Source organism: Serratia sp. CY32780, from assembly GCF_052169135.1.
GTDB classification, from domain to species: Bacteria; Pseudomonadota; Gammaproteobacteria; order Enterobacterales; family Enterobacteriaceae; genus Serratia; species Serratia sarumanii.
The window spans coordinates 284276-513707 of the sequence record NZ_JBJNLI010000002.1; the positions used below are offsets into that span (position 1 = coordinate 284276).

218 protein-coding genes, 3 tRNA genes and 2 pseudogenes (2 of these 223 cut by a window edge) are annotated in these 229432 nt (G+C 57.6%); 112 read left to right on the plus strand and 111 right to left on the minus strand.

What is annotated here, in order from left to right; translation table 11 throughout:
- Positions 1-662, minus strand: partial view of an NAD(P)/FAD-dependent oxidoreductase gene (locus ACJ8HH_RS14875; protein WP_049194537.1) — the 5' portion only. It extends 640 nt beyond the left edge of the window; the window shows 662 of its 1302 coding nt (coding positions 1-662); its start codon is at positions 660-662; its stop codon lies beyond the left edge, outside the window.
- A 101-nt stretch (positions 663-763) separates the two neighbouring features.
- Positions 764-1522, minus strand: a complete 759-nt coding sequence (locus ACJ8HH_RS14880) for a helix-turn-helix transcriptional regulator (protein ID WP_043148191.1) — start codon at positions 1520-1522, stop codon at positions 764-766.
- A gap of 229 nt (positions 1523-1751) precedes the next feature.
- Here ACJ8HH_RS14880 and ACJ8HH_RS14885 point away from each other — a divergent pair, with 229 nt between their 5' ends.
- The gene (locus ACJ8HH_RS14885; protein ID WP_049194534.1) at positions 1752-2879 is read left to right on the plus strand and encodes an iron-containing alcohol dehydrogenase; all 1128 of its coding nucleotides are present in this window, start codon (positions 1752-1754) and stop codon (positions 2877-2879) included.
- Between the two features lie 257 nt (positions 2880-3136).
- On the opposite strand, the gene ACJ8HH_RS14890 is transcribed toward ACJ8HH_RS14885, so the two are convergent.
- Positions 3137-4066 (minus strand): LysR family transcriptional regulator, encoded by a 930-nt coding sequence (locus tag ACJ8HH_RS14890; protein WP_033648549.1) that lies wholly within the window; start codon positions 4064-4066, stop codon positions 3137-3139.
- A gap of 135 nt (positions 4067-4201) precedes the next feature.
- Between ACJ8HH_RS14890 and ACJ8HH_RS14895 the strand changes: the two genes are divergently transcribed.
- The 4 genes from ACJ8HH_RS14895 to ACJ8HH_RS14910 all read left to right on the plus strand — a co-directional run bounded on the left by ACJ8HH_RS14895 (position 4202) and on the right by ACJ8HH_RS14910 (position 9693).
- The gene (locus tag ACJ8HH_RS14895; RefSeq protein ID WP_060451821.1) at positions 4202-5542 is read left to right on the plus strand and encodes an aspartate aminotransferase family protein; all 1341 of its coding nucleotides are present in this window, start codon (positions 4202-4204) and stop codon (positions 5540-5542) included.
- Between the two features lie 10 nt (positions 5543-5552).
- Positions 5553-7061, plus strand: a complete 1509-nt coding sequence (locus ACJ8HH_RS14900; RefSeq protein ID WP_060451820.1) for a CoA-acylating methylmalonate-semialdehyde dehydrogenase — start codon at positions 5553-5555, stop codon at positions 7059-7061.
- Positions 7062-7204: 143 nt separating this feature from the next.
- Positions 7205-8581, plus strand: a complete 1377-nt coding sequence (locus ACJ8HH_RS14905) for an APC family permease (protein WP_060422582.1) — start codon at positions 7205-7207, stop codon at positions 8579-8581.
- A 2-nt stretch (positions 8582-8583) separates the two neighbouring features.
- Positions 8584-9693, plus strand: coding sequence for a DmpA family aminopeptidase (locus ACJ8HH_RS14910; protein WP_060422584.1), 1110 nt, complete (start codon positions 8584-8586; stop codon positions 9691-9693).
- 37 nt (positions 9694-9730) lie between these two features.
- On the opposite strand, the gene ACJ8HH_RS14915 is transcribed toward ACJ8HH_RS14910, so the two are convergent.
- The 10 genes from ACJ8HH_RS14915 to ACJ8HH_RS14960 form a co-directional block, all read right to left on the minus strand.
- Positions 9731-10981 carry a phospholipase D-like domain-containing protein gene (locus ACJ8HH_RS14915; protein WP_060451819.1) on the minus strand — a complete coding sequence of 417 codons (1251 nt, stop codon included), beginning with the start codon at positions 10979-10981 and terminating at the stop codon, positions 9731-9733.
- Positions 10974-11624 (minus strand): MotA/TolQ/ExbB proton channel family protein, encoded by a 651-nt coding sequence (locus ACJ8HH_RS14920; RefSeq protein ID WP_049235387.1) that lies wholly within the window; start codon positions 11622-11624, stop codon positions 10974-10976. Before ACJ8HH_RS14920 ends, ACJ8HH_RS14915 begins: the two co-directional genes overlap by 8 nt.
- Positions 11625-11669: 45 nt before the next feature.
- Positions 11670-13913, minus strand: a complete 2244-nt coding sequence (locus ACJ8HH_RS14925; protein WP_033636947.1) for a TonB-dependent receptor family protein — start codon at positions 13911-13913, stop codon at positions 11670-11672.
- 39 nt (positions 13914-13952) lie between these two features.
- The gene (locus ACJ8HH_RS14930) at positions 13953-14699 is read right to left on the minus strand and encodes an energy transducer TonB family protein (protein WP_060451818.1); all 747 of its coding nucleotides are present in this window, start codon (positions 14697-14699) and stop codon (positions 13953-13955) included.
- 1 nt (position 14700) lies between these two features.
- The gene (locus ACJ8HH_RS14935; protein ID WP_004933244.1) at positions 14701-15108 is read right to left on the minus strand and encodes an ExbD/TolR family protein; all 408 of its coding nucleotides are present in this window, start codon (positions 15106-15108) and stop codon (positions 14701-14703) included.
- Positions 15109-15352: 244 nt separating this feature from the next.
- The gene (locus tag ACJ8HH_RS14940) at positions 15353-15676 is read right to left on the minus strand and encodes a helix-turn-helix domain-containing protein (RefSeq protein WP_047569482.1); all 324 of its coding nucleotides are present in this window, start codon (positions 15674-15676) and stop codon (positions 15353-15355) included.
- The gene (locus ACJ8HH_RS14945; RefSeq protein WP_071883888.1) at positions 15639-16019 is read right to left on the minus strand and encodes a type II toxin-antitoxin system RelE/ParE family toxin; all 381 of its coding nucleotides are present in this window, start codon (positions 16017-16019) and stop codon (positions 15639-15641) included. The genes ACJ8HH_RS14940 and ACJ8HH_RS14945 overlap by 38 nt, the downstream gene beginning before the upstream one ends.
- Positions 16020-16274: 255 nt before the next feature.
- Complete coding sequence (locus ACJ8HH_RS14950) at positions 16275-17195, minus strand: L,D-transpeptidase family protein (RefSeq protein WP_025305160.1); 921 nt, start codon at positions 17193-17195, stop codon at positions 16275-16277.
- Positions 17196-17428: 233 nt separating this feature from the next.
- Positions 17429-18304 carry a helix-turn-helix domain-containing protein gene (locus ACJ8HH_RS14955; RefSeq protein ID WP_060451817.1) on the minus strand — a complete coding sequence of 292 codons (876 nt, stop codon included), beginning with the start codon at positions 18302-18304 and terminating at the stop codon, positions 17429-17431.
- Positions 18305-18314: 10 nt separating this feature from the next.
- Positions 18315-18692, minus strand: a complete 378-nt coding sequence (locus tag ACJ8HH_RS14960; RefSeq protein WP_049202336.1) for a hypothetical protein — start codon at positions 18690-18692, stop codon at positions 18315-18317.
- A gap of 120 nt (positions 18693-18812) precedes the next feature.
- Here ACJ8HH_RS14960 and ACJ8HH_RS14965 point away from each other — a divergent pair, with 120 nt between their 5' ends.
- Positions 18813-19634: an AraC family transcriptional regulator gene (locus ACJ8HH_RS14965; protein WP_019453262.1), complete on the plus strand. Its 822-nt coding sequence runs from the start codon at positions 18813-18815 to the stop codon at positions 19632-19634.
- 38 nt (positions 19635-19672) lie between these two features.
- Here ACJ8HH_RS14965 and ACJ8HH_RS14970 read toward each other — a convergent pair whose 3' ends face one another.
- From ACJ8HH_RS14970 to ACJ8HH_RS15000, 7 genes are all read right to left on the minus strand, one after another.
- Positions 19673-20809, minus strand: coding sequence for a porin (locus ACJ8HH_RS14970; protein ID WP_060451816.1), 1137 nt, complete (start codon positions 20807-20809; stop codon positions 19673-19675).
- Positions 20810-21180: 371 nt separating this feature from the next.
- The gene (locus ACJ8HH_RS14975; RefSeq protein ID WP_038878344.1) at positions 21181-21951 is read right to left on the minus strand and encodes a 3-hydroxybutyrate dehydrogenase; all 771 of its coding nucleotides are present in this window, start codon (positions 21949-21951) and stop codon (positions 21181-21183) included.
- Positions 21952-21963: 12 nt separating this feature from the next.
- On the minus strand, positions 21964-23355 hold the full coding sequence (locus ACJ8HH_RS14980) for a GntP family permease (protein WP_033651392.1): 1392 nt from the start codon (positions 23353-23355) through the stop codon (positions 21964-21966).
- 45 nt (positions 23356-23400) lie between these two features.
- Positions 23401-24324, minus strand: a complete 924-nt coding sequence (locus tag ACJ8HH_RS14985; protein WP_060451815.1) for a 3-hydroxyacyl-CoA dehydrogenase family protein — start codon at positions 24322-24324, stop codon at positions 23401-23403.
- Positions 24325-24342: 18 nt separating this feature from the next.
- Positions 24343-25527 (minus strand): acetyl-CoA C-acetyltransferase, encoded by a 1185-nt coding sequence (locus ACJ8HH_RS14990; RefSeq protein WP_060451848.1) that lies wholly within the window; start codon positions 25525-25527, stop codon positions 24343-24345.
- A 14-nt stretch (positions 25528-25541) separates the two neighbouring features.
- Positions 25542-26195, minus strand: coding sequence for a CoA transferase subunit B (locus ACJ8HH_RS14995; protein ID WP_019453268.1), 654 nt, complete (start codon positions 26193-26195; stop codon positions 25542-25544).
- Positions 26196-26206: 11 nt separating this feature from the next.
- Positions 26207-26905: a CoA transferase subunit A gene (locus ACJ8HH_RS15000; protein WP_004933280.1), complete on the minus strand. Its 699-nt coding sequence runs from the start codon at positions 26903-26905 to the stop codon at positions 26207-26209.
- A gap of 168 nt (positions 26906-27073) precedes the next feature.
- Here ACJ8HH_RS15000 and ACJ8HH_RS15005 point away from each other — a divergent pair, with 168 nt between their 5' ends.
- Entirely contained in the window at positions 27074-27991 is a 918-nt protein-coding gene (locus ACJ8HH_RS15005) for a LysR family transcriptional regulator (RefSeq protein ID WP_033648568.1), read from the plus strand.
- Here ACJ8HH_RS15005 and ACJ8HH_RS15010 read toward each other — a convergent pair.
- Together ACJ8HH_RS15010 and ACJ8HH_RS15015 are read right to left on the minus strand one after the other, a co-directional pair.
- A complete protein-coding gene (locus tag ACJ8HH_RS15010; protein ID WP_019453270.1) occupies positions 27981-28280 on the minus strand; it encodes a helix-turn-helix domain-containing protein in 300 nt (99 codons plus the stop codon). The genes ACJ8HH_RS15005 and ACJ8HH_RS15010 overlap by 11 nt on opposite strands.
- 3 nt (positions 28281-28283) lie before the next feature.
- Positions 28284-28634: a type II toxin-antitoxin system RelE/ParE family toxin gene (locus tag ACJ8HH_RS15015; protein ID WP_033645671.1), complete on the minus strand. Its 351-nt coding sequence runs from the start codon at positions 28632-28634 to the stop codon at positions 28284-28286.
- A 271-nt stretch (positions 28635-28905) separates the two neighbouring features.
- On the opposite strand from ACJ8HH_RS15015, the gene ACJ8HH_RS15020 reads away from it, so the two are divergent.
- The 4 genes from ACJ8HH_RS15020 to ACJ8HH_RS15035 are packed head-to-tail and all read left to right on the plus strand — an operon-like array spanning position 28906 to position 31128.
- Complete coding sequence (locus ACJ8HH_RS15020) at positions 28906-29910, plus strand: hypothetical protein (RefSeq protein WP_060419528.1); 1005 nt, start codon at positions 28906-28908, stop codon at positions 29908-29910.
- A complete protein-coding gene (locus tag ACJ8HH_RS15025; protein ID WP_039567571.1) occupies positions 29910-30299 on the plus strand; it encodes a hypothetical protein in 390 nt (129 codons plus the stop codon). The genes ACJ8HH_RS15020 and ACJ8HH_RS15025 overlap by 1 nt, the downstream gene beginning before the upstream one ends.
- A 27-nt stretch (positions 30300-30326) precedes the next feature.
- The gene (locus ACJ8HH_RS15030; protein WP_033652821.1) at positions 30327-30719 is read left to right on the plus strand and encodes a hypothetical protein; all 393 of its coding nucleotides are present in this window, start codon (positions 30327-30329) and stop codon (positions 30717-30719) included.
- A gap of 13 nt (positions 30720-30732) precedes the next feature.
- On the plus strand, positions 30733-31128 hold the full coding sequence (locus ACJ8HH_RS15035; protein WP_033652820.1) for a hypothetical protein: 396 nt from the start codon (positions 30733-30735) through the stop codon (positions 31126-31128).
- Here the strand turns inward: ACJ8HH_RS15035 and ACJ8HH_RS15040 are convergent.
- Positions 31119-31436, minus strand: coding sequence for a hypothetical protein (locus ACJ8HH_RS15040; protein ID WP_060426418.1), 318 nt, complete (start codon positions 31434-31436; stop codon positions 31119-31121). The two genes, ACJ8HH_RS15035 and ACJ8HH_RS15040, sit on opposite strands and share 10 nt — an antisense overlap.
- Positions 31437-31681: 245 nt before the next feature.
- Here ACJ8HH_RS15040 and ACJ8HH_RS15045 point away from each other — a divergent pair, with 245 nt between their 5' ends.
- The 13 genes from ACJ8HH_RS15045 to ACJ8HH_RS15105 all read left to right on the plus strand — a co-directional run bounded on the left by ACJ8HH_RS15045 (position 31682) and on the right by ACJ8HH_RS15105 (position 46746).
- Complete coding sequence (locus ACJ8HH_RS15045) at positions 31682-33052, plus strand: glutamine synthetase family protein (protein ID WP_060439129.1); 1371 nt, start codon at positions 31682-31684, stop codon at positions 33050-33052.
- A gap of 28 nt (positions 33053-33080) precedes the next feature.
- Positions 33081-33491, plus strand: a complete 411-nt coding sequence (locus tag ACJ8HH_RS15050) for a GNAT family N-acetyltransferase (protein ID WP_033636925.1) — start codon at positions 33081-33083, stop codon at positions 33489-33491.
- A 13-nt stretch (positions 33492-33504) separates the two neighbouring features.
- Entirely contained in the window at positions 33505-34194 is a 690-nt protein-coding gene (locus tag ACJ8HH_RS15055) for a trehalose-6-phosphate synthase (RefSeq protein ID WP_033652815.1), read from the plus strand.
- Between the two features lie 678 nt (positions 34195-34872).
- Positions 34873-36399, plus strand: a complete 1527-nt coding sequence (locus ACJ8HH_RS15060) for an ABC transporter permease subunit (RefSeq protein WP_100396087.1) — start codon at positions 34873-34875, stop codon at positions 36397-36399.
- A gap of 15 nt (positions 36400-36414) precedes the next feature.
- On the plus strand, positions 36415-37206 hold the full coding sequence (locus tag ACJ8HH_RS15065) for an ABC transporter ATP-binding protein (protein ID WP_060419543.1): 792 nt from the start codon (positions 36415-36417) through the stop codon (positions 37204-37206).
- Between the two features lie 32 nt (positions 37207-37238).
- Positions 37239-38321 (plus strand): porin, encoded by a 1083-nt coding sequence (locus tag ACJ8HH_RS15070; protein WP_060451813.1) that lies wholly within the window; start codon positions 37239-37241, stop codon positions 38319-38321.
- A 585-nt stretch (positions 38322-38906) separates the two neighbouring features.
- Entirely contained in the window at positions 38907-39686 is a 780-nt protein-coding gene (locus ACJ8HH_RS15075; protein WP_041037732.1) for an ABC transporter ATP-binding protein, read from the plus strand.
- A gap of 112 nt (positions 39687-39798) precedes the next feature.
- On the plus strand, positions 39799-40491 hold the full coding sequence (locus tag ACJ8HH_RS15080; RefSeq protein WP_060451812.1) for an MgtC/SapB family protein: 693 nt from the start codon (positions 39799-39801) through the stop codon (positions 40489-40491).
- Between the two features lie 27 nt (positions 40492-40518).
- On the plus strand, positions 40519-41403 hold the full coding sequence (locus tag ACJ8HH_RS15085) for a LysR family transcriptional regulator (RefSeq protein ID WP_060438140.1): 885 nt from the start codon (positions 40519-40521) through the stop codon (positions 41401-41403).
- 263 nt (positions 41404-41666) lie between these two features.
- Positions 41667-43847, plus strand: a complete 2181-nt coding sequence (locus ACJ8HH_RS15090; protein ID WP_033648584.1) for a carbon starvation CstA family protein — start codon at positions 41667-41669, stop codon at positions 43845-43847.
- A gap of 218 nt (positions 43848-44065) precedes the next feature.
- Positions 44066-44269, plus strand: coding sequence for a YbdD/YjiX family protein (locus ACJ8HH_RS15095; protein ID WP_004953088.1), 204 nt, complete (start codon positions 44066-44068; stop codon positions 44267-44269).
- Between the two features lie 21 nt (positions 44270-44290).
- Positions 44291-45253, plus strand: coding sequence for a GTPase (gene yjiA, locus ACJ8HH_RS15100; protein WP_060451811.1), 963 nt, complete (start codon positions 44291-44293; stop codon positions 45251-45253).
- 590 nt (positions 45254-45843) lie between these two features.
- Positions 45844-46746, plus strand: a complete 903-nt coding sequence (locus ACJ8HH_RS15105; RefSeq protein ID WP_039567616.1) for a LysR family transcriptional regulator — start codon at positions 45844-45846, stop codon at positions 46744-46746.
- Here ACJ8HH_RS15105 and ACJ8HH_RS15110 read toward each other — a convergent pair.
- Positions 46730-47728, minus strand: a complete 999-nt coding sequence (locus ACJ8HH_RS15110; protein WP_039567619.1) for an amidohydrolase family protein — start codon at positions 47726-47728, stop codon at positions 46730-46732. The two genes, ACJ8HH_RS15105 and ACJ8HH_RS15110, sit on opposite strands and share 17 nt — an antisense overlap.
- A 117-nt stretch (positions 47729-47845) precedes the next feature.
- Between ACJ8HH_RS15110 and ACJ8HH_RS15115 the strand changes: the two genes are divergently transcribed.
- Both ACJ8HH_RS15115 and ACJ8HH_RS15120 read left to right on the plus strand, forming a co-directional pair.
- Complete coding sequence (locus tag ACJ8HH_RS15115) at positions 47846-48100, plus strand: hypothetical protein (protein ID WP_080289022.1); 255 nt, start codon at positions 47846-47848, stop codon at positions 48098-48100.
- A 28-nt stretch (positions 48101-48128) separates the two neighbouring features.
- Positions 48129-48686: pseudogene (locus ACJ8HH_RS15120) on the plus strand (family 1 glycosylhydrolase); the annotation flags it as partial.
- Between the two features lie 46 nt (positions 48687-48732).
- Here the strand turns inward: ACJ8HH_RS15120 and ACJ8HH_RS15125 are convergent.
- Genes ACJ8HH_RS15125 through ACJ8HH_RS15135 form a run of 3 tightly spaced genes read right to left on the minus strand, consistent with a single transcriptional unit; the run spans position 48733 to position 50181 of the window.
- The gene (locus tag ACJ8HH_RS15125) at positions 48733-49065 is read right to left on the minus strand and encodes a contact-dependent growth inhibition system immunity protein (RefSeq protein ID WP_039567622.1); all 333 of its coding nucleotides are present in this window, start codon (positions 49063-49065) and stop codon (positions 48733-48735) included.
- Entirely contained in the window at positions 49050-49349 is a 300-nt protein-coding gene (locus ACJ8HH_RS15130) for a contact-dependent growth inhibition system immunity protein (protein ID WP_052210575.1), read from the minus strand. Before ACJ8HH_RS15130 ends, ACJ8HH_RS15125 begins: the two co-directional genes overlap by 16 nt.
- A 4-nt stretch (positions 49350-49353) precedes the next feature.
- Positions 49354-50181 (minus strand): RNase A-like domain-containing protein, encoded by an 828-nt coding sequence (locus tag ACJ8HH_RS15135; RefSeq protein WP_039567625.1) that lies wholly within the window; start codon positions 50179-50181, stop codon positions 49354-49356.
- A gap of 514 nt (positions 50182-50695) precedes the next feature.
- On the opposite strand from ACJ8HH_RS15135, the gene ACJ8HH_RS15140 reads away from it, so the two are divergent.
- Both ACJ8HH_RS15140 and ACJ8HH_RS15145 read left to right on the plus strand, forming a co-directional pair.
- Entirely contained in the window at positions 50696-50998 is a 303-nt protein-coding gene (locus tag ACJ8HH_RS15140) for a hypothetical protein (RefSeq protein WP_039567628.1), read from the plus strand.
- A gap of 232 nt (positions 50999-51230) precedes the next feature.
- Positions 51231-51920 (plus strand): HNH endonuclease, encoded by a 690-nt coding sequence (locus ACJ8HH_RS15145; protein WP_072035794.1) that lies wholly within the window; start codon positions 51231-51233, stop codon positions 51918-51920.
- Between the two features lies 1 nt (position 51921).
- Here ACJ8HH_RS15145 and ACJ8HH_RS15150 read toward each other — a convergent pair whose 3' ends face one another.
- Together ACJ8HH_RS15150 and ACJ8HH_RS15155 are read right to left on the minus strand one after the other, a co-directional pair.
- A complete protein-coding gene (locus ACJ8HH_RS15150; protein WP_072035787.1) occupies positions 51922-52383 on the minus strand; it encodes a very short patch repair endonuclease in 462 nt (153 codons plus the stop codon).
- A 53-nt stretch (positions 52384-52436) separates the two neighbouring features.
- A complete protein-coding gene (locus ACJ8HH_RS15155) occupies positions 52437-53345 on the minus strand; it encodes a NaeI family type II restriction endonuclease (RefSeq protein ID WP_072035795.1) in 909 nt (302 codons plus the stop codon).
- Between the two features lie 203 nt (positions 53346-53548).
- On the opposite strand from ACJ8HH_RS15155, the gene ACJ8HH_RS15160 reads away from it, so the two are divergent.
- The 3 genes from ACJ8HH_RS15160 to ACJ8HH_RS15170 all read left to right on the plus strand — a co-directional run bounded on the left by ACJ8HH_RS15160 (position 53549) and on the right by ACJ8HH_RS15170 (position 57720).
- Complete coding sequence (locus ACJ8HH_RS15160) at positions 53549-54664, plus strand: DNA cytosine methyltransferase (RefSeq protein WP_230201631.1); 1116 nt, start codon at positions 53549-53551, stop codon at positions 54662-54664.
- 201 nt (positions 54665-54865) lie between these two features.
- A complete protein-coding gene (locus ACJ8HH_RS15165; protein ID WP_072035788.1) occupies positions 54866-55888 on the plus strand; it encodes a ParA family protein in 1023 nt (340 codons plus the stop codon).
- 1316 nt (positions 55889-57204) lie between these two features.
- Entirely contained in the window at positions 57205-57720 is a 516-nt protein-coding gene (locus ACJ8HH_RS15170; protein ID WP_044865629.1) for a hypothetical protein, read from the plus strand.
- A gap of 1443 nt (positions 57721-59163) precedes the next feature.
- Here ACJ8HH_RS15170 and ACJ8HH_RS15175 read toward each other — a convergent pair.
- From ACJ8HH_RS15175 to ACJ8HH_RS15210, 8 genes are all read right to left on the minus strand, one after another.
- Positions 59164-59505: a type IV toxin-antitoxin system YeeU family antitoxin gene (locus ACJ8HH_RS15175; RefSeq protein ID WP_044865631.1), complete on the minus strand. Its 342-nt coding sequence runs from the start codon at positions 59503-59505 to the stop codon at positions 59164-59166.
- Positions 59506-59515: 10 nt separating this feature from the next.
- On the minus strand, positions 59516-60058 hold the full coding sequence (gene radC / locus ACJ8HH_RS15180) for a RadC family protein (RefSeq protein WP_044865634.1): 543 nt from the start codon (positions 60056-60058) through the stop codon (positions 59516-59518).
- 12 nt (positions 60059-60070) lie between these two features.
- Positions 60071-60514 (minus strand): antirestriction protein, encoded by a 444-nt coding sequence (locus tag ACJ8HH_RS15185; RefSeq protein WP_044865636.1) that lies wholly within the window; start codon positions 60512-60514, stop codon positions 60071-60073.
- A gap of 30 nt (positions 60515-60544) precedes the next feature.
- A complete protein-coding gene (locus ACJ8HH_RS15190) occupies positions 60545-61366 on the minus strand; it encodes a DUF932 domain-containing protein (RefSeq protein WP_044865637.1) in 822 nt (273 codons plus the stop codon).
- 119 nt (positions 61367-61485) lie between these two features.
- A complete protein-coding gene (locus tag ACJ8HH_RS15195; protein WP_060451809.1) occupies positions 61486-61959 on the minus strand; it encodes a hypothetical protein in 474 nt (157 codons plus the stop codon).
- Between the two features lie 71 nt (positions 61960-62030).
- Complete coding sequence (locus ACJ8HH_RS15200) at positions 62031-62483, minus strand: hypothetical protein (protein WP_077264947.1); 453 nt, start codon at positions 62481-62483, stop codon at positions 62031-62033.
- Between the two features lie 35 nt (positions 62484-62518).
- Positions 62519-63235: a helix-turn-helix transcriptional regulator gene (locus ACJ8HH_RS15205; RefSeq protein WP_021571976.1), complete on the minus strand. Its 717-nt coding sequence runs from the start codon at positions 63233-63235 to the stop codon at positions 62519-62521.
- Positions 63236-63478: 243 nt separating this feature from the next.
- A complete protein-coding gene (locus ACJ8HH_RS15210; protein WP_044865641.1) occupies positions 63479-64354 on the minus strand; it encodes a GTPase family protein in 876 nt (291 codons plus the stop codon).
- A 246-nt stretch (positions 64355-64600) separates the two neighbouring features.
- Here ACJ8HH_RS15210 and ACJ8HH_RS15215 point away from each other — a divergent pair, with 246 nt between their 5' ends.
- Positions 64601-65479 carry a restriction endonuclease gene (locus ACJ8HH_RS15215; RefSeq protein ID WP_044865642.1) on the plus strand — a complete coding sequence of 293 codons (879 nt, stop codon included), beginning with the start codon at positions 64601-64603 and terminating at the stop codon, positions 65477-65479.
- Between the two features lie 310 nt (positions 65480-65789).
- On the plus strand, positions 65790-66122 hold the full coding sequence (locus tag ACJ8HH_RS15220; RefSeq protein WP_044865643.1) for a hypothetical protein: 333 nt from the start codon (positions 65790-65792) through the stop codon (positions 66120-66122).
- A gap of 283 nt (positions 66123-66405) precedes the next feature.
- Here ACJ8HH_RS15220 and ACJ8HH_RS15225 read toward each other — a convergent pair whose 3' ends face one another.
- Complete coding sequence (locus tag ACJ8HH_RS15225; protein ID WP_072049749.1) at positions 66406-67179, minus strand: hypothetical protein; 774 nt, start codon at positions 67177-67179, stop codon at positions 66406-66408.
- 597 nt (positions 67180-67776) lie between these two features.
- Here ACJ8HH_RS15225 and ACJ8HH_RS15230 point away from each other — a divergent pair.
- Complete coding sequence (locus ACJ8HH_RS15230; RefSeq protein ID WP_044865646.1) at positions 67777-69003, plus strand: deoxyguanosinetriphosphate triphosphohydrolase family protein; 1227 nt, start codon at positions 67777-67779, stop codon at positions 69001-69003.
- A 676-nt stretch (positions 69004-69679) separates the two neighbouring features.
- On the opposite strand, the gene ACJ8HH_RS15235 is transcribed toward ACJ8HH_RS15230, so the two are convergent.
- The 3 genes from ACJ8HH_RS15235 to ACJ8HH_RS15245 form a co-directional block, all read right to left on the minus strand.
- Complete coding sequence (locus ACJ8HH_RS15235; RefSeq protein ID WP_044865647.1) at positions 69680-70273, minus strand: hypothetical protein; 594 nt, start codon at positions 70271-70273, stop codon at positions 69680-69682.
- Positions 70270-70707, minus strand: a complete 438-nt coding sequence (locus tag ACJ8HH_RS15240; RefSeq protein WP_044865648.1) for a diadenylate cyclase — start codon at positions 70705-70707, stop codon at positions 70270-70272. The genes ACJ8HH_RS15235 and ACJ8HH_RS15240 overlap by 4 nt, the downstream gene beginning before the upstream one ends.
- A 612-nt stretch (positions 70708-71319) precedes the next feature.
- A complete protein-coding gene (locus tag ACJ8HH_RS15245; RefSeq protein WP_044865649.1) occupies positions 71320-72117 on the minus strand; it encodes a hypothetical protein in 798 nt (265 codons plus the stop codon).
- Between the two features lie 377 nt (positions 72118-72494).
- Here ACJ8HH_RS15245 and ACJ8HH_RS15250 point away from each other — a divergent pair, with 377 nt between their 5' ends.
- From ACJ8HH_RS15250 to ACJ8HH_RS15305, 12 genes and pseudogenes are all read left to right on the plus strand, one after another.
- Complete coding sequence (locus tag ACJ8HH_RS15250; protein ID WP_060451807.1) at positions 72495-73064, plus strand: inovirus-type Gp2 protein; 570 nt, start codon at positions 72495-72497, stop codon at positions 73062-73064.
- 115 nt (positions 73065-73179) lie between these two features.
- Positions 73180-73392 (plus strand): helix-turn-helix transcriptional regulator, encoded by a 213-nt coding sequence (locus ACJ8HH_RS15255; protein ID WP_060451806.1) that lies wholly within the window; start codon positions 73180-73182, stop codon positions 73390-73392.
- Positions 73393-73494: 102 nt separating this feature from the next.
- Positions 73495-74028 (plus strand): hypothetical protein, encoded by a 534-nt coding sequence (locus ACJ8HH_RS15260; protein WP_060451805.1) that lies wholly within the window; start codon positions 73495-73497, stop codon positions 74026-74028.
- A 415-nt stretch (positions 74029-74443) separates the two neighbouring features.
- On the plus strand, positions 74444-74860 hold the full coding sequence (locus ACJ8HH_RS15265) for a zinc-ribbon domain-containing protein (protein WP_230298445.1): 417 nt from the start codon (positions 74444-74446) through the stop codon (positions 74858-74860).
- Between the two features lie 170 nt (positions 74861-75030).
- Positions 75031-75249, plus strand: a pseudogene (locus ACJ8HH_RS15270) (IS3 family transposase); the annotation flags it as partial.
- A gap of 393 nt (positions 75250-75642) precedes the next feature.
- Positions 75643-76245 carry a BREX-1 system protein BrxA gene (brxA, locus tag ACJ8HH_RS15275; RefSeq protein ID WP_109220890.1) on the plus strand — a complete coding sequence of 201 codons (603 nt, stop codon included), beginning with the start codon at positions 75643-75645 and terminating at the stop codon, positions 76243-76245.
- Positions 76242-76844: a BREX-1 system protein BrxB gene (gene brxB / locus ACJ8HH_RS15280; protein ID WP_044865654.1), complete on the plus strand. Its 603-nt coding sequence runs from the start codon at positions 76242-76244 to the stop codon at positions 76842-76844. The genes brxA and brxB overlap by 4 nt, the downstream gene beginning before the upstream one ends.
- Positions 76845-76855: 11 nt before the next feature.
- Entirely contained in the window at positions 76856-80497 is a 3642-nt protein-coding gene (brxC, locus tag ACJ8HH_RS15285) for a BREX system P-loop protein BrxC (protein ID WP_044865655.1), read from the plus strand.
- 44 nt (positions 80498-80541) lie between these two features.
- Complete coding sequence (gene pglX, locus ACJ8HH_RS15290; RefSeq protein WP_060451804.1) at positions 80542-84234, plus strand: BREX-1 system adenine-specific DNA-methyltransferase PglX; 3693 nt, start codon at positions 80542-80544, stop codon at positions 84232-84234.
- A 189-nt stretch (positions 84235-84423) separates the two neighbouring features.
- The gene (pglZ, locus tag ACJ8HH_RS15295; RefSeq protein ID WP_044865657.1) at positions 84424-87021 is read left to right on the plus strand and encodes a BREX-1 system phosphatase PglZ type A; all 2598 of its coding nucleotides are present in this window, start codon (positions 84424-84426) and stop codon (positions 87019-87021) included.
- Between the two features lie 10 nt (positions 87022-87031).
- Complete coding sequence (gene brxL, locus ACJ8HH_RS15300; RefSeq protein ID WP_044865658.1) at positions 87032-89116, plus strand: protease Lon-related BREX system protein BrxL; 2085 nt, start codon at positions 87032-87034, stop codon at positions 89114-89116.
- A gap of 116 nt (positions 89117-89232) precedes the next feature.
- Complete coding sequence (locus ACJ8HH_RS15305; RefSeq protein WP_032410719.1) at positions 89233-90582, plus strand: phospholipase D-like domain-containing protein; 1350 nt, start codon at positions 89233-89235, stop codon at positions 90580-90582.
- A gap of 285 nt (positions 90583-90867) precedes the next feature.
- Here ACJ8HH_RS15305 and ACJ8HH_RS15310 read toward each other — a convergent pair whose 3' ends face one another.
- Positions 90868-92148: a tyrosine-type recombinase/integrase gene (locus ACJ8HH_RS15310; RefSeq protein WP_044865659.1), complete on the minus strand. Its 1281-nt coding sequence runs from the start codon at positions 92146-92148 to the stop codon at positions 90868-90870.
- 198 nt (positions 92149-92346) lie between these two features.
- A tRNA-Leu gene (locus tag ACJ8HH_RS15315) sits at positions 92347-92431 on the minus strand.
- An 82-nt stretch (positions 92432-92513) separates the two neighbouring features.
- On the opposite strand from ACJ8HH_RS15315, the gene ACJ8HH_RS15320 reads away from it, so the two are divergent.
- From ACJ8HH_RS15320 to ACJ8HH_RS15360, 9 genes are all read left to right on the plus strand, one after another.
- Positions 92514-92768 carry a hypothetical protein gene (locus ACJ8HH_RS15320; RefSeq protein WP_154618111.1) on the plus strand — a complete coding sequence of 85 codons (255 nt, stop codon included), beginning with the start codon at positions 92514-92516 and terminating at the stop codon, positions 92766-92768.
- 55 nt (positions 92769-92823) lie between these two features.
- Positions 92824-93591: a DeoR/GlpR family DNA-binding transcription regulator gene (locus tag ACJ8HH_RS15325; RefSeq protein WP_033636886.1), complete on the plus strand. Its 768-nt coding sequence runs from the start codon at positions 92824-92826 to the stop codon at positions 93589-93591.
- A 30-nt stretch (positions 93592-93621) separates the two neighbouring features.
- Positions 93622-94587: a D-erythronate dehydrogenase gene (gene denD / locus ACJ8HH_RS15330; protein ID WP_060451803.1), complete on the plus strand. Its 966-nt coding sequence runs from the start codon at positions 93622-93624 to the stop codon at positions 94585-94587.
- A complete protein-coding gene (locus ACJ8HH_RS15335) occupies positions 94587-95972 on the plus strand; it encodes a GntP family permease (RefSeq protein ID WP_154641081.1) in 1386 nt (461 codons plus the stop codon). Before denD ends, ACJ8HH_RS15335 begins: the two co-directional genes overlap by 1 nt.
- A gap of 191 nt (positions 95973-96163) precedes the next feature.
- Positions 96164-96877 carry a deoxyribose-phosphate aldolase gene (gene deoC, locus ACJ8HH_RS15340; RefSeq protein WP_197668561.1) on the plus strand — a complete coding sequence of 238 codons (714 nt, stop codon included), beginning with the start codon at positions 96164-96166 and terminating at the stop codon, positions 96875-96877.
- Positions 96878-96943: 66 nt separating this feature from the next.
- Positions 96944-98473, plus strand: coding sequence for a xylulokinase (locus ACJ8HH_RS15345; protein ID WP_060451801.1), 1530 nt, complete (start codon positions 96944-96946; stop codon positions 98471-98473).
- Entirely contained in the window at positions 98470-99801 is a 1332-nt protein-coding gene (fucP, locus tag ACJ8HH_RS15350; protein WP_033648624.1) for an L-fucose:H+ symporter permease, read from the plus strand. Before ACJ8HH_RS15345 ends, fucP begins: the two co-directional genes overlap by 4 nt.
- A 1-nt stretch (position 99802) precedes the next feature.
- Positions 99803-100195: a VOC family protein gene (locus tag ACJ8HH_RS15355; RefSeq protein ID WP_060451800.1), complete on the plus strand. Its 393-nt coding sequence runs from the start codon at positions 99803-99805 to the stop codon at positions 100193-100195.
- Between the two features lie 1258 nt (positions 100196-101453).
- Complete coding sequence (locus tag ACJ8HH_RS15360; protein ID WP_033648788.1) at positions 101454-102098, plus strand: acyl-homoserine-lactone synthase; 645 nt, start codon at positions 101454-101456, stop codon at positions 102096-102098.
- On the opposite strand, the gene ACJ8HH_RS15365 is transcribed toward ACJ8HH_RS15360, so the two are convergent.
- Positions 102099-102815, minus strand: a complete 717-nt coding sequence (locus ACJ8HH_RS15365) for a helix-turn-helix transcriptional regulator (RefSeq protein ID WP_033636878.1) — start codon at positions 102813-102815, stop codon at positions 102099-102101.
- A gap of 200 nt (positions 102816-103015) precedes the next feature.
- On the opposite strand from ACJ8HH_RS15365, the gene ACJ8HH_RS15370 reads away from it, so the two are divergent.
- A complete protein-coding gene (locus ACJ8HH_RS15370) occupies positions 103016-103774 on the plus strand; it encodes a DeoR/GlpR family DNA-binding transcription regulator (RefSeq protein ID WP_060423005.1) in 759 nt (252 codons plus the stop codon).
- A 61-nt stretch (positions 103775-103835) separates the two neighbouring features.
- Here ACJ8HH_RS15370 and lptG read toward each other — a convergent pair whose 3' ends face one another.
- Entirely contained in the window at positions 103836-104906 is a 1071-nt protein-coding gene (gene lptG / locus ACJ8HH_RS15375) for an LPS export ABC transporter permease LptG (protein ID WP_033636876.1), read from the minus strand.
- Positions 104906-106000: an LPS export ABC transporter permease LptF gene (gene lptF / locus ACJ8HH_RS15380; protein WP_041037661.1), complete on the minus strand. Its 1095-nt coding sequence runs from the start codon at positions 105998-106000 to the stop codon at positions 104906-104908. The genes lptG and lptF overlap by 1 nt, the downstream gene beginning before the upstream one ends.
- Positions 106001-106282: 282 nt before the next feature.
- Here lptF and pepA point away from each other — a divergent pair, with 282 nt between their 5' ends.
- From pepA to ACJ8HH_RS15405, 5 genes are all read left to right on the plus strand, one after another.
- Positions 106283-107794, plus strand: coding sequence for a leucyl aminopeptidase (gene pepA, locus ACJ8HH_RS15385; RefSeq protein WP_033636874.1), 1512 nt, complete (start codon positions 106283-106285; stop codon positions 107792-107794).
- A gap of 84 nt (positions 107795-107878) precedes the next feature.
- Positions 107879-108328, plus strand: coding sequence for a DNA polymerase III subunit chi (locus ACJ8HH_RS15390; protein WP_025305119.1), 450 nt, complete (start codon positions 107879-107881; stop codon positions 108326-108328).
- Between the two features lie 12 nt (positions 108329-108340).
- Positions 108341-111217, plus strand: a complete 2877-nt coding sequence (locus ACJ8HH_RS15395; RefSeq protein WP_060451799.1) for a valine--tRNA ligase — start codon at positions 108341-108343, stop codon at positions 111215-111217.
- Between the two features lie 200 nt (positions 111218-111417).
- Positions 111418-111921: a GNAT family N-acetyltransferase gene (locus tag ACJ8HH_RS15400; protein WP_033636872.1), complete on the plus strand. Its 504-nt coding sequence runs from the start codon at positions 111418-111420 to the stop codon at positions 111919-111921.
- A gap of 224 nt (positions 111922-112145) precedes the next feature.
- On the plus strand, positions 112146-113753 hold the full coding sequence (locus ACJ8HH_RS15405; protein WP_060451798.1) for a GMC family oxidoreductase: 1608 nt from the start codon (positions 112146-112148) through the stop codon (positions 113751-113753).
- A gap of 15 nt (positions 113754-113768) precedes the next feature.
- Here the strand turns inward: ACJ8HH_RS15405 and miaE are convergent, their stop codons facing one another.
- Both miaE and rraB read right to left on the minus strand, forming a co-directional pair.
- The gene (miaE, locus tag ACJ8HH_RS15410) at positions 113769-114533 is read right to left on the minus strand and encodes a tRNA isopentenyl-2-thiomethyl-A-37 hydroxylase MiaE (RefSeq protein ID WP_015376459.1); all 765 of its coding nucleotides are present in this window, start codon (positions 114531-114533) and stop codon (positions 113769-113771) included.
- 180 nt (positions 114534-114713) lie between these two features.
- A complete protein-coding gene (rraB, locus tag ACJ8HH_RS15415; RefSeq protein ID WP_025305115.1) occupies positions 114714-115139 on the minus strand; it encodes a ribonuclease E inhibitor RraB in 426 nt (141 codons plus the stop codon).
- 162 nt (positions 115140-115301) lie between these two features.
- On the opposite strand from rraB, the gene argF reads away from it, so the two are divergent.
- The 6 genes from argF (at position 115302) to ACJ8HH_RS15445 (ending at position 123544) form a co-directional block, all read left to right on the plus strand.
- The gene (argF, locus tag ACJ8HH_RS15420) at positions 115302-116321 is read left to right on the plus strand and encodes an ornithine carbamoyltransferase (RefSeq protein ID WP_033648630.1); all 1020 of its coding nucleotides are present in this window, start codon (positions 115302-115304) and stop codon (positions 116319-116321) included.
- 195 nt (positions 116322-116516) lie between these two features.
- Positions 116517-118097 (plus strand): ABC transporter substrate-binding protein, encoded by a 1581-nt coding sequence (locus tag ACJ8HH_RS15425; protein ID WP_060451797.1) that lies wholly within the window; start codon positions 116517-116519, stop codon positions 118095-118097.
- 298 nt (positions 118098-118395) lie between these two features.
- Positions 118396-119331 carry an aspartate carbamoyltransferase gene (gene pyrB / locus ACJ8HH_RS15430; RefSeq protein WP_033636864.1) on the plus strand — a complete coding sequence of 312 codons (936 nt, stop codon included), beginning with the start codon at positions 118396-118398 and terminating at the stop codon, positions 119329-119331.
- A 12-nt stretch (positions 119332-119343) separates the two neighbouring features.
- Positions 119344-119808 carry an aspartate carbamoyltransferase regulatory subunit gene (gene pyrI, locus ACJ8HH_RS15435; protein WP_033636863.1) on the plus strand — a complete coding sequence of 155 codons (465 nt, stop codon included), beginning with the start codon at positions 119344-119346 and terminating at the stop codon, positions 119806-119808.
- A 157-nt stretch (positions 119809-119965) separates the two neighbouring features.
- Complete coding sequence (gene ridA, locus ACJ8HH_RS15440; protein ID WP_004933379.1) at positions 119966-120352, plus strand: 2-iminobutanoate/2-iminopropanoate deaminase; 387 nt, start codon at positions 119966-119968, stop codon at positions 120350-120352.
- A 204-nt stretch (positions 120353-120556) separates the two neighbouring features.
- Complete coding sequence (locus ACJ8HH_RS15445; protein ID WP_060451796.1) at positions 120557-123544, plus strand: non-ribosomal peptide synthetase; 2988 nt, start codon at positions 120557-120559, stop codon at positions 123542-123544.
- A gap of 36 nt (positions 123545-123580) precedes the next feature.
- On the opposite strand, the gene ACJ8HH_RS15450 is transcribed toward ACJ8HH_RS15445, so the two are convergent.
- Complete coding sequence (locus tag ACJ8HH_RS15450; protein ID WP_060451795.1) at positions 123581-125974, minus strand: beta-N-acetylhexosaminidase; 2394 nt, start codon at positions 125972-125974, stop codon at positions 123581-123583.
- Positions 125975-126185: 211 nt separating this feature from the next.
- The gene (mgtA, locus tag ACJ8HH_RS15455) at positions 126186-128894 is read right to left on the minus strand and encodes a magnesium-translocating P-type ATPase (RefSeq protein ID WP_060451794.1); all 2709 of its coding nucleotides are present in this window, start codon (positions 128892-128894) and stop codon (positions 126186-126188) included.
- 423 nt (positions 128895-129317) lie between these two features.
- Between mgtA and treR the strand changes: the two genes are divergently transcribed.
- From treR to treC, 3 genes are all read left to right on the plus strand, one after another.
- Positions 129318-130265 (plus strand): trehalose operon repressor TreR, encoded by a 948-nt coding sequence (treR, locus tag ACJ8HH_RS15460; RefSeq protein ID WP_033648635.1) that lies wholly within the window; start codon positions 129318-129320, stop codon positions 130263-130265.
- Between the two features lie 129 nt (positions 130266-130394).
- On the plus strand, positions 130395-131810 hold the full coding sequence (gene treB / locus ACJ8HH_RS15465) for a PTS trehalose transporter subunit IIBC (RefSeq protein ID WP_033636857.1): 1416 nt from the start codon (positions 130395-130397) through the stop codon (positions 131808-131810).
- A 67-nt stretch (positions 131811-131877) separates the two neighbouring features.
- Entirely contained in the window at positions 131878-133542 is a 1665-nt protein-coding gene (treC, locus tag ACJ8HH_RS15470; protein WP_060451793.1) for an alpha,alpha-phosphotrehalase, read from the plus strand.
- 29 nt (positions 133543-133571) lie between these two features.
- Here treC and ACJ8HH_RS15475 read toward each other — a convergent pair whose 3' ends face one another.
- Complete coding sequence (locus ACJ8HH_RS15475) at positions 133572-134096, minus strand: NAD(P)H-dependent oxidoreductase (protein ID WP_033648637.1); 525 nt, start codon at positions 134094-134096, stop codon at positions 133572-133574.
- Between the two features lie 106 nt (positions 134097-134202).
- On the opposite strand from ACJ8HH_RS15475, the gene ACJ8HH_RS15480 reads away from it, so the two are divergent.
- The 3 genes from ACJ8HH_RS15480 (at position 134203) to nrdG (ending at position 138133) form a co-directional block, all read left to right on the plus strand.
- A complete protein-coding gene (locus ACJ8HH_RS15480; protein ID WP_033648638.1) occupies positions 134203-135117 on the plus strand; it encodes a LysR family transcriptional regulator in 915 nt (304 codons plus the stop codon).
- A 244-nt stretch (positions 135118-135361) separates the two neighbouring features.
- The gene (gene nrdD / locus ACJ8HH_RS15485; protein ID WP_004933403.1) at positions 135362-137500 is read left to right on the plus strand and encodes an anaerobic ribonucleoside-triphosphate reductase; all 2139 of its coding nucleotides are present in this window, start codon (positions 135362-135364) and stop codon (positions 137498-137500) included.
- A gap of 168 nt (positions 137501-137668) precedes the next feature.
- Complete coding sequence (gene nrdG, locus ACJ8HH_RS15490; protein WP_033636852.1) at positions 137669-138133, plus strand: anaerobic ribonucleoside-triphosphate reductase-activating protein; 465 nt, start codon at positions 137669-137671, stop codon at positions 138131-138133.
- Positions 138134-138274: 141 nt separating this feature from the next.
- Here nrdG and ACJ8HH_RS15495 read toward each other — a convergent pair whose 3' ends face one another.
- Complete coding sequence (locus tag ACJ8HH_RS15495) at positions 138275-139000, minus strand: type 1 glutamine amidotransferase (protein ID WP_048321247.1); 726 nt, start codon at positions 138998-139000, stop codon at positions 138275-138277.
- A 118-nt stretch (positions 139001-139118) separates the two neighbouring features.
- Here ACJ8HH_RS15495 and ACJ8HH_RS15500 point away from each other — a divergent pair, with 118 nt between their 5' ends.
- Entirely contained in the window at positions 139119-139892 is a 774-nt protein-coding gene (locus ACJ8HH_RS15500; RefSeq protein WP_072071880.1) for an AraC family transcriptional regulator, read from the plus strand.
- A 95-nt stretch (positions 139893-139987) separates the two neighbouring features.
- Here the strand turns inward: ACJ8HH_RS15500 and ACJ8HH_RS15505 are convergent, their stop codons facing one another.
- Together ACJ8HH_RS15505 and ACJ8HH_RS15510 are read right to left on the minus strand one after the other, a co-directional pair.
- Positions 139988-140176, minus strand: coding sequence for a hypothetical protein (locus tag ACJ8HH_RS15505; protein WP_225845560.1), 189 nt, complete (start codon positions 140174-140176; stop codon positions 139988-139990).
- 35 nt (positions 140177-140211) lie between these two features.
- A complete protein-coding gene (locus ACJ8HH_RS15510) occupies positions 140212-141267 on the minus strand; it encodes a permease (RefSeq protein ID WP_048321246.1) in 1056 nt (351 codons plus the stop codon).
- A gap of 227 nt (positions 141268-141494) precedes the next feature.
- Between ACJ8HH_RS15510 and phnF the strand changes: the two genes are divergently transcribed.
- From phnF to phnP, 11 genes are read left to right on the plus strand one after another with little or no spacing between them, the layout of a single operon-like run.
- Positions 141495-142223: a phosphonate metabolism transcriptional regulator PhnF gene (gene phnF, locus ACJ8HH_RS15515; RefSeq protein WP_048321245.1), complete on the plus strand. Its 729-nt coding sequence runs from the start codon at positions 141495-141497 to the stop codon at positions 142221-142223.
- The gene (phnG, locus tag ACJ8HH_RS15520; RefSeq protein ID WP_019453314.1) at positions 142224-142667 is read left to right on the plus strand and encodes a phosphonate C-P lyase system protein PhnG; all 444 of its coding nucleotides are present in this window, start codon (positions 142224-142226) and stop codon (positions 142665-142667) included.
- Positions 142668-142670: 3 nt separating this feature from the next.
- The gene (gene phnH, locus ACJ8HH_RS15525; RefSeq protein ID WP_033652775.1) at positions 142671-143252 is read left to right on the plus strand and encodes a phosphonate C-P lyase system protein PhnH; all 582 of its coding nucleotides are present in this window, start codon (positions 142671-142673) and stop codon (positions 143250-143252) included.
- Positions 143252-144337: a carbon-phosphorus lyase complex subunit PhnI gene (locus tag ACJ8HH_RS15530; RefSeq protein WP_048321244.1), complete on the plus strand. Its 1086-nt coding sequence runs from the start codon at positions 143252-143254 to the stop codon at positions 144335-144337. The genes phnH and ACJ8HH_RS15530 overlap by 1 nt, the downstream gene beginning before the upstream one ends.
- Entirely contained in the window at positions 144330-145190 is an 861-nt protein-coding gene (locus ACJ8HH_RS15535; RefSeq protein WP_033648647.1) for an alpha-D-ribose 1-methylphosphonate 5-phosphate C-P-lyase PhnJ, read from the plus strand. Before ACJ8HH_RS15530 ends, ACJ8HH_RS15535 begins: the two co-directional genes overlap by 8 nt.
- Positions 145190-145978 carry a phosphonate C-P lyase system protein PhnK gene (gene phnK, locus ACJ8HH_RS15540; RefSeq protein ID WP_033648648.1) on the plus strand — a complete coding sequence of 263 codons (789 nt, stop codon included), beginning with the start codon at positions 145190-145192 and terminating at the stop codon, positions 145976-145978. The genes ACJ8HH_RS15535 and phnK overlap by 1 nt, the downstream gene beginning before the upstream one ends.
- Positions 145979-145995: 17 nt before the next feature.
- Entirely contained in the window at positions 145996-146700 is a 705-nt protein-coding gene (phnL, locus tag ACJ8HH_RS15545; RefSeq protein WP_033636844.1) for a phosphonate C-P lyase system protein PhnL, read from the plus strand.
- Positions 146700-147836: an alpha-D-ribose 1-methylphosphonate 5-triphosphate diphosphatase gene (gene phnM, locus ACJ8HH_RS15550; protein WP_043148231.1), complete on the plus strand. Its 1137-nt coding sequence runs from the start codon at positions 146700-146702 to the stop codon at positions 147834-147836. Before phnL ends, phnM begins: the two co-directional genes overlap by 1 nt.
- Positions 147836-148405, plus strand: a complete 570-nt coding sequence (phnN, locus tag ACJ8HH_RS15555) for a ribose 1,5-bisphosphokinase (protein WP_033636843.1) — start codon at positions 147836-147838, stop codon at positions 148403-148405. The genes phnM and phnN overlap by 1 nt, the downstream gene beginning before the upstream one ends.
- Positions 148402-149004, plus strand: a complete 603-nt coding sequence (locus ACJ8HH_RS15560; protein WP_060451791.1) for a DapH/DapD/GlmU-related protein — start codon at positions 148402-148404, stop codon at positions 149002-149004. Before phnN ends, ACJ8HH_RS15560 begins: the two co-directional genes overlap by 4 nt.
- Before the next feature lie 12 nt (positions 149005-149016).
- Positions 149017-149799 (plus strand): phosphonate metabolism protein PhnP, encoded by a 783-nt coding sequence (gene phnP, locus ACJ8HH_RS15565; RefSeq protein ID WP_039567766.1) that lies wholly within the window; start codon positions 149017-149019, stop codon positions 149797-149799.
- On the opposite strand, the gene ACJ8HH_RS15570 is transcribed toward phnP, so the two are convergent.
- Together ACJ8HH_RS15570 and ACJ8HH_RS15575 are read right to left on the minus strand one after the other, a co-directional pair.
- The gene (locus ACJ8HH_RS15570; protein ID WP_033652768.1) at positions 149756-150388 is read right to left on the minus strand and encodes an NAD(P)H-binding protein; all 633 of its coding nucleotides are present in this window, start codon (positions 150386-150388) and stop codon (positions 149756-149758) included. The genes phnP and ACJ8HH_RS15570 overlap by 44 nt on opposite strands.
- 30 nt (positions 150389-150418) lie before the next feature.
- Positions 150419-150859, minus strand: a complete 441-nt coding sequence (locus tag ACJ8HH_RS15575; RefSeq protein ID WP_033652767.1) for a YhbP family protein — start codon at positions 150857-150859, stop codon at positions 150419-150421.
- A 433-nt stretch (positions 150860-151292) separates the two neighbouring features.
- On the opposite strand from ACJ8HH_RS15575, the gene speFL reads away from it, so the two are divergent.
- The 4 genes from speFL to ACJ8HH_RS15595 all read left to right on the plus strand — a co-directional run bounded on the left by speFL (position 151293) and on the right by ACJ8HH_RS15595 (position 155605).
- The gene (gene speFL / locus ACJ8HH_RS15580; RefSeq protein WP_004933443.1) at positions 151293-151397 is read left to right on the plus strand and encodes a leader peptide SpeFL; all 105 of its coding nucleotides are present in this window, start codon (positions 151293-151295) and stop codon (positions 151395-151397) included.
- Between the two features lie 274 nt (positions 151398-151671).
- Positions 151672-153834 carry an ornithine decarboxylase SpeF gene (speF, locus tag ACJ8HH_RS15585; protein WP_033648654.1) on the plus strand — a complete coding sequence of 721 codons (2163 nt, stop codon included), beginning with the start codon at positions 151672-151674 and terminating at the stop codon, positions 153832-153834.
- A 62-nt stretch (positions 153835-153896) separates the two neighbouring features.
- A complete protein-coding gene (potE, locus tag ACJ8HH_RS15590) occupies positions 153897-155213 on the plus strand; it encodes a putrescine-ornithine antiporter (RefSeq protein WP_025305085.1) in 1317 nt (438 codons plus the stop codon).
- A gap of 86 nt (positions 155214-155299) precedes the next feature.
- Complete coding sequence (locus ACJ8HH_RS15595; RefSeq protein WP_139291246.1) at positions 155300-155605, plus strand: GIY-YIG nuclease family protein; 306 nt, start codon at positions 155300-155302, stop codon at positions 155603-155605.
- Here ACJ8HH_RS15595 and ACJ8HH_RS15600 read toward each other — a convergent pair.
- Positions 155592-156095, minus strand: coding sequence for a GNAT family N-acetyltransferase (locus tag ACJ8HH_RS15600; protein WP_033648656.1), 504 nt, complete (start codon positions 156093-156095; stop codon positions 155592-155594). The two genes, ACJ8HH_RS15595 and ACJ8HH_RS15600, sit on opposite strands and share 14 nt — an antisense overlap.
- Positions 156089-156610, minus strand: coding sequence for a ubiquinone anaerobic biosynthesis accessory factor UbiT (gene ubiT / locus ACJ8HH_RS15605; protein ID WP_039567957.1), 522 nt, complete (start codon positions 156608-156610; stop codon positions 156089-156091). Before ubiT ends, ACJ8HH_RS15600 begins: the two co-directional genes overlap by 7 nt.
- 258 nt (positions 156611-156868) lie before the next feature.
- On the opposite strand from ubiT, the gene ubiU reads away from it, so the two are divergent.
- Together ubiU and ACJ8HH_RS15615 are read left to right on the plus strand one after the other, a co-directional pair.
- Positions 156869-157864, plus strand: a complete 996-nt coding sequence (ubiU, locus tag ACJ8HH_RS15610; RefSeq protein WP_015376422.1) for a ubiquinone anaerobic biosynthesis protein UbiU — start codon at positions 156869-156871, stop codon at positions 157862-157864.
- Positions 157865-157875: 11 nt separating this feature from the next.
- A complete protein-coding gene (locus ACJ8HH_RS15615; RefSeq protein ID WP_060426725.1) occupies positions 157876-158754 on the plus strand; it encodes a U32 family peptidase in 879 nt (292 codons plus the stop codon).
- A 307-nt stretch (positions 158755-159061) separates the two neighbouring features.
- Here ACJ8HH_RS15615 and ACJ8HH_RS15620 read toward each other — a convergent pair whose 3' ends face one another.
- The 4 genes from ACJ8HH_RS15620 to ACJ8HH_RS15635 all read right to left on the minus strand — a co-directional run bounded on the left by ACJ8HH_RS15620 (position 159062) and on the right by ACJ8HH_RS15635 (position 162833).
- Positions 159062-159385 carry a hypothetical protein gene (locus ACJ8HH_RS15620; protein ID WP_101456613.1) on the minus strand — a complete coding sequence of 108 codons (324 nt, stop codon included), beginning with the start codon at positions 159383-159385 and terminating at the stop codon, positions 159062-159064.
- Positions 159386-159589: 204 nt separating this feature from the next.
- On the minus strand, positions 159590-160729 hold the full coding sequence (locus ACJ8HH_RS15625) for an ABC transporter permease (RefSeq protein ID WP_039567780.1): 1140 nt from the start codon (positions 160727-160729) through the stop codon (positions 159590-159592).
- The gene (locus ACJ8HH_RS15630) at positions 160726-161880 is read right to left on the minus strand and encodes an ABC transporter permease (RefSeq protein WP_033636832.1); all 1155 of its coding nucleotides are present in this window, start codon (positions 161878-161880) and stop codon (positions 160726-160728) included. Before ACJ8HH_RS15630 ends, ACJ8HH_RS15625 begins: the two co-directional genes overlap by 4 nt.
- Positions 161862-162833, minus strand: coding sequence for an HlyD family secretion protein (locus tag ACJ8HH_RS15635; RefSeq protein ID WP_033636831.1), 972 nt, complete (start codon positions 162831-162833; stop codon positions 161862-161864). The genes ACJ8HH_RS15630 and ACJ8HH_RS15635 overlap by 19 nt, the downstream gene beginning before the upstream one ends.
- Before the next feature lie 230 nt (positions 162834-163063).
- On the opposite strand from ACJ8HH_RS15635, the gene ACJ8HH_RS15640 reads away from it, so the two are divergent.
- Positions 163064-164077: a luciferase-like monooxygenase gene (locus ACJ8HH_RS15640; protein WP_049288409.1), complete on the plus strand. Its 1014-nt coding sequence runs from the start codon at positions 163064-163066 to the stop codon at positions 164075-164077.
- A gap of 38 nt (positions 164078-164115) precedes the next feature.
- Here ACJ8HH_RS15640 and yedF read toward each other — a convergent pair whose 3' ends face one another.
- The 19 genes from yedF to rlmE form a co-directional block, all read right to left on the minus strand.
- Positions 164116-164355 carry a sulfurtransferase-like selenium metabolism protein YedF gene (gene yedF / locus ACJ8HH_RS15645; protein WP_004933486.1) on the minus strand — a complete coding sequence of 80 codons (240 nt, stop codon included), beginning with the start codon at positions 164353-164355 and terminating at the stop codon, positions 164116-164118.
- A complete protein-coding gene (gene yedE, locus ACJ8HH_RS15650; protein ID WP_033648664.1) occupies positions 164352-165566 on the minus strand; it encodes a selenium metabolism membrane protein YedE/FdhT in 1215 nt (404 codons plus the stop codon). Before yedE ends, yedF begins: the two co-directional genes overlap by 4 nt.
- A gap of 146 nt (positions 165567-165712) precedes the next feature.
- Positions 165713-167635 (minus strand): DEAD/DEAH family ATP-dependent RNA helicase, encoded by a 1923-nt coding sequence (locus tag ACJ8HH_RS15655; protein ID WP_004933492.1) that lies wholly within the window; start codon positions 167633-167635, stop codon positions 165713-165715.
- Positions 167625-167705, minus strand: coding sequence for a protein YrbN (gene yrbN, locus ACJ8HH_RS15660; protein WP_099032700.1), 81 nt, complete (start codon positions 167703-167705; stop codon positions 167625-167627). Before yrbN ends, ACJ8HH_RS15655 begins: the two co-directional genes overlap by 11 nt.
- Positions 167706-167821: 116 nt before the next feature.
- A complete protein-coding gene (nlpI, locus tag ACJ8HH_RS15665; RefSeq protein WP_033636826.1) occupies positions 167822-168706 on the minus strand; it encodes a lipoprotein NlpI in 885 nt (294 codons plus the stop codon).
- Positions 168707-168834: 128 nt separating this feature from the next.
- Positions 168835-170952, minus strand: coding sequence for a polyribonucleotide nucleotidyltransferase (pnp, locus tag ACJ8HH_RS15670; protein WP_039567787.1), 2118 nt, complete (start codon positions 170950-170952; stop codon positions 168835-168837).
- A 256-nt stretch (positions 170953-171208) separates the two neighbouring features.
- Positions 171209-171478, minus strand: coding sequence for a 30S ribosomal protein S15 (gene rpsO / locus ACJ8HH_RS15675; RefSeq protein WP_004933502.1), 270 nt, complete (start codon positions 171476-171478; stop codon positions 171209-171211).
- A 124-nt stretch (positions 171479-171602) separates the two neighbouring features.
- Entirely contained in the window at positions 171603-172547 is a 945-nt protein-coding gene (gene truB, locus ACJ8HH_RS15680; RefSeq protein ID WP_039567792.1) for a tRNA pseudouridine(55) synthase TruB, read from the minus strand.
- Positions 172547-172957 (minus strand): 30S ribosome-binding factor RbfA, encoded by a 411-nt coding sequence (rbfA, locus tag ACJ8HH_RS15685; RefSeq protein WP_004933508.1) that lies wholly within the window; start codon positions 172955-172957, stop codon positions 172547-172549. Before rbfA ends, truB begins: the two co-directional genes overlap by 1 nt.
- Positions 172958-173026: 69 nt before the next feature.
- Positions 173027-175714, minus strand: a complete 2688-nt coding sequence (gene infB / locus ACJ8HH_RS15690; RefSeq protein WP_033636822.1) for a translation initiation factor IF-2 — start codon at positions 175712-175714, stop codon at positions 173027-173029.
- Between the two features lie 23 nt (positions 175715-175737).
- Positions 175738-177246, minus strand: a complete 1509-nt coding sequence (nusA, locus tag ACJ8HH_RS15695; RefSeq protein WP_019453340.1) for a transcription termination factor NusA — start codon at positions 177244-177246, stop codon at positions 175738-175740.
- A 21-nt stretch (positions 177247-177267) separates the two neighbouring features.
- Positions 177268-177720: a ribosome maturation factor RimP gene (gene rimP / locus ACJ8HH_RS15700; protein WP_028127574.1), complete on the minus strand. Its 453-nt coding sequence runs from the start codon at positions 177718-177720 to the stop codon at positions 177268-177270.
- Positions 177721-177937: 217 nt separating this feature from the next.
- Positions 177938-178014 (minus strand) — tRNA-Met (locus ACJ8HH_RS15705).
- A gap of 60 nt (positions 178015-178074) precedes the next feature.
- A tRNA-Leu gene (locus ACJ8HH_RS15710) sits at positions 178075-178161 on the minus strand.
- A 68-nt stretch (positions 178162-178229) separates the two neighbouring features.
- A complete protein-coding gene (gene secG / locus ACJ8HH_RS15715) occupies positions 178230-178565 on the minus strand; it encodes a preprotein translocase subunit SecG (RefSeq protein WP_004933519.1) in 336 nt (111 codons plus the stop codon).
- 220 nt (positions 178566-178785) lie between these two features.
- Positions 178786-180123, minus strand: coding sequence for a phosphoglucosamine mutase (glmM, locus tag ACJ8HH_RS15720; protein WP_039567797.1), 1338 nt, complete (start codon positions 180121-180123; stop codon positions 178786-178788).
- A gap of 4 nt (positions 180124-180127) precedes the next feature.
- The gene (gene folP, locus ACJ8HH_RS15725; RefSeq protein WP_033648673.1) at positions 180128-180964 is read right to left on the minus strand and encodes a dihydropteroate synthase; all 837 of its coding nucleotides are present in this window, start codon (positions 180962-180964) and stop codon (positions 180128-180130) included.
- A 91-nt stretch (positions 180965-181055) separates the two neighbouring features.
- Positions 181056-182987 (minus strand): ATP-dependent zinc metalloprotease FtsH, encoded by a 1932-nt coding sequence (gene ftsH / locus ACJ8HH_RS15730; RefSeq protein WP_004933529.1) that lies wholly within the window; start codon positions 182985-182987, stop codon positions 181056-181058.
- A gap of 56 nt (positions 182988-183043) precedes the next feature.
- The gene (rlmE, locus tag ACJ8HH_RS15735) at positions 183044-183673 is read right to left on the minus strand and encodes a 23S rRNA (uridine(2552)-2'-O)-methyltransferase RlmE (RefSeq protein ID WP_004933533.1); all 630 of its coding nucleotides are present in this window, start codon (positions 183671-183673) and stop codon (positions 183044-183046) included.
- Between the two features lie 143 nt (positions 183674-183816).
- On the opposite strand from rlmE, the gene yhbY reads away from it, so the two are divergent.
- Positions 183817-184110 carry a ribosome assembly RNA-binding protein YhbY gene (yhbY, locus tag ACJ8HH_RS15740; protein ID WP_004933536.1) on the plus strand — a complete coding sequence of 98 codons (294 nt, stop codon included), beginning with the start codon at positions 183817-183819 and terminating at the stop codon, positions 184108-184110.
- Positions 184111-184222: 112 nt separating this feature from the next.
- Here yhbY and greA read toward each other — a convergent pair whose 3' ends face one another.
- Positions 184223-184699: a transcription elongation factor GreA gene (gene greA, locus ACJ8HH_RS15745; protein WP_004933539.1), complete on the minus strand. Its 477-nt coding sequence runs from the start codon at positions 184697-184699 to the stop codon at positions 184223-184225.
- A 256-nt stretch (positions 184700-184955) separates the two neighbouring features.
- Between greA and dacB the strand changes: the two genes are divergently transcribed.
- The 3 genes from dacB to pmrB are packed head-to-tail and all read left to right on the plus strand — an operon-like array spanning position 184956 to position 188118.
- Entirely contained in the window at positions 184956-186389 is a 1434-nt protein-coding gene (gene dacB / locus ACJ8HH_RS15750; RefSeq protein WP_033648675.1) for a serine-type D-Ala-D-Ala carboxypeptidase, read from the plus strand.
- Positions 186390-186397: 8 nt separating this feature from the next.
- Positions 186398-187060: a two-component system response regulator PmrA gene (gene pmrA, locus ACJ8HH_RS15755; RefSeq protein WP_197766315.1), complete on the plus strand. Its 663-nt coding sequence runs from the start codon at positions 186398-186400 to the stop codon at positions 187058-187060.
- Positions 187057-188118: a two-component system sensor histidine kinase PmrB gene (gene pmrB, locus ACJ8HH_RS15760; protein ID WP_060451790.1), complete on the plus strand. Its 1062-nt coding sequence runs from the start codon at positions 187057-187059 to the stop codon at positions 188116-188118. Before pmrA ends, pmrB begins: the two co-directional genes overlap by 4 nt.
- A gap of 36 nt (positions 188119-188154) precedes the next feature.
- On the opposite strand, the gene cgtA is transcribed toward pmrB, so the two are convergent.
- From cgtA to rplU, 4 genes are all read right to left on the minus strand, one after another.
- Entirely contained in the window at positions 188155-189327 is a 1173-nt protein-coding gene (gene cgtA, locus ACJ8HH_RS15765) for an Obg family GTPase CgtA (protein ID WP_004933553.1), read from the minus strand.
- Between the two features lie 16 nt (positions 189328-189343).
- Positions 189344-190315: a DMT family transporter gene (locus tag ACJ8HH_RS15770; RefSeq protein WP_033636816.1), complete on the minus strand. Its 972-nt coding sequence runs from the start codon at positions 190313-190315 to the stop codon at positions 189344-189346.
- A 105-nt stretch (positions 190316-190420) separates the two neighbouring features.
- A complete protein-coding gene (gene rpmA, locus ACJ8HH_RS15775; RefSeq protein ID WP_004933559.1) occupies positions 190421-190678 on the minus strand; it encodes a 50S ribosomal protein L27 in 258 nt (85 codons plus the stop codon).
- A gap of 17 nt (positions 190679-190695) precedes the next feature.
- A complete protein-coding gene (rplU, locus tag ACJ8HH_RS15780; protein WP_004933561.1) occupies positions 190696-191007 on the minus strand; it encodes a 50S ribosomal protein L21 in 312 nt (103 codons plus the stop codon).
- Positions 191008-191277: 270 nt separating this feature from the next.
- On the opposite strand from rplU, the gene ispB reads away from it, so the two are divergent.
- A complete protein-coding gene (gene ispB / locus ACJ8HH_RS15785) occupies positions 191278-192249 on the plus strand; it encodes an octaprenyl diphosphate synthase (RefSeq protein WP_033636815.1) in 972 nt (323 codons plus the stop codon).
- 48 nt (positions 192250-192297) lie between these two features.
- Here the strand turns inward: ispB and ACJ8HH_RS15790 are convergent, their stop codons facing one another.
- A complete protein-coding gene (locus ACJ8HH_RS15790; RefSeq protein ID WP_033648681.1) occupies positions 192298-192654 on the minus strand; it encodes a DNA-binding protein in 357 nt (118 codons plus the stop codon).
- Between the two features lie 181 nt (positions 192655-192835).
- Here ACJ8HH_RS15790 and ACJ8HH_RS15795 point away from each other — a divergent pair, with 181 nt between their 5' ends.
- On the plus strand, positions 192836-193096 hold the full coding sequence (locus ACJ8HH_RS15795; protein ID WP_033636812.1) for a helix-turn-helix domain-containing protein: 261 nt from the start codon (positions 192836-192838) through the stop codon (positions 193094-193096).
- A 67-nt stretch (positions 193097-193163) separates the two neighbouring features.
- Here the strand turns inward: ACJ8HH_RS15795 and mdh are convergent, their stop codons facing one another.
- Positions 193164-194102, minus strand: a complete 939-nt coding sequence (gene mdh, locus ACJ8HH_RS15800; RefSeq protein ID WP_033648682.1) for a malate dehydrogenase — start codon at positions 194100-194102, stop codon at positions 193164-193166.
- Between the two features lie 464 nt (positions 194103-194566).
- On the opposite strand from mdh, the gene argR reads away from it, so the two are divergent.
- The 3 genes from argR (at position 194567) to yhcN (ACJ8HH_RS15815) (ending at position 196088) form a co-directional block, all read left to right on the plus strand.
- Positions 194567-195037, plus strand: coding sequence for a transcriptional regulator ArgR (gene argR, locus ACJ8HH_RS15805; protein WP_004933572.1), 471 nt, complete (start codon positions 194567-194569; stop codon positions 195035-195037).
- A gap of 403 nt (positions 195038-195440) precedes the next feature.
- Positions 195441-195704: a peroxide/acid stress response protein YhcN gene (gene yhcN / locus ACJ8HH_RS15810; RefSeq protein WP_033638655.1), complete on the plus strand. Its 264-nt coding sequence runs from the start codon at positions 195441-195443 to the stop codon at positions 195702-195704.
- A 120-nt stretch (positions 195705-195824) separates the two neighbouring features.
- Positions 195825-196088 carry a peroxide/acid stress response protein YhcN gene (gene yhcN, locus ACJ8HH_RS15815; protein ID WP_033648684.1) on the plus strand — a complete coding sequence of 88 codons (264 nt, stop codon included), beginning with the start codon at positions 195825-195827 and terminating at the stop codon, positions 196086-196088.
- 197 nt (positions 196089-196285) lie between these two features.
- On the opposite strand, the gene mpl is transcribed toward yhcN (ACJ8HH_RS15815), so the two are convergent.
- Entirely contained in the window at positions 196286-197665 is a 1380-nt protein-coding gene (gene mpl, locus ACJ8HH_RS15820; protein ID WP_033636810.1) for a UDP-N-acetylmuramate:L-alanyl-gamma-D-glutamyl-meso-diaminopimelate ligase, read from the minus strand.
- Between the two features lie 169 nt (positions 197666-197834).
- On the opposite strand from mpl, the gene fbp reads away from it, so the two are divergent.
- Entirely contained in the window at positions 197835-198839 is a 1005-nt protein-coding gene (fbp, locus tag ACJ8HH_RS15825) for a class 1 fructose-bisphosphatase (protein WP_004933587.1), read from the plus strand.
- 45 nt (positions 198840-198884) lie between these two features.
- Here the strand turns inward: fbp and ACJ8HH_RS15830 are convergent, their stop codons facing one another.
- The gene (locus ACJ8HH_RS15830; RefSeq protein WP_033636809.1) at positions 198885-200438 is read right to left on the minus strand and encodes a methyl-accepting chemotaxis protein; all 1554 of its coding nucleotides are present in this window, start codon (positions 200436-200438) and stop codon (positions 198885-198887) included.
- Positions 200439-200698: 260 nt separating this feature from the next.
- Here ACJ8HH_RS15830 and ppa point away from each other — a divergent pair, with 260 nt between their 5' ends.
- Positions 200699-201229: an inorganic diphosphatase gene (gene ppa / locus ACJ8HH_RS15835; protein WP_004933594.1), complete on the plus strand. Its 531-nt coding sequence runs from the start codon at positions 200699-200701 to the stop codon at positions 201227-201229.
- 53 nt (positions 201230-201282) lie between these two features.
- Here the strand turns inward: ppa and ACJ8HH_RS15840 are convergent, their stop codons facing one another.
- The 3 genes from ACJ8HH_RS15840 to tamA are packed head-to-tail and all read right to left on the minus strand — an operon-like array spanning position 201283 to position 207166.
- Complete coding sequence (locus ACJ8HH_RS15840; RefSeq protein WP_033636808.1) at positions 201283-201630, minus strand: gamma-glutamylcyclotransferase family protein; 348 nt, start codon at positions 201628-201630, stop codon at positions 201283-201285.
- A 2-nt stretch (positions 201631-201632) separates the two neighbouring features.
- Positions 201633-205451, minus strand: coding sequence for an autotransporter assembly complex protein TamB (gene tamB / locus ACJ8HH_RS15845; RefSeq protein ID WP_197750605.1), 3819 nt, complete (start codon positions 205449-205451; stop codon positions 201633-201635).
- Positions 205448-207166, minus strand: a complete 1719-nt coding sequence (tamA, locus tag ACJ8HH_RS15850; RefSeq protein WP_194243329.1) for an autotransporter assembly complex protein TamA — start codon at positions 207164-207166, stop codon at positions 205448-205450. Before tamA ends, tamB begins: the two co-directional genes overlap by 4 nt.
- A 304-nt stretch (positions 207167-207470) precedes the next feature.
- Here tamA and msrA point away from each other — a divergent pair, with 304 nt between their 5' ends.
- Both msrA and ACJ8HH_RS15860 read left to right on the plus strand, forming a co-directional pair.
- On the plus strand, positions 207471-208112 hold the full coding sequence (gene msrA / locus ACJ8HH_RS15855; RefSeq protein WP_033648689.1) for a peptide-methionine (S)-S-oxide reductase MsrA: 642 nt from the start codon (positions 207471-207473) through the stop codon (positions 208110-208112).
- A 180-nt stretch (positions 208113-208292) separates the two neighbouring features.
- A complete protein-coding gene (locus ACJ8HH_RS15860; RefSeq protein ID WP_047569637.1) occupies positions 208293-209618 on the plus strand; it encodes a hemolysin family protein in 1326 nt (441 codons plus the stop codon).
- Positions 209619-209691: 73 nt separating this feature from the next.
- Here the strand turns inward: ACJ8HH_RS15860 and ACJ8HH_RS15865 are convergent, their stop codons facing one another.
- On the minus strand, positions 209692-209898 hold the full coding sequence (locus tag ACJ8HH_RS15865; protein WP_033636801.1) for a DUF1107 domain-containing protein: 207 nt from the start codon (positions 209896-209898) through the stop codon (positions 209692-209694).
- Between the two features lie 330 nt (positions 209899-210228).
- Here ACJ8HH_RS15865 and ACJ8HH_RS15870 point away from each other — a divergent pair, with 330 nt between their 5' ends.
- Complete coding sequence (locus tag ACJ8HH_RS15870; RefSeq protein ID WP_025159587.1) at positions 210229-210786, plus strand: YtfJ family protein; 558 nt, start codon at positions 210229-210231, stop codon at positions 210784-210786.
- A 1-nt stretch (position 210787) separates the two neighbouring features.
- Here the strand turns inward: ACJ8HH_RS15870 and cysQ are convergent, their stop codons facing one another.
- Positions 210788-211528 (minus strand): 3'(2'),5'-bisphosphate nucleotidase CysQ, encoded by a 741-nt coding sequence (gene cysQ / locus ACJ8HH_RS15875; RefSeq protein ID WP_033638653.1) that lies wholly within the window; start codon positions 211526-211528, stop codon positions 210788-210790.
- A gap of 254 nt (positions 211529-211782) precedes the next feature.
- On the opposite strand from cysQ, the gene ACJ8HH_RS15880 reads away from it, so the two are divergent.
- Both ACJ8HH_RS15880 and ytfE read left to right on the plus strand, forming a co-directional pair.
- Positions 211783-213735 carry a bifunctional 2',3'-cyclic-nucleotide 2'-phosphodiesterase/3'-nucleotidase gene (locus ACJ8HH_RS15880; RefSeq protein WP_060426716.1) on the plus strand — a complete coding sequence of 651 codons (1953 nt, stop codon included), beginning with the start codon at positions 211783-211785 and terminating at the stop codon, positions 213733-213735.
- 113 nt (positions 213736-213848) lie between these two features.
- Complete coding sequence (gene ytfE / locus ACJ8HH_RS15885; RefSeq protein WP_033648691.1) at positions 213849-214514, plus strand: iron-sulfur cluster repair protein YtfE; 666 nt, start codon at positions 213849-213851, stop codon at positions 214512-214514.
- Positions 214515-214557: 43 nt separating this feature from the next.
- On the opposite strand, the gene fklB is transcribed toward ytfE, so the two are convergent.
- Positions 214558-215178 (minus strand): FKBP-type peptidyl-prolyl cis-trans isomerase, encoded by a 621-nt coding sequence (fklB, locus tag ACJ8HH_RS15890; protein ID WP_004933618.1) that lies wholly within the window; start codon positions 215176-215178, stop codon positions 214558-214560.
- Between the two features lie 267 nt (positions 215179-215445).
- On the opposite strand from fklB, the gene ACJ8HH_RS15895 reads away from it, so the two are divergent.
- Positions 215446-216114, plus strand: coding sequence for an OapA family protein (locus tag ACJ8HH_RS15895; protein WP_060451788.1), 669 nt, complete (start codon positions 215446-215448; stop codon positions 216112-216114).
- Positions 216115-216117: 3 nt separating this feature from the next.
- Here the strand turns inward: ACJ8HH_RS15895 and ACJ8HH_RS15900 are convergent, their stop codons facing one another.
- The 5 genes from ACJ8HH_RS15900 to rpsF all read right to left on the minus strand — a co-directional run bounded on the left by ACJ8HH_RS15900 (position 216118) and on the right by rpsF (position 218031).
- The gene (locus tag ACJ8HH_RS15900) at positions 216118-216471 is read right to left on the minus strand and encodes a DUF488 domain-containing protein (protein ID WP_033648693.1); all 354 of its coding nucleotides are present in this window, start codon (positions 216469-216471) and stop codon (positions 216118-216120) included.
- A gap of 111 nt (positions 216472-216582) precedes the next feature.
- On the minus strand, positions 216583-217035 hold the full coding sequence (gene rplI, locus ACJ8HH_RS15905; protein WP_004933629.1) for a 50S ribosomal protein L9: 453 nt from the start codon (positions 217033-217035) through the stop codon (positions 216583-216585).
- Between the two features lie 39 nt (positions 217036-217074).
- The gene (gene rpsR, locus ACJ8HH_RS15910; protein WP_000135199.1) at positions 217075-217302 is read right to left on the minus strand and encodes a 30S ribosomal protein S18; all 228 of its coding nucleotides are present in this window, start codon (positions 217300-217302) and stop codon (positions 217075-217077) included.
- A gap of 4 nt (positions 217303-217306) precedes the next feature.
- Complete coding sequence (gene priB, locus ACJ8HH_RS15915; protein ID WP_004933632.1) at positions 217307-217624, minus strand: primosomal replication protein N; 318 nt, start codon at positions 217622-217624, stop codon at positions 217307-217309.
- An 8-nt stretch (positions 217625-217632) separates the two neighbouring features.
- Positions 217633-218031, minus strand: coding sequence for a 30S ribosomal protein S6 (rpsF, locus tag ACJ8HH_RS15920; RefSeq protein WP_004933634.1), 399 nt, complete (start codon positions 218029-218031; stop codon positions 217633-217635).
- 453 nt (positions 218032-218484) lie between these two features.
- Between rpsF and ACJ8HH_RS15925 the strand changes: the two genes are divergently transcribed.
- A complete protein-coding gene (locus ACJ8HH_RS15925) occupies positions 218485-218751 on the plus strand; it encodes a DUF1471 domain-containing protein (RefSeq protein ID WP_033636793.1) in 267 nt (88 codons plus the stop codon).
- Between the two features lie 96 nt (positions 218752-218847).
- On the opposite strand, the gene ACJ8HH_RS15930 is transcribed toward ACJ8HH_RS15925, so the two are convergent.
- Both ACJ8HH_RS15930 and yjfP read right to left on the minus strand, forming a co-directional pair.
- On the minus strand, positions 218848-219210 hold the full coding sequence (locus tag ACJ8HH_RS15930; protein WP_033648694.1) for a hypothetical protein: 363 nt from the start codon (positions 219208-219210) through the stop codon (positions 218848-218850).
- 123 nt (positions 219211-219333) lie between these two features.
- A complete protein-coding gene (gene yjfP, locus ACJ8HH_RS15935; protein WP_043148251.1) occupies positions 219334-220086 on the minus strand; it encodes an esterase in 753 nt (250 codons plus the stop codon).
- Positions 220087-220212: 126 nt separating this feature from the next.
- On the opposite strand from yjfP, the gene bsmA reads away from it, so the two are divergent.
- Both bsmA and ACJ8HH_RS15945 read left to right on the plus strand, forming a co-directional pair.
- Entirely contained in the window at positions 220213-220521 is a 309-nt protein-coding gene (gene bsmA / locus ACJ8HH_RS15940; RefSeq protein ID WP_033648696.1) for a biofilm peroxide resistance protein BsmA, read from the plus strand.
- A gap of 122 nt (positions 220522-220643) precedes the next feature.
- Positions 220644-220919: a DUF1471 domain-containing protein gene (locus ACJ8HH_RS15945; RefSeq protein ID WP_033638652.1), complete on the plus strand. Its 276-nt coding sequence runs from the start codon at positions 220644-220646 to the stop codon at positions 220917-220919.
- Here the strand turns inward: ACJ8HH_RS15945 and ACJ8HH_RS15950 are convergent.
- The 8 genes from ACJ8HH_RS15950 to hflC form a co-directional block, all read right to left on the minus strand.
- The gene (locus ACJ8HH_RS15950; RefSeq protein WP_033636787.1) at positions 220916-221314 is read right to left on the minus strand and encodes a DUF350 domain-containing protein; all 399 of its coding nucleotides are present in this window, start codon (positions 221312-221314) and stop codon (positions 220916-220918) included. The genes ACJ8HH_RS15945 and ACJ8HH_RS15950 overlap by 4 nt on opposite strands.
- A gap of 66 nt (positions 221315-221380) precedes the next feature.
- Complete coding sequence (locus ACJ8HH_RS15955; protein WP_043148252.1) at positions 221381-223009, minus strand: isovaleryl-CoA dehydrogenase; 1629 nt, start codon at positions 223007-223009, stop codon at positions 221381-221383.
- A gap of 116 nt (positions 223010-223125) precedes the next feature.
- Positions 223126-223857, minus strand: coding sequence for a 23S rRNA (guanosine(2251)-2'-O)-methyltransferase RlmB (gene rlmB / locus ACJ8HH_RS15960; protein ID WP_004933653.1), 732 nt, complete (start codon positions 223855-223857; stop codon positions 223126-223128).
- Positions 223858-223918: 61 nt separating this feature from the next.
- On the minus strand, positions 223919-226393 hold the full coding sequence (rnr, locus tag ACJ8HH_RS15965; RefSeq protein WP_033648699.1) for a ribonuclease R: 2475 nt from the start codon (positions 226391-226393) through the stop codon (positions 223919-223921).
- Positions 226394-226452: 59 nt separating this feature from the next.
- Positions 226453-226878, minus strand: coding sequence for a nitric oxide-sensing transcriptional repressor NsrR (gene nsrR / locus ACJ8HH_RS15970; protein ID WP_033648700.1), 426 nt, complete (start codon positions 226876-226878; stop codon positions 226453-226455).
- 233 nt (positions 226879-227111) lie between these two features.
- Positions 227112-228410 carry an adenylosuccinate synthase gene (locus ACJ8HH_RS15975; protein WP_033648701.1) on the minus strand — a complete coding sequence of 433 codons (1299 nt, stop codon included), beginning with the start codon at positions 228408-228410 and terminating at the stop codon, positions 227112-227114.
- A gap of 98 nt (positions 228411-228508) precedes the next feature.
- Positions 228509-228709: a DUF2065 domain-containing protein gene (locus ACJ8HH_RS15980; RefSeq protein ID WP_004933666.1), complete on the minus strand. Its 201-nt coding sequence runs from the start codon at positions 228707-228709 to the stop codon at positions 228509-228511.
- A gap of 63 nt (positions 228710-228772) precedes the next feature.
- Positions 228773-229432: the 3' portion of a protease modulator HflC gene (gene hflC, locus ACJ8HH_RS15985; RefSeq protein ID WP_033648702.1), read on the minus strand. It continues 345 nt past the right edge of the window; only the last 660 of its 1005 coding nucleotides appear in the window; the start codon falls outside the window, past its right edge; it ends in the stop codon at positions 228773-228775.

Sequence of the window (229432 nt, forward strand, 5' to 3'; positions counted from 1 at the left end):
GTGATGCGCGGGCCATACTCCACGTTGAGCACGCTGCTGTTCTCGAAGATTTTCACCCCGTAGCCGCTCAGCGCCTTGGCCTCGCCCAGCAGCAGGTTGAGCGAATGCACGTGGCCGCCGCCCATGTGTTTCAGCGCGCAGCTGTAAGCGTCGGAGCCCACCACCTGCTTCACCTCCGCCCCGGTGTAGAGCTCAATCTCCTCCTGCGGCGCTACCGCCCTGAACTCCTTCAGCCAGCCGCGCAGGGTCTTCTCCTGGCGCGCATTGCTGCCGAGGTAGCCGTAGCCGAAACAGAAGTCGGCGTCGATGTCATATTTCTTGATGCGCTCGCGGATAATGCCGGCGCCGAGATTGCTGATTTTGAAGATGGTTTCCAGCCCGGCCGGGCCAACGTGGCGCTTGATCTTCTCCAGATCGTGGCCGATGCCGGCCATCACCTGGCCGCCGTTGCGCCCGGTGCCGCCGTAACCCAGATAGCGGCCTTCGAGAATGGCGATGTTGGTGATGCCCTTCTCCGCCAGCTCCAGCGCAGTGTTGATGCCGGAGAAGCCGCCGCCGATGATCACCACGTCGACGTCCAGATCCTCTTCCAGCGTCGGGAAGCGCAGATCGTATTTTTTGGTCGCCGCGTAGTAGGTTAAGGACTCGATTTCGTTGTTCACTGCCGCACTCCCGATTGCCTATGCCATGACATCGGATTATCGGGAGGCGGCAGCCGTGCCGCTATGTCCCCTTAGGGACATTCGCTACAAAAAATTAACATTCACGCGCTGCGGCGCTGCGGGGCGGTCAGCAGCAGGCTGAACAGTTCGGCCTGCGAGCCGATGTTCAGCTTGCCGTAGATGTTCTTGCGGTGATTTTTTACCGTGCCGAGGCTGATGAACAGCCGGTCGGCAATCTGCTGCGAACCGCAGCCGGCGAGGATAAGATCGACGATCTCGCGCTCGCGCGGCGTCAGCAGATAGCGCGCCTGCGCGCCATCGTCGTTCCCCGTGTCGGCCTCGGCCGGTGCCGCTACCACTTCGCCGTGCAGCCGCGCCACGCTTTTCACCAGCGTCAGCGCGCTGCGCAGATCCGCCCGCTGCGGGTAGCGCACCGCCACCGTGCGGCGCGCCGAGCCGAAGAACACCCCCAGCCCGCGCTCCGGCGTCAGCTGCAGCAGCACGCCGGCCTCGTCGTGCCAGCCGGTCTTGCGATAAAAATTACGGTAATAGTCGCTATGATAAAACCCGCAGGGCGCCAGCTGGCGCAGCGTGAGCACCTCGCCTGCGCCGCCGTCGTTCAGCGCACGGTAAAACGGATCCTGCAGATAGGCGCCCTGTTGGTAGAGCTGGTTGACCGCATCGCTGTTTTCCCGCTCGGTTTTGATCAGGCAGCGCGGCGGCCGGCCGCGTTCGAAGGCATAGACAATGGCGTTGTCGAAGGCGAAAAACCCTTCCAGCCAATTCAACAGGCTGGGATAAAAGCGCGGGCTGGCCACCGCATCGATCACCGCAGACAAGCGTTCAACCTGAATATCCATACCCGCCTCGCCATTATTAATACATTAACAATCTACCGATTTCGGATGGGGTTGGCCGCATGACGGCCAGTACTGTTAAAAAAAGCATCAGGCGCGCCGAAATGCAAGAACGCGATCGTTTACATGTTAAACAACTCACAAGTTGCCGCAGCGGGGAAAGCGGTGGCCGCTCTGCGCCCGCTGGCTTATGCTGTGGCATCGCGCCCTGCAACGCCGTCAAGGAGACCTCATGTCCGTCAGCCACATCATCGCCAACCGCCAGACCTGGTTCGGCCACGGCAGCATCCGGCAACTGCCGCCGCTGCTGCTTGCCGATCCGCAGCCAACGCTGCTGTTCAGCTGCCGATCTTTTCTCAACGGCCCGGTGTACGCCGGCCTGCGCGAATCGCTGGCGCCACTGTTCATCGGCACCGAGATCGTCAGCCACGAGGCGTCACCGCAGGAAATTGACGCCTGGGTGGCGCGCTGGCGCGGCCAAGCCCGGCGCGTGGTGGCCATCGGCGGCGGCAGCGTGCTGGACGCCGCCAAGGCGTTCTCCGCGCTGGTGGAGCATCCGCTGCCGACGCTGCGCTATATGGAAAAGGTGGGCGACAGCAAAATCAGCGGCGCCACCCTGCCGCTGATCGCCATTCCCACCACCGCCGGCACCGGCAGCGAGGTGACGCAGAACGCGGTGATCACCGACACTCAGGTCAGCAAAGTGAAGGCCTCGCTGCGCCACAATAACTTCGTGCCGCACACCGCCATTCTCGATCCGCAGCTGCTGGCGGGCGCGCCGGACAAGGTGCTGGCCTACTGCGCCATCGACGCCTTCACCCACCTGTTCGAGGCCTATCTGTCGAAAACCGCCGGCGCCATGACGCGCGACATGTCGCTGAGCGGCATCCGCCACTTCCTTGCGGCCTGGCCGGCGCTCAACCGCAGCGATGCGGCGCGCGAAGCGATTATGCAGGCTTCCTACCTCGGGGGGCTGACGCTGAGCGCCGCCGGGCTGGGGGTGATCCACGGCATCGCCGGCGAGATTGGCGCGCTGCGCGACTACCACCACGGCCAGGTCTGCGGCCGTCTGCTGCTGCCGTTCCTCGCCCTGTTGGAAAGCAGCGAACAGCCGCAGCAACGCGCGCTGATGGCCGAGCTGGCCGCGCGCCTGTATCCGCACTGGCAGGGCAGCCCGGAGAGCTACCTGACCGATTTCATCACCCGCCACGCCATCGCGCCGTTCTGGCGGGACGATTTGCCGATTTCCGGCCAGGAACTGGCGGTGGCGCTGGAGAAATCCAACAGCAAGAATTCCTGGATCGACTATGCGCCGGCGCAGCGGCAACGGATGATCGAAGAGGCGTTTCGCGTCGAATGACTATTTCTACCCTAAATAGTTGGAGCGGCATCCCGGCGGCAAGAGGCGGCTCGCCAGAGCTTACTCAAGTCAGTGACTGGCGTACGCACTCGCAGCCAACACAGATGCAGTTTCAAGTATGACGGGTATAATCAGATCAACGCACTAGCAGGAGTAAGGAAATGGGCATCATCGGCTGGATCTTCGCCGGCATCGCGGTCGGCATCCTGGTCGGCGCGCTGATCAAAATCTTCGGCAAGAAGAAAGAGCAGTAAGCGTCACGCTGTTCCGTGGGCCGCCAGCAGGCACTCATGGAACAGCTTCACCACCCGCTGCGGCACCGGCGAGCGGCGCAGCACGCTGGAGTATTCGCAGTGATAGCGGAACAGCGCCGGTTTGATCGCCCGCATCAGGTTCTGCGCCACGAAAAACGCCGCGTAGTGATCCGGCAAAAAGCCGACGTATTTGCCGGAGAGGATCAGCGTGGCGATCGACTCCTGCGCGAACCCCGTCGCCTTGCGATGCAAATGTTGCTGCAGGCTCAGTTCCATATTCGGCGAATGGTAGCCTAATCCAGCGAAGGCATAATTGTGCAGCAGATCCCAATTTAATGTTTCATGGGGGGCGGAAAATAATTCATGCTGCGCGCCGCAATATAAGAACATCCTCTCACTGAATAACGAATGATAAGATAAACTTTCCGCGCTGCGGTGCATGGGAATAACGCCAACCTGAAATTGCCCGTCAATTACGCCGCGTTCAATGGTATTAATCGGCTCCACGTACATTTGCAAAGAAACCTCCGGCGCGCGCTCGCTGAATAACGCGATGGCTCGGCCGATCTGCGCCTGCGGATTGCTGACCGTATGGTCGAATATCGCCACGTGCAGCTGCCCGCCCAGGCGCTGGTGTACCTCGTCCACCCCGCGCCGGAACGCCTCGGTGGCCGCCAGCAGGTTGACGGTTTCCTGGTAGATAAGCAGCCCCTCGTCGGTGACCGCAAAGCCCTCGCGCCCGCGCTGGCACAGCGTCAGGCCCAGCCGCTGCTCCAGATCCTTGATGTGTTTGCTGATGGTCGACAGGCTGATGTTCAGCTCCAGTTCGGCGGCGCTCATGCCGCCGCAGTCGACCACGGCCTTGAATACCCGCAGCAAACGCAGATCCATATCCGACAATTGCCCTAACAGCGCGCGCTTTTTTACTTGCATAAAACCTTAAGTAAGTTTCGACATATGATTATTCACAGTAGAGAACAAGCGGTACATAGTCAATTTCGCACAACAATTCGTTAACAACTCGGTTTATTTCATTAATCGCTCTTATTTTCCTGTTCGGAGGAAAACATGGCCGCTGAAAATCACCCGCTAAATAGTCTCGATGCCGAAGGGTTAGAGGCCCATTGGATGCCTTTTACCGGCAACCGTAATTTTAAAGCGCAGCCGCGCATCATTACTCAAGCCGCGGGGACGTATTACACCAGCCATGACGGCAGAAAGATTTTCGACGGCCTGTCCGGATTATGGTGTTGCGGATTGGGGCACGGCCGGCAGGAAATCACCGACGCCGCCCAGCGCCAGCTGGCGACGCTGGATTACTCGCCGGCGTTTCAGTTCGGCCACCCGCTGTCGTTCGAACTGGCCAACAAGATCAAGGCACTGACGCCGGCGGGGCTGGATTACGTATTCTTCACCGGCTCCGGATCGGAAGCGGCGGACACCTCGCTGAAAATGGCGCGCGCTTACTGGCGCGCCAAAGGCCAGGCGGGCAAAACCTGCTTTATCGGCCGGGAAAAGGGCTATCACGGCGTTAACTTCGGCGGCATCTCGGTCGGCGGCATCGCCGGCAACCGCAAAACGTTCGGCGCCGGCGCCGAGGCGGACCACCTGCCGCATACCCTGCTGGCCGGCAACGCCTTTTCGCGCGGCATGCCGCAACAGGGGGCGGAGCTGGCGGAAGAGCTCAACCGCATCATCGCGCTGCGCGACGCCTCAACGATCGCCGCGGTGATCGTCGAACCCTTCTCCGGCTCCGCCGGGGTGATCGTGCCGCCGGTCGGCTACCTGCAGCGCCTGCGCGAAATCTGTACCCAGCATGACATCCTGCTGATCTTCGACGAAGTGATCACCGCCTTCGGCCGCTGCGGCGCGATGACCGGCGCCGAGGCGTTCGGCGTCACGCCGGACATCATGAACATCGCCAAACAGGTGACCAACGGCGCGCAGCCGATGGGCGCAGTGGTGGTGCGGCCGGAGATCTACCACACCTTCATGAACGGCGGCGAGCCGGACTACCAGCTCGAATTCCCGCACGGCTACACCTACTCCGCCCACCCGGTCAGCTGCGCGGTCGCGCTGGCGACGCTGGACATCCTGCAGCGCGAACAGATGGTGGAGCGCGTACAGGCGCTGGCGCCCTACTTCGAGCGCGCGGTGCACAGCCTGCAGGGAGCCAAACACGTCGCCGACATTCGCAACATCGGCCTGGCGGCCGGCATTACGCTGGCGGCGCGGCCGGGCGAACCGGCGCGGCGCCCCTTCGAGGCGGCGATGCGTTGCTGGGAAAGCGGATTTTACGTGCGCTACGGCGGCGACACCCTGCAGCTGGCGCCGCCGTTCATCAGCAGCGAAGCGCAGATCGATGCGCTGATCAACGCCGTGGGCGACGCCCTCAACGCCACCGAATAAGGAGAGAGCCATGACCATTACCCATTGGATCAACGGCGAGCCCGCCGCTGGCGGCGAACGCAGCCAGCCGGTTTACGACCCGGCCACCGGCCAATCGGCGCAGGAGGTGCAGCTGGCCGACCGCGCCACGGTGGAGCGCGCCATCGCCGCCGCCGAACAGGCCTATCCCGCCTGGCGCGACACCCCGCCGCTGAAGCGCGCGCGCATCATGATGAAGCTCAAGGATCTGCTGGAGCAGCACGCCGATGCCATCTGCCAACTGATCACCGCCGAGCACGGCAAGGTGCTCAGCGACGCCCTGGGCGAACTGCAGCGCGGCATCGAGAATATCGAATACGCCGGCTATGTGCCGGAACTGCTGAAGGGCGAACACAGCAAAGAGGCCGGCCCGGGCATCGACAGCTGGAGCGAGTTTCAGCCGCTGGGGGTGGTGGCGGGCATCACGCCGTTCAACTTCCCGGCGATGGTGCCGCTGTGGATGTGGCCGATGGCGGTCGCCTGCGGCAACACCTTCGTGCTGAAGCCTTCCGAGCGCGTGCCTTCTGCCGCGCTGTATATCGCGCGGCTGGCGACGGAGGCCGGGCTGCCGCCGGGGGTGCTCAACGTGGTCAACGGCGATCGCGAAGCGGTGGAGACGCTGCTGCATGACGGGCGCGTGAAGGCGATCAGTTTCGTCGGTTCGACGCCGGTGGCGGAGCACATCTATCACACCGGCTGCGCGCAGAACAAACGGGTGCAGGCGTTGGGCGGCGCCAAGAACCACGCGGTGGTGCTGCCGGACGCCGATATCCCTGGTGCGGTCGGCGCGCTGATGGGCGCGGCCTTCGGCTCCTGCGGCCAGCGTTGCATGGCCATCCCGCTGGTGGTGGCGGTGGGCGACGGCACCGCCGAAGCGCTGATCGCCGGGCTGCGGCAACAGATGGCCGCCATGCGCGTCGGCCCCGGCAACGACAACCACAACGACATGGGGCCGCTGGTGACCCAACAGCATTATCAGAAGGTGAAAGGCTATATCGATCAGGGCGTAGCCGAAGGCGCCGAGCTGCTGGTGGACGGGCGCGAGCTGAGCGTGATCGGCGCAGACGGCCGCCCCAGCCAGGGCTATTTCCTCGGCCCGACGCTGTTCGATCGCGTGACGCCCGGCATGCGCATCTACCAGGAAGAGATCTTCGGCCCGGTGCTCGGCGTGGTGCGCGCGGCGTCGCTGCCGGAGGCGATGGCCTTGATCGACGCCCACGAATACGGCAACGGCACCTGTCTGTTCACCCGCGACGGCGAGGCGGCGCGCTACTTCTCCAGCCGCATTCAGGTCGGCATGGTGGGGATCAACGTGGCGCTGCCGGTGCCGGTGGCCTACCACTCGTTCGGCGGCTGGAAGCGCTCGCTGTTCGGCGATCTGCACGCCTACGGCCCGGACGCCGTCAGGTTCTACACCAAACGCAAGACCGTGACCCAGCGCTGGCCGTCCTCCGGCGATGCCCGGCGCGCCAGCTTCAGCTTCCCGTCGGGGCAGGGGTAATCCCAGCATAACGAAAAGTCCCTTCCGGGGAAGTTCGCTTCCCCGGTATTTCCACGCGCTCCATTTCATCTTTACGCAGGACAACAGAGTCGCCCTTCTGGCGGCAACAACAATTCACCCAAGCGTTAATGGAGTAGTTCCCAATGAAAGAGTCCGCCCCTGAACACACCTTCAAAGGCAATCTCAGCGTCCTCGACGTGGTGATGATCACCGCGTCCGGCGTGACGCCGGCCAGTTCGATCTTCGTTATCGCGCCGCTGGCGATCGCCAACGCCGGCAGCGGCGCCTTTCTGTCGTTTCTGATCGCCGCCTGCGTCGCCGCCGCCATCGCGCTGTGCTATGCCGAACTCGGCGCCGCACACCCCAGCGCAGGCGGCGAATACAGCATCATCAAGCGCCTGTTCGGCACCCTGTGCGGGTTGCAGACCTATCTGTTTATCCTCAGCGCCTCGCTGTTCGTGCCGGCGGTGCTGGCCACCGGCGCGGTGCCCTACCTGAACACCGCGCTGGGCACCCAGTTCGACGCCTCGACCGCCGGCATGCTCACCGTGCTGGTCGGCGGCATCTGCGCCATTTTCAACATCAAGGCCAACGCCCTGCTGACCGGCGCCTTTCTGGTGGTGGAAGTGGCGGTGCTGGCGCTGATCGCCTGGCTCGGCTTCAGCCACCCGCATCAGAGCACGGAGATCCTCACCGCGCCGGTGATGCTGGACGCGCAGGGCAGCCTGGCGCCGGTGTCGCTGCCGCTGATCGTCGCCATGGTCGGGGTCGCGCTGTTCTCCTACAACGGCTACGGCGCGGCGGTGTACATGGCGGAAGACATGCGCGAACAGGGCAGACCGATGGCGATCGCGATCATGCTGACGCTGTTCATCGTGGTGCTGGTGGAGCTGGTGCCGTTCACCGCCCTGCTGATCGGCTCGCCGTCGCTGACGGAGATGGCCAAACAGGCCGATCCGGTCGGCTATGTGGTCACCCAGCTCGGCGGCCCGACGCTGGCGCGGGTGGTAAGCGGCGCGATTTATCTGTCGGTGTTCAACGCCATCATCGCCATCGTGGCGCAGTTCAGCCGCATGATGTTTGCCAGCGGGCGTGACGGTTTCTGGCTGCCGGCGTTTAACCGGGCGCTGAAAATCATCCACCCGCGCTTCGGCACTCCCTGGATCGCCACCCTGCTGTTCGGCGTGCCGTCGGCGCTGCTGGCGTTTTGCTCCGATCTCGAATCGCTGACCTCGTTCACCGTGATCCTGCTGCTGCTGGTGTACATCATCATGGCGGTGGCGGCGCTGATCAGCCGCCGTCGCCGCCACTTCCACCACCCGTACCTGATGCCGCTGTGGCCGCTGCCGGTGGTGGTGGCGCTGCTGTGCTGCCTGTACGTGCTGTGGACGATTTTGATCGCCAGCAGCCTGAAAGACTTTATTATCATTGCCGGCATCATCGGCTTCGGGCTGGCGCTGAACCATCTGCGCGGCCGCCAACCGGCGCCCCTCGCCGCCCCCTCAATAGAAGGAGAATAACCATGACGCAGCGCGCTCAGGATCTGGGCATTATCATCGGACAGGGCACGCCCGGCCCGCTGAACGCCATCACCGACGTGCCCGGCGTGCGCGTCGGCCATGCCAGCATCCATGCCGATTTGGCGGACGGACGCAGCGTGCACACCGGCGTGACGGTGATCGAACCGCGCCCCGGTTCCGCGCGCCACGCGCCCTGCTTCGCCGGGGTGCACGTGCTGAACGGCAACGGCGACGCCACCGGCCTGGAATGGGTGCGCGAAGCGGGCCTGCTGACCAGCCCGATCGCCTTCACCAACACTCACAGCGTGGGCGTGGTGCGCGATGCGCTGATCGCGCTGGAGCGTGAAACGCTGCCCGCGGGCGATAACGCGGTGTATTGGAATATGCCGGTGGTGATGGAAACCTTCGACGGCCTGCTCAACGACATCAACGGCTTTCACGTCAAGGCTGAGCACGTGCGCCAGGCGCAGCAGGCGGCCCGGGGCGGCTTGCCGCAGGAGGGCGCGGTCGGCGGCGGCAGCGGCATGATCTGCCATGAATTCAAAGGCGGCAGCGGCACCGCGTCGCGCCGCTTGCCCGCCGATCAGGGCGGCTGGACGGTGGGCGCCATCGTGCAGGCCAACCACGGCAAGCGCGAGTCGCTGCTGGTCGGCGGTTACCCGGTAGGCCGGCATCTGGGGCATCTCCCCTCGCCGTTCACGCCGCAGTTGCCGCATCCCGGCATGGGCTCCATCGTGGTGGCGCTGGCGACCGACGCGCCGCTGCTGCCGCACCAGTGTGCGCGGCTGGCGCAGCGCGCCAGCATCGGCATCGCCCGCACCGGCGGCGGCACCGAGGATTCGAGCGGCGACATTTTCATCGCCTTCGCTACCGGCAACGACGGCCTGCCGCCCGCCGACTACGCCAACAAAGGCGCCTTCACCACGCCGCTGCGCATGGTGAACAACGACTATATTTCGGCGCTGTTCGCCGCCGCGGCGGAAGCGGTGGAAGAAGCGATCGTGAATGCGTTGCTGGCGGCCAATACCGTCAGCGGCAACGGCCACCGGGCGGAAGGGTTGAGCGCCGAGCAGTTGGTGACGGCGCTGGAGAAGGCCGGCTGGCGGCGCTAAAAAACACAGGGCGCGGAGGTGAACCGCGCCCTGCTCATCAGGATTCTCCGCCCGGCTTGGGCGGCGGGTAGTCGTAATCCAGCCGCAACGGTTCGGCGTAGACGCTGTTCCACAGCTGTTGGTACAGCTTGTCCAACCGCCCGCTCATCGCCGCGCTGTGCATCACCAGCTCCAGATTGCGCGAGTTGTCCAGATAGCCGCCGGTCCAGTTGCTGGTGCCCACCCAGGCAATCTCATCGTCGATGGTCATCAGCTTGCTGTGGATGACGCGGGCGAACGGAATGAAGCCGCTGCTGGCCGGCGGAATGGTCACCACCTTGATCTGCACATTCGGCACCAGCGCCAGGCTCTTCAGCCAGGCAATATCCGGCTTTTTGGTGTTCCAGTTGGCCACCATCAGCTCGATCTGCACCCCGCGCGCCGCCGCGCTGCGCAGCGCGTTGTCGATCACCGCATAGAAGGGGCGGCTGCGTTCCGGGCCGAACGACAGCGGCGCGTAGTCCATCACCTGCACCCGCACCCGCCGCTTGGCGCCGGCCAGCAGGCGCGGCAGCTCGGCCTGTGAGTCAATCACCCCCGCCGGGTTGTAGGCGCGCGGGCTGGCCGCCAGATAGTTGCCCTGCGGCTGCGCCGTCGGCGGCGAATCGGGCAGCGCCGGCACCGGCTTATCCTGCGCCAACAGCGCCTGCGCCTGCCAATCCTGCTCGAAGATCGCCTGGATCTGCCCCACCACCTTGGCGTCGCTGATGCGCAGCCCGGTTTCGTGAATGTGTTCCAGCGCACGCCAGTCGAAGTTCTGGCTGCCGACGAACGCCTGCTCGCCGTCCACCAGCAGATATTTGGCGTGCAGAATGCCGCCGCTCAGCTTCTGGTAAGGAATGATGCGCAGCTCCAGATTGGGGATCGCCTTCAGCTGTTCCAGCGTCTCGGCGGTAGACATGCGAAGGCCCTTCTCTTCCAGCAAAAAGCGGATTTTCACCCCGCGTTCGCCGGCCGCCTTCAGGTGCTGCAGCACGCCGTCCAGCAGCGAACCGTCCTGATTCGCCACGTAGAACTGCCCCAGATCGATGCGGGTTTTCGCCGCGTCGAACATCTCGCGCCACACCTCGGCGGTGTTACGCAGATCGTCGGCCTGCAGCGCGGTTTCCACCGGTGCGGTGTACACCAGCTCATAGCCGGGAATAGCAAAACGCGCCGCGGCGCTCTGGCTCAACATCAACAAACAACCGCCCCACAATGCCGTATAAAGGCGGCCGCGCGGCCGCCGTACTGGATGGCCATTAGGCATAGCGCGGCGCCCCGCTGTCAACCCATTGTTCGCCGCTGCCGCTCTCCGGGCGGCTGGCCGGTTGGCCGGCGCGGATCAGCAGCACCTTCAGCAGTTCGTTGATGCGCTCCATGCGGCTCTGCAGGAAGTTGTTGGCCACCAGGCACAGCAGCGCGATGGCGATGCCGAGGCCAGTGGCGTACAGCGCGGTGCCCATCCCGGCCGACACCAGGCTCGGCTCGGACACCCCCGAGGCGGCCAGCGCCTTGAAGGTTTCGATGATCCCCATCACCGTGCCCAGCAGCCCCAGCAGCGGCGCGGCGGTGACCACGGTTTCCAGCAGCCACAGGCCGCGCGCCATCGGCGGCTTGCTCAGCAGGTACTGGGCGTCGATCAGATCGCCGATCGCCTCGCGGTCACCGGCGTGGTGTTTCTGCGCCAGTACCGGCGCGATCACCGACATCGGCAGGCTATTGCGCTGGGTCAGCTCGTCCGGCAGATCGGCGGCGCGGCGCACGTCCGGCGTCAGCGCCTGCTCCAGCCGGCGCGCCTGGCGCTGGGTGTAGGCGAAGTACAGCGTGCGTTCGATGATGATCACCAGCGCAATCGCCAGCGCGGCGTACATCACGTAGAAAATAATGTCGTGCAACAGATTGGCGTCCATACAGGGGTCCTCTTCCCCGCGCCCGGCAGGCGGCGGGGCATTCAGTTAAAAGGTGGCTTCCAGCGAGACGCTGAAGGTGCGTTCTTCGCCGACGTTGTAATACGGCGTGCTGGCCCTCACGCCGCCGTAAGGCGCCGCGTTGAAGGTGGTGGTGCGCACCGAGGTCAGGTATTCCTTGTCAAACAGGTTGCTGATGCCAAAACGCAGCGCGGCGCTTTTGACGATTTTCTTGTCCACCGGCAGATGCACCCCCGCCGCCAGATCGAACACCGTGCGGCCGCCGATCTTCTCGTCGTTGGTCAGATCGCCGTAGAACGCACTGACGTACTTGCCGCTGACGCTGCCGTAATACAGCCCGTCGTCATAACCCAGCGTCATGTTCAGCAGGTTTTTCGGCACGTTCGGCACCTCTTTGCCGGAAGTCGGCAGCGGCAGCCCGCCGTTGCTGACGATGTCGTTCTTCTGCTTCGATTCGGTGTAGGTATACGAGGTGTAGTAGTTGAAGTTATGCGGCAGTTGGCCGCTCCACTCCAGCTCCAGCCCTTTGTTCTCCACGTTGCCGATGTTCATCATCTCGTAGTCGCCGGCCGCGTTGGTGGTGGAGATTTGGCGATCGCTGTAGCGCATGTAGAACAGCGTGGCGCTCAGCAGCATGTCCTCTTGCTGGAAACGCCAGCCCAGTTCGTGGTTCCAGCTCAGTTCCGGCTTGGTGCTGAGCGAGTCGCCGACGTTGTACAGCACGTAGTTTGGCGGCGTGCGCATGTTGCGCGTCAGGTTGTAGAACACCTGGTTTTCCTGATTCACCTTATAGCTGGCGCTGAAGTTCGGCAGGAATTCATGATAGGTGGCTTTGCGCTTCTCCGGCACGTTGTACAGGCTACCGCGGTTGTCCCCTTTGCGCTCCACATACTGATAGGCCAGGCCACCGACGAAGGTCCAGTCCGGCGTGGCGAACCAGGTATCCTGCAGCCACACCTTCTGCGCCGGGGTGATGGTGTACTGGTTGCGCCCCTGCACCGTATTGCCGTTGGCGTCCTTCACCTGATCGGAGCCGCCAGGTTTTCCCCAAATCTGCGCCGGGTTGCCGTCGTCCTTGATGCTGATGAACGGCTGGGTTTGCAGCTGGCGCGCACGCTCATACCAGTAGCCGATATCCAGGCTGTGCTGCTCGTTGATGTCCCACTTCAGCTTGGTGGTGATGCCCGGCCGCCAGGTTTGGGTCCACGACGGGCGGTAATAGGTGTTGGACTGCAGGTTGCTGAGGTCATACTGCCCGGCTCTGTCCGACGTGCTGGACAATACCGAGGCCGTCTGGCCGTTGAAACTGCCGCCGTTGCCCCAGTAGTAATACGGCTGCAGGGTCAGCGACAGGTCGTCGCGCAGCTGCAGTTTCTGGGTGAACGATAGCGTGAAGTTCTCGAACGGGTTGCGTTCGATCTTGTAATACTTGTTCAACTGCCCTTTGCTGTTGTACTCCGGCGTGGTGGCGTAATCGGTACCACGCCCATCGTTTTGGAACTGCGCCTTGCTCAGGGTGTTGTAGTTGGTGTTGTTCTGGCGGTTGTACTTCATCACCAGATTGCTGCTGTTGCCGTTGCCGTCTTCATACAGCGAGTTCATCTCGAACTTGTCGGAGTACAGGCGCCCTTCGCCGCGCCACTTCTTCGCCTCGGTGTGCGAATAAGATATCCAGTTGCTGAAACCGTTGTATTCGCCGGTCTCCAGACGGGCGAAGGTTTTGCTCAGGTTATTGCTGCCCAGCGTCTGTTTGAGGAAACCGCCGAAGTCTTTCGCCGGGCGGCGCGTCACCAGGCCGATGTTGCCGCCGCTCGAGCCGATGTGCGGGCCGTCCGCTTCGGAGGAGCCCTGGGTGACGAACACCTCTTCCAGGTTCTCCGCATCGCCCAGCAGGTTCGGGTATACCGCGTAGTTGCCGGAGTCGTTGATCGGGATGCCGTCCATCGACAGGCCGATCTGATCCGAGTTCATGCCGCGCATGGTGTAGTCCACGCCGCTCAGGCCGCTGGCGTCGTTGCTGTTGACGTTCAGGCCCGGCGTGTATTTCAGCTTATCGATGGCGTTGGCCGCCGACGGCATTTTGTCCATCGCTTCTTTGGTGACGGTGGAGCGCGCCTTGGCGCTGTCATCCTGCACCATCATGCCGCCGCCGAGCGACTGCCCCTTGACGCTGATGGTGCCGACATCGGTGGCGTCGGCCGCCAGCGCGGCGCCCGGCAGCATCGCCGACATCACCGCCAGATAGATCCCAGAACGATTAAACGATTTCATTGTGTGCATCCCATAAAAATCAAACGGTTAACCCTTGCGCTAAGGCGCCTGATAATTGAACGTCGCGGTAAATCTTTTGGTTGTTTGCCCGGCGAACGCCTCGCTCGGGAACGGCTTCACTGAACTGATGCTTTGCAGGCTGCTCATCGCCGCGCGATTCAGCAGCATGTTGGCGGCTTTGTTGGCGATGCCGGAAGAGAGCACCCGGCCGCTGCGATCGACCTCCAGCCACACTTCGACGTTGCCCTGCGGGCGCTCGAGCGAGGCCTGCCGCCCGCTTGGGTAGCGCTTGCGCTGTTCCAGCTCGCGGCGCAAGGCCAGCAGATAGCCGTTTTCGATCGCCTGCGCATTCACCTTCGGCGCCGCCGGGGCGGCCGGTGCGGGCTGCGCCGCCGGTTTGCTGACCAGCGCGCGCGGGGCGGCGGGCGCCGGCGTCGGTTTAGGTTTCTCTACCGGTTTAGCTTTCTCTTTCACCGGTTTGGGTTTGGGCTTCGGCTGCGGTTTCGGCACCGGCTTGGCTTCCACGATCGGCTCCGGCGCCGGCACTACCGGTTCGGGGATCGGCTCCGGCTCGGGCGGCGGCGGTTCTGGCTGAGGCTCCGGCGGCGTTTCCGGTTGAGGTTCAGGCGCCGGTTCAGGCTCCACCAGCGCCAGTTCGATGGCGGTTTCGTCGTAGCGCGGCTGGATCTTCAGCGCCGCCTGCTGGCTGGCGAACAGCAGGCAACCGGCGACAATCAGCGCCGGCAACCAGCTGAAAAGATGACGTGAGCGATAGAGCAGATACATGTCACAGCTTCCGTGTCGCGATGGAGACGGAGAAGAAACCGCCCTGGCGCAGGTTGTCCATCACCGCCACCAGCCGCTCGACCGCCACGCCCTTGTCGCTGTTGACGATGATGGTGGTGGTCTGGTTGGCCTGCTGCTGTTGCTTCAGCGTGTTGACCAGCGCGTCGAGCGCGATCGGCTGGCCATCCAGCTGCAGCTGTTCGTCGGCCCCCAGCGTGATGATCGCTTTCTTCTGCGGTTTCAGTTGCTGCGCGCTGCCGGCGGACGGCAGCTGCGTTTTCAACCCGAGCGCAGGAATGACGTTCAGGCTAATCAAGACGAAAAACACCAATAAAAACATCATCACGTCGATCATCGGGATCAGTTCGATGTGCGCTTTGTTCTTTTTCGGTTCGTTCCAGTTACGCATGACACTCCCTCCCAAAAGCGAAGCAGCCAATATAGGAGGGGTTTGTTTACCTTTTGTTACGCTTGTGTGATCTTATTTTCACAGTGTGGATTTTTTGCGAGAATTTTTTCAATGGCATGGGATAACGAGAGAGATATAACTTATTAATTAGCTATAGTTTTTATTGGAATAATTGCGAGGTGGGCATTTCAGAGAACCAAAGCCAGAGGGGATAATGTGATAATAGTGACAGCCCAGACGGTCACTACAACAAGACCTCAAGCCCGTGCTTGCGTACGATCGAAAGCAGCTTAAGCGACACGCCGCCCGGCCGTTTCACCCCCGTCTCCCATTTCTGTATGGTCGACACGCTGGTATTCAGATAACGGGCAAAAACCGGTTGGCTTAAACGTAACTGCTCGCGCAACGCTTTGATCTCCTGGGGCTGCAACATCTCGACCGGCGCAAGGCAAGACTCATCAAAACTGCGTAGGGTTTCCAGAGAAATGGCGCCAGCACGATGCAATCCTTCAGCGGCGCTGTGAATCGCCTCAAAGGCCTGACTCCGAAACGTTTTTTCCTGCTTCATGGCAAATCTCCATCCATTCTTTTTTCACAACCAGGGACTCGACCTGGTCGTCGCTCAACGCGCCAAACTGCATGGCTAACTTGCGAAAAGCGTGTAATTCTGCCCCTGTAATATTGGTCTGGGCCTGCTTGGCAAACAAAAAAACAAACACCCAGTGCCGACCATTTTTCGCTAATACCAACGCGCGGTCGCGATTATGATTAAGACGTTTTTTAAATACGCCACCGCCTAAATCTGTAGCCAAACCCCGTTGCACGTCTTTTACTGCCCGACACAACGCCTTATCGGTGATGCCGTGAGCACGAGCTTTCCTGCTAAACCAACAAGTTTTAAATGTACGCATTGCGATGGGCTTCCCGTAAAAACGTAGCACTTAGTGAGACACTTTTCCAGTGCATTCCTCCCCGCCAGCATCGCTTTAAACATTGATGACGACCACCATGAGAAACCCGATTTGCATGATGACGCGCATAATGACTTCTTTCAGTGCAACGTTGAGGGCATCATTGCGCACGCACACGCAACAGCATGTTTTACGGGCATAAAAGAAGACGCCCGCAGGCGTCTTTTTGGCATTTTCACTGAGGCCGGAAGGCGATCAGTTCACTTTCACCGGCATACCGGAACGGGCCTTGATCGCCGCGTCCACTTCGCTCTGGTTGACGCCGGCGTCCATCAGCACTTTGCCGACCGGCGCGGAGATGGTCAGCGGCACCGGATCTTTGGATTGCAGCTGCTCTTCGTTGGCCGACAGCGGGTTGTGCACTTCCACGTAGCGCGAGCCGTCCGGTTCGACGGTGGCTTTCATCGGTTCGTTGATGAACTGCACGCGGGTGCCGACCGGCACGTTCTCGAACAGGTACTTGATGTCGTCGGCGCGCAGACGCACGCAGCCGTGGCTCACGCGCAGGCCGATGCCGAAGTTGGCGTTGGTGCCGTGGATGGCGTACAGGCGGCCGACATACAGCGCATACAGCCCCATCGGGTTGTCCGGGCCGGCCGGGAACACCGCAGGCAGGATCTCGCCGTCGGCCGCGTACTCGGCGCGCATCTTGGCGGTCGGCGTCCAGGTCGGGCCGTCTTTCTTGCGCTGCACGGTGGTGGTCCAGTTCAGCGGGGTGTCTTTACCCAGCTGGCCGATACCGATCGGCAGCACCACCACGGTGTTGGAGCCTTTCGGGTAGTAGTACAGACGCATTTCGGCGCTGTTGATGATGATGCCTTCACGCGGCGCGTCCGGCAGGATCAGCTGCTGCGGGATGGTCAGGGTGCTGCCGGCCTTCGGCAGGAACGGATCCACGCCCGGGTTGGCCTCCAGCATGTTGCTCAGCCCCATCTGATACTGGGCGGCGAAGCTTTCCAGCGGCAGTTTGCTGTCTTCCGGTACGGTGATTTGGATATTTTCGCCCACCAAACGGCTGTCTTTTGGCGGCAGCGGGTAAACGACGGCGAAGGCAGCCTGGCTGAATGCAACCAGTGCCGTAAACAGGGTTAATAACGCGCGAATGCTCATTTTCATCTTCGTGTTGGTCAAGGCCACTGGCGATTAGGAGGATCGGTTTCTACGGCCACTTTGACCCCGATGGGTTTCAGCCGGCAGCCAAGCGCTGCGGCCTGAAATACAGGGAGGGGATTTGACCGGATGCGCATTATATGTGCACATCAATCAAAGTGTGAACCATTACCGATGTAATATCGCAATTTTTTGTAACCTGAAGCGCCACGAAGGCGATTTTTTGCGAGAACCGCCGCCTAACCGGCGGCGGCCAACGCTTCTACCCGCCGGATCGGGATCAGATATTCGCAGCGGATCGCCGCGCCGCCAAGCGGGCAGCGGCCCTCCTGCGCCGGGTAGAAAAGCTCGATATCCTGCCCCGGCCGACGGATGGCGTTCATCTGCGGCATCGCGGTGTCGTACAGCCGCACGATAAAGTTTTGTAACCCTTCCGCCTGCCCTTGATAGGTGAAACGGGCATACTCCCCCTGTTCGATAATCACCCGCTCCCCCATCGCCCCTTCGTCCGGCAGAGCGGCGGTATAGGCCATGCGCGGATTACCCCGGCGTTGCCTGTCGACCTCCAGACTGGTGAGGCCGTATACCACCTCCGGCAGCGCCTGCGGCTGCAGCAGCTGCCGCCAGGCGTGGCGGCGCAGCTCGCACTTGGAGGCCGCCAGCTGCCCCAGCGTAAAGCTGCGGCGCTGGGTGTTGCCCACCAGCTGCATGGCGGGCAGCGTCACGATGTCGGCCTGCGGCAACGGCGTTTCGGTCAGCCGCAGCGGCGGCTGCAGGCCGTAGCTCGACCAATCCTGGCTGCGGCGATAGCTGGCCGGCGGCAGACCGAACTGTTTGCGGAAGCAACGGGTGAAGGTCTGCTGCGAATCAAACTGGTAAGTATCAGCGATGCAGGCCACGCTGGTGCCGGTCAGGCGCAGTTCGCGCGCGGCGGCGGTCAGCCTTCTGCGGCGGGCGTAAGTGCCGAGAATATGGCCGGTATGTTGCTTGAACATCCGCTGCAAATGCCACTTGGAGTAGCCGGACTTGGCGGCAATGTCGTCCAGCGTCAGCGGCTGATCCAGGCTCTGCTCGATCCAGGCCAGCAGCTGTTCAATCACCTGTTGCTGGTGCATGGTATTCCCCTTATTTTAACAATAATGTCTGCGCCAATACCCGCCCTGCGGCTTCATCGGCGGCCACCAGCACCGGATAGCCCCAGAACTTGGCGCCGTATTCGGCGAATTCTTCCGCCGCCGCGCGTTTGGCGTCGTCCGGTTCCAGCATGATCATGCCTTTCACCCACAGCTTCAGCGCCTCACGGTTATCGCGCTTCCACAGCGCGACCTGGGTGCGGGCATCGCGGTCATGTTCTTGTTCTTCATCGCCGACGCTGCGGTCGGTCATCAGGACAAAGGGTTCGGCGCGCGCCAGCAGCGCGCTGAATTCGGCCAGTTCGGCCTGGGTATCGCGCCCGTTTTGGCGCATCCATACCAGCGGAAAATCGGCGGTATCCAATGACATAATCAGTTTCCTCAGGAAATGGTTTAGGACTGGCGCTTACTTTATCGGCACCGGCGCTAGACCACATTGCGCAATCAGGACATAATACTTTTCAATTCCGCCAAATTGAGAATTGTTCTCATGAAAGTACAGATCCCCCGCCACTGTCTGGATATCGATCAGGTGCCGCGCCCGCTGTTTGCCCTGCAAGGTTCGACCCTCGAGCAGGACTGGGAAGTCGAGCCGCACCGCCATCAGAAGGCGCAGCTGATCTACACGGTACGCGGCATGATCCGCTGCGAAGTGGAAAACGGGCTGTGGCTGGTGCCGCCGCAGTGCGCGCTGTGGATGCCGGGCAACGTGTTGCACAACGCTCAGGGCGCCGGCTCCACCGAGGCCTACTGCCTGTTCGTCGATCAACATGCCGCCGCCGGTCTGCCGCAAAACTGCTGCACGCTGTCGGTCTCGCCGCTGCTGCGCGAGCTGCTGCTGCAGGCCAGCACCTTCGAGCCGCTCTACGACGAACAGGGCGCCGAAGGGCGCCTGACGGCGGTATTGCTGGACCAGCTGGCGGCCGCGCCGATCGAGAACCTGCATCTGCCGGTGTCCGACGACGCGCGCATTCGGCAGTTGACCGAAGGCATGCTGAGCAGCCCGGCGGACAAATCCACCCTCGGGCAGTGGGCGCAGCGCATCGGCATGAGCGAGCGCTCCCTCAGCCGCACCTTGCAACAGCAGATGGGCATGAGCTTCGGCCACTGGCGGCGCCAGCTGCACGTGATGCTGGCGCTGCAGCGCCTGACGCAGGGCGAGAGCGTACAGACGGTGGCGCTGGATCTGGGCTACGAGAGCGCCAGCGGCTTCGTCACCATGTTCAGAAAGGCGGTAGGCAAACCGCCGGCGCGCTACCTGGCGGAGCGAAACGCCTCTGGAGAGACCCTGGGCGGCGCAATTACCATGTGAAAAAGCCGGCGCAGGCGCCGGCTTGAAGCAGGTGAGAATCAGAAGTCGTAGAACACCGTAATCCAGGTGGAGTCCGGCTCGTCGTCGCTGCTGTTGGCCAGCGTGCGCTCCACATACACCGACAGTCCGTAACCGATGGTGGTGCCCGCGCCGAGGTAAACGTGGTTGGCGTGATACGCCTCGTCACCCTTCAGCCGCAGCGAGTCCGCCGCCACGTAAGGCTGGATCGATTTGAGGAACGGCTTGTCGATATTGAAGGTGTAACCGACGAAGCCTTCCAGCCCGTAGCCGTCACCGGCGAAGAAGTGCGACAGCGTGCGCTGGCGGGTGCTTGGCACATAGTCTTTGTAGTAGCTGGCGGTGCCGACGATGTACCAGTTGTTCGGCTGCCAGGTCAACGCGGTGCCGGACAGCTGCTGGTGATAATCCTTTTCGCTGTACAGATTGTCTTTGATCTTCGCGTCGGTATAACTGTAGGCCGCGCTGAAGGTGAAATCTTTCGTCACCTTGTAATCGAAGCCCAACCCGCCCCCGCCCTTGCGGCGATAAATCAGGTTATCCGCGGTGTGCAGATCGTCTTCCGGCAATAAATAGTTGGCATACAGCGTTACCGGCCCGAAATCATTGGTGTACTTGATGCTGTTTTTCGGTTTATTGCCGCCGTCGTAGTCGCCGGAAATACCGATGCCGGTGCCGCCCGCATGGCCATCGTTATCCCAGACGTCGCTTTTGATGCCGACCACTGAATAATAGATGCCGTATTGATGGCCGTAGGTCAGGGTGCCGTAACGATCGTCTTTGAAACCGGCGTACAGCTGGCGCTGATAGTCGCGCTTGCCGTCTTCGTTATAGTGCCCGTCCCAGCTGAGCGCGTGCGCCAGATCGACGCCCCACTCGTAATAGCCGATGATCGAGGTATCCTGCGTCAGCGCATAGTCGCCGCTGAAGCGAAAACGCGTGCCGCCGTCGTGGCCGTTTTTGTCATAGCCCGGCTCCGGGCCGTTATTGAAGATCCACTCGGGGCGAATGCTGCCGCCCACTTTTATACTGAGCGGCGCCAGCAACACATTGCTCTGCGGGTTTTTATCCAGAATGGTGATCTCGGCCTGTGCGCCGGCGGATAACGCCGACAGCAAGACGCCGCCAATGAATATTGGCGTTGTATTTTTTCTCATTATTACCCCTGCCCGAAAAAATTATTGTTATAAACACGGTGGTCTTAAGCCACGCAGAAATAATTAACCGATGTGAACAGCGCACGCAAGATATAAAAATTCACGCCATAACCTGTCATTATTTCAGGTTGGATTTAATTTCAGCAAAAACGTGTTCATCTGTAACGCGAAGAAAAATAGTGTAATAACCGCAGCACAAAATAAACCAATCCGCACGTTTCACCCAAAATAAACCGGCGTGATTATCCGGGAATAAAAATAGCAAATAACAAATAAATATTATTGCCGCAGGTAAACCGTCACGCAGAGGAATTAACTCATGGCGGGAAATAACGACGGAGCGCGTTGCGCGCTCCGAGAGAGAGAATTCACTACTGCGCCAGCCAACCGCCGTCCATGTTCCAGGCGGCGCCGCGCACCTGCGCCGCCGCATCGCTGCACAGGAACAGCGCCAGCTCGCCGAGCTGCTCTGGCGTGACGAACGCTTGCGAAGGCTGCTTCTCCGCCAACAGCTCATCGCGCGCCCGCTGCGGGTCGGTCCCGGCGGCAATACGTTTGTCGATCTGCTGCTGCACCAGCGGCGTCAGCACCCAGCCGGGGCAAATGGCGTTGCAGGTGACGGGCGTGCGCGCGGTCTCCAGCGCCAGCGTCTTGGTCAGCCCCACCACGCCGTGCTTGGCCGCCACATAGGCCGACTTGTCTTTCGACGCCACCAGCCCGTGCACCGACGCCACGTTGATGATACGCCCCCAGTTGCGTTCGCGCATCCCCGGCAGCGCCAATCGGCAGGTGTGGAACACCGCCGACAGGTTGATGGCGAGGATGGCGTTCCATTTCTCCACCGGGAACTGATCCAGCGGCGCCACGTGCTGAATGCCGGCGTTGTTCACCAGAATGTCCACGCCGCCGAACTCGCGTTCGGCATACTGCATCATGTCCGCTATCTGGGCCGCATCGCCGAGATCGGCGCCGTGATACCCCGGCGCGGCGCCCAGCCGCGCGACCTGAGCTTGTGCCTGCTCCACGTCGCCGAAGCCGTTGAGGATCACGCGCGCGCCGGCGGCAGCCAACACGGACGCTATCCCGAGGCCGATGCCACTGGTCGAGCCGGTCACCAGCGCGGTTTTGCCTTGTACACTCATGGTATCGCTCCTTTAAACAATGCCGGTCAGGTAGAACACGCCGATCACGAACAGCACCGCGGCGCTCTTGATCAGGGTGATGGCGAAGATGCCGCCATAGGCCTGCCGGTGGCTGAGGCCGGTGATCGCCAGCAGGGTGATCACCGCACCGTTGTGCGGCAAGGTGTCCATGCCGCCGCTGGCCATCGAGGCCACCCGGTGCAGCACCTCCAGCGGAATCTGTGCCGCATGGGCGGCGGCGATAAAGCTGTCGGACATCGCCGCCAGCGCGATGCTCATACCGCCGGAAGCCGATCCGGTGATGCCGGCCAACAGGGTGACGCTGATCGCTTCGTTCAGCAGCGGGTTGGGGATCGCCGACAGCGCCTGCGACAGCACCAAAAAGCCCGGCAGCGCGGCGATCACCGCACCGAAGCCGTATTCGGAGGCGGTGTTCATCGCCGCCAGGATCGCGCCGCCGACCGCCGTCTTGCTGCCTTCCGCCAGCCGGCCGCGAATATTGCGAAAGCCGAACACCACCACCAGCAGAATACCCGACACCAGCGCCGCTTCCACCGCCCAGATGGCGGTGATCTTCGCCACGTCGGTGGTGATCGGCTTGGCCAGCCCCGGCAGCGTCAGCTCGTGGCTGGCGCCGTACCACTGCGGGATCCAATGGGTGAAGCCAAGGTTGAATACCCCGACCAAAATCAGCGGCAGGATGGCGATCAGCGGGTTCGGCAGGTTGATGTCGTCCGGGGTTTCCGGCTCGTTCAGCAGATCGGAGCCGTACCCTTCTCCCTTCAGCTGCGCCTTGCGCCGCTGGCGTTCAAGATACAGCAGACCGACCGCGATGATGAACAGCGAGCCGATCAGCCCCAGCCACGGCGCGGCCCAGGCATTGGTGCCGAAGAAGCTGGTCGGGATGATGTTTTGGATCTGCGGCGTGCCCGGCAAGGCGTCCATGGTGAAGGAGAAGGCGCCGAGCGCCACGGTGGCCGGGATCAGCCGCTTGGGGATACCGCTCTGGCGGAACAGCTCGGCGGCGAACGGATAGACCGCGAACGCCACCACGAACAGCGACACCCCGCCGTAGGTCAGCAGCGCGCACACCAGCACGATCACCGGAATGGCGTGACGCCGGCCGAGAATGCGGATCGCCGCCGCGACGATCGAACGGGAGAAGCCGGACAGCTCGATCAGCTTGCCGAACACCGCCCCCAGCAGGAACACCGGGAAGTAGAGCTTCACGAAGCCGACCATCTTCTCCATAAACAGCCCGGTGAAAGTCGGCGCCACCGCGCCGGGATCGGTCAACAGCACCGCGCCCAGCGCGGCGATCGGGGCGAACAAAATCACGCTGTAGCCGCGATAGGCGGCCAGCATCAGTAATCCCAGTGCTGCCAGGGCAATCAAAACGCTCATCGGTCACCTCAGTATCGTTGTTATTGTCAGGTACGGAGTGCGAAATTACGGTTTCAGCGCAAAGCGCAGCTGATGCGCCCGTCGCCGTTGAATGCGTTCCCTGCGTGCGTCATCCCAAAGATAAAATCCCCGGCCGCTGCGCTGGCCGGTATCGCCGCGCTGCAGCCGCTGTTCCACCAACGCCATCATCTCGTCGCCGGTCGCCAGTTCAGGGAACAGGTGGCGAGCGATGTCCGCCACCGTCGGCAGCCCGGTCATGTCAGCGGCCTCCAGCGGGCCGACCATGGCGTAGCGCCGCCCCAGCGAGGCGCGCATCACCTGATCCACCACCTCGGCGCTGGCGATGCCGCTGTGGACGATGTGCAGCGCCTCGCGCAGCACCGCAAACTGCAGCCGGTTGCCGACAAACCCCGGCGCGGCGCGCTCCAGCAGCACCGCCTCCAGCGCCATCCCGCCGAGCAGCGCCTGCACCGCCGCCAGATGGCGCGGATCGGTGGCGCGACCGGGCACGATCTCCACCAGCGGGATCAGGTGCGGCGGGTGCCAGAAGTGGGCGATCAGCAGGCGCTGCGGGTGGGTCATGCGCGCCGCCAGCTCGTCCGGCGGCAGGCCGCTGGTGTTGCTGGCAATCACCGCGTCGTCGGCGATCAGCCCTTCCAACTGCTCATACAGCGCGTGCTTCAGCTCGAGCCGTTCCGGGATCGCCTCAATAAGCAGCCGGGCGCGCGCCACGTCGTTCAGCTCGCCGGTCACGCGCAGGCGCGCCAGCGCCGCGTCGCGCTCATCGTTATCAAACTGCCCGACGTCGCTCAGCTCGGCCAGAATGCCGCTCGCCACCGCCGGCGCCTCCACCCGGCGCTGCGGATCCGGGTCATACAGCAGCACCTCATGGCCGTGGCGAATAAAGTGGGTGGCGATGCCCACCCCCATCAATCCGGCGCCCAGTACCGCATAATCAGATGACTGCATCGTGCCCTCCTCGGTTGTTTACGGGCGCTCTACCGCCAGCGCCACGCCCTGCCCGCCGCCGATGCACAGCATCGCCAGCCCCTTGTTCACCCCGCGGCGCTGCATTTCGTACAGCAGCGACACCAAAATGCGACAGCCGGACGCGCCGATCGGATGCCCCAGCGCGATCGCCCCGCCGTTGACGTTGACCCGCTCCGCCTCCCAGCCCAGTTCTTTGCCCACCGCCAGCGCCTGCGCGGCAAAGGCTTCGTTAGCTTCGATCAGATCGACCTCCTCCAGCCGCCAGCCGGCTTTCTCCAGGCAGCGCCGAGTGGCCGGCGCCGGGCCGATGCCCATGATCGCCGGATCGACGCCCGACGACGCGTAACCCGCGATGCGCGCCAGCACCGGCAAGCGCAGCGCGGCGGCTTTTTCCGCGCTCATCAGCAACACCACGGCGGCGCCGTCGTTGAGCGACGAGGCGTTGCCGGCGGTCACCGTGCCCTCCTTGCGAAACGCCGGACGCAGCCGCGCCAGCGCTTCCAGGCTGGTGTCGCGCGGCTGTTCGTCGTGCTTAACAAGCGACGCTTCGCCCTTCGGCTTCGGCACCGTCACCGGCGTGATCTCCTGCGCGAAACGCCCGGCCTGCTGCGCCGCCTGCGCCTTCTGCTGCGAGCGCAGCGCAAAGCTGTCCTGCTCGGCGCGGCTGATGGCGTATTTCTCCGCCAGGTTCTCGGCGGTGATACCCATGTGGTAGTCGTTGAAGGCATCCCACAGGCCATCGTGGATCACGCTGTCCACCATCTGTGCGTGACCGAGGCGCAGGCCGGCGCGCGCGCCGGCCATCAGGTAAGGCGACTGGCTCATGCTCTCCTGGCCGCCGGCGATCACCGCCTCGGCGTCGCCGCTGCGGATCGCCTGCACCGCCAGATGCACCGCCTTCAAACCAGAGCCGCACACCTTGTTGATGGTCAGCGCCGGCGTCGTAACGGGCAGCCCGGCATTCAGCGCGGTCTGGCGCGCCGGGTTCTGCCCGCAGCCGGCGGTCAGCACCTGGCCGAGGATCACTTCATCGATCTGCTGCGGCGCCACCCCGCTTTGCGCCAGCAGCCCTTGCACCGCCGCCGTGCCCAGCTCCACCGCCGTCAACGGCGCCAGCGCGCCGTGAAAACTGCCGACCGGCGTGCGCGTTGCCGCCACGATCACCACTTCACGTTGTTGCACATTCACCTCCCGTTTCAGAAACGCATTTCCGGCACTTGCTCCGGCACGATCAGCCGGCCGGCGGTTTTGGCGACAATCTCCGCCACGCTGACGCCCGGCGCGCGTTCGCGCAGCACGAAGGCGCCGTCTTCAATTTCCAGATAGGCCAGATCGGTCAATACCTTGCGGATGCAGTTGGCGCCGGTCAGCGGCAGCGTGCAGCGCGGCAGCAGCTTGGACTCGCCGCCCTTCGAGGCGTGGGTCATCACCACGATGATGTTCTCCGCCCCCGCCACCAGATCCATCGCGCCGCCCATGCCCTTGACCATCTTGCCGGGGATCATCCACGAGGCGATGTTGCCCTCGACGTCCACTTCAAACGCCCCCAGCACGGTCAGATCGACGTGGCCGCCGCGGATCATGGCGAACGACTGCGCCGAATCGAAGATCGACGCGCCGAGGCGCGCGGTGACCGTCTGCTTGCCGGCGTTGATCATGTCGGCGTCCAGCTGCTGCTCGGTCGGGAACTCGCCCATCCCCAGCAGGCCGTTTTCCGACTGCAGCATCACGTCCATGCCCGCCGGCACGTAGTTGGCCACCAGCGTCGGGATGCCGATGCCCAGGTTGACGTAGTAACCGTCCCTCAGCTCTTGCGCCACGCGCTGCGCCATTTGTTCACGGGTAAGCATGCGAATTCTCCTTATGCCCGCAGGGTGCGTTGTTCGATACGCTTCTCGAAGGTGCCCTGAATCAGCCGATCGACGTAGATGCCGGGGGTGTGGATCGCCGCCGGATCCAGCTCGCCCGGCGCCACGATCTCTTCCACTTCCACCACCGTGATGCGCCCGGCGGTCGCCATCAGCGGATTGAAGTTCTGTGCGGTGTGGCGGTAGATGACGTTGCCGAAGTGATCGGCCTTCCAGCCCTTAACGATGGCGAAATCGCCGGTGATGGCGGTTTCCATGATGTAAGGGCGGCCGTTGAACTCGCGCACCTCTTTGCCTTCGGCGATCGGCGTGCCGTAACCGGTGGCGGTGAAGAACGCCGGGATACCGGCGCCGCCGGCGCGGATCTTCTCCGCCAGCGTGCCCTGCGGCGTGAGATCGACCTCCAGCTCGCCGCTGAGCGCCTGCTGCTCGAACAGCGCGTTTTCGCCGACGTAAGATCCCACCACCTTGCGGATCTGATGAGTTTCCAGCAGCCGCCCGAGGCCGAACCCGTCGACGCCGCAGTTGTTGGAGACCACCGTCAATCCGCGCACGCCGCGCCGGCGGATCTCTTCGATCAGATTTTCCGGGATGCCGCACAGGCCAAAGCCGCCCGCCAGCACCGTCATGTTGTCCGTCAGGCCTGCCAGCGCTTCCTGGTAGCTGCCGACGCGTTTGTCGAGCCCTGCCATATCGTTGCCCCTGCATGTTGCGGCGCAGGGCGAAATGCCCTGGCTTGCGTGAGGGCATCTTCAGGTCACAAAAATGATTTGTTAATTTTGTTTTTATGCCGCATTCATTTAGAATTTTTATCAATCATTCGTTAACCGAAAATTAACAAAGAGTTAACGCCAGCCAAAATGAAAATGAGCATCAAACAGTTACGCGCGTTTTTAGCGGTAGCTCACACTCTGAACTTCGCCCAGGCCAGCGAGCGGCTGAATATTTCTCAGCCGGCGCTCAGCCTGGCGATCCGTGGGCTGGAAGACGCGCTGGGCGGGCCGCTGCTGCTGCGCACCACCCGCCGGGTGACGCTGACGCCGGAGGGGGAAACCTTCTTTCCGATGGCGCGCCAGCTGCTGGCGGACTGGGACAACGCAGAAGAGGCGATGCGCCAGCGCTTCACCCTGCAGATGGGCAAGGTGGCGATCGCCGCCATGCCGTCGTTCGCCGGCAACCCGCTGCCGCCGATCCTCAAGGCGTTTCGCGATCGTTACGCCGGCATCAACGTGGCGGTGCACGACGTCATCAACGAGCAGGTATTTGAAATGATCCGCGAAGGGCGGGTGGAGATGGGCATCGCCTTCGAGCCGGAGCCGAGCGACACCCTGCACTTCACCCCGCTGTGCCGCGATCGCTTTCTGGCGGTGGTGCCGAAGGATTCGGCGCTGGCGCGCAAGGCGCAGGTAAGCTGGAAGGAGCTGCTGACGCTGGATTTCATCACCCTGCAGCGGCCATCGGCGGTGCGGCTGCTGCTGGAGCAGGAACTGGCCCGCAGCGGGCGAACGCTGGAGGTGGCGTTTGAAAGCCACCAGCTGGTGACGGTCGGGCGCATGGTGGCCAACGGCCTCGGCGCCAGCGCGGTGCCGGCGCTGTGCGAGCAACAGATGGATGAGCTGGGGGCGGTCTGCGTGCCGCTGATCGGCCCGATCATCGAACGGCGCGTGGGCCTGATCCGCCTGGCGCAGCACCAACTCTCTTCCGCCGCGCAGGCGCTGGCGACCGTGATCGAACGGGAAATGGCGGGGAGTGGCGCGCAGCCCGCGCTTAGACCGTAAACCCGACGTGCTTGCCGCCCGGCAGCTCAACGTCCAGGCGCAGCGTGCCGCCCATCGCTTCCACGTAGCGTTTCAGGGTCGAAATCTTCAGCTCGTTGCCGCGCCCTTCGATGGCCGCGACCGAAGGCTGGGAAATGCCCAGCGTTTTCGCCAGTTCCTGTTGGGAAATATTCAGCGCTTCCCGCAGCTGGTGCAGGTGCGCTTCAAACAGCATCTCTTCGGCCATTTCCTCGATGCGCCGGCGGCTCTCCGGGGTGCGGGAGGCCAGCAGTTGCTTTAAGGTGCTCATGGGTTACTCCTTGAAATAACACATCAAATATTGGGTGAACTGCGCATCCGCAATGGGCAGCATCACTTTATAAAACCGCTTCTCATTACCCGTTTTGTCGCCCGCACACAGCACAATCGCCTGCCGCGCCGGATCGAAGGCGAAAAAGGCGCGAATCGGCCGCCCTTTGTGCTGAATACGCAGCTCTTTCATGTTGGGATGCAACGAACCTTTCAGCACGTCGACAAAAGGCCGCCGGAGAGAAGGCCCGGCACGCTCGAGCATCACCAGCGCGGCCAACACCTTTTCCTGCGTCGATTCATCCTGCTCACAGAGCCACCGATCAAACTCTTCCGTTGTCATTACCGTCCACATGGCATCTCCTGATTATAGAGTACAATCTATGACAAGACGATAGACCGGAATATATAATTTTCTCCAGACCGCCGTTGGCGTTTTGCCTGGCAACTCGCAAAAGAAACCGATAAGACACCATTCAGCAATTCAATCGAAAAGAGGAAAGGAGTGGCAGATTTAGCGAAATACCGCTGTTTTCAGATGATTCTCCGATCGAGAGCGTGAGCCAGAACCTGTTACCACCCTGTAGAAAATGTTAAGTTTCCTAAAAATAAGGAGGCTTTTCGACATGGAACAGAAGTCCAGCAGCATCGCACCGGGCTATTGCATCGCCCAACAAACCGGCCCGCTCGCCTTCCACGCCAACTACCTGTTCGGTGGCAAGCCATCCGAAGCGGCACGCTTTTTTATGCAGCTCAATGCCGATACGCCGCTGGTTCAACCGGGGCAAATGCTGATCGTCGCCGATCCGCGCAATCATAATCAATCTACGCCGATCGCCGCCCTGATGCAGGCCAAGAGCCGCACCAGCAAAGCGGTGAAAGCCGGTGACAGCGATTTCTCCACCTTCTTGCACCGCAATTACGCCGCTATCGCCGCCTTCACCAGCTATGGGGAAACGGTCGTCGGGCTGGCTTCGGATGCCGGAGAACGCTACTTCAGCCAGATCAAAAATATCCTGGTCGAGATTGAAAAAACCTACCAAAATCAGTTCCGCACGAGTGGCGCTTTGATTGGCACGCAGTTTCAGGTGGAACGAGCGCGGCTGTTCGGTACATTAAAACCGTTACTGAATCGCCTTACTCGTGCTCAACTCAATATGAAAGAGTATGCGCAAATCAAACACGCGCTGGGGCTCTCCAGTAAATCGCTGGTGCATGAATGGAGCACCGCCGGCGTCGGTGCCATCAAGGGCTATTCGAACTACGTCGACAGCGCCAGCCGTGCGGCCAAGTTTATGAAAGCCGGCGGCTGGATAGGCATCGGATTGAGTGGGCTGAACACCACCAACGACGTCTACAACGCCTGCACCACCGGCCGTGAACAGGAGTGCGCCAAGATCGCGGTGAAGGGATACAGTCATTTTGCGGCAAGTACTGCGGCGGGGATTTTGGGGGGTGAAGGTGGTGCGATGTTAGCAATGACAGCTTGTAGTATCGTCTTAGGCGCCTCCACGTTTGGTACCGGTATTTTAGCTTGCGGTATAGCAGGCGCTGCTCTGGGTGGCGCAGCTGGCAGTTGGGGTGGCGATGTAGCCGCCGACAGCATTACTGGTTTCATTTTTGGTGAATAATGAAAATCGCTATCGTCCTGTTCTTCACTCTGACATTGATTAGCGCCCTGGTTCAGTACCTTTACTATCGGCGCTATAAAAAAGAATTTTCTGAATTCTATCAACGTTATGTACAAAGCGCCCATCCCTTGCCTCCATTTGTCATCTTCGCGGATAACCTTGGTTTGCTCGGTGTGTCTATCAAAGCGCAATGGTTCCGTTGGATATTGAATGGCAGAAAAATAAAGATAGGGAAAAACGCTTTTCTGAGCCCAAAAACCTACGAATTCGTGAATGAAAACACATCTCAACGCCTCAAAAACTGGCTTCGAAAAGACTTCATCTTAAGCGTGCTGAAAATGGGGGGTTTGGCGTTGATGTGTATCTTTGCTTTTTTGAGCAAGGCATAACGCCCCTTGAACCTTAGCCGGTGGCTTATGAAAACAGCATCACTTATTGCAGCCGTGCTGCTCTTACTTTGTTGGCTTGTTCAATATATTTACTCTCGTCGCTATAAACGCGAGTTCGATGTTTTTTATCAACGCTATACCCAACAGGGCCACTTTGTCCCTGCTCACGTCGCAATTGCCGATGGCCTTGGCTCTTTAGGTACTTCCATCAAAGCCCAATGGTTCAGATGGATCCTTTGCGGGAAGAAAATCAAGGTAAAGAAAAACCAATATCTTCCCGCCAAGACCTATGAATTTGTTCGTCTTTCATCATCTGAACGCTTGCAGACCTGGATGAAAAATAACGGCACGCTTTTGGCGCTGGAAGGCGTGCTCTTCATCATGGCATTGATCTTTATGATAATAGCGAGAATGTCGTGATTCAGGCTGCTCAATGAAAACCCTTGTCATATTATGCTTAACGCTGCTGGTTTTAAGCGCCTGCATCCAATTCATTGGCTACCGTCGCCATAAAAAAGAGTTTGACGCGTTCTATCAACATTACGCCGGCAGTGGACATTTTATTCCGCCCTACCTCGCCTTTGCCGACGGCCTCGGCATGCTAGGTACCTCATTGAAGGTACAGTGGTTTCTTTGGATCCTGAAGAGGAAAAAAATCAAGATTAGGGGTCAGGTTTGGCTCGATGCGAAAACCTATGATTTCGTGCAAAAAACCGCCTCTCCTGAGCTACAGAAATGGCTGGCGATGGATTTTATACTTTTACTCGTAGAGGCCATTATTACCACCGTGGGCTGTATTTTTATTTACCTCATCAAGCATCAAGGTTGAGCAGACGCGTTGCTCCCCTCCACCGCCTGCACCGCCGCCTTCTGCGTGGCGCGCTGATATAAGCACAGCTCCCTGCCCGGCTTGTTTTTCATAAACGGCTGCGGATAGCGCCCGCCGATAAACAGCGCCGAATAGCCGACGTCGTCGCCGTAGTGAACGATCGCCCCTTCCACCCTGGCGTTTTTTAGCCCGCTGGCTTTCAGGCAGGCGGCGCGCATCGCCCTTTCGCTCTCGGCCCACGCCTGTGGGGAAGACGCGGTGGCGTTGAACGCGGCCAGCGCGACGATAAGCAGCCCTATTCTCTTCATCGTTATCTCTCCTTCAACGGCCCGTCTCGCCAGTATAGACCGTGCCGGCGCGGCCAACCCGCCAACGCCGCCACGCTCTTTACGGCATTTTTATTCCACGCCCCGTTAACGTTACGGCGTTTTTACAGACAGTTTTTGCCGCCGCAGATACCCTTTTCACATCGCCGCTATGGCCTCACAAGAGAGTTGTCCCATGCGTTTATCCCTGCCTCTGGCCGTGACCGGTCGTCGTTCTGGAGCACGCCATGCATTCTAATATCATCGGCTTCAATCCGCTGCTGGCGGAGCTGCCCGCTTCGCCAACGCGCGCCTTCCACAAAGAGCTGGAACACTACCTGCAGCGCTATCCGCAGACCGAACAGTTGGATATTTATCTGCACGATCTGAACGGCCAGCTGCGCGGCAAGCGGCTGCCGATCGCCGAAGCCTTTGGGCTGGAGAAAGGCTGCTACTTCCCGCTGTCGATCTACGCCCTGGATCTGCACGGCCGGGTGATTGAAGAAAGCGGGCTGGGGCAGCGGGCGGGCGAGCCGGACCGTCTGTGCCTGCCGGTGCCCGGCACGCTGCGCCCCTGCGCGCGCGATCCTGAACGCCACGCCCAGCTGCTGCTGACGATGCAAAATGCCGACGGCGGCGCCTGCGAGCTGGAGCCGCGCGTGGTGCTGCAACGGGTGCTGAAGCGCCTGCACGAGCGCAACTGCTTCCCGGTGGTGGCGGCCGAACTGGAGTTCTACCTGCAGGATCCGCAGCACCCCGCCGCGGCGGAAGCCTGCCCGACGCAGAGCTTCGCGGTGGATGCGCCCGAGCGCCACCATGCGCTGCTGAGCGACATCGAACGGCACGCCCGCCTGCAAAACCTGCCGTTGACCGGCGTGGTGGCCGAAGCCGCCTCCGGCCAATACGAGCTGAATCTGCATCACAGCCGGCGCGTGCTGGAAGCCTGCGACCAGATCATGGCGCTAAAGCGCCTGACGCGGCAGATTGCCGAGCAACATCACCAGCACGCCTGCTTTATGGCCAAGCCCTGCGCCCACGCCGCCGGCAGCGGGCTGCATTTCCACATCAGCCTGCAGAACGAGCACGGCGAGAACCTGCTGACCGGCGCGCCGGGCGAACTGAGCGACAACATGCAGCAGGCGATGGCAGGCATGCTGGCGCTGATGCCGGCGTCGATGGCGATCCTGGCGCCCAACATCAACGCGTTTCGCCGCTTCCGCCCCGGCATGCACGTGCCGCTGCGCGCCTCCTGGGGCCACAACAACCGCACGGTGGCGCTGCGCCTGCCCTGCGCCGACAGCGCCAACCAGCGCATCGAATACCGCCTGGCCGGCGCCGACGCCAACCCTTATCTGGCGCTGGCGGTGATGCTCGGCGGCCTGCTGCACGGGCTGGAACACCCGCTGCCGCTGCCGCCCGCCGCCAACGGCTGCGAGAGCGACAACGCCGCGCCCTTGCCGCTCGGCCAGCAGGAGGCGCTGGCGCTGTTCCGCCACAGCGATCCGCTGCGTGAGCTGCTCGGCCCGGCGTTCTGCACCCTGTGGCACACCTGCAAAAGCGCCGAACTGCGCCGCTTCGAGGAACAGGTCACCGCCGCCGAACTCGGCTGGATGCTGTAACCCCCGGTTCATTAACCTGAGGATAATCATGAATATGCAACCGCAACGGGCGCCCGTGCAGCCGCTACTCTGCTGGCGCAAAGGCGTTTTTCATATCAGCACCGATCGGCAGTTGTTGGATATCGAGGCGATCCAACGTTTTCTCAGCCTGCCGGATCGGGCGGCGGCCGAGCGCCTGGTGCACCACGGCCTGTGCTTTGGCCTGTACCGCAAGCGCCACCTGCTCGGCTTCGCCCGCATGGTGACCGATTACGCCACCTTCGCCTCGGTGAGCGAACTGTTCGTCAGCGCCGAATACCGCGGCGTCGGGTTGGGAAGCTGGCTGACGCGCTGCTGCCTGGCGCATCCGGCCTTGCGCGGCCTGCGCGTCACGCTGCCCGCCCTGCAAGCACCCTGGCGCGCCGATGGTTCGGCACACGCCCTGCGCGCCCTTCACTGATGAGGAGACCCCCATGTCTCGTTTGGTGCTGATTTCCAACAAGCAGTGCGACGGTAAGGATCTGGCCTGCGCCGGCCAGACGCTGGCGACCGATGCCGAACCGGGGCTGTGGCTCGGCTGGAACGGCGACGTGCAGAATTTCGCGCAGCGCCCGATCAGCTGCCGGCAGCGCGCCGGTTACGATCAGGTGACCTTTCCGCTGTCGATCGAGGAGTTTCGCCGCCACTATCAGGGCTATTACCACGACGGCCTGTGGCCGGTGTTCCACAACCAGCCGGAGAAGGCGCACTTCACGCCGGAAAACTACCGCGCCTATCGGCAGCTGAACCGCCGGTTTGCCGATATCGCCTGCGAGCACCTGTGCCCCGGCGATACCGTCTGCATCGACGACTACCAGCTGCTGCCCTGCGCCCAGGCGCTGAAGGAGCAAGGGCTGCTGAACGCCTGCGCGTTCTTCTTCCACCTGCCGTTCCCGTCGGCGGCGCTGCTGCGGCGCATCCCGGAACATCGCCAGCTGATCGCTTCGCTGCTGTTCTACGATCTGATCGGCTTTACCACCACGGACGATCGCAACGCCTTTCTCAGCTGCCTGGCGGCCGAGTTCCCGCTGGAGATGTTGCCCGACGATCAGATCCAGGCCAACGGGCATATTTTCGCCACCGGCATTTTCCCCGCTGGCATCAACGGCAGGCAGGTTTATTGATTTACGGCGGTGCGCACCCTTCAGGCGCGCCGTTTTATTTCGCCGCGATTTATTTTTCCCGTCTTTATCGCCACCACAATGCGTTATTTTATTTTCCGGATATAGCAATTAAAAAATGAATATTTATCCTGTTACACATCAACCGTAAAAACCGCGCGGCGCCAATTGCTTTTTATTGGCGAAAAACATTACCCTCTCCCTGCCATATTTAAACCGAGGAGGGCCCCATGGGCGATGAAAGTTTTAGTTTTACGCTAATGCTATTGGGCGTCTTTCAGTAATGCCATCCGCGTTGCATTCTGAAAGACACGGAATGCGGCAACCGTTCCCCTTCTGACGGCCTTTCCCACTCTGCCGGCCCACCCATCGCCCCGCTGCGAAAACAACGTCTGTCTCACCGCTACAGCGGTATTTATCTGGTGTCGCCGGGCATATTCCCCGAGCGCCGACGGATTTCTTATGGGAAAAATAAGGTATTGCGTTATGCAAAATAACCGGGGTACATCTGTTTTCAGAAAGTCTTATTTAAATGACTTTATCGTTATCGCCATCGGTGTTTTTTTCATTGCCTTTTTTATTCGTGCCTGGGGTGACATGCACGGTGACTTCAATGAACAAAACGTCTCTGCCATTAGTCTTGATGCCTGGAACCTGCTTTATTATTCGCTCAGAACCAGCATGCGCTTTCTCCTCGGCATGGCCTGGTCGCTGCTGTTTTCTGTGGTATTCGCCGTGCTGGCCGCGCGCTATACGCCACTGCGCCGGGTGATCCTGCCCTTCGTCAACTTTATGGAGTCGGTGCCGCTGGTAGGGTTCCTGACCTTCACGACCGTGTATTTTCTCAACCTCTACCCGCACAGCGTGATGGGGCTGGAGTGCACCGCCATCTTCGCGGTGTTTACCGGCCAGGCCTGGAACATGATGCTGACGCTGTATCAGACGCTGCGCATCGTGCCCAAGGAGCTGGATGAAGCCGCCCGCAGCTTCAATTACAACCCGTGGCAACGCTTCTGGCGGCTGGAGTTCATCTATTCGGTGCCGGGCCTGCTGTGGAACGCCATGGTGTCGCAATCCGCCGCCTGGTTCGCCCTGGTGGCCTCCGAGGCCATTCCGGTCGGCGATCGCTCGGTCGAACTGCCCGGCGTCGGCTCCTATATCGCCGAAGCGCTGGCGCAGCAGAACGTGCCGGCGATCCTGTATGCGATCGTCGCGCTGGCCGCCAACATCGTGCTGCTCGATCAGCTGGTTTTCCGCCCGCTGGTGCGCTACACCGCGCGCTTCAAATACGAAGACGTCACCGCCAGCCGGCCGCTCGGCAATCCGTGGTTCTACAACAGTCTGGCCTTTTCGCACGTCGGCGCGGCGCTCGGCCGCACGCTGCGCGCGCTGGCTGACCTGTGGCTGTTCAAGCTGCCGCGGCTGTGGTACGCCCTCGGCCTGCACCGCCTGTTCAGGCTCGCCGCCAAGGGGAACTGGCTGTGGCGCAGCCTGTGGTATCTCGGCGTGGTGCTGGCCTGCGTCTGGTTCGGTTACCGGCTGTGGGAATACTTCCCCAAACAGTACTTCGCCATGCTGCCGGAATGGATGCTGCTCACCACCGCGCGCGTGGCCGCGGCCATGCTGCTCAGCGTGGCGATCTTCACGCCGCTGGGGGTGTGGATCGGCATGAATCCGCGGCTGGTGAAGATCTTCCAGCCGATCATCCAGATCCTGGCGGCCATTCCACCCAACATTTTCTACCCGCTGATCGCCGCCTTCATCGCCATTTATCATCAGGATCTCGGCTGGTGGGCCATCCCGATGATCATGCTGGGCACCCAGTGGTACGTGTTGTTCAACGTGATCGCCGGCGTTTCCGCCATTCCGACGCAGATCACCGAAGTCAGCGAAACCTTCGGCATGCGCCGCTTCCGCTGGTGGCGCTACTACATGCTGCCGGCGATCTTCCCCTACATCGTGACGGGCATCATCTCCGCCGCCGGCGGCGCCTGGAACAGCGCCATCGCCGCCGAGGTGATCCAGTGGGGCAGCACCACCCTCAGCGCCACCGGGCTAGGCGCGTTCATTTCCGTCGTCACCGACGCCGGCAAGAACCCGGAGTCCGCGCTGGGCTGCGCCGCCATGTGCGCGCTGGTGGCGCTGTGCATCATCTTCGTCTGGCAACCGCTGTATCGCATCGCGGAAACCAAATTCAAATATGACTGATCAAGGGGGAACAACATGCTGACTCAAGACGTGATTATCAGCGCCCGCCGGCTGAACAAGACGTTTATCGGCGAAAACAAGCGCCCCAAACCCGTGCTGCGCGACGTGACGCTGACCGTGCACGCCGGCGAGTTCGTCACCATTCTGGGGCAATCCGGCTCGGGCAAGTCCACGCTGCTGCGCATGCTGGCCGGGCTGATCCCACCGGACAGCGGCACGCTCACGCTGGCGGGCAAACCGGTCGACGGCCCGAGCGCCAACGTCGGCATGGTGTTTCAGTCCTACGCGCTCTATCCCTGGCTGACGGTGTACGACAACATCGCCTTCGGCCTGCTGGCGCAACGGCTGCCGCCGCAGACGATCGCCGAGCGGCTGGGAGCGCTGCTGCGCCTGGTGGGCCTGACCGGCTATGAGCACGCCTGGCCGCGCGAGCTCTCGGGCGGCATGCGTCAACGGGTGGGCTTCGCCCGGGCGTTGGCGGTAGAGCCCGACCTCTTGCTGCTGGACGAACCCTTCTCCGCCCTCGATATCTTTACCGCGCAAAAACTGCGGGGCGACCTGCTGGCGCTGTGGGGAGACAACCGGCTGCGCACGCGCGCCATGGTGATGGTGACACACGACGTCGAAGAAGCGGTGCTGATGTCCGATCGGGTGCTGATCCTGGACGCGACCAGCAAACGGATCGACGACGAGTTCAGCGTCAATATCCCGCGTGCGGCGCGCAACCGGGACAGCCTGCGGCACCTCACCGATCGGATCCGCAGCTGCCTGTACAAAAAAATCGCGCAAGCGCAATCAGCCGGTTAACGGCCCTGTTTTCATCCACTTGGGGAACTGAAATGAACCATAAAAGCGTGCTGATGACGCTGGTCATCCTGCTGCCGGCGGCCGCCAGCGGCGCGGAAATCGTCAATAAAGACGGCAATAAACTGGATCTGTACGGCCAACTGAACGGCGTGCATTACTTCAGCAGCGACGCCGACAATAACGGCGACCGCTCCTATACCCGCTTCGGCTTCAAAGGCGAGACGCAGATCGGCGACGCGCTGACGGGGTATGGCCAATGGGAATATCAGGCAGGGCTCGATCAGCCGGAAAGCGCCGGGCCGGGCGACAGCTATACCCGCCTGGGCTTCGCCGGATTGACGTTCGGCCACTGGGGCAGCCTGGATTACGGCCGCAACTACGGCCTGCTGTATGACGTGGCCGGCTGGACGGACGTGCTGCCTGAATTCGGCAACGACAGCTACGAAGCGGCCGACAACTTTATGACCGGCCGCGCCAACGGCCTGCTGACCTACCACAGCCGCAGCCTGGGTGGTCTGGTCGACGGCCTGGATCTCGGCCTGCAATATCAGGGGAAGAATCGGGGAGACGACGCTCAACGGGCGAAGGATATCCAGACGCAAAACGGCGATGGCTACGCCTTTTCCGCCACCTACGACACCGGCGTGGGGCTCAACGTTGGCGCCGCTTACGCCAACTCTGCGCGCACGCTGGCGCAACAGCGCTTCGGCCTGGCTGACGGCGATCGCGCCCGGGCCTGGACGCTGGGGCTGAAATACGACCAGGACAACCTCTACCTGGCGGCAAGCTACGCGCGCACCGAGAACATGACCTACGTCGACGGCGATCGCTACGCCGGCTTCGCCCCCCGCGCGGACGCTATTGAGGCGGTCGCGCAGTATCACTTCGATTCCGGCGTCACGCCTTCGCTGGCCTACCTGCAAACGCGCGGCCGCAACCTGCCCGGCATTGGCGACGCCGATCTGGTCAAATACCTGGATCTGGCGCTGAATTACAGCTTCAACGCCAACATGTCGACCTACGTGGAGTACAAACTCAACCTGCTGCAACGGCAGAACGCCGTCGGCGCCGGCGCCGACGACATCGTCGAAACCGGCATCATGTATCAGTTCTGATCCTCATCCCGGCCGGAGGGCGCTCTCCGGCCGGTTTATTATGTGACTTTCCGCTGGCCTCTTATTCTCTCGTTTAATTCAGGTTTATATTTCCATAAAATGATGCCTATATTCATTCTCGCACCTTCCGTTTACGCCCCGTTTAATGAACAAAGAAAATCTTTCCCGCATTCATATTAAATTACATTTTGCCGCCATAATTCGGCGTAACCGCATTGAATAACAGGCTATGGCACGCGTATTATGGCCACACGAAAAATAACGGGAGAATGATATGGACAGCGACAGTTGGTTGTTTATTTTATTGTTGGAATCGCTGAGGTCACAGGAGCAATAGTCATCCCATTGCATCCTGAAAGTGTCAGGATATGAGTCAGTTATAGCATCCCTTCGCTTTACCCTTCAGCCTCTGGCCTCCGCGCATGCCGCACCGGCACGCCCGATGGGCTAACCCCTCCAGCATAAGCGTATTAACAGTCCGATAACGGTCAGGCTTATTTGCACCCGCATTTATTTTACGCCTGCCCGGCGATAAATATCGGCCCTTTTTCCATGCTCATATTTTTAATTGGGTGGAGACAGATCATGTTGGTAAAAAAAACCACGCTGCTGACGGTCAATAACGTCAGCAAAAGCGTTCAGCCTACCGGTAAAGAAAAACGTCTGGTGCTGAATGAAATCAATTTGCGCCTTTACGACAACGAGGTCGTCAGCATTTTGGGGCAGTCCGGCTCGGGTAAATCCACCCTGCTGCGCATTCTTTCCGGCCTGATCGCGCCGGATCTGGGCACCGTGATGCTGGGGGATAAAAAAGTCTCGGGGCCGAATCCGCAGATCAACATGGTGTTCCAGACCTTCGCCATTTTCCCGTGGCTGAACGTCTACCAAAATATCGCCTTCGGGCTGCAGGCGCAGGATCTGCCGCCGCAGGTGGTCGAAGCCCAGACGCTGAAAATGCTCGATCTGGTCGGGCTCTCGCCCTACCGCGACGCCTACCCGCGCGAGCTTTCCGGCGGCATGCGCCAGCGGGTCGGCTTCGCGCGCGCACTGGCGGTAGAACCGATGCTGCTGTTGCTGGACGAGCCCTTTTCCGCGCTGGACGTCTATACCGGCGAACACCTGCGCAGCGATCTGCTGCGTATCTGGAGCACGCGCCAAATCAAAACCCGCTCCATCGTGCTGGTCACCCACAGCGTAGAGGAGGCGGTGATGATGTCTGACCGCGTCCTCCTGCTGGGCGCCGGCACCCTCGACGGCTGCTATCACATCACGCAGCGCCGCGAGGCGCGCACCCGCGAGGGGATGCAGCCGCTGACGGACAAAATCAGCGAGACGCTCAGCCGGCAGATCGCCGCCGCGCACTGAGCGCCGCCCTGGCCTGGCGGGACGGAACCCCGCCAACTTAACTACCTGTTTATCAAGAGTTACCCCGCCACGGGTGGCTCATGATAAGCGGATAATACATCGAGTTATTATCATGCATTTCATTCATACACTGCTGACGCTGCTGACCGCGTCCGTCCTGGGCGCCGCCATCGGCTACGAAAGACAGTTCCGCCAGCGCACCGCCGGGCTGCGCACCAACACGCTGGTGGCCACCAGCGCGGCGATCTTCGTCCATCTGGCCATGACCATCGACGGCAGCGGCGGCGCGGTGCGCGTCATCTCCTACGTGGTCTCCGGCGTCGGCTTTCTCGGCGCCGGGGCCATCATGAAGGAAGGGATGAACATCCGCGGCCTGAACACCGCCGCCACGCTCTGGGGCTCCGCGGCGGTCGGCGCCTGCGCCGGCTGCGGCCTGTACGGCGATGCGCTGGCTGCCACGCTGTTTGTGCTCGCCGCCAACACCCTGTTGCGCCCGCTGGTCAATATGGTCAACAAACAGCCCTTCAATGACGTTAACGGCGAGTCTACCTACCAGATTTGCGTCATTGCCTTCGAGCATGAGCAGCGTGAGGCGCTGGCCAAATTCAAACAGGTGCTGCAAGGGGAAAACTGCTTTATCTCGCATCTGGATATCGAACCCTTTGGCGACGACGACGTGGAGATCACCGCCACGCTGATGCCGGCCTCCGTCACCACGCTGGTGCTCGACCAGACCATCAATAAATTGCTGAACGACAGCATGATGAAACAGGCCTATTACAGCCGCATCGCCGGCTCCGGCTGATGCCTTTCACTTCCAGGGAGATCAACCATGAAAACCATGCCAAAGCTGGCGCATCTGACGATGTTCAAAGACATTGTCCACTGTGGAAGTTTGCACGAGGCCGCGAAAAAGCTGGCCATCTCGCAGCCGACGCTCAGCCGGGTGCTTAAAGAGCTCGAAATGACCATCGGTGCGCGGCTGCTGGAGCGCAGCAACCGCGGCGTGCGCCTGACGGCGGTCGGCGAGCTGTTTTACCGGCGAATAGACGCCGCCACCAATCAGTTGCTCAACGCGTTTGACGAGCTGCGCGGCCTGAGCGCTGACGGCGAGAAGCGCCTGCGGGTGGGGATGAGCGTCGATCCGCTGCTGTGCTACCTGCCTCAGGTGCTCGAAGGCTTCAACCGCCGCTACCCGCATACCCGGGTGACGGTGGTGGAAGACGGCCCGGAAGGCCTGCTGGCCCGGCTGCGAAACTGCGAGCTGGATTTGGCGGTCAGCAGCCTGAACGGCGCGGCGGGCGGCGCCGATCTGGCCATGCAGGCGCTGAAGAGCGAGCGCTTCTCGCTCTATCAGGGAGGCGATCTTACCGCAGCCGGGCAGCCGCCGGCCGAAGCCAAATGGGTGGTGCCGCGCTCCTGCTCGGTGGGGCATGCCGCCATCCGCGAGATCGCCGAACGCTATACGCCGCACGGCCAGATCGTCGAGACCGACTCCTTTCTGGCGACCTGGTGCCTGGTCAGGCAGCAAGGCTATATCGCGCTGCTGAGCGATCGGGTGGTCGCACACTACGCCCCGCAGCTGCACCTGCAGAAAATCCCGACGCAGGAGATAGACATCAGCGCGCGCTTTTACGTCTTTACCCGCCATGAGCCGGCCACGCCGCCGCTCAGCGCCGCGTTTATCCACCTGCTGCAGGCCATGCAGACGGTTTGAGGAGACAGGCTGCCGCCCGCCGGCGGCCGACTCTCTCTGGTTCAAGCCGCCAACCGCTTACCCCGTCAATCCAACCGTTCACCCGGCGAATCTGACCGCTGACCGAAATACGCCTGTCTTCCCCCCTTACCCCCGGCGATGATGAGCTGTTCCTAAACCCGCCTTACCTCGGGAAAAACGCTACGGCTCACCGTGCCACTCTGACATCTCTTACAAGCGGATGAGTTCATTCATATTTTGCAGACTGGAATTAAGGATACCTCATGAAACGAGAGGGGATTTTAAAGCACATTCCGTGGATGCTGCTGGGGATACTCGGCGCAGCCTGCCTCGGCGTGGTGGCGCTGCGCCGCGGCGAACACATCAGCGCGCTGTGGATCGTCGTCGCTTCGGTGGCGGTGTATCTGGTGGCCTACCGCTACTACAGCCTGTACATCGCCACCAAAGTGATGAAGCTGGACGCCGGCCGCGCCACCCCGGCGGTGGTCAACAACGACGGCCTGAACTACGTGCCGACCAACAAGAACGTGCTGTTCGGCCACCACTTCGCCGCCATCGCCGGCGCCGGGCCGCTGGTGGGGCCGGTGCTGGCCGCGCAGGTCGGCTACCTGCCCGGCACGCTGTGGCTGCTGGGCGGCGTGGTGCTGGCGGGGGCGGTGCAGGACTTTATGGTGCTGTTCATCTCCTCGCGCCGCAACGGCGCCTCGCTCGGTGAGATCATCAAAAAAGAGATGGGGCCGATACCGGGCACCATCGCGCTGTTTGGCTGCTTCCTGATCATGATCATCATCCTGGCGGTGCTGGCGCTGATCGTGGTGAAAGCGCTGGCGGAAAGCCCGTGGGGGGTGTTCACCGTCTGCTCCACCGTGCCGATCGCGCTGTTTATGGGCATCTACATGCGCTATCTGCGCCCCGGCCGCGTGGGTGAAGTGTCAATCATCGGCATCGTGCTGCTGGTGGCCGCCATCTGGTTCGGCGGCGTGGTGGCGCACGACCCGTACTGGGGCCCGGCGCTGACCTTTAAAGACACCACCATCACCTTCACGCTGATCGGCTACGCGTTCGTCTCCGCCCTGCTGCCGGTGTGGCTGATCCTGGCGCCGCGCGACTACCTGGCCACCTTCCTGAAAATCGGCGTGATCGTCGGGCTGGCGATCGGCATCGTGATCCTCAACCCTGAGCTGAAAATGCCGGCGGTCACCCAGTTCGTCGACGGCACCGGCCCGGTGTGGAAAGGCACCCTGTTCCCGTTCCTGTTCATTACCATCGCCTGCGGCGCGGTCTCTGGCTTCCATGCGCTGATCGCCTCCGGCACCACGCCGAAGCTGTTGGCCAATGAGACCGACGCGCGCTTTATCGGCTACGGCGCAATGCTGATGGAGTCCTTCGTCGCCATCATGGCGCTGGTGGCGGCTTCCATCATCGAGCCGGGCCTGTACTTCGCCATGAACACCCCGCCGGCGGCGCTGGGCATCACCATGCCGGATCTGCACCGCCTGGGCACCGAAGACGCGCCGATGATCATGGCTTCGCTGAAGGACGTCACCGTGCACGCGGCGGCGGCGGTCAGCTCCTGGGGCTTCGTCATCAGCCCGGAACAGATCCTGCAGACCGCCACCGACATCGGCGAACCTTCAGTGCTGAACCGCGCCGGCGGCGCGCCAACGCTGGCGGTGGGCATCGCCCACGTGTTCCATCAGATCATTCCGGGCGCCAACATGGGCTTCTGGTACCACTTCGGCATTCTGTTCGAGGCGCTGTTCATCCTGACCGCGCTGGACGCCGGCACCCGCTCCGGGCGCTTTATGCTGCAGGATCTGCTGGGCAACTTCGTGCCGTTCCTGAAGAAAACCGACTCGCTGGTGGCCGGCATCGTCGGCACCGCCGGCTGCGTCGGGCTGTGGGGCTACCTGCTGTATCAGGGCGTGGTGGATCCGCTCGGCGGCGTGAAGAGCCTGTGGCCGCTGTTCGGCATCTCCAACCAGATGCTGGCAGCCGTGGCGCTGGTGCTCGGCACCGTGGTGCTGATTAAGATGAAGCGCACCCAATACATCTGGGTGACCGTACTGCCGGCGGTGTGGCTGCTGATCTGCACCACCTACGCGCTGGGGCTGAAGCTGTTCAGCGACAACCCGCAGCTGGAAGGCTTCTTCTTCCTGGCCGGCGAGTACAAGCGCAAGATCGCCGAAGGCGGCGCCGAGCTGAGCGCACAGCAGATCGCCAACATGAACCACATCGTGGTGAACAACTACACCAACGCCGGGCTGAGCATTCTGTTCCTGCTGGTGGTGTACAGCATCATCTTCTACGGGGTGAAAACCGCGATGGCGGCGCACAAAAACCCGAAACGCACCGATCAGGAAACGCCTTACGTGCCGGTGCCGCAGGCCGCGCCCGCCGACGGCGTAACTGAGGGGGAGGTCAAAGTTTCGACCCAGCATTGATGTGATTTAACGGATACCCTGCATAATAAACGTTAAGTAGTACCCAAAGCCGCACGGCCTGCGTATCGCAAGATGCCAGGCGTGCGGCGCGATGCAATCGAGATACACGGGGCGACCCGGAGGTGGGGCATCCCTGCGGGAACCCCATCCCCCGGCTTCCCCTAATATCAGGCTTAAGCAAGCGCTGTAGTGATGCAGGGTAAAGTTGGAGAAGGCTTATGTTCGGAAATCTCGGCCAGGCGGGGAAGTACCTCGGGCAGGCGGCGCGCATGTTGGTGGGCGTGCCTGACTACGATACCTACGTCCAGCACATGAAAGACAACCACCCGGACAAGCCGGTGATGACCTATAAAGAATTTTTCCGCGAGCGCCAGCAAGCGCGCTACGGCGGCGACGGCAAAGGCGGCATGCGCTGCTGTTAACCCGCAGTCACAAGGACCCGTATGAAACCCATCGCAGTCACCATCCTGACCGGCTTTTTGGGCGCCGGCAAAACCACCCTGCTGCGCCACATCCTGAACGCCGAACACGGCTATAAAATCGCGGTCATCGAGAACGAGTTCGGCGAAGTGCCGATCGACGACGCGCTGATCGGTGATCGCGCCAGCCGCATCACCACGTTGAGCAACGGCTGCATCTGCTGCAGCAAGTCCAACGAACTGGCGGATGCGCTGCTGGATCTGCTGGACGGCGTCGACAGCGGCCAGCTGGCGTTCGACCGGCTGCTCATCGAATGCACCGGCATGGCCGATCCCGGCCCGATTACCCAGACCTTTTTCTCGCACGAGATCCTGTGCGAGCGCTTCCTGCTGGACGGCATCATCACCCTGGTGGATGCGGCGCACGCCGAGCAGCAGCTGAGCCAGTTCAGCATTGCCCAGGCGCAGGTGGGCTACGCCGACCGCATCCTGCTGACCAAAACCGACGTGGCGCCGGACTGCGAAGCGCTGATCCAGCGGCTGCAGCGGATGAACGCCCGCGCGCCGGTCTACAAGGTGACGCACGGCGATATCGATCTGAGCGTGCTGTTCGACATCGAAGGCTTTACGCTGAACGACAAGCTCAACCTGACGCCATCCGCCCCGCTGTTCCGCCGCATCCCGCAGCCGCAGAGCGACATCCGCTCAATTGTGGTGACGCTGGAACGGCCGCTGCCGCTGATGCAAATCTCCGACGTGATGGAAGGCCTGCTGCTGGAATACGCCGACAACCTGCTGCGCTACAAAGGCATTTTGTCTATCGAAGACGAGCCGCGCCGCCTGCTGTTCCAGGGCGTGCAGCGGCTGTATAACGCCGACTGGGATCGGGAGTGGCTGCCTGGTGAGGAACGTCGGAGCACCTTGGTATTTATTGGTGTGGATCTGCCGGAGGAGGAGATTCGGGGAAGGATTGGGGCGTTGGGGTAAGCGGGGTTTGGATATGGGAGCCTGTGGGTGGGCTCCAACGACTTGCCTACGTTTGAGCCGTTCCCGCTTTTGCTCTGCTTTCGTTGCCACATAGCAAAAAACACTAAAGCGGTGGCCAGTTTTAGCTGGCCACGACAAGCACCACGTATAAAAATTTCCGCCCCCTTCGGTGATTATTTATTCGCCTGATAGCTAATAGTACTGAAGAATGCGCCGATGCCAGTCATTATCTATTTTAAAATAGATAATAATTTTGAAATGATGCTACATCATCCTATTCTTCACGCAACCAGTAGTCCCCCCTATGCAAGTCATACTTTGCTTCTTAAGATGCTAAAATAAAAATCAGGTGTAATAGAACGAAATCCGACCGTATATCCTGGAATAAGGAAAGCTCTTATAAGGCTCAGAAAATAACATTATCCCATTACTTAAAAAGTGAAAGAAAACGGCGGCGATAGTGACGCATTACGCTAATACACCCAGCAAACACAGACCACCCATTTCAATTAATAAATAATTTTTTGGCAACTACCGCTTGAGACAACATGCCGTTATTTTCACGAATAAATAAGGTGAATAAATAAACCATGCGTAAAGAACTGGATTTAAAAATGCTCTATTTCTTTCGTGCTCTCTATCTGAACGGCAATGTCTCTTTGGCTGCCGATCAGTTAGATCTGAGCCAACCTTCGGGTAGCCTGCTGCTTAAGCGCTTGCGGGAAGAGTTTAACGACACGCTGTTTGTCAGGGTCGGACAAAAGATGGCCCCCACACCGTGCGCGCAGCAAGCATTTACCACCATATCAACGATTTTAGATCTGCTGGATAATCAGCTCGTTAGCTCATTGCCTTTCGATCCCCGCACCAGTCAGCGAAGCTTTACTATCGCAATGGCTGATATAAGCCAAATTGCTCTGGTTCCCCGCCTGCTTGATATATGTAAACGCCAGGGAGCCACCCAAATTAAGTTTGCCATCAGGCATATTGATGACAAAATTTACTCTGCGCTAGAGTCCGGCGACGTAAACCTTGTAATCGGTTATCTAACCGATATTCCGGAAAGTTTTTATCAACAGAGGCTGTTTGATGAACACTATGTTTGTCTAAGCAGCACGACGCATCCGCGTATCAGACAAGCACCAACACTGACATCATGGCTTAAAGAACAACAGGTCATGGTGCAGTGGGACGGTACCGGGCATGCAGAGATGGAACGCTACCTGGCACGCAGCGGTATTCAACTGCGAACCAAAATGTTGCTCCCTAGCTTCTTGGGCGTAGGGAACATTGTAGCCAGTACTGAGTTGCTGGCCACGGTTCCCGGACAAGTTGCCGCCTGGTGTGCAGCCGCATTTCCATGTGTTGCCTGGCCACTACCCATGCCCTGCCCCTCTTTCACTATTCGCCAGGTATGGCACCAGAGATATCATCACGACCCGGGTCTGATCTGGCTACGCCAACAATTAGCTCAACTCACTCAGGCAGGCTGAAGACTCGACGAGCATTACCGTACGCAATACTTTGTTTAACGTCGGCGTCCAGGACTAATGGATCGAACCAATCAGCCGCCTGGCACATATCCTCATAAGGGTAATCAACAGAAAACATGACCCGATCCTTTCCCATCACTTCAATGGCATTATGGAGGGCACTGGTTGTGAAGTGGCCACTCGTCGTGACGTAGAAATTATTCGTCAGGTAATCCGTTAAGGACTGCTGGTTGCCCCCCAGACCGATGCCCTCAAACTGTTTTTCCAGACGATGGGCAGTGCGCGGTAACATAAATGTCAGCCCCTCCCCAAGATGCCCAAGGATAATGGTAATATTCGGATAGCGGTCGAATAACCCACTCATCATCAGACGAATAGCGTGTACTGCGGTTTCCGTTGCAAAACCCCAGGCTGAACCTACCAAGCTTTCATAGCCACGATAAATTCCACAGGCGGCAGGGAGTGGCTCTCTGGGGTGCAGATAGACAGGCACATTCAGTTCACTCACTTTCTGCCAAAATACTTCTACCGCAGGATCATCCAAATAGCGCCCTTCCTCGGTGCCGCTCATATTGGTATACCCGTTGATCAATGCCCCCTTCATACCCAGCTTTTTCACCGCCCTTTCCAGTTCATCCGCTGCCGCCTGAGGATTTTGTAGCGCCACTGTTGCAAAAGCACTGAAACGATCGGGATGAGGCTGAACAAAATATTCGGCAATATAGTCGTTGGTGCAGGTTACGAAATGAGTTGCTGCAGCAACATCAAGAATCGACTGCGCCCCCGGCGATGTCAGTGACAAAATAGCATGACGGATGCCACAAGCATCCATATCCTTTAAGCGCAGTTCGGTTTCCAAAAGGCGCTTTTCAACATTATCCATATAATTACGGCCATTTCGCAATGCTTCGCTTTTTGAATCCCACAAACGATTATTTTCCTGGGTAGAGACATGTTCTTCTAATGCAATTTTACCTTTCATGAGTTATACCTCGCATTCGGTATTCGGGATGACATTCCAGAGACTACGACGAGTTACTCTTGTCGGCTATATAGCAAAACTGATAGCCATCATTAAAATTCTGTATAAAATAACTGAATGGCCGGCTGTTTTAACCACCTCGATCTCAGCGATTTTAACTCCTCAAAACTCATAGACCTGGCCGCACTCTCTGCCGAACAGTCGGAAAGGCTATGCCACGGGCTGATGCTGTTTGGCCATTTGCTGCACAAGCACCCGCAGCCGGATGCCGAAGGCTGGGAGCATATGAATCACTCCCTCACGGCACATCGGGTTCCTGCGTTGTGTAACCTTTATGAACGTGCGCTGCGGGGGCTGGAAGCCTGCGGCTAACGTAAATGGCAATCAGGGCGATGCTACTGCCCACGAAGTAACCCCCGCCAACCAGGTGGGCTGCATGCTGGCCGACGGCAACGCCTACCCGTGGTCCAGCAAGCCGAAAGACGCCGACATGAACGACAACAACAGCAGCGCCGCCAACGTGGTGAAATCGCTGGCGAACCCGCACGTGCCGCGCAGCGACTGGGGCTGGGGCATCGATCCGCTGGGGCTGCGCATCACCATGAACATGATGTACGACCGCTACCAAAAACCGCTGTTCCTGGTGGAAAACGGCCTGGGCGCGCACGACGAGTTCAATGCAGCAGGCGAGATTGAGGACGACTACCGCATCAGCTACCTGCGCGAACACATCCGCGCCATGGCCGACGCCATCGCCGACGGCGTGCCGGTGCTGGGTTACACCACCTGGGGCTGCATCGACCTGGTGGCCGCCTCAACCGGCGAAATGAGCAAGCGCTACGGCTTTGTCTACGTCGACCGCGACGACCTGGGCAACGGCACCCTCGCCCGCACCCGCAAGAAATCGTTCTGGTGGTATAAGAAAGTGATCGCCAGCAATGGGGGGGATTTGGGGTAGGTTTGGGGAGGGGGCTGATAAGGTTTGGGCGGTGGGGTTGGGGGGCTTAAATTCGTTTAAGCTGCCCTAGCTTTTGCTCCGCTTTTCGTTGCAATATGGCAAAGAACCCTACCGCTGTCGTGCCCCAGCTCTCCGGCATAAATTCATCTGTAAAATGCTCCGCCATGCCTTCGTTTATACGTCCTGCATAAGTAGCTTGAAATTCTTTAGTCTCCTCGAGGATATCGCGGATGACTTGGCTGCCGTTTTGCTCAAGGAAGCCGTCAATCACCCCCTCGGCCGTTTCGGCATCAGTAAACAGATCATAATCCTGACCGAAGTAAATACTGAATAAGCTACTGAGCTCGCTAAAGTGATTGCGAATCACGATGGTGCCCAAAGCGCTTTCACTGCAGCGCTTCTGGCCTGTTGCAGGAATGCGGGAACCGTGGTTCCCCATAGCTCAGGGCTGAAGGTAAAGCCGAAACGTTGGTTGAATAATGACTCCACATTATCCTGCGCCAGTAGCTCATCGATCTCATTGACCAAAGCCTCGCGCTGCTGATGAGTCGCCAGACGAATGTACTCTGCGATCAGCGCAGTAATATCGCCCTCTGCATTTATCAGGTCATAATCTTGGCCAAAATAAACGACGATTAGGTCATCAAGTTCGCTGGTTTTCATCGGCTTATCTCGCAGGGAAGGCGCTAAGGATAAAGTAAGGTTTGCCATTATAGCGGGTAAATTCAATCACGACGCCAACCCGATGACATTGATAGACGTCAGTGCTGCCGCGTAACACGCCATAACCCACTGATTCTGTGAAATTGTGATACACGCTCAAACGGCTGCCGGGAGACGCGTACTTCATCCAATTCACAATATCTGCACGGTTCGCCTTTACCGTGACAGATACATACTTTTCGGCCTCTTTTACCGATCTGAAGGTACTTGCCGCGATCAGTTTCGGGCGCCTGGCTAGCCTGGCAATAAGCGCTTCCGGAGCGATGTTTATATGCCGAGCCAATGTATGCCCGCCCGGATATTTACCGCTAACGGACTCATGCTCAACCAGTTTAACCCGCCCCATGCGCACGGATGCGACTCGGGCTGCGCCAACCGCTCCGGCAAAGACAAAAGGAACGGCAATATCGACCGTTAAACCGACGTTATAGGCCGTTTCCCTATCGGCACCCAATGTTTGCGCCAATAAAACGGCAGACTGATAAGTGTCAGTCGTCGTTGGTTGCCCGGTAATCATCTGATTGGCAGCGGCTTTGATGCTGTCCAGACTATGCGTTCCCACCACCACGCACCCGACTTTGGTGATAAACGTCGGATCCGGCGCATAGCACAATACCCCAGCCCCCATCAGCTCAACGACACCACCGACAAGCCCCAAACCGCCAAGCAGACGGTTACTGAGCGTTTCACCTTCAGTGACGCTTTCATCAGACAGCACCGCCGCAAGCTGCACCGGCGACAAGGCAATGCGCAATTCATCTTCATTCGCCATGTTCGTTCATCCGTGAATTAGCAAAGCCGTATGATTAACATAAGCTCTAGAAAGGATAAATACTGGAACGGTTAACGCTTCGCAGTGCGTATAGAGGATTACCGTGCATAACATTCATTTAGGGAATGGAATGATATGAATTATATTCGCCATATATAGGCGACATTACAAATATAAAAGAGCACCATAAATAACTGCGAGCTGCATTCCAATCCTAAAAGCAAATAAACTGTAATTCTATACAGATTATTTTTTCCTTTTACTGATAACGTTATAGTTTTTCCGCTGCGGCAAAATCCGCAGCCGGAGTTAGCGTTCCGAACCTGACATACTACCGCTGTATTATGTAATAATGCAGCAGCTTTAGTTCACTCCAAATAATGGTGGCTCAGGCGGGGGCTTCGCAAGAAGCGCCGGTTCGTATGTCCCGGTGACGCTAACCCCGTCTGGGCTACCACCCGAGTTTAGCGTCTCTGGTGATAGTCATTCGCTAATGACATACGGAGATGCACCCATGACAAAGGTTCCCACTACAGAATCCGTTGCAAGCACCCTCACCCTCTATCGCCAACTGTTTAACCACCTCGATCTCAGCACTTTCAATCCCTCAGAGCTCTTAGACCTGGCCGCACTCTCTGCCGAACAGGCGGAAGGTCTGTGCCACGGCCTGATGCTGTTCGGCCATTTACTGCAAAAACACCCGCAGTTGGATACCGAAGGCTGGGAACAAATGAATCGCTACCTCAACGCTACAGCGCATCTGGTTCCTGCGTTGTGTAACCTGTATGGGCGGGCGTTGCGGAAGATGGAAGGCTAGCAGCAACGGAAGAACAAGAAACTCTCTGATACCAAAGGGTGATGTAAATCAATCACCCTTAATATGTCTTTAAAAAACAACACGATAATAAAAAATATGTGAAAATTTCGGCTCAGTAACTTTCAGCGCGAAGTTAAAAAATATAAGAGATATCAATTAGCATGATATAAAAATTGCAATTCATAATAATATTCATAAAATGAATATTATTTGATGACATGATGAATGCATGATGGCTAGCGAGAAATACACCTGGGGTGAAGAAGATTTAGAAGCATCAGTACTAGCATATATAGAAATGAAGCGAAAATCCGAATCTAATGAAAAATTTTCCAAGCTATCATATTATAAAAAACTCGGTGAGAAATTTGGCCGCTCGCCAAAATCTTTCGAGTACAGAATGCAGAATATTTCCTATGCATATCACACTCTTGGTAGGGAGTGGTTAAAGGGATTAAAGCCAGCATCTCATGTTGGCACCAACAAATTACAACAACTTATTGAATTAATTTTTATCCACGATAAAGAAACTTTTGAAGAAGAAATTAAAGAATTTGAAATTCAAGTAGAAAACATTCTAGAAAAAGGTATATCCACTCAACCTGATGGAACAAAAAAACCAATTAAAACCATAAGAAAAATTATTACCATTGCTCGAGACCCAAAAATAAAAGCCTATATACTTCAAGAAGCTAAAGGTATTTGCGAAGTTTGCGAAAAGTCCGGACCTTTTCCAGATAGCAAAGATAGACCATATTTGGAAGTTCACCACCTAAAACCTTTAGCTAATGGAGGGTCAGATACAGTAGGTAATACAGTTGCAGTATGTCCTAACTGTCATCGAGAGCTACATTATTCCAGGGATAAAATGACCGTACTTGAAGAGATATACAAAAAAATAAACAGACTGATAAAAGAATAAATTACGCTGCCCCTTTGCCTGATATCTCGAGTAAAGGGCCTCCATTTTTTATCCAAGAACTAACCGATTCAAGTATGACATCTTCCTCAAGTCTTACTTTCCCCTGAATTGCGCATTTCCATATAATCATAACACGCCATCCCATTTCTCTTAGTTTATCCTGAACCTCAAGATCTCTTTTCCTATTATTGCAAAGTTTTACCTCCCACCATTCTCGGTTTTCTTTCGGCCACTGAAAAAAATGACAATTATGAAAATGCCAAAAACAGCCATTGACGAAAATTACACATTTATATTTTGGAAGAACGATATCAGGTTTTCCAGGTAATTTATGGACATTTACACGATAACGGAATCCACGAGCATGAAGACGTAACCTCAGCCACATTTCAATTTCAGTGCCTTTTATTTTAACCAAGGCCATTCTATTCCCGCGAACAGCATTTTTTCCCTTCTTACCCATATCCCCATACTCTTACAATTATTAATGGAATGGGATGCCAATATTATACCTATTCAGTAAGATTTAGGCCCTTGACATACACTATCATTTTCATTTGCTACACGCCAAAAATCATTATCTATTTTACATATCCCATTAGGATCTTTAACTATTCTCACTGATATTACCTGACCCTTTTCAATTTTTGGTAATCCTAACTCTCTACAAATTCTTGGATGTTCATTTTGATGCCCTAAAATAATAATCCCTTCTTCAGCAAGATAAGATCTAGCACCTCCATTTGCACGCACTCTTTTCATTGGATCATCTTTCGCAGAAGCAACTGTAGCTATAGTTTCCCGCTCTATAACTTTACCGGTGTAGATCCTAAATAACTCATTAAGTCTTTGCTGGCCGGATGACGCTCCCATGATTCTTTCTCGAGTTACGGGATCCATCAAAAACAATTGATTAATAGGTATTTTGACATTATCAAATACCCATACTATTTTTCCTCGTGAAGAAGCACTAATGGTTTTCTTTCCATCCTGATTCGCACCTTCATTCAAAATGTCACTACTTGCACGTACAACCCCCAAACTAGCAGTACCTTTCTCGTCATCTGCCTTAACCAAAATACAAATATGATTAATAGCCTCTTTAGGTATGTTCCACCCCCATCCATTCCCTGTGTATTTACAATCAACCTCAATGCCATCGATTTTATAATCCATTATATTTCCATGCTCAAGAGAAAATGCAGAGCGTAACAATATCTCAACTTTAGTACCCAGATAGGTTTTCTCAGTCTTTTCTAATTGATTATAAGCATAGCGGGCAGTTCTTGGTCCATCAATAACTTCATCAAAAGACTTTCTTATTACTTCTATAAATTTCTCGCAACCGCCAGTTACATTTTTAAAATAAGATATAACTTTATTTACATCTAGATCAGAAATATATTCTAGAGATGAATTATTCATATAGACCCACATCTTGATGAATCAAATATATGAATTATCTCTCTAACTTACATAAAAATAAAGTATTATTAATTAGTTAAAAAAATACTGCCACTTGCATGTAGGATGAATGCCTAAGTTAAGCTCCCCCAATGAGCATGATATGTATATTTAAACAGTATAAAGTGCTTTAGATCTCCCTCTTAAAACGTTAGAATGTACGCATGTTCATCAACAAAGTTGGCAGGTTGCGTCTAAACATGGCTTATAAAGTTATCGATCTATTCTGTGGGGCTGGAGGCCTAAGTGCAGGCTTCATGTTCGGCGAAAATCATCCTGATTTTGAAGGAGTTTTGGCTATTGATAACAACCAACATGCATGTGATACCTACAACGCGAATTTTCCAGGCAACCATTGCATTGCGGTAAACATTGAGGAATGGCTGTCTCAGCAAGACTCGATACCTCAGGCTGATATCGTTATCGGCGGGCCTCCTTGCCAAGGATTCAGCCTGTTGAATAAAAAACGAGAAGGTGACCATCGCCGTGCATTGTGGGAACCCTATATGGACATCGTTGCATCCTCCGGCGCTAAGATGTTTATCATGGAAAATGTGCCCGGATTGCTGAAGAGTGATGAATTTTTGGACATTCAGGCCCGTGCCAAAGAAATGGATTTTCACTTAGTTTACGACGTCTTGAACACAGCAGACTATGGCGTCCCTCAGACAAGACGTAGAGCTATAGTCATTGGGTACAACTTACAGCATTTTTCCATAGATTCGCTTCCTGAATTTCCACCGGCCAAAACGCATGTAAGCCCTCAGCAAGCTGGCCAAAATGCAGACTTACCTACCTGGCAAGATGTCAAATCTGTTATCGCCGATCTTGATGATCCTGAAGGCGTTGAAATTAGAAATATTTCAGCTCCTTATGACCTACACTTTGGCCGAACTCCAACAGAAGTTAGTTTACGTAGATACAAGTCAGTACCACCAGGTGGTAACCGGTTTGATCTCATGAAAAATGCACCAGAAATTACACCACAATGTTGGATAAACAAGCCAAGCGGTGGTACAGATTTATTTGGGCGTTTATGGTGGGATCGCCCATCAGTAACAATACGAACTGAGTTTTTTAAACCGGAAAAAGGACGTTATCTGCATCCAGAAAAACATCGTCCTATTACCCACCGGGAAGCAGCAAGGATTATGACATTCCCAGATAACTTCAAGTTTTGTGGCACAAAAATTGAGGTTGCAAAACAAATCGGCAACGCTGTGCCTGTGAAGTTTGCACGAAAAATTGCTGAATACGTCTATACTACTTTAAAAAAATAACCATCTCCTTGCTATAAATAAAACTCATATAGCAAGGAGGTTAATAATTTGAATGCTATAATATAGAAGAATAACGATTACTTCCTTTATAAACTTAACATAATAAAACTTGACAAACCTCAAGGGTTTGAAAAATTCAATGATAAAATATTTCAATTTGTGATATGGTAAATGCTCCATAAACATATATAAGGATTTAAAATGTTAACTTATTCTATATGGAATAACAAAGGTGGTACAGGTAAAACGAGTTTAGTATTCCAATGCGTAGGCCGATTTGCTCAGTTAAACCAAGATAAAAAAATATTAGTTATTGATATGTGTCCTCAAGCAAATCTTTCTGAACTATTCTTGGGCGGGCAACAAAATAGTGGTAGTGTAAATCTTTTAGCCGAACAAAATAAAAAGCCAAGGTGTACTATTGGTGGATACTTTGATAGCAGGCTTCCATCTCCCTTCACTCAATATAGTGGATTCAATCCAAGTGATTTCATAATCAATCCTTCTAACCAAAATAGGTACATACCAAATAATATTGATCTTATTTGTGGAGATCCTCTATTAGAACTTCAAGCTATTGCAATGAACACCTTAGCAAACGCTAACTTACCTGGTGTAAATGCATGGCTGGCAGTTATTGATTGGCTTAAAGACTTCCTCGATGTAATTAGAAATGACTATGATTTCGTTTTCATAGATACTAACCCAAGTTTTTCTATGTATACGCAGATTGCCTTAGCAGCTTCGGATAGAGTATTACTTCCTGTAATGGCAGATGACTCTTCAAGAAGGGCAATACAGAATGCTTTTTCATTGATCTATGGATTACAGCTACCATCCTCAGTATACGCTCAATATACTTTTGCGACTAAAATGAATCAAGCAGGAAGAAGTCTCCCAAAAATACACTGCATAATAAAGAATAGATTAACACAATATATGGGTGCAGCATCAGCATATGCAGCTGTTCTTTATGGGATAGACCAAGATTTACAAACATTAATTTCTAATCACTCACAATATTTCACTTTCAACAAAGTTGCAGACGGAGTAGTAGACGTAAGAGATTTTCAAACCTCTGGTGTTGTCGCTTTTGCTAATGGAAGTTTGTTCTCCAATATGCGAGTTGGTAGACAAACCATCGGAGGTAGGCGAGTGCAAGTAAAACCCATATACAGAACAAACTCTCTTAACTCTATAGATTTAGTAGTGAGTAAAATATAAAATCTTTAGAGAGTAAACTAGATAGTTTACTCTCTACCAGAGAAAAACCACGAAGTATCTGTCTTTCGTCATATTTTGATATAACTGATGCTGCCAGACATGCGCCATCTCGTGGATAAACAGGTGCTGTGCCAAATGATGCACCGTAAAATCAGGCCGATATAAAGCCCTGCGAAAGTACAATTCCCCATTCGGGCTCATCGCCGTGTACTGATTCTGCAACCCAAACGGCAGGTAGCTGTCGCAATGGACTAAGACGTTCTGATAGAAAATGGTGCTGCCAAACACCGAACGCGCCAGATTGACTTCGCCCGGTGTTAACGCCCGCGTGATCCCTTCCTGTTGTGGCCCATCCTGGAACTCCTTGATCCGAAAGAGTTCAATGAAACGCCATTTTAGCCTTTAAGGTCAATCAGATAGGACTTAGGAAAGCATCAGGAAGATCCGGTTTTTACTGAAATGGGAAATACGTCAATACAAAGTAAAGTGGGTAGGTAATTGCGGCAGGCAGATTCCAGGCACAAAAAAACCACCTCTCGGTGGCTTCTTGTTCGCGCGGTACTTAATGGTGCGAAGGCCGGACTCGAATTCAACACCTAATAGACTGATATAAATATAGTTTATAAACAGGGGTAACTAGTTATACCCACACTTGTACCCACAAGAAAAAATCCGTACAAAAAATAGACATTTCGAGTGGGTATAAAGCCATATCAGTAGAACACCGATATGGCTATCAAAGCAAGATACAGGCAGGCAGGAACGTTTTCTTCAGAGATATCAATTCTCATCCACTCAGAACAAAGTCAGATTTGGCTGCGAAATGAACGCTAACCCTCGCTTTGCTATGCTAGTTCCCATGGCAAATCTCTGCGTCTATTTACTGGTTTTAGAGTACCTTCGTTTCTCAATTGTTGAGCGGCCCAACGAATGTCATATTGCCACGTATACAACATATCGCCGGAATCCCTAAGCTCAGCCTCGTAGCTGTCCCATACATACTTTGAGACTTCACGTGGCCAAGCGCTACCACCCCGTTCCTGAAGACACTCGATGATCCATTTTTTCATACTTTCCCTAGTTACCATCATACCTCCTAACTTTCGCCCATTTATCGATACATCCAAATATTAACATCGACATCCTTTGGCACAAGACGGGCTGTATCGAAGAACTTGTTGTCTCAATGAGCGAGGATCGGCCCCTCATGAGTTCAATTTGTTCCCGCAATCGGAAGAGTAATAGCAGTTTAACATTGCCTTAAAAATGAAATGTGATAAATTTCTGTTGCAACATTAATCTAAAAGGAAATTACGGTGAGTCTACTTGAATTGATTGAATCAAAGAGGGCACATATCGCCAGAAATTCTTCAGAAAATGGAATATTAGGGGAACGCAGCCTACTTGACTCGCAAGCTTTATGGATAAAAAGACCTAAAGGGAAAGACATGAAAAATCTGCTAGCTGCGCTGAAGCAATTTGAAGATATTGAAATAAAGGCATCAAGCTTTGATTTTATTTCTATCCCTGAAAATGTAAGTGTTGACTTTAGTGACGTTAGCTCCTTGGCTGGAATATTAAAATCATTAACATTTATTGAACTTAAAACCTGCAATCAAAAAAGGGTCACCACTCCTGACTTCAGGAATTTCTTCTTTGCCATTACTGAGAACGAAATAATAGCATCAGAACTTCTCGGCGATAGGCACATAGTTGTACTACACAACAAAATAACGGGAGATAAACTGGTGACAACAATACCAGAAATTATAAATAGGGCCAATTCTAAGAACTGGCAGCTGTCTGTAAGCCTTGGGGCGCGAGAAGTTTAGCTTTTTATTTTAGCAAAAAAACAAGTGTTTAATAATGATAGATATACTTTAATTAATACTATCACATCCCAAAATATAAAATATACGGTGCAAAGGAAGCTAAGATAATGACAAAGCTCCCTATTAAAATAACATGCTATAACTATAACAAAGCATTCTTTACTATTTTATCTCACACTTCATGACTTTGAAGGAGTATTTATCATTATTCCTAGACGCAACCAGAACATTGCCATCACCTAAAAATGAAACCTTAGCATTCTTAATGTTGGCACATGGACTTTTATCAAACATCTCGAGTGTGTAAATCATCCCTTGAGATTTATTATTGATATATGATATATAATCATTACCTATGAGTCGTGAAAATTGAAAAATAAAAGCACAATAAATTATTAAAGATATAACTTGGATTATTAAAGTGCTTTTATGCAAAAACCTCTGCTGATTAGGTTCATATCCTGGCATTAAAAATTTCTTAAGCTTATCGTCATACACAAAAAACCAGCACCATATAGGTACTGACACCAAAATAACCGCGAACAGTAAGATCATACAAAGAGGCACGATCAAAGGAATCATCGAAGCCGCAATAAATATCAAAGAGTGAGGGAAGTTTGTTGGTGAAACTGAAGTTATATCATTGATCACCACACCTGAAAGACATAGGGCGAAATTCACACATAGCGTGCCTCCTAATATTAGGATCCATTTACCCAATGTTGTTTCATATGCTTTTTTATAAATAATAATTAGACTATGGAATACCGAAAAGCTCCAGTAAATCAAAGTCAGTATAAAGAACCCCTTCCACAAACCGTCTAACCCAAGGAAATTTAGAAGAAAACAAATGACGACTGCAACAATAAGATTCCTTATTATTTTTTGAGACGTATCAAGTTTGGAGTTAAAGGTTACAAGTTTATTAACGGTAGTTTTTTTTATCATCTCACACCCTGTTTAGTTCTAATTTATCCCACAAGCACTGTCTTTTAGTGCCAACTAGAAATTAATTTCATGATATACCAATTAACTGAATTGTTTCATATCTTCATCCTTTTTGATTTTAAGCATCTCATAATGAAATTACTAGATATCAGCACAATCATTTTCATGATACATCAGAGGGTTAACGGAGTAATGCTATAGTCAGAACTGTTGCTAATACTCTGAAACTAACCTAGTCCCTTTTTTCCACATTGACACAATCCTGAGTCTACCAATACCACTATTATCTCTGGTTTCCAGACAAGTCAGCAACGACCATTTACGGCAGGGCTGCAGCAGCCCTGCCGAGCTTAGATTTCAATCAACTCAGGGATCTCTAACGAACCATTGACTTCAATGCCAAGATATTGAACCTTACTTTCCAGTTTCTTATTAGCTAGGAGCCCTCCAGGATTATTCCGGGTAGAGTTTTCATATTTGCTCTTGTAGAGTTAGTTAACGTTGTGCAGGATAAATGACGATATAGACGTAACCGTGTGAACCAAGTGTATCGGCTTCGCAGGTGAAACCGTTGTGGTACAGGGTGACGCAGTGGGCATAGCGAGGATTCATTTCACCAGTGGTCAACATCGATTCCATCTGGCTGATAAAACGTGGGAATACTTCATCCAACTTCAAAGATTCTGCGTTACTGAATTCACCGGTAATGCTGACCCGGTCAGCCAGATAGTGCAGTCGGTTTCCCTCCTGTACCAGACGAGCGCCAAAGCAAGGCGTTACATTACGATTCAGTCCCCACTGGAGAAATGTATCGTTCTCTGAGTCAGTAGATTTCATTGAAGTACCCTCATATCCAGCCTCGCTCTGCAAACGACACAATGCCATCTGATCCGATAACCAGATGGTCGAGCGTGTTCACATCAACCAGTGCCAGCGCTTCTTTAAGCCTGCCCGTAATGTTGCGATCGCATTGGCTGGGCTCCGGGTCGCCGGATGGATGGTTATGCGCCAGCACCACAGCTGCCGCATTGAAGCGAAGCGCTGACTTCACTACCTCTCGAGGATGGACCTGGACATGGTTAATCGAACCGGCAAATAGCGTTTCACTCTCCAGTAAACGGTGCTGGTTATCAAGATAGAGCACCATAAACACTTCCCGCTCCTGTCCGGCCAGCTGTAGCCGAAGCCAGTCACGGGCAGCAGTACTAGAGGTAAAGGCTATTCCAGGCTGGCGCAGATATTTATCCAGCAGGTTGATGGCACGACGAATGGTGCGTTGGGCATAGGGGGTTAATCCGGAGGTCGCAGGGAGCAAATAACCATGCTGGGTCATAACCGCCAGCGGAAAGAGTTCAGGCTGAGATGACAGCGGGGATAATGCGGTATTCATGTCAGGCATTCCTCAGTCGATGAGATGCATAATGGCGCTGCACTCTGGATGGATTAGCGCGTAGTCGCGTAAGAGATAATAGTGTTCAGTCATCGCGTTACACTCGGTGCGACAGGCGTGGTGGTTGTAAGCCATCAGACAGGCGACCATCCCTGCAGCTTCACTGGTAAGCTCTGCGCCATTGCCGTTCATGCTGTTGAACAATGTCCACTTCTCATCGTGCTCTGACTCAGGAGCCATGAAAGCACCGCCGTTGCTGAGTGTCGTAAAGCGCCAGATACCACCCTGGTAATCGGCACACAGTCGATCCATCCAGGCGAAAATGCGAGGTTCAAGGGTTATCCATTGTGGGATGGAGCCAAAGTGCTGCGGCCAGAAGCCGATGCGTAACTCGTCCGGGACCACTGAGGCAGTAATTGCGGTATGCTCCGCGAACTGATTATTTTGTGTATTCATTAAACTATCTCCTTATGCCGGAACTGTTGTTTAACACCCGAAAAAATCGAGCATGTTTTCTGCCATAACCCACAGGGCGCGATTGAGCTTCACATCGCCATCAATACCGGTAACAGCACGGGTGTGGCTGCTTTTCCCCTGAGCGGTTCGCCCTGACAGACCACCTTTCATCAGGTTCTCCTGCACGCGCTGGTAAACGGTCCACAGGTCATCGCTGTAGTCCTCCCGACGACGCGGAGTCAGCAACTGCGATACAGTGACCGGCTGGTGGTCTTCACCAAAGCGATACTTCAGCGCGGCATTCGCCAGGGCGTTACGGGCTGGTTCTGGCAGTGCCAGTGACTGCATTGCATCGCGCTTCTCCTCCACCCGGTCAAACACACCGAGCACTTCGTAAGCCCCTTCAATCACCTTCTCGACGACATTGCCTTTATGCGGTACCCGCACTTCTCCGAATGACTGGCCGCAGACCAGACCGTTGGTACAGACGCCTCGAAATAGCCCCGGCAGCATCTGATAGCTTGAGGAGCCGTCATGACTGTTGAGCAAAATGATTTCCGGAACCTGATGCCCGGTCAGTTGACCGGCACGACGCAGGCGAAGCATGTGTTTGGTGTGTTCCCGCTTGCTCTGGTCGCGAACCTTTGTCTGGCAGGCAAAGAACGGCTCAAAGCCTTCACGCTGCAGGCTTTCGAGGATGGTGATGGTCGGGATGTAGGTGTACCTGTCTGAACGAGATTCATGCTTGTCACTCCCGAACACGCTGGGGACATGACTCATCAGCTCTTCGTGAGTCAGAGGCCGGTCACGGCGTATCTGGTTTATACGACCAAAGCGGCTGGCTAATCGCATAGCTAACTACTTATTTTATAACGAAATAAAAACAAAAAGGCCATGTTCTCGAAGGAACATGGCCTGTTGCTATCTGGTGTTGGTGTGTTGAGGGGTGGAGAGGTCTAAAATGTAAGTAACTAATCGCTGTAGTGTGTGGTCCGGCACTCACTGAGGTCAGACAGCTCTTTTTGCGTATTCTTCAGACCCGGACTGAAAGTGCCTACTTTTTTATCGCTGACATAAACATCGAAATTTGCTGCCTGCCCCAGTGCGTCAATAAATGACACCCAGGCATTGTCACCGTTTCGCCAGCCGAGGAATGACGGTAACGGATACTGACTGTTATCCATGACGACCGTTATTTCCGTCCCGTCGTCATGAGAACTTACTGATGTTCCATCAGGCAGGGTGAGATGAACACCGTGTTGCAGAATATTCTGCGCATCCGGATTGCCAGTACAGTTCAGATTAAACACCACCTTATCCGGGCTGGTAATGATATATTCGGTCACGCCCATCCCAAAACCACTCGACCACATATTGGGAATAGCATGTGCTGTTGATGCAGAAGCCAGTATAGCTGCTGTAAATATTACGTAAGGCAATCGCATAATGTTGTCCTCAAATCATGTAATAAAGCTTTTGTTGTTCAAAACAATAAAGTAAGGAATAAACAGTTGGATTATTTTATTTGTTTGTAGCGAAACGCTTCTTTCCCAGCATAAATCCCAACGAGATCGTCATAACGAGGGTCCTTTTTATTCGGGCGGAACGTCACTTTCATATCCGGACTGCACATATCCTTCATGGTAAGATTGAATTCTTTACCTGGCGTAATGGTATACCCTGTTGCTACATCGTCTTTACTGGGAGTGATCCACCCCCAAAGGCCCCCCGGACAATCTCTGGAAGGTTTCGAGCGAACAACAATAAACCATCCCATTGAATCCACTTCCGTCGCTGTACACAGTTTTCTGACCTGGCGGTGGGCATCACACCAGAATATATTCCCACTCTTATTATTCACTGCTGCAGGCAGGAATCCGCTATAAGGACGTGCTGCGTGAGCATTACCTGCGATAAGTAAGGGGAACAATATGACTGGCAGTAAAGACAACAATTTCAATTCTTTCATTAGATTAACCTTACATTTAATTATGGAGACCATCTCTAATCAGTTTGTCCGGATTGCCCCCGACTTTCTGAGGGAGAAAATGAATTCAGCGACTGCTGAATAAAACGGAAATGAGGTAAGGCAGAGATAAAATGCTTATCCTCCGACAGCTGATGGAGAAGCTCACTGCGAATAAATGTTTCCCGGGATGGCCTTACCAGATGAATCTCATCCAGCCGGAAGACACGTAATTGCCTGTTATGTTCAGCGACCAGATACCAGTAACCGTCCAGAGCGATTAGCCGGTAAGGTGCAACGGCCTCATGACGCTCTCCTTCAGTCAGAATGGTGATGCGCTGACATCCCGAAATAGCTCTGACCAGCCTGTAGAAGGAGAGCTTTCCTGCCGGGGGATGAGGTCTGTCCTGATGCCATACCAGACAGGGTCGATCATCACAGTCCAGCAGGCTGCTGACCAGTCGCCGGTCAAAGCCCGGGAAAACCCCGGCCAGCCCCGTGCGGTGAGCAAAGGTCAGAATATCTATTTCCTGCCGCGTACTGTGAATATCCGAGCGCAGACTGCACTGCCCCTGGTAATAATCCAGGTCGAGATACATCAGACGTTCCCGAAAGTCACGACGTAACGTGCGCTCTGACACCCCGAATTCAGTTGCCAGTTTGCGAATAAACAGAGTTTCACCGGACACCAGGCGGCTGATAATCAACGACAACCTGACGGCAAGCCGGTCATGTCGCCGCTCCTGAAGCGTCATGAAAGATTTCTCCTGAGAAGTTAACTCTCTGAATTAATGCTGATTACTTTAAAGGAAGGGATGGACAGGGTATGGACAACATCGGAACTATTTTTTATGAGCAGCACGGGCTTGTGGGCGCTCGTCTGACAGATAATGATGCTTCGCCTGATTTAATTGATGATAAAACGCAATGGAAAGGACATGTCCACAATCAACAAATCATTAACAACCAGTTCATCATTCGCAGAGAAAATTGCGATATCAGAAGAATATCCAGTCCCAGACGGCCCTTGCGACCGACACCATCGCATCACGCACGGTATGAATCACCGTTTTCAGTGGTGCTGGCAGGAACGACGATGACTCAGCCGTATCGAAAACCCGGCCCACAGCGTCACCGAAACTGTCACGAGCCTGCGACTTTACCGGCTCTGTGCAGAGTCTCCCTTGCAGTTGTGTCACCACCGGGCTGGTGGCGCGGTCAGGCAGACAGCGCATCATGGCTGCCACCATCTCCTCAATGCCCCATCCAGTGCTGGCGGACACCACACATACCGGATGATGCGGTTTAAACATCGCCATAATCGCAGCCTGCTTTGCTTTAAGATTTCCCTGTTGGTGCGGTGAAGGTTTGCTGGTGAGGGTATCCCATTCATGACAGGGTTCGATTTTGTCGGCCTGGTTAATCACAAACAGTACCTTTTGCCTGTAAGGTTGCATCACGTCGTGCCAGAACTGCTCGTCCACGGTCAGTGCCCGATCATCGGCCTTAATGACCCACAACACCAGGTCCAGCTCCGGCAGGATTCGACGGTACAGGGCACGGTATTCTTGATCCCGCCGCCCGTTTTCACCAACCCCCGGTAAATCGACAATCACCAGACTGTGACGACCGCTGCGCAACCGGAAGCGCAGTACGTCGCGAGTACAGGCGTTCACATCACTCACCGGGGACACCTCACCCCGGAAAAGTTCGTTGCAAAGAGAGGATTTACCTGTACCACTTTTGCCCATGATGCCAATCACCGGCTCGTAATGGGTCAGGTTCTGGATACGTTCAAGAATAAGCTGGCGAAGTGTGCACGGAAGCGACGCAAGAGGTTGTTCAAAGGCCTGAAGGCCGTCAGGTTTATTCATACAGTAGTCTCAGCGTGAAGAATTAAAAACCCCGCGTTCCAGTCAGGAAGGCGGGGATTCACTGAGATAATATCTGTCTGAAATTATTTGGAATTTTGATTAACACGTAAAGGACTTTGTTAGGTCTAGGGCTGAACGAAGTCCGCACAGTGCCAAAAGCGGAACACACTAATGCGGGTGTACAGATGCTGACTCATTTCCTCCTCCACTTTCATCCCGTTATACTGTGAAAAAAAGGAGGTAGGCGTGAAACTGAAAATGCAAGATTTGAGGCTGTTTAATCTCGTGTTTGAGAGCGATCCTGGCTGGATACTGGATTTCTCTAACCGCACCTTGTCTGCTTTTTTTGATGAAGAACTGAACATTGATATTGATGATGAACGTTATCAGGAAGAGGGGACGTCAAAAGCCAAACGAGTTAGATGCTTGCTGAAACAGGCTGATCGTGAGACCGCTCTGCGGGTTCTTGGCGCTCTCTGGCAGTATAAAACTGAATCCATGCCTGAACAGGCTGAACAAAGCCGAAATGACTATCTTGTACTTATTTCCCGCTTAGAAAACGCTGACACCGATGAAGCCAAAGGCGTAAAGCCTGTCCAGGCATGGCATGGTGTTGACTGGCCTTTACTTATCGCTGAAATGAACGAGATGAAATCTCTGCCGCCACATCCACGTGGTTTTCGGTTTGAAGCTTGGCTTGCTGAACTGTTCAGTATCTTTAAGCTTGCTCCCCGTTCGTCTTTCCGAAATACAGGCGAACAGATTGACGGAAGTTTCCGACTGAATGATGAGTTTTACCTGATGGAGGCAAAGTGGCATCAGAAAAGAACGTCGGCTGCCGATCTCCATGTATTTGAAGGAAAGCTCACTACCAAGGCAACCTGGACACGCGGCGTTTTTATCAGTTGGATGGGGTTTACGCCTGAAGGTCTGACGGCTTTTGGTAAAGGGAAGCGGGTTATCTGTGTCAGTGGTTATGATCTTTACCACTCACTGAGTCATGGGATCCCTTTGCCCGACCTTCTGGACGCTAAAACCCGGCACGCCGCTGAAACGGGAGAGCCCTATGCTGAGTTCGACCGACTATATGCACTCAAGAACAAACAGTTCGGCACGCTGAAATAACGGGTTGGGAAGCTGTGACCTGCTCCCCGTTGTTTCACACAGAATGCTGTTAGTAATGTCCGCATATCACTGTGAGTTCAACGGACCTTCAGCTCAGTTACCTAGTCAGCTTCGTGCCAGAAGCTGACATAGCTGACATAGCTGACATAGCTGACATAGCTGACATCATAATGAACTAATCAACGAGGTGCTGGCCCTCTCTTTGCCGATGGTACAAAATGTGAAAGAGTTAATTCTGATTCCGGAAGTTTTTCACTGTAAAATTAGCTCGTTCTTATGACGTTGAGACGTAAAATATATGGAAATCATTATGGCATTTATACGTAATCCGCAAACAATTATTTCAGTGAAAAATATTGAATCAGTAAATGAAAAGGAGTTTAATGAGCTGGTGACAGAATTATCAGTGCAGGGATTTACACATAGCTCGGAGGTTTCTGAATATATTGTCAAAAATAACCTTGGTGCTAAATATAAAAATATATCTGGTGTTCTTCAGATGAAGAAACGTGGTGATGAATGGTCATTTGAGGGAGGTTTTCCTCCTGATATTTATGCTCGGTTATGTCAAAAACTAAAGCTTAAAAATAAAGGATCACAAGCTCGCCCGGGAGAATTTACTCCCTATAAAAACGTCAAGTAGTCTGTTATGGATGATGCATTGATGAGTAAGTCACAACTGAGAAGTATTTGCCGTCAGCACTGACGGCCTTTCCGGCAGTAGTCGGAGGGGACTGAACGCCCTCTGAGTGCTAGGAGCGGACATACCGAGCGACAGAATGAATCAATTAATAGGATTCAGGTTACAGTAAGGAATACATCGAACATTAATACCATTAAGTTTCTTCTTAGTGATTTTGTTCCACTGTATAATTTAGCCTGATCCCTATTAATTGTTTTTGAGAGTATCAACTGGAAAGCTTGTTCTACTTTATTTTACGCCACATCATTTCTGTTAAGTGAGGATGCAAATATGTTGTTTTATCTTTTGTGATCTTTATTGATGTATTGCCTTTTTTTAATAAAACTCCATGCAGATGGGTTTTACTTTTAAATTCATCCCAGAATTCTTTTTTCATTTTGGATGTAACTGACCTCTTCGGAATTAACAGAAAGAACCAAAAACTATTGAATGCAACCATCCTAACAATATAATTATTAGGGTTAAGGTTTAAACCACCAATTGATGTGCTTCTTAATAGATATGGTTCTAAAGGCTCTTCAGGTTTACCAGTTTCCACATCAATCCTGTTTGCAGAAGTTACTATTAGAAGAGAAAGGATTACACCATCTACTTTTTTATTACCAGTAATTATGAATGGTATGTGTTTTTCTAAAGTGGTTCTGGCATCATAACCGCCATTTGATGCTCTTGCTGAATTATATGATATCTTTAGAAGTTCACGTAATAATAAATCATAATCATATTCAAATGTTATTTCATCTCCTGGTTTTAAAGGCGTGAGCATCTGGTTTTTAAAACAAGTTACGAAATATGCATCTAGTTGAGACAGTATTCCATTATTACACTCGGCACATACATCCCCAATAACTGGATCGCCTTTAAAATGGTAGTCACTTTTATCAGTCATCGCTAAAAGTTCAATATCAAAACTTTTAATTATCGCTGAAGGGAATATATGTTCTTTAGTTAAGTTTGTTGTGCTTTTACAATAAGCACAATTTTTTTTGGTTTCCAAATTCACCACCCAATGAATATTTATTCTTATCAATTTTCGAATCGTAATAAAAACATTTAGTTTAGTCAATATCTATTTATTGGTACTGAAGCCTTAGATGTTATTTGATAGCGATAAAAAACTGCTTGAAAAGTTACGTGCAGATGATAACCAGTAGGTAAGGCCTCAACATCAACCTTAAGGTACACAAGAAGTTCACCAAAAGAATGGGGCGTAAATCCGGGCGATCTCAGTACGCCGTTTCCGCTCTTCGCTCTTCGCTCTTCGCTCTTAACAGACCGACGGCTCCGTGACAGGAGCGGAAATCGTTAATTCAACGTAAATTCATTATTGAGGAAGGTCACCAGAACATTAGGAAGTTTCTCAAGTCCAGTTCTAAACCGAAGTGTCAGGCAATCATATACACAAAACATGGCGATAAAAAACTTATCCTCAGGGCTAAATGCTGGTTTTTTTGTGGGCTGTATCCAAAAGAGTACAAAACAACTTGAAAAAATTATAAAGTATTATGTAATAACATTCATTATGCTTCCCCCCTTTTCAAATAGAAAGGGAAAGTTTTCTGTTAAGATTTATCAAACACAGCAAGGATGTAATATGTACAATGAAGAAACAAAAGATTTTGCGAAGAAGCAAGAGCAAAAACTGATTGAGGCGCTGGGACACAGCCGTGAGCATACTGATGCCAGCACTGAAGTCCGAAGCAGAGATGATTACCAGAGAGACTATGCACGAATTCTTTACTCATCCTCATTCCGACGGCTTCAGGGGAAAATGCAACTTTTTGAAGTTGATCCTGAAAAATTTAACCGAAACCGCTTAACCCACAGCCTTGAGGTCGCTCAGATAGCACGCAGTATTGCATCGGATCTTGAACTGCAATATCCCGTGGTTGTTGAGCTGGCAGCCCTAGCCCATGATATTGGGAACCCCCCATTCGGGCACTCAGGCGAAAAAATGCTTAACAGTTTATCCGCTAAAATCGGCGGATATGAAGGAAACGCCCAGGCGCTTCGTATCTTGAGAAAACTCGAGAAAAAATATGCCGGCTGTGCAGGCTTAGATCTCACCTACCGCAGCTTACTGTCTGTCATCAAATATCCAAATACGAAATCCACTTCAAATAAATTCATTTATGATGATGACTATACCTTCTATCAGCGGTTGCTGGAAGATAAGCAACTAGATATGAAGGCAGGTGAAAAAACCATTGATGCGCAGATCATGGATCTGGCCGATGAAATTGCATATGCAGCGCATGACCTGGAAGATGCATTGAGCAGAAACATGGTGACTATCGAAGATATTGAATATGAATTTCTTAAGTCACCAGACTACAACGTTGCTTTAGAACACTTCAGTGAGATTGTCAGCACGTCTAAGAAAACTGCATCTGAGGCAAAATTACTGAAGTCGTCAGAGGAATTTGCCATAATTTTTCGTAAAGAGCTGACGTCCAACATCGTTAACCGTCTGGTCATGGATATTGGCGTTGTTGAAAGTGACAATTGTTACGAAGAGCTGGGGTACAAAACGTTACAGAAACTTGCTGAAGGCCTTAAAAAACTGCTCTTCAAAGTCATTATGCGTAAAAGGAACATACTGACTTACGAGTTTAAAGGAAATAAGATCATCAGTGATTTATATGAGTTTTATAATGCCGGTGACAACTATAAGTTTCTGTCACCTGAGCTTAAGTCTTCGTTATCTGGTACAGATCCGTCTCAGCTCGAAACTAAAAAAGCGCGGGCTGTGGTTGATTACATTTCAGGCATGATGGACACATTCGCCATCAAGGAATGGGAAACTCATTGTAAGAAATAATACTCCACTCTATACGCGTGTAAGCCTGCCTGCATGAATCTGTTACACCTCAAATGCAGCGAACTGTCATAACTCCGTTTTAATGACCTGCTGGAACAGTAGCTTTGCTGCCTCGGCAGGCTTTTCAATACGTTTAGTAACAGCTTATGTATTAACGCACTCTGATTTTCGACTTTACAGCCTCTAAGCACGAAACCTATGCTCTTACTGTATGGCAGAGCTTAAAGAATAGTGTATTAAGTCAAAAGAGCCGGTCTGCCGGGGCAGCTTAAGAGGATCAGCAAGGATACAAGTGATGACTGCTGTGTGCCAAGAACGGACGTTGCTGGGAACTTTAACCTGTAGTCGGAAAGTGATATTAAAAAGAAAAACAGAATAGTGGTGCCGGAATCGAGAATCGAACCAAGGACACCAGTATTTTAAATATTCGTGCCAGATTAATGTTTGATATAGCTGTTACTATTTACCAGCTGAGCTGGTGTGGTCCCGGCCAGAGCAAATCAATTCGCATTTTCTGCTCTTGTACATTTACCTTTCTTAAAGCCTGTAAGTAAAGGATTTCGATGACTAGTCAATCAGTTTATATAAATACTGTGTTTAGGTTTTGGGCATTATCTACGATAAGTTTCTAAGAATATTGGCCCCCACTAAGGGGCCATCAACCGCTGGCTAGCGATTAGTCAATGCGTGTCAGCTCGTAATGACCTACTGTTTTACGGCTTGTGAAGTAGTTCCCATTTAGCACTTCTTTACCATTAAGGTTTAGCTTGAGAATAGCTGTGCCTCTGTAAGAATCTTGTGCAACAAAACCTGCCTTATGCTTGGGGGTTGTTAAAAAAACGTAGTAGAGTGCTGGTCGCCCCGTTTCGGTATCCTTTTTAGGCTTAGCCACTAACGTCTGAGAATCGGAGTCTTCAGCTTCGACATCCATTCCAATTCTAAGAAAATCCTGCCTTATAGTTGCTTGTGCGTGGGATGTACCTTTTTTATCTTCCCATTCCCAATGAATAACCATATCCCAGGTTCCGTTCAAATCAGGGAAGAGTAGATCATTTAGCTTAGGGAACCATTGCCATAACTTTCGCCATCCAAAGAAAAAAATTGATATCAAAATAGTGTTAAGAAGAAACGAACCTCCAGATGCAACAGATAGAGCTGTCACGAAAGTTGTGTTTTCATCATATACGCCCCATAAAATCAGACAGCAGGCAGTCGCATAGATAACGGCGATTATTGAGATTATTTTCCCTATTGGGAGAAGGTTTATCATTGCAACTCCTCATAATAAACTTCCTTACCAGCCTCAAATATAGAAAGACGATCCCCTTCGCTTACAATCCCTGTAAGTTTAATCTCGTCAATGCAAGAGCCATAAAGGGCAGCAACAAAACGTCCACCAACGAGTCTTGACCTGTCAAAACTGATGTTCTCTATGATTGGTGGTGAGAAATATTGTGCGGTATAAGTAACACTTCCTGTTTCATCTAAGATGTGAAAGCCATCGTGGTATTCGCTATTTTTATTGGAAATTTTTGATAATAACTCCAATGTGGAATCATTCTGTATGGGCTCTATATTACGAAGACTTGTGATGGGAAGACTATCAGGGTTATTACATATAATAACCCCTATACCAGAAAAATAAACACGATTGGATTTATTCCAAATATCATATAGTAATTTATATAAGTTCTCTTTTGTCATCGCTCATTTCTTTCTGTTTTTAGCTATTAGCTACCAAAAATCAAACAGTAATATCAATAAAGACGATTATCCAATAATTTTCTTGGCAATGGAAGATTTGATGAACAAGGACAAAGATTTGTAGCAACAATGGTATGAGGTTTGACATCATGCCTCAGAGTTCGATGCAGTTTTAGCTGACCACAACAAAGGAAAATGTTCGCTTTTCGCTCAAGGCTGCCCGTCTACTATGTGCTGTAAGCAGACATCTTTGAAATCTGCACTCCATTAATACACATCCTCATTTATGCGCTGCCCCCTTCAGCTCGCACCATTCCATTACTAATGGTGAGCAATTCACGACCTTCCGGGTCACGATGGTGAGTACAACGAAAACCTATCTTTTTACGCCACATCTAGATCGCACCAACTGCCTTTATGCGCTGGTGCGTATCAGATATCAAGACTTATGCCCTAGAACCCCGGTTCATGTCAGACAGAGCGTCGACAGTGCCGCATAATATATTCTTTGTGACTTTGCTGACTTTCATCCGCACTTGGTAAATAACCCAAAATGAGGATAAGGTTGCCACGGGATAAAAACGCGTGGCATGGCAGGAACAAGAATCAACGTTACTTTTTGCCCTGGTAGACCACTGTGATGTTGTCTGGTTTTCTTAACGTCGGTGCCGTAGCTGGGTCAATCAGATACACAGGCACTATCACGGCATTTTTCCCACTAACCAGGATTGGCACCCAGCAGTGAACACGTGGGTCTCTTGTCGTCTCCGGAATACCACTTGTACCGTATGACATAAGATCAACCACATTGATAAAAAGCGCCTTACCTATATCAAAGAAAAACTCGTTAAAAACCACATCTTTTGTCAGCAAAATTACAGCGTCACCTGCCGCCAGTTTTATTGGGGATGAAGAGTGTCCAGAGGTTTCAACATCAGCAAAAATAATCCTTTCGGTATAGATAAAACAGGCATAGCGGGCATCCTGTTCTGACCTATCCAGGATAAACTGACAGAGCTCTTTGATATGTCGATTTTCGACCCTGCCAACTGCATTATCCCGACGGTAGTGTCGTTTATGTTCGCGAACATGCACCTTGCCATTGACGCTGTCAAAGTCATACCCTTTTCCAACCTGGAGCTTACTTTCCCAGATCTCCATGCAGTACTTTTCAGCAGTCACAACATTTCTTCGGCGAGGCAAATCCTGCTGGTAGACACCAGACAGTAGCCGGGCCTTAAGTTCGTCCGCAAGCTGATAATAACGATTAATATCTTTCAGTACCGGAACGGTAGCATCCAGCAATGTGGAAATAACCTGCGACCGTGAGATCTTCTGTTTTTTGCTGTATTCATCAACAACACGCAGAGTCTCAGAATTGGTTACATTGAAAGTGATTCGTTCTGACATGCCAATCACCTATTAAGCATTTTTTGGAAAGTGCATAACAATTAACCTTAAACACCTTCATTATCAACAAGTTTATTTTTTGATCTTTCTCTTTCGTTATCAATTCATAGCAATATGCTCTCACGTAAAAATACTGAATATGATGCTGTCAGGACAGCCTTGATACCAGGAACGAACATTTGGGTTTTTAGTATAATTAAGGTCTTCATGTTTTAAGAACTTCCTCTTCATACCCCATCTCGCAGTGATCCGCTTAATCCGTCTGTATATCTCCTGTCCCCACAGTACTGCTCAGTAAAAAGAAATACTGTGACTTTCCTGCATAAAAATTACATATCACCACCTTCCTTTGTACACACACTGCAGAGGATTAAATCATGGACTTTCCCTGGCCCTGGAACCGCAAATACACGATGAACTGGTTCCTGCTGTCGTTACTGAACCACCATCTTGATCAGCTACTGGAACGTTACTCCCGCCTTCAGCCCCTCAGACTCGATGTGTTCTATCAGAATGACACATGGCGTTATAACCATCACGGATGGTACGAGACAGAAAGGGAGGTACGCCAGTTAACAGAACATCTGATGTTAGAGAGCAACATCGTAGGTCACTTCTGGGTGCTGGAGTGTACTTCCCGACACAAATGCCATGCCCATATCGTGATGTATCTTGATGGTCACCATAACCAGGCCACCTTTCCGGTGGCTGAACAGGCAGGGGCTGTCTGGCAGAAGATTACACAGGGTGAGGGTTACCACAATCGCTGTGATCCCAAGAAATGCTACGAAGCCGATATCACCCGCCCCGTCAATTACGATGATGCAGCAGCCATCGACAACCTGCGCTACATCATCAGCTATCTCGCCAAGGAGAAATCAAAACACGGGCAGACTTACTACGGGGCCAGCGAGGTACCACCCGCGAGTGGACTGGGCAGACCGTGAGGGCTTCGATAAAACGACGCACTTTTTTACGTCAGTTCCGGTTGTTATGCCGGAGAAGGGTACAGTGATTCATCACCCGACTCCGGTACTTATTTAGCTACCGGAGAATCTCGTCATGACCATTAAACCCTCCCTGCATGAAGACCAGTTCGTCAATATGGCTTTCATTACCCATCTCACCGGATTAACCGATAAATGGTTCTACAAGCTCATCAAAGACGGTGAGTTTCCGGCACCCATCAAGTTTGGTCGTAGTTCCCGCTGGCGACAGAGTGAAGTAGAAGCCTGGCTGCAGGCCCGTATCGATGCATCACGCTCACAGCGCTAAGTCCTTCTCCCGTCGTAAACACAATTCATAACCGTCATACCTAATCCGTTCCTAACGGAGGCTTACGGCTGCACTCCATTCACTTATCAAGGAATATCAGAAATGATCCATTCAATTTTACTCAACCATTATCAGACCTGGCTGGATGATTTTACCCACATCAGTCTGTCCCACGGTTTATGCCAGCAGCACATAACGCAATGGCACCGACTGGCGATAACCACCAGCCCAACATTGGACGGAAGCGTAATAGAAATTGTCATTCCACAGCGCCTGCTACCGATCACCCGTACCGTTCGACTGGAATCCTGTACTGTCGACCCCGGCCTAACTAAAAACACAGACTATACCCTTCTACCCGGCGTGCTGCTCAGCGAGTGTTACCGGCTGGGGAAGAGCCGGTTGGCAGATCAGTTACAAATGTTACTCCGGCTTCATGTACAGCCCGGTATGCGACAGACGCTGACCCTACTGTGCTGGTGTGAGCTTGCAACAGGAAAGGATATGAGGGAATGGTATGCGCTGCATCTGCAGCTACCTGAAATGCTGAGGCAATGGCTTACGATAAAACAACGGGCATACCGGGGTCTGAAGACGCTGACAGAGGATTACATTCGCGCCACCCGGCCACTATAAGACTCGGATACCTGTCCGTAACAGCGATCCGGTATCGACCAGCATGCGCGATGTTCTTGAGCATACGACCAGGATTGAGCAGAAAAATACGCTCTTACTCTATGGGTGTAACAAAGTACCTGATCGTCAATTCACCGGGCCACAGCGAGAAATCGATTTCTGAGTCTGACAGTTTTATTACGTCAGCATTCCGTAGTGTGATAACCACATCGCGATCCCCTTTTAACCCCTTTTAATCCATCCAACCGCAAGGCGCAGGCTTCCCCTTTTCGGGACGACTTATGCCTGCCCTAAGGAGTCTTAAGATGTTTGCCAAACTCTTCCTCGCACACAACGGTAAACGGTACTGTCTGGCCTGCCATACCGGTAAATGCAGTACAAGACATAACATCCCAGTGGAGGTAGCAGCATGCGCATGCTGAAATGTTACCTTGGCAATAATCGTGACGGGCACGTTGTCACTGCTAAAGACGCTATGCTGTCACCAGGTAGGATATGGACCTGCACTTCCTGCGGCTGTCAGTTGATACTTCATGCGGGTTCATCTGGTGAGGCCCCCTGGTTTGAACATGACCAGCGAACAGTGACATCGAACGTTCTGATGCAATGTACCCATCTCGACCCTGAAGTGAAAGCCGAAGCCCGATGCCAAAAACTACGCAGTTTCATCGGCAATCTGGAAGCACCTGTAACGGTGCCATCCTGGTACTGCGTATGGTGTGGCAGCCATTATCAGGGGCGGAAGCACTGCGGCCGATGCCACTCGGGGATTTACAGTATTGAAGAGACCAGCTGGCAGAGAAATTACTGCTGTAACACACTCCCCGGATAAGCTCTGTGAGTAGACGGACAGACTAACGAGGCAGGTATCGGACTGACCACTGGATGCGAGGGGTAATGAGATGTGTATGGTGTTGTGGGGACATTGTAAGCAACAACAGTGCGCGTTCACGTTACCTGCACTGGCTAAAGGCGACACGGCTTCGCAATGGCACACGCGGATATCCGACTGAGGTACGCCTTTCTCCGTGACAACATCTGTTGCTGGCCTGTTAAGCTGCACTGCCGGCTGCAGGATGTCCATCTGAGTGGCTTCAGCAGCCGCATTCCCCACAGTATCAGGCAGATCTGAGGCTAACAGGACAAATTAAACAGTTCTGGCTGATGTCCGGTTGCGCTTTTGGCTATCGCAATATCCATCTCGACCTGCGAGATATTGGGTAACAGTGCGGGATTAATCGGGTCTGTCGGCTGATGAATCGTGCTGGGATAAAGAAAACGCTCTACCGAACGTGGAAGGAGGCCCACAGCAATATTTTTGATTATATCGAAATGTTTTATAACCGTTAGCGCCGACATTGTTCGAGTGATCAGCTGCCACCAGCTGAATATAAAAAACTATATTATCAACGTCTCAGAAATGTCTAAATTAGACGTGCCGATTCAGAGCCTATTGACAAGAGCAACTATGATATTGAGATATAAGTCCTCTTCTTTCGAACCTTACCCTCTCACAAATTGCCTTTTCTCATGGCATCCGGCCCCTTCCCCCATTACAATCATCATTTGTTTTTTTGCGAGCTGCATAGCAGTCTTCAGAGGGTAGATATGACGATGAAAAACGACAAGGCATGGATTGGAGACCTGCTAGGCGGGCCGCTGATGAGCAGGGAAAGTCGAATCATCGCTGAGCTCATGCTTACCGCTCCCGATGAACAGACCTGGCAAGAGCAGATCGTGGGTCATAACATTCTCCAAGCTTCCTCTGCCAATACTGCAAAGCGCTATGCCACAACGATAAAACTACGCCTGAATACGCTTGATAAAGCCGCGTGGTCACTTATTGCGGAAGGGAGCGAGCGCGAGCGTCAGCAATTGCTATTTGTCGCTCTGGTACTCCATTCACCGGTTGTTAAAGACTTCCTGGCTGAAGTGGTAAACGATCTGCGTCGACAATTTAAAGAAAAGCTCCCTATGGATAGCTGGGATGAGTTCGTGACCAGCCATCTTCGTCAGCAGCCCGTACTCACCAGTTACTCAGATTCATCCATAAAAAAAATGGGTAACAACCTGGTCAAAGCGCTGGCTGAAGCGGGTTATCTGGATACGCCGCGCCGACGCAATCTCCAGTCAGTCTTTCTTTTACCAGAAACCCAGGCAACCTTGCAGCGCCTCGGGCAACAAGAATTGGTTTCTATTCTGGAGGGGCAACGGTGATCGATCCCGTGCTTGAATACCGCCTGTCACAGGTTCAGAGCCGCATTAGCGAAGAGCGCTTTCTCAAAAACAACGGCTCAGGTAATGAGATTGGGTTCTGGATTTTTGATTATCCTGCTCAGAATGAGCTACAGGTACGTGAACACCTGAAGTATCTTTTCCGTAATCTGGAAAAGGACCACAAGTTCACGCACCTCAACATCTTTCAGATCATTATCGACATGCTCACTGAACGTGGGCTATTTGAGCGCGTCTGTCAGCAGGAAGTGAAAGTCGGTACCGAAGCGCTGAAAAAACAACTCGTTGGCTTATTGAATCAGAAAAAGATCGCGGATTACATAGCAAAAAAAGTCGATCTTCAGAATCAAGAATTTGTCATCCTGACAGGCATGGGTAATGCCTGGCCGCTGGTTCGTGGCCATGAGCTGATGAGCGCCTTGCAGGACGTGATGGGTTTTACCCCTCTGTTGATGTTTTATCCAGGAACCTATAGCGGACACGATCTCTCCCCATTGGCGGGCATTGACTCCCGAAATTATTATCGCGCCTTCAGGCTGGTACCCGAAAGCGGGCCTGCGGCGACATTGAATCCTCGTTAAAGAGCACAGCAATGAATATTGAACAGATCTTTGAGAAACGTCTGGACCGAAATATTAATGGCGTTGTGAAAGCCGAACAGACGGACGATGCCAGTGCCTGGATTGAGCTTGATGAATACGTCATCACCCGGGAACTGGAAGGACATCTTCGCCATTTCTTCGAATCTTATGTTCCGGCAACCGGTCCGGAGCGCATACGCATGGAAAACAAAATTGGCGTATGGGTTTCAGGGTTCTTTGGCTCAGGTAAATCACACTTTATCAAGATCCTGTCGTATCTATTGTCTAACCGCAAAGTCAGCCATAACGGTACAGAACGTAATGCATACTCCTTCTTTGAAGACAAAATCAAAGATGCTCTGTTCCTCGCTGATATCAACAAAGCGGTCCATCATCCGACGGAAGTGATTCTGTTCAATATTGATTCTCGTGCTAACGTCGATGACAAAGAAGACGCCATCCTTAAAGTCTTCCTAAAGGTGTTTAACGAACGGGTTGGCTACTGCGCTGATTTTCCGCACATCGCTCATCTGGAGCGTGAGCTGGCTAAACGCGGACAATACGACGCGTTTAAAACTGCCTTCTCCACTATCACTGGCTCAAGCTGGGAAAAAGAGCGCGATTCCTACTATTTCATCAGCGATGAAATGGCAGAAGCCCTAAGCCAGGCCACCGGCCAAAGCATTGACGCCTCGCGTCAGTGGGTAGAACAGCTGGATAAAAACTTCCCATTAGATATCAATAATTTTTGCCAATGGGTCAAAGAATGGCTTGATGAGAACGGCAAAAATATCCTCTTTATGGTGGATGAAGTCGGTCAGTTTATTGGTAAAGATGGCAAAATGATGCTTAAGCTGCAGACGATTACCGAGAATCTTGGTGTCGTCTGCGGTGGACGCGCGTGGGTAATTGTAACCTCGCAAGCCGATATTGATGCCGCCATTGGCGGAATGAGCAGCCGTGACGGACAAGATTTCTCTAAAATCCAGGGCCGCTTCTCTACCCGCCTGCAGCTTTCAAGCTCCAATACATCCGAAGTTATCCAAAAACGTTTGCTGGTTAAAACCGATGCAGCAAAACCGGCACTGGCTAAAGTCTGGCAGGAAAAAGGCGACATTCTGCGCAACCAGCTTGCCTTTGAGCCTACAACCACCGCTTCTTTGCGCCCCTACACCAGCGAAGAAGAATTTATTGATAACTACCCCTTTGTCCCGTGGCACTACCAAATTCTGCAGAAGGTTTTTGAGTCTATTCGGACCAAAGGTGCCGCCGGTAAACAGTTAGCCATGGGTGAACGTTCACAGTTAGAAGCATTCCAGACAGCGGCGCAGCAAATCGCTCCACAAGGACTGGATTCTCTTGTTCCCTTCTGGCGTTTTTATGCCGCAATTGAGAGCTTCCTGGAACCCGCTGTCAGTCGCACCATCACTCAGGCCTGCCAGAATGGCATCCTTGATGAATTCGATGGCAACTTACTGAAAACGCTATTCTTGATCCGCTATGTCGATGTTCTGAAAAGTACACTCGATAATCTGGTCACCCTTTCGATAGATAAAATCGATACCGATAAAGTCGAGCTTCGCCGCCGCGTTGAAAAAAGCCTGAACAAACTGGAACGGGAAATGCTGATAGCACGTGTTGAAGACAAATACGTGTTCCTGACCAACGAAGAAAAAGAGATCGAGAACGAGATCCGCAACGTCGAAATCGATTTCTCAGCGATCAATAAAAAACTGGCGTCGATCATCTTTGATGACATTCTGAAAAACAGAAAATATCGATATCCGGCGAATAAGCAGGACTTTGATATCAGCCGCTTCCTGAACGGACACCCGTTAGACGGCGCAATGCTTAACGATCTGGTGGTAAAAATTCTTACCCCCAAAGATCCGACCTATACGTTCTATAACAGCGATGCCGCCTGCCGTCCTTATACTTCGGAAGGTGATGGCTGTGTTTTGATTCGCCTGCCTGATGAAGGGCGCACCTGGACTGATATTGATTTAGTTGTCCAGACCGAAAAATTCCTCAGAGACAACGCCGGACAACGCCCGGAACAGGCCAGCCTGCTTTCAGAAAAAGCCCGCGAAAACAGCGTTCGCGAAAAAATGCTGCGCGTCCAGCTAGAGTCGCTTATTGCTGAAGCAGACGTCTGGGCGATTGGCGAGCGTTTACCGAAGAAATCTTCGACGCCGTCCAGCATCGTGGATGAAGCCTGCCGCTATGTGATTGAAAACACGTTTGCCAAGCTAAAAATGCTGAAGCCGTTCAACGGCGATATCGCACGTGAAATCCATGCTCTGCTTACGGTAGAGAATGATACAGAGCTGGATCTAGGCGAGCTGGAGGAATCTAATCCCGAGGCGATGCGGGAAGTGGAAACCTGGGTCAGTATGAACATCGAGTACAATAAACCGGTCTATTTACGCGATGTCCTGAACCACTTTGCTCGTCGACCTTATGGATGGCCGGAAGAAGAAGTGAAGCTACTGGTTGCCCGTCTGGCGCGCAAAGGCAAATTCAGCTTCAGCCAGCAGAATAACAATATAGAGCGTAAGCAGGTATGGGAGCTTTTCAATAACAGTCGCCGCCACAGCGAGATGCGCCTGCACAAAATACGTCGTCACGACGAATCGCAAATTCGCAAAGCCGCGCAAACCATGGCCGAGATTGCCCAGCAGCCGTTTAGCGAACGTGAAGAACCCGCACTGGTCGAACATATCCGTCAGGTCTTCGACGACTGGAAGCAAGAGCTGAATGTCTTCAGAGCAAAAGCGGAAGGTGGAAACAATCCAGGGAAAAATGAGATTGAAACAGGCCTGCGCCTGCTGAATTCCATTCTCAGTGAAAAAGAAGAGTTTGCACTGATTGAGAAGGTCACCAGCCTGGCAAATGAGCTGCTGGATTTCAGTGAAGATCGCGAAGATTTGGTCGATTTCTACCGCAAGCAATTCACCACCTGGCAAAAGCTGGGGGCTGCGCTGAACGGAAGCTTTAAATCCAACCGCAGCGCACTGGAAAAAGACGCCGTGGCGGTAAAAGCGTTAGGTGAGCTGGAAATCATCTGGCAGATGCCGGAGCCTTACAAGCATCTCAATCGTATCACGCCGCTGATTGAACAGGTTCAGAACGTTAACCATCAGTTAGTTGAACAGAACCGCCAGCACGCCCTGGAACGTATTGACGCCCGCATCGAAGAGAGTCGTCAACGCTTGCAGGAAGCGCATGCCACATCGGAGCTGCAAAACAGCGTTCTGCTGCCGATGCAAATAGCCAGAAAGCGCGCTGAGGTCAGCCATTCGATTCCGGAAATTCTGGCGGAACAGCAAGAGACGAAAGCGCTGCAAACGGATGCTGAGAAGAAGATTAACCAGTGGATCGACGAGCTGCGTAAAAAGCAGGAAGCCCAGCTACGAGCAGCGAATGAAGCTACACGCGCTGCAGAATCACAGCAGACCTATGTTGTGGTAGAAAAACCCGTTATCCAGCCGGTACCGAAAAAAACACATCTGGTCAATGTCGCCAGCGAGATGCGCAAAGCCACCGGTGGTGAAGTGCTGGAAACCGCCGAGCAGGTTGAAAAAGCTCTTGATACGCTTCGTGCTGCCCTGCTGGCAGCCATTGAGGCAGGTGACCGGATTCGTCTTCAGTAACCCCATTTCAGGGCAGCGCTCTGCTGCCCTTTGCAGGATTTTCTATGAATACCAATAACATCAAAAAATACGCTCCACAGGCCCGTAACCAGTTTCGCGATGCAGTGATCCAGAAGCTAACCACGCTGGGGATTTCCGCCGATAAAAAAGGCAATCTGCAGATTGCGGATGCCGAAGTCATCGGTGAGACCGTGCGCTATGGCCAATTCGACTACCCGAAATCCACCCTCACCCGCCGCGATCGTCTGGTAAAACGCGCCCGCGAGCAGGGCTTTGACGTACTGGTTGAGCACTGTGCCTACACCTGGTTCAACCGCCTGTGCGCCATTCGTTATATGGAAATCCACGGTTATCTTGACCACGGTTTCCGCATGCTCTCGCATCCGGATAACCCAATCGGCTTTGAAGTGCTGGACCATGTGCCGGAAGTGGCAGAAGCGCTGCTGCCGGAGAAAAAAGGGCTGCTGGTCGAGATGAAGCTTTCCGGCAACCAGGACGAAGCCATCTACCGTGAACTGCTGCTGGCCCAGTGCCACGCCCTGCACCGTGCGATGCCGTTCCTGTTTGAAGCAGTCGATGATGAAGCTGAACTTCTGCTGCCGGATAACCTGACCCGCACCGACTCCATTCTGCGCGGTCTGGTGGACGGTATTCCACCTGAAGACTGGGATGACGTTGAGGTTATCGGCTGGCTGTATCAGTTTTATATCTCCGAGAAAAAAGAGGCCGTTATTGGCAAGGTGGTAAAGAGCGAAGATATTCCTGCCGCCACCCAGCTGTTTACCCCAAACTGGATTGTGCAGTACCTGGTGCAGAACTCCGTCGGTCGCCAGTGGTTGCAGACCTACCCGGACTCGCCGCTGAAAGGCAAAATGGACTACTACATTGAGCCAGCCGAACAGACTCCAGAAGTGCAGGCACAGCTGGCAGCCATTACGCCTGCCAGCATTGAACCAGAAAGCATCAAGGTGCTCGACCCAGCCTGCGGCTCAGGGCATATTCTGATTGAAGCCTATAACGTGCTGAAAAATATCTACGAAGAGCGCGGCTATCGCGCCCGCGATATTCCACAGCTGATTCTGGAAAATAATATTTTTGGTCTCGACATTGACGACCGCGCGGCCCAGCTTTCCAGTTTTGCATTATTAATGATGGCACGTCAGGATGACCGCCGGATATTTACCCGCGACGTGCGCCTGAATATTGTCTCCCTGCAGGGGAGCCTGCATCTGGATATTGCTAAGCTGTGGCAGCAGCTGAACTTCCACCAGCAGAACCAGACCGGCAGCATGGGGGATATGTTTGCCGAAAATACCGTATTGCTCCATACCGACAGCGCCGAATATCAGCTGCTGATGCGCACGTTGAAACGCTTTGTGAACGCCAAAACGCTGGGCTCGTTGATTCAGGTGCCGCAGGAAGAGGAAGCGGAACTGAAGGCATTTCTCGATGCGCTGTATCGCCTGGAACAGGAAGGAGATTTCCAGCAGAAGGCTGCGGCGAAAGCGTTTATTCCGTATATTCAGCAGGCATGGATCCTGGCGCAACGGTATGATGCGGTGGTGGCAAATCCGCCGTATATGGGTAGTAACTGGATGAACGAAATGCTCAAAGTTTATGCCAAACGTTACTTCCCTAATAGTAAATCTGACTTATTTAGTATGTTTATAGAACAGTCTTTTTTTATGGTTAAAAAAGGAGGAAACGCAGGTCTTATAGTCATGGAAGCATGGATGTTTCTTGCTTCATATGAGAAATTGAGGATTGACATCATTAATAATATAAATATCCATGATTTAATCCACATGCCATATGAAGGAAAAGGAAAAACACCACTCGGTATCAACTTTGGTACATCTGCAGTTATTTTTGAAAACTCATATATTAAACATAAAAAAACTCATTTTTCTTGCATCAGATATTATGAAATCGATGAGTCGGGAATTCCACATAATTTCCCCACCATGAATTTAAAAAATAAAGTAGTTAGTCTAGCCTCGTTTAATGAATTACCTAATAAAACTTTTGCATATTGGACAAGCGATGATTTAATTAATGTTTTCATAAAAAATAGAAGAACTGTTGGTGATATAGCAAACCCAAACCAAGCATTAGTTACAGGCAACACTGAAGAATATATTAGAAAATGGTATGAGGTTTCAATAAACAAGATTGGTTTCAATTGTCAATCACGTATTGAGGCTAAAAATACTTTACGTAAGTGGTTCCCATATAATAAAGGAGGTGACTTCAGAAACTGGTATGGTAACTTTGAACACGTTGTTAATTGGGAAAATGACGGTTTTGAATTACAAAATACCCTTCACCCCTCAGGAAATAGAATCTGGGCACATAACTTTGTGCTGGATAGCATATTTAAAGAATCGATTGTATGGAGTAAAATCACTTCAGGAAAACCATGTTTCCGTTATTCTCCCAAAGGATTTCTTTTTGATGATGCCTCAGGTGTTTGTACATTTAATGAAGGTACAAAAGAATTTTTAATTGGATTACTCTGCAGCAACATAAATACATCATTACAAGAGATGATCAATCCAACATTGAATATCCAACCTGCTAACATTAGAGACATTCCCATCCCAAAAGATATTTCTTCATTTCCTAAAAATACTGTAACTAAACTTTTAGAGATTCATAAACAGGATTGGGATTCATATGAAACGTCTTGGGACATGAAGAAAGTTCATATTTTTTCTATTTTATCGGACAACAATCTACTTAGCGATATCTACTGTAATCTTTTAAATGAATGGGAGGAGTTATATAAAACAACTCTTGAACTAGAATTAGATAATAACAAAAATATATTAAATTGTTATAACATTACCAATGAAAGTGACAATGATAATATCATCACATCATATATTTCTTTAACATGCAATCCAAATTATAGATATCGAAATGAGCAAGCGCAGAACCGAAAAGGTCGCCTTCAATCTGATACCCTCTCTGAACTTATAAGTTACTCCATCGGCTGCCAAATGGGCCGTTACTCTCTCGATCGCGAAGGCCTGGTCTACGCCCACGAAGGCAATAAAGGATTTGCCGAACTGGTCGCCGAAGGCGCATACAAAACCTTTCCGGCCGATAAAGACGGCATCCTGCCTCTGATGGATGACGAGTGGTTTGACGACGACGTCACCTCTCGCGTCAAAGAGTTTGTCCGCACCGTCTGGGGCGAAGAACATTTGCAGGAAAACCTCGATTTTATTGCTGAAAGCCTCTGTTTATACGCGATAAAACCAAAAAAAGGCGAATCTGCGCTGGATACCATCCGTCGCTATCTTTCCACCCAGTTCTGGAAAGATCATATGAAGATGTATAAAAAGCGCCCGATCTACTGGCTGTTTAGCTCCGGTAAAGAGAAAGCGTTTGAGTGCCTGGTTTATCTGCATCGCTACAACGACGCGACGCTGGCGAGAATGCGTACCGAATATGTGGTGCCGCTGCTGGCACGCTATCAGGCCAATATCGATCGCCTGAACGAACTGGTCGATGGTGCCTCCGGCGGCGAAGCGACGCGTCTGAAGCGCGATCGCGACAATCTGAGCAAAAAATTCAACGAACTGCGCAGCTTCGACGATCGCCTTCGCCACTATGCTGATATGAGAATCAGTATTGATCTCGACGACGGCGTTAAGGTTAACTACGGTAAATTTGGCGATCTGCTGGCGGATGTGAAAGCCATTACCGGCAATGCGCCTGAGGTGATTTAATCAAATAACTTACCTTCCCACACCACCAGGCTTTAGCCTGGTGGTGATCTCGATACGGGAAACCGGCCTTATTCAGGCATCCGTCACCTCCAGTTCATGATAAAATGCGGCTTTCTGTCAGGACGCGGGACACGATTTCCTAGCGTTCAGACATCTTCGAATTTACCGAATCAACATGGGATTGTGACCTTGCAAAATCAGGAATTTATTGCCGGCCTTAAAGCAAAATTCGCCGAACATCGCATCGTTTTCTGGCACGATCCCGATAAGCGTTTCCTCGAAGAGCTGGGCAACCTCGAACTGGAGAACGTCACGCTGCTCGACATGACCGATCAGTCGCAGCTGGCGGTTAAAAAGCGCATTGAAATTGATGAGCCTGAACAGCAGTTTTTGCTGTGGTTCCCCCACGACGTGCCTCCCAAAGAATTCGACTGGCTGCTGGATATTCGTCTTTATAGTACGGAGTTCCATGCCGATTTCGCCGCCATCACGCTGAATACGTTAGGCATTCCGCAGCTTGGCCTACGCGAGCACATACAACGCCGGAAGGCATTTTTCAGCACTAAACGTCTTTCTGCTTTGAAAGGCCTGGTGACTGAGCAGGAAAACGAAGCCTCCCTTGATAAGAAGATGGTTGCGGTCATCGCTGGCGTGAAAACAGCAAAAACGGAAGAGATTCTGTTCAGCCTGATTACCCAATACGTTAATCAGCAAAAAGATGACGACAGCGACCTGGAAAACACGCTGGCGATGCTGAAACGCCACGACCTGGATGGCGTTCTGTGGGACATTCTGAATCAGGAAATGGGCTATCAGGCCGAGCATCCTTCGCTGGAAAATCTGATCCTAAAGCTTTTTTGTACCGATCTTTCCGCGCAGGCAGACCCGCAGAAACGCGAATGGCTTGAAAAAAACGTACTGACCACGCCGTCAGGCAGAGCCTCCGCGCTGGCGTTCATGGTCACCTGGCGCGCCGACCGTCGCTACAAAGAAGCCTATGATTATTGCGCACAGCAGATGCAGGATGCGCTGCGACCAGAAGACCAGTACCGTCTCAGCTCGCCGTATGATCTGCACGAGTGCGAAACCACGCTGAGCATTGAACAAACCATTATTCATGCTCTGGTGACACAGCTTCTGGAAGAGAGCACCACGCTCGATCGCGAAGCCTTTAAAAAACTGCTTTCTGAACGCCAGAGCAAATACTGGTGCCAGACACAACCGGAGTACTACGCCATCTATGACGCACTGCGTCAGGCTGAACGACTGCTGAATCTGCGTAATCGTCATATTGACGGCTTCCACTATCAGGACAGCGCAACGTTCTGGAAAGCGTACTGCGAAGAGCTGTTCCGCTTTGACCAGGCCTACCGCCTGTTTAACGAATACGCGCTGTTGGTTCACAGCAAAGGCGCAATGATCCTGAAAAGCCTAGATGACTATATCGAAGCGCTATATTCCAACTGGTACCTGGCAGAATTAAGCCGGAGCTGGAACAAGGTTCTGGAAGCCGAAAACCGTATGCAGGAGTGGCGTATTGCGGGCATTCCACGGCAGCAGAACTTCTATAATGAGGTGGTTAAGCCGCAGTTTAATAATCCACAAATCAAGCGCGTGTTCGTGATTATCTCCGACGCGCTGCGTTATGAAGTGGCAGAAGAGCTGGGCAACCAGATCAATACTGAAAAACGCTTTACTGCCGAAATGCGTTCCCAGTTGGGCGTGTTACCCAGCTATACCCAGTTGGGAATGGCAGCATTGCTGCCACATGACGAGATATGCTACCAACCGGGTAATGGTGACATCGTTTATGCGGACGGGTTATCCACTTCAGGTACGCCTAATCGCGATACCATCCTTAAGAAATATAAAGGGATGGCAGTAAAATCGGACGATCTTCTGAAATGGAAAAATCAGCAAGGACGGGATCTTATTCGCGATTACGAAATCGTCTATATCTGGCATAACACCATTGATGCCATGGGTGACAGCGCATCTACGGAAGAGAAGACCTTCGAAGCGTGCCGCAACGCGGTGGTTGAACTGAAGGATTTAGTGACCCGTGTGATAAACCGTCTACACGGTACACGCATTATCGTTACAGCGGACCACGGCTTCCTGTTCCAGCAGCAACCCCTTTCCGGGCAGGATAAAACCACGCTGCAGATCAAGCCAGACAATACGATTAAAAACCACAAACGCTTTATTATCGGCCATCAGCTTCCTGCCGATGATTTTTGCTGGAAAGGAAAAGTGGCGGATACCGCAGGCGTAAGCGATAACAGTGAGTTTCTGATCCCGAAAGGGATCCAGCGTTTCCATTTCTCAGGTGGCGCGCGGTTTGTACACGGTGGCGCCATGCTGCAGGAAGTCTGCGTTCCCGTATTACAGGTGAAAGCGCTGCAGAAAACCGCTGCCGAGAAGCAACCTCAGCGTCGTCCGGTAGACATCGTGAATTACCATCCGCTGATCAAACTCGTCAATAACATTGATAAAGTCAGTCTGCTGCAAACCCATCCGGTAGGTGAGTTATACGAACCACGTACCCTGAACATCTTCATCGTCGACAACGCCAATAATGTGGTATCCGGTAAAGAGCGAATCTGCTTTGACAGCGATAACAACACAATGGAAAAACGCGTGCGTGACGTTACGCTGAAGCTGATTGGCGCGAATTTCAATCGCCGTAATGAATACTGGCTGATACTGGAAGACGCACAAACGGAAACGGGTTACCAGAAGTACCCTGTGATTATCGATCTGGCATTTCAGGATGATTTCTTTTAAGTGAGGCGATATGCAAACCCATCATGACTTACCCGTTCCAGCCGTCTCAGAAGGGGAACTCGTCGCAGAAGGTTACGATCTGGACGCCTTACTGAATCAGCATTTTCGCGGTCGGGTAGTGCGTAAAGATCTGACCAAGCAGCTCAAGGAAGGGGCTAACGTCCCGGTCTATGTGCTGGAGTATCTGCTCGGTATGTACTGCGCTTCCGACGATGACCAGATCGTCGAGCAAGGATTGCATAACGTTAAGCGCATTCTGGCGGATAACTACGTCCGCCCTGATGAAGCAGAGAAGGTGAAATCGCTCATTCGTGAGCGAGGATCCTACAAGATCATCGATAAAGTGTCGGTAAAGCTCAATCAGAAGAAAGACGTTTACGAAGCCCAGCTCTCCAACCTCGGCATTAAAGATGCACTGGTTCCGCCGCAGATGGTCAAGGACAACGAAAAGCTGTTGACCGGCGGCATCTGGTGCATGATCACCGTGAACTACTTCTTTGAGGAAGGACAGAAAACGTCCCCCTTCTCTCTGATGACGCTTAAACCTATCCAGATGCCCAATATGGACATGGAAGAGGTATTTACCGCACGTACGCACTTCAACCGCGACCAGTGGATTGATGTCCTGCTACGTTCCGTGGGTATGGAACCGGCCAACATTGAGCAGCGAACTAAATGGCACCTGATCACCCGCATGATCCCTTTCGTGGAAAACAACTATAACGTCTGCGAACTGGGCCCACGCGGCACCGGTAAAAGTCACGTCTATAAAGAGTGTTCGCCAAACTCGCTATTAGTTTCCGGCGGGCAAACCACGGTAGCAAACCTGTTTTACAACATGGCCAGCCGCCAGATTGGCTTGGTCGGCATGTGGGATGTGGTCGCGTTTGATGAAGTGGCAGGGATCACTTTCAAAGACAAAGACGGCGTGCAAATCATGAAGGATTACATGGCGTCTGGCTCGTTTTCACGCGGCAGAGATTCGATTGAAGGCAAAGCGTCGATGGTGTTCGTCGGCAACATCAATCAGAGCGTTGAGACGTTAGTCAAAACCAGCCATCTGTTAGCCCCCTTCCCTGCCGCGATGATCGACACGGCGTTTTTCGACCGCTTCCATGCCTATATACCCGGCTGGGAAATCCCGAAAATGCGCCCGGAATTCTTTACCAACCGCTACGGCCTTATCACAGATTATCTCGCCGAATACATGCGGGAAATGCGCAAACGCAGCTTCTCCGATGCGATTGATAAGTTCTATAAGCTGGGTAATAACCTCAACCAGCGAGATGTTATCGCGGTAAGGCGCACGGTTTCTGGTCTATTGAAACTTCTTCATCCCAATGGCTGTTACAGCAAAGAGGACGTCCGTGTTTGCCTGACCTACGCCATGGAAGCCCGTCGTCGAGTCAAAGAACAGCTTAAAAAGCTGGGCGGTCTGGAGTTCTTCGATGTGAATTTCAGCTACATCGATAACGAGACGCTGGAAGAATTCTTCGTCAGCGTGCCAGAACAGGGCGGCAGCGAATTAATTCCTGCTGGCATGCCAAAGCCAGGCGTAGTGCATTTGGTTACGCAAGCGGAAAGTGGCATGACGGGTCTGTACCGCTTCGAAACTCAGATGACCGCAGGCAATGGTAAGCATAGCGTTTCAGGTCTGGGATCAAGTACCTCGGCTAAGGAAGCCATCCGGGTTGGATTTGACTATTTCAAAGGCAACCTCAGCCGCGTTAGCGCAACAGCGAAATTTTCTGAACATGAGTACCACCTGCACGTAGTCGAATTGCACAATACTGGACCAAGTACCGCGACCAGCCTTGCGGCACTTATTGCGCTGTGTTCCGTTTTACTGGCGAAACCCGTTCAGGAACAAATGGTCGTCTTAGGTAGCATGACACTCGGTGGAGTAATCAACCCTGTTCAGGATCTGGCGGCTAGCTTACAACTTGCTTTCGATAGCGGCGCGAAAAAGGTCCTTCTGCCGATGTCTTCCGCGGTAGATATCCCGACGGTGCCAGCCGAGTTGTTTACCAAATTCCAGGTCAGTTTTTACTCTGAACCTGTAGATGCGGTGTATAAGGCGTTGGGAGTAAATTAAGACATACCGAGGAATGGATCACATTTCTCGGTATGTTAATGCCCATATTATTTTTATTTAATATAACATCATCCTAAATACATTTATTTTATGAAAAACTTCCCGGTAAAATAATAATGAAACTTATTGCTAACGGATTAAACAGAGAATTTTTTAGATCATGTTTACCTCCTCCTGGTAAAGAAATTGATGGTGTTGTTGCCGCCATTGCTTATGGCGATGATAAAACCATGCTCCTCGAGCATTGCATAAAAAACCATCACCGACTTGATATTTGGATGCGATATGATCATACAGTTCCTGTATCGCCTGCATTTTTATCAAAACTTCTCGCTAACGTTAAAAATAATATTTTTTGTAAACTTATACCAGATTGCCTGCACAGCAAAGTTATTTGGTGGAAGGGATATGGCGCTTATATTGGTTCAGCCAATTTAACTGAGCGTGCATGGTACTCGAATATAGAAGCAGGTATTTTCTTCACTGAAAGTGATTTATACAGTTCTAATTTAATTGAACAGCTAGAGGAATTCTTCGATAACATATCATCACTTGACTCTTGCGTTGATCTTAGTAAAGAGATTATTGATGAACAAATACAATTATTAAAATTAAAAATCGAATTAGAGAAAAAAGAACGAGAGCTTATCAAAAAGCGGAAAATACCTGAATGGGGTGGTGTGAATTTTTTTGATAACAAAAAAAATAAAGATAGAAGGAAAGAGAGTTTCCATAAAGAATGGGAAAGCACATTTTCAATCATTAAGAATATCTCAGACCAAATTAATGATTACAGACCTGTATGGATATCAGAAGATACTCCAACGTTTTGGCAAACAGATCAATTTTTACATGCCTATTATTATAATATAGTTCATCAGAAGGATAACACTTATCCTTTTGAAGATTATCATCGCATAAATAGTAAAAATCCACAGACAGCGCTGATGAGTATGCTCTCCTGGTGGAAAGACCTATCAATTCCTTTATCTAATGAAGACATTCACCTTGAGATCTATGCGCCCTATATTCGGGATCATTTATCAAAAAATAATATTGTCCTATTGACTGAAGATAACCTCCATAAAATATTCTCCTATACGCATGCAACGATGGACCATGTGATAAAAATGAGTGCTGAGACATTTGGTCATTCAGCCAAAACTTCCTTAAATAAGGAAGAACGTGCCATTTTGTTCACAAAATGGCTCATGGATCAGACCAATCAAAAAGGTATGAATATTGCTGAATTACTCAACTATGTCCTCTACGGTGGAAAACCTTCATTAATGTGGGAAAGGATCTACCGGGCAGGAAAAGATGAAGAGTACAAATTCCAGCATTACGGTATTAACTCTATTGCAGAAGTGGTCGGTTGGGCAAGACCAGAAGATACGCCCCCCAGAAATGGTAGAACAAATAAAGCGTTACGTGCATTAGGCTATCCAGTCCGCGTAAATATTTGAATCCTTACTTTCACACTCTGGTAAGCAAAACCCAGAAATTCATGCCCACCCGAAGAAGCAGTTCAAAGGCGTGCTCAGTTTACTGAAACACGCCTCACAATGACTAAGCGTGTCAAATAAAAAAGTTTGCATCGCCACACTCTCTCTAATCAGCTAGGATCACTCTTCATATTACCTTGAACCAAGATGATTTTCCCATTTAAGCACACTTTGCTTCAGTTACTTCAAGGCATTTATGTGATTTTATGGAAGAAATTTACTCTCATACTGCAAGTTTCTCTGAAACTAATTTGTCACATAAACCTCTTTTCTTACATGGAGCTTTGCAAAATCAAATGGACTCACTCCCTTCTCCCGATTCGCATCCAGATAATCCGCCCACCACTGCAGCATCAACCTTCGCTCCCCAAGATGCTCCGCCTTATGGATATAAGCCGCCCGCACAGAGCTACGCTCCTGATGGCTCATCTGCCTTTCTACCGCATCCCTCGACCACAATCCTGACTCAATAAGTGAACTACACGCCATCGTCCTAAATCCATGCCCACACACTTCCGTTTTCGTGTCATAACCCATCACTCTTAGAGCCTTGTTAACCGTATTCTCACTCATCGGCTTACGCGGATCGTGATCGCCCACAAAAATCAGCTCACGGTTTCCACTCATGCTTTTGATCTTTTCCAAAATTGCGAGAGCTTGTCGCGACAAGGGAACAAGATGCGGCGTCTTCATCTTTGAGCCACGCTGAGAGTGTTTAACCCCCTCCAGCGGTTCACGCTCACCCGGAATCGTCCACATAGCCGTTTCGAAATCGACTTCTGACCAGCGGGCAAAACGCAGCTCGCTTGAACGGATGAAAACCAACAAAGTGAGTTCAACCGACAGCCGGGTTAACGGCCTGCCAGAGTAGTGATCAATGCGGTGAAGTAATTCGGGAATACGTTCAAGATCCAGAGCAGCACGGTGCTTTCTTTTCGCCGTAGCCACCGCACCGGCAATCTCTTGAGCGGGATTGTAATCGATTAAGCCGCTCTGAACAGCAAAGCGCATAATCGCGGTAGTTCGCTGCTGTAAACGGGCGGCGACTTCAAGACGCCCGGATGACTCCACCGCTTTAATGGGTACAAGAAGATCCCGAGTCTTAAGCTCTGCTATGTTCCGCTTACCGATAGCAGCAAAGAGATTATCTTCCAGGCTTTTCAATACACGAGCGCTATGCGATACAGACCACTTCTGATTGCTGGCGTGCCACTCTCTGGCTACCACTTCAAACGTTATCGCCTCTTGCTCCTGCTCTACCTTTACGGCTTTCTTGTTCTCACTGGGATCGACGCCATTCGCTAATAGCTTACGGGCTTCATCCCGGCGTGCCCGGGCATCCGCCAACGACACTTCAGGGTATTTCCCCAGCGCCAACATCTTCTCTTTACCACCAAAGCGATAACGTAGCCGCCAGTATTTGGAGCCGTTGGGGTGAACCAGCAAAACCATGCCATCGCCGTCAGTCAGTTTGTAGGCTTTTGCTTCAGGCTTTGCCGAACGAACCTTCACATCACTCAGAGCCATGATGAGTATCCTTTCAAGGGTCCTGTGTTGGTACAAACATAATCGAACCGGGATATACCCGCAGTTGTACCCGCATCAGTAAGTTGATGTAGATTAAATTAGGTTGACTTAGGTTGAGTGAAAAAGCGAGGAAAGCCTTGCGGATACTGGATTTCAGGCACAAAAAAAGACGTCCGTTGACGTCTATTGATGTTCCGATGGTGCCGAAGGCCGGACTCGAACCGGCACGTATCTCTACGGTTGATTTTGAATCAACTGCGTCTACCGATTTCGCCACTTCGGCACTGAAGTAGTATGCGGAAAACGGGTGCATTATACCTTCCCGCGATCGTCACGCAACACTTATCCGTTGTTCAATGAGTTAAGTGTCGAAAAAAGCGCCGCAGCGCACGTTTGCCGGCCCTTCCTCGCCGCTTTCCCGCCCCGCCCGCTTCACAAACCTTGTGGCGCGTCACATTAATTATCACAACATGGTGTTGCGAGAAAAAACGCCGAGAAAAGCCAATAACAAACAATTAATCATAATGTTAAATAACAAAACCGCCCCAACCCCCACGCCGGCATTTGTGATAACTGTCGCTTACTTGTTAATCGCGATGGTTGAAGATGTTCCTCCATAACAAAAAATAACAGCTTCGCGGCGCCCCTGCCGCCGCCGGGGCCACAGGAGCGAACATGATCCCGTCTGAACGCCGCGATTACATCTATCGCTATGTGCATGAATATCAGCTGGCGAGCATCAGCGCGCTGTCGGAGCTGATGAGCGTCTCCCACATGACGGTGCGGCGCGATATCCGCGTGCTGGAAGAGCAAGGCAAGGTGGTCAGCGTCAGCGGCGGCGTGCGCCTGAGCGAGGCGCTGCGCCAGGAGCTGGCCTATTGCGAGAAGGCGCAGCTGCACCATCGCCACAAACGCGAGATCGGCAAATACGCCGCCGGCTTGGTGGAAGACGGCCAGGTGGTCTATCTGGACGCCGGCACCACCACCTTCGAGATCGCCCGCAGCCTGGCGGAGCGCTTCAATCTGACGGTAGTCACCAACGATTTCTCCATCATCCAGCACCTGATGAATCGCCCGCAGCTCAGCCTGTTCCACACCGGCGGCCAGGTGGATCAGCGCAACTACTCCTGCGTCGGCAACAGCGCCGCCATGCTGTTGCGCAGCCTGAATATCGACGTGGCCTTCATCAGCACCAGCTCGTGGGATCTGGAGCACGGCCTCTCCACCCCGCACGAGGAGAAGGTGCTGGTCAAGCAGGCGCTGCTGGAGGTCGCCCGCCGCCGGGTGCTGGTCTCCGACAGCAGCAAGTACGGCAAATACGGCATGTTCCGCGTCTGCCCGCTGGAGGCGCTGAGCGACATCATCTGCGACGCCGCGCTGCCGCCGGAGGCGCAGCAGCTGCTGCGCGAGCGCGGTCTGCAACTGCACAACGTCCAACTCTGATAACAACAACGCTAGGGAAAGGAGCACCATATGAATATCGTCATCACCGGCGGCGCCGGTTTTCTCGGCCAGCGGCTGGCGAAAGCGCTGCTGCACGGCAGTTGCCCGCTGGCCTTCGACACGCTGATCCTGGCGGACATCACCCCGCCGCCCGCCCCGCTGCCGGATGCGCGTCTGCAGTGTCTGGCGCTCGATCTGTCGCAGCCCGGCGCGGCGGCGCGGCTGATCGACGCCGACTGCGGCGTGCTGTTCCACCTGGCGGCCATCGTCAGCAGCCATGCGGAGAGCGATTTCGATCTCGGCATGCAGGTCAATTTCGATGCCACCCGCCAACTGCTGGAAGCGGCGCGCCACCGGGCGCCGGGCATGAAATTTATCTTCACCAGTTCGCTGGCGGTGTTCGGCGGTGAGCTGCCGCCGGTGATCGACGATCGCTGCGCGGTCACCCCGCAATCCTCCTACGGCGCGCAGAAGGCGATGTGCGAGCTGCTGATCAACGACTATGCGCGCAAAGGCTTCGTCGATGGCCGCGTGCTGCGCCTGCCCACCATCAGCGTGCGGCCGGGCAAGCCGAACAAGGCGGCCTCGTCGTTTGCCAGCGGCATCATCCGCGAGCCGCTGCACGGCGAGCAGGCGGTGTGCCCGGTAGACGCCGAGCTGGCGCTGTGGCTCTCCAGCCCGGCCGCGGTGGTGAGCAACTTCATCCACGCCGCCACGCTGCCCGCTTCGGCGTTCGGCGCGCTGCGCACGCTCAACCTGCCCGGCATCAGCGTGCGCGTGCGGGAGATGCTCGAAGCGCTGCGCGCGGTGGCCGGTGACGCCGTCGCTGCGCGGGTGCGATTCGAGCCGGACGCCGCCATCAACCGCATCGTCGCCGGTTGGCCGGGCGAGTTCGACACCCGGCGGGCGCAGCAGTTGGGCTTCACCGCCGATGAAAGCTTCGAGCAGGCGATCCGCGCCTTTATCCGCGACGACATGCCGCAAGGCGGGGGCTGATCATGGCGATGTATACCCCAATCATCGGGCTGGCGGTGGCGGTGTTTGCGCTGATTTTCCTGGTGCTGCGCACCCGCGTGCATGCGCTGATCGCCATGCTGATCGCCGCCTCCATCGCCGGCATTACCGGCGGCATGGGTGCCACGCAAACCGTCGACGCCATCACCAAGGGCTTCGGCTCCACGCTCGGCAGCATCGGCATCGTCATCGGGCTGGGGGTGATGATGGGCCGGGTGCTGGAGGTCTCCGGCGCCGCCGAGCAAATCGCCTACAGCTTTATCAAATGGCTGGGCAAAAGGCGCGAGGAGTGGGCGCTGGCCATCACCGGCTATATCGTCAGCATCCCGATCTTCGTCGATTCGGCGTTCGTCATCCTTTATCCGCTGGTCAAGGCGCTGGCGAAAAAGGGCAAGCGCAACCTGCTGACGCTCGGCGTCGCGCTGGCCGGCGGGCTGATCCTCACCCACCACGCGGTGCCGCCGACGCCGGGGCCGCTGGGCGTGGCGGGCATCTTCGGCGTGGATATCGGTGCCATGATGCTGGCCGGGCTGGTGCTGGCCATTCCCTGCGTGATCGGCATCGTGCTGTATGCGCGCTGGCTGGGCGCGCGCTACCCGGACTTTATGCCGCAGGAAGAGGAAGCGCCGCAGGATCTGCGCGCCGCGCATCAGCAGTATCTGGCGGAGAAAGAGGGCAAGGCGCTGCCGAGCCTGATGTTGTCGCTGCTGCCGATCCTGACGCCGATCGGGCTGATCTTCGTCAACGCGGTCAACAATATGCTGGCCAAGCGCGAGGGCATGGGCTGGCTGGCGGAGAGCCTGTGGGGCCAAAGCTTCACGTTTCTCGGCTCGCCGATGATCGCGCTGGCGATCAGCGTGCTGCTGGCGGTGTACACCCTGATGCCGCACGCCAACAAGCACGACACGCTGGAGCGGCTGGAAGAAGGCCTGCAGACCGCCGGCATCATCCTGCTGGTTACCGGCGCCGGCGGCGCGCTGGGGGCGGTGCTGCGCGAGAGCGGCGCCGGCACGCAGCTGGCGGAACAGGTCGCCGGGCTGCCGATCTCGCCGGTGCTGATCCCGTTCGTCATCGCCACGCTGGTGCGAGTGATACAGGGATCCGGCACGGTGGCGATGATCACCGCCGCCTCAATATCGGCGCCGATCGTCAGCCTGCTGCCCGGCGTCAATATGCTGGCGGCGGCGCAGGCGGCCACCCTGGGCGCGCTGTTCTTCAGCTACTTCAACGACAGCATGTTCTGGGTGGTCAACCGCATGATGGGCATCAAGGACGTGCGCCAGCAGATGATGGTGTGGTCGGTGCCCACCACTATCGCCTGGGCCATCAGCCTGTGCGGCGTGGTATTGCTGGACTGGCTGCTGTAACGCTTCCCCCAACGTCAACCCCCAGGGCGCGATCTGCCAGATCGCGCCCTTTTTTTCTTCTCCCTTTCACGCCCCTCACCACAAAACCGCAGATCCGATCACAATTTCACCAAATGCTGATTTTAAAGCCATATGAAAGAGAATAAGGTGAATAAATAAAATCAAATGAAAATAAAAGAAGGATAAACGCAATGAATGAAACAACCAGACGCATGGCCAGGTTGATCGACCTGAGCGCGGTGCAGGCCACCAATACCGAGGAAGACGTGCGCCACTGCGCCGCGCTGGCCAGCCGCTATCGCATCATCTCGGTACACGTGCTGCCGTGCTGGACGCGTTTCCTCAGCACCCTGCTGCCGGAGCGCGGCCAGGCGGACGTAATGATTGGCGGGCCGGTCGGCTTTCCCGGCGGCGGGCAGACCACCGATCTCAAGGTGCAGGAGGTGCGCCAGCTGATCGCCGAGGGCGCGCGCGAGGTCGATATGGTGGTGAACATCGGTAAGGTGCTGTCGGGGGATTACGACTACGTGCGCGAAGATCTGCGCCGGGTAGTCGAGGCCGCCGCGCCGGTGCCGGCCAAAGTCATTCTGGAGACGCACTATCTGAACGAGCAGCAGATCCGTCGGGTGTGCGATATCGCCGTCGAAGTCGGCATGGCCTGGGTGAAAACCTCCACCGGCTGGGCACCGACCGGCGCCACGGTAGAGAAAGTGGCGATCATCGCCGATCAGTTGCGTGGCCGCATCCAGATCAAAGGGGCCGGCGGCATTCGCGATCTGGACACGGTGCGCGCGTTGTATCGGCTGGGCGTACGCCGCTTTGGCATGAGCGCGGCGGCCACCCAGCGCGTGCTGGAGCAGCTTGAACAGGATCCAGGCCTGTTCCCGGAACTGAACGATAACTAAATCCTGCGCGATCCCAGCGCACGCTTCTGCGGGTGGCCCGCGCCATCCGCCACGGGAGTGATAACAATGAAAGATTTACTTCTTACCCTTGATATCGGCACCGGCAGCACCCGCGCCGGGCTGGTCGCCAACACCGGGGAAATCCTTGGCTTCGCGCAGCGCGAGTACGAGCAGATCACGCCGCAGGCCGGTTGGTCGGAACAACCGCCTTCACTGTGGTGGCAGAGTGTCTGCCAATGTACGCAGGAGCTGTACGCGCGCTACGCCGAATACTGGCCGCGTATCGCCGCCGTCGGCGCCTGCGGGCAGATGCACGGCACAGTTTTGCTCGATACCGACGGCGAGCTGGTCGTCGATCGCGCCATGCTGTGGAACGACAAACGCGCGCAGCCGCAGGTGGCGCGCTTTAGCCACCAACAGCCGCCGCAGCCCTGGCTTGAACTGTTGAACAATCCCCCCACCGCCGCCTGGCCGGCGTTCAAGCTGGCCTGGCTGCGCGAGCATCATCCATCGCAGTGGGAGCGCATTGCCACGGTGTTGATGCCGAAGGATTACGTCAATTTCCGGCTCTGCGGCGTACGCGCCACCGACTACAGCGAAGCCTCCTGCTATTACCTGATGGACAGCGCCACGCTGCAGTGGTCGCCAGAGGCGCTGCGGCAGTTCGGGCTGCGCGCCGATCAACTGCCCGCCATCCATCTCTCCAGCGAGGTGATTGGCCACATTACGCCCGCAGCGGCAAGCGTTACCGATCTGCCGCCGGGGGTGCCGGTGGTGGCGGGCACGGCGGATATGGCCGCTACCCTGCTCGGCTCCGGCGTCTATCAGGCCGGCATCGCCTCCGACAGCACCGGCACCTCCACGCTGCTCACCGTGGTCTCGGAACACCCGCTGCTCTCCGCCGGCGTCAACAACCTGCACCTGGCCAACTCGGCCTGGGGCGGTTTTACCCTGCTCGATGCCGGTGGCGACGCCATGCGCTGGGGGCGTTCGGCGCTGAGCGCCGGCCAACTCAGCCATCAGCAGATGCTTGATATGGCGGCCGAGGTGCCACCGGGCGCCGAAGGGCTGCTGTTCCTGCCCTACCTGACCGGCGAGCGGCTGGCGGAACACACCAACTCGCGCGCGCAGTTCTTCGGCCTGCAGCGCAAGCATAGGCAGCCGCATCTCTACCGCGCGGTGCTGGAAGGCGTAGCGCTGGCCTCCCTACGTAATCTGCAGCAGCTCAGGCGCCACGCACAGGAGCCGGAGGCAATGATCGCCTCCGGCGGCGGCGCACGCAGCCCGCTGTGGCTGCAGATCAAGGCCTCGGTCTACAACCTGCCGCTGCTGCAGACGCGCAACCAGGAGAACGGCACCACCGGCTGCGCGATCGTCGCCGGGGTCGGCGTCGGGCTGTTCAGCAGTTTTGCCCAGGGAGTGAGCCGCACCGTCAGCATCGAGCGCGAATTTACCCCCGATCCGCGCCAACACGAACACTACCTGCGCTGCTTCGAGCTGTTCGAACAGCTCTACCGCCAAGCGCAACCCCTCTACGAACAGCTTGACGTTATTAGCTCGTTCTCTTTTTCTCCGGATGAAGGAACACCGCAATGAGCGACTCTCTGATTAACAAGGGCGACATCGCGCAGCACGCCGCGGCCGAAAGTATCGACCGCAGCGCCTATCTGCCCGCCACGCCCTGGCTGCAGCTGATGCTGGTCTGCTGCCTGTTCGCCCTGTGGGGCATGGCCGGCAACCTGAACGATATTCTGATCGCACAGTTCAAGAAGGGGTTCGATCTGTCGGATACCCAGACCGCGCTGGTGCAGTCGATCTTCTTCCTCGGCTACTTCGTGATGGCGCTGCCCGCCGCAGCGGTGATCAAACGCTACTCGTACAAGGTGGCGATCGTGATCGGCCTGTGCCTGTACGCACTCGGCTGCTTCCTGTTTATTCCTGCGGCGCAGATCATGACCTACGGCGCTTTCCTGGCCTGCCTGGGGGTGATCGCTACCGGGCTGTCGTTCCTCGAAACCTCCGCCAATACCTACTCCAGCCTGCTTGGGCCGCTGGAAACCTCCACCCAGCGCATCAACTTCTCGCAGATCTTCAACTCGCTGGGGATCATTTTTGGCGTCTTGATCGGCCAGCAGCTGGTGTTCGGCAAAAACGATCCCAGCCACGCCGAGCTGCTGCAAATGCCACCGGCTGTGGCCGAAGCGGCGCGCACCCAGATGGTGTCGCAGGTGGTCACGCCTTATCTGATCATCGGCAGCGTGCTGATCGTGTTGGCGCTGATCTTCGTGGCGGTGAAATTCCCCGCCTGCAAAACCCAACGCTCGCACCAGGGAGCGGGCAAGCCGCTGATGCAATCGCTGAAGATCCTGCTGGCGCTGCCGCGCTTCCGATTGGGGGTACTGTCGCAGTTCCTGTATGTCGGCGCGCAGGTAGGGCTGTGGAGTTTCACCATTCGTTTTGTGCAAATGATTGAACAGGGGGCAACCGAGCATTCGGCCACCTACTGGCTGCTGGCCACGCTGGTCTGTTACTCGGCCGGCAAGGTGGTCACCACCGCGCTGATGAAAAAGTTCAGCCCGGCGCGGTTGCTCGGCGTGTTCTGTTCGGTATGCGTGCTGCTGTTGCTGCTGGCCGTCAACATCCAAAGCCTGCTGGCGGTGGTGGCGATCATGGGCGTTAACTTTTGCATGGCGCTGTGCTGGCCAACCAACTTTGGCCTGACGATCAAAGGGCTGGGCGAAGAAACTCAGGTGGCCGGTTCGATCGTGGTGATGTCGATCATCGGCGGCGCGGTGGTGCCGTTACTCATGGGCATCATCTCCGATCTCAACGGCGGCGATATGCAGATCGCCTTTGCAGTACCGCTGGTCTGTTTCGCCTACGTCGCCTTCTATGGCTTCTACTGCGCGCGCAAGGGGATTTGATATGGCACACCGGATTAACGGGTTGATGCACGTCGGTTTGCGCTGCGCGAATATCGAACAAGCCGCCGGCTTCTATCGTTCACTCGGTTTCGAACCCCGACAAACGTTGGCGCTCGGCGGCCCCGTCGCCGTACAGTTTTTGCAGTTGGGTGAGCTAACGCTGGAGTTATACCAGTTACCTGACGAAGGGCTGACTCGCCCCCCTAGCGCCTATGGTATCGACCATATCGCTTTGCGGGTCATCGATCTGGCGGCCACGCAGCGTTGGCTGGCGGAGCTGGGGTATCCGGTGATTGAAGGGCCGACGCTGCAGCCCAGCGGTGCCAACGGCGTGCGTTATCTGATGATCGCCGGGCCGGATGGCGAGCGAGTGGAGTTCAGCCAGCCGCTGTAATGTTTCTTCCCACATAGCACAAGGCCCGATGGCTGTGATAAGCCATAGGGCCTCATTCGATTTTTTGTCAGCACACGAGCCTTTACCGCCATAGCCATGCGCCTTATCGGCCATCGCCCACATTCCCTCAAGCACCCTACCAGGCTGCGCCAAATAATCCCCAACCGCAATGGCAACACTGCAAATAATTGCATATCCATGTGTCAGCCAATAAAGAATGAGTTTGCTTAACATTGCAGGAACAATATTTTTTCATTTATGGTAGTCATGACTGGAATAAGCCAATGGGAACGGGGTTGTCAGGGGATAGATGTTATTTCTTTAGATGGGATTTTATCTGGAACCAACAGAAAATAGCGTGCATACGTAACAAAACAGCAACCCAAAGCTAAAAACCAGCAGAGAACACTTGCCTCTGCTGAGTTGATAGCTTTAAGATGGTGTAAGAAAATTTTCCCTGGTGTTGGCCGATCTTGGCAGCCTGACCCTACGAGGTCAGGTTTTTTTTATGTTTTTTTCGTCGAAAATTGACTAGAAAAGTGTATCGCCTTAGGGAGTTAGAAGCTAGTTAGACTAAAGTATAGTACCCAACTAGACCTTCATCAGTTCAGTTGGGTTATTATTTCACATAGCAGAAATCGGGTGCCAGCACTATTTTTCGCTCTGTATCTCAGCAGCCACGGCGTTCTACCATGGCCACCATGCACCGCTCATTTTACTCAGCAACCCAACATTCCTGCAGAGCCGTCGAGAAATAGCACCGTTCCTGTCATTAAAATAATGTGATCTCTATCAGATATTTTTTAATATCGCATTTTACCACTGCATGAAGACAGGTCCGAGGACATACTGTAGAAATCACACCAGCCGCTCTTTTCACTCCTATTCCTCTGCCGGACGGCAAATCCATGCCCTATCGACACCCCCCAGTAACAAATAGTAAGAATTAATTTATTAAAATAATAAAGCCCCCCTAAATTATAACGTCAATAATTAATATTTCACCATGGCAGATACGGCTCGGCAGTCATTGATAGTCAATCCTCTCCAGCCTTTAATCGGCCAAGCCGTTCAATCTCGTCGACCTGCTTTGTTCACCGTTCAATTGCCCTGAAGCTGCCTCGCCGCACGGCATAATAAGGTTAGCGCCGATCGCTTAAAAAGCCTTATCATTCTCATGCACCGGCATGCTCGTAGTGAAACTTCTCTGATGTTACTGGATAAAGTTATTTCTCTTAATTTATTCAAAGGTAACATTATGTTTAATATTTACAGCACCAATTACGCATCAATGAGCACCGAAAAATCAGCAGATCTTTATGTTTTAAGGAAAAACGTCTTTAAAGACAGGCTGCAATGGGCCGTGAACTGTTCAGACGGCAAGGAGCTGGATGAGTTTGATAATGATAAGACAAACTATATATTTGGCGTAAAAGACAACATGATAATTTGTGGTACGAGGATGATTGATATGAAACACAAGAATATGCTGAACAGCGCATTTTCCTCTTTCTTTCATGACGTCGTCATTCCAGAGGGGAATTTCATCGAGTCCACACGATTTTTCGTCGATAAGGAAAGGACCCAGTCTCTGCTGGGCCGCCGGTTCCCTGTGACCCTGGCGTTGTTCTTGTCGCTGATCAACTATGCGCGGCAACACGGTTATGACGGCATATTGGCAGTCTCCAGCCACCCGATGTTCCATATCATCAAAAGCTCCGGCTGGAACGTCACGCAGTTGAAGACAGGCATGTCGGAAAAGAACGAGCCCGTTCATTTGCTGTTGGGCCACGTTGACCGTCAGAGCCAGGAGGCATTAAAAAACAGAATATTCAAAAAGTTGAATACGCAAGACGAACACATGCTAAACGCCTGGCCGTTGAGCGACGAACCTGCGTTCTAATCACCCCACCGGTTTAATCAGCTGAAGTTCCATCCCTAAACGGATAGCATGCCGGGCATTCGCCACTCCCAGTTTTTTGACAATGTTCCCCATATGAAACTTGATGGTGCAGGTTTTGATCCCCAGGATCATGCCCATTTCCTGGTAGGTTTTCCCCACGCTGGCCCAATAGAGGATCTCGTTTTCTCTCTCTGTAAAACGGGCGTTTTTTTCCTGGCGCGCGGTGTTTTTTTCCGACAGTGAAGTCAGCGTTAAATACATCTCATGGGTCGATGCCAGCAGCAACGAAATATCGCCTTTATGCTGATTCAGCATCTGCATGGTTTCCGCCTTGCGCTCGGCAGCGAGGGTAAAGGAAAGGGTCACCAGATTATTATTAAAGTCATGCAACACGAAGGTATAGCCATCGGCTACGCCGAATTCGCGTGCTTGCTCGAACAACTCAGAAAAACGGAAGCCGGCGCCAGCCATGAGATTCTCATCCCAGGCGAAAGGTGTCAAACGATTGAGCGCCGTAATGACCACCGGATCGGTATATTGCAGCCCTTGCTCTTTATATTGCTTTACCCATTCACCGGGGTAATTGGTGACGCCAAAGATACATGACATATCTTTCTTGGATAACACCACGTAGGCCCAGATAAGCTCGCCGAAATCGCCTAATGCTGCTTCCAGATGCTTGCTGATAATGTGACTGATATTTTCTTCATATTCCATTAACTGCCTGCCCCGCTACCCAATACACCGCAGGGTAGACTATACCAAAAAGGATCGGTGCGCCGTAACCTTCGCATCTCGCACGGATAATGCCCGCTGGAATATTGCCAGCGGCGGCCGGCAAGCGCTTTGCCTGCTGCCGATGCGCGGGGTATATTAGCCGCACGTCCATTGTGCCTGTCAGGAGTGAATGAGTGAGCATGTTCGCAGAAGAGCGCCAGGAAAAACTCCTCGCCATTCTCAAGGAGAAGCGCAAGCTCTCCGTGGGGGAAATGAGCTCGCGCTTTAACGTCTCCGGCGCCACCATCCGCACCGATCTGCGCATTCTGGAAGACGCCGGCATGCTGACGCGCACCCACGGCGGCGCCATTCTGCGCACCCGCGCCAGCTTCGAGGTCGGTTCCGATCAGCGTGAAGAGGTGAACCTCAGCGCCAAGGAGCAAATCGGTCAATTGGCCGCCGGCCTGGTGGAAGACGGCGACATCATCGTATTGGACACCGGCACCACCACCCTGCAGATCGCCCGCCATCTGCGCCAGCGCCACAACCTGACCGTGGTCACCAACGATTTCATGATCGCCAAGAGTCTGGAAGACGTCGAATCTATCCAGATCATCCTGCTGGGCGGCATCGTCAAAAAGGGTTATCACTGCGCGGTCGCCATCAACGGCCGTTCGCTGCTGGATACGCTGAACATCGACAAGGCGTTTATGGGCGCCAACGCGCTATCACTGAAACAGGGCGCCTGCGTGGCCGACATCATGCTGGCCGAAACCAAGCGCGCGATGGTGGAACATGCCAATCAGGTGATCGTGGTGTGCGATCACTCCAAGCTGAGCAACACCTCGCTGGCGCAGTTCGCCTCCCCTGCCCAGATCGACACCCTGGTGCTGGATCGCCTGCCGGAAGACGCGCAGGCCTATCAGGATGCCGGCATCGCGCTGCTGAGCGTCAGCTAACTCCACCAACAAAAAAGGCGCGGCCCCGCGGCCACGCCTTTCTTCACTAACGATCGCCCCGCTACTTGCGTTTGAGCAGCATATACACGCTGATCAGCAGGAACAGCATGCTCGGCAGCAGCGCGCCCAGCACCGGCGGCATGCTGTACACCAGGCTCAGCGGGCCGAAGATCTGATCCAGCACGTAGAACAGGAAGCCGAAGCTGATGCCGGTCACCACGCGGATGCCCATCGGCACGCTGCGCAGCGGGCCGAAGATGAACGACAGCGCCATCAGCATCATCACCGCCACCGACAGCGGCGAGAAGATTTTGCTCCACATGTTGAGCTGGTAACGGCTGGCCTCCTGGCCGCTCTGCTTCAGGTACTTCACGTAGTTGTGCAGCCCGCTGATGGAGAGCGAATCCGGATCCAGCGCCACCACACCCAGCTTGTCCGGGGTCAGGTTGGTTTTCCATTCGCCGGTCAGCGTCTGGGTGCCGGTCACCTGTTTCGGGTCGGTCAGATCCGAGGTATCCACCTGCGAAAGCTGCCACACCCCGTTCTCGAAGCTGGCGGTGGCGGCATAGCGCACCGTCTCCAGGCGACGCTGATCGTTGAAGTGGTAGATGTTCACGCCGGAGAGTTCTTTATCGCCGGAGACGCGCTCGATGTAGATGAAGTCGTTGCCGTCCTTCGCCCACAGCCCGCTCTTGGTGGAGAGCAGCGAGCCGCCGTACATCTGCTGGGCGCGGTAGTTGCGCGCCATCTGCTCGCCCTGCGGCGCCACCCACTCGCCGATCGCCATGGTCAGCAGCACCAGCGGAATGGCGGTTTTCATCACCGAGCCGGCGATCTGCAGGCGGGTGAAGCCGGAAGCCTGCATGACGACCAGTTCACTGCGCGTCGCCAGTTGGCCCAGGCCGAGCAGCGCGCCGAGCAGCGCCGCCATCGGGAAGAAGATCTCGATGTCTTTCGGCACGCTCAGCAGGGTGTACATGCCGGCGCTCAGCGCGGTGTATTCGCCCTGGCCGACCTTGCGCAGCTGATCGACGAACTTGATGATGCCGGACAGCGACACCAGCATGAACAGCGTCATGATGATGGTGTTGAAAATCGTTTTACCGATATACCGGTCTAATACGCCAAACATCAGGCCGCTCCTCTCAGGCGTGCGCGCAGCTTGCGCATCGGCACGGTATCCCACAGGTTCAGCGCCAGCGCGATCGCGAAGTAAACGCCGTTAACCAGCCACAGCCACAGCATCGGATCCAGCTTGCCCTTGCCGGCGTTGGAGCGCAGCGAGGTCTGCAGCAGGAAGAAGATCAGATACAGCAGGATGGCCGGCAGCATGCTCAGCACGCGGCCCTGGCGTGGGTTCACCACGCTGAGCGGCACCACCAGCAGCGCCATCAGCGCCACCGACACCACCAGCGTCAGGCGCCAGTGGAACTCGGCGCGCGCATCCGGATCGTCGGACTCCCACAGCGTCTGCATCGACATCTGTTCGGATTCGGTGTTGTCCGCCGCCACGGTACGGTGGCCAATCACCGCCTTGTAGTCGTTGAAGTCGGTAATGCGGAAGTCGCGCAGCAGCGCGGTGCCTTCAAAGCGGGTGCCCTTGTCGAGCGTCACCACCTGCGAGCCGTCTTTCTGCTGCACGATGTTGCCGTGCTCGGCCACCACCACCGACGGGCGTTGGTTGCCGTTCGGCCGCAGTTGCGCCAGGAACACGTCGTTGAAGGTGCTGCCCTTCACGTTGCCGATAAACAGCACCGCGTTGCCGTCCTGCGAGGGTTTGAACTGCCCTTCCGCCAGCCCGGCGATGCTCGGGTTGGCCTTGGCTTCGTTCACCACCACGTCCTGATAGCGCGAGGCCATCGGCCCGGCCCAAAACACGTTCACCGCCGCGATCGCAGAGGTGAACAGCGCCAGGATCATGGCGGCGATAATCAGGGTGCGTTTGCCCAGCCCGCAGGCGTGCATAACGGTGATTTCGCTCTCGGTATACAACCGCCCAAGCGTCATCAGCAAGCCGAGAAACAGGCTCAAAGGCAGGATGAGCTGCGCCATTTTCGGCACGCCCAGCGCCAGCAGGGAGAGGACTAAGTTTGTCGGGATATTGCCGTCCACCGCATCGCCCAACACCCTGACCAGGTTCTGACAAAAGAAGATCAGAAGCAGGATGAACAGGATGGCGATTTGGCTCTTGAGCGTTTCCCGTACCAGATATCTTATGATGATCACGCTTATTACGCCTGTGAAAACTTGTCTTTTTGCAGGAAAATCGATAATTTCATCGCTAATCCGCCATTTATTCTCATCATATGGCAACCTTCACAGCTAAAATAGTATTACAACATCAAGCCGTTTGGGTGTCCTATAGGAACTTGCTTATAGTCGCCAAAACAGAGCAATTTACGCCGTTCAGGTTAACATAATCCGTTAACTCAAATGGCGGGAGATCGTTACGGAGTCGGTTATTCTAGCCGTAGCGTCCGCCTTTGTCTTTAAGATTCAGGAGAGTGCATGGAGTTCAGTGTAAAAAGCGGTAGCCCGGAAAAACAGCGCAGTGCCTGTATTGTAGTCGGCGTTTTCGAACCGCGCCGCCTGTCCCCTATCGCAGAACAACTCGACAAAATCAGTGATGGTTATATCAGCGCATTGCTGCGCCGTGGCGAACTGGAAGGCAAGGTCGGGCAGACGCTGCTACTGCACCATGTGCCCAACATTCTCTCCGAGCGCATCCTGCTGATCGGCTGCGGCAAAGAGCGCGAGCTCGATGAGCGCCAATACAAGCAGGTGATCCAGAAAACCATCAATACCCTCAACGACACCGGCTCGATGGAAGCGGTCTGCTTCCTGACCGAGCTGCATGTAAAAGGCCGCAATACCTACTGGAAAGTGCGTCAGGCGGTGGAAACCGCCAAAGAGACGCTCTACACCTTCGATCAGCTGAAAAGCAACAAGGTGGAGCCGCGTCGTCCGCTGCGCAAAATGGTGTTCAACGTGCCGACCCGCCGTGAGCTCACCAGCGGCGAGCGCGCTATCCAGCACGGCCTGGCGGTGGCTTCCGGCATCAAGGCGGCCAAAGATCTCGGCAACATGCCGCCGAACATCTGTAACGCCGGCTACCTGGCCTCGCAGGCCCGCCAGCTGGCGGACGCCTTCAGCACCCACATCACCACCCGCGTCATCGGCGAACAGCAGATGAAAGAGCTGGGCATGAACGCCTATCTGGCAGTCGGCGCCGGTTCGCAAAACGAGTCGTTGATGTCGGTGATGGAATATAAGGGCAACCCAAATCCGGACGCTAAGCCGATCGTGCTGGTAGGCAAAGGGCTGACCTTCGACTCCGGCGGCATCTCGATCAAACCGGCCGACGGCATGGACGAGATGAAATACGACATGTGCGGCGCGGCGACCGTGTACGGCGTGATGCGCGTGGTGGCGGAGCTGAACCTGCCGCTGAACGTGATCGGCGTGCTGGCCGGCTGTGAAAACATGCCGGGCGGCCGGGCGTACCGTCCGGGCGACGTGCTGACCACCATGTCCGGCCAGACCGTCGAGGTGCTGAACACCGACGCCGAAGGCCGCCTGGTGCTGTGCGACACCCTGACCTACGTCGAGCGCTTCGAGCCGGAGCTGGTGATCGACATCGCCACCCTGACCGGCGCCTGCGTGATCGCCTTGGGCCACCACATCACCGGCCTGATGTCGAACCACAACCCGCTGGCGCACGAACTGCTGGGCGCTTCCGAGCAGGCCGGCGACCGCGCCTGGCGCCTGCCGATGGCCGACGAGTACTACGAGCAGTTGGACTCCAACTTCGCCGACATGGCGAACATCGGTGGCCGCCCTGGCGGCGCCATCACCGCCGCCTGCTTCCTGTCGCGCTTCACCCGCAAGTACACCTGGGCGCACCTGGATATCGCCGGCACCGCCTGGCGTTCCGGTAAAGCCAAGGGCGCGACCGGCCGCCCGGTGGCGCTGCTGTCGCAGTTCTTGCTCAACCGCGCGGGCCTGAACGGCGACGATTAAATCTGAGCGGTAATTCAGGTATAATCCCAAGGGGCACAGCATGCTGTGCCCCTACATTTTTTTATCGGCAGCGGTGGATCCTTAATGAAACAGGCGACGTTTTATTTGCTCGACAACGCGGAACCGTCTGGTGCGCTCAGCGCCCATGAGGCCGTGGCCTGCGCCGTTGCCGCCAGCGGCTTCCGTTCCGGCAAGCGGGTGCTGATCGCCTGCGAGAGCCAGGAGCAGGCCCAGCGGCTGGACGAAGCGCTGTGGCAGCGCGAGCCGCATGAATTCGTGCCGCACAACCTGGCCGGCGAAGGGCCGCACTACGGCGCGCCGGTGGAACTGTGCTGGCCCGGCAAGCGCGGCAATGCCCCGCGCGATCTGCTGATCGCCCTGCTGCCGCAGTTTGCCGATTTTGCTACCGCTTTCCATGAAGTGGTAGACTTCGTTCCTTACGAAGACACTCTGAAACAGTTGGCGCGCGACCGTTACAAGGCCTATCGCAGCGTCGGCTTCCATTTGACCACGGCTACGCCGCCAACTCACTGAATACGATAAAGAATGGAAAAGACAAACAGTCAGCTCGACACCGCATACGACCCAAAGCAGATCGAACAGAAGCTGTACGATCACTGGGAGAATCAGGGTTACTTTAAGCCGAACGGCGACACCAGCCAGGAAAGCTTCTGCATCATGATCCCGCCGCCGAACGTCACCGGCAGCCTGCACATGGGCCACGCGTTCCAGCAGACCATCATGGACACCATGATTCGCTATCAGCGCATGCAGGGTAAAAACACCCTGTGGCAGGCGGGCACCGACCACGCCGGCATCGCCACCCAGATGGTGGTGGAGCGCAAGATCGCCGCGGAAGAAGGCAAAACCCGCCACGACTACGGCCGTGACGCGTTTATCGACAAAATCTGGCAGTGGAAGGCGGAGTCCGGCGGCACCATCACCCGCCAGATGCGCCGTCTGGGTAACTCCGTGGACTGGGAGCGCGAGCGCTTCACCATGGACGAAGGCCTGTCGAACGCGGTGCGCGAAGTGTTTGTCCGTCTGCACAAAGAAGACCTGATCTACCGCGGCAAGCGCCTGGTGAACTGGGATCCGAAGCTGCGCACCGCCATCTCCGATCTGGAAGTGGAAAACCGCGAATCCAAAGGTTCCATGTGGCACCTGCGCTACCCGCTGGCCGACGGCGCGAAAACCGCTGAGGGCAAAGACTACCTGGTGGTCGCCACCACCCGTCCGGAAACCGTGCTGGGCGATACCGGCGTGGCGGTCAACCCGGAAGATCCGCGCTATAAAGACCTGATCGGCAAAGAGATCATTCTGCCGCTGGTCGGCCGCCGCATCCGCATCGTCGGCGACGAACACGCCGATATGGAAAAAGGCACCGGCTGCGTGAAGATCACCCCGGCGCACGATTTCAACGACTACGAAGTCGGCAAACGCCACGGCCTGCCGATGATCAACATTCTGACCTTCGACGGCGACATCCGCCAGGAAGCGGAAGTGTTCAACACCCTGGGCGAAGTCTGCACCGACTACTGCAACGAGATCCCGGCCGAGTTCCGCGGCCTGGAGCGCTTCGCGGCGCGTAAAGCGGTGGTTGCCGCCTTCGATAATCTGGGCCTGCTGGACGAGATCAAACCGCACGACCTGACGGTGCCTTACGGCGACCGCGGCGGCGTGGTGATCGAGCCGATGCTGACCGACCAATGGTACGTGCGCACCGCGCCGCTGGCCAAAGTGGCGGTGGAAGCGGTCGAACAGGGCGAAATCCAGTTCGTACCGAAGCAGTACGAAAACATGTACTTCAGCTGGATGCGCGACATTCAGGACTGGTGCATCTCGCGTCAGCTGTGGTGGGGCCACCGCATCCCGGCCTGGTATGACGTGAACGGCAAAGTCTACGTGGGCCGCAGCGAAGAAGAAGTGCGCAGCGAGAACAACCTGGGCGCCGACGTGGTGCTGACCCAGGACGAAGACGTGCTGGACACCTGGTTCTCGTCCGGCCTGTGGACCTTCTCTACCCTGGGCTGGCCGGAGCAGACCGAGGCGCTGAAAACCTTCCACCCGACCAGCGTGATGGTCAGCGGCTTCGACATCATCTTTTTCTGGATCGCGCGCATGATCATGCTGACCATGCACTTCATCAAGGATGAAAACGGCAAGCCGCAGGTGCCGTTCAAGACCGTCTACATGACCGGTCTTATCCGCGACGACGAAGGCCAGAAGATGTCCAAGTCGAAAGGCAACGTGATCGATCCGCTGGACATGGTCGACGGCATCTCGCTGGAAGATCTGCTGGAAAAACGCACCGGCAACATGATGCAGCCGCAGCTGGCGGAGAAAATCCGCAAGCGCACCGAGAAGCAGTTCCCGAACGGCATCGAGCCGCACGGCACCGACGCCCTGCGCTTCACCCTGGCGGCGCTGGCCTCGACCGGCCGCGACATCAACTGGGACATGAAGCGCCTGGAAGGCTACCGCAACTTCTGTAACAAGCTGTGGAACGCCAGCCGCTTCGTGCTGATGAACACCGAAGCGCACGACTGCGGCTTCAACGGCGGCGAGAAAGTGCTGTCGCTGGCGGATCGCTGGATCCTGGCCGAATTCAACCGCACGGTGAAAGCCTACCGCGAAGCGCTGGACACCTACCGCTTCGATCTGGCGGCCAACATCCTGTACGAATTCACCTGGAACCAGTTCTGCGACTGGTATCTGGAGTTGACCAAGCCGGTGGTGAGCAACGGCAGCGAAGCGGAACAGCGCGGCACCCGCCACACGCTGATCACCGTGCTGGAAGCGCTGCTGCGCCTGGCGCACCCGATCATTCCGTTCATCACCGAAACCATCTGGCAGCGCGTGAAGCCGCTGACCGGCACGACTGCAGACACCATCATGCTGCAGCCGTTCCCGGCCTACGACGCCGCGCTGGAAGACGAGCAGGCGCTGAACGATCTGGAGTGGATCAAGCAAACCATCATCGCCGTGCGCAACATCCGCGCCGAGATGAACATTGCGCCAAGCAAAGCGCTCGACGTGCTGCTGCGCAACTGCAGCGCCGACGCCCAGCGCCGCGTGCAGGAGAACCAAAGCTTTATCGCCCGTCTGGCGCGCCTGGAATCCATCGCGCTGCTGCCGGCCGGTGAGAAAGGCCCGGTCTCCGTCACCAAGCTGGTGGACGGCGCCGAGCTGCTGATCCCGATGGCCGGTTTCATCGACAAGGACGCCGAGATCGCGCGTCTGGCGAAAGAGATGGGCAAGCTGGATGCAGAAATCGCTTCGATCGAAGGCAAACTGGCGAACGAAGGCTTCGTGGCGCGCGCGCCGGAAGCGGTGGTCGCCAAAGAGCGCGATCGTCTGGCGGCCTGCAAAGAAGGCAAAGTGAAGCTGCAGGAACAGCAGGCGACCATCGCTGCGCTGTAATCCACCGGCTCACGCCAACGCCTGAAAAACAGCGGGGTCTTCCCCGCTGTTTTTTTATCGCCGTTGCATCCGGGCGGGGTTAGGTGTTATTACAAGATATTACTGCTGCAGGGACGCCGCCGGGAAATAATCCCCGGCGCGTTTCGTGCTGCGATAAAAACGAAAAACGAACGTGGTCTCTTTCAATGGCGAGTGTAAACATGACAACAGCAACCCCGGCGCGCCTGCTGGTGCGCCCCATCACGGCGGAAGACAATGCCGCCATTGCTCACGTCATTCGCGAAGTCTCCGCCGAGCACGGCCTGACGGCGGATAAAGGCTATACCGTCTCCGATCCCAATCTGGACGCCCTGTATCAGCTCTACAGCCTGCCGCGCAGCGCTTACTGGGTGATCGAGGTGGACGGGCAGGTCGCCGGCGGCGGCGGCATCGCGCCGCTGCAGGGCGGCGCAGACGATATATGCGAATTGCAGAAGATGTATTTCCTGCCGGTGTTGCGCGGCAAGGGATTGGCGAAACGCCTGGCGCTGCAGGCGCTGGATTTCGCCCGCCGGCACGGCTTCCGCTGTTGTTACCTCGAGACCACCGCCAGCCTGACGCAGGCCGTTGCGCTGTACGAACATCTGGGCTTCGAACACATCGACCACGCGATGGGCGCTACCGGCCACGTCGATTGCGAAGTCACCATGCTGAAAACGCTGTAATCGCCCCCGCCTTCCCATCAGGGCGCAGCTTGCTGCGCCATTTTATTAATATCGCAATCAATCAGTAAAACTCGCTATAACGCCGTTTTTCAAGCAGATAAACTAACCTTAAAAACCACTACGTAAATTTAATGTGAAGTTCGTTAATAAATTAACGATCGCAAATTGACCGCTTTTTCCCCCGCGTTACTCTGCAGTATCCCAATCGCGCACGGAGAGCTGTCATGTCGGAAAATACCTTTGATTACATCATCGTCGGCGCCGGTTCCGCCGGCTGCGTGCTGGCGGCGCAGCTGATCCGCCGCACCCAGGCGCGGGTGCTGCTGCTGGAAGCCGGCGGCGACGACAATAACCTGTTCATCAAGATACCGGCCGGCGTGGCCAAGATCATCGCCAAAAAGAGCTGGCCCTACGAGACGGAGCCGGAGCCGCACGCCAACAACCGCCGCATGCAGATCGCGCAGGGCAAGGTGCTGGGCGGCAGCAGTTCGGTCAACGGCATGATCTACCTGCGTGGTCAGCCGCAGGACTACGACGACTGGGCCGAGCGCTATGGCTGCACCGGCTGGAGCTACCGGGAGGTGCTGCCCTATTTCAAACGCGCCGAGGCCAACGAAAGCCTGTCGGACGACTACCACGGCGCCGACGGGCTGCTGCCGGTCAGCGAAAACCGCTACCGCCACCCGCTCAGCATGGCGTTTATCCGCGCCGGCCAGGAGCTGAACCTGCCCTACCGCAACGACTTCAACGGCGACAGCCAGCACGGCGTCGGTTTCTACCAAACCACCACCCACAACGGCGAACGCGCCAGCACCGCCCGCACCTACCTGAAGGCGGTGCGCGACGAACGGCGGCTGGTGGTGAAACTGAACGCGCTGGCGCACCGGCTGACCTTCGAGGGCAACGTCGCCACCGGCGTGGTCTACAGCCAGAACGGCGGCGCGGAAGTGACCGCGCGCGCCACCAAAGAGGTGATCGTCAGCGCCGGCGCGGTCGGTTCGCCGAAGCTGCTGATGCTGTCCGGCATCGGCCCGCGCGACCACCTGCAGCAGCTGGGCATCGAGGTGCGGGCGGATCTGCCGGTGGGCAAAAACTTCCACGACCATCTGCACATGTCGATCAACGTCAGCACCCTCGAGCCGATCAGCCTGTTCGGCGCCGATCGCGGCCTGCTGGCGCTGAGCCACGGCGCGCAGTGGCTGGCGTTTCGCAGCGGCGTGCTCTCGTCCAACGTGCTGGAAGGCGCCGCCTTCACCGACAGCCAGGGCGACGGCCGGCCGGACGTGCAGATCCACTTCCTGCCGCTGCTGGACAGCTGGGACGACGTGCCCGGCGAACCGCTGCCGAACATTCACGGCTTCACGCTCAAGGTCGGCTACCTGCAGCCGAAGGCGCGCGGCGAAGTGCTGCTGCGCAGCAGCAACCCGCACGATCCGGTCAAGCTGCACGCCAACTACCTCGGCCACCCGGACGATCTGGCCGGCAGCGTGCGCGCGGTGAAGTTCGGCCTGGGCTTCCTGCAAACCGCGGCGCTGAAGCCGCTGATCAAGGATCTGCTGATGCCGCAGCCGGAGTGGACGCGCGACGAAGCGCAGCTGGAAGAGTTCGTGCGCAACTTCTGCAAGACGGTGTATCACCCGGTGGGCAGCTGCCGCATGGGGCCGTCGCCGCAGGACGCGGTGACCGATCCGCAGCTGCGGGTGCACGGATTTGAGCAGTTGCGGGTGATCGACTGCTCGGTGATGCCGCAGCTCACCAGCGGCAACACCAATGCGCCGACCATCATGCTGGCGGAAAAGGCGGTGGATCTGTTGCTGGGCGCGCCGCAGTAAGGGCGCGCCTCAACGTCAGGCGGCGGCGGGCACGCCGCTGTGAAAGCGCAGTTCGCTGTCCGGCGACAGGATCAGCTCAGCCTCGAGGCGGCCGAAATGCGCCACCCGTTCGCTGATGTCGCCGCCGGCGATCTGTTCCGCCAGCGTCAGGTAGTCCTGATAGTGCCGCGCTTCGGATCGCAGCAGCGAAACGTAAAAGCGGTTCAGCTCGTCGTCCAGGTGCGGCGCCAGTTTGGCGAAGCGTTCACAGGATCGCGCTTCGATGTAGGCGCCGCAGATCAGTTTGTCGATCAGCGTCGCCGGATCGTGGGTGCGGATCTCGCGGATCATCCCCTTGGCGTAGCGGCTGGCGGTGATTTTGCGATACGGGATCCCGCGCGCCTGCATGATCTCCAGCACCTGCGAGAAGTGATGCAACTCTTCCTTGATCAACAGCACCATGCGATCCGCCAGATCCTGGCCGTAGGCCGAGCCGTTTTTCGGCAGGATCTTGCGGGTGAACTGGCCCTGGCGGAACAGCGTGTCCGGCGCGCCCTGCGCTTCGTGCAGAAACGCCTCGTAGGGCCGCAGCAGCGCCAACAGCGCGTCGCCGCTCTCTTTGTCCGCCACGTAGCGGCGGATCAGCCACATGCCGGTCTGCGCGGCCTTCAGCTCGCACACCAGGTGGTCAGTCAGCAACAGCTGCAGGTTTTCCGGACGGCGCGCGGCGTCGATCCAGGCGTCAGGAGTTTCACAGTGCAGGAAGCTTAAAATCGGGGCTAACAGGGATTGGTATGTCATCGGCTTAATTGCCCTATGTATTTCAAGTTGCAGCTAGGCGGCCAGCTCACTCATCCCCAGGAGCTTACTTAGGTAAGTGACTGGGGTGAGGGAGTGCAGCCAACAACGCTGCAGCTTGAAAGACGACGGGGATATCAGGGGCCGGCGAGAACCGGCCCACAGGTATTGATTGGAGAGGGATTAGTGGCGTTTGCCGTCGTCGTCTTCGTCGATGTAGTCGCCGTCTTCGTCATCCTCACCGTCTTCACCGTTCGGATCTTCGAAGTAGGTGCCCCAGCCATCGTAGTTGACGCCGCAGCGTTCCGCCAGCGCCACCAACTGCTCGACCTGAGCGTCGATCAGTTCGGCGTTCAGGCCGACTTCGCTGATCACGTCGCAGCACATCACCATCGAACCGTCTTCCACTTCCAGCTCTTCGGCGTCGGTCACTTCGTAGCCCAGCTTGAAGGCTTCAACGGCGGCCTGCTCCAGAACCTCAAATTTCTCGGCGGACAGATGGTGCTCGATGGTGTAGAGCGCGTCCGGATCGCTGCCGTCTTCCAGCAGTTCTTCGATGATCAGGCGGGTCTCTTCACGTTGTTCTTCCAGCAATTCGCGGTTTGCCATGCCTATATCCTCAAGTCAAATGGCCTTCATTCCTTCTATTTTCACACACCGCCGACGTTGCTTCCACGATAAACGTGAAAGATTTCCTCGCTGGGGTTGAAATTGAATATTCATACATATAAAGTGAATTTTAATTCAATTAAGCAATCAGGGAATCGGACTATGAGCACCGGCAATGCGTTCTACCAACGTCACTTTCTGAGATTAATGGATTTCACCCCCGCCGAGCTGCAGGCGCTGCTGAAACTGGCGGCCGATCTGAAGCAGGCCAAGAAGCAGGGGCAGGAACAGCGCCGGCTGCAGGGCAAAAACATTGCGCTCATCTTCGAAAAAGACTCGACCCGCACGCGATGCTCTTTCGAAGTTGCCGCATTCGATCAGGGCGCGCAGGTCACTTACCTCGGCCCGAGCGGCAGCCAGATCGGCCATAAGGAGTCGATGAAAGACACCGCCCGGGTGCTGGGCCGCCTGTACGACGGTATTCAGTATCGCGGCTACGGCCAGGCGCTGGTGGAAACCCTGGCGCAGCACGCCGGCGTGCCGGTGTGGAACGGCCTGACCGACGAGTTCCACCCCACCCAGCTGCTGGCGGATCTGCTCACCGTGCAGGAGCACCTGCCGGGCAAGGCGCTGAGTGAAGTGAAGCTGGCGTACGTCGGCGACGCGCGCAACAACATGGGCAACACGCTGCTGGAAGCCGCCGCGCTGGCGGGCATGGATCTGCGGCTGGTGGCGCCGAAGGCCTGCTGGCCGCAGGCGGAGCTGGTGGCCGAGTGCCAGGCGCTGGCGCAGCAAACCGGCGCGAAACTCACTCTGACCGAAGACATCGCCGAAGGGGTGCAAGACGCCGACTTCCTCTACACCGACGTGTGGGTGTCGATGGGTGAACCGAAAGAAACCTGGCGGGAGCGTATCGCGCTGCTGCGGCCGTATCAGGTCAACATGGCGATGCTGAAGCTGACCGGCAACCCGAACGTGAAGTTCCTGCACTGCCTGCCGGCGTTCCACGACGATCAAACCACGCTCGGCAAGCAGATGGCGCAGCAGTACGATCTGCACGGCGGCATGGAAGTGACCGACGAAGTGTTCGAGTCGGCGCACAGCGTGGTGTTCGATCAGGCGGAAAACCGGCTGCACACCATCAAGGCGGTGCTGGTCGCCACGCTGAGCGAAACCCTCTGACCGCCCTCCCCTCCGCCCTGGCGCCCCCGGCCAGGGCGGCTAATATATTCCAGGAATATCAAATAGCGGATTGACCTTTGCTCACCGCCGGCAAAGGCTCTACCGTGACAGGCCGACGGCGCCCGCGCCGTAAAAACCAACGATAACAAACCGTTCTCAGCGCCGCCTGGCGGCGCCTTCAGGGGATACACACCGATGAAAGCCAAACTCTTGCCGCTGTTCCTGCTCACCGCCCTGCCCGCCGCCCTGCCCGCCGCCGCGTTAGCCGCCACGCCGCCGAATACGCTGGTGGTGGTGCAATCGCTGGATGACATCGTCAGCCTCGATCCGGCGGAAGCCAACGAACTCTCCAGCATCCAGACGGTGCCCAGCCTGTATCAGCGGCTGGTGCAGGCGGATCGCGACGATCCGGCCAAGGTAGCGCCGGTGCTGGCGGAAAGCTGGCAGAGCGATGCGGGGGCCAAAACGCTGACGGTGAAACTGCGGCCGCAGGCGGCGTTCGCCTCCGGCAACCCGCTGACCGCCGACGACGTGATCTTTTCCTACAGCCGCGCGGTCAAAATGAACAAATCGCCGGCGTTCATCCTCAACGTACTCGGCTGGCAGCCGGACAACATCGACGCGCAGTTGAAGAAGATCGACGAACATACCGTGCAGCTGCGCTGGACGGCGGACGTCAGCCCGGCGGTGGCGCTGAATATTCTTTCGACGCCGATCGCTTCGATCGTCGACAGCAAGGCGGCGCTGGCCAACGTCAAAGACGGCGACTTCGGCAACGCCTGGCTGAAAATGCACTCCGCCGGCAGCGGCCCGTTCAAGATGCGCGTCTATCAGCCGCATCAGGCGATCGTGCTGGACGCCAACCCCACCACGCCGGGCGACAAGCCGCAGCTGAAAAACATCATCATTAAAAACGTGCCGGATCCGGCCACCCGCCGCCTGCTGATCCAGCAGGGCGACGCCGATATCGCCCGCGAACTGGGCGCCGATCAGACCGACACGCTGAAAAACCAGCCGGGCGTCAAGGTGCTGGAGATCCCCTCCGCCGAACAAAACTACCTGGTGTTCAACACCGGCAACGGCGCCAATCCACTGCTGAACAACCCGGCCTTCTGGGAAGCGGCGCGCTACCTGGTGGATTATCAGGGCATCACGAAGGATCTGCTGAAGGGCCAATACTTCGTGCACCAGAGCTTCCTGCCGGTCGGGCTGCCGGGCGCGCTGGAGACCAATCCGTTCAGCTACGATCCGGCCAAGGCGAAAGCCATCCTGGCCAAGGCGGGCATCACCCACGCCACCTTGACGCTGGACGTGGAGAACAAGCCGCCGTTCATCACCATCGCGCAGGCGCTGCAGGGCAGCTTCGCCGCCGCCGGCGTGAAGGTCGAGCTGCTGCCTGCGGCGGGCAGCCAGGTTTACTCCCGCGTGCGCGCCAGGCAGCATCAGGCGGCGATCCGCCTGTGGATCCCGGATTATTTCGACGCCCACTCCAACGCCAGCGCCTTCGCCTACAACGACGGCAAAAGCAGCACGGTGGCCGGACTGAACGGCTGGCAGATCCCGCAGTTGAACCAGCAGACGCTGGCGGCGCTGGCCGAAGCCGATCCGGCCAAGCGCCGCGCGCTGTACACCGCCATGCAGCAGGAACTGCAGCGCAGTTCGCCGTACGTGTTTATCGATCAGGCCAAAACCGAAGTGGTGCTGCGCGACAACGTCAAAGGCTACCAGCAGGGGCTGAACGCCGACATGGTCTACTACGATCGCGTCAGCAAATAGCCGGCGGGCGGCCATCGCCGGCCAATCGATTGCGGGGCGGAAAAAAACGGCGTTTTAACGCTTGCAGTGGCGAAAAGCGCGAGTATAATGCGCCACAATTTGCCAGGAGAAAGCATGAAAAACGACGTTTGTTTTGTTAGCCGCAATCGACAAAACCGACTGCCTATCGGCGGCCAGCTGCCGTTGTTTCTCCTGTTGCTAAACCGATCGTTTCAAGCCCCTCATTGAGGGGCTTTTTTTTGCCTTGAGAATATCCCAAAGTCCCGCGCCACGGGCACGCGTCGAGGAGGAGTGAAAAATGGCCAACCCGCTGTATCACAAACACATCATCTCTATTAACGATCTCAGCCGCGAGGATCTGGAGCTGGTGCTGCGCACCGCCGCCGGTCTGAAAGCCAATCCGCAGCCGGAACTGTTGAAACACAAGGTGATCGCCAGCTGCTTCTTCGAAGCCTCGACCCGTACCCGCCTGTCGTTCGAAACCTCGATGCACCGCCTCGGCGCCTCGGTGGTAGGCTTCGCCGACGGCAGCAACACTTCGCTCGGCAAGAAAGGCGAAACCCTGGCTGACACCATCTCGGTGATCAGCACCTACGTGGACGCCATCGTGATGCGCCATCCGCAGGAAGGCGCGGCGCGCATGGCCGCTGAATTCTCCGGCAATGTGCCGGTGCTCAACGCCGGCGACGGCGCCAACCAGCACCCGACCCAGACCCTGCTGGATCTGTTCACCATCCAGGAAACCCAAGGGCGCCTGAGCAACCTCAGCATCGCCATGGTCGGCGACCTGAAGTACGGCCGCACCGTGCACTCGCTCACTCAGGCGCTGGCCAAGTTCGAAGGCAATCGCTTCTACTTCATCGCCCCGGACGCGCTGGCGATGCCGGCCTACATCCTGAAAATGCTGGAAGAGAAAGGCATCGAGTACAGCCTGCACAGCAGCATTGAAGAAGTGGTGCCGGAGCTGGATATTCTCTACATGACCCGGGTACAGAAAGAGCGCCTCGACCCGTCCGAGTACGCCAACGTGAAAGCGCAATTCGTGCTGCGCGCCGCGGATCTGGCCGGCGCGCGCGCCAACCTCAAGGTGCTGCACCCGCTGCCGCGCATCGACGAGATCGCCACCGACGTGGATAAAACGCCGCATGCCTACTACTTCCAGCAGGCGGGCAATGGCATCTTCGCCCGCCAGGCGCTGCTTGCGCTGGTGCTCAACGCAGATTTGGCTCTTTAAGGGGGAACCGCCATGACTCACGACAACAAACTGCAGGTCGAAGCGATCAAATGCGGCACGGTGATCGACCACATTCCGGCGCAGATCGGTTTCAAACTGCTGACGCTGTTCAAGCTGACCGCCACCGACCAGCGCATCACCATCGGCCTGAACCTGCCCTCCAACGCGCTGGGCCGCAAGGATCTGATCAAGATCGAGAACACCTTCCTGACCGAGCAGCAGGCCAACCAGCTGGCGATGTACGCGCCGAAGGCCACGGTGAACCGCATCGATAACTATGAAGTGGTGCGCAAGCTGACCCTCAGCCTGCCAGATCACATCGACGGCGTGCTAACCTGCCCGAACAGCAACTGCATCAGCCGCAGCGAGCCGGTGGCGTCAAGCTTCAGCGTGAAGCCGCGCGACGGCGAAGTGCACCTGAAGTGCCGCTATTGCGAGAAAGAGTTCGAGCATCAGGTGGTGTTGCAGGCCGACTGAATTCTGCCCTTTTAGCGGGAGCGGCGCTGTTAATCTGCGCGTCACTCCCTATAATGGATGCCTGAAAATAACTCTACCCACGTTGCTACCCACCGAATTTCAAGCTGCGGCCGACCGCGCGGCGGCGTGAAAGACAACGGGTCTATCAGGAGAAAACATGTCACGTAATATCAGCACTGAACTCGCCCCGGCAGCCATTGGTCCTTACGTGCAGGGCGTTGATCTGGGCAGCATGATCATCACTTCCGGCCAGATCCCGGTCGATCCGAAAACCGGCGCCGTCGCCGACGACGTGGCCGCTCAGGCGCGCCAGTCGCTGGAAAACGTCAAAGCGATCGTCGAAGCCGCCGGCCTGATCGTTGCCGACATCGTGAAAACCACCGTGTTCGTGAAAGACCTGAACGACTTCGCCACCGTCAACGCCGCGTACGAAGCCTTCTTCACCGAGCACAGCGCGCCGTTCCCGGCCCGCTCCTGCGTGGAAGTGGCGCGTCTGCCGAAAGACGTGAAGATCGAAATCGAAGCCATCGCCGTGCGTCGTTAATCGACACGCACGCGAATGACGGTCAGCTTCGGCTGGCCGTTTTTATTGGTAAGAATTTTATTAATCCAATTAATTTATAGCGATAGCGTAATACCGCTCACATTTACAATCCCACAATAAAAATACGCCTATAATTATTTCTCACCCGGCCGGGTCATTGCTGTTTCATTTCGTTCACTCCGTGAATAATGACAGGAGATAACCATGGCACCTAGCGTATTGGATTATTTTATCCAACAAGCTTCCCGTTATCCGGAAAAAACCGCCGTCGTCGGCGATAATAAACATCTGACCTACCGTCAATTGGATGAAGCCAGCAGCGCACTGTGCACGCGCCTGAAACAGGAAGGGGTTCGGCCCGGCGATGCCGTGCCGCTGGTCGCGCAGCGCACGGTGGAATTACCGATCGGCATGATGGCGATCGCCAAGGCCGGAGCCTGCTATATTCCCATTGACGCCCGCTATCCCGAACGGCGCATTCGCAATATTATCGAACAAAGTGGCTCGCCGATAATCCTCTTCAGCAACCATGACGCTCGTGTAAATATCGACAACCTCCCGCGCAAAGTCCTTTCCATTGATAATATTTCCCTGACTAAAGTTTCCATAACTGTATTTTCCCCTCCGCCCTCCGATGCGCTTGCCTATATTATTTTCACCTCCGGCACCACCGGCGCGCCCAAAGGCGTCATGATCGAACACCGTTCGCTGTTAAACCTGCTCCTCTGGCATAACCAACGTTTCGCGATGGATGAACACAGCCGTTCCACGCTGATTGCCGGCGTCGGTTTTGACGTGGCGCAATGGGAAATCTGGGCGCCGCTGATCTGCGGCGGCACCCTGTATCTGCCGCACGAGGAGACCCGCCTGCAGCCGGACGCATTGCTGGCCTTCTTCGCCCGGCATCGCCTCACCCACGCCTTTGTCCCTACGGTATTGGTGCCGGAGGTCATCGGCGCGCCGCAGCCCGCCGGGCTGGCGCTGAAATACCTGTTCACCGCCGGTGAAAAGCTGAATCCGCTCGAGCTGCGCGGCATCGGCTATGCAGTGGTGGATTACTACGGCCCGACGGAGGCCACCATCTTTGCCACCTGCAACCGCGTGCGCTGCGCGACGCAAAACCCGCCGTCCACGATTGGCCGGCCCATCGCCGATACGCAGGTATTCATCCTCGACGAGCGCCTGCGGCCGGTAACCGACAGCGAATCTGGCGAGCTCTGCATCAGCGGCCTCTGCCTGGCGCGCGGCTACCTGAACGCCCCGCAGCTGACCGCCGAGCGTTTTGTCACTTCGCCGCACGTCGGCGGCCAGCGTTTGTACCGCAGCGGCGATCGGGCGCGCCGCTTACCTGACGGCCGCATTCAGTACCTGGGGCGCCTCGACGCCCAGGTCAAAATCCGCGGCAATCGCGTAGAACTCGGTGAAATCGGCAGCCTGATGACGCAGGTCTCCGGCGTAAAAACCGCCATCGCCCTCGTCAATCAAACGGACAATCCGAGCGACAAGCGGATCCTGGCGTTTTTGACCGGTGAAGATCCCGGCGGCGATCTCATTGCACGGGTTAAACGGCAGCTTCAGGATCAGCTGCCCGCCTACTCTCTGCCCGCCGAGTACCGGCATCTGGATCGGTTGCCGATCAACGCCAACGGTAAAATCGACCAGGCGGCGCTGTTGGCCCTGGCGCCCGAGGCTAGGCCGGCCCCTGCTGAACCGCTCGACGGCCACCAGCGGATCGTCGCCGATCTGTGGCGCAGGCTGCTGAAAATCGATCATATCCGTGCCGACGATGATTTCTTCGCGCTGGGCGGGCATTCGCTGCTGGCGGCAAACCTGGCAAACCAACTGGGTAAAGCGTTCGCGGTCAAAACCTATGTGCGTGATATCTATGCATACCCGAACCTGACGACGCTGGCGCAGGCGATGGCGCAACGCCAGGGACAAGAACAAACGTCTGAACCTCAAGACGGCGAGCCGGCATGCGCCTTGCTGGATGACGTGTATTTGCCGTCGGATCTCGTCATCGATCCGACGTTCGATGCGCGGCAAATCAGCGCGCCGCGCGCCATTTTGCTGACCGGCGCCACCGGCTTCGTCGGCGCGCACCTGTTGGCCGATCTGCTGCACACCACCGACGCCGAGCTGTACTGTCTGGTGCGCGACGGCACCAAACTGCCGCCGAGACAGCGGCTGGAGGCGGTGCTGCAGCGCTACCGGATCGCGTTGAGCGCCGGGCAGCGCGCACGCCTCCATATCCTGCCCGGCGACGTGGCGGAACACCATTTCTCGCTGGCCCCGGCGGCTTACCGGGTGTTAAGTCAGGATATCGATCTGATTTACCATTCGGCCAGCGCGGTGAATTTTATCCAGCCTTACGCCTACATGAAGCGCGACAACGTACAGGGCCTGCGGGAAATCATTCGTTTCGCAGCGCATAGCCGCACCAAGCCGCTGATGCTGCTGTCGACCATCTCCGTTTACAGCTGGGGGCATCTGCACACCGGTAAGCGGGTGATGCGGGAAAGCGACGATATCGATCAAAACCTGCCGGCGGTCAGCCGCGATATCGGCTACGTGCGCAGCAAATGGGTGATGGAGAAGATCGCCGATCTGGCGGCGAAGCAAGGCCTGCCGCTGATGACCTTCCGCCTGGGCTACGCCACCTGCCACAGCCGCACCGGCGTCAACGCCGATTACCAATGGTGGGGGCGGCTGGTGAGAACCTGCATCAGCAGCGGCACGGTGCCGGATTTACGGGATCTGCGCGAAGGGTTGACCACGGTGGATTACATGACCCGGGCCATCGCCCACGTCTCTCGCAACCCGCAGGCGCTGGGGCAGAAATTCAACCTGATCCATCAAGGTGACAATAATCTGACGCTGCGTGAGTTTTTCAGCCTGCTGGAGCGCGAGTTCGGTTATCGCTTTCATCCTCTGCCCTTCGCACAGTGGCGGGCCCAATGGGAAAACGACAGCGACGCGCCGCTGTACCCGCTGCTCAGCCTGTTCAAGGATCCTATGGTGGACGAGCTATCGACGGTGGAGCTCTATCAAGACACCTATCGGTGGGACTGCAGCAACCTGCAACGCTTCCTGCAGGGCAGCGGCATCGATGAGCCGCGCTTCACCCGCCAGCTGCTGCTGAATTACCTGCAGCACGCCATCGGGTATGCGCCGCTGTCGCTTCGGGCGTAACAAAACCGGGGCTCAGCTGGCCGAGCCCCGTCACCCTCACTCCATTTTAAGCCCCCGCAGCAGCGCCTCCAGCGGGTACACCGCCGCAATCACCACCTCGTCGCGCGTCTGCGCCGCCGCATCCAGCTGGCGCTGCGCTTGTTCGGCCTCGGCCCGGCTCAGCTGTTTGCCCTGCTGATGGCGATCCAGCAGCGTTAAGCCCAGCGTGGCCAAAGCATCGACGTCCTGCGCCACCGGCGCCAGATCGTGCAGCGTGCGGTTGCCCGCGATCGCCGTCTGCAGCGCCGCGCCGTTCGCCTGCCAGCGCTGCAGCCGTTCGCGCAGCGCCTGCGCCGCCGCCTTATCGCGCTTATCCTTCAACAAGGCCGCGACCTGTGCCTGCATCTCACGTACCGCGCCGCTCTCCGGCGGTAGCGCATCGGCAAAGCGGTTCAGCGGTTCGAACTGGTGATAGTTGCCGGCCTGGAACTTCAGGTGCTGGCGGGTGTAATACTGTGCCGGCTCCACCGCCTCGGCCAGGATCTGCAGCGGCACGATCTGCACGCTGTTGCTCAGCCGGGTGAATTCGCGCGCCGTTTCCGCGTGCTGCTGCAGGCCGACCGACACCACCGACCAGGCGTCGATCGCCGCCAGCCGCCGGTACATGTTGTTTTCGTCGGTGACGTCCTGCGCCGACCACAGCCGCTCCGCCACCGCGAAGGCGCGCGGCCACAGCTTGAGATCGAGAAGCGGCGCGCGCACGTTTTCCGCCCACAGCGCCGCTTCACCGCCGAGAATGTTGGCCTGCCCCTTCTCGTCCGGCACCACCGGCATCTTGCCCGCCGGCACCGCCGCCAGCTTGTCGCCGCGGGTGGGGTAACGCACGTTGCCGACCAACGTATAGCCGCTGAGCTTGTCCTGCTGCAGCGTGAACACCGGCCGCGTGTCGCCCATCCAGGTATCGACGCGGAACGTCACCTGCTGCGGCGTGCGCCAGACAATGTCGTGCACCGCGCGGCGCGATTTGCCGTTGAAATCGATAAAGCCGCGCCAGCCCTGCTTGCCCTCGATCAGCGTGAAGCTGCCCTCCACCGCGCTGCCCTTCAGGCGCGGCATGCTGAAGCCCCAGCTTTGCGCCTGCTCGCCAGGTTGCACCGCCGTCTCGATCCCCAGCGGCTGCGGCAGAATTTCATTGCGGTAGTGATAGGCGGTGCTTTGCGGCTGATCGAGGTAGAAACCGGTGGAAAGAATGCCCTGATAGCCGTCCTGCGCGCTGGCGCCCAGCGAGTCTTGCCCCTGCCAGGACTGAATGACGATCGAGCGCGGCAGCGACGGATGATAGATCTCGTCCCAGCCGACCATCTGCCGCTGGTGCTTCTCGAGGATCTTTTCCAGCTTCTGGTTGAAGTAGGCCTGCAGCGCATGGGTATCCGCCAGCCCGTTCTTCTGCATAAACGCCTGAATCGACGGCGACGCCCGCCACTGGCTGGCGTCCACCTCGTCGCCGCCGATGTGCAGATAAGGATCGGGGAAGATCGCCGCCAGCTCGCCGACGATCGTGTCGACAAACTGATACACCTCGTCGCGGGTCGGATCGAGCGTTGGCTTATGCACGCCCCACTCGCGCTCCATACGATACGGCCCCGGCGCGCTCATCAGGTCGGGATAGGCCACCGCAATGCTGGAGGCATGCCCCGGCATGTCGATCTCCGGCACCACGCGAATGCCGCGCACCGTGGCGTAAGCCACCACCTGCCGCATCTGCTCGCGGGTATAGAACTGGCCGTCGCTGGCCTGCTGTTGCAGCTTGGGATAATGCTCGGAGGCAAAGCGCCAGCCCTGATCGTCGGTCAGGTGCCAGTGGAACACATTAAGCTTGGCCGCCGCCATGCCGTCGAGCTGGCGCAGAATGTCCGGCAGCGGCAGGAAATGACGCGCCGAATCCAGCAGCACGCCGCGCCACGGAAAACGCGGCACGTCGCGGATATCCACCAGCGGCAGGAAGGTATTTTGCCCGTCGGTCTGCAGCAGCTGCAGCAGGGTCTCCATGCCGCGCAGCGCGCCGAAACGCGTGTTGGCGGTCAGCGTGGCGCCCTGCGGCGTGACCGCCAGCCGGTAACTCTCATCGCTGCCCGGCAGCGGCTGCGCCGCCACCCGGTCTTTAATTATCACCCTGATCGCCGCGCCGCCCTTTGCTTCACCCGCCGGCGCCAGCGTCCAGCCGGTCTGCAGTTCGATGCGCTGGCGCCAGCGCGGCAGCGCGTCGCCCAGATCGTCGCCCTGCAGCGTCAGAGACAAACGGTGATCCAGCACCAGCTTGCCCGCCGGTTGCGTCACTTCCACCTGCTCCGGCCAGGGCATCAGCGGCAGATCGCCGGCCGGCTGCGCCAGCGCGCCGCAAGAAAACCATAACGATGAAGCCAGTAGCGTATAACGGAAAGGTCTGTGCATCGGAAATTCCTCAGAGGAAAAAAACAAAATATCCCCAATGAATTTCAAATCACCGCTAGGCGATAAACAACAACGCGGTGGCTTGAAAGGCGCAGGGGAAAACAGCCAACGCTGTAGATAAAGACTCAGCCCAGAACAGATGTCCAACCGTTGCGGTGAAAAAGCGGACGGGATCACAGTTGCCCCCTCCCGGCCGGAGGGGGCGAGCGGGTTATTGCCAGCCGTAGCGGCGCACGAACCAGCCTTTCACGCACTGGGTCAGCACCATGTAACCGGCGAGGATCAGCACCAGCCACGGGAAGTAACCGAGCGGCAGCGCCTGCAGCTGCAGGAAGCCGGCCAGCGGCGAGAACACCAGGCCGATGCCGGTGGCGATCACCGCCAGCGTCATGATGCACAGCGGCCAGGATGGGCGGCTCTGGATAAACGGAATTTTGCGCGTGCGGATCATGTGCACGATCAGCGTTTGTGACAGCAGCCCTTCCACGAACCAGCCGGACTGGAACAGCGTCTGCATTTCCGGCGTGTTGGCCTTGAATACCCACCACATCAGGCTGAAGGTCAGCACGTCGAAGATCGAGCTGATCGGCCCGAAGAACACCATAAACCGCCCCAGATCGGCGGAGTTCCAGCGCTGCGGCTGGGTGATCTGATCGTCGTCGACGTTATCGAACGGGATGGCGATCTGCGAGATGTCGTACATCAGGTTCTGAATCAGCAGGTGCAGCGGCAGCATCGGCAGAAACGGCAGGAAGGCGCTGGCGATCAGCACGCTGAACACGTTACCGAAGTTGGAGCTGGCGGTCATCTTGATGTATTTCAGCATGTTGGCGAAGGTACGGCGCCCTTCGATCACCCCCTGCTCCAGCACCATCAGGCTTTTTTCCAGCAGGATGATGTCCGCCGCTTCCTTGGCGATGTCCACCGCTGAATCGACGGAGATGCCGATATCGGCCGCGCGCAGCGCCGGCGCATCGTTGATGCCGTCGCCCATAAAGCCCACCACGTGCCCCTGGCGGCGCAGCAGTTTGACGATGCGTTCCTTGTGCAGCGGCGTCAGCTTGGCGAACACCGTGGTGCGCGCCGCCGCCTGCGCCAGCTGCTCGTCGTCCATCTGTTCGATCTCGCTGCCGCGCAGCAGGCGATCGGCCTCCAGCCCGACGTCCCGGCACACTTTGGCGGCCACCAGCTCGTTGTCGCCGGTGAGGATCTTCACCGTGACGCCGTTCTGTTTCAGCGCCGCCAGCGCCGGTGCGGTGCTCTCCTTCGGCGGATCGAGGAAGGCGACGTAGCCTTCGAGGATCAGATCCGACTCATCCGCCACGCCGTATTCATGGGTTTGCGCCGGCAGGATCTTGTTGGCCACCGCCACCACCCGCAGCCCCTGCTGGTTGAGATCGTCGGTGATGCGGCGAATGCGCGCCAGCAGCGCCTCGCTCAGTGGGATCACCTCGTCTTCGTGGCGCACGTGGCTGCAAATCGCCAGCATCTCTTCCAGCGCGCCCTTGCACACCAGCTCGTGATACTCGTTGTCCTTGGCCACCACCACCGACATGCGGCGGCGCACGAAATCGAACGGGATCTCATCCACCTTGCGGTAGTTTTGCAACGCCGCCGGCTGCCGATTCTGCTCCGCGCAGCTCAGCACCGCCACGTCGAGCAGGTTTTTCAGCCCGGTCTGGTAGAAGCTGTTCAGCCAGGCGTAGCGCAGCACCCGCTCGCTGCCGGCGCCGAACGCATCGGTGTGGCGCTCCAGCACGATCTTGTCCTGGGTCAGGGTGCCGGTCTTGTCAGTGCACAGAATGTCCATGGCGCCGAAGTTCTGGATGGCGTCCAGGCGTTTGACGATCACCTTCTGGCGCGACAGCTTCACCGCCCCTTTGGCCAGCGTCGAGGTGACGATCATCGGCAGCATTTCCGGCGTCAGCCCGACCGCCACCGACAGCGCGAACAGCGCCGCTTCCCACCAGTCGCCCTTGGTGTAGCCGTTGATCAGCAGCACGATCGGCGTCATCACCAGCATAAAGCGGATCAGCAGCCAGCTGACCTTGCTGATGCCGCTCTGGAAGGCGTTCGGCTGCTGCTCCTGGCTGGTGACGCGCTGCGCCAGCTGGCCGAAATAGGTGCCGCCGCCGGTGCCGATCACCATCGCCAGCGCGGTGCCGCTGACCACGTTGGTGCCCATGAAGCACAGGTTCTGGCAGTCGAGCGGATCGGCCGCCAGCGCCTGCGGCGCCGCGGATTTTTCCACCGGCAGCGATTCGCCGGTCAGCGCCGCCTGGCTGATGAACAGATCCTTGGCCGACAGCAGGCGCAGATCCGCCGGGATCATGTCGCCGGCCGCCAGCTTGACGATATCGCCCGGCACCAATTGCGCGATCGGCAGCTCCACGTGTTCGCTCTTGCCGGTGAGCGCATCGCTGCGGATCACCGTGGCGGTGTTGCTCACCATCGCTTTCAGCGCATCGGCCGCCCGGTTGGAGCGCGCCTCCTGGATGAAGTTCAGCAGCGTGGAGATCAGCACCATCAGCGCGATCACCAGCGCGCCGGTGAGATCCTCGGTGGCGTACGAGATCATGCCGAGCGCGGTCAGCAGCAGGTTGAACGGGTTGCGGTAGCAGTGCCAGAGGTGTTGCCACCAGGCCTCTTTCTGCTGATCGTCGATGACGTTCTCGCCGCAGCGCCGGCGCACCTGCTCCGCCTCATGGGCGGTGATGCCTTCCGGGTGGCTGTGAAAACGCTCAAACAGCTGCATCGTCTCTGCGGCGGCGCATTCCAGCCGCTGTTGCGCCAGGCCGGCCGGCATATCGTGCGCAGCGCCGCCGACGCCGTCCAGCAGGCTGTCGCGGCGCACCAAACGGCGCGGAAGGCCGCGGGCGAACAGGCCCAGCAGCTGACGGGGGAGTTTTTTCAGTTTCATGGTTCGCACCTCGTCGCCCGGTGCCTCACGGCAGCGGGTAAACGGGGATCGTCATCGGCCGGGCGGATGGCGGGTGCGCCAAAAAGCCTCTGCCAACGCAGATCCTTATTCTTTTTTCAGCAGCAGGAGCGAACGACGAAGCGCGCGCCACCGGTTACCGTGATGTACTTCACCGGTAAAACAGCAGCGCCAGGCGGAAAGGTTTTACCGGTGAACCGAGTGAGTGTCTAAAGCGGTCGGGTCGGGGTCCATATGGGGAATCACCTCCGGTAAAGGGAAAAACAGAGCGGCAGGAGCGGCCGTTCAGCGCAGTACAACAATCCCGTATTGCCTCAAGATCCGCGTGGGAAAATGAGCTATGCTGACGGGCATTGTTTTACAGGCCATTATGTTACGCCTGTCCACCTCAACGAAAAGTAAACCATGCAAAACCGGCTGACCATCAAGGACATCGCACGCCTGAGCGGCGTAGGCAAATCCACCGTCTCACGGGTGCTGAACAACGAAGGCAGCGTGAGCCCGCAGACCCGCGAACGGGTGGAAGCGGTGATCCGTCAGCAAGGGTTTACCCCCTCCAAGTCGGCGCGCGCCATGCGCGGCCAGAGCGACAAAGTGGTGGGCATCATCGTTTCCCGTCTCGATTCGCCGTCGGAAAACCAGGCGGTGCGCACCATGCTGCCGCTGCTGTATCAGCAGGGTTTCGATCCTATCGTGATGGAGAGCCAGTTCGAAACCCGCCTGGTGCAGGAGCACCTGCACGTGCTGCGCCAACGCAACGTCGACGGCGTGATCCTGTTCGGCTTTACCGGGCTGACCGCGGCGATGCTCAAACCGTGGCAGGAAAAAATGGTGGTGATGGTGCGCGAATACGACGGCTTTTCGTCCGTCTGCTACGACGACGCCGGCGCGGTGAACCTGCTGATGGATCGCCTGTATCGGCAAGGGCACCGGCACATCGGCTATCTGGGGGTGCAGCTCAGCGACGCCACCACCGGCCAGCGCCGCTACCAGGCCTATCTCGACGCCTGCGAGCGCCTCAAGCTCACGCCGCGCGCCACGCTGGGCGAGCTGAGCTACCAGAGCGGTTTCCAACACGCCGCCGAGGTGATCGACCCGCACACCAGCGCGCTGATCTGCGCCTCCGACAGCATCGCCCTGGGGGCGATAAAGTACCTGCAGCAACAGCCGGCGCGCGCCATCCAGGTGTGCGCCATCGGCAACACCCCGCTGCTCAGCTTCCTGTTCCCCGACACCCTGTCGGTGGAGTTCGGCTACGGCAGCGCCGGCCTGCTGGCGGCGCAACAGCTGCTGGCGCAGCTCAACGGTGAACAGGGGATCCGCCGCCTGGTGGTGCCCAGCAAACTTTCCTGATTAAAAGACGACCATTTTTTGTCATTTTGTGATCCTCGCCCCAAACCGGGAACGTTCCCATTCCATAAAAAAATCCGAGTGACTAAGCTTTGATCATTACTCAGCCAACACCTCTGCAGGTATCCCATAATGAGCAAAGTAAAACAGCAGGATATTGATCGCCTGATTGTTTTGGTCGGCGGCCGCGAAAACATCGCCACCGTCAGCCATTGCATTACCCGGTTGCGTTTCGTCCTCAACGACCCCAGCAAGGCCAGCCCCAAGGAAATCGAAGAGCTGCCGATGGTCAAAGGCTGCTTCACCAACGCCGGGCAGTTCCAGGTGGTGATCGGCACCGACGTCGGCGACTACTATCAGGCGCTGATCGCCAGCACCGGCGTCAACGAGGCCGACAAAGAACAGGCCAAGGTGGCCGCGCGCCAGAACATGACCTGGACCGAGCGCACCATCTCCCACTTCGCCGAAATCTTCTTCCCGCTGCTGCCGGCGCTGATCAGCGGCGGTCTGATCCTCGGCTTCCGCAACGTGATTGGCGACATCCCGATGTCCGGCGGCCAAACGCTGGCGCAGATGCACCCGGCGTGGAAAACCATTTACGACTTCCTGTGGTTGCTCGGTGAAGCGATCTTCATGTTCCTGCCGGTGGCCATCTGCTGGTCGACGGTGAAAAAGATGGGCGGCACCCCGGTACTCGGCATCGTGCTGGGCGTCACCCTGGTGTCGCCGCAGCTGATGAACTCCTACCTGCTCGGCCAGCAAACGCCGGAAGTGTGGAACTTCGGCTGGTTCGTGATCCAGAAAGTCGGCTATCAGGCGCAGGTGATCCCGTCGATCCTGGCGGGCATGGCGCTGGGCTGGATCGAAACCCGGCTGAAAAAGATCGTCCCCGACTATCTCTATCTGGTGGTGGTGCCGGTGGTTTCGCTGCTGCTGGCGGTGTTCCTGGCGCACGCGCTGATCGGGCCGTTCGGCCGCATGATCGGCGACGGGGTTGCCTGGGCGGTGAAAGCGGTGATGACCGGCAGCTTCGCCCCGGTGGGCGCCGCGCTGTTCGGCTTCCTGTATGCACCGCTGGTGATCACCGGCGTGCACCAGACCACGCTGGCCATCGACATGCAGATGATTCAGAGCATGGGCGGCACCCCGGTGTGGCCGCTGATTGCGCTGTCCAACATCGCGCAGGCCTCGGCGGTGCTCGGCATCATCATCATCAGCCGCAAGGCCAACGAGCGTGAAATCTCGGTGCCGGCGGCGATCTCCGCCTACCTCGGCGTGACCGAACCGGCGATGTACGGCATCAACCTCAAATACCGTTTCCCGATGCTGTGCGCGATGATCGGCTCCGCGATCGCGGGCCTGATCTGCGGCCTGGACGGCGTGATGGCCAACGGCATCGGCGTCGGCGGCCTGCCGGGCATCCTGTCTATCAAGCCGCAGTTCTGGCTGATTTACTCGCTGGCGATTCTGGTGGCGATCGTCATCCCGCTGGTGCTGACCATCATGGTCTACAAACGCAAGGCCGCCCGCGGCGAGCTGCCGGTTTAATTGACGCAAAATGAATGTAGGGGCCCGCTCACGCGGGCCCGTTGTCACGATTCAAAGGTATACAGCTATGAGCAACCCAACCCCCTGGTGGCAGAACGGCGTCATCTATCAAATTTATCCGAAGAGTTTTCAAGACAGCACCGGCAACGGCTACGGCGATTTGGCCGGCGTGACCCGGCGGCTGGACTATCTGCAGGAGCTGGGCGTCGACGCCATCTGGCTGACGCCGGTCTATGTATCGCCGCAGGTGGACAACGGCTATGACGTGGCGGACTACTGCGCCATCGATCCGGCTTACGGCACCATGGCGGACTTCGAGCAGCTGGTCGCCGCCGCCCACCGGCGCGGCATCCGCATCGTGATGGACATGGTGTTCAACCACACCTCGACCGAGCACCCGTGGTTCAAGGCCGCGCAGGATCGCCACAGCCCGTATCGCCAGTTCTACGTCTGGCGCGACGGCGAAAGGGATACGCCGCCGAACAACTGGCGATCCAAGTTCGGCGGCAATGCCTGGCAGTGGCACGCCGACAGCGGCCAGTACTACCTGCACCTGTTCGCCACCGAGCAGGCGGATCTCAACTGGGAACACCCGCCGGTGCGCGAAGAGCTGAAGAAAGTGTGTCAGTTCTGGGCGGACAAAGGCGTCGACGGCCTGCGCCTCGACGTGATCAACCTGGTGTCCAAGCAGCAGGATTTCCCGTCCGACAGCCAGGGCGACGGCCGCCGCTTCTACACCGACGGCCCGCGCATTCACGAGTTCCTGCAGGAAATGAGCCGCGACGTGTTCCAGCCACGCGGCCTGATGACGGTGGGCGAGATGTCCTCCACCACGCTTGAGCATTGCCAGCAGTACGCGGCGCAGAGCGGCGAAGAGCTGTCGATGACCTTCAACTTCCACCACCTGAAGGTGGACTACGCCGGAGGTGAAAAATGGACGCGGGCGGCGCCGGATTATGTGGAGTTAAAGCAGATCTTCCGCCACTGGCAGCAAGGGATGCATAACCGCGCCTGGAACGCGCTGTTCTGGTGTAACCACGATCAGCCGCGCATCGTGTCACGCTTCGGCGATGAAGGCGCACTGCGGGTGCCGGCCGCCAAAATGCTGGCGATGGTGCTGCACGGCATGCAGGGCACGCCTTATATCTATCAGGGTGAAGAGATCGGCATGACCAACCCCGGCTTCCGCACCATCGAGCAGTACCGCGACGTGGAAAGCCTGAACATGTACGCCGAGCTGAGCGCCCAGGGCCGCGGCGACGCCGAACTGCTGGCGATCCTGGCGGACAAATCGCGCGACAACGGCCGCACGCCGATGCAGTGGAGCGCCGCGCCGCACGCCGGTTTCACCACCGGCACGCCGTGGATCGGCTGCGCCGAGAACTACCCGCAGATCAACGCCGACGCGGCGCTGGCCGACCTCGACTCGGTGTTTTACGCCTACCGCCAGCTGATCACCCTGCGCAAGCAGTATCCGCTGCTGACCCACGGCGACTATCAGGATCTGGCGCCGGATCACCCGGCGCTATGGTGCTATCAGCGCAGCTGGAACGGCCAGCGCCTGCTGGTGGTAGCCAACCTGAGCCGCGAACCGCTGGCCTGGGCGGCGGAAGGCGTGGAAGCCTCCGCCCAGTGGCGCCCGCTGATGAGCAACTACAGCGACTCGGCGGACCAGCCGCAGGCGCTGACGCTGCGGCCGTTCGAAGCGGTGTGGTGGCTGCTCGAAGACTGACCCCGCAGGGCGCAGCGATGAACTGCGCCCTACAATGTCCCCATCAGCGCCACCACCCCGGCGGCCTCTTGCGCCAACTGCTCATCGCTCATGTCGGTCACGCCCTGCACCAGATGCGGCGGCAGATAATCCATGCCGGTCAGGTTAGCCAGCGCGTGGAACGGCAGCAGCAGATCCTGCACCGGATAGCGGTTGTAGCCTGCCGGCGTGTAGGCCTGCGCGTTGCCGCCGGTGCTCACCACCAGCTGCAGCGGCTTGCCGTGCAGTTTAGTGCCCTCGCTGCCGTAGGCGAAACCATAGGTTAATACCGCGTCCTGCCATTCGCGCAGGATCGCCGGCGAGCTGTACCAGAAAAACGGGAACATCATCACCACCGCATCGTGGCTTTCCAGCAGCTCCTGTTCGCACGCCACGTCGATGCGGTAATCCGGGTAAGCGCGGATCAGCTCGTGTACGGTCACGTTAGGCAGCGGGCGCACGGCCTCGATCAGCGCCTGGTTGATGCGCGACTCGTCGGGGGTGCGGTGGGCAGTTAACACTAAAATGCGTGACATAAATGATTCCTTGAACGTAAAGAAGATGAGGCATTTTTCCATTTCTGCCGCTTCGGGTGTAGGCTGTTCAAGGTCACTTCAATTTCAACCGAAAGTATCAACCACTATGTCGCTGCCCTTTGACGTGCACCGCCTGCTGCCGGCCTTCCTCGCCGCCGCGCAGGCGCAAAATTTCTCCGCCGCCGCCCGCCAGCTGGGCGTCACGCCGGCGGCGGTCAGCAAAAATATCCGCGCGCTGGAAGAGAAGCTGGCGCTGCGGCTGTTTCAGCGCAACACCCACAACGTGCTGCTGACCGACGAGGGCAAAGCGCTGCTGGCGCAGGTGGCGCCGCTGTGGCAGGCGTTGGCGGCGACGCTGGAAAGCGCCGGCGGCGAACGGCAGGCACCGGCCGGGGTGGTCCGCGTCACGATGATCCCAGGCTTTGGCCGCCAGATGCTGATGCCGTTGATCCCGCAATTTCTGGCGCGCTACCCGCAGATCGATCTCGATCTGTCGCTGGATGCCCGGGTGGTGAATCTGGTGGGCGAAGGCTTCGACGTCGGCATCGGCAGCCGGGTCGATCCCGACAGCCGGCTGGTGGCCCGCCCGCTCTACCCGATGCACATGGTGCTGGCGGCGTCGCCCGACTATCTGGCGCGGCGCGGTGAACCGCAAACGCCGCACGATCTGCTGCGGCACGACTGCCTGCTGCACCGCAACCCCAGCAACGGCCGCCACGTCAAATGGCAGCTGCGCCATCAGGGTGAAACGCTGGCGCTGGATCTGAACGGCCGATTGGTGGTGAGCCGCCCGGAAATGTTGCTGGATGCGGCGCTGGCCGGGCTCGGCATCGTCAACCTGGCGCGCTGGTACCTCGACAAGCACTTTGAGCAGGGCACGCTGCGGCCGGTGCTGGCGGAGTGCTGGCCGCGCCCGGTGCAGCTGTGGCTCTATTACGCCTCGGCGGATCTGCCGCCGCGGGTACGCGTCTGGGTCGACTTTCTGCTGGAACATTTTCGCGATCGGCCAACCGGCGATTGACGACTGTTCAGCTTGCGCACGCTCTTCCGTTTTCCTTGTTCTACATCAAAAGAATCGCGCCAATATCTATATATAGTGCATTAATAATTGCTAACACCTATATATAGTAGTTATCCACAAAATCATCCACACGCCGCCACAGCCCTTGCGCGCTGCGGCTTTGCCCTGTGGATAAGCGAAATTTGACGGTTGCTCGCCACGCCAGGCGGGTATGAACGCTCCCTCGGGGAACAAGGAGTACAACGTGAAACCAGTAGTGATTAAGCGGGACGGTTGCCAGGTACCTTTTGACGAAGCGCGCATCGCGCAGGCCATCGAGCGCGCCGCGCTGGCGGTGGGCGTAGTCGACGCCGACTACTGCGCCACCGTCGCCCGCGTGGTCGCTCAGCGCATGGAGCAGCAGCCGCGCGTCGATATCCACGAGATCCAGCAGGCGGTGGAAAACCAGCTGATGGCCGGCGAGTACAAACAGCTGGCGCGCGCCTATATCGAATACCGCCACGATCGCGACGTGGCGCGCGAGCTGCGCGGCCGCCTGAACCAGGAAATTCGCGGCCTGGTCGAGCAGAGCAACCGCGCGCTGCTGAACGAAAACGCCAACAAGGACAGTAAGGTGATCCCCACCCAGCGCGACCTGCTGGCGGGCATCGTCGCCAAACACTACGCCAAGCAGCACATCCTGCCGCGCGACGTGGTACTGGCCCATGAACGCGGCGAAATTCACTACCACGATCTCGACTACTCGCCGTTCTTCCCGATGTTCAACTGCATGCTGATCGATCTGAAAGGCATGCTGACCAACGGCTTCAAGATGGGCAACGCCGAAATCGAGCCGCCGAAGTCGATCTCTACCGCCACCGCCGTGACCGCGCAGATCATTGCCCAGGTCGCCAGCCATATCTATGGCGGCACCACCATCAACCGCATCGATGAAATTCTGGCGCCGTTCGTCGACGAGAGCTTCCGCAAACACCTGCAGGTGGCGGAGGAATGGCAAATCCCGGACGCCAAAGGCTATGCCATGGCGCGCACCGAGAAAGAGTGTTACGACGCCTTCCAGTCGCTGGAGTACGAGGTCAACACCCTGCACACCGCCAACGGCCAGACGCCGTTCGTCACCTTCGGCTTCGGCCTCGGCACCAGCTGGGAGTCGCGCCTGATCCAGCGCTCGATCCTGAAAAACCGCATCGCCGGGCTGGGCAAAAACCGCAAGACCGCCGTGTTCCCCAAACTGGTGTTCGCCATCCGCGACGGCCTCAACCACCAGTACGGCGATCCGAACTACGACATCAAACAGCTGGCGCTGGAGTGCGCCAGCAAGCGCATGTACCCGGACATCCTCAACTACGATCAGGTGGTGAAGGTCACCGGCTCGTTCAAAACGCCGATGGGCTGCCGCAGCTTCCTCGGCACCTACGAGCAGGATGGCGAGCTGGTGCACGACGGCCGCAACAACATCGGCGTCATCAGCCTCAACCTGCCGCGCATCGCGCTGGAGGCGATGGGCGATGAGTCGCGCTTCTGGGCGCTGCTGGATCAGCGCCTGCAGCTGGCGAAAAAGGCCCTGATGACGCGCATCGCCCGGTTGGAAGGCATCAAGGCGCGGGTGGCGCCAATCCTGTACATGGAAGGCGCCTGCGGCGTGCGGCTCAAGGCCGACGACAACATCGCCGATATCTTCAAGAACGGCCGCGCCTCAATCTCGCTGGGCTATATCGGCCTGCACGAGACCATCAACGCGCTGTTCGGCGGCGAAAACCACGTGTATGACGACGAAGCGCTGCGCGCCAAAGCGGTGGCGATCGTCGCGCGCCTGCGCGCCGCCGTCGACGCCTGGAAGGACGAGACCGGCTACGGCTTCAGCCTCTACAGCACGCCGAGCGAGAACCTGTGCGATCGCTTCTGCCGGCTGGACACCGCCGATTTCGGCGTGGTGCCGGGCGTCACCGATAAGGGCTATTACACCAACAGCTTCCACCTCGACGTGGAGAAGAAGGTCAATCCGTACGACAAGCTGGACTTCGAAGCGCCCTACCCGCCGTTGGCCAGCGGCGGCTTCATCTGCTACGGCGAGTACCCGAACCTGCAGCACAATCTGAAGGCGCTGGAAGACGTGTGGGACTACAGCTACAGCCGGGTGCCTTACTACGGCACCAACACGCCGATCGACGAGTGCTACGAATGCGGCTTCACCGGTGAATTCTCCTGCACCAGCAAAGGCTTCACCTGCCCGAAATGCGGCAACCACGACTCGGCCAAAGTCTCGGTCACCCGCCGGGTGTGCGGCTACCTCGGCAGCCCCGATGCCCGGCCGTTCAACGCCGGCAAGCAGGAAGAGGTGAAACGCCGGGTGAAACACCTCGGCAACGGGCAGCTCGGCTGAGAAACGCCGCGCAACCTAGGCAGAAGCCTGTTCATCAGGCGTGATTGTCGCCGCCAGTTTGCCTTCGGCCAGCGCGCACAAACCGCAGCGTACAAGCAGTACGTGAGGATTGGCAGCACTGCCCGGAGGCAAAATGGCCAGTAAAATAGCCTGATGGGCAGGCCTCAGATGAATTATCACCAGTACTACCCGATCGACGTCGTCAACGGCCCCGGCACCCGCTGCACGCTGTTTGTCGCCGGCTGCGTGCACCAGTGCCCCGGCTGCTACAACAAAAGCACCTGGCGGCTCAACTCCGGTCAGCCGTTTACCCCGGCGCTGGAAGACCGCATCATCGCCGATCTGAACGATACGCGCGTGCCGCGCCAAGGGCTGTCGCTCTCCGGCGGCGATCCGCTGCATCCGGCCAACGTGCCGAGCATCTTAACGCTGGTGAAACGGGTACGCGCCGAATGCCCCGGCAAGGATATCTGGCTGTGGACCGGCTACCGGCTGGCGGAGCTGGACGCGCAGCAAATGCAGGTAGTGGACAGGATCAACGTGCTAATCGACGGCAAATTCGTGCAGGATTTGAAAGACCCGGCGCTGATCTGGCGCGGCAGCAGCAACCAGGTGGTGCATAGGTTGCGATGAGTTGATAGCTCCTGTCTCGATGTGTGTTAATACAAAGTCGGCATGATACGGCTACTGCACAGAGCTAAACCTGATAGGCGGCTTTGTGCCAGAAGCGGACATTGAAATAAGAACCTGGTGGCAAACTGACAGGGCATTACATTATGCTTGAGCTGCTTTGTAACGTGCTTCGAGCTTATCCAGGAAGCCAAAAAGCACCTGATTCATTTCACTATAATCGTGGCTCCTGAGCTCTTCAGGCGTGTTAACGAAGCGGTATTCTGCGGCACGGCTCAGGTCCTTCTCGGAATGTGCGATCAACTGTTCAACGACATCCAGCGTTAGTTCCATATGGCACTGGAAAGCAAAGACGCGGTCCGAGTATGAAACGATCTGGTGAGGACATCCCTCGCTGTAAGCGATGATTTTTGCATCCGGCGTCAGACCAGGCATGTCGTTATGCCAGTGTCCTACTTCGAGCGTCTTCGCAAAGTGAGAGAACATCTCGTCACTGCTGCCGTCTTCAGTCAGCGTGATCGGAAATTTACCAATCTCTTTTTCAGGGCTGTGTGCGAACGGCGCGCCCAGCGCTTCACCGATCAACTGTGAGCCGAGGCAGATGCCGATAACAGCCTTACCGGTTTTAACAGCGGAAGCAATCAGCGCCTGTTCACCTTTAGAATCGAAGTACATGCACTCTTCCAGTGTAGTGGCTGGATCCTGCGGACCGCCCATAACGATTAGGAAATCGATGCCCTCAGCGTCCACAGGCAATGTATCACCTGCGTATATGCGTGAGTAAGTCACATCATGGCCGTGATTTCTGGCCCACGTTTCATAGGCGCCTGGGGCTTCAAAACTTTCATGTACGATAAAGTGTACCCGCATTAGAATATGCTCCTGTAATACCAGTGATAATCTTCATTTAAATAACTCACCCATCCAAAAGAGCCATAGTCCGGGTAGTTCCAGTTTCAATATCATAATTGCAGGGGCTAAATCTGAAATGCCAGGTAGTATAGATAAAGCGCCAAGACATGATGAAGCAACGGGCTGGTCAAGCACAGCGATAAGCTACCAGCGTGGAGAGACAGATCCTCCCCATTATCATGTTGAGGGGCAACTGCTGTTTGCTACCAGGGGGGTTATGCTGGTTGAAACAGAGAATGACCGCTGGGTAATACCTCCTCAGCGTGCATTATGGCTACCGCCTCTTCAGATCCATAGTTACCACCTGCTTTCACATACGGACCTACGCGCTATCTATTTCAGCAGAAGCCTTATCGCTGAATGTGCGAACTTTGAGAAGAGTAGCCAGGTGCATGTAATTACGGCTACGGCACTGGTGAAAGAGCTGATTGCAGGGCTATTCAGTGAGGACTACAACAGACCGAGCCAACGGAAAATGGCTCTGTTGCTACTGGAAATTCTCAGCGAGGCTCCCCCTTTAGCTGCAGAGCTTCCAATGCCGCATGATGAGCGATTATCCTGTGCGGCCAGAGAACTATTAGTCAATCATCGTTGGGAAGCATCGCTGAGCGATCTGGCCTTTATCGCCGCTATGTCTGAACGTACATTTTCGCGACTGTTTATTAAGGATACTGGCTTTAGTTTTAGAACATGGAAGCAGAGAGCTAGGATTTGCGCTTCGTTAGATCTTCTCGCGAATGACATCCCCATCAAACAGGTCGCTTACCAGCTTGGTTTTTCATGCCCGGCTGCATTTACAGCTGCTTTTCGTTCCATTCTGGATTCAACGCCGCGCGATTTTTTGCCTTAATCTATGGGTTTATGTCCGCTATTCGCTCAAAGCTGCCCACCTGTTCTACCCCTAGAACCTGCCAGCCCAACCCTGAACCAATCCCCCCTCCCCCCTCACCGATAACGCCCCCGCATTTTCGCTTTAAATATAGCCATTCGTTTTTCTACCTCCGAATGGCTGAGATAAACCACGGTGCCGTTTCTTAAGCGTTCAAGGGCGGCATCCACCCTTTCACGCAACGCTTGCTCCAGCAACATCGCCTCTACGTCCATTTCAGGTTTATTCCGCTGTTCCACTTCCATCTCCTCCATTGAGATAGCGTCAAGTCACGAATCCGTTACACCAACCCCATCCCCACCACGCCGGTCAGCACGCCGCACAGCGCCACCAACGCCGCCGTCAGGCACAGCGCGCGGGCGGAGAAGGCTTTGTTGAGCATCAGCAGCGAAGGCAGGCTGACCGCCGGCAGGGTCATCAGCAGCGCCAGCGCCGGGCCTGCGCCCATGCCCGCCAGCATCATGGTCTGCACGATCGGGATCTCCGCCGCGGTGGGGATAACGAACAGGCAGCCGACGATCGCCAGCGCGATGATCCACAGCAGGCTATTGTCGACGGCGCCGTCGGCGTGCGGGAACAGCCAGACCCGCGCTGCGCCCAGCGCCAGCACCGCCAGCACGTAGATCGGGATGGTCGACCAAAACAGCGCCCACAGCGCTTTGCCCCAGCGGGCGAGGAACGGCCGCTCATCGCTCTGCGCCGTCATCACCGGCGGCTGCGGCGTGGCGGGCTGCGGGTCGTTGGCGGTCACGCGCTGCACCAGCCAGGCGATGCCCAGCACCATCACCACGCCCGCCACCAGGCGGATGGCGGCGAACGGCCAACCGAGCACAAACCCCATAAACACCAGCGTCGCCGGGTTCAGTACCGGGTTGGCGAGCCAAAAGGCCAGCGCGGCGCCGCTGGATACCGACTGGCGGCGCATGCCGGCGGCAACCGGTGCGGCGCAGCAGGTGCACATCATGCCCGGCAGCGCGATCAGCGCGCCCAGCACGGTGCCGGAAAAACGCCGGTGGCCGAGCGTGCGCGCCAGCCAGTCGCGCGGGATCAGCACCTGCACCAGCGAACCTAACAGCACCCCGAGCAGCGCCGCCTTCCACACCGCGGTGAAATAGACCAGCGCGTACTGCCAGGCCGCCAGCCAGGGGCTCCCGGCGCCGTCGGCCAGGATCGATTTGCCGATCGAATGGCTGTCCGCCGCCACGAACGCTTTGCCGTAGTAAGGCTGCCATTTGACGTAGTAGAGGCCGACGGCCACCACCAGCAGAAACAGGATCGGTTTCCACAGCGGCCAGGCGCGTGGGGCGTGTTCAGGGGCGTTCAGAGATTGCGGCATGGTAGCGGCCAGAGTCAGTCAACAGTGGCGCCAGCATAGCGCGCCGCCGCCGCCCGTGCACGCCCGGGCTGTCCAAAATAGTTCATCTGTTCGCCACCGACGCGTAACGCGATTGTCATCTGCGCCCGGCACCATGATGCCAACTTGAAAACCACAGGGTAGACGCACGATGAAACGCACCGCTTCCGCCTTCATCGCACAGCCATCGGTATGACGAGGTTTTTATTATGATGGAGTTATCTAGACATCCGATCACTTACCCCACCCGCTATCAGCAGATCGCCGCGCAGCTGGAACAGGAGCTGCGCACGCAATACCGCTGCGGCGACTACCTGCCTTCGGAACAGCAGCTGGCCGAACGTTACCAGGTCAATCGCCACACCCTGCGCCGCGCGGTAGATCAGCTGGTAGAGCGCGGCTGGCTGCAGCGCCGCCACGGCGTCGGCATTCTGGTGCTGATGCGGCCTTACGACTACCCGCTGCACGCCAATACCCGCTTCAGCCAGAACCTGTTCGAGCAGGGCAGCCACCCCACCAGTGAGCGCTTACTCGCTGTCTTGCGCCCGTGCAATGGGCATGTCGCCAGCGCACTCTCGCGTGAAGAAGGCGAAATGGTGATCCACCTGCGCACCCTGCGCCGGGTCAACGGTGTGCCGATGAGCGTGATCGACCACTATTTGCCCGATCTTGACTGGTGGCCGGCGCTGCAGCAGTTCCACAGCGGTTCGCTGCACCAGTTTATCGAACAGCACCTGCAGCAGCCGCTGACCCGCCGCCAGACGCGCATCAGCGCGCGCCGCGCGCAGGCCAAAGAGAGCCGGCTGCTGGAGATCGCCACCCACGCGCCGCTGCTGTGCGTGCGCACCCTTAACGTCCGCAGCGGCGGCGAAGACGTGGCGGAATACTCCGTCAGCCTGGCCCGCGCCGACATGATTGAACTGACGATGGAGCACTGAATGCAAGCCTTAGAGTCGAGACAACGCTGGATGTCGGTGCTGGCGCACAGCCGGCCCGAGCAGCTGCGCAGCCACTGGCAGGCGCTGAACCTCAGCCCGGGTTACCGCAGCATCCGCGCGCCGGAGATCGGCCTGGCCCAGCTGCAGGGGCGCATGGGCGCCACCGGCCGCCGCTTCGTGCTGGGGGACATGACGGTCACCCGCGCGGTGGTGCAGCTGGACAACGGCGGCTACGGCTACAGCTATATCGCCGGGCGCGACAAGGCGCACGCCGAGCTGTGCGCGCTGGCCGATGCGCTGCTGCAACAGCCGGAACACGGCGAGCGCCTGCAACAACAGCTGATCGCACCGCTGGCCGCGCTGCAGCATGAACAGCGCCAGCTGCGCGCCCGGGCGATCGCCGCCAGCCGGGTGGACTTCTTTACGCTGGTGCGAGGGGATTAAGCCATGAGTTTATTGACCGGTTTTGAGCAACCGATAGACCAATCGCAGCACGCTTTCCGTTTGATTCTTAAAGCCTTGAGCGAACCGGGCCACCGGGTGACGCTGCCGAACGGCCCGGCCTGGGCGCCGCTGAACGCCGCCAGCACCGCCGCGCTGCTGACGCTGGCCGATCAGGAAACGCCGCTGCAGCTGTGCGCGGCGCTCAAAAGTGAGCAAGTGCTAACAAACATTCGTTTTCACAGCGGCGCGCCGCTGGCCGCCACGGCGCAGGAGGTCTGTTTTGCCCTGTTCGATGAGCACGTGCAGGCCGCCGATCTGCAGGCGTTGCCGCACGGCACTGAAATCTCGCCGGAATTCGGCGCCACGGTGGTGGTGCAGCTTGCTGAGCTGGAGAACGGCGCCGCGCTGCGCCTGACCGGCCCCGGCATCGAGAGCCAACGCCTGATAGCGCCGCGCCTGCCGCCGGCGCTGCTGGATTATTTGGTCAACCGCCCGCAGCGCTTCCCGCTGGGGCTGGATATTTTGCTGACCTGCGGCGATCGCCTGCTGGCGATCCCGCGGACCACCCGCGTGGAGGTGTGCTGATGTACGTAGCGGTAAAAGGGGGCGAAAAAGCCATTGAGGCCGCCCATCAGCTGCAGGAACAGCTGCGGCGCGGCGACGACGCGCTGCCGGCGCTCGGCGCGGAACAAATCGAACAGCAGCTGGGGCTGGCGGTGGATCGGGTGATGACCGAAGGCGGCATCTACGATCGCGAGCTGGCGGCGCTGGCCATCAAACAGGCCAGCGGCGATCTGGTGGAGGCGATCTTCCTGCTGCGCGCCTATCGCACCACCCTGCCGCGCCTCGCGGTCAGCGAGCCGCTGGCCAGCGAAAACATGCGGCTGGAGCGGCGCATCTCGGCGGTTTACAAGGACTTGCCCGGCGGGCAGGTGCTGGGGCCAACCTACGACTACACCCACCGGCTGCTGGACTTCGCGCTGCTGGCGGAAGGCGAGGCGTCGCGCGCGCCGCAGGCCGACGAACCGCTGCCGGACAACTGCAGCCACGTGTTCGATCTGTTGTGTCGCCAGCTGCTGGCGCGCGAGGAACAGGACGACGGCAGCGCGCCGGACGACATCACCCGCAACCCGCCGGTTTACCCCTGCTCGCGCTCAGCGCGCCTGCAGCAGCTGGTGCGCGGCGACGAAGGTTTTCTGCTGGCGCTCGGCTACGCCACCCAGCGCGGCTACGGCCGCAACCACCCGTTCGCCGGCGAGATCCGCACCGGCCACGTTTCGGTGGAGATCGTGCCTGAAGAGCTCGGTTTCGCCATCGATATCGGCGAAATCCTGCTGACCGAGTGCGAAATGGTCAACGGCTTCGTCGATCCGCAGGACCATCCGCCGCACTTCACCCGCGGTTACGGGCTGGTGTTCGGCCGCGCCGAACGCAAGGCGATGGCGATGGCGTTGGTGGACCGCGCATTGCAGAGCCCCGACTACGGCGAAGGCGTCGCCGGCCCGGCGCAGGACGAAGAGTTCGTGCTGGCCCACGCCGACAACGTCGAGGCCGCCGGGTTCGTCTCCCATCTCAAGCTGCCGCACTACGTCGACTTCCAGGCCGAACTGGAGCTGCTCAAGCGGCTGCGACAGGAATACAGCGAGCGTCAGGAGGCCCGCAATGAGTGAAGTATTGACCGGCTATAACCTCGGCTATCTGGACGAGCAGACCAAACGCATGATCCGCCGCGCCATCCTGAAGGCGGTGGCGATCCCCGGCTATCAGGTGCCGTTCGGCGGCCGCGAGATGCCGATGCCCTACGGCTGGGGCACCGGCGGCATTCAGCTCACCGCCAGCGTTATCGGCCGCACCGACGTGCTGAAGGTGATCGACCAGGGCGCCGACGACACCACCAACGCGGTGTCGATCCGCCGCTTCTTCCAGCGCGTCGCCGGGGTGGCCACCACCGAACGCACGCCGGAGGCCACGCTGATCCAAACCCGTCACCGCATTCCGGAAACCGCGCTGCGCGAAGACCAGATCCTGATCTATCAGGTGCCGATCCCGGAGCCGCTGCGCTTTATCGAACCGCGCGAAACCGAGACCCGCAAGATGCACGCGCTGGAGGAGTACGGCGTGATGCAGGTGAAGCTGTATGAGGACATCGCGCGCTACGGCCATATCGCCACCACCTATGCCTACCCGGTGAAGGTCAACGATCGCTACGTGATGGATCCGTCGCCGATCCCGAAATTCGACAACCCGAAAATGCACATGATGCCGGCGCTGCAGCTGTTCGGCGCCGGGCGCGAGAAACGCATCTACGCCCTGCCGCCGTTCACCAAGGTGGAAAGCCTGGACTTCGACGACCATCCGTTCAGCGTGCAGCAGTGGGACGAACCCTGCGCGCTGTGCGGCTCGCGCCACAGCTACCTGGACGAGGTGGTGCTCGACGATCGGGGCAACCGCATGTTCGTCTGTTCGGACACCGACTACTGCCGGCAGCAGCTGGCGCAATCTTCGCAAGAGGCGCAGCACTGATGACTTTCACCCCTTTGAGCACCACCCCGCTGCTGTCGGTGAACCGGCTCACCCACCTGTACGCCCCCGGCAAGGGCTTCAGCGACGTGTCGTTCGACATCTACCCCGGCGAAGTGCTGGGCATCGTCGGCGAATCCGGCTCCGGCAAAACCACGCTGCTGAAATCGATCTCGGCGCGGCTGGCGCCGCAGCGCGGGCAGATCCTTTACCGCCCGCAGGCGGGCCAGGAACACGACCTGTACGCCATGGCGGAGAGCGATCGCCGCCGCCTGCTGCGCACCGACTGGGGCGTGGTGCACCAGCACCCGCTCGACGGCCTGCGGCCGCAGGTCTCCGCCGGCGGCAACATCGGCGAACGGCTGATGGCCATCGGCCAGCGCCACTATGGCGACATTCGCCGCCAGGCCGGCCAGTGGCTGGAAGACGTCGAAATCCCGCTGTCGCGCCTCGACGATCTGCCGACCACCTTCTCCGGCGGCATGCAGCAGCGGCTGCAGATCGCCCGCAACCTGGTCACCCACCCCAAGCTGGTGTTTATGGATGAGCCGACCGGCGGGCTGGACGTGTCGGTGCAGGCGCGCCTGCTCGATCTGCTGCGCAGCCTGGTGGTGGAAATGCAGCTGGCGGCGGTGATCGTTACCCACGATCTCGGCGTGGCGCGGCTGCTGGCCCACCGCCTGCTGGTGATGAAACAGGGCGAAGTGGTGGAGAGCGGCCTGACCGACCGGGTGCTGGACGATCCGCACCATCCTTATACCCAGCTGCTGGTTTCTTCGGTGCTGTCGTAACCCAAGGCGATATACAGATGACTATGCAAATTCGAGTTGAACATCTCAGTAAAACCTTTGTGCTGCACCAGCAGTACGGCACCCGCCTGCCGGTGCTGCACGACGCCAACCTGACGGTCGGCAGCGGCGAATGCGTGGTGCTGCACGGCCACTCCGGCAGCGGCAAATCCACCCTGCTGCGCTCGCTGTACGCCAACTACCTGCCGGATAGCGGCCATATCTGGATCAACCACCAGGGCGACTGGCTGGACATGGTCAGCGCCGATGCGCGCCAGATTCTGGCGGTGCGCCGCCATACGCTGGGCTGGGTCAGCCAGTTCCTGCGGGTGATCCCGCGCATCAGCGCGCTGGAGGTGGTGATGCAGCCGCTGCTGGAACAGGGCGTCGAACGCGCCGAGTGCCGAGAACGCGCCGAAGCACTGCTCGCCGCGCTCAACGTGCCGCAGCGCCTGTGGCCGCTGGCGCCGTCCACCTTCTCCGGCGGCGAGCAGCAGCGGGTGAACATCGCGCGCGGCTTTATCGTCGATTACCCCATTCTGTTGCTGGACGAACCGACCGCCTCGCTCGACAGCCGCAACAGCGCGGCGGTGGTGCAACTTATCGAACGCGCCAAGGCGCGCGGCGCGGCGATCGTCGGCATTTTTCACGATGAAGGCGTCCGCCAACAGGTCGCCGACCGGCTTTATGACATGCAGGCGCCGCAGGCGCTGGAGGCCCTCTGATGATCGTCAATAACGTTAAGCTGGTGCTGGATGACCAGGTGGTGCAAGGCTCGCTGGAGATGCAGGACGGCGTGATCCGCAGCTTCGCCGACGGCCCGAGCCGGCTGCCGCAGGCGCTGGACGGCGACGGCGGCTGGCTGCTGCCGGGGCTGATCGAGCTGCATACCGACAACCTGGACAAGTTCTTTACCCCGCGCCCGAACGTTGACTGGCCGGCCCATTCGGCGATGAGCAGCCACGACGCGCTGATGGTGGCCAACGGCATCACCACGGTACTGGACGCGGTGGCGATCGGCGACGTGCGCGACGGCGGCCACAGGCTGGAAAACCTGCAGAAGATGATCGACGCGGTGATCCACAGCCAGCGCGCCGGGGTGAACCGCGCCGAACACCGGCTGCACCTGCGCTGCGAGCTACCGCACGAGAGCACGCTGCCGCTGTTCGAACAGCTGATGGACAAGCCGGGCGTGTCGCTGGTGTCGCTGATGGATCACTCGCCGGGCCAGCGCCAGTTCGCCTCGCGCGAAAAATACCGCGAATACTATCAGGGCAAATACCACCTCAACGACCAGCAGATGAGCGAATACGAGGAGCAGCAGGTCGCCCTATCCGCCCGCTGGGCCGCGCCGAACCGCGAGGCGATCGCCGCCCACTGCCGCGCGCGCCGCATCTCGTTGGCCAGCCATGACGATGCCACCGCCGCGCACGTCGCCGAATCCTGCGCGCTGGGCAGCGCCATTGCCGAGTTCCCCACCACCGAAGCGGCCGCCCGCGCCTCGCACCAGCAGGGCCTGCAGGTGCTGATGGGCGCGCCGAACATCGTGCGCGGCGGTTCCCACTCCGGCAACGTGGCGGCGCACCACCTGGCGGCGCTGGGGGTGCTGGATATTCTCTCTTCCGATTATTACCCGGCCAGCCTGCTGGACGCGGCGTTTCGCCTCGCGGCGGACGAACGCAACGCCTACGATCTGCCCCAGGCGGTGCGCATGATCACCCGCAACCCGGCGCGGGCGCTGGATCTGCAGGATCGCGGCACCATCGCCGAAGGATTGCGGGCGGATCTGGTGCTGGCGCGGCCGCACGGTGAGCACGTTCACGTGCAGAACGTGTGGCGCCAGGGCCGGCAGGTGTTCTGATGGCGCGGCTCATCTACCTGATGGGGCCTTCCGGCGCAGGCAAGGACAGCCTGCTGGCCGCGCTGCGGGCCGACGCCGACCGCGCACCGCTGGTGGCGCACCGTTACATTACCCGGCCGGCGGACGCCGGCTGCGAGAATCACATCGCGCTGAGCGAACCGGAATTTCTGCGCCGCCGCGCCAAGGGGCTGTTCGCACTCGACTGGCAGGCCCACCAGCAGCGCTACGCGTTCGGGATCGAAGTGGATCTTTGGCTGCTGCAGGGGATCGACGTGGCGGTCAACGGTTCGCGCGCCCACCTGCCGCAGGCGCAGCAGCGCTATGGCGCGCAGCTGCTGCCGGTGTGCCTGCAGGTCAGCGCCGCGATCCTGCGCCGGCGCCTGCAGGATCGCGGGCGAGAAAGCGCCGAACAGATCGAGCAGCGGCTGGCGCGGGCGGCGGAATATCAGCAGAGTCTGCCCGCTGGCTGCCGGGTGCTGCACAACGATGGCCCACTCGACGACACCCTGGCGGCGCTGCTGGCGCTGCTGCCTACCGCCACCCGACAAGCTCAGGACGCGACGCCATGAACGACTTTGCCCAGCCGAAAATCGGCGACAACGTGACCCTTAACCGCACCCGGCTCGGCCAATATGTGCATCTGGCCAACGATGCGATCCTGGAAGAGGTGGAGATGGGGGACTACTCCTATACCGCCGGGCACAACCAGATCTTTTACGCCACCATCGGCAAGTTCGTCTCCATCGCCTCCTATGCGCGCATCAATCCCGGCAACCACCCGACCTACCAGCGCATCGCGCAGCACCACTTTACCTACCGCGCCTCCGAATACGGGCTGGGGGAAGACGACGCGGCGTTCTTCGACTGGCGGCGCGAGCACCACGTCACCGTCGGCCACGACGTGTGGATCGGCCATAACGCCATCCTGATGCCGGGCGTCAGCGTCGGCAACGGCGCGGTGATCGGCAGCGCGGCGGTGGTCACCAAAGACGTGGAGCCTTACAGCATCGTCGCCGGCGTGGCGGCCAAGAAGATCGGCATGCGCTTTGACGACGCGCTGATAGAACGCATCGAACGCAGCCAGTGGTGGCACTGGGATCACGCCACGCTGCAGGCGCGGCTGGCGGATTTTCGCGACATCAACCGCTTTGCCCAGAAGTACCTTTAACGGAGGGGAGCGATGCAACTGACCTTTCTCGGCACCGGCGGCGCGCAGCAGGTGCCGGTGTTCGGCTGCGACTGCCCTATCTGCCAACGGGCGCGGCGCGAGCCGGCATTTCGGCGGCGAGCATGCAGCGCCATGCTTAACTATCAGGGGGAAACGACCTTATTGGATGCGGGATTGCCGGCTTTGGAGCGGCGATTTTCGGCGGGGCAAATTCAACGTTTTTTACTGACACATTACCACATGGATCACGTTCAGGGGTTATTTCCTTTGCGTTGGGGGTGCGGAAATTCCATTCCGGTGTATGGCCCGCCGGATGAACAGGGTTGCGACGATCTGTTCAAACACCCGGGCATTCTGGCGTTTCAGCCGCCGCTGGCGCCCTTCGCCACCGTCGAACTTGGCGGCATGCGCATCACCCCGCTGCCGCTGCAACACTCCAAACTGACCCACGGCTATCTGATCCAGGCGGCAGGCGCTGCGCTGGCCTACCTGACCGACACCGTCGGCCTGCCGCCGGCCACCGCCGACTATCTGCAAAACGTGGCGCTGGATCTGCTGGTGCTCGATTGCAGCCTACCGCCGCAGCCGCAGGCGCCGCGCAACCACAACGATCTGACCCGCGCGCAGGAGACGCAGCGGTTGCTGCAGCCCAAACGCACGCTGCTGACGCACATCAGCCATCATCTCGATCTGTGGCTGCTGGACAACGAACTGCCCGCCGGGCTGGAGCTGGCGTTCGATCACCTCAGCGTCAGCCTCGGTAGCAGTGCAGCCGATCCGACTCCAGCACCCTGACCCCTTCGCCCGGCGTGAACGCCTGCTGCAGCAGCGTTTGCGCCACGTCTTTGGCGGAGACGGCGCGCCATTTGCCGGGCAGCAGCCTGAACAGCGGTAGCGTGAGGCGCTCCATCAGGCGCGGCGCGGGGCGATCCCCCACCAGCATGGAAGGCCGCACCAGCGTCAGGCGCGGCCAGTGCTGTTCGCGCAGCGCCTGCTCCATCTCGCCTTTGGTGCGGTTATACAGGAAGGTGGAATCCGCGTTGGCGCCCAACGCGCTCACCACCAGGCAGTGCTGCGCCCCCAAGCGGCGGCCGGTCAGCGCGCTCTCCACCACCAGTTGATAATCGACGTAGCGGAAGGCATCGGCGCTGCCCGCCGCCCGGCGGGTGGTGCCCAGGCAGCAGAACACCAGATCGACCGGCTGCTGCAGGCTACTCAGCAGTTCGAACAGCGCATCGCCGACCGGGTTGGTCAGCTTGCCGTGCGGCGGCAGCGGCGTGCGCGTCGGCGCCACGATGGCCGTTATCTGCGGATCGCTTTGCAACAGCTGCAACAACTCGCGCCCCACCAGCCCGGTTGCGCCGACTAACAGTGCTCGCGCCATGCAATCTCCCGTTGTAATCAATACGTCGACTTAAAGTATAGACCGCGCCCAATGCAGCTTCTTGCCGAAGCCGAGGGTGTTGTCGGTCATCTTCACCTCGTGCAGATCCAGCCGCCAAACCGAGGCTTTCATCGCCCTGGCGATCGGGAAGCGCTTGCAGTAACGCGCGCGCGCCGCGTCGGCCTCTTCGCCGCTCAGCAGCACCGCCTCGGCGCGGTACTGCACGCCGCGGATCAGCGCGATGCTTTTCGGCTTCGGCGCGATGGTGCCGACCACCCGGCCGTTGTTCAGCATCAGCCCGCCGTGGCGGGTGTGCGGTTCGGTCATCAGCCACAGCGCCATCGCCGCGGCGTCGAACACGTAAAAACAGTTGGCGCACCACATGTCGAGGCCGTCGCCGGCGCACAGCGTCAAGACGTGTTGTTTGCCGATGAAATCCGCAATCTGCTGCCGTTGTTCTGGGGTATTCAAGGTTACTCGCCTCCCTGTTCACTCACTTCATCTTACCCTGCGTTGTTGAGGCGAGTCACAAATAACGATAATCATCAAAAACCCAAATTGAATATAAAAACACAATAAATGCATTTTTATTAACTTGAGCCAGAAAAATATTTATAACATAAAAAATACAAGACGGATTTATTTGATCGTTATGCAACCGCTTATTCGACCGGTTCTTTTATTCCCACCCTGACGACACGCAAATTTAGCGCACCCGCCCGGAGTCGATTAGCAATTTATTTACATGCTCATTTGCCTGCCCGGGGGCTGTTTATGCAATTCACTGCATAATCAATGAATAGTTATTTATAAACACCGGCATTTATGTGACGTTCATCACGATTTTTAGCCCACCTTGCGTTAAAATAGCGCCATCTTTTCACTCAGCAAGGTGGATTAGAAAATGGAAAACAATAACCGCAAAATGGCGCATATCAGGCGCACAACCCATATTATGATGATGGCTCATCGCAGCTGCTTTAGCTTCGCATTCTTCAACTACAGATAACCCTCTCCCCTCGCTCTTACGCTGTTGATAAGAGTGTCATTGCGTTTTTATTTATTCTCCGCACGCCGGTGATAATATCGCTTTCTCGCTAACCGGGAAGGACACGCAATTCATTCTTAATTTCGGCCAAGCGCATCCAAGCTAAATAAAACAACGAACACAGTTAATGCCTTTCGGCATCGCTGGGTTCTCGCACACCTTTATTTTCGTGAAGGCGTTAGCGGCAAATGGAATTATTTGCCGACGGACTGCCTTTGCCTGAAGAATGAGAAAAATGAAAAAATTAAAAATTGCCGCCAACACCCAAACCCTCGGCTGCTTTGAAACTGAACGCGACATCGTCGATGTGCATCACAGCGATTTCAATGACGTCGCCGCCATCGTGCTGTCGGTAGACGACGTCACGCACGGCATGGTGGCGCGCATTGAAGAGCACGGCCTGAACATTCCGCTGTTCGTCGCCGTCTGCTGCGAAGAAGAGCTGGATAACGCCGTATTGCCGGCGCTGCATGGCGTGTTTGAGCTGTGCGGCAAGAATACCCAGTTCTACGGCAAACAGCTGGAGGCCGCCGCCGCCAAATATGAGAGTGAGCTGCTGCCGCCGTTCTTCAATACGCTGACGCAGTACGTGGAAATGGGCAACGCCACCTTCGCCTGCCCCGGCCACCAGGGCGGCGAGTTCTTCCGTAAACATCCGGCGGGCCGCCAGTTCTTCGACTTCTACGGCGAAACGCTTTTCCGCTCCGATATGTGCAATGCCGACGTCAAACTGGGCGACCTGTTGATCCACGAAGGCGCGCCTTGCGCCGCGCAGCAGCACGCCGCCAAGGTGTTCAATGCCGACAAGACCTACTTCGTGCTCAACGGCACCTCGGCCTCGAACAAGGTGGCGACCAACGCCCTGCTGACGCGCGGCGATCTGGTGCTGTTCGACCGCAACAACCATAAATCCAACCACCACGGCGCGTTGATCCAGGCCGGCGCCACGCCGGTGTATCTGGAAACCGCCCGCAACCCGTTCGGCTTTATCGGCGGCATCGACGCGCACTGCTTCGACGAACGCTACCTGCGCCAACAGATCCGCGAAGTGGCGCCGGAACGCGCCAACGAAGCCCGCCCGTTCCGCCTGGCGATCATCCAGCTCGGCACCTACGACGGCACCATCTACAACGCCCGCCAGGTGGTCGACAAGATTGGCCACCTGTGCGACTACATCCTGTTCGACTCCGCCTGGGTGGGCTATGAGCAGTTCATTCCGATGATGAAAGACTGCTCGCCGCTGCTGCTGGAGCTGAACGAAAACGATCCCGGCATCATCGTCACCCAGTCGGTGCACAAACAGCAGGCCGGCTTCTCACAAACCTCGCAGATCCACAAAAAAGACAAGCACATCAAGGGGCAGAGCCGCTACTGCAACCACAAGCGCTTCAACAACGCCTTCATGCTGCACGCCTCTACCAGCCCGTTCTACCCGCTGTTCGCCGCGCTGGACGTCAACGCCAAGATGCACGAGGGCAAAAGCGGCCAGCGTCTGTGGCAGGAGTGCGTGCGCGTGGGGATCGAAGCGCGCAAAATGCTGCTGGATACCTGTACGATGATCAAACCGTTCGTGCCGGATCAGATCGACGGCAAGCCGTGGCAGGCCTATGACACCGCGGCGATGGCCAACGATCTGCGCTTCTTCAACTTCGTGCCCGGCGAGAAATGGCACGCCTTTGAGGGCTATGCCGAATCGCAGTACTTCGTCGATCCGTGCAAACTGCTGCTCACCACGCCGGGCATCGATACCGCCACCGGCAGCTACAGCGAGTTCGGCATCCCGGCGACCATTCTGGCCAACTACCTGCGTGAAAACGGCATCGTGCCGGAAAAATGCGATCTCAACTCGATCCTGTTCCTGCTGACGCCGGCGGAAGACATCGCCAAGATGCAGCATCTGGTGGCCCTGATCGCCCGCTTCGAGCAGCACATCGAGCAAAACTCCCTGCTCAGCGAGGTGCTGCCTGCGGTCTATAAAAACCACCAGCAGCGCTACAAAAACTACACCATCCGCCAGCTGTGCCAGGAAATGCACGACCTTTACGTCAGCTACGACGTTAAAGAACTGCAAAAAGAGATGTTCCGAAAAAGTTATTTCCCGCGCGTGGTGATGAATCCGCAGGACGCCAATACCGAGTTCGTGCGCGGCAATGTGGAATTGGTCTCGCTGGCTAAAGCCGAGGGCCGCATCGCCGCCGAAGGCGCCCTGCCTTACCCTCCTGGCGTGCTGTGCGTGGTGCCCGGTGAAATTTGGGGCGGCGCCGCGCAGCGTTATTTCCTGGCACTGGAAGAAGGCATCAACTTATTGCCGGGATTCGCGCCGGAATTGCAGGGCGTTTATATCCAACAGGATGAGGACGGTTGGAACCGCGCTTACGGCTACGTCATGAAAAATTAATCACCTTACGGGGCGGCGATGATTCTCGCCGCCCGGATCGCATCCTAAAAGAGAAAATGATCATGAGTAAGTCCAATAATAAAATGGGGGTCGTGCAATTAACGATCCTGACCGCCGTGAATATGATGGGTTCCGGCATAATTATGCTGCCGACCAAGCTGGCCGAAGTGGGCACGATTTCGATCGTTTCCTGGCTGGTGACCGCCGTCGGCTCGATGGCGCTGGCCTACGCCTTCGCCAAATGCGGCATGTTCAGCCGTAAATCCGGCGGCATGGGCGGCTACGCCGAATACGCCTTCGGCAAATCGGGCAACTTTATGGCGAACTACACCTACGGCGTTTCGCTGCTGATCGCCAACATCGCCATAGCCATTTCCGCCGTCGGCTACGGCACCGAGCTGTTCGACACCACCCTCAGCCCGCTCGGGATCTGTATCGCCACCATCGGCGTGCTGTGGCTGGCGACCGTCGCCAACTTCGGCGGCGCGCGCATCACCGGCAAAATCAGCGGCATCACTGTCTGGGGCGTGATCATTCCGGTGGTGGGCATCTCGGTCATCGGCTGGTACTGGTTCAGCGGCAGCGCCTACGTCGCCGCCTGGAACCCGCATCAGGTGCCGACCTTCGAAGCCATCGGCGCCTCGATCTCGATGACCCTGTGGGCGTTCCTGGGGCTGGAATCCGCCTGCGCCAACACCGACGTGGTGGAAAACCCGGAGCGCAACGTGCCGATCGCCGTACTGGGCGGCACCCTAAGCGCGGCGGTGATCTATATCATTTCAACCAACGTGATCGCCGGCATCGTGCCGAACATGGATCTGGCCAACTCCACCGCACCGTTCGGGCTGGCGTTCTCCCACATGTTCAACCCGACGGTCGGCAAGATCATCATGGCGTTGATGGTGATGTCCTGCGTCGGCTCGCTGCTCGGCTGGCAGTTCACCATCGCTCAGGTGTTCAAATCCTCCGCCGACAGCGGCTTCTTCCCGAAAATCTTCTCCAAGCTGAGCAAGGCCGACGCGCCGGTTAAAGGCATGTTGACCATCGTCGTCATCCAGAGCGGCCTGTCGCTGATGACTATCAGCCCGTCGCTGAACAAGCAGTTCAACGTGCTGGTGAACCTGGCGGTGGTGACCAACATCATCCCTTACATCCTGTCGATGGCGGCGCTGGTCATTATTCAGAAAGTGGCGAAGGTGCCGGACAACAAGGCGCGCATCGCCAATATCATCGCCGGCATCGGCGCGCTGTACAGCTTCTACGCGCTCTACAGCTCCGGTGAGGAAGCGATGATGTGGGGCGCCATCGCCACCTTCCTCGGCTGGACGCTGTATGGCATCGTTTCGCCGCGCTTCGAGCTGGCGGGAAAAAAGGGGTAAAGCGATAGGGCACCGGCGGCCGGGGATGGGATTGTGATGACGAACATGCCATCATACGCCGACCCTGGCCACCGAAACGGCGTACGATGACCGACACTTCCCCCACTCCCTGGCACCTCTACATGCTGCGTTTACCGAGCGGCATGCTGTATACCGGCATCACCACCGACGTGGCGCGCCGCCTGGCGCAGCATCAAGCCGGCAAAGGCGCCAAGGCGCTGCGCGGAAAAGGGGAACTGACGCTGGCATTTCACTGCCAGGTGGGGGATCGCTCAACGGCGCTGAAGCTGGAATACCGCGTCAAACAGCTGAGCAAAATACAAAAAGAGCGGCTGGTGAATCACCCGCCGCTGTCGTTGGAGTATCTATTGCCGGTCGTTAAAAGCGATTAAACGGCGCCGAAAAAGCCACTTCGCCGCTGACGCCGTTCAGGGCGTCTTCCGCCAGCGGATACACCTGGAATGCGCTTTCCGTGTCCGGCCAGCGGCAGTTCAGGCCATAGGCGGCGGCCGGTTTAAAACCGAAGCGGCCGTAGTAGGCCGGATCGCCCAGCACCACCACCGCGGCGTAGCTGAATTCGTTCAACGAATCCAAGCCTTCGTACACCAGTTTTTCAGCCAGCCCCTGACGGCGCAGGCTTTCATCTACCGCCAGCGGCGCCAGCGCCACCCATTGGCGATCTTCGCCGGCCACGTCCACCGGGCTGAACGCGGCGTAACCCACCACCCCGCCTTCGTCGTCAGTGGCGACCACGCCCAGCGTCAGCAGGCCGTCTTCGCGCAGCTGCTGCACCAGATCGGCTTCGTCGTCGCGGCCAAAGGCGCGGCGCAGCAAGGCGTCTATGCCCGCCGCGTCTACCGGGATCTCTACGCGGATCAGCATGATACCGCCACACGGGAAGCCGACGCCGTGCCCTCCTGCAACCCTGCTTCGACAAAATCAGCCAACTGCAACAGCCCCATGCGCAGCGGCGCAGGCATGCTTTCCAGCTCGATGGCGTCCATCAAATTTTTCACATACAGGCCCAATTCGGTATCCCCTTCAATCTGCAGCCGACGCTGAAAGAACAGCGTATCCGGATCTTGCTTGCGCGCCGCGATCAGGATCAGATCGTTGGCGTCGCCGCTGAAACTGACGTCCGCTTCGGCGTGCTGGCTGACCACCAGTTTGTCGTTTTCTACCGTCATAAACCATTGTAGCGCCAGATCGCGAACTTCGATCTTCAGCCAGCGCGATTCGAGAAATTCCAGATCGCCATCCGCCAACGCCTGGCGGAACTGCCAGCTCAGCACCTGTTGCAGCAGTTGGCGCTGCAGGGCGAACGGCGTGAATTTCAGCGGGATGCGCAGCAGCGACGGCCCCTGGCGCACAAGGCGTGCTCGTAGTTGTTCCAACACGGTCATCCACTCCTTTCAATACGGACTACCGCTATTTTGCCACACTGGCGCGCGGCTTCAGCGGTCTATATCAACAAATAGTGCATTTCACCGCCATGTTTATCAATACGCCATAAGCTGCCCCAAATCAAAACCTGTGTACGCCCCTTTGCCTAAAATGACCTCCCCGATTCGCGTTTGCCGGCGGAACACCGCCGTCGGCAACCTTTAAAGACAGCGTGCGCCCGGCCGGGTGCACGGCTAAGCCAGGATAAATCTATGGAGCTGCTTTGTCCCGCCGGCAACCTGCCGGCCCTGAAGGCCGCGGTGGATAACGGCGCCGACGCCGTTTACATCGGCCTGAAAGACGATACCAACGCGCGCCACTTCGCCGGCCTCAACTTCACCGAGAAAAAGCTGCAGGAAGCGGTCGATTACGTGCATCGCCACGGCCGCAAGCTGCATATCGCCATCAACACCTTCGCCCATCCCGACGGCTACGCCCGCTGGCAGCGCGCGGTGGATATGGCGGCCCAGCTGGGCGCCGACGCGCTGATTCTGGCGGATCTGGCGATGCTGGAATACGCCGCCCAGCGCTACCCGCAGCTGGAGCGCCACGTTTCGGTGCAGGCCTCCGCCACCAACGAGGAGGCGATCCGTTTCTACCAGCGTAACTTCGAGGTAGGCCGGGTGGTGCTGCCGCGCGTGCTGTCGATGCATCAGGTGAAACAGCTGGCCCGCACCAGCCCGGTGCCGCTGGAAGTGTTCGCCTTCGGCAGCCTGTGTATCATGGCCGAGGGGCGCTGCTATCTCTCTTCCTACCTGACCGGCGAATCGCCGAACACCGTCGGCGCCTGTTCGCCGGCACGGTTCGTGCGCTGGCAGCAAACCCCGCAGGGCATGGAGTCGCGCCTGAACGACGTGCTGATCGACCGCTACCAGGACCATGAAAACGCCGGCTACCCGACGCTGTGCAAGGGCCGCTATCTGGTGGACGACGTGCGCTACCACGCGCTGGAAGAGCCCACCAGCCTCAATACGCTGGAGCTGCTGCCGGAGCTGCTGGCCGCCAACATCGCCTCGGTGAAGATCGAAGGCCGCCAGCGCAGCCCGGCTTACGTCAGCCAGGTGGCGCGCGTCTGGCGCCAGGCGATCGACCGCTGCCAGGCCGATCCGGCCGCCTACCGCGCCGACGCCGCCTGGATGGAGACGCTGGGCGCGATGTCCGAGGGCACCCAGACCACGCTGGGCGCCTATCACCGCAAATGGCAGTAGCCGGAGGAAACATGAAATACGCACTGGGGCCGGTGCTCTACTACTGGCCGAAAAACGACATCGCGGCGTTCTATCAGCAGGCGGCAGAGAGCAGCGCCGACATCATTTACCTCGGCGAGAGCGTCTGCACCAAGCGGCGCGAGATGAAGGTCGGCGATTGGCTGGCGCTGGCGCGCGAAATCGCCCGCAGCGGCAAGCAGGTGGTGATCTCCACGCTGGCGCTGCTGCAGGCGCCGTCCGAGCTGAATGAGCTGAAACGCTATGTGGAGAACGGCGAGTTCCTGTTTGAAGCCAACGATCTGGGCGCGGTGAACATGGCGGCGGAGCGCGGCTTGCCGTTCATCGCCGGCCATGCGCTGAACTGCTACAACGCCTATACCCTGCGCCTGCTGCGCCGCCAGGGCATGATGCGCTGGTGCATGCCGGTCGAGCTGTCGCGCGACTGGCTGGCCAACCTGCTGACGCAGTGCGACGAGCTGGGCTTCCGCCACGATTTCGAGGTGGAGGTGCTGAGCTACGGCCACCTGCCGCTGGCCTATTCGGCGCGCTGCTTCACCGCCCGCTCGGAGAACCGCGGCAAGGACGAGTGCGAAACCTGCTGCATCAAGTATCCGCAGGGCCGCATGATGCGCTCGCAGGAGCAACAGCAGGTGTTCGTGCTCAACGGCATTCAGACCATGAGCGGCTACTGCTACAACCTCGGCAACGACCTGCCGAGCATGCAGGGGCTGGTGGACATCGTGCGGCTGTCGCCGCAGGGCACCAAGACGCTGGCGCAAATCGATGCCTTCCGCGCCAACGAACGCGGCGAAAAGCCCTTGGCCTTGACCGATCACGCCGACTGCAACGGCTACTGGCGCCGCGTAGCGGGGTTGGAGTTGGTGTCTTAGCGAGGACAGTGCCGACAGTTGGCTCTGCCGGCACCGTTTATTTATCAAGATGAATACGGTTATTTCCGCCGTGGAACCAATGGAATAAACTTACACACATCAGGCAGCAGCTTCTGATACCAAAATAAGTAAAAACCGCGATGACCGCATCTACCAAATGTTCTCCGTATGAAATAACACTTAGCGAGGAGAACGAGACAAGTAGCATGCTCAACGTTAGCGCCATCATATTACAAAGCGGGCCTAAAATACGTCTATTGGCCATAACCCACCCTCTATTGTTGAAACGGTAAAAGCGATGTTCTCATCACCATCGACACTGCCCATTAACGCTATTGGCGTTTTTATTGCCACCCAAGGCACCACCGTTATTCTTATTATTCCCTGCGGGGCTGTTATCGGCGCAAGAGACCGCCCCCATCAAGCCACCGGCAACCGCCATACCTATCATCCCTGGCGGGCCACCTGAAAAACCGGTAAATGCGCCAATGATGATACCCATTCCAACCTGATTGGCACAGGAGTTTGGTGCACCTCTGCTTGGCCTGTCACGATCGCCGCCGTTATTTCCATCACCACAACCGCCAATCAGTTTCATCTCATCAGAAGTAAGCTCTCTTATTGTTGACATACTCATATCATCCTTTAAATAACACGTTATAATAAAACTAACGCCAACTATTAATTCCCTAAACCGGTCGATAATGACAATTACCAAAGTCAATATAAGAAATTAAATAAAAATAACAATAGACATCCCGCTAAATAAACAACCTTAAACATATCGATAATACGAAATAATAAAGGCGCCGAATATGGCGCCTTTATTGGTTCCCTACGCCCGCCGTTTCCTGAACATCCCGCGCAGCGCCACGCTGTTGCGCAAGAAGGCCACGCCGAAGCCCAGCAGGGTGTAGACCACGCCGAGCACCAGCATCATCATCACGTCGCCCCACACTTCGTTCAGCGACAGCCCCATCTGGTTGACGCCGGCGATCGCCTTGGTGCCCCAGGTGGAGGGAATGCTGTAGGAGATGGCGCGCACCCAGGCCGGCATCGACTGCAGCGGCCAGATGGTGCCGGACAGGTAGAAGATCGGCGTGGTGATGAACGCCAGCGTCAGGTAGATCATCTCGACGCTGCGCAGGCACTCGGTCACCAGCTTGCCCAGCCCCAATACCGCCAGCAGGAACGGGAAGGTCAGCAGCAGCAGTTCGGCGATGTTCGCCGTCTGCCGATAGCCCAATACCCACGGCCACAGCACGAACAGCACGATCGACAGGAACAGCCAGATCGGCAGCAGCGCCGTCAGCCCGCCGAGGTGCGCCGCCAGCGGCGCCTTGCCGCCGGGCATGCTCTTCATGGCGATATTGACGCGGATACAGGCGATCAGCAGCGAGTGCTGCAACAGCATCACCAGCAGGCCGGGGAAGATGATCGCCGCGAAGCTGATGCCGGGGTTAAACACGTCCAGCGTTTGCCCCAGTATCGGCGTCAGCAGTATCTGCGCCTGCCGTTCGCTGAAGCCGCTGCGCAGCAGCAGCCCGTTGTTGTACTCCGTCAGCAGCTGCTGATAGGCCGCCACCACGTCCTGTTGGATCTGGCCGTTGGCCAGGCGGTTGGTGGCGTCGCCGTACACCGGCACCACGATGTTCTGCCCGCTGAGGATCTTCTTCTCCAGATCCACTGGCATGATGATCACCGCAAACAGCTTGCGCCAGCCGAGATCGCGCTGCGCCTGCTCCAGGCTGTCGTAGGTTTCGATCGCTATCTTGGAGGTGGCGTCCAATTGACGGATCAGCTGGCGGCTGGCGGTGCTGTGGTCCTGATCGACCACCCCCACCGGCAGATCCCACACCGTGCGGTTGGCGTACACCATGCTCATGATGCACAGCGACAGGATCAGCATCAGCCATACCGGCCGCTCCAGCATGCCGAGCAGCACCTTAACGAAGGTTTGCCAATAGAGCTTCATCCGGCGTTCCCCTCTTTTGCCAGCCGCGCCGGCAGGCGATTACGCACCAGCAGCGCGGCCACCAGCGGATAGACCGCCAGCAGCGCACACACGCTGAAAATAGCGCTGGCGTGCACCTGCCGCAGGAACACGTCGAACATCGCGTACAGCGCGTGGGTCAGCGGCTCGATGTTGGAAATGATGCGCGCCGGCAGCGGCATCGACAGCTCAGGCACCGCCATGCCGGAGAAGGTCATCGCGATACTGACCAAAATACCGATCAGGCTGTAGGCGGTGATGGTGCTGCCGGTAAAGGTGTACAGCAGCAGGCCGATGCTCTGCGCTGCCATCACGTAAAACAGGCCGATCATCAGCATAAACAGCGGGTTGCCGCTGACGCGGGCGTCAAAGATGCCCACCAGCGCCGCGATCTCCACCATCAGCAGGGTGGTGAAACACAGCGTGTACGGCGCCAGCTTGCCGAGCAGCGCCAGGCTGAACGGCTTGGCCTGCAGCAGCGACTTGCTGCGCGCCAGCACGTAGATCATGCAGGTCACCGCGAACAACTGCAGCAGATGGATGGTGGCGGCGAACTGCTGGTAATAGATATAGCTGCCGCTGGCGTTGAACAGGCTGCCGTAGGAGAGCGTCACGTCCGCCAAGGGCGGCAGCGATTTGCCCATCTCGGTGGCGATGATGCTGCGGGTGCTGGCGTTGATTTCGTTCATCAGGCCGCCAAAGTCCTGGGTGGAGTACAGCCCGGCGCCGTAGAACAGCGCGTTGTAGTACATCACCACGCTAGGCTGTTTGCCCGACAGCGCGTTGGCCTCAAAGTCCGGCGGGATATACAGCAACGCGTAATCCTGCGCGCTGCGCAGGCGGCTCAGCGACTCCGGCAGCCCGCCGCCGTAGGCCTCGACGTGGGCGTGCGACCCGGCGTCCAGCCGCCGGGTCAGCGACTTGGACAGCGGGCTGTGATCGCTGTCCACCACCGAGACCGGCAGATCGAGCAGCGTGCCTTCGGAGAAGTTGCTGCTGATCAGCCCAAACAGGATCAGCGGAAAGATCCAGCTCAGCCAGTGCACCACCGGGCTGCGAAAGGCGACGCGACACTCTTTGTCGAACGCGTGACTGAAGCAGCGCCAGCCGGCCCTTACTCTTTCCATTGCCATAAGGTGCTCATCCCCGGACGCAGGCCGTCCACCGGCTGTGACGGATACAGGCGCACTTCGAAGGTTTTCAGGTCGAAGTCGCCGGTGGCGCGGGTGGCGCGTTTGGTGGCGTAATCCCCCAGCGGCGCGATGTAGCGCACCTCGGTGTCGATCATTTTGTCCTTCAGCGCCGGCACCCGCAGCTTGACCTTGTCGCCTTTGCGCACGTGGGCCAGGATGTCTTCGCGCAGGTTAAACACGAAGTAGGCGTCCGGCACCCGGATCAGCGTCACCAGCGGGCTACCGGCGTTCAGCAGCTCGCCCACTTCGGCCGGGATCGGCCCCACTTCGCCGTCCACCGGCGCTTTCACCTGCAGATCGTCGCTCTGCGCCTGGATCTGCAGCAGGTTCTCTTCCGCCGCCCGCAGCGCCGCCGCGTATTGTTGCCGCAGCTCGACGCGGTCGCCGTTGATACCTTCGTCCAGGTTGGCCTTGGCCGCCTGCACCTGCTGGAAGGCGGTGTCGCGCGCCCGGCGCGAAGCGTCCAGCTCGGACTTCGAGATATAGCCCTTGCCGGCCACGCTCAGGTTGCGGTTGTAGTCGTTTTGCGCATTGCGGTACTGCGCTTCGGCCTGCGCCAGGTTGGCGCGCAGGTTGCGGATGCTCTCTTCACGGGTGCCGTGCAGCGACTGATCGAGCTGCGCCTTGGCCTCGTCGCGCGTGGCCTGCGCGGAACGCAGCTGCGCCATCAGTTCGGGGCTGTCGAGCTGGATAATCAGCTGGCCGCTTTTCACGTCGTCGCCACGTTCGATCAGGCGTTCAACCACCCGGCCTTTCGCCTTGGAAGCGACGATCACTTCGGGAGCGTCCACTTCACCCTGCAGTAACAGATCCTGATTGTGCGCGCGGAACAGGACCGCCAATGCGATCGCCACCATCATCAGCAACAGGGTAAACAGCGTCTTTTTTTTCATTATGTCGGCTCCCGGAACGGTAAGCGGCGGGCGGGGATCATCATTTCCATGTCTTAAATTGCTCCAAAAAACACCATTGCTCTCATGAGGATATCACAAGCACATATCTCCTCTTTTATAACTATAAATTGGATTATGCTTTTAACACTAAAAAGCATCATTTTCGGCTTTTTGGTATGCAGATTCCTGCAATCGCCCTTTAAGCGATCCACTCTCTGATGGACGATGCCATGACTGAAAACACTGCCGTACCGCTGTCGGTACTGGATTTATCGCCAATCCCGCAAGGGGCCAAAGCGCGCGACGCTTTCCACTGTTCGCTGGATTTGGCGCAGCACGCCGAACGCTGGGGCTACCGGCGCTACTGGCTGGCCGAGCACCACAACATGACCGGCATCGGCAGCGCCGCCACCTCGGTGCTGCTGGGCTATCTGGCCGCCGGCACCCAGAGCATTCGCCTCGGCTCCGGCGGCGTGATGCTGCCGAACCATGCACCGCTGGTGATCGCCGAGCAGTTCGGCACGCTGGAGTCGCTCTACCCCGGCCGCATCGATCTGGGGCTGGGCCGCGCGCCCGGCACCGATCAGCGCACCATGATGGCGCTGCGCCGCCACCTGTCCGGCGATGTGGATACCTTCCCGCGCGACGTGCAGGAGCTGCAAAACTACTTCTGCGACGCGCAGCCCGGCCAGCCGGTGCAGGCGGTGCCGGGCCAGGGGCTGCACGTGCCGCTCTGGCTGCTCGGCTCCAGCCTCTACAGCGCGCAGTTGGCGGCGCAGCTTGGCCTGCCGTTCGCCTTCGCCTCGCACTTCGCCCCGGATATGCTGTTCCAGGCGCTGCAGCTGTACCGCGAAAACTTCAAACCGTCCAAACAGCTGGCGCAACCGCACGCCATGGTGTGCGTCAACGTGATCGCCGCCGACAGCGATAGCGATGCGCGCTTCCTGTTCAGCTCGATGCAGCAGCAGTTCATCAACCTGCGCCGCGGATCGCCCGGCCCGCTGCCGCCGCCGGTGGATAACATCCACGCGCTGTGGACCGCCGGTGAGCAATACGGCGTCGAGCAGGCGCTGCGGATGTCGATCGTCGGCGATGAAAAAACCGTGCGCCACGGGCTGCAAACGCTGCTGCGTGAAACCGATGCCGACGAGATCATGGTCAACGGCCAGATCTTCGATCACCAGGCGCGGCTGCGTTCGTTCGAGATTGTTGCCGGAGTGAAAGGCGACGTCGTGAAGGGATAAAACGCGAAAAGGCGGTGGGGAACCCCACCGCCTCGGCGTTAACGCTGGATCAGATAGCGGATGGTCGGCCCGTCCTGCTGGATATCCAGCACCTTGTAGCCGTGGTTGCGCGCGTCGAGCGGAATGTTGTTGATCGACTGCGGGCAATCGCTGATCACCTCCAGGATTTCCCCCGGCTTCAGCTGCGGCATCGCCTCCAGCGTCGCCACCGCCGGGTACGGGCAAGGCTCGCCCAGCATGTCCAGCCGGTAGTCCGGCACTATCGTCGTCTCTTTCATGGCAGGCTCCTCAAATTCACCACCTGCGCCTCAGGCCGGGCGCGGAAAAAGCGTTTCTCCCACCACAGCATGGCGGCGAAGGCCAGCGCCAGCAGCAGGTAGGTCACCAGCAGGCCGCCGATCGGGCCGAAGGTGTCGAGCAGGTTGATCTTGTCGTAGTCGGTCGCCAGCGCCGGCGCCAGATCGTCCCAGTAATAGGCCAGCAGCGTGGCGCCGATGATGTTGCCCAGCCCCACCCACCAGTAGTGCACCTGCCCTTCCACCGCGCGGTACATCCAGCCGGTCTCGCAACCGCCGGCCAGCACGATGCCGAAGCCGAACAGCAAGCCGCCCAGCACCGCATTCGGGCCGGCCCACATGATTTTCGGCGCCACGCCGAGCTGCACGTAGCTGAAGATGCCGATGGCGCTCACCGCCATGCCGATGATGATGGCTTTCGCCATGTGGGTGCGGCCGGTGATCCACAGATCGCGGAACGCCGAGGTGAAGCAGATCTGCGCGCGTTCGATCAGCAGACCGAAGCCGATGCCGAACAACATGGCGATGCCGAGCTTCGGCGCATCGAACAGCGTCCATAGCGACCAGGCCACCGCCAGGCCGAAGACCGCCATGCCCAGCCGGAAGCGGCGGCGCGCCTGCTCAGGCTTCTGCGTCAGCGGCGCGGCGGCCTTCACCTTTTGCAATTTAACCGGAATGCGGAACATCGGCAGCAGCGTGAATTTGGCGCCGAAGTACGACCCTGCGGCGGTCGCCAGCGCGAAGAACCAGGCGTGCAGCGAGAACTGCGGAATACCGGTGAAGAATGCCGCCAGGTTACAGCCCATCGCCAGGCGCGCGCCGAAGCCGGCGATAATGCCGCCCAGCAGCGCCTGCACGATGCGAATGCGGTGCTGCGGCTGGCGCAGCTTGATGTTGTTGGCCCACAGCGCGGCGGCGATGCAGCCGGCGAACATGCCGATGATCATGCGCCCGTCGATGCGCTCCAGCGGCGTGCCCTGCAGGCCGATAACCTTGAAATAGCCCCACTGCTCGGGGTGCAGGCCGAACCACTGCAGCACATGGCCGCCCCAGCGGGTGAACTCGCCGGTCACCGCCCAGAAGGTGCCGGTCATGCCGAAATAGTAGGTAGAAAGGATCCCGGCGGCGATCACCGCCGGCAGCGGCGCCCAAAAGCGCACCAGGTATTGAGATTTGAACTGCTGCCAACTCATGGCATCTCCCGTGCATATCATCCGTAAGAAAAAACCTTATGAATGATACGCCATTCAGGGGCGTTTGACGGCAACTTTCAGGCATAAAAAAACCAGCCCGCAGGCTGGTTTTTCAGAGCGTTTCACCGCGAACGGTGAATCAGCGATTACGCGTCGCCGAAACGACGGCGTGGTGCAGCCGGTGCGCCGTCATCACGGCGTGGCGCCGGTTTGCCGTCACGGTTGTAGTTACCGCCACGACGCTCGCCGCCGTTGCCGCCTTCACGACGTTCGCCGAAGGAACGACGTGGGCCGCCTTCGCGACGTTCGCCGTTGAACGGACGCCCGTTGCCGCGACGCTCGCCGCCGTTGCCACCGTCACGACGCTCGCGGCGTTCGAACGGCTGTGCATCGCCCAGCAGCTGCATGTTCATCGGCTTGTTCAGGATGCGGGTGCGAGTGAAGTGATTCAGGATCTCGCCCGGCATGCCTTTTGGCAGCTCGATGGTGGAGTGGGACGCGAACAGCTTGATGTTACCGATGTAACGGCTGCTGATGTCGCCTTCGTTAGCGATAGCGCCAACGATGTGACGCACTTCTACGCCATCGTCACGGCCCACTTCGATGCGGTACAGCTGCATTTCGCCAACGTCACGACGTTCGCGACGCGGACGATCGCCGTCACGGCTGTCGCGGCGATCGCCACGGTCACCGCGACGATCGTCACGGTCGTTGAACTCGCGGCGCTGACGCGGCTTGAAGACCGGATCCGGCGGCAGGATCAGCGGACGTTCGCCCTGTGCCATTTTCAGCAGCGCTGCGGCCAGGGTTTCCATATCCAGCTCTTCTTCCGGCTGCAGTTTGGTCAGCAGTGCGCGGTACAGATCCAGATCGCTGCTTTCCAGCTGCTGCTGAACTTTTGCGGCGAACTTGGCCAGACGGCGCTCGCCCAGCAGTTCTGCGTTCGGCAGTTCCACTTCCGGGATGGTCAGCTTCATGGTGCGTTCAATATTGCGCAGCAGGCGGCGTTCGCGGTTTTCCACGAACAGCAGCGCGCGGCCGGCGCGGCCCGCACGACCGGTACGGCCGATACGGTGAACGTAAGACTCGGAGTCCATCGGGATGTCGTAGTTGACAACCAGGCTGATGCGCTCAACGTCCAGGCCGCGGGCCGCAACGTCGGTCGCGATCAGGATATCCAGACGACCGTCTTTCAGGCGCTCCAGGGTCTGCTCACGCAGCGCCTGGTTCATGTCGCCGTTCAGCGCGGCGCTGCTGTAACCGCTGCGCTCCAGCGCTTCGGCCACTTCCAGGGTCGCGTTTTTGGTACGGACGAAGATGATCGCTGCGTCAAAGTCTTCAGCTTCCAGGAAACGCACCAGCGCTTCGTTTTTACGCATGCCGTACACCGACCAGTAGCTCTGGCTGATGTCCGGACGGGTGGTCACGCTGGACTGGATGCGCACTTCCTGCGGCTCTTTCATAAAGCGGCGGGTGATGCGACGGATCGCTTCCGGCATGGTGGCGGAGAACAGCGCGGTCTGATGTTCAGCCGGGATCTCAGCCATGATGGTTTCTACGTCTTCGATAAAGCCCATGCGCAGCATTTCGTCGGCTTCATCCAGCACCAGACCGCTCAGGTTGGAGAGGTTCAGGGTGCCGCGTTTCAGGTGGTCCAGCAGGCGGCCTGGGGTACCCACAACGATTTGCGGGCCCTGGCGCAGAGCGCGCAGCTGCACGTCGTAACGCTGGCCGCCGTACAGGGCTACCACGTTGACGCCGTTCATGTGTTTGGAGAAATCGGTCATCGCTTCGGCAACCTGAACCGCCAGTTCGCGGGTCGGTGCCAGCACCAGGATCTGAGGTGCTTTCAGGTCTGCCTGCAGGTTGTGCAGCAGCGGCAGCGAGAACGCTGCAGTTTTACCACTACCGGTCTGTGCCATGCCCAGCACGTCGCGGCCGTTCAACAGGTGAGGAATACACTCAGCCTGGATCGGAGATGGTTTTTCATAGCCCAGATCGTTCAGGGCGGAAATGATTGGAGCAGACAGCCCCAGATCAGCAAAAGAGGTTTCAAACTCAGTCGTCATGTACACGTGCCTCATTAATAATGGCAGCCAGTCTACATAACTCGTCGAGAAAATTTTCAGTCATTTTCATTGAAAAGTGTGAACCGGCTCAAATTAGATTATAAAACGAACAAAAAAGCCCTCGCCCGTGAAGGCGATAACTTTGGTTAAAAACCAATGTTCATCAGGCTGATAGGTGTTCGTCAGCTATTGCTGGTCCGATTCCGATAGGTCGTCTTGCTCTTGGCCCAAAAGCGCCAATTCCAACAATGCATAGCGGTGCTCAACGAAGTTGTGAACGTTGTTAGCCACCGTCAGTTTGAACAGCGCCGAAGCGGTGTCCTTGTCCCCCAGACTCAGGTAGTGTTTACCCAAATAGAAGTCAGTTTCACTGAGATGCTCAGCGAGCGAAGTGTTATCCGTTGCATCTGCCTTGAGGCGTTCCATCAGCGTTTTTTCGCTGATCTTGCCCAGGTAGAATTCGACAATATTCCATCCCCATTGCCCTCTGTCCGCTTTGTCATAGCGCTGCTGAAGCGCTACCTCGGCCTTCTTGGGATCGATTTCTCGCTCCACCAGATACAGCCATAACGAACGGAAGGGATCGTTTGGGTCGTCTTGATAAAACGCCTGCAGATCATCCTGCGCCAACGGGAAGCGGCCGCCATAATACAGTGCGATGCCCCGGTTTAAACGCGCGTAATTGTAAGTTGGATCAAGCTCTAGTACAGAATCAAACGCTTCATAGGCAGCATCAAAATTGCCTGCCTGCGTTAAGTAAATGCCCAGGTAGTTGAAAACTTCCGGCATGTCGGGACGTATCGCCAGCGCCTGCGAGAAATCATTGCGCGCTAATGCACGTAACCCGAGGCTATCATACAGCACACCGCGCTCATATAAAAGCTGTGCGCGTTCGTCATCCGTCAGTGCCCGGCTGGCAAGAATTTGTTCCATGCGCGCCAGGATCACTTCCTGCTGCAACGTTGGCTGCAACGGGATTGCCAAAACTTCGTCTTTACGCCAATCATGGTTGCTGCATCCTGCCAGCATGAGTGCTGTCGCAACGTAACACCAGCGCAAGAAAGGCTTCATTTCCCACTCCCGAAGACAAACATTGGATGAACGTCCTGTCCTCCGTTTGCTAAAACGCGGGCATCCTACCCGCGCGATACGAACAGCTCCCAACCCCGTGGCGGGGAGCTGTAAAACTATCTATACAGTTATTCTGCTTCAGGCGCAGGTGAACCCGCTTCCGGCGCCGTCGCTTCTTTGATGCTCAGACGCACGCGGCCCTGACGGTCAACTTCCAGTACCTTAACCGGCACTTCCTGACCCATCTGCAGATAGTCGGTCACTTTCTCGACGCGCTTGTCGGCGATCTGAGAAATGTGTACCAGACCTTCTTTACCACCGCCGATAGCGACGAATGCGCCGAAATCAACGATACGGGTCACTTTACCCTGGTAGATACGGCCCACTTCGATCTCTGCCGTGATCTCTTCGATACGACGGATAGCGAATTTCGCCTTCTCCCCGTCGGTCGCAGCGATTTTAACTGTACCATCATCTTCGATTTCGATGGTAGTGCCAGTCTCTTCGGTCAGCGCGCGGATAACGGAACCGCCCTTACCGATCACGTCTTTAATCTTATCCGGGTTGATGCGGATAGTATGAATACGCGGTGCGAATTCGGAGATATCGCCACGCGGGGTGCTGATAGCCTGTTCCATCACGCCCAGGATGTGCAGACGCGCGCCCTTGGCCTGGTTCAGAGCCACCTGCATGATTTCGCGGGTGATACCTTCGATTTTGATGTCCATCTGCAACGCAGTGATACCGTCGCGGCTACCGGCCACTTTGAAGTCCATGTCGCCCAGGTGATCTTCGTCACCCAGAATGTCGGACAGAACCACAAAGTTATCGGCTTCTTTCACCAGGCCCATCGCGATACCCGCAACGGCAGCCTTGATTGGCACACCGGCGTCCATCAGCGCCAGAGACGCGCCGCACACGGAAGCCATGGAAGAAGAACCGTTGGATTCGGTGATTTCAGACACCACGCGAACGGTGTACGGGAAATCTTCCGGTTTAGGCATCATAGCCAATACGCCGCGTTTCGCCAGGCGACCGTGACCGATTTCACGACGCTTAGGAGAACCGACCATGCCGGTTTCGCCCACGGAGTACGGAGGGAAGTTGTAGTGGAACAGGAAGCTGTCGGTCTTCTCGCCCATCAGCTCGTCCAGGTTCTGCGCATCGCGCGCGGTGCCCAGGGTCGCGGTAACCAGCGCCTGAGTTTCGCCACGGGTGAACAGCGCGGAACCGTGGGTGCGCGGCAGTACGCCGGTGCGCACGTCCAGGCCACGGATCATGTCTTTTTCACGGCCGTCGATACGCGGCTCGCCACGCAGTACGCGGCTGCGCACCACGTTTTTCTCCAGGTTACCCAGGATGTCCTGGATTTCGCCGGCGTCCAGCGTTTCATCCTGCGCCAGCAGGGTTTCAACAACGCTGTCTTTGATCGCGTCAACCTGAGCGTAACGCTCTTGTTTTTCGGTGATGTGGTAAGCGTCGCCCAGGCGAGCTTCGGCCAGTTCAGCCACGCGCGCTTGCAGCGCTTCGTTGACCGCAGGCGCCTGCCAATCCCACTTCGGTTTGCCGGCTTCGGCAACCAGCGCGTTGATGTTTTCGATAACCACTTGCTGCTGGTCGTGGCCGAACACCACGGCGCCCAGCATCTGATCTTCGCTCAGCACGTCCGCTTCGGATTCCACCATCAGCACCGCGCCGGCGGTACCGGCAACCACCAGATCCAGACGGCTTTCTTTCAGCTCATCGGTCGTCGGGTTCAGCACGTACTGATCGTTGATGTAACCCACGCGCGCGGCGCCGATTGGGCCGTTGAACGGAATACCGGACAGGCTCAGGGCTGCGGAAGCACCGATCATCGCAACGATGTCCGGGTTCACCTGCGGGTTAACGGAAACCACGGTCGCGATCACCTGAACTTCGTTCAGGAAGTTGTCCGGGAACAGTGGACGGATCGGACGGTCGATCAGACGAGAAGTCAGGGTCTCGCCTTCGCTCGGACGGCCTTCGCGACGGAAGAAGCTGCCCGGGATGCGGCCGGCGGCGTAGGTACGCTCTTGGTAGTTAACGGTCAGCGGGAAGAAGCTCTGGCCCGGCTTGGCTTTTTTCTGGCCAACGACGGTAACGAAGACGGCGGTGTCATCCATGCTCACCATAACGGCGGCGGTGGCCTGACGCGCCATCATACCGGTTTCGATGGTGACGGTATGCTGGCCATACTGGAATTTGCGAATGATCGGTGTCAGCAAAATTATATCCTTGATTAGCGGCGCGCAATCGCATTGACGACTCGACACGCCTGTGACTCGATTTGCCTTCTCACTACATCCTCGCGACTAATGACAATCCTTATCTCAGGCGGGAGATAAAGCCTCTCATTAGCCGCGCGAACCTCTGTAACGGAAGAACCTGTTTGGAAACATCAGTAATACATTAACCTGATTTGCTTATGCTTCCTAGAAGAAAGGGGCCAAAATAGGCCCCTTTCCACTGAAACTTGCTAGATTAGCGACGCAGACCCAGACGCTCGATCAGGCTGGTGTAACGTGCTACATCTTTACGCTTCAGGTAGTCCAGCAGCTTACGACGCTGAGAAACCATACGCAGCAGACCACGACGGCTGTGGTGATCTTTTTTGTGCTCGGAGAAGTGGCCTTGCAGATGGTTGATCTGCGCAGTCAGCAGGGCAACCTGAACTTCGGTAGAACCGCTGTCGTTAGTACCACGACCGAAATCAGCTACGATTTGAGCTTTAGCTTCAACACTTAGAGACATTGTAATACTCCAGATTATAGATAATAAAAACAGGCGCCGATCTCTAATTCAGCAACCCAATGCATAAGCTGCGCCATTCTACTCTTAGCGCAGTGCGATCGCAAGGCGACGCAGAGCCCCGCCGTCAGTCGAAATGCTCGACCACCAGGCGGCGCGGCGCCACGCGACCGTCCTCGGCGATGTCACCAACGCCGATGAATTTTCGCTCTTCACCCTCGGTGATGCGCACCAGGCCGGAAGCCGGCGCGCCGGCCACTTGCACCGGTTGCCCCTGCTTGACGTAGCCCGCCACCACCGGCAGCAAATTCACTTCCGGATAGTTCTCAACCGGGCTGTCCATCGGCATCAGCAGCGGATCGAGCAGCTCGCCGGGCGCGATCGCCTGTTCCTGCGCCTGAGCCAGCAAAGCGTTCAGCTGTTCCAGCGTCACCATGCGCGCGATCGGATAAGTCGCCACCTGCAGGCGGCGCAGATAGATCACGTGCGCGCCGCAGCCCAGCAGCTCGCCGAGATCGTCGGTGATGGTGCGGATGTAGGTGCCTTTCGAGCAGTGGATCTCCAGCTCCAGCTCATCCCCTTCCCAACGGATAAACTGCAGCTCGTACACCGTGATGCTGCGCGCTTCGCGCGGCACTTCAATGCCCTGGCGCGCATACTCGTAGAGTTTCTTGCCCTGGTATTTCAGCGCCGAATACATCGACGGTACCTGCTGGATATCGCCGCGGAAGGTGTCCAGCGCCGCGTCGAGCTGCGCCTGGGTGAAGTTCACCGGGCGCTCCTGCACGATCTGGCCGTCGGCGTCGGAGGTATCGGTACGCTGCCCCAGCTTGGCGATCACCCGATAGCGCTTGTCGGAATCGAGCAGATATTGCGAAAACTTGGTCGCTTCGCCCAGGCAGATAGGCAGCATGCCGGTCGCCAGCGGATCGAGCGCGCCGGTATGGCCCGCCCGGTTGGCGTTGTACAGGCGTTTTACTTTTTGCAGCGCATCGTTGGACGACAAACCCTGCGGCTTGTCCAGCAACAGCACGCCGTGGATATCACGGCCGCGGCGACGAGGGCGACTCATTAATCCTCCTTGTCATCACCTGAGGCGGAACGGCGCTCGGCGTCGTTCTTCACCACGTTGGTCACCAGGTTGGACATGCGCATGCCTTCCACCAGGGAGTTGTCGTAAGCGAAGGTCAGCTCCGGCACCACGCGCAGGCGCATCGCTTTGCCCAGCAGGGTGCGGATGTAACCGGAAGCGTCCTGCAACGCTTTAATGCCGTTGGTGACCAGATCCGGATCGTGGTTCTCGGTCAGTACGTTCAGAAAGGTGACGTAAACCTTGGCATACGCCAGGTCGCGGGACACTTCTACGCCGGAAACGGTCGCCATGCCGACGCGCGGATCTTTCACTTCACGCTGCAGAATGATCGCAATCTCTTTCTGCATCTCTTGCGCCACGCGTTGGCCGCGGCTGAATTCTTTTGCCATTTTGGATTCTCCAGACAAATCGGGGGGCACAAGGCCCCCCGTAAACAGATATAAGCAGATGTGCAATCGTTAAGCGATGGAGCGTTGGATCTCAATGATTTCGAACACTTCGATCATGTCGCCGACGCGCACGTCGTTATAGTTCTTAACGCCGATACCACATTCCATGCCGTTACGGACTTCGTTAACGTCATCTTTGAAGCGACGCAGGGATTCCAGCTCGCCTTCATAGATAACCACGTTGTCGCGCAGTACGCGGATTGGGTTGTGACGCTTGATGGTCCCTTCGGTAACCATACAGCCGGCGATAGCGCCGAACTTAGGCGATTTGAACACGTCACGCACTTCGGCCAGGCCGATGATCTGCTGCTTGTATTCCGGCGCCAGCATACCGCTCATCGCCTGCTTCACTTCGTCGATCAGGTTATAGATCACGGAGTAGTAACGCAGATCCAGGCTTTCCGCTTCGATCACGCGGCGCGCAGAAGCGTCGGCACGCACGTTGAAGCCCAGGATGATGGCGTTGGAAGCCGCAGCCAGCGTCGCGTCGGTTTCGGTGATGCCACCTACGCCGGAGCCGACAATCTTCACCTTCACTTCGTCGGTGGAGAGTTTCAGCAGCGAGTCGCTGATCGCTTCGCAAGAACCCTGTACGTCGGACTTCAGTACGATGTTCAGCTCGGACACTTCGCCGTCGGTCATGTTGGCGAACATGTTTTCCAGCTTGGACTTCTGCTGACGCGCCAGTTTGACTTCGCGGAACTTGCCCTGACGGTACAGCGCCACTTCACGCGCTTTCTTCTCGTCACGCACCACGGTCGCTTCGTCACCCGCTGCAGGCACGCTGGACAGACCCAGGATTTCCACAGGAATAGACGGACCGGCAGAGGTCACGTCACGGCCCAATTCGTCGCGCATCGCACGCACACGGCCGTATTCGAAGCCGCACAGAACGATGTCGCCCTTGTTCAGCGTACCTTCCTGAACCAGCACGGTAGCCACAGGGCCACGGCCTTTATCCAGGAAGGACTCGATCACCACGCCGCTCGCCATGCCGCTGCGAACCGCTTTCAGTTCCAGAACTTCGGCCTGCAGCAGGATAGCCTGCAGCAGTTCGTCGATACCGGTACCGGCTTTCGCGGACACGTGGACGAACTGCGCTTCGCCGCCCCACTCTTCCGGCATAACGCCGTACTGAGACAGTTCCTGCTTAACGCGGTCCGGATCGGCTTCCGGCTTGTCGATTTTGTTCACCGCAACCACCAATGGCACCTGCGCCGCTTTCGCGTGCTGGATAGCTTCGATGGTCTGTGGCATCACGCCGTCGTCGGCCGCCACTACCAGCACCACGATGTCAGTCGCCTGAGCACCGCGAGCACGCATCGAGGTAAACGCGGCGTGGCCCGGAGTATCCAGGAAGGTGATCATGCCGTTCTCGGTTTCTACGTGGTAGGCACCGATGTGCTGGGTAATGCCGCCGGCTTCGCCCGCCGCCACTTTGGTGGAGCGGATGTAGTCCAGCAGAGAGGTTTTACCGTGGTCAACGTGGCCCATGATGGTCACGACCGGCGCGCGCGGCTCGGCCGCAGCGCCCGTATCACGGTCGCTCATCAGCGCTTCTTCCAGCTCGTTTTCACGACGCAGGATAACTTTGTGGCCCATCTCTTCGGCAACCAGCTGTGCGGTTTCCTGGTCGATAACCTGGTTGATGGTGGCCATGGCGCCCAGCTTCATCATCACTTTGATGACCTGAGAACCTTTTACCGCCATCTTGTTGGCCAGCTCGGCCACGGTGATGGTTTCGCCGATCACCACGTCACGGTTAACCACCTGCGCCGGCTTGTTGAAGCCCTGCTGCAGAGCGCTAGGCTTGCGTTTGCCTTTACCGCCACGGGTAACGGCACGCGCTTCTTCGCGATCCGCTTTGGATTCGGACAGCTTGTTGCCTTTCTTCTGCTTGGTGGCTTTGCCGCCGCGGGTGCGGCTGCGACGATCGCCTTCAACTTTGGCGTCGTTTTCGTCTTCCGCGGCGCGGGCGTGCTGAGAGGTGGTCACGTGATAGTCGGCGCTTTCAACCGCGGCGCTTGCCGCGTCTGCCTGGGCCCACTTCTCGCCGTTCTCTTCGGCCATGCGACGGGCTTCTTCCGCCACGCGCTTGGCTTCCTCTTCAACCTTGCGGCGCACTTCCTCTTCCGCTTTGCGTTTCAGTTCAGCGGCTTCGGCTTCACGGCGTGCTTTTTCCGCCTGAGCTGGCTTGGTCATTTCGTCGGTATGTTGATTGGTCACTTTTTCTTTTTCCGCTGAATTACGCTTAGCAATCTCCGCGGCCTCACGTTTGGCTTGCTCTTCGGCTGCGCGCTTCGCTTCCGCTTCGCGTTTTGCGAGCTCTTCCGCTTCGCGCCGTGCCTGCTCTTCCGCTTCACGCTGTGCCTGCTCTGCCGCTTCAGCCAACTGGGCTTCCTGCGTATCGCGATTTACATAAGTGCGTTTCTTGCGGACCTCAATTTGCACCGATTTACTTTTACCGCCGGTGCTCGGGATATTCAAGGTGCTGCGCGTTTTGCGCTGCAAAGTGAGTTTACCCGGCGCGCTACCGTGTTCACGGTTCAGGTGCGCCAGCAATGTTTCTTTTTCTTGCTGGGTAACAGAGTCCGACTCGGACTTGTTGATCCCTGCATCAGCAAACTGCTGTACCAGGCGATCAACCGGAGTCTGAATCTCTGCTGCCAGCGATTTTACGGTTACATCTGTCGTCATGCTGTTCCTTCCTGCTACAGTTATTACGCGTTGTCGCCAAACCAACAGATATTGCGTGCAGCCATGATCAGCTCGCCGGCTTGCTCGTCGCTAAGCCCTTCAATATCAGCCAGATCGTCAACACCCTGCTCGGCAAGATCTTCCAGCGTACAAACCCCACGCGCGGCCAGTTTAAAGGCCATGCTGCGCTCAAGACCCGGCAGGTTGAGCAAATCGTCGGCCGGTTTGTTGTCGCCCAGGCTTTCTTCTTGAGCCAGGGCCAGCGTGGTCAATGCAGCTTTGGCGCGTTCGCGCAATGCTTCAACCGTATCTTCATCCAGACCGTCGATTTCCAACAGCTCTTTGATCGGCACGTAGGCCAGCTCTTCCAGCGTGGAGAAGCCTTCTTCAACCAGTACGGTGGCGAAATCTTCGTCGATATCAAGATACTTGGTGAAGGTATCAATAGCGGCATGAGCCTCGGCCTGGTGCTTGGCCTGCAGGTCGTCCGCCGTCATCACGTTCAGTTCCCAACGATCGTCGCCGCGGTGTTGTTTCAGCAGCTGGGAAGCCAAACGCACGTTTTGGCCGTTACGGCCGATCGCCTGCGCCAGGTTGCTGGCTTCAACGGCGATATCCATGGTGCAGTTATCTTCGTCTACCACGATCGACGCGACGTCGGCCGGTGCCATGGCGTTGATGACGAATTGCGCTGGGTTATCATCCCACAGGATGATGTCGATACGTTCGCCGCCGAGCTCGCTCGACACGGCCTGAACGCGCGCACCGCGCATACCTACGCAGGCGCCGACCGGGTCGATGCGCTTGTCGTTGGTTTTCACTGCAATTTTCGCGCGGGAGCCTGGATCGCGGGCTGCCGCTTTAATTTCAATCACTTCTTCGCCGATTTCCGGCACTTCGATGCGGAACAGTTCTTTCAGCATTTCCGAGCTGGAACGGCTGACGAACAGCTGCGCGCCGCGAGCTTCAGGACGCACGGCGTACAGTACGCCGCGAATGCGGTCGCCCGGACGGAAGTTTTCGCGCGGCAGCATGTCTTCACGGCCAATCACCGCTTCGGCGTTGTTGCCCAGATCCAGTGCGATGCTGTCACGGTTCACTTTCTTCACCACGCCGGTGACGATCTCACCTTCGTGTTCACGGAAAGCGTCAACCACCATCGCACGCTCGGCTTCGCGCACTTTCTGCACGATAACCTGCTTGGCGGTTTGGGTGGTGATACGGTCGAAGGTCACGGATTCGATCTGATCTTCGACGTAGCCGCCGAGCTCGATGCTCGGATCCTCAAACTGAGCGGCTTCCAGCGTGATTTCACGCGTTGGCTGCGTCACTTCGTCTACGGCGACCCAACGGCGGAAGGTATCGAAATCGCCGGTTCTGCGGTCAATGCTGACGCGCACGTCGATTTCCTGCTCGTATTTTTTCTTGGTTGCGGTGGCTAATGCAGTTTCCAGCGCTTCGAAAATCTTCTCACGCGGAAGGGATTTTTCATTGGAAACTGCTTCAACAACAGCCAGAATCTCTTTGTTCATCCTAGTTGCCTCTTCCAAACTTTAAAAGTGGGGTACCAGGTTCGCTTTCTGGATGTTGCTCAGCGCGAACACTTCATCTTTCCCTTCCACAGTAACCGTGATCATCTCGCCTTCGACAGACTTGATAATACCCTGCCACTTGCGACGGTTCTGTACCGCCATGCGCAGGACCAGGCTGACTTCTTCACCGAGGAAACGCGTATAGTGCTCTGCGGTGAACATCGGGCGATCAAGGCCAGGAGAGGAGACTTCCAAGTTGTAAGCGACCGTGATTGGATCTTCGACGTCCAATACAGCGCTGACCTGGTGGCTGACATCAGCGCAATCATCAACATTGATGCCGTTATCACTATCAATATAGATGCGGAGCGTCGATTGGCGCGCACGAATGAATTCGATGCCTACAAGCTCAAAGCCCAACGCTTCTACGGGTGCCGAAAGCATCTCTGTTAACTGTTGCTCTAATGTGGACAAGCCCACCCCCAAGACATAAAAAAAGGGCTAAATAGCCCAGTGATTCTGTTGCCAAATAACAAAAAACCCCGAAAAATCGGGGCTTTATGCAACTGGACCCTGTTTGCCGCTAGGCGGCCTCGGTACAACTTTCGAGCAAGTGTCATTTTCAAATGTTGATCGAGAAAAGCGGATTTCAATCGAAAAGTGTATTTGAAAATAAACACTTAAAGGAAAGTGGTTGCGGGGGCCGGATTTGAACCGACGACCTTCGGGTTATGAGCCCGACGAGCTACCAGGCTGCTCCACCCCGCGTCCGAAAACGTGGCAAATACTACGCCGATAATCGCAAAATTGCAAGTTATCTCTGGGATTTGGTACCGAGGATGGGACTCGAACCCACAAGCCCGTTAGGGCACTACCACCTCAAGGTAGCGTGTCTACCAATTCCACCACCTCGGTACTGATTCTTACTGCTAACGACCGTTGTTCTTTCGAGTTCACAACCACCGTTTACAAACTTTTTCGGCTTACTGCGGGATATCGCTGCTCGGCTTGGCAGGTGCTGCCGGCGCGGTTGTCTGCTCAGTTTTCACTGGCTGACCCAGGTTTTCCCACTCACTGCCTTTCTTGCTTTGGTTGCTGCTGAGGTTGCCCAGAATCAGGCTGATGACGAAGAACAGCGTCGCCAGCACAGCAGTCATGCGGGTCATAAAGTTACCGGAACCACTCGAACCGAACAATGTGCCTGATGCACCTGCTCCGAAAGAGGCTCCCATATCAGCGCCTTTACCTTGCTGCAACATAATCAGAGCTACCAGCCCGATTGAAATCAGCAGGAAAATTACCAGAAGAGCTTCGTACATAGTAGTACCCGTATCCTTGCGGCCTCACCGCATGCCAAATGCTTCACACTCATCAAGCAGGCGTTTTTATAAACTGCCTACTGAAGCGGGTGTGAATACTAACCAAAGCCGCCAACCCGCGCAAGGGCAATTTGCAGCCGCCGGCGCGTTTGCGGAAAAAAACGCCAACAATCGCCTATTAGGGCTCAGCTGTGCCGAGCCCGATGGCTAACTGTCTGTTTTAACCGGCGGATTTCACCGCGTCGGCGATGCGATGCGCCAGCGCGGTCACCTGCTGCTCGTCCTCGCCTTCCACCATTACGCGGATCAGCGGCTCGGTGCCCGATTTGCGCAGCAGCACCCGGCCGCGGCCGGCCAACTCGGCCTCTACCTGCTCGGTGACTTTACGCACCGCGTCGGACTCCAGCGGATTGTGTTCGCCGGCGAAGCGCACGTTGACCAGGATCTGCGGCAGCAGCTTCATGCCGCTGCACAGGTCATGCAGGCTCATGTGGTTGCGCACCATGGCGGTCAGCACCTGCAGCCCGGCCACGATACCGTCGCCGGTGGTGGTTTTGTCCAGCAGGATCACATGGCCGGAGTTTTCCGCACCGATACGCCAGCCCAGCTCCTGCAGCTTCTCCAACACATAGCGGTCGCCCACTTTGGCGCGAGCGAACGGAATACCCAGCTGTTTCAGCGCCAGCTCCAGCCCCATGTTGCTCATCAGGGTGCCGACCGCACCACCGCGCAGTTGCCCTTGACGCAGGCCTTCGCGGGCGATGATGTACAAGATCTGATCGCCGTCCACCTTGTTGCCCAGGTGATCCACCATCATCACGCGATCGCCGTCGCCGTCGAACGCCAGGCCCACGTGCGCTTTTTCCAGCAGCACGCGCTCCTGCAGCTGACGCACGTCGGTAGCGCCGCATTTTTCGTTGATGTTCATGCCGTCCGGCTCAACGCCGATGGCGATCACCGTGGCGCCCAGCTCGCGCAGCACGCTCGGCGCGATGTGGTAGGTCGCCCCGTTGGCGCAGTCAACCACGATTTTCAGCCCCTTCAGGCTCAGCTCGCTTGGGAAGGTGCCTTTGCAGAATTCGATATAGCGGCCGGCGGCGTCGATGATGCGGCTGGCTTTACCCAGCTCGGCGGACTCCACGCAGGTCAGCGGTTTTTCCATCTCGGCTTCGATAGCTTCTTCGACGTTGTCCGGCAGCTTGGCGCCGTCGATCGAGAAGAACTTGATGCCGTTGTCATAAAACGGGTTATGCGAGGCGGAGATGACGATGCCGGCTTCGGCGCGGAAGGTGCGCGTCAGATAAGCCACCGCCGGGGTGGGCATCGGCCCGGTGAAGGAGGCGGACAATCCTGCGGCCGCCAGGCCGGCCTCCAGCGCGGACTCTAGCATATAACCGGAGATGCGCGTGTCCTTACCGATGATGATTTTGCGCGAACCGTGGCGCGCCAGCACTTTACCGGCCGCCCAGCCCAGCTTCAGCACGAAGTCCGGCGTGATGGGGCTGTCCCCGACCTTGCCACGGATGCCGTCGGTGCCAAAATATTTGCGCTCGCTCATGTCTCTACTGTCCCTTAGCTGAAAGTGTTGCCTCGACGACACGCATCGCCTCGACGGTTTCTTTAACGTCATGCACTCTGACAATCTGCGCGCCCTGCATCGCCGCGATCACCGCGCAGGCCACGCTGCCGATCACCCGTTGATCCGGCGGCACGTTCAGCAGTTGCCCAATCATCGATTTACGCGACATGCCGACCAATAGCGGCAAACCGAAACGATGAAACTCCGACAACCGCGCCAGAAGCTGATAGTTGTGCGCCAAATTTTTACCGAAACCGAAGCCTGGGTCGAGCAGCAATTTCTGATTTGTTATCCCCGCCTCGTTACAGCGCCGGATATGGTGCTCGAAAAACGCCTGAACGTCGGCAATCAGGTCATCGTAGTGCGGCGCCTGCTGCATGGTGCGCGGCTGCCCTTGCATATGCATCAGACAGACCGGCAGCCCGCTTTCCGCCGCCGCCGCCAGGGCACCCGGCTCCTGCAGCGAACGGATGTCGTTGATCAGGTGTGCGCCGGCGTGCGCTGATTCGCGGATCACGCCCGCTTTCGAGGTATCGACAGAGATAAAGACTTCAAAACGCTGCGCCAGCGCTTCCACTACCGGCACGACCCGTTCCAATTCTTCCTCTTCACTCACCTCTGCCGCCCCCGGCCTTGTCGACTCGCCGCCGATATCGATCATCGTGGCGCCGGCCGAAATCAGCGCATGCGCGTGCAGCAGCGCCTGGTTCAGGGTGTTGTGGCGGCCGCCGTCGGAAAACGAATCCGGCGTCACGTTGAGGATGCCCATCACCTGCGGATGGGAGAGATTGAGCGTCATGTCGCGCACGGTTAACTGCATGGTTGGTCCACCTTACTGTTGCCTGGTTCACTGCCCGCCGGGCAAAAAAAACCCCGGCATGCCGGGGTTTGATGTTATTACACAGCCGCAGTTACTTGTCGAGCTGTTCGGACATGGTGTTGCCCGGCGTTGGGGTGCGCGGCTCATCTACCGGCGTCGGGGCTTTCGGGGTGCCGCCGTTGTCGGAGCTGTTGCCTTTGTTCGCATCGTCCCAACCCGCAGGCGGACGCACGTCTTTGCGGTTCATCAGATCGTCGATCTGCGGCGCATCGATGGTTTCGTACTTCATCAGCGCATCCTTCATCGAGTGCAGGATGTCCATGTTTTCCATCAGCAGCGAGCGAGCACGCGTGTAGTTACGCTCGATCAGCGACTTCACTTCCTGGTCGATGATGCGCGCGGTTTCATCCGACATGTGCTTCGCCTTGGCCACGGAACGGCCCAGGAACACTTCGCCCTCTTCTTCCGCATACAGCAGCGGCCCCAGCTTCTCGGAGAAGCCCCACTGGGTCACCATGTTGCGGGCGATGGAGGTCGCCACTTTGATGTCGTTCGACGCACCGGTAGAGACTTTCTCCGGCCCGTAGATGATCTCTTCCGCCAGACGGCCGCCGTACAGGGTGGAGATTTGGCTCTCCAGCTTCTGACGGCTGGCGCTGATCGCATCCCCTTCCGGCAGGAAGAAGGTCACGCCGAGCGCACGGCCGCGAGGAATGATGGTCACCTTATGCACCGGATCGTGTTCAGGAACCAGGCGGCCAATGATGGCATGGCCCGCTTCGTGATACGCGGTCGACTCTTTCTGCGCTTCGGTCATCACCATGGAGCGGCGTTCCGCACCCATCATGATCTTGTCTTTGGCTTTCTCGAACTCCACCATCGACACCACGCGCTTGTTGCCGCGGGCGGCGAACAGCGCCGCTTCGTTGACCAGGTTAGCCAGATCGGCACCGGAGAAGCCCGGCGTACCGCGCGCAATGACGGAGGCGTCGATGTCGGCCGCCAACGGCACGCGGCGCATGTGCACCTTCAGGATCTGCTCACGGCCACGCACATCCGGCAGCCCGACCACAACCTGACGGTCGAAACGGCCCGGGCGCAGCAGCGCAGGGTCAAGCACGTCCGGGCGGTTGGTGGCCGCAATGACGATGATGCCTTCGTTGCCTTCGAAACCGTCCATCTCAACCAGCATCTGGTTCAGGGTCTGTTCGCGCTCATCGTGACCGCCACCCAGGCCGGCGCCACGCTGGCGACCGACGGCGTCGATTTCATCGATGAAGATGATGCACGGCGCGGCTTTCTTCGCTTGCTCGAACATGTCGCGCACGCGGGATGCACCCACACCGACGAACATTTCGACGAAGTCGGAACCGGAAATAGTGAAGAACGGCACCTTCGCTTCGCCGGCGATCGCTTTCGCCAACAGCGTTTTACCGGTCCCCGGTGGGCCAACCATCAGCACGCCTTTCGGGATCTTGCCGCCCAATTTCTGGAAACGGCTCGGCTCGCGCAGGTATTCCACCAGTTCGCTCACCTCTTCTTTCGCTTCGTCACAACCGGCGACATCGGCGAAAGTGGTCTTGATCTGGTCTTCCGTCAGCATGCGGGCCTTGCTCTTGCCGAAGGACATCGCGCCCTTGCCGCCGCCGCCCTGCATTTGCCGCATAAAGAAGATCCAGACCCCGATCAGCAACAGCATCGGGAACCAGGAGATAAAGATAGAAGCCAGCAGGCTCGGCTCTTCAGGCGGCTCGCCGACAACTTTCACATTCTTCGTTAACAACGTATCCAGCAACTTAGGATCGTTGACAGGGATGTAGGTCGTGTATTTGTTACTGTCTTTCTTGGTAACGTTAATTTCACGTCCGTTGATTCGCGCTTCGCGAACCTGGTCCTGGGTCAGTTCGGACATGAAGGTAGAGTAATCCACCCTACGGCCATTCGACTCGCTGGGCCCAAAGCTCTGGAATACAGACATCAACACTACCGCGATGACTAACCAGAGAATTAGGTTTTTCGCCATGTCACTCAAGGGATTAACCTCATCTTACAACTGTGTTAACAAACAGCGTTAGGGTACTACAGTTTGCGCCCTGTCGCTACAATGTACACTTCGCGCGAACGGGCGCGGGAAGCGTCTGGCTTACGAATCTTAACCTTCGTAAACAGGGAGCGAATTTCCCGTAGGTACTCGTCAAAGCCATCTCCCTGGAACACCTTCACCAGGAAACTTCCGCCTGGTGCGAGGACATCCCGACACATATCCAGCGCCAACTCCACCAGATACATCGACCTTGGAATATCGACCGCCGGGGTGCCACTCATATTCGGGGCCATATCGGACATGACCACCTGAACCTTACTCTCGCCTACTCGTTCCAACAGCGCCTTCAGCACCAGTTCATCACGAAAATCGCCCTGAAGGAAATCGACGCCAACGATAGGATCCATTGGCAAAATATCACAGGCGATGATGCGCCCGGTACCGCCGATTTGGGTGACCACATACTGCGACCAGCCGCCCGGCGCGGCGCCGAGATCCACCACGGTCATGCCCGGTTTGAACAGTTTGTCGCTCTGCTGTATTTCATCAAGTTTAAACCAGGCGCGGGAACGCAGTCCCTTTTTCTGCGCCTGCTGTACATATTTATCGCTAAAGTGTTCTTGTAACCAGCGACTGGAGCTAGCCGAACGCTTTTTATTAGCCATCTCGTTTTCCAACTATCATAAAAAGAGTCTTATGTCAGGGTCGCTGCTCACGTAGACTCACACCGGTGAAGACCGATTTGGTGATATACATGAGATGGCGGTAGAATGTACCGTTTTCAATCCCAACTTAAGCAAAAAAGACAATGAATCTGAATAATAAACAAAAACAGCACCTGAAAGGCCTGGCGCATCCGTTAAAACCGGTGGTGATGCTGGGCAATAACGGTCTTACCGAAGGGGTGCTGGCTGAAATTGAACAGGCTCTGGAGCATCACGAGCTGATCAAGGTAAAAATCGCCGCTGAAGATCGCGAAACCAAAACCCTGATCGCCGATGCTATCGTGCGTGAAACGGGCGCCTGCAATGTGCAAGTTATCGGCAGTACGCTTATTCTTTACCGCCCGTCGAAAGAGCGCAAGATCAGTCTACCGCGTTAATAACCATCAGGTTAACGAAAAGGTGCCATGCGCCTGACCAAGATAAAAGGCCGCTTGCGGCCTTTTTCCTATCTTTACAAAACGTTGGCGCATTAATGACCAACGGCCTCGATCAGAGATACTCAACCTTCAGGATCTCATACTCGACGTCGCCGCCAGGGGTTTTGATCACCACCACATCGTCTTGCTCTTTGCCAATCAGGCCGCGCGCCATCGGCGAGTTTACCGAAATCAGATTTTTCTTGAAATCGGCCTCATCGTCGCCAACGATGCGGTAAGTCACTTCTTCTTCACTGTCCAGATTCATCACCGATACGGTGGCGCCGAAGATCACTCGGCCGGTGTTCGGCATCTTGGTGATATCGATCACCTGAGCATTGGACAGCTTGGCTTCGATTTCCTGAATGCGGCCTTCGCAGAAACCCTGCTGTTCGCGGGCGGCGTGGTACTCGGCATTCTCTTTCAAATCGCCGTGCTCGCGCGCCTCAGCGATGTCCGCAATGATTTTCGGGCGGCGCACGCTTTTCAGATATTCGAGCTCTTCGCGCAGTTTTTCAGCGCCAAACAAGGTCATCGGAATTTGGTTCATCGTATAAATACCTCTAAATCTTTCCTGTTCAAATAACCGTCATCCTGACGTATTCGTATGAAAACACGGTTGGCATACCGCCACCCGCCTCCAGGCGACAAACAAAAGAAACCTGACTCGGAACGGAGCCCAAGCCAAGATCGGTTTTGCATTTTGATACGCATTTTAGCCTAGAGTTCCTTGAGGGTCATCGTTTACTTTTTCCCTGATTGCACCGTAGTATGACGGCACGTTATCCAGCTGTTATCCCGAGATTATGCGTTTTTCACGAATTGTCAGTGCATTGGCTTGCGCATTCGTTCTGAATGCGAATGCGGCCCCGGTTGAAGAGTACACACAATATCTGCCTGATGGGGCCAACCTTGCCCTGGTCGTTCAGAAAATCGGTGCCGGCGCGCCGACGATCGATTATCACTCTCAGCAGATGGCGCTGCCGGCCAGTACCCAAAAAGTGCTGACGGCGCTGGCGGCATTGCTGCAACTCGGGCCCGATTACCGTTTCACCACCACGCTGGAGAGCCAGGGCGATATCCGCGACGGCGTGCTGCGCGGCAACCTGATCGCCCGCTTCAGCGGCGATCCGACCTTCAAACGCCAGAGCCTGCGCAATATGGTGGCCGTCCTGAAGAAACAGGGCGTGCGCCAAATCAGCGGCGACGTGCTGGTCGATACCTCGGTCTTCGCCAGCCATGACAAGGCGCCCGGCTGGCCGTGGAACGATCTGACGCAGTGCTTCAGCGCGCCGCCGGCCGCCGCCATCGTCGATCGCAACTGTTTCTCGGTCTCGCTGTACAGCGCGCCGAATCCGGGCGACATGGCGTTTATCCGCGTCGCCTCCTATTATCCGGTCAATATGTTTAGCCAGGTGCGTACCCTGGCGCGCGGCTCTGCAGACGCGCAGTACTGCGAACTGGACGTGGTGCCGGGCGAGCTGAACCGCTTTACCCTGACCGGCTGCCTGACGCAGCGCAGCGAACCGCTGCCGTTGGCCTTCGCCATCCAGGATGGCGCCAGCTACGCGGGCGCCATCCTGAAAGACGAACTGATCCAGGCCGGCATCCAGATCGACGGGCACTTGAAACGCCAGACGCGTCCCGGCATCACCGGCACGGTGATCGCGCAAACCCAGTCGGCACCGCTGCACGATCTGTTGAAGATCATGCTGAAAAAATCGGACAACATGATCGCCGATACCGTCTTCCGCACCATCGGCCACGAACGCTTCGGCGTGCCGGGCACCTGGCGAGCGGGTGCCGATGCGGTACGTCAGGTGCTGCGCCAGAAGGCCGGCATCGATCTGGGTAACACCATCATCGCCGACGGCTCCGGCCTGTCGCGCCACAACCTGCTGGCGCCGGCGACCATGATGCAGGCGCTGCAGTACATCGCGCAGCACGACAACGAGCTGAACTTCATCTCGATGCTGCCGCTGTCCGGCTATGACGGCACCCTGCGCTACCGCGGCGGCCTGCACGAAGCCGGCGTCGACGGCAAAGTGTCGGCCAAGACCGGCGCGCTGCAGGGCGTGTACAACCTGGCGGGCTTCATCACCACCGCCAGCGGCCAGCGCATGGCCTTCGTGCAGTATCTCTCCGGCTACGCCGTGCCGCCGGAGGATCAGAAACAGCGCCGCGCGCCGCTGGTGCGTTTCGAAAGCCGCCTGTATCGGGATATTTACCAAAACAACTGAGGATCATCATGAAGCTGCTGGTCGTTGAGGATGATGAACTGTTGCAACAGGGGCTGGCGCTGGCGCTGACCGGCGAAGGTTATGTCTGCGACTGCGCCGCCACGGCGGCGGAGGCCAACAGCCTGCTCATCACCAGCCGATACAGCATGGTGATCCTGGATCTCGGCCTGCCGGACACCGACGGCGCCGCGCTGCTGCGGCAGTGGCGCCGCCAACAGATCGATCTGCCGGTGCTGATCCTGACCGCCCGCGACGCGCTGGAAGACCGCGTCGACGGGCTGGACGCCGGCGCCGACGACTACCTGGTCAAACCCTTCGCGCTGGTCGAGCTGCAGGCGCGCGTGCGCGCCCTCCTGCGGCGCTACCAGGGGCACAGCGACAATCTGATGCAGGTGGACGATCTGCAGCTGAACCTCTCCAGCCAGCAGGTTTACCTGCAGCAGCAGCCGGTGGAGGTCACGCCGAAAGAGTTCGCCATTCTGGCGCGTCTTATCATGCGTGCCGGGCAGACGGTCAACCGTGAACTCCTGCAGCAGGATCTCTACACCTGGCAGGACGACTTGGGCTCCAACACGCTGGAAGTGCACATTCACAACCTGCGCCGCAAACTGGGCAAGGATCGCATCCGCACCGTGCGCGGCATCGGCTACCGCCTGGAACCCTCCTCATGATCAGCATGCGCCGCCGCCTGCTGCTGATGCTGGCGCTGATCCTGCTGGTCACGCAACTCATCAGCGCCTTCTGGCTGTGGCACGAAAGCCAGGAACAGATCGGCTTCCTGGTGGACGAAACCCTGTCCGCCAAAGTGCGTACCGAACGCGTCGATAGCGAGATCGCCGAGGCCATCGCGTCGCTGTTGGCGCCTTCGCTGATCATGATGATCGTCACGCTGCTGGCGTCGTTTTGGGCCATCAGTTGGATCATCCGCCCGCTCAACCAATTGCAGAAACGGCTGGAAAAGCGCTCTGCCGATAACCTGACGCCGCTGCCGATCGCCAGCGACAGCCAGGAAATGGTGGCGGTCACCAATGCACTCAATCAGCTGTTCTCACGATTGGACAACACCATTCAACAGGAACGCCTGTTCACTGCCGACGCCGCCCACGAGCTGCGCACGCCGCTGGCCGGCATCCGCCTGCATCTGGAACTGATGGAGAAACAGGGCGTCAAGGGCAGCCAGGCGCTGATCGCCCGCATCGATCAACTGATGCACACCGTCGAGCAGTTGCTGATGCTGTCGCGCGCCGGGCAAGACTTCGCCCGCGGCCATTATCAGCATGTCGATTGGGTGGCCGATGTGATCCAGCCGCTGCGTGAAGAGCTCGACGAAATGGCCGCCCAACGCGGGCAGACGCTGGACTGGCACTTGCCGGCTACTGCCACAGTAAACGGCGATCCTGTGCTGCTGCGGCTGCTGCTGCGCAACCTGGTCGAAAACGCCCACCGTTACGGCCCTGAAGGCGGCGCGATACAGGTGAGGTTAACGCCGCAAGACAACGGCTATCTGCTGCAAGTCATCGACGATGGCCCGGGTATCAAGGAAGAGATGGTCGGGGAGCTGACGCAGGCGTTTCGCCGCATGGATCAACGCTACGGCGGCAGTGGGCTGGGCCTGAATATCGTGATCCGCATCGTGCAGTTGCACCAGGGGCGTTTGACGCTGGAAAACCGCCGCGATGCGCGCGGCCTGAACGCCCAGTGCTGGCTGCAGGAAAAGGCGCTTAAATAACAAGGGCCCAGCGTTGCTGAGCCCCTTATCACCGAATTACTTCTGGTAAATGATTTCGACGCCTTCGTCGTCGTCTTCGTCCCAGTCGTCATCCCAGTCATCTTCCGCTTCGGCTTCCACTTCCGCGATTTGCTCGCGGTGGTAGTCATCCCACATGAATTCGACTTTTTCCGGTGCGCTTTCTTCGATCGCCATCGCTTTCGGCTGGGTGTTGATGAAGTTCATCACGTCCCAGCACAGCGCGTTGACGCCTTCGCGGTTGGCGGCGGAGATCATGTAGTACTTCCCTTCCCAGCCCATGCCTTCCACAATCGCCTTGGCGCGTTCGGCGGCTTCTTCCTCACCAATCACATCAATTTTGTTGAACACCAGCCAGCGAGGCTTCTGCGCCAGATTTTCGCTGTATTGGTTCAACTCGTTGATGATGACTTTGGCGTTCTCCACCGGATCGGATTCGTCGATCGGCGCGATGTCCACCAGGTGCAGCAGCACGCGGCAACGCTCCAGGTGTTTCAGGAAGCGAATGCCCAGGCCAGCGCCTTCGGAGGCGCCCTCGATCAGCCCCGGAATGTCGGCGACCACAAAGCTCTGCTCGTGGTCCATACGCACCACGCCCAGGCTCGGCACCAGCGTAGTGAACGGATAATCGGCCACCTTCGGCTTGGCGGCGGACACCGCGCGAATGAAGGTCGATTTACCGGCGTTCGGCAGCCCCAGCATGCCTACATCGGCCAGCAGCAACAGCTCCAGCAACAGGTCGCGCGCTTCGCCAGCGGTACCCAGCGTCTTCTGACGCGGTGCACGGTTGACCGAAGATTTGAAACGGGTGTTGCCCAGGCCGTGCCAGCCGCCTTTGGCGACCATCAGCTTCTGCTCGTGGCGGGTCATGTCGCCGAGGATCTCGCCGGTGCCCTGATCCTTCACGCGCGTGCCGACCGGCACCTTGATGATGACGTCTTTACCGCGTTTACCGGTACAGTCGCGGCTCTGGCCATTCTGGCCGCGCTCGGCGCGGAAAGACTTCTCAAAGCGATAGTCGATAAGAGTGTTGAGGTTCTCGTCCGCCAGCAGGTAGACGTCGCCGCCGTCGCCGCCGTCGCCGCCGTCAGGCCCGCCGTTGGGGATATATTTTTCGCGGCGGAAGCTGACGCATCCGTTGCCGCCGTCGCCTGCAACGACCAGAATCGCTGCTTCATCTACAAACTTCATTTACCGTCTCCGTAAATCATTCACCGGGCTGCTTCAAAGGAGCAACCAGGGGGGGTTCTGCCCGTCGCGGCCACCACCGGTGACCAATTGCGGAAAACATGGCGCCCGCCACAACCACAAACGCACCGACATAGCCGACAATGTTCAGCGTCGGCGCGGCGAATGCCTGGGGCCAGGCCAACGCCAATAAATCTGAAAACAGCAGGGTAAACAGCGGGGTCAGCGTCACCAACGCGCTTACCTGCGCCGCCTGCCAACGCGCCATCGCCTCTGCCAGCGCGCCGTAGCCGATCAGCGTATTGGCGCCGCAAAACAGCAAACACGCCAATTGCCAGCCGCTCAGCTGGAAAATCACCTCGGGCTTGGCCAGAGGGAACAACGCCATCGCACATAAAGTGTACAACATAACCAGGATCTGCGGCGAAGCCAGCCGGCGCAGCAACACCTTCTGCGCCACGCCATAGCTCACCCAGACCATCGCCGCGCACACGCCCAGCATGACGCCCAGCGTGTAGTCCGTCAGCCGGGTGAAGATCTCTATCAGACTGACGTTGAAAAACAGCATCAGTCCGCAAATCAGCATCAGGGCGCCAATGACCTGGGTGACGCGCATGCGTTCTTTTAAAATCAGCACGCTGGCGAACATCATGCCGACCGGCGACAGCTGGCCAATCACCTGCGACGCCGTCGGGCTCAGGTATTGCAGCGAGGAACTGAAGAACACAAAGTTGCCCAGCAGCCCCGCCGTCGCGATCGCCAACAGCAGCAGCCAACGCGGCTGGCGGAACATCGTCAGCGGCGGCAGCTTGCCGCGCACCGCGAGGATCGCGCCCAAACCGATGGCGGCCATGGTAAAGCGATACCAGACAACGGTAAACGGCTCCATCACCACCAACACTTCTTTCATCGCAATCGGCAACGCGCCCCAGCAAACCGCCGTGGTTAACGCCAGAGAAATGCCAACGCCGACCTGCTGCTTCGTATCCATATCACCTTCGCCAACGCTGACGGGCCTGCCCTCAGGCAACCCATAAATGTAAAAAGCCCCGCAACGAATTGCGGGGCTTACATCTATTTCGTAAGGCTCGAAAAATTATTCAGCTTCGATGCTGATGAATTTACGATTGCTCGGGCCTTTAACTTCGAATTTGACTTTACCGTCTTTCAAAGCAAACAGAGTGTGGTCTTTGCCGCAACCCACGTTGGTACCAGCGTGGAATTTGGTGCCGCGCTGACGAACGATGATGCTGCCTGCCAGTACTGCTTCGCCGCCAAAGCGTTTTACGCCCAGACGTTTAGCTTCTGAATCGCGACCGTTACGAGTCGAGCCGCCAGCCTTTTTGTGTGCCATTAATCCGCTCTCCTAACTTAAGCGCTGATGCCGGTGATTTTAACGTCAGTGAACCACTGACGGTGGCCCTGCTGCTTACGGTGGTGTTTACGACGACGAAACTTAACGATTTTAATTTTCTCGCCACGACCATGAGCAACGACTTCAGCTTTGATCTTGCCGCCATCGACGAAAGGAACGCCGATTTTGATATCTTCGCCATTAGCGATCATCAGAATCTGGTCAAACTCAACCGCTTCACCAGTTGCGATGTCCAGCTTTTCCAAGCGAACGGTCTGACCTTCGCTTACTCGGTGTTGTTTACCACCACTTTGGAAAACCGCGTACATATAAAACTCCGCTTTCCGCGTGCCCGACTGTGTTAGTTCAGAGCGCGCTATAAATATTCACAATAGGGCGCGAATTCTACGCAAAAAAGCAGCGCATGACAAGAGCAGAATAAGACCAGAACAAGAAAAAAGAAGAAAAAAAGCGCAGTTTCTTTCGTGGCGTTTATCTGAACCGTTTTTCAAGTACAATCATAGGGACAGTTACCGCCATGTACCGATGTGAGCAGCGATCTCAACGCGGTGAAGAGAAACACAGCTGAAAAAAATACAATGAACCTAGAGCAAATTACCGAGTTAACCGCGCAAGATATGGCGGCCGTGAACGCAACAATTCTCGAACAGCTGAATTCCGATGTCACGCTCATCAATCAGCTTGGCTATTACATTATCAGCGGTGGCGGTAAGCGCATCCGGCCGATGATCGCCGTCCTGGCGGCGCGGGCATTGGGCTATGAAGGCAGCAAGCACGTCACCGTGGCCGCCCTGATCGAATTCATCCATACCGCCACGCTGCTGCATGACGACGTCGTCGACGAATCGGACATGCGCCGCGGCAAAGCCACCGCCAACGCGGCGTTCGGCAACGCCGCCAGCGTGCTGGTCGGCGACTTTATCTACACCCGCGCCTTCCAGATGATGACCAGCCTGGAATCCCTGCGCGTGCTGGCGCTGATGTCGGAAGCGGTCAACGTCATCGCCGAAGGTGAAGTGCTGCAGTTGATGAACGTGCACGATCCCGACATCAGCGAAGAAAGCTATATGCGGGTGATCTACAGCAAAACCGCCCGTCTGTTTGAGGCGGCGGCGCAATCGTCGGCGATCCTGTCCGGCGCCAGCGCGGAGCAAGAACGGGCGCTGCAAGACTATGGCCGCTACCTCGGCACCGCTTTCCAGCTGATCGACGATCTGCTCGACTACAGCGCCGACGGCAGCACCCTGGGCAAAAACACCGGCGACGATCTGAACGAAGGGAAACCGACCCTGCCGCTGCTGCACGCGATGCACAACGGCGACGACGCCCAGCGTGACATGATCCGCGGCGCGATTGAGCAAGGCAACGGCCGTCACCTGTTGGAGCCGGTGCTGCAGGCGATGCAGCAATGCGGTTCGCTGGAATACACCCGCAAACGCGCCGAGGAAGAGGCCGACAAGGCGATCGCCGCGCTGCAGGCATTGCCGGCATCGGAGCACCGCACGGCGCTGGAGGGCCTGGCCCATCTGGCGGTGCAACGCGACTTTTAAGAAATTAATGTTTCTTAAAAACCATCAGGCCCGCATACGCGGGCCTGCCTAGGTATTGCTCTCTTCGTCGATACGCGCCAGCAGGCCGCCGATCCCTTCCCGCATCAGGAAAGCCACCATTTTCTCGCGCTCGCTTTCCGTCAAATGGTAGTAATACTCGATCCAGACCGCCAACGGATCCTGACGCTCTACGTCATATGCCGCCCCGTCTTCCTTCAGCACCAGCAGGTTACGCACGTCTGAAGGCAGGCTGTCGAAATGGTACTCCAACGCTTTTCCCTGCACGCCTTTACGCCTGCGGCTGATCCAGCCTTCGCGCCGGGCCATCAGATTGATTCCCTGTGGTGAGGAAGGTAATCCTGCGATGCCTGTCAGTTCCTTGGCGGCAAACCACTCTTTTTTCATAGCCATCATCTCTGGGCAATAGTGGGCAACGTCATTTTTTGGAAATTACTTGGGTATTTTTTAGGAAATTTAATGGTATTCTGGTTTCCGAATAAGCGTTTCACGTTGTTCATGCGCTTAACCTTGACCCGTTAGTTATACCACTAACGCAACTTTGGCTAATCAGAAAAGGAATGTAAACATGAATTCAAGGAACCCAGATTGGCATCCGGCAGATATCATCGCGGCGCTACGCAAGCAGGGCACCACGCTGGCGGCAGTGTCGCGCAAGGCCGGATTAAGCTCATCGACGCTGGCCAACGCGCTGTCGCGCCCGTGGCCGAAGGGGGAATGGCTGATCGCCGAAGCGATAGGCGTCCACCCCTCGGAGATCTGGCCAAGCCGCTATTACGATCCGCACAGCGATTGCCTGCTGGATCGCAAGGCGCGCATCAAATCGTGAACGCGGAGCAAAAAAAAACCGCCGGAACAGCGTCCGGCGGCGTTTATCGGCTGACTATCGGCGTCGATCAGTTATTGATGAACTTCTCGCCCAGTTCGATATCTTTGTGCAGCACGTCCAGCATCTCGTTCAGCGCTTTCTGCTCGAAGGCGCTCAGGGTGCCGATATCCTTGCGCTCTTCAACGCCGTTCTTGCCCAGCACCAGCGGCTGTGCGAAGAAGCGAGCGTATTTGCCGTCGCCTTCAACGTAAGCGCATTCCACAACGCCTTTCTCGCCCTGCAGCGCACGCACCAGAGACAGACCGAAACGGGCAGCCGCCTGGCCCATGGACAGCGTTGCAGACCCGCCGCCGGCTTTGGCTTCCACCACTTCGGTACCGGCGTTCTGAATACGCTTGGTCAGATCCGCCACTTCCTGATCGGTGAAGCTCACGCCTGGGATCTGCGACAGCAGAGGCAGGATGGTCACGCCAGAGTGGCCGCCGATGACCGGCACGTTCAGCTCTTCCGGCTGCTTGCCTTTCAGCTCGGCCACGAAGGTGTTGGAACGGATGATATCCAGCGAAGTCACGCCGAACAGTTTGTTCTTGTCGTAAACGCCGGCTTTTTTCAGCACTTCCGCCGCGATGGCGACCGTGGTGTTAACCGGGTTGGTGATGATGCCGACGCAGGCTTTCGGGCAGGTTTTCGCCACTTGTTCAATCAGGTTACGCACGATGCCGGCGTTAACGTTGAACAGGTCAGAGCGATCCATGCCTGGCTTACGGGCCACGCCGGCGGAAATCAGCACCACGTCCGCACCTTGCAGAGCCGGGGTCGCGTCTTCGCCGCTGAAGCCTTTGATTTTAACTGCGGTTGGGATGTGGCTTAAGTCGACGGCAACGCCTGGGGTAACGGGGGCAATGTCGTAGAGAGAGAGTTCAGAACCTGAAGGAAGCTGGGTTTTGAGTAGAAGGGCGAGGGCCTGGCCGATACCGCCAGCAGCACCGAGAACTGCAACTTTCATCCTATACTCCTTTATTATCTTAAATATATAAAGCGCCGTGAATGTGTTGGTTACGGACCTTAAGTCATTACACCTTTCAAAACAATAAATTAGCCAATTCTTGCCTGCAGGTGTAATAAAACGGCCGCTGTCGCGCCCATTTTAGATTAAATCGCTTACGCATGAAGGGCATAGCGCACACTAATCAAAAATAGTGCGAGGTTATTCACAAGCAAGTTAACCGGCCGTTACATTACACCCTTACGCAACATCAGAACAACATCATTTTAATAACATTTTATTTACCACTGCGGGCCGATTTTCCGTCGCCAAAAGGGCATATTCATCGCGGCCGGATTTTGTTAAAATGCCGCCCTTTCCTCGCCGCCCGGTCATGCTTATTTTCTTTGGGTCGGCCTTTGTTGCATAAAAATTCATCTATATGCATAATCATGACTTCCACTATCAACATTCCACGGTGCAAAATGCGTAATCCCGCAAAACAGGAAGATCTGATCAAGACGTTCAAAGCGTTATTGAAAGAAGAAAAATTCAGTTCTCAAGGCGAGATCGTTTTGGCGCTGCAAGAAGAAGGCTTCGAAAACATTAACCAATCCAAAGTATCGCGCATGCTGACCAAGTTCGGCGCGGTACGTACGCGCAATGCCAAAATGGAAATGGTGTATTGCCTTCCTGCCGAACTCGGCGTGCCGACCACCACCAGCCCATTGAAGAATCTGGTGCTGGACGTCGACCATAACGACGCCGTCGTGGTGATCCACACCAGCCCGGGCGCCGCGCAGCTGATCGCCCGCCTGCTCGACTCATTGGGGAAATCCCAGGGCATCCTCGGCACGATTGCCGGCGACGACACGATTTTCGTCACCCCGTCCAACGGCTTTACCGCTCAGAAACTGCATGAGGCTATTCTGGGCGTGTTCGAGCAAGAGCTGTGAAACCTGGCGCTAACAAAGTGCGGCTTTAGCCCGCACTTTGTTAGCGCTTCTTTAACTCTCACGTTACCTTTCCCGCCTTCAACCGCGTTTAACACTGCTTTTTTATCCCTCAGCAACACATTTCCATGACATCTACATGTAACCAGCAGTACCCACTGTGATCTTCCGCACTTTTGGTCAAAAGCACTTACCTTATTGAAATTACATAAATTTAACATCAAAAGATCGTTTTGTGAGCGTTTTTTATTCCTTACAGTTATAAAAAATAAGGATCATAAGGTTAAAGTTTCACTAGCAACTGTTAGCTAACTATTAATTTTTCGCGTTACTAGCTGTATACTCATTTTCGTGAACTGAATCACAGTTCGTTGGAACTGATAAAAGAATACGATGAGGTGAGATGATGAAAATTAAAGCTACCGTTGCAACCCTGAGCGTTCTGTCCATGCTTTCCTTTGGTGCATTCGCAGCACAATCTATTGATGCAACTCAGGCCGCAAAACTGCAGCCGGCCGGTGTAATCACCGTGAGCGGCGTCGCTGCTGCGCCTTCCGACATCCGCCAGGCGCTGTCCGACAAAGCCGACGCCAAAGGGGCGACCGCTTACCGCGTAATCGAAGCCCGCAATGACGGCAGCTTCCACGCAACCGCTGAAATCTACAAATAAGTACCGGCATTACCCGGCAACGGGCAATACATCTCTGGAATCAAACGCTGTCATAACGGCCTTCAAGAATAAAAATCGCTGCCAAGCCCTTCCAGGCTGTTATGACCAAGGATCGCTATCATGAACATGAAAACTACTCTCGCTGCATTCGGCCTGCTGTCTGTCATCTCCTTCGGCGCCTCCGCCGCCCAGCTGGTGACTAACGATCAGACCGCCAATCTGCAATCTATCGGCACCATCACCGTCAGCGGCATCGACGGCGCGCCGACCGACATTCGCCAGGCGTTGTCCGACAAAGCCGACGCGAAAGGCGCGACCGCCTACCGCGTGATCGAAGCGCGTAACGAAGGCAACTACCACGCCACCGCCGAGATTTACAAATAACAACTCTGGGAACGGCTTTGCAGAGCTGATTACCCTCGTCACTGCCACTGCCGAGTTCTGACGCAAACGCCGATTTCCCAGAGACCCTCTCGTCGTCCTATCCGACGAACCCCGTTGCCCTCGCTCGCGAGGGCTTTTTTATGGGCGTAAAAAAGGCCGCGAATGCGGCCCTTGATGTGGCTGATGCGGCTGAGCGATCAGTAGGTGACTTTCGGTTCCTGCTTTTTCGCCAGCGCGTCCAGCAGACGGTCGTGAATGCCGCCGAAACCGCCGTTGCTCATCACCAGAATGTGATCGCCCGGCTGTGCGGTTTTCACCACCATGTCCACCAGCGTGTCGAGATCCGCGCTCCAATGCGCCGGCTGCACGCAGGCATCCGCCACTTCCGCCACCTGCCACGGAATGTGGTGCGGCTGGAACAGGAACACCTCGTCGGCGCGGCCGAGCGAAGGCGCCAGATCGTTTTTGCTGATGCCCATTTTCATGGTGTTGGATCGCGGCTCCAGCACCGCCAGAATGCGCGCCGTGCCGCCGACCTTGCCGCGCAGCGCGGCCAGAGTGGCCAGGATCGCCGTCGGGTGGTGCGCGAAGTCGTCGTAAACCGTGACGCCGTTGGCTTCGCCACGCAGCTCCAGGCGGCGGCGGGCGTTGATGAAATCGCCCAACGCGCGGCAGGCGTCCGCCGGCTGCACGCCGACGTGGCGGGTGGCGGCGATGGCCATCAGGCCGTTATGCATGTTGTGCTCGCCCACCAGCGCCCAGTTCACTTCGCCGACCTGTTCGCCGTCGAGGAAAACCGCGTAATGGCTGGCGTCCGGCGTCAGCTTCTGTGCGCGCCAGGTGCCCTCTTCCCCCACCAGCTCCTGCTCGCTCCAGCAGCCCATCGCCATCACCTGCTTCAGGTGGCTGTCGTTGTCCGGCAGGATGATCTTGCCTTTGCCCGGCACCAGACGCACCAGGTGGTGGAACTGTTTCTGGATGGCTTTCAGATCGTCGAAGATATCGGCGTGATCGAACTCCAGGTTGTTCATGATCAGCGTGCGCGGGCTGTAATGCACGAACTTGGAGCGCTTGTCGAAGAACGCGCAGTCATACTCGTCGGCCTCGATCACGAAGAACGGGCTGCCGCCGAGGCGCGCCGATACGTCGAAGTTGCCCGGCACGCCGCCGATGACGAAGCCGGGCTGGTAGCCGCAGGCCTCGAGGATCCAGGTCGCCATGCCGGCGGTGGTGGTTTTGCCGTGGGTGCCGGCGACCGCCAGTACCCAGCGATCGCGCAACACGGCATCGTGCAGCCACTGCGGGCCGGAAACGTAAGGGATGCCACGTTCCAGCACCGCCTCCACGCACGGGTTGCCGCGCGTCATGGCGTTGCCGATGATCACCAGATCCGGCGCCGGATCCAGCTGGGCCGGATCATAACCCTGAATAAGATCGATCCCCTGGTTCTCCAGCAGCGTGCTCATCGGCGGATAGACGTTGGCGTCCGAACCGGTGACGTCATGCCCCAGTGAGCGCGCCAGCATCGCCAACCCGCCCATAAAGGTGCCACAGATCCCAAGAATGTGAATGCGCATAGGTTTCTCATGTGAGTGCATCGAATGTCGGCATATTCTAACGCTCAGAATCGTCCAGAAGAAATGGATTTGCCTATGAATAGCGCGCATCTTTGGGCTACACTGCACGCGAAAACGTTGGCGGTTTGTTAACAGGCCGCTATCCATCCGTAGATTCAGGGATTGTGTCATGAAAACGTTAGGCGAATTTATCGTCGAGAAACAGCACGACTTCTCTCACGCCACCGGCGAGCTGACCGCGTTACTTTCTGCAATTAAACTGGGCGCCAAAATCATCCACCGCGACATCAACAAGGCCGGCCTGGTTGATATTCTGGGCACCAGCGGGGTGTCCAACGTACAGGGCGAAGTTCAGATGAAACTGGACCTGTACGCGAACGAAAAACTGAAAGCGGCGTTGAAAGCGCGTGGTGAAGTTGCGGGTATCGCTTCCGAAGAAGAAGATGAAATCGTGATATTCGACGGCGAGCGAGCTGAAAATGCCAAGTATGTCGTTTTGATGGATCCGTTGGACGGTTCGTCCAACATCGATGTCAACGTCTCGGTCGGTACGATTTTCTCTATCTACCGTCGCATCACGCCGGTCGGCACGCCGGTGACCGAAGAAGACTTCCTGCAGCCGGGCAGCGCCCAGGTCGCAGCGGGTTATGTGGTTTACGGTTCGTCCACCATGCTGGTGTACACCACCGGTTACGGCGTCCACGCCTTCACCTACGACCCGTCTCTGGGCGTATTCTGCCTCTCCCACGAGAAAGTGCGCTTCCCGGCGAGCGGCAACATGTATTCCATCAACGAAGGCAACTACATCAAGTTCCCTCTCGGCGTGAAGAAATACATCAAATACTGCCAGGAGCAGGATGAAGCGACGCAGCGCCCTTACACCTCGCGCTACATCGGTTCTCTGGTGGCGGACTTCCACCGCAACCTGCTGAAAGGCGGCATCTACATCTACCCAAGCACCGCCAGCCACCCGCAAGGCAAGCTGCGCCTGCTGTACGAATGCAACCCGATGGCGTTCCTGGCCGAACAGGCCGGCGGTAAGGCCAGCGACGGCAAAAACCGCATTCTGGACATCACGCCGGTGAAACTGCACCAGCGCGCGCCATTCTTCGTCGGCACCAAGTCGATGGTAGAAGACGCGGAACGCTTCATCGCCGAAAACCCGGACGAGTAACGCGTTCTTTGCAAGGGTTCGGCGCCGCGCCGAACCCTTATCGCCTTACAGCTTGAACGCCGCCATGCTCTGCGCCAGCAGCTGAGCCTGATCTTCCAGCGAGCGCGTCGCCGCCGCCGACTCTTCCACCAGTGCCGCATTCTGCTGCGCCACCTGATCCATCTGCGCCACCGCCAGGTTCACCTGTTCGATACCGCTGCTTTGTTCGCGCGTCGCCGCCGAGATCTCACGCATCAGCGCCGTCACCCGGCCCACTTCGCCGGTAATGCCGCTCATGGTCTGCGCCGCCGACTCCACCATCTGCTCGCCTTCCTGCACCCGGTTCTGCGAGGCTTCGATCAATCCTTTGATCTCTTTCGCCGACTGGGCGCTGCGCTGCGCCAGATTGCGCACTTCACCGGCCACTACCGCAAAACCTCGGCCCTGTTCGCCGGCGCGCGCCGCTTCCACCGCCGCGTTCAGCGCCAGGATATTGGTCTGGAAGGCGATGCCGTCCATCACGCTGATGATGTCGGCGATGCGGCGCGAGCTGTCGGTGATCGCCTGCATCTTGCTCATCACCTGGCTGACCACCTCGCTGCCCTGGTTGGCGATATCGGACACGCTCAGCGCCAGCTGGTTGGCCTGTTCGCAGTTCTCGGCGTTCATTTTCACCGTCGAGGTCAGCTGTTCCATGCTGGCGGCGGTTTCTTCCAGCGAAGCGGCCGATTCTTCGGTGCGCTGCGCCAGATGCAGGTTGCCGGCCGCCAGTTCGCGTGAACCGGTGTCAATCTGGCTGCTGGCGTCACGCACTTTGCTGACCGAACTGGCCAACGCCTGCTGCATGCGCTGCATCGCCCGCACCAGGCGGCCCATCTCGGTATCGCCCTCGCCGCGGATCTCATGGGTCAGATCGCCGCCGGCGATGTGTTCCAGCTGCGCGATGGACTCGTCCAGCGGGCGCAGAATGATCACCCGCAGCGCGAACCAGGCCAGCACCGCCAGCAGCACGCTGAGCAGGCCCGCCACCACGATCAGCGAGATCTTGGTGCTGGCGTTGCTTTCCGCGTCATACACCTGCTGCGCGCCGAGCTTCATGGCGAAGCTGCGGAAATCGCTGAGATCCTTTTCGAACGCGATGCTCAACGCGGAGATGCGCGTTTCCTGAATATGATAATACTCATCAATCTTGCCGGCCTTGATGGCGGCGGCCATCGGCTTCACGCCCTGATCCAGATAGGCGCGGTAGCTGTTTTGCAGGCGGTTGGAGAGTTCGCGGCCGCGCTCGGTCACGGTGCCGACGCCGACAAAGCGCGCCATTTCCTTGTTCGACTGCTCGAGGTAACCGTAGATGCGGCCCACGGTGGCGTCGGAGACATCAGTCTGGCCGATCTCCCGTTGGCGCACCGCCAGCGAGGCGGCGGTTCTGGCGCGCAGCGTCAGGTTGGAGCTGTTGGCCAGCGAGCCCAGCTCTTCGCCGAGGATCTGGTTTAAGGTATGGATCGAGCGCGATCCTTCGTTAATCGCGTTGACGCCAATAACGCTGACCATGATCAGCAGCATGGTCATCAGGCTCAGCAGGGCGATCAGCCCAGCCTTCACCGTAATCTTTTTTAGCATGAGTTCTTCCCGGCTTCAGAATAGTGAGATCAGACGTAGTAGGGGTGGCAAAACGCGGAGCCAGCTTTGCTGGCTCATTATTGTTTGTTGAAGTTATCGGCAGGCGGAGGCAAAACTTCATGCCGCGGCGGGATTAATCTGGAAATTCTCCGTGCGCCGGCGCACTGGGTTTTCGACGATGAAAAGGGCAGGAAATCGCAAAAGAGTCCGCTATAATAGCCGCCACTCCATTTCTGGTTTGATGATTAAAGGAAACCGACATGAGCTTGAATCTGGTCCCTGCTGGCAAAGACCTGCCGGAAGACATCTACGTAGTAATCGAAATCCCGGCCAACGCCGATCCAATCAAATACGAAATCGACAAAGAAACCGGCGCGCTGTTCGTTGACCGTTTCATGTCCACCGCGATGTTCTACCCGTGCAACTACGGCTACATCAACCACACCCTGTCTCTGGACGGCGACCCGGTTGACGTGCTGGTTCCAACCCCATACCCGCTGCAGCCGGGTTCCGTAATCCGCTGCCGTCCGGTTGGCGTGCTGAAGATGACCGACGAAGCCGGTGAAGACGCCAAGCTGGTTGCGGTACCGCACAGCAAGCTGACCAAAGAGTACGATCACGTGAAAGACGTGAACGACCTGCCGGAACTGCTGAAAGCCCAGATCGCTCACTTCTTCGAGCACTACAAAGATCTGGAAAAAGGCAAATGGGTGAAAGTGGAAGGCTGGGCAGACGCTGCCGCAGCTAAAGCGGAAATCATCGCCTCCTTCGAACGCGCTGCCAAGAAGTAATTCTCGCCGCCGTCCGATGAAAAAACACCGCTCATTGAGCGGTGTTTTTTTTATTACTGATCGTCGAGACGTTTCAGCCAGTCACCGCTGGTAATTCGCGGGTAACCGTCCACGCTGTGTTTGTACAGGTAGATCCACGCACTCCCATAAGGCGTCTGAATCAGCTCGCGCTTATAGTCCTTGGTGTTGCTTTTCAGTTCGTCCAGCTCTGCCAGAATCGATGAGTTAATACGATACACCTCGCAATGTATCGTGCCCTCTCCAGGGATCGCCGCCGGGTAATGGCCCAGATTATAAATCTGATAGCCTTCGAGCTCGTGCTCGCCGAGCCATTGGGCGTTGGTCATCCAATGGCTGTTTCCCTGTTTGCGCCGTAAACTGCCGTAGACAATTATTCGCATCGCTAAAACTCAAACTGATAGAGCAAATCTAATGCCTGGTCGAGACCAGACACCGCTTCAAGATACAACTTAGGCATCAGGCGATAACGCAACGTCAGCGTGGCCAAGGAGTCGAAGATGCCCACTCCATATTTTACTTGTAAGCCTGGGAGAACATAGCCGCTCACGACAACCTGGGAACTGTCGCCAACCCCCTGAGTGTCCAGAGCCAAATTACTTACGCCGAATGCCTCGCCGATTTTACCCACAAGTTGACCACTTTGTGCAACCCCCATGCCGATTAACATCGAGGTCATGGCGTTGCCGTCGGCGCCGGAGCTGCTCAAGCCCTGGCCGCGCAGCAGATAAGACAGGGCTTCCTGTTGCGATTTGGCCGGATCGGAGAACACTTCCAGCTTCGGCGCATCCGCCAGGCCGGTCACGCGCACGCCGGCGGTCACATCGTCCTCGGTGGATTCCGGGTTGCGGATCGCCTCGATATTCAGCAGCGGCTGATCCGGCGGGCCGGAGAACATCAGCTGCCCTTTACGCACGATCAAATCCTGACCATAAGCATGGAAGCGGCCGGAAGGGATGTCAATCTGGCCGTTAAGGCCCAGCCCTTTCTTGTCCTGCACCACCTTCAGGTCGCCCTTCAGGCGGGCCTTGAGACCAAAAGCGTCCAGCCGCACGTCATTGCCGACGTGGATCATCAGATTGCTGTTGATCGGGATCGAGGCGGTCTTCGGTTGAATCGGCTTCAGTTGGTCGTCCAGCATCACCTCGTCGGAAGAGACGCCCACCGCGCTTTCCGGCAGCTCCTGCACCGTGATGCGCGCCCACGGAATATCGACCTTGCCGTTGAGCGAGAACAGCTGCGGCGTGGCTTCGAACACCAGATCCGGCGACACGTCGATGCGGATCATCGGCGGCACCGTCACCCGCAGCTTATCGCCCTTGGCGGCAATGCGCGCACGCCAGGCGTTGATGTCACGCCAGTCGGCGTCGCCCGCCAGATTCAGCTGGCCGCGCGTGGTGCTGAGCAGCCCTTCCAGCGTCGAGGTCATGCCGTTGAAATTCACCGCCAGCCGCGCGTCGGTCATATCGAACGGCATCCAGTGCCCCTGCACCTTCGCCCGATCCAACGCCAGGCGCCCGAACACCAGCGGCTTCTGCGCGCTGCCGCCCAGGCGCAGGTTGGCGTTCAGCATGCCCGCCGCGCTTTCGCCCTTCATCAGCGCCGGGTTGATCAGCGCCAGTGAGATGTTGGTGATATTGACGTTGCCGCTGATGGTGCGCCGCACCTGCGGATCCGCCACCTGGATATTGCCGTCGAACTGGCCGTTGTTGGTCAGCTTGATCCGCCAGTCGGCCAGCGCGCGACCGTTGTTCAGGCCGGCGTTGAGGGTCAGCGTGTCGAAGGCGATCGGCAGCGCGTTGCCCTGCACCTGCTGCACCACTTTGACGCCGTTGCCGGCCAGCGTGACTTTCGCCTCCGGCAGCGCGCCGCCCGGTTTCCAGCTGACGTCGGCCCGGCCGGTGAACACCCCGCTCAGGGCGGTTTCCGGGCCGAGGAACGGCTTGATCATCGCCAGATCGAACCGGTTGAGCACCACGCTGGCCTGGCCGCTCTGGCCGGCTTTAATGGTCTTAGGCACGCACAGCTCGGCGTTCGGGTTCTGCCAACAGTGCGGCCCGACGCTGATTTTCTGCTCGGTGTTCAGGTAGTCCAGCGCGATGGCGCGCGTCAGGCGCCATTCCCCGACCGGCGTATCGAAGCGAGTGTTGTTCAGATTGCCGCGCCAGCGCTGCTGCTGGCGATCGAAACTGCCCTGCAGCGCCAGCTGGCCGGAGACCGGTTTGCCGTCGATCTTCAGCTGCAGCTGGTGCTGCTTCTCGCTGCCCTTGGCGTCGAGGGTCAACAGGCTGACCTCCAGCGCATCCTGCTTCAGCTGCTCGACGCGTACCGCCAGTTGCCCCTGAATCTGATCCGTGGAGCGCACGTCGCCGTCTATTTTCACGCGGTTGATGCGCAGCGCCTGCCACTGCAGGCCGGATGCGGTCAAATCAGCCAGCAGCTGCGGCGCCTGCAGATTGCCGCGCAGCTTCAGCAGCCCTTTGGCGGTGCCGCCCAGGCCCGGCAGCGCGCCGTCCAGACGCGGCGCGTCGATGTTGGCGTCCAGGTTCCAGCTCTTCTCGTCCAGCTGCCCTTTGACGTTCAGTTGGTTACGCCCCAGCGCCAGATCGATGCCGGGGATTTTCCACTGCCCGGCGGCGTTGCCGCTCAGCGTACCGCGCGCCGTGACCTTGTTCTGCTTCACGTTGCCGTCCAGCTGCAGCACCGGCACCTGCAGTTGCCAGCTGCCGCCGTGCAGGCTGCCGCGCGTGGTGATCTTGCCGTCGAGTTTCGCCGGCCATTCCGGCCACTGCTTGGCGGTATTGATGCCGCTCAGCGTCAATTGCGAGTTCCAGCTGATGGCCTTGCTCCAGTCCACCAACGCGGTGAGATCGGTATTGCCCTGCAGCGCCGCCAAGCGCAGGCGCTCCAGCTTGAACTGCTCGACGTTGCCTTTGCCGTCCAGCGTCAGCACCGCCGGCGGCAAGTCCTGGCCTTTCAGATTGGCGCGCGTCGACAGCGCGTAGTCGGTCGCCTTGCCGTTAAAGCGCAGGCGGAAATCGTTGACCTGATACTGCCCCTCGCCGCTCAGCGGCCATTTCAGCTGCTTGCTCTGCAACGTCAGCGCCAGCGGCAGGCCGGCTTCGGCCAGCCGGGTTTGCACATCGAGCTGGGCGCCGACCGGGCCGGACAGGTTCAGCGCCACCTTCAGCTCGTCACGCAGCCCGCCGCCGACGTTCAGCTTCACCTTCTCGCCCTTCAGCGGTTCGATGTTCAGCGCGCTGTTGGCGGTCAGGGACACCGGCCAGTCGCCGGTCAGTGTCGCCTGCCCCTGCAGCGACAGCGTGCCCTGCGGCGACTTCACGTCGAAGTTGTCCAGCTGGATATGTTGATCCTGCGTGCTGGCCTGCAGCAACAGGCTCGTGATCAGCACGTCGGTATCGCCGGTCAAGCGCAGCTGCTCGCCGCTGATCTCTTTGACGGTGATATCCAGCGGCAGGCGGATGTCCGGCAGATCCGGCAACAGCGGTTTGGCGAACAGTTCCTTCAGCGTTTCGCCCAGCGGCTTCTCTTCCGGCTGAGGTGCCGGCTTCGCCGCGTCGGTAACCTGCTCGCCGACCTTTTTCGCCACCTCGACCGCCGGCTGCACCGCTTCCGGCAGCGGGTTTTGCGGGGTTTTCGGCAAGGCGATCAGCAGCGAGCCGATCTTGGTCGGCATCAGCGTCAGCGCGCGCTCTTGCCACTGCGCGCCGGTGCGGAACTCGGCCAGCGAGATGGCGGTGTCGTCGACGGTGACCTTGACGTTGTTCAACGCCAACAGGCGCAGCGTGATCGGGTAAGGCGTGCTGAGATTGGTGGTCGGCTCACTGCTCTCCTCCACCGGCGCGGAAGGCGCCATCTCTTTGGTGTTCACCGCCACGTCCACATCCTTGGCGGTCAAGGCATTGACGCACAGCGAGCTGCGCTTAAAGCAGGAGAGATCGAGCGACAGATGGAACTGCCCGGCGTTGACCGTCACGCCCGGCATCTGATACTTCACGCCCTTCAGCGTCAGATCGCGCCAGCCGCCGCTGACGCCGGCGATCTCCAGCCCCGGCACCCAGCGCGCCGCGCCGTTGATGACCATATGCAAACCGGTGGTGGTGCCTATCAGGAAGGCCAGGCCGCCGATCAGCAACAGCAGAACGACCAGAAATCCGAGACAAATCTTTTTAACCAGGCTCATAGTTCAGGCCCCAAACCGATGTAGAACTGCATCCCGTGGGTGTCCTTGTCTCCCACAGGCGCGGCGATATCCAGCTTCACCGGCCCCACCGGCGACTGCCAGCGCACGCCTACGCCGGCGCCGGTCTTGAAGTTGCTCTTCTTGATATCGTTCACCGCTTCACCGGAGTCGACGAACATCGCCCCCCACCATTTGCCGGTCACGTTGTATTGGTACTCCAGCGAGCCGGTCAGCATCTTGGAGGCGCCGGTCAGCTTGCCGTCGTCACCGCGCGGCGAGATGTCTTTGTACTTGTAGCCGCGAATGCTGCGGTCACCGCCGGCGAAGAAGCGCAGATCCGGCGGCACCTTGTCGAAGTCGTTGGTTTCTATCCAGCCCACCTGCCCGCGCGCCACAAAACGATGCTTGTCGGCCAGGGTGCGGATCCAGACGTTCTGCGCCTGCATCAGCGCAAAGTCCACGCCGGAGCCCCAGGAGGTGTCGGACACGTCGATAGAGTAGCGCTGGCTGTCGCCCCAGGTCGGCATCAGACCGCCGCGCGAACGGGTGCGGCTGAAGCTGACGCCAGGATACAGCAGCATGGTGGTGTTGCTGACGTTACCCTGGGTAAAGTTATCCCAGCGCCAGGTCAGGTTGATCGCCCGCTGCCAGCCGCTGGAAAGATCCCAGTTGCGCGAGGCCACCACTTTGGAGGTGACGGACTTGGTGTCGTTAAGATCGACGTTCTTGAGGCCGCCCTGCAGCAGGTAATACTGCTCCAGCGGGTTCTTCAGCAACGGGATTTTGTAGGTCAGATCCAGCTGCTGCTCCGGCGCCGACACGCTGGCGCTGGTTTCCAGACTATGCCCGCGATCGTTGAGCCAGGGTTTTTTCCAGGTGCCTTTCACCCGCGGGCCGACGTCGGTGGAGTAGCCGATACCGGTTTCGACGGTGTTGCGCGTGCGCGGCGTCACCAGCGCGTCCAACGGCAAAATCTTGTTCTCTTTGGCATCGTTGAAATCAGGGGACACCACCACCGAGTTGAACCAGTTGGTGGCGGACAAACGGCGGTTCAGCTCGGCCAAATCCTCCGAACTGTAGTAATCCCCCTGATGAAAGGGCACCAGATTTTGCAGATAGTCTTCGCGAATTTGCGAACCGGTGAATTTCACCTTGCCGAAGCGGTAACGTTCGCCGCTGTTGAAATCGATATCCCAAAACGCCTTGTGCAGATCTTCGGCCACGCCGAGCTGGCTTTTGGTCATGTCGGCGTCGAAGTAGCCTTTGCGCAGCGCCAGGCCGGTGAGCGAGCCTTTGAAACTGTCATACTTGCCGTGGTTGAGGATCTCGCCGATGGTCGGCCGCCCCTTCTTCACCAGCGCCAGGTAGTCCTCATCGGTCTTCGCGCCGCCTTCCAGCACGATGTTGGCGCCGGCGATACGCACCGGTTCGCCCGGATTGACCTTGGCGTGCAGCACCGGGCGCGACATCCCCGGCCGATCGTCCAGCGTAAACTCGATGGTCGGCTGGTAATAGCCGAGCGCGCGCAGCCCCTGGCGCACCGCCTCATCCACCCGCGCGCGGAAGCGCCCGTCGGTGCCGACCTCTTCAGGCGTGATCGACGACAGCCGCACCCGGACGTTTTTTTCCAACTCTCCGCTTAACCCCTCCACCTGCAAGCGCACGTTGGCCGCATAGGCCGCAGGTGCCGCAAGCAACACAGATATCAAGCACATGACCGGGTACTTTGGCACGTGTTCTCCTTATTGATTTTACTTTCCTGTTATGGTGTTCGCTCCGGGGCCAGGGCAGACTCCGCGCTATCATGACGGCAGCCCTCTTCAACCTTGTTCCGGACGCCGCCCGCCGCGCTTGCCACCACCGCGCAACAGGCGAATTCTTCACTTTTGGCGCTCAAAATACTGCGTTAAGCTTATACATAAACTCAACTTGCCACTTATTGTGGGCAAAGACGCGGTGAGATACAACCGAACCGCCCCCATGTAGGGTCAATTCTTACTGTGACAACAGGAGTCAACCGTGGTGCCATTTTTTGATAAATCACAAACCGTCGATAAGGCAAGCGCGCTGCCTGGCCGCACCACGCCAATGCCTGTCGCAACGCTCAACGTGGTCACCGAACACTCGATGACCCAGGTGCCGGCAGGCATGGAGGTGGCGATCTTCGCCATGGGCTGTTTCTGGGGCGTTGAGCGCCTGTTCTGGCAGCAGCCGGGCGTTTACAGCACCGCCGCCGGCTACAGCGGCGGCTACACGCCGAACCCGACCTACCGCGAAGTGTGCAGCGGCCAGACCGGCCACGCCGAAGTGGTGCGCGTGGTGTTCGATCCGCAGGTCGTCAGCTACAAACAGCTGCTGCAGGTGTTCTGGGAAAATCACGATCCGGCGCAGGGCATGCGCCAGGGCGGCGACGTCGGCACCCAGTACCGCTCGGCGATTTATACGCTGAGCCCGGAGCAGCAGGCCGAGGCGGAAAGCAGCCTGCAGCGCTTCCAGCAGGCGATGGAGGCGGCGGGCGACAAGCGCGTCATCACTACCGAGATCGCGCCGGCGCTGCCGTTCTATTACGCGGAAGACGATCATCAGCAGTACCTGTTCAAGAATCCGGAAGGCTACTGCGGGCTGGGCGGCATCGGCGTTTGCCTGCCGCCGCAGGGCTGATCCGATGCCGGCCGGCGGCACTTTTTTAACCGCTGGCGGCCCCTGTGGGGCAACTGCTATACTGTGCGGGCCGCTTCTGCGGCCCGATAGCTTCCCTTCTGGTTGTTATCGCTGCTTTTTTTACTATGTACTACCCTTCCTCAAGAGCGCCGGCATCCCGTCGGCACGTATGGATAGATTATGTTAAACAGTATTTTACTGATTCTTTTTCTGATCGCGGTGAGTGCGTTCTTCTCACTGTCGGAAATCTCTCTGGCCGCCTCGCGCAAGATCAAACTGAAGCTGATGGCGGACGAAGGCAACGTCAACGCCGCCAGAGTGCTTAAACTGCAAGAAACCCCAGGCATCTTCTTCACCGTGGTGCAGATCGGCCTGAACGCCGTGGCCATCCTCGGCGGTATCGTCGGCGACGCGGCTTTCTCTCCCACCTTCAAGGTGTTGTTCGATCGTTTCCTGTCGCCCGAACTGGCGGAACAGGTCAGCTTCATCTGCTCCTTCGTGCTGGTGACCAGCCTGTTTATCCTGTTCGCCGATTTGACCCCGAAGCGCATCGGTATGATTGCACCAGAGACGGTCGCCGTCCGGATCATCAACCCGATGCGTTTCTCCATCATGATCTTCCGCCCGCTGGTGTGGTTCTTCAACGGCATGGCCAACCTGATCTTCCGTATGTTCAAGCTGCCGATGGTGCGCAAGGACGACATCACCTCCGACGACATCTACGCGGTGGTGGAAGCCGGCGCCCTGGCGGGCGTGCTGCGCAAGCAGGAACATGAGCTGATTGAAAACGTGTTCGAACTGGAATCGCGCACCGTGCCGTCTTCGATGACCTCGCGCGAAAGCGTGGTGTACTTCGACCTGCGCGAAAGCGAAGAGAGCATCAAGGAGAAGGTCTCGACCCATCCGCACTCCAAGTTCCTGGTGTGCGACGGCCATATCGATCAGGTGGTCGGCTACGTCGACTCCAAAGACCTGCTGAACCGCGTGCTGGGCAACCAGAGCCTGGTGCTGAGCAGCGGCGTGCAGATCCGCTCGGCGCTGATCGTGCCGGATACGCTGACGCTGTCCGAAGCGCTGGAAAGCTTCAAGACCGCCGGCGAAGACTTCGCGGTGATCCTCAATGAATATGCGTTGGTGGTGGGCATCATCACCCTCAACGACGTGATGACCACGCTGATGGGCGATTTGGTCGGCCAGGGCCAGGAAGAGCAGATCGTGGCGCGCGACGAAAGCTCATGGCTGATTGAGGGCGGCACGCCGATCGACGACGTGATGCGCGTGCTGGATATCGACGAGTTCCCGCAGGCGGGCAACTACGAGACCATCGGCGGCTTTATGATGTATATGCTGCGCAAGATCCCGAAACGCACCGACTTCGTCAAATACGCCGGCTACAAGTTCGAAGTGGTGGATATCGACAGCTACAAGATAGACCAGCTGCTGGTCACCCGGCTGAGCGACAAACCGGCGGCGGTGCTGCCGAAAGCGCCGGATGACACCCCGTAGCTTGACGGCGATAAGACAAAAACATCAGCGGCCCCATCGGGGCCGCATTTTTTTACCGCCGTCAGCGAGGTGTTCACCCCATCTCGGCCTGCAGCAGCAGCACCTGACGGTTCACTTCAGACATCACGCTGAAATGGCGCTTGTCGCGAATCTTCGGCGGCAGGATTTTCCCCTCGTCGAATTCAAATGCGCCCACGTCCTTGATATACAGCCTTCCGCGAAACAGGGTCTTAACGTACTTCGCCACTTTCAAAGGGTTATAACGCTGGAAGATTCTCATTCTTTTACGCTCCTCCCGTTGATCCATGCGCTCAGCGAGCCGCCAAAGGTGGCAGCCTCGAAATTCAGAACGCAACTTGATTGCATGTAGTAGACCCAGTAAAGACCAGATCGTTCACTTCTGCCCGGTGATCTGCACTGGATTTACACTTTTTGACAGAATTGTATATGATAATTTATAACGTTTTCAGGATATCCCTTCAAAATCTGATGATTAGCGAACCAAGGGAAAATCTGCGATCCGGTTAACAGGACAGACCTCTTATCACATCCTATGCTTTAGGCTGTCGAAGTGCTGTCGCACAAATTCCCCCCATTACAAGGAGAAAGCATGAAAACAAGTCGCATGCTGATGGTATCCCTGCTGCTCGCCCCGCTTTTCGCTTCCGCGCACAACTTCCAGCTCCAGCAGCGCGTGGCGCCGGTCGGCGTCAGCGACAAAGGAGAGCTCAATTACGCTGACGGTAATTTTAGCTACCAGAACTGGAACAGCGCGCAGCTCAGTGGAAAAGTGCGAGTGATACAACATATTGCCGGCCGCAGCTCCGCCAAAGACATGAACGACCCACTGATTGAAGCGATCAAGAAGGCGAAGCTACCACACGATCGTTACCAAACGACGACAATCGTCAACACCGACGATGCCCTGATGGGCACCGCGATGTTTGTGCGCAGCAGCATTGAAGACAGCAAGAAGGAGTTCCCGTGGTCGCAGTTTATCGTCGACAGCGACGGTAACGTGCGCAAGGCCTGGGATCTGCAGCCGAAAGGCTCCGCCATCGTGGTGCTGGATAAGCAAGGGCGCATTCAGTTTGCCAAAGACGGCGCGCTGACGCCGGAAGAGGTGCAGCAGGTGATGTCCAAGCTGCACCAGCTGTTGGCGAACTAACTCAGAACAGCGACACCCGGAAGCCGGGGTTGAGGAAGGATTCACGCGGGGTATAGAGCAACGGCTTGCCCTGCCAATCGTGAATTTGCGCCCCGGCGGCCACCGCCACCGCATGCCCTGCGGCGGTATCCCAAATGTTGGTCGGCCCGAAGCGCGGATAGAGCTGCGCCTTGCCTTCCGCCACCAGGCAGAACTTCAGCGAGGAACCGACGGACACGGTCTGGTGCTCGCCCAGCTGCTGCAGATAATCTTTCAGCTCGTCGTCGATATGCGAGCGGCTCACCACCACCAGCGGCGGATGCGCGTTGCTGACGCCGATCGCCTGCCGCACGCCCTTCTCTTCTTTCCAGGCCTTGCCGCGCTCCGCCAGATACAATACGTCTATCGCCGGCGCGTACACTACGCCCATCACCGCCTGCCCCTCTTCAATCAGGGCGATATTGACCGTGAACTCACCGTTGCGGTGCAAGAACTCTTTGGTGCCGTCCAGCGGATCGACCAGCCAGTAACGCGTCCAGCTGCGGCGCTCTTCCCACGCTGGCGGATCTTCTTCCGACAGCAGCGGCACCTCCGGCGTCAGCGCCGCCAGGCCGCGCTTGATGATGTGATGCGCCGCCAGATCGGCCGCCGTCACCGGTGAATCATCTTTTTTCTGTGCGACATCAAGCGGTTGTTCACCGTCGTACACCGCCATGATCGCCGCCCCCGCCTCGCGGGACAGTTGGCAAATTCGCTCTAACATCATGCACCTCAACTCTGCATCTCCGTGGGAAATTTCCCTCTGTCTCTGCTAGCAGACTAGTTTTTTTTACGCCGAATATCCATCTCAACCGGCTAACCCTCGGGAATTCCTCAGATCTTGTTGGGCACAACTGTGAACTTCCCCGCGTTACCTGCCGCCGTTTTCTGCCACACTTCACATTTTACTGTGGCAAGCAATGTTAATTACATTTCCCTCTGCGATAACACTCGAATAATGGAATGGAGAGCCCCCAAATGATGAAGCATCCACTGACGCTGTCCGCGCTTGCGCTGCTGGTGTGCGCCTCGGCGCAGGCGGCCACCGTCGATCTGCGCGTGCTGGAAACCACCGATCTGCACAGCAACATGATGGACTTCGATTACTACAAGGACACGCCGACCGACAAGTTCGGCCTGGTGCGCACCGCCAGCCTGATCCAGCAGGCGCGCCAACAGGCTACCAACGCGGTGTTGGTGGACAATGGCGACATCATTCAGGGCAGCCCGCTCGGCGACTACATGGCGGCCAAGGGGTTGAAGCCGGGCGACGTGCACCCGGTCTATAAGGCGATGAACACGCTGGACTACGTGGTCGGCAACATCGGCAACCATGAATTCAACTACGGGCTGGACTACCTGAAGAACGCCATCGCCGGCGCCAAATTCCCGTACATCAACGCCAACGTCATCGACGCCAAAACGCAAAAACCGCTGTTCACGCCCTACATCATCGTCGATACGCCGGTGAAGGACCGCGACGGCAAGGCGCATACACTGCGCATCGGCTACATCGGCTTCGTGCCGCCGCAGATCCTGGTGTGGGATAAAGCTAACCTGCAGGGCAAAGTGACGGTGGACGACATCACCGCCACCGCCAAGCGCTACGTGCCGGAAATGCGTAAACAGGGCGCCGATCTGGTGGTGGCGATCCCGCATTCCGGGCTGTCCAGCGAGCCTTACAAGGCAATGGCGGAAAACTCGGTCTATTACCTCAGCCAGGTGCCGGGCATCGACGCCATCATGTTCGGCCACGCCCATGCGGTGTTCCCGAGCAAGGACTTCGCCAATATCAAAGGCGCGGATATCGATAAAGGCCTGCTGAACGGCGTACCGGCGGTGATGCCGGGCCAATGGGGCGATCATCTCGGCGTGGTCGACCTGCAGCTCAACAACGATGGCGGCAGCTGGAAAGTGACCGCCGCCAAAGCGGAAGCGCGGCCGATCTACGACAAAGAGAACAAGAAATCGCTGGCGGCGGAAGATACCGCGCTGGTGAAAGTGTTGGCGGACGATCACAAGGGCACGCGCGAGTTCGTCAGCCAGCCGATCGGCAAATCCGACGGCAACATGTACAGCTACCTGGCGCTGGTGCAGGACGATCCGACGGTGCAGATCGTCAACAATGCGCAGAAGGCCTACGTTGAACATTACATTCAGGGCGATCCGGATCTGGCCGATCTGCCGGTGCTGTCGGCGGCGGCGCCGTTCAAGGTCGGCGGCCGCAAGAACGATCCGGCCAGCTTCGTCGAAGTGGAAAAGGGCCAGCTCACCTTCCGCAACGCCGCCGATCTCTATCTCTACCCCAATACCCTGGTAGTAGTGAAGGCCAGCGGCAAAGAGGTGAAAGAGTGGCTGGAGTGCTCCGCCGGCCAGTTCAACCAGATCGACGTCAACAGCGCCAAGCCGCAGGGCTTGATCAACTGGGACGGCTTCCGCACCTATAACTTCGACGTGATCGACGGCGTCAACTACCAGATCGACGTCAGCCAGCCGGCACGCTACGACGGCGAATGCCAGCTGATCAACGACAAGGCGGAGCGCATCAAGCAGCTGACCTTCAACGGCAAGCCGATCGATCCGAACGCCACCTTCCTGGTTGCCACCAACAACTACCGCGCCTACGGCGGCAAGTTTGCCGGCACCGGCGACAAACACATCGCCTTCGCTTCGCCGGATGAGAACCGTTCGGTGCTGGCGGCCTACATCAGCGCCGAAACCCAACGGCACGGCGCGGTGCATCCGCAGGCGGACAACAACTGGCGTTTGGCGACCTTCAGCAGCCAGCAGCCGCTGGATATCCGCTTCGAGACTTCGCCGTCGGACAAAGCGACGGCGTTTATCAAGGAGCACGCTCAATATCCGATGACCGCCGAGGGCAATGACCGTATCGGCTTCACGGTCTATCGCATCGATTTAAGCGCGAAATAATCACCCGGCCGGGGCCATCCCCCGGCCAGCTTCGCTATTTTCCCACTGGCGCGCCCTTTAAATTGCATTTAAAATACATGTTATAAAATTCCTTCGTTTAAAGAGGCACTACCATGGATTACCGCAACCAATCCCTTGGCGCGCTCGCCATCGCCATTCCCCGGGCATCCCGGCTGTTTCGCCAGCATCAGCTGGATTTCTGCTGCGGCGGCCGGCAGTCGCTGGCGCGCGCCGCCGAGCGTAAAGGGCTGGACATCGACCAGTTGGAGAACGCGCTGGCCGCACTCGCCGCCACGCCGGAACAAAGCCGGGACTGGCGCACAGCGCCGCTCGGTGAAGTGATCGATTACATTCTGCCGCGCTTTCATCAGCGGCACCGCGAGCAATTGGCCGAACTGGTGCTGATGGCGGAAAAAGTCGAACGCGTGCACGGCGACAAACCCAGCTGCCCGCGCGGGTTGGCGAAGCAGCTGAACCTGATCCGTCTGGATCTGGAGAATCACATGATGAAAGAGGAGCAGATCCTGTTCCCGCTGATCAAACAGGGCATGGGGCCGCAGGCCGCCGGACCGATCTCGGTGATGGAGCATGAACATGACGAGGCGGGTGAGCAGCTGGAAGTGGTGAAGTTCCTCACCGATAACGTGACGCCGCCGGAGGGCGCCTGCACCACCTGGCGAGCGCTGTACACCGGCATCGATGAGTTTATCGGCGATCTGATGGAGCACATCAGCCTGGAAAACAATCTGCTGTTCCCGCGCGCGCTGCGCGGCGCATAAAATAAGGGCGCCACGAAGGCGCCCGGAGCAATCCTCGGTGGGATTACAGGATTTCCAGCAGCTCGACGTCGAACACCAGCGCGCTGAACGGCGGGATGGACGCGCCTGCACCACGCTCGCCGTAGGCCAGGTTATGCGGGATATACAGCTGCCATTTGGAGCCGACCGGCATCAGGGTCAGCGCTTCGATCCAGCCTGGGATCACGCCGCTGACCGGGAATTCTGCCGGCTGACCGCGCTCAACCGAGCTGTCGAACACGTCGCCGTTGATCAGACGACCGGTGTAGTGCACGCGCACGCGGTCCTGACGGGACGGGATCGGGCCGTTGCCCTGCTCCAGCACGGAGAACTGCAGGCCGGACTCGGTCAGCGTCACGTCGTCGCGCTTGGCGTTGTCGTCCAGGAATTTCTGGCCTTCAACCGCCATCGCCTGCTGGCGCTCGCGGCGCACCGCGTCCGCACGCTCGTGGATTTCACGCAGCGCACGGTGCACCACGTCTACCGGAACCGCCGGGGCATTCCCTTCCAGCGCGTCACGCAGGCCCGCCAGCAAAGCTTCCGGTTGCAAACCTTCCAGCCCGGACTCTTGCAGCTGCTGGCCGACCTGTAAACCAATCCCGTAACTTGCTTGCGCTTCAACGCTGTCAAAAGAAGGGGTTGTCATGGGGTTTTCCTTAAGTCTGTAAAAAGTCGAAAGCGCAGCATAACAGCGCGTCAATGCCGGGTAAAATCTTGTGTGGAGAATGATGACTTTTGTCGTAGAAAAAGAAACAATAACCTTCTGTTAACGCCCGCAGCCGCAAACCCCGGCCCTGCCGCTCAGCCGCCTTTCACTTCAATCAGTTAGCGGACTATACTGAAAGCAGGATATCGGGCAGGCGACGCGCTTGCCGCGCCGCGCTCATTATTTCGCCGTCGAAGAGAGGTCACCATGGGCAGAATCGCGCCCAGGAGAAGGAAAACCACCCGCATCTACCAGCCGCTGCTGCGCACCTGGCTGAACGTCAGCCAGCGCCTGAAATCGGGCGCCGCACCCACGTCTGAAGGCGCGGAACCGCCATCGGAGCCACCGCCGGCCAACGACAAAATGCAGCAGGTCAAAGCGCTGCTGGCCAAAGTCTGGCATCTGCCGGACGGTTTCCATTGGATGGAGCCGCTGCCCTACTTTCACCGCCGCTGGGTGCTGATCTTCGGTATCATCCTGCTGCTGGCCCTGCTGTGGCCCTACTCGCCCGAAAGACAGCCGTTCCCGGTTTCCCAGCAGGAAACCAGCGTGCCGCTGCAGGCCGAGCGGCAAAACGGCGGCACCACGTCTGCCAACGAACCAACGCCGGCGGGCAACTGGCAGCGTTACCAAATCCAGCCCGGCCAGACCCTGGCCCAGCTGTTTCGCGACAACAATCTGCCGGTGAATGAAGTGTTCGCCATGGCGCAGGTGGAAGGCGGCGACAAGCCGCTGAGCAACATGAAAGCCGGCCAGGAAGTGCGCATCGAACGCGGCGCCAACGGCGTGATTAACGCGCTGTCGGTCACCACAGTGGACAATAGCCAGGCGCTGTTCCGCCGCCAGGCCGACGGCAGCTACCGCCGGGAACGCTAATCCCTACAGCTGCGCCAGCAAAAACTCGCGCAGCACCACGCCCTGGTTGTGCTCGGTATCTTTGCTGCCATACAGCAGCGTCAGCGCTTGCCCCTGCCGTAACAGCGCCACCAGCGGCCGCCAGGCGTCGTTGGCCGCCAGCTGTTGGCGATAACGCGCCTCGAAGACCGCCCACTGGTCGGTATGCTGATGGAACCACTTGCGCAGTTCGTCATCCGGCGCCACCTGTTTCAGCCACTGCACGCCCGTCAGCCGCTCCTTGCTGATGCCGCGCGGCCATAGCCTGTCTATCAGATAACAGTGTTCCGGCGCCGGCGCGCTGAAATCGTAAACCCGCTGTAGCGTAATCTTTGCCATCGCACGCTCTCCTTTTTATCCCGTCTTCAAGCGTAGCGCGTTTTGCCGGGCGCAGAAAAGCAAAACGCCAGCGCGAGGCTGGCGTTTTAACCGGGTTAACAGCAGCGTAAATTACGCTTCTGCAACCACAACTACATTCAGCTGTGCGAACACGTCGCTGTGTACCTGGAAGTGCACTTCGTGCTCGCCAGTGGTACGCAGAACGCCGTTCGGCAGACGAACTTCGCTCTTGGCAACTTCAACGCCTGCCGCAGTCACTGCGTCAGCGATGTCGCGGGTGCCGATAGAGCCGAACAGTTTACCTTCGTCGCCAGATTTGGAAGCGATGGTGACTGAACCCAGTTCGTTGATCTTGGTTGCGCGAGCTTCAGCAGCAGCCAGAACGTCAGCCAGTTTGGCTTCCAGTTCAGCACGGCGTGCTTCGAAGAACTCAACGTTTTTCTTGGTAGCAGGAACAGCTTTGCCCTGTGGTACCAGGAAGTTACGAGCGTAGCCCGCTTTAACGTTAACTTGATCACCCAGGCTGCCCAGGTTTGCTACTTTATCAAGCAGAATAACTTGCATTACCTTATCCTCTCAAAGTCGTTAATGGACAGTGGCCGATTACTGATGACGATCAGTGTACGGCAACAAAGACAGGTAGCGCGCGCGCTTGATAGCACGGGCCAGCTGGCGCTGATATTTTGCACGAGTACCGGTGATACGGCTCGGTACAATTTTACCACTTTCGGTGATGTAGTTTTTCAGCGTAGCGATGTCTTTATAGTCAATCTCTTGAACGCCTTCCGCGGTGAAACGGCAGAACTTGCGACGACGGAAATAACGTGCCATTTGGCTAGTCTCCAGAATCTATCAATTCAATCTGCTCGGCATGCAGAACCAATTTGCTCAGCCCGTTGCGCCCTTGATGGCAGCTTACAAAGCCTTGCACGGTAATCTGACTGCCGACCGTTAATCTTTGAGTTAGTGCTTGTGACTGTTGTCCGCTGACAACCACGGGCATTCGGCACCATGCTTGTCTGCTGAATCCGGCTTCCGTCTGCTGCGAACGGTGCTCTAGCACAAATTGGCAGTGCGGTATCCCGGAAGGACTCACTTTTCGAACCGGCGCCTTGCACACAGTGCCCGACAAAACCAGACGATTAGCCGTCACGGCGGCAATTACTCTTCAGAATCCCCAGCATCTGCATCATCTGCGGTTTCGTTAGCGAAGTCTTCGCGGCGATCGCCACGACGTTCGTCTTTCGCTTTAACCATCGGAGATGCTTCAGTTACCGCGTGCTTAACGCGCATAACCATGCTGCGGATAACGGCGTCGTTGAAGCGGAAGTTAGTTTCCAGCTCATCGATCGCTTCCTGCGGCGCTTCAACGTTCAGCAGAACGTAGTGAGCCTTGTGCAGTTTGTTGATCGGATAAGCCAGCTGACGGCGGCCCCAGTCTTCCAGACGGTGAATCTGACCTTGCGCGTTAGTGATGGTAGCACTGTAACGCTCGATCATGCCCGGAACCTGTTCGCTTTGGTCAGGATGGACCATAAAAACGATTTCGTAATGACGCATCGAATTGCTCCTTACGGATTATTCAGCCTCCTGTCAGGGTCAACCGCGGCCCATGGAAGCAAGGAACGTGTTTAGTGTGCGGCTGAAAAATGACGCGTAATCATACTGACGCAGGGCGGGAAACTCAAGGACTGCGTGGGTTTTATTCGCGTTAATGCGAGGCGTTATGGGAAATAGCACGATTTGCTCGTGGGAGAACCTATGTACGCCGATCCATCGGTTTCAAAAATCTTTCAATGAAATCAGCGCTGAGTCACAAATCTATTTCACTTTTTTTGAAAGAGGCCATCAAAAGACCCCGCTTTTTAATCCGCCGCAACGGACTAAAATTAACCATATCCGCCGCAGACAGCGCGACGAAAAAGATTCCAGGTTATTCAATGCAGATAAATGACTTTTTGCCGCAGCGACACTCGCTGTCAGGCCGTAACGGCAAAAAGTAAGAGAGGCACTATGAAACGCATCATTCTCGCAACGGCGCTGGCCGCCCTGTTCTCCGCCAACGTAATGGCCGCCACGGAGATCACGTCGCACCAGGCCGATCAACGCCAGAGCGTCGGCTTCGTCACCCTGAACCAGAACGTGGTTTCGCCGGATGACGCCAGCAGCCAGGTCAGTAAAATCGCCGATCAACGCGGCGCGACCTCTTATCGCATCATCGCCCTGCACGAACCGGGCGACAACAGCACGATGCACGTCAGCGCCGAGCTGTATCGCTAAAGAGACAAGCCACGCCAGGGAAATCCCCAGGGTTTCATCAGAAAGCCCGTTCAGTCCGCACCGGAGCGCCGCTCGTTGGGCGCTCCGCTTTCCTTATCACAGCTTGAGCAGCGCCGGCATGCTGAACGCCTTGCCCGGATTGTGCAATTGCAGCGCCGTCCGCAGATAGTTCGTTCGCGTTTGCAGCAGCTCTGCGCTTTCCGCCAGCGTCGCCCGCTGTTCGAACGAGAGCGCACCGGCTGCCGCGGGGTGAGTGGGCGCCGCTTTCGCCGCGGAGGCGAACAGCGCCGTCACGTTTTGCATCGTCTGCACGGTGATGCGCGACAGCGGATTCGCCTTGTTTTGCCGCGCCTTGCCGTCGGCGGCTCCCAACATCTCGCTGAAGGCCGCTGAGTTAAGCTCGGCGCGTGCTTTCATCGTTCCCATTAAACCGGCCGCACTGCCGATGTTTTTTATCATGCCCTTTGCTCCTTGCTGCCCTGAAAGAATTCACGCTGGCATTCTCCCCTTTATTCGGCCAAACGATGGCCGAAACAGCAGGCACAGAGCGGTGCAATTCCAGGCATCGCGCCAGGATGCGTATTACAGCTCGCGGCGGAAGAAGTCGGCCGTGGCGGACAGCGCCAGCGGCGTGATGCGGTGCTTCACCCCCGGTTCGACGAGCGACGTCAGACGGCTGCCCGCACCTTGCCGGCGCAGTTCAGCCGCCAAACGCAGGCTGTCCGCCGCCGGCACCACGTCGTCCGTCTCGCCGTGCCACAGCAATAGCGGCCGCCCGGCGATCGTCTCCAAACGCCCCTCCAGCTCATATTCCGCCAGCACGGCGGTGCGCGCCGCAAACGCCGCCGGCGAGAGCGCCTCACCCTCTGCGCCCAACGGCGGATACAGCGTTTGCGCCAGCGAACGGTAATAGCCGGAACCCATCAGGCTGGCGGCCGCCCGGACCCACGGGAAGCGCGCGAAGGCGCCAAGCGCGGTCATGCCCCCCATAGAGGCGCCGGCGACGCCGATACGCCCGTCGGCAATCAGGCCAAGCCGCTCGAAGTGCGCCTTGATCTGCGGCAGCTCGTCGATATTGCTGCGCAGGATCTCCCAAAACGTGGCCAGACGCCGCGCCTCATCGCCGTCGAACCGCTCGCCGTGCCGATCGGCATCCGGCAATACCACCCGAAAACCGACGCGCGCCAGCGCATAGGCGAAGTAGGCGTACACCTCTTTCGACGAGGTATAGCCGTGACAGAAGAACACCGTCGGCAAGGGCCGGTGATACTGCCCCGCCGGCACCGCATGGATCACCGCGATATCGCCCGCCCGCTCGTCATGAATTTCGATCATCCGTTCATCCTCAACGCACCTGTTGGCACTCATCATGACAAACTTGCGCCGGCCAGCGTTAGCTCAATCTGTTCCAGCTTATATTGCGTTACACTGAAGCCATCTACCGGCTCTTCCGAGGTCATCATGACGCTTGTCCGTACACTCATCATCCTGACGCTGGCCGCACAGCTTTCCGCCTGCGGCATCATGACCACCACGCCGAAACCGCCGCCGCCGCCCACCGCACAGGCGCAGGAGATCGTCCGCGCGCAGACCGCCGAGCTGGTGAAGATAGGTACCGTCACCGCCGTAGTGCGCGGCAGCCCGATGGACGTGGAAGCGGAGATCCAGCGTAAGGCCACCGCCGCCGGCGCCCGGTATTACGTGATCATCATGAACAGCGAAACCGTCGTGCCGGGCCAATGGTATTCCCAGGCGATCCTGTATCGGTAAGGCGGGGATTTTTTAAGCAGATTTACACTGGCTTTGCACAGGCTGAAGTAGGGTGTTGCACACTGGCGGACAGCATGCCGCATGTTGCGGGTGCGATTCAGGATCTGACGAAGGGGAACGCCATGAAACGCTCCACCGCACTCACCTCCCTCCTGCTTTCAGTAGGGCTGCTCAGCACCGGCGCACAGTCCGCCGAACTGGCACCCGCCGATCGCGTGACGCCGCTCAGTGAAATCGCCGAGATCACCTTTAACGATCTGCCCGGTTCACCGCAGGAGGCGGAGCAGGCCATCGCCCGCACCGCCGGCCAGCACGGCGCCAGCTATTACCGCATCCTGCGGATGGAAGAACAGGCGCACCCGCTTGGCTGGCGCGCCTCGGCCATCTTATACCTTTAGTAGCTCATGCAAGCCGCATTCAACACGCCGCCGCTGACGGAGACGCCCCCCAGGAAAATCCCGGCGGCCAGGTGGTTCGCTTCGATCTTGTCGCTGATGCGCGGCATGTAGATCTTCACGGCCGCGAACAGCAGCAGTTGCACCACCAGTGCCACCACGCCCCACAGCAGGTAATCCAGCAGGCTGATCGAGTTGATCGCCGCGCTGGCCAACGGGATCACATACCCCAGGCAAGCGCCGATGAAAGCAAAGGCGGCGGATTGGTTATCGGCCTTGATCAACGCCCATTCGTCGTGCGGGGTGATGCGGGTATAGACGAACAGAAACACCAAAACCATGGCGAAACCGCTGAAGAAGTAAGAGGCGAACGCCGCCAACGCGCTGAGAATATCCATGTGCATTTTCCTGTCAGAGTGAGACTGAATTAAAAAGGTTTTCGCCGCCGCGCGCCACCCTTTTCCCTAACCACCGATGGCGCGGTTCAGCAGCAGTTCGCACACCTCGGCCGACAGCAGACTCTCGCCGCGGTGATCCAGCGCCAGATGGCACCAGGCGTCGGCTACCTGCGGGCTGGCGTGCTGCAGCAACTGCGCGGCGCAGCACAGATCGAACAGCTGCTGGGTCAGCAGCCGCCCCATCTTCTCACTCGGTTGCCGAGCGCGCTGCTGCCACTGCCGCCAGGCATGATCGAACAACCGATTCTGGCCGCGCACCGGCTGCAGTTCGAACTGCAGCATCTCGAGCGCACCCGGCAGTTTGTGCAGGCTGCGCAATACGTCCAGACACATGATGTTGCCGGAACCTTCCCAGATGCTGTTGACCGGCATCTCGCGATACAGGCGCGGCAGCTCGCTCTCTTCGCAGTAGCCGATGCCGCCCAGCACCTCCATCGCCTCGGCGATGAACGGCATGCCCTGGCGGCAGATGCTGTATTTGGCCGCCGGGGTCAGCAGGCGGCTGTAGATCAGCTCGCCCTCATTGCTGCGGCTCTCCCAGGCGCGGGCCAGCCGGAACAGCAACGCGGTATGCCCTTCCAGCCGCAGCGCCATGCGCGCCAGAACCTGACGCATCAGCGGTTGTTCGATCAAGAGCTTGCCGAACGCCTGCCGCTGCAGCGCATGATACAGCGCCACCGACAGCCCGCGGCGCATCAGGCCGTGGCTGCCGAGCGAGCAGTCGAAACGGGTCAGGCCGCCCATCTTCAGGATATGCCGCACGCCGTCGCCCTCCTCCCCCAGCAGCCAGGCGGTGGCGTCCTGAAATTCCACTTCGCTGCTGGCGTTGGAACGGTTGCCCAGCTTGTCTTTCAACCGCTCCAGGCGAATGGCGTTGCGGCTGCCGTCCGGCAAAATGCGCGGCAGGAAGAAGCAGGACAACCCGCCTTCGGCCTGCGCCAACACCAGGTGCGCATCGCTCTGCGGCACCGAGAAGAACCACTTGTGCCCCACCAGCCGGTAGGCTTCACCCGGCCCGCGCGCGCCGAGCGGCGCGGCGGTGGTGGTATTGCTCAGCACATCGGAGCCGCCCTGTTTCTCCGTCATGCCCATGCCGATCAGCAGGCCGCGCTTTTGCCCGCCAGGCAGCAGGTGAGCGTCATAACGATCCGACAACAGCGGCGTCAGCCAGGAGCGAAACTCGGCCGGTAACGCCTGCAGCAACAGCGGCGTAGCGCCGAAGGTCATGGTCACCGGGCACAGCGTGCCGGCCTCGACCTGCGCATGCAGCATAAAGCGCGCGGCGCGCGCCACGAAGGAACCGATGCGCGCATCCTCCTGCCAGGGCAGGTTGTGCACCCGGTTGGCGATCAGCCCCTGCATCAGGATATGCCAGGCGGGGTGAAAGCGAACGTCGTCCAGCCGCTGGCCGGTGGCGTCGTAGCGCAGCAGCTCCGGCGGGTTGGCATTGGCCAGGCGCCCCAGCTCCAGCGACTCCTGGGTGCCGAGCTGCTGGCCCAGCGAGGCCAATACCTCGGCATCCCAGCCGCCCTGCTCGCGCTGCAACGCTTCGCGCAGCGGCGTATCGGAGAGAAACAGGTTGCTGTTGCCCAGCGGCTTGGGTTGGTTAAAAACGGTGTGCGTAGTCCAGACCATGAGAGTGCTCCCTGAGAAAAGCGTCAGGAGTAAGTATGGTCGGCGCAGAGATTTCTGCCGCAGGCGGGATCACAAGAGGGGGAATTAACGGGAGCACTAAGCCCCCGTCAGAAGAATCAGCCGCGCTGGCGCACCGCTTCGAACAGGCAGATGCCGGTGGCGACCGACACGTTCAGCGAAGAGACGGTGCCGGCCATCGGGATGCTGATCAGTTCGTCGCAGTGTTCGCGGGTCAGACGGCGCATGCCTTCGCCCTCCGCGCCCATCACCAGCGCCATCGGGCCGGTCATTTTGCTCTGATACAGCGTATGGTCGGCTTCGCCGGCGGTGCCCACCACCCAAACGTTCATTTCCTGCAGCAGACGCAGCGTGCGCGCCAGGTTGGTCACGCGGATCAGCGGCACGTTTTCGGCGGCGCCGCAGGCCACTTTCTTGGCGGTGGCGTTCAGCTGGGCGGAACGGTCGCGCGGCACGATCACCGCGTGCACGCCGGCAGCGTCGGCGCTGCGCAGGCAGGCGCCGAGGTTGTGCGGGTCGGTCACGCCGTCCAGCACCAGCAGGAACGGTGTCTCCACGCTTTCCAGCAGGCCCGGCAGATCGTTCTCCTGATACTGACGCCCCTCGCGCACCCGGGCGATGATCCCTTGGTGCACCGCGCCTTCAACCTTGTCATCCAGCCATTGGCGGTTCGCCACCTGGATCACGATGCCGGTCGCTTCCAGCTCGGCGATCAGCGGTTGCAGGCGGCGATCTTCGCGGCCTTTCAGGATAAACACTTCCAGGAAGCGTTGCGGATCGCGCTCTAACAGGGCTTTGACGGCGTGGATGCCGTAAATAATTTCGCTCATGATGCTCTTTTAAATTCGTGCGGCCGGCGATAACCGGCCGATGATAACGATGTGCGGCAGGTTAAGCCTGCTCGGCACCTTTCTTCTTGGCTGCGCGTTTGGCTTTGGTCGCCGCCGCGATTTTCCGCGTTTTGTCGGACGCTTTCTTGGCTTTCTTTTTCGCCTTCTTCACGTTGTCTGCGGGTTTGGCGTCATCCTGCTTGCGGAAGGCGCTGTCCGGCTCGAAGTTGGCCGGCGGTTTGCCGCCGCGGCGCTTGCCGCGCCCCGCGTTGCCGTTGTCGCGCAGCGTGCGCTGGCCGCCCTTCTTGGCGCGATCGCGCTCGGTTTTACCTTCACCGCGCGCTTTGCGGGTGCTGGACACCAGCGCGAAGTCGATCTTGCGCTCGTCCATGTGCACCGCGTCCACGCGGATCTCCACCGTATCCCCCAGGCGATAGACGGTGCCGGAAGATTCGCCGATCAGGCGCTGGCCGATATTATCGTAGCGATAGTAATCATTATCCAGCGTTGATACGTGCACCAGCCCGTCGATGAACAGATCGTTCAGGCGCACGAAGAAACCGAAGCCGGTCACGCTGGAGATGATGCCGCTGAACACTTCACCGACGTGATCCTGCATGAAGTCACACTTCAGCCAGTCGGCGACGTTACGCGTCGCTTCGTCCGCGCGGCGTTCGGTCATCGAGCAGTGTTCGCCCAGCTGCAGCATCTCTTCGAATTCACTGTGCCAGCCGCCGGTCGGCGTCCAGCGCTCTTTCGGCTCGCCGTGTTCTTTGGCCAGCTGATATTTGATCGCGCGGTGCAGCGCCAGATCCGGATAACGACGGATTGGCGAGGTGAAGTGGCCGTAAGACGCCAGCGCCAGGCCGAAGTGGCCGCGGTTTTCCGGATCGTAAATCGCCTGCTTCATCGAGCGCAGCAACATGGTTTGCAGCATTTCGTGGTCAGGGCGCTCGGACACTTCATCCATCAGCACCGCATAGTCCTTCGGCTGCGGCTTGTTGCCGCCGCCCAGCGTCAGCCCCAGCTCGCTCAGCACGCTGCGCAGCGCGGAGATGTGGTCGTCGCTCGGACGATCGTGCACGCGGTACAGCGCCGGCTCGTTGCGTTTCTCGACGAAGCGCGCGGCCGCCACGTTGGCCATGATCATGCACTCTTCGATCAGCTTGTGGGCGTCGTTGCGCACCGTCGGCTCCACGCGCTCGATGCGACGCTCGGCGTTGAAAATGAACTTGGCTTCTTCGGTTTCAAACGCGATGCCGCCGCGCTCGGCGCGCGCCTTATCCAGCACCTTGTACATCGCGTGCAGCTCTTCCAGGTGCTTGACCAGCGGATGGTAGTGCTCGCGCAGCTCCTGATCGCCCTGCAGAATGTGCCACACCTTGTTGTAGGTCAGGCGAGCATGCGAGCTCATCACCGCCTCGTAAAACTTGGCCGTAGACAGGCGCCCCTGGGCGGAGATGGTCATCTCGCACACCATGCACAGGCGATCGACCTGCGGGTTCAGGGAGCACAGCCCGTTGGACAGCACTTCCGGCAGCATCGGGATCACCTGCGACGGGAAGTACACCGAGTTGCCGCGGCTGCGCGCTTCGTCGTCCAGCGCGGTGCGCGGGCGCACGTAGTAACTGACGTCGGCGATCGCCACCCACAGGCGCCAGCCGCCGCCGCGTTTCTTCTCACAGTACACGGCGTCATCGAAGTCGCGTGCGTCTTCACCGTCGATGGTCACCAACGGCAGCTTGCGCAGATCGACGCGGCCCTTCTTGGCCGCTTCCGGCACCTGCTCGCTGAGATCGGCCACCTGTTTTTCCACCTGCGGCGGCCAGGTATGCGGGATCTCATGGGTGCGCAGCGCGATGTCCACCGCCATGCTGGTGCCCATCTTGTCGCCGAGGATCTCGACGATCTTGCCGACCGCCTTGGTGCGGCGGGTCGGGCGCTGAGTCAGCTCCACCACCACCATAAAGCCCATGCGCGCGCCGCTGACGCTGTCCGCCGGGATCAGAATATCGAAGCTCAGACGGCTGTCGTCCGGCACCACGAAGCCGGTACCGGCGTCCATGAAGAAGCGGCCGACAATCTGGCTGGTTTTCGGCACCAGCACGCGCACGATACGCGCTTCGCGGCGCCCTTTGCGATCCGCGCCCAGCGCCTGCGCCAACACCACGTCACCGTGGATCGCCATTTTCATCTGTTCGGCAGACAGGTACAGATCGTCTTTGCTGCCTTCAACGCGCAGGAAGCCGTAGCCGTCGCGGTGGCCGATCACCGTGCCGCGCAGCAGATCCAGACGTTCCGGCAGCGCGTAGCACTGGCGGCGGGTAAACACTAACTGGCCATCGCGCTCCATGGCGCGCAGGCGGCGACGCAGCGCTTCCAGCTGCTCTTCACCGCTGAGGCCCAGTTCGTTGCCCAGTTCTTCGCGGTTGGCCGGCGTTTCTCTTTTCGCCAAATGGGCCAGGATATATTCACGACTGGGGATAGGGGATTCGTATTTTTCTGCTTCTCGTTCCAGGAATGGATCTTGTGACATTGCGGTTCCTCCGTTGTCATCAGCAGGATGACGTTGAGCCTTGTCTTCTCAACGTCGTTTTATTCGACAAGCAATAGCTTGTAGAGCGGCGGATTGTCTTCGACCATGTCGGCCAACGTATGCTTATCCAGCTCTTCAAGGAAATTCTGTACGCCCTGGTGGAGCACCTGCTTCAATCGGCAGGCAGGGGTGATGTGGCAAAAATCACTGCTGCAGTTAACCAGCGCGAGCGGCTCCAGCGCCCGTACCACGTCGCCGAGGCGAATGCCCTCGGCCGGTTTGCCCAAGCGAATGCCGCCATGCTTGCCGCGCACCGCCGTGACAAAACCTACCCGGCTCAACTGATTGATGATCTTCACCATATGGTTGCGAGACACGCCATAAACCTCGGTCACTTCCGAGATGCTGGTCATCTTGTCCTGCGGCAACGAGGCCATGTAGATCAACGCCCGCAGGCCATAATCAGTAAAACTTGTTAACTGCACATCTTACCTCTGGGTATCGTTTTACCCGTCTGATACGCCGCTTTTCGGCGCTATTCAAAAGATTACTCATTGGATAATAAACCAGCCGGAGAGTTCGTCGCTAATTATTTAGCGAATCCCGCGCCCTAAGGCGGGTTTATGAAAGGATTTTTTGACGTGAAACCGCAATCGGAGGGAGTCAGGATAAAAACAAACCGGGACGCGCCCGGTTTGTTTAATGCCGCAAAGCCTGATTATGCGTCGAACGGGTCGCGCAGGATCATGGTTTCGCTGCGATCCGGGCCGGTAGAGATAATGTCTACCGGTACGCCGGTCACTTCTTCGATGCGCTTGATGTAGTTCAGCGCAGCCTGAGGCAGCTTGCTGTGCTCTTTCACGCCAAAGGTGGTTTCACTCCAGCCTGGCATGGTTTCGTAGATAGGCTCGATGCCTTCCCAGCCTTCAGCCGCCAGCGGAGTGGTATCCACTTCACGGCCGTCCGGCATGCGGTAGCCCACGCAGATCTTCACTTCTTTCAGGCCGTCCAGGACGTCCAGCTTGGTCAGGCAGAAGCCGGACAGGGAGTTGATCTGCACGGCACGACGCACCGCTACCGCGTCCAGCCAGCCGGTACGACGACGACGGCCGGTGGTGGCGCCGAACTCGTTACCCTGCTTGCACAGGTACTCGCCGGTTTCATCGAACAGTTCGGTTGGGAACGGGCCTGCACCCACGCGAGTGGAGTAGGCTTTCACGATGCCCAGCACGTAGTCCACATAACGCGGGCCGATGCCGGAACCGGTAGCCACGCCGCCGGCGGTGGTGTTGGAAGAGGTGACGTACGGGTAAGTACCGTGGTCGATATCCAGCAGGGTGCCCTGAGCGCCTTCGAACATGATCAGGTCGCCACGCTTGCGCGCGCCGTCCAGCAGTTCGGAAACGTCAACCACCATGGCGGTCAGGATGTCGGCGATAGACAGCACGTAGTCCAGCGTCGCCTGATAATCGACGGCTTCAACTTTGTAGTAGTTGACCAGCTGGAAGTTGTGGTAATCGACGATCTCTTTGAGCTTAACGGCGAAGGTTTCTTTGTTGAACAGATCGCTGACGCGCAGACCGCGACGAGCCACTTTATCTTCGTAAGCCGGGCCGATGCCGCGACCGGTGGTGCCGATCGCTTTTGCGCCGCGCGCTTTCTCACGCGCGTTATCCAACGCAACGTGGTAAGGCAGGATCAACGGGCAAGCTTCAGAGAGTAACAGACGTTCGCGTACCGGGATGCCACGCGCTTCGAGTTCACCCATTTCTTTCATCAACGCGTCCGGCGCCAGAACAACACCGTTGCCGATGATGCTGGTGACGTTTTCACGCAGAATACCTGAAGGAATTAAATGAAGAACGGTTTTTTCACCGTTGATTACCAGAGTGTGGCCAGCGTTATGGCCACCTTGGTAGCGCACAACATATTGAGCCCGTTCAGTCAGCAGGTCTACAACCTTGCCTTTACCTTCGTCACCCCATTGGGTGCCCAGTACGACGACGTTCTTACCCATTTTTCAAAATCACCGATTGCTTAAAAATGGATTCTACCACCGTAATTTTCGATTTTCAGCACTTTTAGCATACGATTGCATAAATTTTGGGCTAGACTTTAAAGACCCGTGCGGCCGCTCAACATGTAGTAGATCACGCAGCCCGCAACCACTATTCCACCGCCAAATCGCCGCAGCGTCGCGTCCGGCAACTGCGACATCGCCACAATCATTTTGCGCCAGGCCTGCGGAAACAGCATCGGCCCCAATCCTTCCAACACCAGAACCAGCCCGAGCGCCAGCCAAATCGTTGAGTTCATGCATCCCCCAAAAACGAGAAAGGGCCCGCGAAAACGGGCCCTCGATCAGATTGCCTGCCGCGCTTACTTGCGCAGGCTATCAGGCGACTTCATGTAGCGGAAGAAATCGCTGTCCGGGCTAAGTACCAGCACGTCCTGGTTGTCCTTGAAGCTGGCTTCATAGGCACGCAGGCTGCGGATAAAGGCATAGAAGTCCGGATCCTGGCTGAACGCGTTGGCGAACAGCTTGGCCGCTTCGGCATCGCCTTCACCGCGGGTGATACGCGCCTGACGCTCGGCTTCAGCCAAGGTGCGGGTCACCTCGTAGTCCGCGCTGGCGCGCAGCTTCTCGGCTTCTTCCTGGCCCTGCGAGCGCAGACGACGGGCTACCGCTTCACGCTCGGCGCGCATACGCTGGTAGATGGCGTCGGACACTTCCGCCGGCAGGTTGATCTGCTTGATACGCACGTCGATCACTTCGATGCCCAGCGCCGCCATGCTGTTCGGGTTCACCTGCGGCTGTTTGCCGGTGGTTTCCCGCTCAACGCGCGCCGCCGCAGAGGCGATAGCGTCATCGGCTTCGGTGGTCGCCACTTCTTCGCCATCACCCACAGTGCCGGTGTTCAGCGCGTCACGCACGTCGGACATCAGCTTGCCGCGCGAGTCGGTCACGATGTCTTTCACGTCCAGGCGGCCGATTTCGGAACGCAGACGGTCGCTGAACTTGCGTTTCAGCAGCACTTC

Coding starts and splice junctions, on each gene's coding strand:
- ACJ8HH_RS14880 (WP_043148191.1), bottom strand. CDS start 1,522: ATGGATATTCAGGTTGAACGCTTGTCTGCGGTGATCGATGCGGTGGCC.
- ACJ8HH_RS14885 (WP_049194534.1), top strand. CDS start 1,752: ATGTCCGTCAGCCACATCATCGCCAACCGCCAGACCTGGTTCGGCCAC.
- ACJ8HH_RS14890 (WP_033648549.1), bottom strand. CDS start 4,066: ATGCAAGTAAAAAAGCGCGCGCTGTTAGGGCAATTGTCGGATATGGAT.
- ACJ8HH_RS14895 (WP_060451821.1), top strand. CDS start 4,202: ATGGCCGCTGAAAATCACCCGCTAAATAGTCTCGATGCCGAAGGGTTA.
- ACJ8HH_RS14900 (WP_060451820.1), top strand. CDS start 5,553: ATGACCATTACCCATTGGATCAACGGCGAGCCCGCCGCTGGCGGCGAA.
- ACJ8HH_RS14905 (WP_060422582.1), top strand. CDS start 7,205: ATGAAAGAGTCCGCCCCTGAACACACCTTCAAAGGCAATCTCAGCGTC.
- ACJ8HH_RS14910 (WP_060422584.1), top strand. CDS start 8,584: ATGACGCAGCGCGCTCAGGATCTGGGCATTATCATCGGACAGGGCACG.
- ACJ8HH_RS14915 (WP_060451819.1), bottom strand. CDS start 10,981: ATGCCTAATGGCCATCCAGTACGGCGGCCGCGCGGCCGCCTTTATACG.
- ACJ8HH_RS14920 (WP_049235387.1), bottom strand. CDS start 11,624: ATGGACGCCAATCTGTTGCACGACATTATTTTCTACGTGATGTACGCC.
- ACJ8HH_RS14925 (WP_033636947.1), bottom strand. CDS start 13,913: ATGAAATCGTTTAATCGTTCTGGGATCTATCTGGCGGTGATGTCGGCG.
- ACJ8HH_RS14930 (WP_060451818.1), bottom strand. CDS start 14,699: ATGTATCTGCTCTATCGCTCACGTCATCTTTTCAGCTGGTTGCCGGCG.
- ACJ8HH_RS14935 (WP_004933244.1), bottom strand. CDS start 15,108: ATGCGTAACTGGAACGAACCGAAAAAGAACAAAGCGCACATCGAACTG.
- ACJ8HH_RS14940 (WP_047569482.1), bottom strand. CDS start 15,676: ATGAAGCAGGAAAAAACGTTTCGGAGTCAGGCCTTTGAGGCGATTCAC.
- ACJ8HH_RS14945 (WP_071883888.1), bottom strand. CDS start 16,019: ATGCGTACATTTAAAACTTGTTGGTTTAGCAGGAAAGCTCGTGCTCAC.
- ACJ8HH_RS14950 (WP_025305160.1), bottom strand. CDS start 17,195: ATGAAAATGAGCATTCGCGCGTTATTAACCCTGTTTACGGCACTGGTT.
- ACJ8HH_RS14955 (WP_060451817.1), bottom strand. CDS start 18,304: ATGCACCAGCAACAGGTGATTGAACAGCTGCTGGCCTGGATCGAGCAG.
- ACJ8HH_RS14960 (WP_049202336.1), bottom strand. CDS start 18,692: ATGTCATTGGATACCGCCGATTTTCCGCTGGTATGGATGCGCCAAAAC.
- ACJ8HH_RS14965 (WP_019453262.1), top strand. CDS start 18,813: ATGAAAGTACAGATCCCCCGCCACTGTCTGGATATCGATCAGGTGCCG.
- ACJ8HH_RS14970 (WP_060451816.1), bottom strand. CDS start 20,809: ATGAGAAAAAATACAACGCCAATATTCATTGGCGGCGTCTTGCTGTCG.
- ACJ8HH_RS14975 (WP_038878344.1), bottom strand. CDS start 21,951: ATGAGTGTACAAGGCAAAACCGCGCTGGTGACCGGCTCGACCAGTGGC.
- ACJ8HH_RS14980 (WP_033651392.1), bottom strand. CDS start 23,355: ATGAGCGTTTTGATTGCCCTGGCAGCACTGGGATTACTGATGCTGGCC.
- ACJ8HH_RS14985 (WP_060451815.1), bottom strand. CDS start 24,324: ATGCAGTCATCTGATTATGCGGTACTGGGCGCCGGATTGATGGGGGTG.
- ACJ8HH_RS14995 (WP_019453268.1), bottom strand. CDS start 26,195: ATGCTTACCCGTGAACAAATGGCGCAGCGCGTGGCGCAAGAGCTGAGG.
- ACJ8HH_RS15000 (WP_004933280.1), bottom strand. CDS start 26,905: ATGGCAGGGCTCGACAAACGCGTCGGCAGCTACCAGGAAGCGCTGGCA.
- ACJ8HH_RS15005 (WP_033648568.1), top strand. CDS start 27,074: ATGAAAATGAGCATCAAACAGTTACGCGCGTTTTTAGCGGTAGCTCAC.
- ACJ8HH_RS15010 (WP_019453270.1), bottom strand. CDS start 28,280: ATGAGCACCTTAAAGCAACTGCTGGCCTCCCGCACCCCGGAGAGCCGC.
- ACJ8HH_RS15015 (WP_033645671.1), bottom strand. CDS start 28,634: ATGTGGACGGTAATGACAACGGAAGAGTTTGATCGGTGGCTCTGTGAG.
- ACJ8HH_RS15020 (WP_060419528.1), top strand. CDS start 28,906: ATGGAACAGAAGTCCAGCAGCATCGCACCGGGCTATTGCATCGCCCAA.
- ACJ8HH_RS15025 (WP_039567571.1), top strand. CDS start 29,910: ATGAAAATCGCTATCGTCCTGTTCTTCACTCTGACATTGATTAGCGCC.
- ACJ8HH_RS15030 (WP_033652821.1), top strand. CDS start 30,327: ATGAAAACAGCATCACTTATTGCAGCCGTGCTGCTCTTACTTTGTTGG.
- ACJ8HH_RS15035 (WP_033652820.1), top strand. CDS start 30,733: ATGAAAACCCTTGTCATATTATGCTTAACGCTGCTGGTTTTAAGCGCC.
- ACJ8HH_RS15040 (WP_060426418.1), bottom strand. CDS start 31,436: ATGAAGAGAATAGGGCTGCTTATCGTCGCGCTGGCCGCGTTCAACGCC.
- ACJ8HH_RS15045 (WP_060439129.1), top strand. CDS start 31,682: ATGCATTCTAATATCATCGGCTTCAATCCGCTGCTGGCGGAGCTGCCC.
- ACJ8HH_RS15050 (WP_033636925.1), top strand. CDS start 33,081: ATGAATATGCAACCGCAACGGGCGCCCGTGCAGCCGCTACTCTGCTGG.
- ACJ8HH_RS15055 (WP_033652815.1), top strand. CDS start 33,505: ATGTCTCGTTTGGTGCTGATTTCCAACAAGCAGTGCGACGGTAAGGAT.
- ACJ8HH_RS15060 (WP_100396087.1), top strand. CDS start 34,873: ATGCGCTTTCTCCTCGGCATGGCCTGGTCGCTGCTGTTTTCTGTGGTA.
- ACJ8HH_RS15065 (WP_060419543.1), top strand. CDS start 36,415: ATGCTGACTCAAGACGTGATTATCAGCGCCCGCCGGCTGAACAAGACG.
- ACJ8HH_RS15070 (WP_060451813.1), top strand. CDS start 37,239: ATGAACCATAAAAGCGTGCTGATGACGCTGGTCATCCTGCTGCCGGCG.
- ACJ8HH_RS15075 (WP_041037732.1), top strand. CDS start 38,907: ATGTTGGTAAAAAAAACCACGCTGCTGACGGTCAATAACGTCAGCAAA.
- ACJ8HH_RS15080 (WP_060451812.1), top strand. CDS start 39,799: ATGCATTTCATTCATACACTGCTGACGCTGCTGACCGCGTCCGTCCTG.
- ACJ8HH_RS15085 (WP_060438140.1), top strand. CDS start 40,519: ATGAAAACCATGCCAAAGCTGGCGCATCTGACGATGTTCAAAGACATT.
- ACJ8HH_RS15090 (WP_033648584.1), top strand. CDS start 41,667: ATGAAACGAGAGGGGATTTTAAAGCACATTCCGTGGATGCTGCTGGGG.
- ACJ8HH_RS15095 (WP_004953088.1), top strand. CDS start 44,066: ATGTTCGGAAATCTCGGCCAGGCGGGGAAGTACCTCGGGCAGGCGGCG.
- yjiA (WP_060451811.1), top strand. CDS start 44,291: ATGAAACCCATCGCAGTCACCATCCTGACCGGCTTTTTGGGCGCCGGC.
- ACJ8HH_RS15105 (WP_039567616.1), top strand. CDS start 45,844: ATGCGTAAAGAACTGGATTTAAAAATGCTCTATTTCTTTCGTGCTCTC.
- ACJ8HH_RS15110 (WP_039567619.1), bottom strand. CDS start 47,728: ATGAAAGGTAAAATTGCATTAGAAGAACATGTCTCTACCCAGGAAAAT.
- ACJ8HH_RS15115 (WP_080289022.1), top strand. CDS start 47,846: ATGGCCGGCTGTTTTAACCACCTCGATCTCAGCGATTTTAACTCCTCA.
- ACJ8HH_RS15130 (WP_052210575.1), bottom strand. CDS start 49,349: ATGAAAACCAGCGAACTTGATGACCTAATCGTCGTTTATTTTGGCCAA.
- ACJ8HH_RS15135 (WP_039567625.1), bottom strand. CDS start 50,181: ATGGCGAATGAAGATGAATTGCGCATTGCCTTGTCGCCGGTGCAGCTT.
- ACJ8HH_RS15140 (WP_039567628.1), top strand. CDS start 50,696: ATGACAAAGGTTCCCACTACAGAATCCGTTGCAAGCACCCTCACCCTC.
- ACJ8HH_RS15145 (WP_072035794.1), top strand. CDS start 51,231: ATGGCTAGCGAGAAATACACCTGGGGTGAAGAAGATTTAGAAGCATCA.
- ACJ8HH_RS15150 (WP_072035787.1), bottom strand. CDS start 52,383: ATGGGTAAGAAGGGAAAAAATGCTGTTCGCGGGAATAGAATGGCCTTG.
- ACJ8HH_RS15155 (WP_072035795.1), bottom strand. CDS start 53,345: ATGAATAATTCATCTCTAGAATATATTTCTGATCTAGATGTAAATAAA.
- ACJ8HH_RS15160 (WP_230201631.1), top strand. CDS start 53,549: ATGTTCATCAACAAAGTTGGCAGGTTGCGTCTAAACATGGCTTATAAA.
- ACJ8HH_RS15165 (WP_072035788.1), top strand. CDS start 54,866: ATGTTAACTTATTCTATATGGAATAACAAAGGTGGTACAGGTAAAACG.
- ACJ8HH_RS15175 (WP_044865631.1), bottom strand. CDS start 59,505: ATGAAATCTACTGACTCAGAGAACGATACATTTCTCCAGTGGGGACTG.
- radC (WP_044865634.1), bottom strand. CDS start 60,058: ATGAATACCGCATTATCCCCGCTGTCATCTCAGCCTGAACTCTTTCCG.
- ACJ8HH_RS15185 (WP_044865636.1), bottom strand. CDS start 60,514: ATGAATACACAAAATAATCAGTTCGCGGAGCATACCGCAATTACTGCC.
- ACJ8HH_RS15190 (WP_044865637.1), bottom strand. CDS start 61,366: ATGCGATTAGCCAGCCGCTTTGGTCGTATAAACCAGATACGCCGTGAC.
- ACJ8HH_RS15195 (WP_060451809.1), bottom strand. CDS start 61,959: ATGCGATTGCCTTACGTAATATTTACAGCAGCTATACTGGCTTCTGCA.
- ACJ8HH_RS15200 (WP_077264947.1), bottom strand. CDS start 62,483: ATGAAAGAATTGAAATTGTTGTCTTTACTGCCAGTCATATTGTTCCCC.
- ACJ8HH_RS15205 (WP_021571976.1), bottom strand. CDS start 63,235: ATGACGCTTCAGGAGCGGCGACATGACCGGCTTGCCGTCAGGTTGTCG.
- ACJ8HH_RS15210 (WP_044865641.1), bottom strand. CDS start 64,354: ATGAATAAACCTGACGGCCTTCAGGCCTTTGAACAACCTCTTGCGTCG.
- ACJ8HH_RS15220 (WP_044865643.1), top strand. CDS start 65,790: ATGGCATTTATACGTAATCCGCAAACAATTATTTCAGTGAAAAATATT.
- ACJ8HH_RS15230 (WP_044865646.1), top strand. CDS start 67,777: ATGTACAATGAAGAAACAAAAGATTTTGCGAAGAAGCAAGAGCAAAAA.
- ACJ8HH_RS15235 (WP_044865647.1), bottom strand. CDS start 70,273: ATGATAAACCTTCTCCCAATAGGGAAAATAATCTCAATAATCGCCGTT.
- ACJ8HH_RS15240 (WP_044865648.1), bottom strand. CDS start 70,707: ATGACAAAAGAGAACTTATATAAATTACTATATGATATTTGGAATAAA.
- ACJ8HH_RS15245 (WP_044865649.1), bottom strand. CDS start 72,117: ATGTCAGAACGAATCACTTTCAATGTAACCAATTCTGAGACTCTGCGT.
- ACJ8HH_RS15250 (WP_060451807.1), top strand. CDS start 72,495: ATGGACTTTCCCTGGCCCTGGAACCGCAAATACACGATGAACTGGTTC.
- ACJ8HH_RS15255 (WP_060451806.1), top strand. CDS start 73,180: ATGACCATTAAACCCTCCCTGCATGAAGACCAGTTCGTCAATATGGCT.
- ACJ8HH_RS15260 (WP_060451805.1), top strand. CDS start 73,495: ATGATCCATTCAATTTTACTCAACCATTATCAGACCTGGCTGGATGAT.
- ACJ8HH_RS15265 (WP_230298445.1), top strand. CDS start 74,444: ATGCTGAAATGTTACCTTGGCAATAATCGTGACGGGCACGTTGTCACT.
- brxA (WP_109220890.1), top strand. CDS start 75,643: ATGAAAAACGACAAGGCATGGATTGGAGACCTGCTAGGCGGGCCGCTG.
- brxC (WP_044865655.1), top strand. CDS start 76,856: ATGAATATTGAACAGATCTTTGAGAAACGTCTGGACCGAAATATTAAT.
- pglX (WP_060451804.1), top strand. CDS start 80,542: ATGAATACCAATAACATCAAAAAATACGCTCCACAGGCCCGTAACCAG.
- brxL (WP_044865658.1), top strand. CDS start 87,032: ATGCAAACCCATCATGACTTACCCGTTCCAGCCGTCTCAGAAGGGGAA.
- ACJ8HH_RS15305 (WP_032410719.1), top strand. CDS start 89,233: ATGAAACTTATTGCTAACGGATTAAACAGAGAATTTTTTAGATCATGT.
- ACJ8HH_RS15310 (WP_044865659.1), bottom strand. CDS start 92,148: ATGGCTCTGAGTGATGTGAAGGTTCGTTCGGCAAAGCCTGAAGCAAAA.
- ACJ8HH_RS15325 (WP_033636886.1), top strand. CDS start 92,824: ATGATCCCGTCTGAACGCCGCGATTACATCTATCGCTATGTGCATGAA.
- denD (WP_060451803.1), top strand. CDS start 93,622: ATGAATATCGTCATCACCGGCGGCGCCGGTTTTCTCGGCCAGCGGCTG.
- deoC (WP_197668561.1), top strand. CDS start 96,164: ATGAATGAAACAACCAGACGCATGGCCAGGTTGATCGACCTGAGCGCG.
- ACJ8HH_RS15345 (WP_060451801.1), top strand. CDS start 96,944: ATGAAAGATTTACTTCTTACCCTTGATATCGGCACCGGCAGCACCCGC.
- fucP (WP_033648624.1), top strand. CDS start 98,470: ATGAGCGACTCTCTGATTAACAAGGGCGACATCGCGCAGCACGCCGCG.
- ACJ8HH_RS15355 (WP_060451800.1), top strand. CDS start 99,803: ATGGCACACCGGATTAACGGGTTGATGCACGTCGGTTTGCGCTGCGCG.
- ACJ8HH_RS15360 (WP_033648788.1), top strand. CDS start 101,454: ATGTTTAATATTTACAGCACCAATTACGCATCAATGAGCACCGAAAAA.
- ACJ8HH_RS15365 (WP_033636878.1), bottom strand. CDS start 102,815: ATGGAATATGAAGAAAATATCAGTCACATTATCAGCAAGCATCTGGAA.
- ACJ8HH_RS15370 (WP_060423005.1), top strand. CDS start 103,016: ATGTTCGCAGAAGAGCGCCAGGAAAAACTCCTCGCCATTCTCAAGGAG.
- lptG (WP_033636876.1), bottom strand. CDS start 104,906: ATGTTTGGCGTATTAGACCGGTATATCGGTAAAACGATTTTCAACACC.
- pepA (WP_033636874.1), top strand. CDS start 106,283: ATGGAGTTCAGTGTAAAAAGCGGTAGCCCGGAAAAACAGCGCAGTGCC.
- ACJ8HH_RS15390 (WP_025305119.1), top strand. CDS start 107,879: ATGAAACAGGCGACGTTTTATTTGCTCGACAACGCGGAACCGTCTGGT.
- ACJ8HH_RS15395 (WP_060451799.1), top strand. CDS start 108,341: ATGGAAAAGACAAACAGTCAGCTCGACACCGCATACGACCCAAAGCAG.
- ACJ8HH_RS15400 (WP_033636872.1), top strand. CDS start 111,418: ATGACAACAGCAACCCCGGCGCGCCTGCTGGTGCGCCCCATCACGGCG.
- ACJ8HH_RS15405 (WP_060451798.1), top strand. CDS start 112,146: ATGTCGGAAAATACCTTTGATTACATCATCGTCGGCGCCGGTTCCGCC.
- miaE (WP_015376459.1), bottom strand. CDS start 114,533: ATGACATACCAATCCCTGTTAGCCCCGATTTTAAGCTTCCTGCACTGT.
- rraB (WP_025305115.1), bottom strand. CDS start 115,139: ATGGCAAACCGCGAATTGCTGGAAGAACAACGTGAAGAGACCCGCCTG.
- argF (WP_033648630.1), top strand. CDS start 115,302: ATGAGCACCGGCAATGCGTTCTACCAACGTCACTTTCTGAGATTAATG.
- ACJ8HH_RS15425 (WP_060451797.1), top strand. CDS start 116,517: ATGAAAGCCAAACTCTTGCCGCTGTTCCTGCTCACCGCCCTGCCCGCC.
- pyrB (WP_033636864.1), top strand. CDS start 118,396: ATGGCCAACCCGCTGTATCACAAACACATCATCTCTATTAACGATCTC.
- pyrI (WP_033636863.1), top strand. CDS start 119,344: ATGACTCACGACAACAAACTGCAGGTCGAAGCGATCAAATGCGGCACG.
- ridA (WP_004933379.1), top strand. CDS start 119,966: ATGTCACGTAATATCAGCACTGAACTCGCCCCGGCAGCCATTGGTCCT.
- ACJ8HH_RS15445 (WP_060451796.1), top strand. CDS start 120,557: ATGGCACCTAGCGTATTGGATTATTTTATCCAACAAGCTTCCCGTTAT.
- ACJ8HH_RS15450 (WP_060451795.1), bottom strand. CDS start 125,974: ATGCACAGACCTTTCCGTTATACGCTACTGGCTTCATCGTTATGGTTT.
- mgtA (WP_060451794.1), bottom strand. CDS start 128,894: ATGAAACTGAAAAAACTCCCCCGTCAGCTGCTGGGCCTGTTCGCCCGC.
- treR (WP_033648635.1), top strand. CDS start 129,318: ATGCAAAACCGGCTGACCATCAAGGACATCGCACGCCTGAGCGGCGTA.
- treB (WP_033636857.1), top strand. CDS start 130,395: ATGAGCAAAGTAAAACAGCAGGATATTGATCGCCTGATTGTTTTGGTC.
- treC (WP_060451793.1), top strand. CDS start 131,878: ATGAGCAACCCAACCCCCTGGTGGCAGAACGGCGTCATCTATCAAATT.
- ACJ8HH_RS15475 (WP_033648637.1), bottom strand. CDS start 134,096: ATGTCACGCATTTTAGTGTTAACTGCCCACCGCACCCCCGACGAGTCG.
- ACJ8HH_RS15480 (WP_033648638.1), top strand. CDS start 134,203: ATGTCGCTGCCCTTTGACGTGCACCGCCTGCTGCCGGCCTTCCTCGCC.
- nrdG (WP_033636852.1), top strand. CDS start 137,669: ATGAATTATCACCAGTACTACCCGATCGACGTCGTCAACGGCCCCGGC.
- ACJ8HH_RS15495 (WP_048321247.1), bottom strand. CDS start 139,000: ATGCGGGTACACTTTATCGTACATGAAAGTTTTGAAGCCCCAGGCGCC.
- ACJ8HH_RS15500 (WP_072071880.1), top strand. CDS start 139,119: ATGCCAGGTAGTATAGATAAAGCGCCAAGACATGATGAAGCAACGGGC.
- ACJ8HH_RS15505 (WP_225845560.1), bottom strand. CDS start 140,176: ATGGAAGTGGAACAGCGGAATAAACCTGAAATGGACGTAGAGGCGATG.
- ACJ8HH_RS15510 (WP_048321246.1), bottom strand. CDS start 141,267: ATGCCGCAATCTCTGAACGCCCCTGAACACGCCCCACGCGCCTGGCCG.
- phnF (WP_048321245.1), top strand. CDS start 141,495: ATGATGGAGTTATCTAGACATCCGATCACTTACCCCACCCGCTATCAG.
- phnG (WP_019453314.1), top strand. CDS start 142,224: ATGCAAGCCTTAGAGTCGAGACAACGCTGGATGTCGGTGCTGGCGCAC.
- phnH (WP_033652775.1), top strand. CDS start 142,671: ATGAGTTTATTGACCGGTTTTGAGCAACCGATAGACCAATCGCAGCAC.
- ACJ8HH_RS15530 (WP_048321244.1), top strand. CDS start 143,252: ATGTACGTAGCGGTAAAAGGGGGCGAAAAAGCCATTGAGGCCGCCCAT.
- ACJ8HH_RS15535 (WP_033648647.1), top strand. CDS start 144,330: ATGAGTGAAGTATTGACCGGCTATAACCTCGGCTATCTGGACGAGCAG.
- phnK (WP_033648648.1), top strand. CDS start 145,190: ATGACTTTCACCCCTTTGAGCACCACCCCGCTGCTGTCGGTGAACCGG.
- phnL (WP_033636844.1), top strand. CDS start 145,996: ATGACTATGCAAATTCGAGTTGAACATCTCAGTAAAACCTTTGTGCTG.
- phnM (WP_043148231.1), top strand. CDS start 146,700: ATGATCGTCAATAACGTTAAGCTGGTGCTGGATGACCAGGTGGTGCAA.
- phnN (WP_033636843.1), top strand. CDS start 147,836: ATGGCGCGGCTCATCTACCTGATGGGGCCTTCCGGCGCAGGCAAGGAC.
- ACJ8HH_RS15560 (WP_060451791.1), top strand. CDS start 148,402: ATGAACGACTTTGCCCAGCCGAAAATCGGCGACAACGTGACCCTTAAC.
- phnP (WP_039567766.1), top strand. CDS start 149,017: ATGCAACTGACCTTTCTCGGCACCGGCGGCGCGCAGCAGGTGCCGGTG.
- ACJ8HH_RS15570 (WP_033652768.1), bottom strand. CDS start 150,388: ATGGCGCGAGCACTGTTAGTCGGCGCAACCGGGCTGGTGGGGCGCGAG.
- speFL (WP_004933443.1), top strand. CDS start 151,293: ATGGAAAACAATAACCGCAAAATGGCGCATATCAGGCGCACAACCCAT.
- speF (WP_033648654.1), top strand. CDS start 151,672: ATGAAAAAATTAAAAATTGCCGCCAACACCCAAACCCTCGGCTGCTTT.
- potE (WP_025305085.1), top strand. CDS start 153,897: ATGAGTAAGTCCAATAATAAAATGGGGGTCGTGCAATTAACGATCCTG.
- ACJ8HH_RS15595 (WP_139291246.1), top strand. CDS start 155,300: ATGACCGACACTTCCCCCACTCCCTGGCACCTCTACATGCTGCGTTTA.
- ACJ8HH_RS15600 (WP_033648656.1), bottom strand. CDS start 156,095: ATGCTGATCCGCGTAGAGATCCCGGTAGACGCGGCGGGCATAGACGCC.
- ubiU (WP_015376422.1), top strand. CDS start 156,869: ATGGAGCTGCTTTGTCCCGCCGGCAACCTGCCGGCCCTGAAGGCCGCG.
- ACJ8HH_RS15615 (WP_060426725.1), top strand. CDS start 157,876: ATGAAATACGCACTGGGGCCGGTGCTCTACTACTGGCCGAAAAACGAC.
- ACJ8HH_RS15620 (WP_101456613.1), bottom strand. CDS start 159,385: ATGTCAACAATAAGAGAGCTTACTTCTGATGAGATGAAACTGATTGGC.
- ACJ8HH_RS15625 (WP_039567780.1), bottom strand. CDS start 160,729: ATGAAGCTCTATTGGCAAACCTTCGTTAAGGTGCTGCTCGGCATGCTG.
- ACJ8HH_RS15630 (WP_033636832.1), bottom strand. CDS start 161,880: ATGGCAATGGAAAGAGTAAGGGCCGGCTGGCGCTGCTTCAGTCACGCG.
- ACJ8HH_RS15635 (WP_033636831.1), bottom strand. CDS start 162,833: ATGAAAAAAAAGACGCTGTTTACCCTGTTGCTGATGATGGTGGCGATC.
- ACJ8HH_RS15640 (WP_049288409.1), top strand. CDS start 163,064: ATGACTGAAAACACTGCCGTACCGCTGTCGGTACTGGATTTATCGCCA.
- yedF (WP_004933486.1), bottom strand. CDS start 164,355: ATGAAAGAGACGACGATAGTGCCGGACTACCGGCTGGACATGCTGGGC.
- yedE (WP_033648664.1), bottom strand. CDS start 165,566: ATGAGTTGGCAGCAGTTCAAATCTCAATACCTGGTGCGCTTTTGGGCG.
- ACJ8HH_RS15655 (WP_004933492.1), bottom strand. CDS start 167,635: ATGACGACTGAGTTTGAAACCTCTTTTGCTGATCTGGGGCTGTCTGCT.
- yrbN (WP_099032700.1), bottom strand. CDS start 167,705: ATGAAAATGACTGAAAATTTTCTCGACGAGTTATGTAGACTGGCTGCC.
- nlpI (WP_033636826.1), bottom strand. CDS start 168,706: ATGAAGCCTTTCTTGCGCTGGTGTTACGTTGCGACAGCACTCATGCTG.
- rpsO (WP_004933502.1), bottom strand. CDS start 171,478: ATGTCTCTAAGTGTTGAAGCTAAAGCTCAAATCGTAGCTGATTTCGGT.
- truB (WP_039567792.1), bottom strand. CDS start 172,547: ATGAGTCGCCCTCGTCGCCGCGGCCGTGATATCCACGGCGTGCTGTTG.
- rbfA (WP_004933508.1), bottom strand. CDS start 172,957: ATGGCAAAAGAATTCAGCCGCGGCCAACGCGTGGCGCAAGAGATGCAG.
- infB (WP_033636822.1), bottom strand. CDS start 175,714: ATGACGACAGATGTAACCGTAAAATCGCTGGCAGCAGAGATTCAGACT.
- nusA (WP_019453340.1), bottom strand. CDS start 177,246: ATGAACAAAGAGATTCTGGCTGTTGTTGAAGCAGTTTCCAATGAAAAA.
- secG (WP_004933519.1), bottom strand. CDS start 178,565: ATGTACGAAGCTCTTCTGGTAATTTTCCTGCTGATTTCAATCGGGCTG.
- glmM (WP_039567797.1), bottom strand. CDS start 180,123: ATGAGCGAGCGCAAATATTTTGGCACCGACGGCATCCGTGGCAAGGTC.
- folP (WP_033648673.1), bottom strand. CDS start 180,964: ATGCAGTTAACCGTGCGCGACATGACGCTCAATCTCTCCCATCCGCAG.
- ftsH (WP_004933529.1), bottom strand. CDS start 182,987: ATGGCGAAAAACCTAATTCTCTGGTTAGTCATCGCGGTAGTGTTGATG.
- rlmE (WP_004933533.1), bottom strand. CDS start 183,673: ATGGCTAATAAAAAGCGTTCGGCTAGCTCCAGTCGCTGGTTACAAGAA.
- yhbY (WP_004933536.1), top strand. CDS start 183,817: ATGAATCTGAATAATAAACAAAAACAGCACCTGAAAGGCCTGGCGCAT.
- greA (WP_004933539.1), bottom strand. CDS start 184,699: ATGAACCAAATTCCGATGACCTTGTTTGGCGCTGAAAAACTGCGCGAA.
- dacB (WP_033648675.1), top strand. CDS start 184,956: ATGCGTTTTTCACGAATTGTCAGTGCATTGGCTTGCGCATTCGTTCTG.
- pmrA (WP_197766315.1), top strand. CDS start 186,398: ATGAAGCTGCTGGTCGTTGAGGATGATGAACTGTTGCAACAGGGGCTG.
- pmrB (WP_060451790.1), top strand. CDS start 187,057: ATGATCAGCATGCGCCGCCGCCTGCTGCTGATGCTGGCGCTGATCCTG.
- cgtA (WP_004933553.1), bottom strand. CDS start 189,327: ATGAAGTTTGTAGATGAAGCAGCGATTCTGGTCGTTGCAGGCGACGGC.
- ACJ8HH_RS15770 (WP_033636816.1), bottom strand. CDS start 190,315: ATGGATACGAAGCAGCAGGTCGGCGTTGGCATTTCTCTGGCGTTAACC.
- rpmA (WP_004933559.1), bottom strand. CDS start 190,678: ATGGCACACAAAAAGGCTGGCGGCTCGACTCGTAACGGTCGCGATTCA.
- rplU (WP_004933561.1), bottom strand. CDS start 191,007: ATGTACGCGGTTTTCCAAAGTGGTGGTAAACAACACCGAGTAAGCGAA.
- ispB (WP_033636815.1), top strand. CDS start 191,278: ATGAACCTAGAGCAAATTACCGAGTTAACCGCGCAAGATATGGCGGCC.
- ACJ8HH_RS15790 (WP_033648681.1), bottom strand. CDS start 192,654: ATGAAAAAAGAGTGGTTTGCCGCCAAGGAACTGACAGGCATCGCAGGA.
- ACJ8HH_RS15795 (WP_033636812.1), top strand. CDS start 192,836: ATGAATTCAAGGAACCCAGATTGGCATCCGGCAGATATCATCGCGGCG.
- mdh (WP_033648682.1), bottom strand. CDS start 194,102: ATGAAAGTTGCAGTTCTCGGTGCTGCTGGCGGTATCGGCCAGGCCCTC.
- argR (WP_004933572.1), top strand. CDS start 194,567: ATGCGTAATCCCGCAAAACAGGAAGATCTGATCAAGACGTTCAAAGCG.
- yhcN (WP_033638655.1), top strand. CDS start 195,441: ATGAAAATTAAAGCTACCGTTGCAACCCTGAGCGTTCTGTCCATGCTT.
- yhcN (WP_033648684.1), top strand. CDS start 195,825: ATGAACATGAAAACTACTCTCGCTGCATTCGGCCTGCTGTCTGTCATC.
- mpl (WP_033636810.1), bottom strand. CDS start 197,665: ATGCGCATTCACATTCTTGGGATCTGTGGCACCTTTATGGGCGGGTTG.
- fbp (WP_004933587.1), top strand. CDS start 197,835: ATGAAAACGTTAGGCGAATTTATCGTCGAGAAACAGCACGACTTCTCT.
- ACJ8HH_RS15830 (WP_033636809.1), bottom strand. CDS start 200,438: ATGCTAAAAAAGATTACGGTGAAGGCTGGGCTGATCGCCCTGCTGAGC.
- ppa (WP_004933594.1), top strand. CDS start 200,699: ATGAGCTTGAATCTGGTCCCTGCTGGCAAAGACCTGCCGGAAGACATC.
- ACJ8HH_RS15840 (WP_033636808.1), bottom strand. CDS start 201,630: ATGCGAATAATTGTCTACGGCAGTTTACGGCGCAAACAGGGAAACAGC.
- tamB (WP_197750605.1), bottom strand. CDS start 205,451: ATGAGCCTGGTTAAAAAGATTTGTCTCGGATTTCTGGTCGTTCTGCTG.
- tamA (WP_194243329.1), bottom strand. CDS start 207,166: ATGTGCTTGATATCTGTGTTGCTTGCGGCACCTGCGGCCTATGCGGCC.
- ACJ8HH_RS15860 (WP_047569637.1), top strand. CDS start 208,293: ATGTTAAACAGTATTTTACTGATTCTTTTTCTGATCGCGGTGAGTGCG.
- ACJ8HH_RS15865 (WP_033636801.1), bottom strand. CDS start 209,898: ATGAGAATCTTCCAGCGTTATAACCCTTTGAAAGTGGCGAAGTACGTT.
- ACJ8HH_RS15870 (WP_025159587.1), top strand. CDS start 210,229: ATGAAAACAAGTCGCATGCTGATGGTATCCCTGCTGCTCGCCCCGCTT.
- cysQ (WP_033638653.1), bottom strand. CDS start 211,528: ATGTTAGAGCGAATTTGCCAACTGTCCCGCGAGGCGGGGGCGGCGATC.
- ACJ8HH_RS15880 (WP_060426716.1), top strand. CDS start 211,783: ATGATGAAGCATCCACTGACGCTGTCCGCGCTTGCGCTGCTGGTGTGC.
- ytfE (WP_033648691.1), top strand. CDS start 213,849: ATGGATTACCGCAACCAATCCCTTGGCGCGCTCGCCATCGCCATTCCC.
- fklB (WP_004933618.1), bottom strand. CDS start 215,178: ATGACAACCCCTTCTTTTGACAGCGTTGAAGCGCAAGCAAGTTACGGG.
- ACJ8HH_RS15895 (WP_060451788.1), top strand. CDS start 215,446: ATGGGCAGAATCGCGCCCAGGAGAAGGAAAACCACCCGCATCTACCAG.
- ACJ8HH_RS15900 (WP_033648693.1), bottom strand. CDS start 216,471: ATGGCAAAGATTACGCTACAGCGGGTTTACGATTTCAGCGCGCCGGCG.
- rplI (WP_004933629.1), bottom strand. CDS start 217,035: ATGCAAGTTATTCTGCTTGATAAAGTAGCAAACCTGGGCAGCCTGGGT.
- rpsR (WP_000135199.1), bottom strand. CDS start 217,302: ATGGCACGTTATTTCCGTCGTCGCAAGTTCTGCCGTTTCACCGCGGAA.
- rpsF (WP_004933634.1), bottom strand. CDS start 218,031: ATGCGTCATTACGAAATCGTTTTTATGGTCCATCCTGACCAAAGCGAA.
- ACJ8HH_RS15925 (WP_033636793.1), top strand. CDS start 218,485: ATGAAACGCATCATTCTCGCAACGGCGCTGGCCGCCCTGTTCTCCGCC.
- ACJ8HH_RS15930 (WP_033648694.1), bottom strand. CDS start 219,210: ATGATAAAAAACATCGGCAGTGCGGCCGGTTTAATGGGAACGATGAAA.
- yjfP (WP_043148251.1), bottom strand. CDS start 220,086: ATGATCGAAATTCATGACGAGCGGGCGGGCGATATCGCGGTGATCCAT.
- bsmA (WP_033648696.1), top strand. CDS start 220,213: ATGACGCTTGTCCGTACACTCATCATCCTGACGCTGGCCGCACAGCTT.
- ACJ8HH_RS15945 (WP_033638652.1), top strand. CDS start 220,644: ATGAAACGCTCCACCGCACTCACCTCCCTCCTGCTTTCAGTAGGGCTG.
- ACJ8HH_RS15950 (WP_033636787.1), bottom strand. CDS start 221,314: ATGGATATTCTCAGCGCGTTGGCGGCGTTCGCCTCTTACTTCTTCAGC.
- ACJ8HH_RS15955 (WP_043148252.1), bottom strand. CDS start 223,009: ATGGTCTGGACTACGCACACCGTTTTTAACCAACCCAAGCCGCTGGGC.
- rlmB (WP_004933653.1), bottom strand. CDS start 223,857: ATGAGCGAAATTATTTACGGCATCCACGCCGTCAAAGCCCTGTTAGAG.
- rnr (WP_033648699.1), bottom strand. CDS start 226,393: ATGTCACAAGATCCATTCCTGGAACGAGAAGCAGAAAAATACGAATCC.
- ACJ8HH_RS15975 (WP_033648701.1), bottom strand. CDS start 228,410: ATGGGTAAGAACGTCGTCGTACTGGGCACCCAATGGGGTGACGAAGGT.
- ACJ8HH_RS15980 (WP_004933666.1), bottom strand. CDS start 228,709: ATGAACTCAACGATTTGGCTGGCGCTCGGGCTGGTTCTGGTGTTGGAA.